The organism is Halorubrum sp. Atlit-28R, from assembly GCF_003665955.1.
GTDB lineage: Archaea > Halobacteriota > Halobacteria > Halobacteriales > Haloferacaceae > Halorubrum > Halorubrum tropicale.
Map to the genome: position 1 here is coordinate 110,643 of NZ_QPLS01000002.1, position 222,624 is coordinate 333,266.

Here is a 222,624-nt window from a genome sequence, read left to right on the forward strand (position 1 = left end):
GTCCGCCGTCGACGAGTCGATGGTGACCGGCGAGTCCGTCCCCGTCGAGAAGTCGGAGGGCGACGAGGTCGTCGGCTCCACCATCAACGAGAACGGGCTCCTCGTGGTCGAGGCGACGAAGGTCGGCGCCGACACCGCGCTCCAGCAGATCGTCCAGACCGTCAAGGAGGCGCAGTCCCGTCAGCCCGACATCCAGAACCTCGCGGACCGGATCTCCGCGTACTTCGTGCCCGCGGTCATCGCGAACGCGCTGCTGTGGGGCGTCGTCTGGTTCCTCTTCCCCGAGGCGCTCGCCGGGTTCGTCGACCGGCTCCCGCTGTGGGGCCAGGTCGCCGGCGGCCCCGTCGGCGGGACCGTCTCGACGTTCGAGTTCGCGGTCGTCGTCTTCGCCTCGTCGGTCCTGATCGCCTGCCCCTGCGCGCTGGGGCTCGCGACGCCGGCCGCGACGATGGTCGGGACCACCATCGGCGCGCAACACGGCGTCCTGTTCAAGGGCGGCGACGTGCTCGAACGCGCGAAGGACGTCGACACCGTCGTGTTCGACAAGACGGGGACGCTCACGGCTGGCGAGATGGAACTCACCGACGTGGTCGCCGTCGGTGACGACGGCGGGACCATCGCCGACGGCGGGACCGTCGCCGAGCGCGGCGACGCGGCGGACGAGGGCTCGGCGGCCGGTGGCGGCGCCGAGGCCCCCGAGGACGAGGTCCTCCGGCTCGCCGCGAGCGCGGAGCGCGGCAGCGAACACCCGCTCGCCCGCGCCATCGTCGAGGGCGCCGAGTCGCGTGGCCTCGACCTCGCCGACCCCGAGGAGTTCGAGAACGTACCCGGACACGGCGTGCGAGCGACCGTGGACGGGGACGAGGTGCTGGTCGGCAACCGGAAGCTGCTGCGGGACGCCGGCGTCGACGCCGCGCCCGCCGCGGAGACGATGGAGCGGCTCGAACGCGAGGGCAAGACGGCGATGCTCGTCGCCCGCCTGCCCGCCGGCGACGAGGACGGGGAACTCCTCGGCGTCGTCGCCGACGCGGACACGGTGAAGCCGAGCGCGGAGCGCGCGGTCGGCCAGCTCCGCGAGCGCGGCGTCGACGTGATGATGATCACGGGCGACAACGAACGCACCGCGCGCGCCGTGGCCGAGCAGGTGGGGATCGACCCCGACAACGTCCGCGCCGGCGTCCTCCCCGAGGACAAGTCCGACGCGGTCGAGGCGATCCAGGCGGACGGCCGCCGGGCGATGATGGTCGGCGACGGCGTCAACGACGCGCCCGCGCTGGCGGTCGCGTACGTCGGCACCGCCATCGGCTCCGGGACCGACGTGGCCATCGAGGCCGCGGACGTGACGCTGATGCGCGACGACCCGCTCGACGTGGTGAAGGCGATCCGCGTCTCGGACGCGACGCTCCAGAAGATCAAACAGAACCTCGTGTGGGCGCTCGGCTACAACACCACGATGATCCCGCTCGCGTCGCTCGGGCTGCTCCAGCCGGTCCTCGCGGCCGGGGCGATGGCGGTCTCGTCGGTGTCCGTGCTCACGAACAGCCTCCTGTTCCGCCGGTACGACCCCGAGGGCGACTACCGGCTCCTCGGGTTCCTCCGCCGCTGACCGGCGCCGAACGGCGCTTTCCTCCCCCGCGCGGCGTCCCGAAGCCCCAAGGCGGGGCGGCGCATATGCCGCGACATGGCCACCCTCCTCGTCGTCGGCGGCAGCGGCTTCATCGGGCGCGACGTCTGCCGGTTCGCGGTCCGCGACGGCCACGAGGTCCGCAGCGTCTCGCGGAGCGGCCGCCCCGACGTCGACGCCGAGTGGGCGGACGCCGTCTCGTGGACGAGCGCCGACCTCTTTCGCCCGAACGCCTGGCGCGACCGCCTCGACGGCGTCGACGCCGTGGTCCACGCGGTCGGGACGCTCACCGAGTCGCCGAGCGACGGGGTCACCTTCGAACGGGTCAACGGCGACGCGGCCGTCCTGACGGCGCTGGAGGCGGAACGCGCCGGCGTCGACGCCTTCGTCTTCCTCTCCGCGGCGGCGAAGCCCCCCGGCGTGCGGAGCGCCTACCTGACGGCGAAGCGCCGCGCCGAGTCGTCCATCGCGGACCTCGACCTCGACGCCGTGACGCTCCGCCCGGGCCCGGTGTACGGCGAGGGACAGCCGCACCTCCCGGGCGTCGCCGACCGCGTGCTCCGGTTCCTCGCGAGCGCGCGACCGATCGCCTCGCGGCTGGGCGAGGCGCGGCCGCTGGCCGTCGGCACGGTCGCCCGGGCGTCGTACCGCGCCGCGCTGGACCCGGACGAGCGGCTGCTCGACGTGTCGGACATCCGTGAACTCGCCGGGTGACGCGCGGGTGACGCGACCCGAGCGTCGCCGAGCGCCCCCGCTACCGGGCGCTGCGCTCCTTGGCTACCTCCAGCGAGATGAAGAAGCCGAAGTACGCCGGGATCCCCGCGAGCATGAACATGTACAGCACCCACCGCGGGGCCGTCGGAAAGGCGAAGTCGTACAGCAGCGACGCGAGCCCCACCCACGCGAGCGCGAACAGCAGGTCCTGCGCCATGCCGGTGCCGTTCTCGCTGAGCACCGTCCGGGCGCGGTCGGCGACGCTCGGGTCGGTCTCGTCGTTCGGCGTCTCCGCGGCGTCCGAGTCGGGCATGGATAGAGTGTGCGTGAAGGGGTACGTCGGCCTTGCGGAATCGCGCGGGGCCGTCCGCGCGACGAAGCGGTTCTCGGTCCGGGAGAGGCGGTCCCGGCGCGGCGACCTCAGTCTTCTTCGAGGTAGTCGACGACGAGGACGGGGACGTGCGTCGAGCGCAGCGTGCGCTCGGTGACGCTGCCGAGCAGCGCGCGGCGCACGCCGGCCCGGCCGTGACTCCCCATCACGATGAGGTCGATACCGTGCTCCTCTGCGTAGTCGCCGATCACCTTGTGCGGGCGACCGCCGGAGACGTGCTCGACGACGTCGACCGCGCGCTCACCGGCGCGGTCGGCGACGGCGCCGGTCGCCTCGTCGGCCCGCTCCTTCAGCTCGCCCATCTCGTCGAACCGACCCTGCTTGAGCCGGTCGACCTGTTCGGTGCCGAGGCTGAAGTTCACGGAGTCGATGTCGACCACGTACAGCGCGTGGACCTCCGCGTCGTACCGCTCGGCCAGGTCGAGCGCGTGGTCGACCGCGGCCTCCGCGACGTCGCTACCGTCCGTGGGCACGAGGATGCGTTCGTACATCACCGCTCCCCCTCCGTGGTGTCGTCGGGGGCAGCGCCGTCCACTGCGCGGTCACCCTCGGCGGCCGCGTCGTCCACTGCGCGGTCACCCTCGGCGGCCGCGTCGTCCACTGCGCGGCCGCCATCGGTCGCCACGTCCTCGCCGCCGTCCGCGGCGACGACGTCCTCGGCGGTCTCCTGTTGCCCCATCGGCTCGGGGCTGTGACACTGCCGGACGATCCGCTTCGTCTCGAGCGACGGCTCGTCCGTGGCCATCGAGACGACGATGGTAACGACGAACACGATCGGGAGCGTGATGAGCGCAGAGCCGATGGCGGGCATCCACGTCGCGAGCCCCGTCGACAGCGGCGCCTCCAGCGAGCCGATGTACGTCGGGACGATCTGGTTGATCATCGGGATCGCCCAGAGCGTCAGCCCGGTCGTCATCCCGGCGAGCGCGCCCTGCCGGTTGGCGTTCTCCCACCACATGCCGAGGAAGAACATCGGGAACAGCACGGAGCCGGCGAGCGAGAACGCGTAGCCCACGAGCGCCGCGATCGACGAGGCGGGGTTGAGCGCGGCCAGCGTCGTCAGCGCGCCTAGGGCGACGATCGAGAGGCGGCCGACGAGGATCTGCTGGCGCTGCGTCGCGTCTTCGTTGATGATGTTCGTGTAGATGTCGTGGCTGATCGCCGACGAGCCGGCGATGAACAGCCCCGCGACCGTCGCGATGGCCGCGGCGATACCGCCCGCCGCGACGATGCCGACGAACCACTCCGGCAGCCCGGACAGCTGCGCCGCCAGCACGACGATGACCTCGCTGGCCGCGCTCGTCATGCCGGGGTCGCCGTACGTGGCGCCGACGTTCTGCGAGTAGAGGTCGGTGCCGAACGCCGCGAACGCGGGCGCGCTCCAGTAGAGGATACAGATGAAGAACAGCCCCCAGACCGTCGACCAGCGGGCCGTCCGCTCGCTCTCGACCGTGTAGAACCGGACGAGCACGTGCGGGAGCCCGCACGTGCCGACGATGAGCGAGAACGTCGTCGCGACCCAGAGGTAGTAGCTCGACCCGGCGAACGGCTCGGAGAACTCGCTGCCGAGCTGGCTGATCAGCGCGCCGTACTCCAGCTGCGGCAGCACCGTGGAGTAGCCGTTCGTGTAGCCGACGACGAACAGCCCGACGACGAACGCGAGGATGAGGATGACGTACTGGACCGCCTGATTCTTCGTGGCGCCCAGCATGCCGGACAGCGTCAGGTAGCCGACGGTGACGACCATCATCGCGACGACCATCACCTGGTACCCGTCGAGGCCCGGGATGAGCCCGCCGTAGTTACCGAAGATGTACAGGCCGACCAGCGCCATCCCCTTCGCCTGCCCGATGGCGTAGACGAAGCCGATGAGGAACGTCGTCACCGCCGCGATGGCGCGCGCGGTGTCGGAGTTGAACCGGTCGCCGACGAAGTCGGGCGCGGTGTACTTCCCGAACCGGCGCAGCTGCGCCGCGAGGAAGATGAGGAGGATGAAGTAGCCCGTCGTCCAGCCGACGACGAACACCAGCCCGTAGAAGCCCGCCAGCGCGATCGACGCCGCCATCCCGAGGTACGACGCCGCGGACATCCAGTTCGCGCCGATCGCCATCCCGTTCTCGACGTTCCCGATGGACCGGCCGGCGACCCACATGTCGTCGGTGTCGGCCACGCGGAAGACGAACCCGATCGTCAGGAACAGTCCCAGCATCCCGATCACGAGCAGCGCCGGCCCGATCTTGAACGAGATGTCGAGCGCCTCGGGGAGGAGTTCGCTCTGAAGGGGCAGCGAGCCCGCCGTCATTCGTCGACCCCTCCGTCGGTCGCCGCGACGTCATCGTGCTCGATGCCGTACTTCTCGTCGAGCGCGTCCCGCTTTCGCGAGTACCAGAACGCCAGGACGAGGGCGCTGGTCGGCGCGCCGAACGCGACGAGGAAGTAGTGGAGCGGGAACTGTAAGATCGGCATCGTCTGCGTCATCACGCCGGGCGCGAGGTTCGTCAGGGTCACCGGCCCCCACACCGCGAGGACCCAGATCGCGAACCCCGTCCAGACGATGCGGAGGTGATCGCGCATGTACGGCGTGCTCGGGTTCAGGATGTTCACTTCCGCCCCGAGGTAGTCGGTGTTGGTGTGCGCCTGTGCGGCTCCCGACGTCGCGCTGCCGCCGTCGGTGGCTGCTTCGCCGGCCGCGCGGCCACTATCAGTGACCGCGTCGCCTTCTTCGCGTGAGGTATTATCTGTCATGTTTTGGTCCGTTGTGAGCTTGTCTGTGTGGTTTTTTCGTGATGGTTTCCGTCGTGCGGTCCGCCGTGGTCGCGGACGGAACAAACGGAAAACGGCTCGCCGAGCGCTACTCGGCGTCGGCCTTCTTCTGGATCTCCTCGACGATCTCGGGGTTCCGAAGCGTGCTGGTGTTGCCGAGCTCCTCGCCGTCGGCGATGTTCTCGAGCAGGCGCCGCATGATCTTGCCGGACCGAGTCTTCGGCAGGTCCGGCGTGAACACGACCTGTTCGGGGCGGGCGATCGGCCCGATGGCGTCCTCAACGCCGGCGACGATCGCCTCGCGGAGCTCGTCGGTGCCCTCGTAGCCGTCCTCCGTGGTCACGTAGGCGTACACCGCCTCGCCTTTGATTTCGTGGTCGCCGCCGACCACTGCGGCTTCGGCGACGCCCTCGACGCCGACGATCGCGGACTCGATCTCCATCGTCCCCAGCCGGTGGCCGGAGACGTTGAGCACGTCGTCGACGCGGCCGAGGACGGTGATGTAGCCGTCGTCGTCGATCTTCGCCCCGTCCTCCGGGAAGTACACCCAGTCGTCGGGGTCGTCGCTGTCGGTGTCCGAGTACTCGGCCCAGTACTCCTCGATGTAGCGCTCGTCGTTGTTGTACAGCGTCCGGAGCATGCCGGGCCACGGCTTCTGTACCGTGAGGTAGCCGGCCTTCCCGGGCTCCACCTCGTCGCCGAGCGTGTCGAGGATCTGGACGTCGAGCCCCGGCAGCGGCGGCCCCGCGGCGCCGGGCTTCATGTCCTTGACGCCGGGCAGCGTCGTCACCATCATCCCGCCGGTCTCGGTCTGCCACCACGTGTCGACGACGGGGCACTCCTCGTCGCCGATGTGCTGGTAGTACCACTTCCACGCGCGCGGGTTGATCGGCTCGCCGACCGTGCCGAGCAGGCGCAGCGAGGAGAGGTCGTGGCGGTCCGGGTACTCAGCGCCCCACTTCATGAACGCGCGGATCGCGGTGGGCGCGGTGTACAGCTGGGTCGCCTCGTGTTCCTCGACGATCTCCCAGAGCCGGTCGCGCTCCGGGTGGTCGGGCGTGCCCTCGTACATCATCGTCGTCGTCCCGAGCGCCAACGGTCCGTAGACGATGTACGAGTGGCCGGTGATCCAGCCGATGTCGGCCGAGCAGAAGTACGTGTCATCCGGCTCGATGTCGAGGACCGACTGCGAGGTCCACGACACCCACGAGAGGTAGCCGCCGGTCGTGTGTTTCACGCCCTTCGGCTTCCCCGTCGTGCCCGAGGTGTACATCAGGAACAGCATGTCCTCGGCGTCGCGGGTGACCGGCTCGACCTCGGCGCCCTCGTGGTCGGCCACGAGGTCGTCGTAGTCGACCTGGTCGTCGCCGAGGTCGTGGCCGAAGCCGTCGCCGTTCGGCCCCAGCCGGTCGACGACGACCGTGGTCGTGTCGTGCTCGACGCCCGCGAGCCCCTCGTTCGCCTTGTCGAGGTGGTCGAGCGGGTCGCCGCGGCGGTAGTAACCGTCGCAGGTGACGAGGAACTCCGACTCCGCGGCGTTCATCCGCGTCGCGAGCGCGTCGGCCGAGAACCCGGCGAACACGACGCTGTGCGGCGCGCCGATGCGCGCACACGCCAGCATCGCGATCGGCAGCTCCGGGATCATCGGCATGTACATCGTGACCACGTCGTCCTCCTCGACCCCCTGCTCCCGAAGGGCGGCCGCGAACTCGTTGACCTCGCGGTGGAGTTCCGCGTACGTGTACGTGCGGTCGTCCTCGTCGACTGGCTCGCCGACCCACTCGATGGCGGCCTCGTCGCCGCGCTCGTCGAGGTGTCGGTCGAGGCAGTTCGCCGACGCGTTCAGCTCGCCGCCCGTGAACCACTCGTAGAATGGGGGGTTGCTGTCGTCGAGCACCTGATCGTAGTCGGTTTCCCACTCCAGCAGGTCGGCGGCCGTCTCCCAGCACTCGGGCCAGTTCTCCTCGAACTCCTCGTATATCTCCGGGTCGGACACATTCGCCTGCTCGACGAACGACTCCGACGGCTCGAACACCTCTTGCTCCGCTAATCTCGCTTCCAGTTGGCCGTCTCCCTCTGTCATGGTACGGTCGTATCCAACCAATATCGGCATATAAACGCTGACGCTAAATACGAAAAATCGTGAAGGATTCCGCCCCGGAAGCGCGGGGCTCGCACCGTCGGACCCCCTCGCGACCCGGGCGCCGACCGCTCACTCGCCGGGCGGGGTCGCCCGCCCGTCGTCCCTCCGGGTCGGCCGGTCGGCCTCGTCCTCGAAGACGCCGTCGAGGAGCGCCCGCTGGGCCTTCCGGAGGTGGTTGTGGAACGTCGGCGACGAGACGCCCATCGCGTCGGCCACCTCCTCGGCCGTGCTCCCGCGCGGCCAGTCGAAGTAGCCGCCGTGGTACGCCGCCGACAGCGCCGCCCACTGTCGGTCGGTGAAGCGGTCCGCGACCCCGTCCCGCAGCGCCGACTCCGTGCGCGGCGAGCGCGCGACCGACTCCTTGCTCGCGAGCCTGACGTCAGCGAATCGGTCGCGGAGCCCGTCCGCGACCGGGCGGACGTTCGTTCCCTCGGGGAAGTCGGCGACGACGCGGACCCGCCCCTCGGCGGCGGATGCGTCGCGCACGGTCGCGCCGTGGTCGACGAGCGCCCTGACCAGCGACCCGTCCGCGAGCCGGACCGACGCCGAACAGCCCTCTTCCCGGGTCTCGATCACCCGGAAGTCGGAGACGCCCGGCGACGCCTCGACGACCGTCGCGACGTCCTGCGGGCGGGCCCCCTCGACGGAGAGGTACGCGCGGGACACGTCGTCGTCGACGTCGACCGTCGACGCCAACTCGATCCGACAGCCGAGGCGGTCGCTCGCCCGGGCGAGGAACGCACCGTCGTCGCCGGTGTGGAACTCGACCTCGGTGACCGCGTCGGAGTGGAGCAGTTCCCGCCACCGCTCGGCGGTGATCGCGCGGCCGAGGCAGCCGCCGAGGGCGGCGAGCGCGCGGCGCTCCGACTCGTCGACCGCGTCGCCGTCGGCCGCGACGGCGCAGAGCGCGCCGTGAATCGCGCCGTCGGAGGCCGCCGGCACCGCCACCGCGGGCCGTCCGTCGGTCTCCTGGCGACCGTCGGTCGTCGCCGGCGCGCCGTCCGCGACGGCGTCCAGCCACGGACCGGCGGCGGCGACGCCGCGGTCCGCGAGCGCCTCGCGGTCGACGCCGGCCGCGTCGGTCACGTCCGCCCGCCCGCCGCCGACCGCGCGGCGGACGACCCACGCCTCGGCCCAGCGGTCGGCGTCGACCAGCCCCTCGACGACGGCCGCGGCGGGGGCGGCCGCCCCCGGGTCTGCGAGCGCCTCGAACCCCGGTAACGCGGTCGTTCCGCCCCGTTCCGCGCTCCCGTCGTCGGACCGCCCGTCGCCGGCGATGGCGGCCGCGAGGGCCTCCCCGTCGAGCGGGTCGAGGTACGGGTCGAGGGTGCCGAGCGACTCCCAGCCGCCGGCGTCGCGGACGGCCCGCGGGTCGACGCCGCGGTCGACGAGCTGGCGCCGGGCGAACGTCTTCCGGAGGGCGCTCGGGGTGACCCGCTCGTCGACCGCGCCGTCGGTGAGGCCCGCCGCCCGCGCCGCTGTCTCGCTCACGATCATCTGGACGCGCCGCGGCGAGACGTCGACGTACGGCTCGTCGTCGGCGAGCCCCTGGCTCGTCGCGTACCGGTCGAGGTCGGCGGCCAGCGAGGCCGGTACCACGGTCTCGCGGTCGATCTGTTCCCCGCCGAGCGCGGTCGACCCGGCGTCCCCGCCCTCGTCGCCGTCCGCCGCGGGCACCGCGAGGAGGCGCGCGCCCGCGACCGAGTCCGGCTCGCGCAGGTGGCGCGGGGCGACGCGGGTGATCTCCTCGGTCCGGAGCCCGGCCTCGCCCGCCAGCCTGACGACGAGCGCCGCGCGATACGTCTCCGCGGCGGTGACGAGCGCGTCGTAGGCGTCCGCGTCGAGGCCGTCCACCATTCGTTTCGGAATTCAACAAGCAGCCGAAACAAAACTGTTCCGGAAGTCGGTCTTTCTTGTCGGTCTCGACCGTATATCCTCGGAACCCCCGTCGCATGAAGACAAACAGCGGAACGATTAGTTTCGTTTCTCTGCTGTATTCCGAAACTACGTCCGCCGGTCACCCGGAGGGACTCACGCCCCAGGCGACGCGGTCCCACAGGCGCTCGTAGCCGTAGTACGTGAGCGTCTTCACGGCGTTCGTCACGAGGCCGATGCTCGCCGCCTGACCAACGTCGCCGACGACGAGCCACGCGACCGCGACCGTGATCGTCACCATCAGCGCCCGGTAGCACAGCGTCTTGACCACCGCGCGGCGACGGGCGTGGACCGCGTCCGCCGCGAAGACGTTCGTTCCCATACCCTCGATACGGACCCCACCGGCAAGTAACCACGATACGCTTCACAGCTGAAAAAGAGAAACCGCTATCAGTTTCTCGTCTCTCGGACGGTCGACTCGATCTCCCCCACGACCTCCGGGTTGCGCAGCGCGCTCACGTCGCCGAACTCCTCGCCGCGGGCGATGTCCTCCAGCAGCCGCCGCATGATCTTCCCGGAACGCGTCTTGGGGAGCTCCGGCGTGAACACGATCCGGTCGGGGCGGGCCACGTCGCCGACGGCGCTCGCCACCCGGTCCGCGATGGCGTCGCGCAGGCGTTCGCCGGGCTCGACGCCGCTCTTCGTCGTCACGTACGCGACGATCCGGCCGTCGTCGTCGCCGACGACCGCCGCCTCGGTCACGCCCTCGGCGTCGACGATCGCCGCCTCGAGTTCGCCCGTGTTGAACCGCTGCGCACGGACGTTGATCACGTCGTCGACGCGCCCGAGGATCGTGACGTAGCCGTCCTCGTCGACGGCCGCGCCGTCGCCGGTGCGGTAGCGCCAGCCGTCCTCGCCGTTCAGCCAGTACTCGCGCAGGTAGCGCTCGTCGCCCTCGCGGAGCCCGCGCAGCATGCCGGGCCACGGCGAGGCGATGGTGAGGTAGCCCGACTCGCCGGGGTCGACCGGGTCGCCGTCCTCGTCGACGACGCGGGCGTCGATCCCGGGCAGCGGCGGGCCGACCTTCCCCGGCTTCATCGGCGTGACCCCGGGCAGCGTGGCGAGCGCGATGGCGCCGGTCTCGGTCTGCCACCAGGTGTCGACGACCGGCGCGTCGCCGCCGCCGACGTGGTCGCGGTACCAGCGCCACGCCTTCGGCGTGATCGACTCGCCGACCGTGCCGAGCAGGCGGATCGACGAGAGGTCGTGGGACTCGGGGTACTCCGCGCCCCACTTCATGAACGACCGGATCGCGGTCGGCGAGGTGTAGAAGACGCTCACCGCGTTGCGCTCGATCAGGTCCCAGACGCGGTCCCGGTCCGGGTAGTCGGGCGAGCCCTCGTACAGCACGGTGGTCGTCCCGGTCGCGAGGGGGCCGTACACGCCGTATGAGTGGCCCGTGATCCAGCCGATGTCGGCCGCGCACCAGTAGGTGTCGTCGGGCCGCACGTCCAGGACCGTCCGCGTCGTCCACGCGACGTGCGCGAGGTAGCCGCCCGTCGCGTGTTCGACCCCCTTCGGTCGCCCGGTCGTGCCCGAGGTGTACATCACGAACAGCAGGTCGGTCGCGTCGCGGGCCACGGGCTCGACCGTCTCGCCGTCGTGCGCGGCCACGAGCGCGTCGTACTCGTGCTCGTCGTCGCCCAGCGAGACGGCGAGCTCGTCGCCGAGGCGGTCGACCACGACCGCGGCCGACAGCTCGCTCTCGGCGCGGATCCGGGCGTTGTCCGCCTTCGACTTCTGGTTGAAGGCGTCCTCGCGGCGGTAGTAGCCGTCGCAGGTGACCAGGTACTCGGAGTCGGCGGCGTCGATCCGCGTGGCGAGCGCCTCCGCGGACAGCCCCGCGAAGACGACGTTGTGCGGCGCGCCGATCCGCGCGCACGCCAGCATCGCGATCGGGAGCTCCGGGATCATCGGCAGGTACAGCGTGACCACGTCGTCCTCCTCGACGCCGAGGTCGCGGAGGCCGGCCGCGAGGGCGTTCACCTCGCGGTGGAGGTCGAGGTAGGTGTACGACCGCCGCTCGCCCCGCTTCCCGAACCAGCGGATCGCGAGCTGGTTCCGGCGGTCGTCGAGGTGGCGGTCGACGCAGTTCGCCGACGCGTTCAGCTTCCCGCCGGTGAACCACTCGTAGAAGGGCGGCTCGGAGTCGTCGAGGACGGCGTCGTACTCCCGGTCCCACGTCAGGAGGTCGGCCGCCTCGCGCCACGCCTCGGGGCCCTCCCGGTCGAACCGCTCGTACACCGAGGGGTCGCTCGCCGCGGCCCGATCGCGAAATTCCGCCGGCGGCTCGACGGCGTCGTCGTCAGCACCCCCGAACGCCCGCCACCCGTCGACTCCGACGTCGTCCATGCCAGTATTTCGCAATCCAAGGAATGTATACTTTGTCCGAATCCCCGCCGGCTGAGGGGGACCGAACCCCTGTCGGGCGAGGGGTATCGGACCCTTCTCGGATGGGAGCGACCGGACCCCCGCCGGGTGGAACGGTGGGGCACCGAGACGGATCGGCGGGCGGCGGGGTCCCGTTCGGCCCACGGCTCCGAGAGATCGTCAACGATTGCCGTCTCCGTGGAGCAACGCCATGACTCGCCACTACGCGGTCGCTTACCTGTGGACCGGTCGGATGGGGCGTATGGACACCGAGTTTGCCTACTGGGTACCGAACGTCAGCGGCGGACTGGTCGTCTCCGACTGGGAGATGGACACCGACTGGACGTACGAGTACAACCTCGACCTGGCGCGGACGGCGGAGGACGTCGGCTTCGAGTACGCGCTCGCGCAGGCCCGTTTCTTCGGGAGCTACGGGGCCGACCGTCAGTTGGAGGCGCTGTCGACCGCGAACGCGCTGGCGGCCCAGACCGAGACCCTCCACGTCATCGGCGCCGTCCACCCCGGCCTCTGGGAGCCCGGCCCGCTGGCGAACTTCATCGCGACCGCCGACCGCATCAGCGACGGCCGCTTCTCGATCAACGTCGTGTCCGGCTGGTTCAAAGGCGAGTTCACCGGGTTCGGCCAGTCGTGGCTCGCTCACGACGAGCGGTACGCCCGCTCCGAGGAGTTCATTGAGGCGATGAAGGCGCTGTGGACGGAGGAGCGTGCCACCTACGACGGTCGGTTCTACACGATCGGCCGCGACATCGACGGCTTCGAGGGGGCGCCGCTCGAGCCGAAGCCGGTCCAGGAGCCGTATCCACAGGTGTTCCAGGGTGGCAACTCGCAGGCGGCCCGGAAGATGGCCGCGCGCAACGCCGACGTGCTGTTCATCAACGGCGGGAGCCTTCAGGAGATCCGCGCCGTGATCGAGGACGTCGAAGAGTACGCCGCGGAGTTCGACACCGAACCGCCGCGGTTCGCGGCGAACGCCTTCGTCATCCAGCGCGACACCGAGGCCGCGGCGAAGGAGACGCTGGAGGGAATCATCGAGAACGCGACCGACGAGGCGGTCGAGGCGTTCAAAGAACAGGTGAAACAGGCCGGGCAGTCGTCCGCCGAGGGCGAGGGGATGTGGGCCGACTCCGACATGGAGGACCTGGTCCAGTACAACGACGGATTCAAGACCGGGCTCATCGGGACCGACGATCAGATCGTCGAGCGGATCCGGAAGCTCGACGCGATCGGGATCGACATCGTGCTCGCCGGGTTCCTCCACTACGACGAGGAACTGGAGCGGTTCGGCGAGACGATCATCCCGCGGGTCGAGGAGGCCGAGCCGCTCGACGTCGACGATATCGACGGGGGCGACGAGGTCGAAGAGATCGCCGGCGCGCAGGTGGCGCGGTGACCGACGCGACCACCGTCCTCGGGATCGCGGGCAGCGTCTCGTCCGAGTCGAAGACCCGCAGCGCGGTGGAGACCGCGCTCGAAGCGGCCGAAGCGGCGGGCGACGGGATCGAGACCGAGGTGCTCCACCTCGCGGAGTACGACCTCGTCACCGCGGACGGACGCGGGCTCGACGAGTACGGAGGGGACACCGCGGCCGCGCTCGAACGGATCGTCGCGGCCGACGCGTACGTCGTCGGCACGCCGGTCTACCGGGGCTCCTACTCCGGGGCGCTGAAGAACCTGCTCGACATGGTCCCGCGCGGCATGTGGCAGGCCGACGTCGCGCCGTTCGAGGACGCCGCGGTCGCGCTCGTCGCCACCGGCGCGACGGACCACCACTACCTCGCGGTCGATCAGGAGCTCCGACCCGTCTTCGCCTTCTTCGGCGCACACGTCGTCGGCGGTGCGTACGCGAGCGACGACGACTTCGAGTCCAGTGAGGTGGCGGACGAGGCCGTCCGCGCGCGGCTGGAGACCCTCGGGGCCGCGACCGTCGACCTCGCGCGGACGATCGCGGAGAGCGACGCGCTCGGGTCGCTCGGCCCGCAGTTCTGAGCCGGGGACCCCCACTGCTTCGCCGCGGACCGGCCCCGGTCGCGCCTTCGAGGCGACCTATTACGCCGATTCGGGCGGCGCCGAGATCTCGGCCGCCTTCGCCCGGGCGCGGGCGACGATCGAGGGCTTCGCCTCGAAGTCGACGGTCACCTGGTCGCCCGCGTACGTCTCCTCGGCGACGTACCCGTGGTCGTGGACCCACGAGACGAGGCTCATGGCGTCGTCGGAGACGGGGAGCACGAGCCGCTCGCGCTCCCAGTCCGGCAGTTCGTCCTCGACGCGGTCCCGCAGCTCGGCGACGCCGGCGCCCGTCTTCGCCGAGACGGCGATCGGGTCCGGCGCCACGCCCGAGAGCGCGGCGCGCTTCTCCGCCAGCTCGCCGGGCGCCAGCCGGTCGACCTTGTTGAACACGGTGACGACCGGCGCCTCGTTGCGCTCGTAGAGGGTGTCGTGGCTCGTGACGAGCTTCTCGCGCATCTCCGCGACCGGCTCGCTCGCGTCCACGACGAGCAGCACGAGGTCGGCCCGGTAGACGGAGTCGAGCGTCGACTCGAACGACTCGACCAGCCAGTGGGGGAGGTCCGAGATGAACCCGACCGTGTCGGTGAGGAGCACGTCGCGCTTCTCCATCTCGGCCCGGCGGGTCGTGGTGCCGAGCGTCGTGAACAGCATGTCCTGCGACTCGGCGGTGGTGTCGAGGTCGCGGTGTCGGTCGTCGTTCTCGTCGACCGCCAGCTCGTCGGCGAGCCGGCGCATCAGCGTCGACTTGCCCGCGTTGGTGTACCCGGCGAGCGCGACCAGCTCGAAGCCGGAGTCGCGGCGCTGCTCGCGGCGCGCCTCCTCCTTCTCCGCGATCGATTCGAGCTCGTCGCGGATCTCCGATATCTGCCGTTTGATGTCGCGCTCGACGCTCTCGTCGTACTCGCCGAGCCCCATGAACCCGGGCCGCTCGTCGCGCTTCGCGAGGCTCGCCTTCGCCTCCGCGCGCGGCAGCTCGTAGCGGAGCTCCGCGAGCTCGACCTGGAGCTGTGCCTTCCGGGTGTTGGCGCGCTGGCCGAATATCTCCAGGATGAGCGTGAACCGGTCGACGACCTCGACGCCCTCGGGGAGCACCCCGCCGATGTTGAACGTCTGGTACGGCCCCACGTCGTTGTCGACGATGACCGCCTCGGCGTCGGTCCGGCGGACCAGGTCGCGCAGCTCCGCGACCTTCCCCTCGCCGAACATGAACGCGGCGTCCTCGGTGCGCGTCTGGGTGAGCTCGCCTGCCACCTCGTACCCCGCGGCGGCCGCGAGCTGCGATATCTCCGCGAGGTCGGCCTCGCCCGAGTCGACGCGCTTGGCGACGACCGCGCGGCGGCTCCCGGTCGGCGCCTCGGCCTCGCCGTCAGCGTTCCCGGCGCCCCCGCTCATCGGAGGAGGTCGCGGGCGGCGTACGCGGCGTGGTGTGCTGCCTGCACTGTCTCGCGCTCGCCTATGCTCTCGACGTATTTAAACTCGGGCTGGAAGCTCAGCCCGACGCGGGCCGCCGGCTCCTCGTAGAACTCGCCGCCCTCGGCCACGACCGGTCCCTCCGGCGGCGTCGGGAGGTCGCCGACCGCCTCCGCGGCGAGCGCGACGGTCGCCTCCAGCGTCGGGCCCTCGCGCGCCGCGGCGAAGCCCATCCCCTCGACCGACCGGATCCGCGAGGAGTCGATCCGCGCGTGGACCGCGGCCGCGACCATCAGGTACTCGCCGCCCTCCTCGTGGCGGCCGCTGATGTCCACGCCGACGACCTCAGGGGCGGGCGCCGTTCACCACGGTTCGACCGGCTCGGGTTCGCGGGGCGGCTGCTCGTGCGTCCATGGTCCGCCGTAGGTCGCCCGCCGAATTGAACGTTTCCGTGCGGGCTCCGAACGGGGCCGTCCACCCGCGTCGGCGGAGCCAGCGGCCCGTTACGCCCGTAGCTCGTCGACGACGGCCGCGATCCGTTCGATCGCTTCGTCCACGTCCGCCTCGTCGACGTCGAGGTGCGTGGTGAACCGCGTCGCGTAGTCGTCGAACTCGACGCAGCCGACGCCGGCCTCCTTACAGGCCGCGTAGAGCGACTCGGCCGGGATCCCGGCCGCCTCCGTGTTCGCGACGACGATGTTGGTGTCGGGCGCGGGCGCGTCGACGCCGTCGAGCGCGTCCAGCCCGGCCGCGAGCCGCTCCGCGTTGGCGTGGTCCTCGGCGAGGCGGTCGACGTTCTCCAGCGCGCGGAGCGCGGGCGCGGCGATCATGCCCGCCTGGCGCATCCCGCCGCCGAACAGCTTGCGGACGCGGCGGGCGTCCTCGACGAACGCCTCGTCGCCGGCGAGGATCGACCCGACCGGCGCGCCGAGCCCCTTCGAGAGGCAGAAGGTGACGCTGTCGACGGGGGCGACGACCTCGCTCGCGTCGACGCCGAGCGCGACCGCGGCGTTGAACACGCGCGCGCCGTCGAGGTGGACCGGCACGTCGGCCTCGCGGGCGACCTCGGCCGCGTCGGCGATCCGCTCGACCGGGACGGCGACCCCGCCGCGGTAGTTGTGGGTGTTCTCTAAGGAGAGCAGCCCCGTTCCGGGGCGGTGGAGGTCCTCGTCGACGAGCCCCTCGCGGACCGCGTCCGGGGTCGGAACGCAGCGCTCGCCGGCGTCGATCGTCCGCGTCTGGACGCCCGAGAGCTTGGCGGCGCCGGCCAGCTCCCAGCGGTAGATGTGCGACTCGCGCTCCAGGAGGAGCTCCTGGCCCGGCTCCGTGTGCGCGTGGACCGCGATCTGGTTCGCCATCGTCCCGGAAGGGACGTACAGCGCCGCCTCCGTGCCGACCGCCTCGGCCGCGCGCCGTTCGAGCTCGTTGACCGTCGGGTCGTCGCGGTACACGTCGTCGCCGACCTCGGCGGTCGCGGCCGCCTCGCGCATCTCTTCCGAGGGCGCCGTGACGGTGTCGGACCGCAGGTCGATGAAGTCGTCGTCGGACATCCGTTACCCGCCCTACCGCGGCGGCGGGCATATATCCCGCGCTCGGCGACCCGCCGCGGCGACGAGTGAATTCCCGCGGCTCCGCGCGGCGAGCGAGGGGTTCCGAGTTCGGTCCCTTCTTAACGTGCGCGCCCGATCCGTGACGCATGGCAACGGAAGCCGCACCAGACGACGCAGCGAACGCACCGGACGCCTACGACGCCCTCCTCGACCGCGTCGAGCGGTGGAACGCGGTCGGCAGCGCCTCCGGCGTCCTCGGTTGGGACCAGCAGGTGATGATGCCCGAGGGCGGCACGCCAGCGCGCTCGAAGCAGCTCTCGGCGCTCTCCTCCGTCCACCACGACATGGTCACCGACGACGAGACGGGCGAGCTGCTCGACGAGCTCGACGACGCCGACCTCACCGACGAGCAGGCGGCGGTCGTCCGCGAGGTCCGCCGCGAGTACGAGCGCGCCGACGCCGTCCCGGTCGAACTGGTCGAGGAGATATCCGAGACCGGCTCCGAGGCGCTCCAAGCCTGGGAGGAGGCGAAGGCCGAGGACGACTTCGAGACGTTCGCGCCGTACCTGGAGAAGCACGTCGAGCTGAAACGCGAGTACGCCGAGCACATCGACCCCGACCGCGACCCCTACGAGGTCCTCTTCGAGGAGTTCGAGCCGTGCCTCTCGATGGAGCGCGCGGAGTCGATCCTCACGGAGCTCCGCGAGGCGCTCGTCCCGATGATCGAGGACATCCGCGCGTCCGACGTGGAGCTCGCGGTCGACACCTTCGAGGGGACCTTCTCGGAGGACGAGCAGGAGGCGCTCTCGCGCGACGCGCTCGAACTCGTCGGCTACGACTTCGACCGCGGCCGCCTCGACGTCTCCTCGCACCCGTTCACCGCCGGCAATCAGTTCGACTGCCGCGTGACGACCCGGTTCGACGAGGAGGACCCGCTCGGCGCGGTCGGATCGACGATCCACGAGTTCGGCCACGCGCAGTACAACCTCGGACTCCCCCAGGAGCACTTCGGCACGCCGCTTGGCGAGTCGCGCGACCTCTCGGTCCACGAGTCGCAGTCGCGCCTCTGGGAGAACCACGTCGGGCGCAGCGAGGCGTTCTGGCAGGAGTTCCTCCCCGTCTTCCAGGAGCACTTCCCGCAGACCGAGGAGGCCAGCGTTCGGGACGCGTACGAGGCGTTCAACCAGGTGTACGAGGACAACCTCATCCGCGTCGAGGCCGACGAGCTCACCTACCACCTCCACATCGTGATCCGGTTCGAGATCGAGCGCGACCTGATCCGCGGCGACCTCGACGTCGAGGACGTGCCCGAGGTCTGGAACGACAAGTACGAGGAGTACCTCGGCATCCGCCCCGACACCGACAGCGAGGGCTGCCTCCAGGACATCCACTGGAGCCACGGCAACTTCGGCTACTTCCCCACCTACTCGCTCGGCTCCGTGATGGCCGCCCAGCTCTTCGAGGCCGCCGAGGCGGACATCGACGACCTCGACGCCAAGATCGCCGACGGCGAGTTCGGCGACCTCCACGACTGGCTCGGCGAGAACGTCCACCGACACGGCTCCCGCTACGAGACGAACGAGCTCGTGAAGCGCGCGACCGGCGAGGACTTCTCGGCCGACGCCTTCCTCGACTACGTCGACGAGAAGTACGGCGAGCTGTACGGGATCTGAACCGGAAGACAGGTCGTCCGTCCCCGTTTTTACGGGAGCACCTGGACCAGCGACAGCGCCACGAGCGGCACGTGGAACGCCGCGTGCGCGACCATCGCCGCCTCGAGGCTGCGCCGCCAGTAGAGCCACCCGAACGCGACCCCGGCGACCGCGTTCAACAAGACTGTCCGCGCGATCAGCGCCGGCGTCAGCCCCACCGCCTGCGCCAGCGCCGGGAGGTGGCCGACGCCGAACAGCACCGCCGAGACCCCGATCGCGGCCCACGCGACCCCCGGTCCGGGCGCGTCGCCGCGGCGGCCGGCGAGGACCCAGCCGCCGAGCGCGAGCGCGGACATGAGCCCGAACCGGAGCAGCAGCTCCTCCGTGATCCCGCCGTAGAGGAACCGGACCGGCGCGTACGCGAGCACGTCGAAGACCGTCGGCCGCCCCGCGCCGATCGCCGACCCCGGCAGGTCGCGCGCGACGAGCGGCGCCAGCGCGACGTCGAGCGCGATCACGACCAGGCTCCCGGCGACGCCGACCGCGGCGGCGAGTCCGGCCTCGCCGCGGACCCGTCCGAGCGCCTCGGCGTCGCCGCCCGCGCGGTCGAGGAGGTGCGAGCGCAGGCGGGCCCGCGGGGCCGCGTAGGCACCGACCAGACACGCGACGACGAGCAGCAGGAGCGGGTTGACTCCGGTGAGGACGGCGAGGAGCGGGCGGGACAGCCCCGGCGGGACGGCGGCCGGCGGGGTCGTGCGGTAGACGTACCACACGAGCGCGGCGACGCCGGGGAGGCCGGCCAGGAGCGCGACGCCGAACCGAGCGCGGAGGGACGAACTGGGTGTCGAGGCCATGCTCGGAGCGACGCCTCACGACGAGATAACGGTTCGGCCGCGTCTCAGCGCGCCCGACTGCGGGCGCGTCTGCCGCGCGGCGCTCCCGCTATCCGAGTCGGAAGCCGGTCATCAGGACGATCAGCGCGAGCATCATCGCGCCCTCGAACAGCCCGACGACGAGGTTCTTCTTCTCGATCGATTCCAGTCGGTCGGCGTCCGGGTCGGGCGAGACCGTCTCGTAGTACGCGCTGAGGTGGAGCCGGTGGGGAACCGCCAGCCCGAACGCGAACAGCCCCCAGCCCAGGCCGAGCGCGAGCCCCGACCACGTCCCGCCGAAGCCGTACCCGAGCCCGATGTCGGGCGTCAACAGGACCGTCCCCGACAGCACCGTCGTCAGCGAGAAGCCGACGAGGAAGAACACCGCCTTCGGGATCAGCGTCCTGTTCACCGCGGCCGCGGCCGCCTCGTCGAGGCCGCCGAGCGTCGGGCCGATGACCGCGGGGAAGATCAGCGCGAACCCGAACCACACCGCGCCGGCCGCGACGTGCGTGTAGAAGAGCAGTTCGGTGCTTCCCAGCGCGAGGCTCGCGGCGAAGAAGGCCAGCGGCACGAGGAGGCTCCCGGCCGCGAACGCCGGGTTCGCGGCGTCCGCGAGGTGTTGAACCCGATCGATGCACCCCTGTTCGGCGACGCGACGGTTCCCCTCGTTAGCAACTGCCATGAGGTAGGATAACATGCCGACGGAAAATGATTTGTGGTCGATGCGATTCCGGCCCCGGGACTCGACGGCTACTTCTCGATGATGCTCTCCTCGACGGCCTCGCCGAAGTGGCGCGCCACGTCCTCGTAGAAGACGAGCGCCTCGTCGCCGGGCTCGACCTCGGTGACCGCCTTCCGGCCCTCGCTCGTGGCTATCTTCACGGTCTCGGCGTTCTGGATGAGCGTCTCGATACGATCGGTACCGTCGTCGGTCTCGATCTCCGCCTGGATCCGGAACATCGGGCGCTTCTCGATCTTCACCCGACCGACCACCGCCTCGCGGGTGTGCCCGTCGGTGTCGACGACCTGGACCTCGTCGCCGCTCGACAGTTCCGCGAGGTAGTTGGTGCCGCCCTCGGGGTCGCGGACGTACGCGTGGACGGCGCCGGCGTTCACGCGGAACGGGCGCGACTCGACGTACGGCGACTCCGCGGTCTCCGCGTGGACGAAGAACAGCCCCCGCGACATCGAGCCGACCAACATCCCCTCGCTGTCGTCCATCAGCGACCCGGTGTCGATACAGACACGGTCCGCCATCCCGGTCTGTTCGATCTCTGTCACCTCGGCGTGTCGGAGGTCGAGCGTCTCGCGGTCGGCCGCGTCGCGGGCCTCGACCGCGCCGCGGATCTCGTCGGGGGAGTCGGAATCGAGGAGGACGCCGTCGGCGCCGATCTCCAGGGTCTCGAAGGCGGTCCGGGCCTCCGCGGCGGTCGTCGCGCCCGCGACGAGGTGGGTCTCCTCGCCGACGCGGGCGATGAGGTTCTCCAAGGGGATGATCGACCAGTCCTCGCCGACGACCACGGTGTAGTCGGCGTCGTCGGCCGCGGCCTCGGCGAACGCCTCGTACTCCGTGCCGAGGACGCGGACGTACGCCCCCTGCGCGCGATCGTCGCGGCGGCGCAGCGTGGTCAGGTCGGCCGACCCGGAGAGGTCGTCGGGCATGTCGATCGTCCCGTCGCCCTCGCCGCCCTTCCCGACGAAGTACGCGTCCGCTTCCGCGTCGCTCTCGGCGTCGTCGATCACGTCGGCGTCCGACCGGAACGCCGCGACGTTCACGTCGCCCAGCTCCCGGACGCGCCCGACGTCGCCCTCGTCGACGAGGACCCAGTCCGCCCCGGCCTCGATGGCGGCCGTGACCCGTCGCTTGCGCGCCTCCCAGTCGCCGACCGCGCCGTCGGCTTTGACCCAGACCGTGCGTGTCATTACCGACACCTCACGGCGCGCCGGCTTGAAAACTGCGAAATGAGCAGTCGCGTGCGCCCGACCGCGGCCCCGCGACCGCGGGGGCTGACCTCAGGCCTCGACGAACCCGCCCGCCCGCAGCGCCTCCTCGACGCCCGCGTCGTCGTGGACCACCGCGGAGACCGCGCGGGCGATCCCCTCGGGGTCGTCGTGCTGGAATATCGACCGCCCCATCGAGACGCCCGCCGCCTCGCCGTCCATCGCGCCGCGGACCATCTCGACGGTCTCGCGGTCGGTCCCCTTCGAGCCGCCGGCGATGACCACCGGGAGGCGGGTCGACTCCGTGACGCGCTCGAAGGAGTCGCCGTCGCCGGAGTAGCCGGTCTTCACCACGTCGGCGCCCAGTTCCTCGGCGAGCCGGACGGCGTGGCCGAGCGCCTCCGGATCGCTCTCGTCGACGCCGGGACCGCGCGCGTACGCCATCGCGAGGACGGGGAGCCCGAGCCGCTCGGCGTCGGCGGTCAGCTCCGCGAGCTCCTCGATCTGGTCCGGCTCGTGGTCGGAGCCGACGTTGATGTGAAAGGAGACGGCGTCGGCGCCCGCGCGGACCGCGTCCTCCGCGGTGCCGGTGACGCGCTTGTCGCTCTCGTCCGGCCCGATCGTCGTCGACCCGTTAAGGTGGACGATGTAGCCGGCGTCGTTCTTGTTTTCGTGGACGCGGGGCGCGATGCCCCGCTGCGTGAGGACGGCGTCCGCGCCGCCGCTCGTGACGCCGTCGATCGTCGACTCGATGTCGACGAGCCCCTGGACGGCGCCCATCGTGATCCCGTGGTCCATCGGGACGATGAGGTATCGGTCGTTCGTGGAGATGCGGTCGAGTCGTGCCGAGAGTCCTGCTGTCATTGTGAGGCGAATGTTGTGTGAGAGTGTGGCAATCGGAGGTAAGTCGGTTTCGTTCGGGGAGGTATTGGTCCGGTTCTGGTCAGGCGGACTCGGCCGCCGTCGTCCGCGAGCGGTACCCGCGCTCGGCGCCCTCGGTCAGCTCGCGGGAGAGCGCCTCCAGCCGGTCGGCGACCTCGTCGGTCGACAGGTCCTCGGCGACGCCCTCGGCGACCACGTCGACGAGCGCCGAGCCGACGATGATCCCGTCGGCGCCGCCCGCGACGATGCGCTCCGCGTGCTCGCCCGTCGAGATGCCGAACCCGACCGCCTTCGGCACGTCGTACTCGCGGAGCCGGTCGAGGCTCTCGGTCGTCTGGTCGGAGACGTCGTCGCGGGCGCCGGTCGTCCCCAGCCGCGCCTGGACGTAGACGTAGCCGGAGACGTTCTCCATCATGCGGTCCAGCCGGTCGCCGCGCGTCGTCGGCGCGACGATGAAGACGAGGTCGAGCCCGAACTCGTCGCACGCCTCGCGCAGCGGGTCCGCCTCCTCGGCCGGGAGGTCCGGGACGACGAGCCCCTCGATCCCCGCGGCCGCCGCCCGCTCGACGAACGGCCGAGGGCCGGTCTCGTCGCCGTACTGGTAGATGAGGTTGTAGTACGTCATACACACCGGGGCGGCGTCGACGTCGAGATCCTCCGCGAACGCGAAGAAGCGCTCGGGCGTCATCCCCGCGTCGAGCGCGCGGACGAGCGCCTCCTGGATCGTCGACCCCTCGGCGATCGGCTCGGAGAAGGGGAGGCCGAGCTCGATCACGTCGGCGCCGCCCCGGTCGAGCGCCTCGACGTACGCCTTCGACGACTCGTAGTCGGGGTCGCCGACGACGAGGTACGGGACGTAGGCGGGACCGTCCGCGAACGCCGCGGCGATGGCCTCGGAGTTGCCCGTCTCCGCCATTCAGATTCCCCCCGTGAACATCGACATGTCCGGCGCGTTGGGCACGTCGCGCTGGTCGGTCTCCTCGATGGCGGCGTCGAGGTCCTTGTCGCCGCGGCCGGAGACGTTGACGACGACGCGCTCGCCCAGTTCCTCGTGGTGCTCCTCCAGGTAGCCGAACGCGTGGGCGGTCTCCAAGGCGGGGATGATTCCCTCGGTGTTCGAGAGCCGGTGGAACCCCTCCAAGGCGGCGTCGTCGTCAACGGCGACCGGGTCGACGCGGCCCTGGTCGACGAGGTACGCGAGCTCCGGCCCGACGCCGGCGTAGTCGAGCCCGGAGGAGACGGAGTGGCTCTCCATGATCTGCCCGTCGGAGTCCTGAAGCAGTTTCGTCCGCGCACCGTGGAGGACGCCCTCCTCGCCGGCGTACAGCGACGCGGAGTTGGGCGCGACGCCCGCCTCCTCGTCGACTTCGAGCGTGGAGCCGCCGGCCTCCACGGCGTGGAGCGCGACCGACTCGTCGTCGACGAAGTCGGCGAACGTCCCCATCGTGTTCGAGCCGCCGCCCGCGCAGGCGACCACGTCGGTGGGGAGCCCGCCGGTCTTCTCGATCGTCTGCCGGCGGGCCTCCTCGGAGATGACCGCCTGGAAGTCGCGGACCATCACCGGGAAGGGATGCGGGCCGACGATGGAGCCGATCACGTAGTGGGTGTCCTCGACGGTCGCCGCCCAGTCGCGCATCGTCTCGGAGATGGCCTCCTTCAGCGTGCCGCGCCCGGTGGTGACGGGCTTGACCTCCGAGCCGTTGAGCTTCATCCGGAACACGTTGGGACGCTGGCGGTTGATGTCGCGCTCGCCCATGTAGATCGTACAGGGCATGTCGAGGTGCGCCGCCGCCATCGCGGTCGCGGTGCCGTGCTGGCCGGCGCCGGTCTCCGCGATGATGCGCTCTTTGCCCATGTACTTCGCGAGCAGCACCTGCCCGAGCGCGTTGTTCAGCTTGTGGGCGCCGCCGTGGAGCAGGTCCTCGCGCTTGAGGTACACCTCGGTGTCGTAGCGCTCCGAGAGCCGGCCGGCCCGCTGGAGCGGGGTCGGGCGCCCGCCGAAGTCCGCGAGGCGCTCGCGGAACTCGTCCATGAACCCGTCCTCGTTGTTCAGCACGTAGCGCTCGTAGGCGTCGGCCAGCTCCTCTATCGCCGGCATCAACGCCTCCGGGACGTACTGACCGCCGTAGCGGCCGAACTTCCCGTCGTCGCGGCCGCGCTCGCGGCCGGGGCGTCGCGAAAGCTCTCCAACCTCGCTCGTCGATGATTCGGTTTCGCTCATGTGGGTGTCTCCGTGGTGTCGGTCGCGTCGCGGGGTGTCGGGTCCGCGTCCTCGTCCGCCGCCGCCCGCGTCAGTTCGCGCGTGTTCGCTTCCACGTCGCCGTCCATGATCGCGCTGCCGACGAGCAGGGCGTCGGCGCCCGCCGCCCGCATCCGGCGCGCGTCGGTCGGGCCCTCGATCCCGCTCTCGGCGATCAGCGTCACCTCGTCCGGGACGTGGGGCGCCACGGACTCGAAGGTTCCGAGGTCGACGACCAGCTCGGCGAGGTCGCGGTTGTTCACGCCGACCGTCGTCGCGCCCGCGTCGAGCGCGCGCTCCAGCTCGTCGCGGTCGTGGACCTCGACGAGCACCTGGAAGCCGCGGTCGCGGGCGGCGGCGAGCAGGTCGGGGAGGTCGTCGCCGACGAACCGGGCGATCAGGAGGACCACGTCGCTCTCGACGGCGTCAAGCTGCGCCTCCTCGACGACGAAGTCCTTGCGCAGCACCGGCACGTCGACGGCCTCGCGGACCCGCCGGAGCGTGTCGACGCTCCCGCCGAAGTGCTCCGGCTCGGTGAGCACGCTCAGCGCGGCCGCCCCGCCGGCGACCATCCCCTCGGCGAGCGCGACGGGGTCGTCCTCGCGGCTGCCCTCGGTCGTCGGGCTCGTCGGCTTCACCTCGGCGATCACCGGGACGCGCCCGTCGGCCTCGGCCCGCTCGAACGCGGCCGCGAGGTCGCGGGGCGAGACCGAGGCGGTGTCGCCCGCCCTCGCCGCCGCGTCCGCGCGCTCCCGTGCGGCGGACAGGATCGACCTGACCGCCGGCGCCAGCTCGTCTGGATCGTCCATTACTATACACTAATGTACGTATCTGTTCATAAGGCTTGCGGGGGCCCGGCCGACCCGATTAGCCTCCGGGCGAGGGTGCGACTCGGTTAGACGGGGGATGTTTTAAGTAATCGACCCGACCAGTGAAGGGTATGAGCATGGCGGGCACCTCGGGCGTCTTCGCCCGGGAGTTCGACCAGATCGGCCGGACCGTTCAGGTCGGGTTCGCCGGCGGTCGCGTCATCTCGGTGTCGTTCCCCGCCGAACCGCCGGGAGACGCCGACGGCGACCACGACCTCCTCGACCGGATCGGCGCGTACCTCGGCGGCGAGCGCGACGAGTTCACCGAGGTGGCGCTCGGTCTCACGGTCCCGACCGACCAGCGCGAGGCGCTGGAGGCGCTCCGCAACGTCCCGTACGGTGAGGAGGTTTCGGTGAGCCGCCTCGCCCGGCTCGCCGGGTTCGACCCCGACGACGCCGACGACGTGGCGACCGTGAGGGGCGCGCTGAACGACAACCCCGTCCCCGTGTTCCTCCCGGACCACCGGGTGAGCGGCGGGCCGTACGCGACGCCCGGCGATATCCGGCGCGCGCTCCGCCGCGTCGAAGGCCTGTAGGCGGGACGACGCCGCCGGGGACGGCCGATCAGATCTCGAAGTCGGGCGTGTCGAACGCGCCCTCGTCGGCGTCGACGTCGTAGCGTTCGATCCCGGTGAGCGCTAAGTCTAGCGTGGCCTCGGCGTCCCATCGCCCCGTGTTGATGACCAGGTCGTAGATGGACCGGTCGTTCAGGTCGATGTCGTAGTAGGACTTGTAGCGCTGCTCCTCGATGACCTCGCGCACCTGCATCTCGGAGGTCATCTCCTCGCGATCGGCCGTGCGGTCCGCGCGGACCTTGTCGGGCGCGTCGAGCCAGATCCGGATGTCGGCGCGGTTGCCGGCGATCCAGCCCGCGAGCCGCGACTCCAGCACGAACGCCTTGTTCGCGGTCCCCCACTTCTCGGCGATCCGGCGGAGCCGGCGGTCGAGCGCGCGGTCGATCTCCTCGGACTCGCCGGTCTCGGCGATGAGCTGGGAGAGGCTCATCTCCCGTTCGGCGGCGACCTCGCGGAACAGTTCGCCCCCGGAGACGTAGCCGCAGTCGAGCGACTCGGCGATGCCCTCGACGAGGGTCGTGGCCCCGCAGCCCGGCGGGCCGGAGACGGTGACGAACAGGTTCCGGTCGATCCGTCGGTCGGGCTCCGGCGAGGTGCCGCTCATGCGTGTGGCGCCACGGAAGGCGGTCGGATAAACGGGTCGGTTCCGCGAATTTCCGCGACCCCGACGTATGTGGGGTCGGTTCCGCGAATTTCCGCGGCCCCGACGCAACCGATTTCCCTCCCCGAGCCCTCGTGATCGCCGTGAGCGAGACCACGGACCGCGGCGACGAGGCGGCCGCGCGCGCCCTCCTCCGCGACGCGGTCGAGCGCGGTGCGATCGCGGACCCCGACTTCGACCCGGACGCGGTCCCGATCGCCGACGCCGACGTGCTCGCGCGGCTCTCGCCGCCGGTCCGGCGCTGGTGGGTCGAGCGGTTCGGCGCGTACGTCGGCGAGAACGGCGGGTTCTTCACGCCGCCGCAGCGCGAGGCGATCCCTCGCGTCGACGACGGGGAGAACTGCCTCGTCGCGGCGCCGACGGGCAGCGGGAAGACGCTGGCCTCGTTCCTCGCGGTGCTCGACGACCTCTTCGCGCGCGACCGCGCCGACGACCTCGACAACGCCGTCTACTGCCTGTACGTCTCGCCGCTGAAGTCGCTCGCGAACGACATCGAGCGCAACCTGGAGACTCCCTTGGAGGGGATCGGGGAGGCGGTCGCCGCGGCCGAGAGGGACGACGGGGCGGGGGACGCCGAGGCGTACGATCCGGGCGTCAGGCAGGCGATCCGCCACGGCGACACCTCGAAGGCGGACCGGCAGGCGATGCTCTCCGAGACGCCCCACGTCCTCAACACCACGCCGGAGACGCTGGCGATCCTGCTCAACTCGCCGAAGTTCAAGGAGAAGCTCCGCACCGTCGAGTACGTGATCGTCGACGAGATCCACTCGCTGGCCGCGAACAAGCGCGGCACGCACCTCGCGGTGTCCCTAGAGCGGCTGACCGAGTTGACGCGGAACGGAGACCGGGGAGGAGACGCCGGGATCGCGCGGATCGGCTGCTCGGCGACCGTCGAACCGCTCGACGGGATCGCCTCGTTCCTCGTCGGGCGCGAGCGCGTCGCCGGCGAGGTCGGCGACGCCGACGGGTTCGAGACGCGGCCCTGCGAGGTGGTCGACGCCCGGTTCGCCCGCGAGTTCGACCTCGAACTCCGGACGCCGGCCGCCGACCTGATCCACACGGCGCGGTCGGCGGTGACCGACCGCTTCTACGAGTCGCTTCACGACCTGATCGAGTCCCACGAGAACACGCTGGTGTTCACGAACTCCCGCTCGGGCGCCGAGCGCACCCTCCAGGAGCTCCGGGGGCGGTTCGACTACGACGGGTCGGACTCCGGCTGCCACCACGGGAGCCTCGGCGAGGCGCAGCGCACCCGCGTCGAGGAGGGGCTGAAGTCGGGCGAGCTGGACGTGGTCACGACCTCGACGAGCCTGGAGTTGGGGATCGACATGCCGCACCTCGATCTCGTCGTCCAGGTGGGCTCGCCGAAGTCCGTCGCCGCGCTGCTCCAGCGCGTCGGCCGCGCGGGCCACAGCCCGGGCGAGACCGTCGAGGGCCGGGTGTTCGCCCTGGACCGCGACGAGCTGATCGAGTGCGCCGCGCTGCTCGCGCGCGCCGAGGACGGGTTCGTCGACCGCGTGTTCCCGCCCGAGGGCGCGTACGACGTGGCGGCACAGCACGTCTACGGGATGGCCATAAACCGGATCCGCCCCGACCGCGAGGTCCGCGAGGTACTGCGCCGGGCGCACCCGTACCGCGGCTTCGACGACGCCGCGTACGAGCGGCTGTTCCGGTACCTCACGGGCGACTACGACGGACTGGAGGAGAAGAACGTCTACCCGAAGGTGTGGCGCGACGCCAACGACCCGCCCGACGGCGAACACCACCACCCCGCGTACCCGGTCGGCGAGACGCTCGTCGGGAAGCGCGGGCGGCTCGCGCGGGTCATCTACATGACGAACGTGGGAACGATCCCCGACTCGTTCACCTGCGACGTGTTCACGCGCGACGACGAGTGGGTCGGCACCCTCGACGAGTCGTACCTCGACACGCTGGAGTCGGGCGACGTGTTCGCCTTGGGCGGCGAGTGGTTCGCGTTCCGCTACCGCCGCGGCTCGAAGGTGTACGTCGACCGCACGAGCGAGCGCCCGACCGTGCCGTCGTGGTTCGCCGAGCGACTGCCCCTCTCGGCGGACCTCGCCCGCGAGGTCCTCGACTTCCAGGCCGAACTCCTCGACCGCCTGACGGGGGACGGCGCGAACGCCGGCCCGGCGGCGGTCCGGGCGTGGCTCCGACAGTTCCCCCTCGACGGGAACGCGGTCCGCGCGCTCGCCCGCATGTACGACGAGCAGGTACGGTACGCGGGCGCGGACTCGGTCTCGACGCCCGACCGCCTCGTCGTCGAGGAGGAGCTCGACCGGAGCGAGTACAAGCGGCGCTTCTACGTCCACTCGACCTACGGCCGCCGGTTCAACGACGGGCTCTCGCGGCTCGTCGCGGCCGCGGTCGCGAACCGCACCGACGCCAACGTCGCGGTGGCGGTCGCCGACCGCGGCTTCTCGCTCGCGCTCCCGCTGAACCGGAAGGTCGACGTGGCGGGGATACTGGCCGACCTCGACCCGGAGACGGTCCGCGAGGACCTGCGCGAGGCGGTTCAGGGGACGGACCTGCTCCAGCGCTACTTCCGGATCAACGCCGGGCGCGCGCTCCTGATCCTGAAGCGGTACAAGGGGTACGAGAAGTCGGCCGCGGAACAGCAGGTCTCCGCCGAGATGCTGCTGTCGTTCGCGGCCGACTTAGAGGAGTTCGCCGTCTTAGAGGAGACGTACCGGGAGCTGCTGGAGGACCGGCTCGACGTCGACGGCATCCGCGAGGCGGTCGACCGGATCGCCGCCGGCGACCTCGCGGTCGAACACCGCGTCGTCGACTCGCCCAGCCCGCTCGCGTTCGGGCTCGCGACGCTGGTCGACTCCGACACCGTCATCGCCGACGACGAGTCCGCGGTCCTCCGCGAGTTCCACGCCCGCGTGATGGAGGAGATCGGCGAGACCCCGCGGAGCGCCGCGGCCGAGGGAGAAGGCGGAGGCGACCCCGACGCCGGACCGCCCGCGGACGGGAAACCGGACTGAGATGACGGTCCCCGATCCCCCCGCCGTCCCGCCCGCCAGGCTCCGCCGACGGTTCGCCGGGGCCGTGGCGCTCGGCGCGCTCGGGCTGGCCGCGCTGTGGCGCCCGCTCGGCACGGCTTGGGTCCTCGCCGCGGTCGTTCCCGGCGCGTACCTCGCCGCGTACGCGCGCGGCAACCTCGCGGCGAACCGCGCGCCCGACGGTGAGGCACCGGACCCGCGGCTCGGCCCGGCGAACGCGATCACGCTGTTCCGCGGCTGGCTCGCCGTCGTCCTCGCGGGCGCGGCGGTCGCGCCGGCGCCGAGTCCGTGGCTCCCCGCCGCCCTCTTCGTCGGCGCGGTGGGCCTCGACGCGGTCGACGGCGCTGTCGCCCGCCGCACCCGCGAGACGGCCCTCGGCGCGCGCCTCGACGGGGCCACCGACGCGTTGGCCGTGCTCGTCGGCGCCGCGGTCGCCGTCGCGCTCGGCGCGCTCCCCGCGTGGTACCTCCTCGCCGGCGGCGTCTGGTACGCCTACGCCGGGTCGCTGTGGCGGCGCCGGCGACGCGGGGCACCGGTGTACGAGCTGCCGCCCAGCCGGGTTCGGCCGTTCGTGGGCACCGCGCAGTTCGCCGTGCTCGCGCTCGCGCTCCTCCCGAACGTCGGCCGCGGGGGCGGGAGGGCCCTCCTGACCGCGTTCGCGGCGGTCGCGCTGGCGGCGCTCCTGGCGAGCTTCGCCAGAGACTGGGCGGCCGCGACGGGGCGACTCGGCCGCGACGACCCGCCGACCGCGGCCGGGCGAGGCGGCGAGTGAGGCGGTGAGCGAACGGTCCGAACCGGGCGGGGGCGGGACCGGTTCGCGGCGTCGAGGAGTGGACGGCGAGCCGCGGTCGCGCGCTACGACTCTCTCGAGAGCAGGACCGCCAGGACGGCGATCAACGCGACCTGCGCGACCTTGTCGACGGCGCCGTACACCCCGACGTCGGCCGGGAACGAGTACGTCCCGGTGACGAAGTTGATCACGTACCAGAGGACGATCTGACCGCCGGTGAACGGGATCCCGACGGCGTACATCAGCCGGCGCCGGTACCCGGCGACTATCGCCGCCACGCCCGCGCCGAAGCCGAGGGTCGCGACGAAAAAGGAGATCCCCAGCGCGCCCCCGACCAGAACCCCGAGGACGGCGTGGACGATCCCGGACACGGTCGCGGCGATGATCCCGACCCAGTGGAGCGTGGTCAGCGATTCGACGTCGGCGCCCGCGTCGGAGTGTGCCATGAATACGCCACGCACGGCCTCCGCCGGCTTATGTTTACTCCCCGGCGGGCGCGACCGCGACGGGCGACTCCGCTCGGTCGGGCGGTCGTCGCCGGCGGGGCTTTATATTTGATCGGCACATGCGATCGGTAATGTCGACTCCTCTCGGCCGTCGGCCGCGGACGGGTGAGTCCGCGTGAGCGACGGCGCCGTCCACCGCGCGGTGGAGTTCACCGCCCCCGAGCGCGTCGAGGTCGTCACGGTCGACGACCCCGCCCCGGCCCCCGACGAGGTGGTCGTCTCCGCGTCCGTCTCGGCGGTGAGCGCGGGGTCCGAGCTGCTCGCGTACCGCGGGGATCTCGACCCCGAGACCGTCGCGGACGAGGAGCTCTCCTCGCTCGACGGCGACCTCTCGTACCCGCTCCGCTACGGCTACGCGGTCGTCGGGCGGGTGACCGCGGTCGGCGAGGCGGTCGACCCGTCGTGGCGCGACCGCACCGTCTTCGCGTTCAACCCCCACGAGAGCCGGTTCGCCGTCTCCCCGGACGCGCTCATCCCGGTCCCGGACGGGATCGACCCGGAGACCGCGACGCTGTTCGCGAACGCGGAGACGGCGGTGACGCTGACGCTCGACGCGGCCCCCCGGCTCGGCGAGCGCGTCGCGGTGTTCGGGCAGGGCGTCGTGGGGCTGCTCACGACCGCCCTCCTGGCACGGAGCGGCGCGGAGACCGTGGTCGCGGTCGAACCGAAGGACCGGCGGCGCGGGCTCGCGGCCGAGTTCGGCGCCGACGCCGTCGTCGACCCGACCCGATACGACGGGCGCGCCGGCGTCGTCGACGCCGTCCGCGACCGCACCGGGGGCGTCGACCTCGCGGTCGAGGTCTCGGGGCAGCCCGAGACGCTGGAGACGGCCGTCGAGACGACGCGGTTCGACGGCCGCGTCCTCGTGGGGTCGTGGTACGGCACCAAGCGCGCCGACCTCGGCTTCGGCGACCACTTCCACCGCGGGCGGGTCACCGTCCGGAGCAGCCAGGTCACGACCATCGCGCCGGAACTCCGGGGTCGTTGGGACCGGGAGCGCCGCCGCGAGACCGCCTGGCGCCAGCTCCGGCGACTTCACGGCGAGCTGGGCGTCACCGAACGGCTCGTCACGGACCGCGTCCCGGTCGACCGCGCGCCGAGCGCGTACCGGCGCCTCGCCGACGAGGGCGAAGCGACCCTCCAACTCCTCTTCACCTACCCATGTACGAACTGACCGTCTCCGAGACGTTCGTCGCACAGCACTACCTCACCGTCCCGAACCCGCCGGCCGGCGAGGCGGAGCTCCACTCGCACACCTTCACCGCGGAGGCGACGTTCCGCGGCCCGGAGCTCGGCGAGTACGGCTACCTGCTCGACATCGACCTCGCGCTCGACGCCCTGGCCGACGCGGCCGACCGCTACCGGGACGAGACGCTCAACGAGCACTTGGAGGGCAACCCCAGCGCCGAGCGGCTGGCCCGAGCGCTGTTCGACGACCTCGCGACGGTGGACGCCCCGGCCGCGACCCGGCTGACCGTGACCGTCCGCGAGGACGACGCCGCGAGCGTCTCCTACGCCGGCGAACTGCGGTGACGCCCCGATGCGCGTCGCCCTCGTGCTGGCCGGCGACATCGAGTCCGAGTCCGGCGGCTTCTACTACGACCGGCGGCTCCGCGACCGGCTCCGCGAGCGCGGCCACGGCGTCGAGGTCGTCTCGCTGCCTCGGGGGTCCTACCGGGAACGCCTCGCGCCGAACCTCCGTGCGGGCCGGCTCGCAGACCGCCTCGCCGAGTTCGACGTGGTCGTCGAGGACGGGCTGGCGCACCCCTCCGTGCTGTGCGCCAACCGCCGACTCGACGCGCCGACCGTCGCGCTCGTCCACATGATCGCGTGGCGTGCGCGGGCGGCGCAGGGGACGCCGGACGGCGGACGGGGGCCCCTCGACCGCGCGCGCTCGGCGCTCGGTCGCCGCGGAGTGGCGGCCGTCGAGCGCCGGTTCCTCCGCGGCGTCGACGCCGCGGTGTACAACGCCGAGACGACCCGTCGGAACGCGGCCGTGCTCGGCGGCCCGGCCAGGAGCGCGGTCGCCCCGCCGGCCGGCGACCGGTTCGAGCCCGTGACCTCCGCGTCCGAGATCCGCGAGCGCGCCCGGTCCGGTCCGCTGGAGGTGACCTTCCTCGGGAACGTCGTCCCGCGGAAGGGGCTCGACGCGCTCGTCGACGGCCTCGCCAGGCTGGACGGTCGCGACGTGGACTGGCGGCTGACGGTCGTCGGGGACCGGACGGTCGCGCCGGACCACGCCGAGGCCGTCGCGGAGTCGGTCGCCGCGGCCGGGATCGGCGACCGCGTCGGCTTCGCCGGCCGCCTCGACGACGAGGCGGTCGCGGCGCGGCTCCGCGAGAGCCACGTCCTGGCGGTCCCGTCGCGGTACGAGCCGTTCGGCATGGTGTACCTGGAGGCGATGGGATTCGGCTGCGTGCCGCTGGCGACGACCGCGGGCGGCGCGAGCGAGTTCGTCCGGGACGGCGAGTCGGGCGTCCTCGTGCCCCCCGGCGACCCGCGCGCCGTGGCCGCGGCCCTCCGCGACCTCGACGACCGCGACCGGCTGGCGGCCATGGGGACCGCCGCCCGCCGCGACTACGAGGCGCGGCCGGGGTGGCCGGAGACGCTCGACCGCGTCGTCGACTTCCTGGAGGCCGAGGCCGGACGGCGGACGGGGGGCCCGGATCGGGGAGGTGACGCGGCGTGACCGACCACGCGACGTACCTCGACGCGAAGCGCGCCCTCGACGACCGCTCGCTGAACCGGACGGTCCTCGACCGCTTCGCCGCCGAGCTCCCGCCCGAGCCCGAGGTGCTCGAAGTCGGCGCGGGCACGGCGACGATGGTCGAGCGCCTCGTCGACTGGGGCGTGATCGACGCCGGCCGGTGGGTCGCGGTCGACGCCCGCGAGGACGCCCTGTCGGCGGGCGAAGCGCGGATCGGCGGCGCGGTCGGCGACGTCGCCGTCGAGTTCCGCGTCGCGGACGCCTTCGACGTCGCGAGCGAGGCGGCGGCCGCCGGCGAGCGGTTCGACGCGGTCGTCGGCTGCGCGTTCTTCGACGTGGTCGACGCCGCCCCCGCGGTCGACGCCCTCGCCGAGGTCGCCCCCGTCGCGTACGCGCCGATCACATACGACGGCGAGACGCGGTTCGCGCCCCCGGACCCGGACGACGAGGCCGTCCTCGACCGCTATCACCGCCACATGCGGGAGTTCCGCCCCGGCGGCCCCGACGGGGCGGCGGCGCTGGCCCGGCAGGCGACCGCGATCGCCGAGGGGCCCTCCCCGTGGGAGATCGAACCCCCCTACGAGTCGGGCGAGCGGACCGTACTCGCGCACCTGCTCGACACGGTGGAGGCGGCCGTCGGCGAGACCGGCTACGACGCGAGCGACTGGGCGGCCAGACGCCGCCGGGCGCTCGACGACGAGCGCCTGCGCTACGAGGCCGCGAACCGCGACCTGCTGGTGCGGTTGGAGTGAGCGCCCCGGCGGTCCCGGTTCACGGCCCGAACGGCTCCCCCGGAACCGGGTCCGGGAGCCCCTCGAGCACCAGGGTCGTGTAGTGGAGGAACACCGCCAGCGCGGCGAGCGAGAGGAGCAGCAGGAACAGCAGGATCAGCCGCTCGTCGCTGCGGACGACCGCGGCGGTGTCCGCGAGGAACCTCGTCCGCGCGCGACGGCCGGTCATCGTCCATTGTTGCGCTCGCGGGCGGTTAAAAGTAGCCGCCGCAGTCCGGGTGCGACCGGCGCCTGCGGCCCTCTCCCGCTCCGTCAGTCGTCCGACGGCGACGGGCGGGTGCGGCCGAGCGGCTCGCCGTCGACGGGCTCGTCCGGGTTCGCGTCCACGGCGGCCTCCGAGAGGCCGAGCTGCGCGTCGACGTCCACGTCCTCGCGCACGTGGACTGTCCCGCGGTGGACCGCGATGGCGTCCGCGAGGTGGAGCCGGACCGCGTCGAGCAGGACCTCGGCCTCGAGGGGCTGCCCGCGGCGCTTGATCTCGTCGACGTCGGCGCCCGGGGGCACGTCGAAGGCGCGCTGGGCGATGACCGGCCCCTGGTCGAGGTCGGTCGTGACGTAGTGGGCGGTGACGCCCGCGACCCGGACGCCGGCGTCCTTGGCCTGCCGGTACGCCTCCGCGCCGGGGAACGCCGGCAGCAGCGAGGGGTGGACGTTGACGATCCGCCCCTCGTACCGGAAGACGACCTCGGGCGAGAGGATGCGCATGTACCGCGCCAGGGCGATGAGGTCCACGTCGTACTCGGCCAGCAGGTCGAGCAGGCGCTCCTCATCGGTGTTGCCGTTGCCGTCGCCCACGTCGTAGAACGGCTTGTCGTAGCGCTCCGCGAGCGACCGGAGGTCGCCGCGGTTGCCGATGACGACCGGGATCTCGGCCTCGCTGTCCTCGGCCAGCTCGCCGCGCGCCTCCGCCTCCAACAGCGCCTCGGGCGCGTGGGTCTCCTTGGTGACGAGCAGCGCCACCCGCCGCGCGTCGCGGTCGCTCGGGAACCGGACCTGGATGTCGACGTCGAGCTCGCGGCCGAGCTCGGCGAGCGCCCGGCGGAGCTCGCCGCGCGAGGTCTCCATCTCCGAGGTGTCGACGCGGGTCGTCATCCGGAAGACGCCCTCGCGGACCGCCTGATCGAGGTCCTCGATGTTGATTCCGCGCTCGAACAGCAGGGAGGTGACCCGCGCGATGAGTCCGGTCTTGTCTCCTCCGACGACCGTGATTTCGGTCAGTTCGCGGGTCATGCGACGATCACCTCCGCGGGTTCGAGCGGCTGCATACACCTCCTCCAACAGCCGGAGGGGTTTGCCCCTTTCGCTCGGTGCCGTCCCTGCCTCCCGCACGAACGACCGATATATATCCACGAATGTGCGTATAAACGTCGTTCCAAAACGGTTTTTACACACGACTCCGCACCATCGGGTATGACCGCGTACACGGCGACGGTGACGGTCCGGCTGAAGCGGGGCGTCCTCGACCCGGAGGCCGAGACGACCCAGCAGGCCCTCGAACGGCTCGGGTTCGAGCTGTCCGACCTCCGCTCGGCGGACCGCTTCGAGGTCGACCTCGACGCCGCCGACGCCGACGAGGCGGCCGACCGCGCCGGCGAGATGGCCGAGCGGCTGCTCGCGAACCCCACGATCCACGACTACGACGTGGCGGTCGCGGAGCGATGACGGTCGCCGTCTCCGGGACGACGCCGACCGTCACCGGCGCGGCCGCCGGCGATGCGAGCGTCGCGGCCGCCCACACGGGGTGGGCGGCGTGACGGTCGCCGTCGTCCAGTTCGGCGGCTCGAACTGCGACCGCGACGCCGTCCGCGCGCTCGACCACCTCGGCGTCGACGCCGAGCGCGTCTGGTACGACGACGGCCTCCCCGCCGACCCCGACGGGGTCGTCCTCCCCGGCGGGTTCTCCTACGGCGATTACCTCCGCGCCGGCGCGATGGCCGCCCGCGACCCGATCATGAACGAAGTCCGCGACGCCGCCGACGCCGGCGTCCCCGTGATCGGCATCTGTAACGGCGCGCAGATCGGCTCGGAGTCGGGGCTGACGCCCGGCGCGTTCACCACGAACGCCTCCGCGCGGTTCCAGTGCGAGCCGGTCCGCCTGCGCGTCGAGCGCGCCGATACCCCCTGGACCGCCGCCTACGACGAGGGACAGGTCATCGAGGTCCCCATCGCGCACGGCGAGGGGCGCTTCGAGATAAGCGAGGCGGCCCACGCCGACCTCGTCGCCGAGGACCGCGTCCTCTTCCGCTACTGCGACGCCGACGGGAACGTCACGGACGCCGCCAATCCGAACGGCTCGACCGACAACGTCGCCGGCGTCCTCGGCGAGCGCGAGACGGTCGCGGTGCTGATGCCCCACCCCGAGCGCGCCACGCTCCCGGACCTCGGCCGCAGCACCGACGGCGCCGGAATCCTGCGCGCGTTCGCCTGACCGGCCGCGACGACCGACCTTCTTCCCCCGACTTACCGCGCCCGCGCCGCCTCCCCGCTCGATTCGGTCTCGTGCGTCGGGCTCGAACCGGTCCCACCGGTCTCCTCCCGCTCCAGTTCGCGCTCCAGCGCCCGCTCGAATTCCGCTTCCGTGAGATCGCCCTCCGCGTACCGTCGCTGAAGGCGCTCGACCGGATCCTCGTCGGGCTCGCTCTGCGTCGAGCCGTCGTCGGTCTCGTTCGCGAGCGCCCTGATTCCGACGACGCCCACGGCGAGCAGCGCCGCGACGGTGAGCAACGCGAGAAGCGGGAAGAGGAACATCCAGCCGCCCATCCCCGCACCGGCCATCCCGCCCATCAGCGGCGCGACGGCGACGACGTTCAAGCCAATCATGTGTGATACTTACATTTTTGTGAGTAAATACTCCGCGGCGGTTCGCGGGTCGCGGGACCGCGCTTCACCGTCGCATTCGCCGCGCTGCTGGCGTTCGAAGGCGAGCGTCGTGCCGCCCCCGCACGACTTTTGCGCCCGGCCGCCGAACCGGCCGTTGTGAACGCTCGACACATCGACCACGTCAACCTTCGAATTCCCGAAGACGGCGCCGACGAGGCCCGCGAGTTCTACGGCCAGCAGCTCGGATTCGGCATCGAGGACGCGCTGTACGCGGCCGACGAGAAGCCGTTCTTCGACGTGCGGCTCTCGGCGACCGCCGTGATCCACCTCTGGCCGACCGACGAGTTCGAGGCGCCGACGAAGACGAACTACGACCACGTCGCGGTCGTCGTCGAGGAATCGGTCGAGGAGATCGAGGCCGAACTGGCGGACACCGGCGTCGAGGTCGAGAAGAGCCTCGACTCGCCGCTCGGCGCGACCGGGGAGGCGGGCGCGGTGTACGTCAGGGACCCGTTCGGCTACCGGGTGGAACTGAAGTCGCGGGTGTGATAGCCCGGTGACGACGACCGATCGACCCTCGCCCCGAACCCGTTCGCCCCGCCGAGCAACCCTCGCCCCGACGCGGCCGTTTAAGACCCCCGAGCGACAGGGTCGCGTATGAGCGAACAGCAGCCGAGGTCCGACGACGACGAGCGGCGTCGTCGCCGGGCGGACGCGGACCGATTCGCCGGGAAGAAGGACGGAGACCTGCGCAGCCGCGAGGTGACGGAGGGGCCGGACAAGGCGCCGCACCGCGCGATGTTCCGCGCGATGGGCTTCGACGACGAGGACCTCTCGTCGCCCATCGTCGGCGTGCCGAACCCCGCGGCCGACATCACGCCGTGTAACGTCCACCTCGACGACGTGGCCGACGCCGCGCTCGACGGCATCGACGCCGCGGGCGGGATGCCGATCGAGTTCGGAACGATCACCATTAGCGACGCCATCTCGATGGGGACGGAAGGGATGAAGGCGAGCCTCATCTCGCGGGAGGTCATCGCCGACTCCGTCGAGCTGGTCTCCTTCGGCGAGCGCATGGACGCGCTCGTGACCGTCGCGGGCTGCGACAAGAACCTCCCCGGGATGATGATGGCCGCGATCCGGACGGATCTGCCGAGCGTCTTCCTCTACGGCGGCTCGATCATGCCCGGCCAGCACGACGGCCGCGACGTGACGATCGTCCAGGTGTTCGAGGGCGTCGGCACGTACGCGCAGGGCGACATGGACGCCGACGAGCTCGACGACCTGGAGCGGCACGCCTGCCCCGGCGCGGGCTCCTGCGGCGGGATGTTCACCGCGAACACGATGGCGTCGCTCTCGGAGGCCCTCGGGCTGGCGCCGCTCGGGTCGGCCTCGCCGCCCGCCGAGGACGAGGCGCGCTACGCGGTCGCCGAGCGCGCGGGCGAGCTGGCGATGGACTGTATCGAGAACGACCGCCGCCCCTCCGACATCCTCTCGCGGGAGTCGTTCGAGAACGCGATCGCGGCCCAGACCGCGATGGGCGGCTCGACGAACGCCGTCCTCCACCTGCTCGCCTTGGCGGGCGAGGCCGACGTGGACCTCTCGATCGAGGACTTCGACGAGATATCCAAGCGCACCCCGAAGATCGCGGACCTCCAGCCCGGCGGGACGCGCGTGATGAACGACCTCCACGAGATCGGCGGCGTGCCGGTCGTGCTCCGCCGCCTGCTGGAGGCGGACCTGCTCCACGGCGACGCGATGACGGTGACGGGCAACACCCTCGCCGAGGAGATCGCGGCGCTGGAGGAGCGCGGCGAGCTCCCGGACGAGTCGGACGTCGAGGCCGACTTCCTCTACCCCGTCGACGATCCGAAGGAGGAGGAGGGCGCGATCAAGATCCTCGACGGCAACCTCGCGCCGGACGGCTCGGTGCTGAAGGTGACCGGCGACGACGAGTTCTACCACGAAGGGCCGGCCCGCGTGTTCGAGAGCGAGGAGGACGCGATGGAGTACGTCCAGTCCGGCGGGATCGAGTCCGGCGACGTGATCGTCATCCGCAACGAGGGCCCCCGCGGCGGCCCCGGGATGCGCGAGATGCTCGGGGTCACCGCCGCGGTCGTCGGCGCGGGCCACGAGGACGACGTGGCGCTGCTCACCGACGGCCGCTTCTCGGGCGGCACCCGCGGCCCGATGATCGGCCACGTCGCGCCCGAGGCCGCCGTCGGCGGCCCGATCGGCCTGATCGAGGACGGCGACCACGTCACCGTCGACATCCCCGAGCGCGACCTCACCGTCGACCTCTCCGACGAGGAGCTGGAGGCGCGCCGCGAGGAGTGGGAGGCGCCCGAGCCGCCCTACGAGGGGGGCATCCTCGCGAAGTACGGCCGGGACTTCGCCTCCGCCGCCGCCGGCGCGGTGACGAACCCGCGGCTCACGCGGGACTGATCGCGCCGCCGCCCACCGACCGCGCCGGGCCCTCCGTCAGCGGACGAGCACCACGGGCACCGGGGCGCGCTTGGAGACGGTCTCGGCGACGTTACCGACGAGGAACCGGCGCGTCGCACGCCCGCGGTCCGCGCCGTGGGCCCCGATCACGACCGTGTCGTACCCCTCCGCCCGGTCGACGATGTTCCGCGCCGGGTGGCCGACGCCGACGGCCGTGTCGACCTCGCGGCCGCGGTCGGTCGCCAGTGCGCGGGCGCGCTCGAAGACGCCCTCCGCGCGCTCCGCGGCCGCCGCCTCGAAGTCGTCCGCGAGCGCGAGCGACGCGGCCTCGCCCATCATCATCGACGGCGCGCCGACGACGTGGACCACGGTGACGTCGGCGTCCGGGAAGTTCTCCAAGGCGTATTCGAGGGCTCGCTCGGCGTGGTCCGAGTCGTCCATCGGCACGAGGATGCGGTCTATCATACCCGATCTACGCCGCGCACCCTCCTAACTGCTCCCGTCAGCGCGGCGTCGTCAGGCGACTCCCGGCAAGAGGACGAAGAACGCGTACGCCAGCGCGGTCGACACCGACGGGCCGATGATCCACATCGAGACGTACTTCAGGACCGCCCGGGGGTTGAACAGGTCGCCCGCGTTCAACACCGCCGCCGGCTCCGCCTCCCCGATCGGCGACGACTGCCGTCCCTCGGTGTCGCCGACGGTGATCGCGCCGGTGACGATCTCGTTGTCGCCGGTGTCGCGCGTGACCGCCTGCCGGACCGTGACCGGGCGCGTCGCCCGCCCCCAGCCGATGCCGACGATCGTCATCACCGTGCCCATGACGAGGCTGATCGGGATGCCGATCCACGAGAGGACCGTCGTGATCGTCGAGGCCGTGGTCATCACGAACAGCGCGGCGAGGAGCGGGATGTCGCTGAGCTCGCCGCCGACCGACTCCATCGTGCGGCGGGCGATCGTGAACCCGCCGAGCCCGATCGCGAGCGTCGCGAGCAGGATCGCGGTGTCGTCGGGGAGCCCGCCGACCCCGCTGACGAGCGGCGCGGCGGCGTTCGGGACGTTGCTCGCACCGGCGCTGAACGCCATGTAACAGCCGATGACCAGAACCACGACCGTGCTGACGAGTTCCGAGTACGTCGTGTTGGGTCCGAGCGCGACCGTGGGTACGGCCCCGTCGCGGTCGAGTCGGAGCAGCGGGCCGGGGGACTTCTCGATGCGAACGCGCCGGTTCACGGCCGGGTAGACGTACCGACCGATGACGACGCCGATCCAGAAGCCGATGATCGGCGTCACGATCCACCAGGAGACGATCCGGGTGATCGTGGCGTAGTTGAGCGTGTCGGTCGCCAGCCCGAGCCCCGCGATAGCGCCAACGGTCGTCATCGAGGTCGGCACCGGGACGCCGAAGACGTTCGCGATGAGGATCCCGAACCCGATGAAAAACAGGACGGCGACGCCGGCCGACAGCGAGAGTTCGGTCGTGATGATCCCGCCGCTGAGCGTGTCCATCACGTTCCGTCCCACCGTCCACCCGCCGAGGAACACGAACACCGTCATCAGCGCGGCCGCGGTCGTCTTCTTCAGGATGCCGGCGCCCACCGGCGGCCCCCACGCGATGCCGGTCGAGGAGCCGCCGATGTTGAAGCCGACGAACACCGAGGCGACGATACCGACAGCGAGCAGCGTCTCGACCATCTCCTGCGCCTACCGGCATCGGCGGCAAATACCTGTCGCCATCGGGGAGCGGACGGCTGCGAGACGGACGGCGAACGGCGAAAGAGAGAGACGAAACGGACCCGCGGGAACCGGACTGCGGAGTCGACGAGCGCGCTCCCGGCCGGTGACGGAGCGCGGAGTGCGGCGCCGCTTACCGGCTCTCTCCCCCGTCGGTCCGGGCCGTCGTGACCGACTCGGCGCACCAGACGTTGCTCCGGCGACCCGCGCGGGACAGCTCCATCCGCACGACGGACCCGACCGGGAGGTCCGCGACCCGCTCGCGGGCGTCCTCGTCGGCGTAGTCGACGATGTGGAACGTCTCGTTGCGGGGATGGGCACGTACCGTGGTACATTCGTGATCGTTCTGTGCGGAAATGACGGTGTACGCGTTCGATTGTGACATCTTATCCCGTTATTGCTGGACACCGTACTTCAAGCCACCGTATATTCACTACGGACGTGAGGGAAGTCGTAATATCGATATAAGGTCTCGAATTTCGACAGCGATCGGACGGTTAGGGAGCGTTATTCAGCACAAACAGCAGTAGTAGCGTCCCGAGTCCGACGGAGACGAGAACGAGCGCGAGGAAGGACAGTCGTATCGCGAGAATCGCGTACGCCCGCTCTTCGGGGAGGAACTCGGAGACGGCGAGCATAGCGAGCGTCACACCGAGGAGGAGGGGCAGTAGCCCGAAGCCGTCGATCCGCGACACCGGTCCGAGCGTGAACAGGTTCCACCCGACGAGCGTCACCCCGATCGCGAGCAGCGCGGCGCGCTCGATGAAAGCCGTCCGCTGCGCGACGATCGCGTCTCTGAACCGGCGAAGGCGGTCGGAGGGCATGATACACACACCTCGCACGGATGATAGAAAATGTGTTGGTGGCCGCACGGCCTCGCCCGCGGATCACCATACCTATTTCCGACGACGGCGAAGGCCGGTCATGGACCGAGGCGAGGGGCCGGACCCCGAGACGACCGCCGAGGGCGTCGCGAGCGCGGACGCCGAGACGGATCCGGACGCCGGCGGCGTGGCGCTGTTCGTCGACGGCCCGAACGTGCTGCGCGAGGAGTTCGACGTGGACTTAGACGACGTGCGACTGGCCGCCGAGGCGGAGGGGCCGCTGGTGACGACCCGGCTGTACCTCGACGAGCACGCGACGCCGGGGCTGATCCAGGCCGCGGAGGCGCGCGGCTTCGAGGTCATCGTCACGAGCGGCGACGTGGACGTGAAGCTCGCGGTCGACGCCGCGCGGTTCGCCGCGGAGGGTCGGATGGAGACGCTCGCGATCGCCTCCCGCGACACGGACTTCAAGCCGGTCGTCGAGACCGCGAACGGCTACGGGATCCGGACGCTCGCCATCGCGCCCGGCGAGTTCGGCCGGTCGGACGCCCTCCGCAACGCGGCGAACGGCTCCGTGACGCTCGACGGCGACGAGGTCGACGCGACCGAGGCCCCGGACGATACGGGAAGCGAACCGACCTGGCACCGGTAGCGATCGAGCGACGCAGCCGGCGACCGTTCACGGGAGAGAGAGCGACGGGGGTGAACGCGCCTTCGGAGCCCTGACACAAGTCCTTACCGCCGGCTTCCCCGCCGAACCCGACCGAGCAACAGCGCCCCGACGCCCCCGGCCAGTCCCGCGATACCGACGAGGACGACGCCGGTCGCGACCCCGCCGTAGCGCGCGGCCGCCGCCTCGACGCCCACCCGTATCCAGCCGAGGTTCGGCACCGCGAACAGCGCCTTCCCGGCGATCCACTCGTCGGGGACGACGGGCGCGATGCCCGCGCTCTGGTCGTACAGCTCGTTCGCGTCGCCGTAGGTGACGTACCCGTCGTACGGCGCCGGGCACGTCGCCAGATCCGCGCAGTCCGCGGCGAGGAGCGCCGGGTCGGCCCGCTCCGTCCAGTCCTCGCCGGCGTCGACCGCGAACGCCAACCGGTGGAACACCGGTCTCCCGTCCGCCCCCGGGACGGTGTAGACGACGACGTCGCCCGTCCCGCTGAGCCGCGCCGGCGCGTTCGGGTCGGCAGCGGTCGAGAGGTCGCCCCACGGCGCGCGGTCGGCCGCCGTCACGACGACGAGGTCCCCGCGCTCGACCCCGGGCGCCATGCTGCCGCTCTCGACCGCGACGAAGGGCGGCCAGGTCCCGACGAGCGCGAACAGGAGGACCGCGGCGACCACGACGGCGACCGCGGGTGCGATCGGACCGGTCCGGTCGGGGCGACGGCTGCTCACGCCGGAGCGAGGGGCCGGCGACCGCTTGAGGCTGTCGGCCGAGTCGACGACGGGCGCGACCGCGGCGGGGGCCGCCGCCGACGCGGACCGCCGATGTCACAAAGCCTTAGGTTCGTCCCGGAGAGGTGCGAGTATGACCGATCGCCTCCCTCCGCTCCACGACGCCCACGACGAGCGCGGCGCCAAGTTCACCGACTTCGGCGGCTGGCAGATGCCCGTCGAGTTCGACTCGATCCGGACCGAGCACGCCGCGGTCCGCGAGTCGGTCGGCGTCTTCGACGTCTCGCACATGGGCGAGATCGAGGTGTCCGGCCCGGACGCGACCGAGCTGCTGAACCGGCTCACGACGAACGACGTGCGCGCGCTCGACCCCGGCGACTCGCAGTACGCCGCGATCACGAACGAGGACGGCGTGATGCTCGACGACACGGTCGTCTACCGGCTCCCCGACGGGACCGCGGCCGGCGAGGGGGCCGCGTCGCTCGCGGACCTCGACGGGACCCGCGACGGCGACCTCGACGCCCCGAGCGGCGACCCCGCGTACCTCTTCGTGCCGAACGCCGGCCACGACGGGCAGATGTACGACCGCTGGACCGCGCACCGCGACGAGTGGGGCCTCGACGCGACCGTCGCGAACGCCACCGACGACTGGGCGATGCTCGCAGTCCAGGGCCCCGACGCGGCCGACGCGCTCGACGAGGCGACGCCGGGGGACCGGGTCGTCGGCCTCTCGAAGTTCGAGGCGGCGGCCGCGGCGGTGGCCGGCACGGAGAGCTGGGTCGCGCGCACCGGTTACACCGGCGAGGACGGCTTCGAAGTGATGTGTCCGGCCGACGCCGCCGAGTCCGTCTGGGCGGCGTTCGCCGACGCGCCGCTGGAGGCGCAGCCGTGCGGGCTCGGCGCCCGCGACACGCTCCGCACCGAGATGGGCTACCTGCTGTCGGGACAGGACTTCGACCCGGAGAGCGAGCCCCGGACGCCGTACGAGGCCCGGATCGGCTTCGTCGTCGAGCTCGACACGGAGTTCGTCGGCCGCGACGCCTTGGAGGCCCAGAAAGAGGAGGGAGTCGACGAGAAGTTCGTCGGCGTCCGCCTCCGCGAGCGCGGCGTCCCCCGGAACGGGTACGCCGTCACCGACGGCGACCTCACCCGCGTCGGGAAGCTCACCTCCGGGACGATGAGCCCGACGCTCGACGAGCCCATCGGCTTGGGCTACCTCCACGAGTCGTACGCCGACGCCGGCACCGAGGTGAGCGTCGTCGTGCGCGGCGACGAGAAGCGCGCCGAGGTCGTGGTCCCGCCGTTCCTCGACCGCTGAGGGTTGTCACCAAGGCCCGAGCAACGCTCATACGAGCGGGCCGAGAAGCGCCGGTATGGCGCCCACCGATCCCGCGAGCGACGCGACTGGGGTACCGGATTCGGACCTCGCCGTCGCGCGAGCGGCCGATCCCCGGCCGATCGAGGAGGTCGCGGCCGACCTCGGGCTCTCCGCCGACGACGTCGAGCGGCGCGGCGACGGCGTCGCGAAGCTCACGCACGCGGCGGTCCGCGACGCCGTGGGCGACGGGCCGCGCGCGCCCGGGGCCGCGGCGGCGTCGGCCGGGACGACCGTCCTCGTGACCGGCATGTCGCCGACGCCGAAGGGCGAGGGGAAGACCGTCACCACCGTCGGACTCGGGCAGGGGCTCGCCGCGCTGGGCGAGCGGGCCGCGGTCGCGGTCCGGGAGCCGTCGCTCGGCCCGGTCTTCGGGGTCAAGGGCGGCGCGGCCGGCGGGGGCCGGTCGCAGGTGCTCCCGATGGAGGCGATCAACCTCCACTTCACCGGCGACATCCACGCGCTGACCGCGGCGCACAACCTCCTCGCGGCCGCGCTCGACAACCACCTTCATCAGGGCAACGACGCGGAGATAGACGCGCGACGGGTCGACTGGCCGCGCGCGCTCGACGTCAACGACCGCGCGCTCCGCGAGACGGTCGTCGGGCTCGGCGGGACCGCGAGCGGCGTCCCGCGCGAAGACGAGTTCGTGATCACCGCCGCCTCGGAGCTGACGGCCGTCCTCGGGCTCGCGACCGACCTGGATGACCTGAAGGCGCGGATCGGTCGGATCGTGCTCGCGGCCGACGCCGACGGCGAGCCCGTCACGCCGGACGACCTCGGGGTGACCGGCGCCGCGGCCGCGCTGCTCAGGGACGCCTTCCGGCCGAACCTCGTCCAGACGGTCGAGGGGGTCCCGGCGTTCGTCCACGGCGGCCCCTTCGCGAACATCGCGCACGGGACGAACACCCTCGTCGCGGACCGGGTCGGCGCCGCGCTCGCCGACTACCTCGTCACGGAGGCCGGGTTCGGCGCCGACCTCGGGGCGGAGAAGTTCGGGAACATCGTCGCGCGTCAGGGCGTGGTCCCCGACGCTGCCGTCGTGGTCGCCACCGTCCGCGGCGCGAAGCGCCACGGGCTGGAGATGTGGCCGACCGACTTCGACGCCCTCGCGGACCCGGCCCCCGAGGCGGTCCGGGCCGGCGTCGCCAACGTCGCGAAGCACGTCTCGATCGCCGAGTCGTTCGGGGTCCCGACGGTCGCCGCGATCAACGTGTTCGCGGACGACACCGAGGCCGAACTCGCCGCGCTGGAAGCCGGCCTCGAAGAGCGCGGGATCCCGGTCGCGCGCTCGACGGCCCACCGCGACGGCGGCGCGGGCGCGACCGACCTGGCCGAACTCGTGCGCGATCGCGCCGGGACGGGGTCGTTCGAACCCCTGTACGACGCCGACGCGCCGATCCGCGAGAAGATAGCGACGGTCGCGCGCGAGGTGTACGGCGCCGCGGGCGTCGAGTACGTCGACGGCGCGGCCGACGACGTCGAGCGCGTCGAGCGCTGGGGGTACGGCGACCTCCCGGTCTGCCTCTCGAAGACCCCGTACTCGCTGTCCGACGACCCCGCCCGGACCGGCGTGCCCGAGGGGTGGACGCTCACCGTCCGCGAGGTGACGCCCTCGGCGGGGGCCGGCTTCGTCGTCGCGAAGACCGCCGACGTGATGACGATGCCGGGGCTGCCCGCGGAGCCGGCCGCCGAGGACATCGACGTGGACGCCGACGGCGACGTGAGCGGACTGTTCTGACCGACGTCCGGGCTCCGGTCCGACGCCGCCCGCCGCTCACTCGCCGCCCACCCGTCACCCGCCCGCGACTCACTCGCTGACCTGCTCCTTCCGCTTCTCGACGACCTCGACGTCCGAGATCCGCGTGTCGGGATATCCGCCGTCGGCGTCCTTCTCGGCCGCCTTCACCATGTCCCAGACGGTGTTCAGCCCGGTCGTGACGCCCTCTAACGCCTCCATCTCGCAGCCCGTCTTCCCGGTGGTCTCGACCGCGACGGTGAGTTCGATCCGGTCGTCGCCCACCGCGAACTCGGTGTCGACGTTCGTGATCGGGATCTGGTGGCACATCGGGATCGTCTCCCAGGTGTGTTTCACGGCCTGGACGGCGCCGATCCGGGCGGTCGCGAGCACGTCGCCCTTCTCGACCGCGTCGGCCTCGACCGCGTGGATCGTCTCCGGGGTCAGCCGGATCTCGCCGCGCGCGACCGCGCGTCGACTGCTGTCGGGCTTCGCGCCCACGTCGACCATCTGGACGTCGCCCGCGTCGTCGGTGTGGGTCAGCGCGTCCGCGCCGGCGGGGTCCGCGCTCGCGCCGTCGCCCGCCGCGCCGTCGCCGGGTCCGTCGTCACTCATTACGCATCGCCTCCGGCAGCCGGTCGGGTAAGTCCGTCGCCACCAGGCCGGCGCCGTTCGCGTCGGCCGCGGCGTCGCCCGCGCGCCCGACGACGTACGCGCCGACCGCGGCCGCTCGGAACGGGTCCGCGACGGCCGCCAGCGCGCCGACCGTCCCCGCCAGCACGTCGCCGGTCCCGCCGACGGTCATGCCCGGGTTGCCGGTGCGGTTCAGCCGCACGCCGTCGGCGTCGGCGACCACGTCGACCGCGCCCTTCACGAGCAGGACGTGGCCCAGGTCCGCGGCGAACTCCCGGACCAGTTCGGCGCGCTCGTCGGGTTCAGGCGCCGTCTCGCCGCCCATGCCGACCAGTTCGCCCTGGTGCGGGGTACAGATCAGGTCGGCGTCCGTGTCGACCTCGGGGACGACGCGGAGCGCGTCGGCGTCGACGACCGCTCGCCCCTCGTAGGCCGTCAGGAACTCGCGGACGAACTCGCGGGTCCCGTCGCCGTCTCCCAGTCCGGGGCCGAGGACGACGACGTCGTTCTCGGCCGCGAGCGACGCGACCCGGTCCGCGTGCGACGAGCCGACCCGATCGCCGGGGAGCGGCCGGACGATGAGGTTCGGCGAGAAGCCCTGGACCGCGTCCGCGATCGATTCCGGACACGCCACCCGGACGAGGTCCGCGCCCGCCCGGAGCGCGGCGAGCGCAGACAGCGTCGGCGCGCCGGTGTACGGCCCGCCGCCGACCACCAGGACCTCGCCGTTGTCGCCCTTGTGCGAGTCGGGGTCGCGGTCGAGGCCGAGGAGGTCTCCCGGGCCCGTGTACCGCTCCGCGGCGGCCGGGATCCCGATGTCGGCGACCGTGACCGCGGCGTCGAGGGCTGCCAGCCCGGGCGTCTCGTCGTGGAACGTCACCACGCGGTCGGCGTCGACGGCGACCCCGCCCGGGCCCCCCGTCGGGTCGCCCGTGTCGGCGTCGATCCCGGATGGCACGTCGACCGCGATCACCGTCGCGTCGCTCGCGTTGATCGCGGCGGCCGCGGTCCGCTCCGGTTCGCGGAGCCCGCCGGATATCCCCGACCCGAGCATCGCATCGACGACCACGTCGGGGTCGTCGCCGTCGGGCGCGTTGAGGTCGAGGTCGCGCGAGTCGGTGACGGTCTCTCGGGGGACCGCCGCGTTTTCGAGCGCCGCCCAGTTCTCCCGCGCGATGTCGGTCCGGATCGTCTCGGGGCGGCCGAGCAGGTGGACCCGGACGGCGTACTCGGTCAGGAACCGCGCCGCGACGAGGGCGTCGCCGCCGTTGTTCCCGCGGCCGCAGACGAGCGCGACGGTCGCGCCCGGGTCCGCGACGGCCCGCACCTCGCGGGCGACCGCGTTGCCGGACGACTCCATCAGCTGTTTGCGCGGCACGCCGAGCGCCGCCGCGTTGGCGTCGACGGCCGCCATGCGATCGGTCGGTATCATGCCCGGCGGTTCGGGCGCCCGGGGATTAAGCGGGCGGGGTCCGGCGGGGCAGGTCCGGGCGGGGTCGGCCGTCGCCGGTCCGACCGGTCGGCTCGGGAAATGAAAATGTTGAAGCGGTCTGGTAGTGAATCCGGCGAATGACCGTGGTACTCGCAGTAGCCGTCGGCGCGGACGACGAGCCGAGCCCCGCCCCGACCGGCGCGTCCCCCGCCCGCCGACCCCTCCGCGGCGGTTCCGGCCGCCGGCAACCCCCCAACCGTCAGACGCGACCATGAACATCGGCTTCTTCACCGACAGCTACTTCCCCGGTATCGACGGCGTCACCTACACCATCCAGTCGTGGCGCGACCGGCTCGAGTCTCGGGGACACGACGTCTACGTGGTGTATCCGGCGAGCAGTCACGAGCCGGACGACCACGAGATTCCGGTCCCCTCGCTGCCGAACCCCTTCTACCGTCAGTACCGCCTCCCCACGTTCCGCCGCCTGTCGACGCTCCCCGACCTCGACGTGGTCCACTGCCACGGCCCGGCGTCGACCGGGCTGATGGGCCTCCGGTACGCGAGGCGGTACGGCGCGACCTCCGTGTACACGCATCACACCCCCGTCGAGGACTACTTCGTTCAGGGGCTCAAGTCGGAGCGGCTCGCCTCGGTCGTCGGGCGGGCGTACGTCGCCTACGAGAATCGCTTCCTCAACGCGTTCGACTGCGTCACCGCCTCCACCTCGCGTATCCGGCGGGACGTGGAGCCGTACCGGCTCCCCGTCGGGATCGAGATGGACCGGTTCCGGCCGCGCGAGAACGCCCGCGTGACCGCGACGGCGACCGACGGCGGGCCGACGGCCGTCGACGCGCCGGTCGTCGGGTACAGCGGCCGGATGACCCGCAAGAAGAACGTCGACGAGATCCTCCGGCTCGCGGAACGCCTGCCCGAGGTGCGGTTCGAAGTCGTCGGCGAGGGGCCGGTCCGGGCGGATTTGGAGGCCGACGCGCCGGGGAACGTCCGGTTCCACGACTTCCTGCCGCGCGAGGATCTCCCCGACTTCTACGCCGCCCTCGACGTGTTCGTCACGGCGTCGACCTGCGACACGCTCGGGCTCTCGACGCTGGAGGCGAACGCCTGCGGCACGCCGGTCGCCGCCGCGGACGTGGCGCCGTTCGACGAGACGATCGGCCCCGAGAACGGGGCGCGCTTCGCGTTCGGCGACCTCGACGACATGGAGCGCGCGGTCCGCGACTGTCTCGACGGCGACCGGGACACCCGCGGCGCGGTCGAGCGGTTCTCCGTGGAACGGACCGTCGACGAGCTCGAATCGATATACGGGGTGACGGCGTAGATGGGCGCGGACAACGTCGACGCGTTTCAACGGTTCATCTTCTCTGTGCCGCCCCTCAGGATTCAGGCGGCCGCCCTCGTCGCTCTCAGCGTCGTCTACGCCGTCGGGACGGTCGGCGGAATCTGGCTCTTCACGCCGTTCGCTCCCGAACCGTCCCGGATCTTGCCGGTGGCCGTTCTCATCTTTTTGGTCCCCTTCGTCGTCGCGGCCGAACTCTTCCCCCGGGTCCTCGACGGCTACCCGCGGTCGTGGAGCTACTTCCTCGCGCTCACCTCACAGTTCGTCCTGTTCGTCTACGCGCTGGTACTCTCCGGGGCGGACAACGTCGGGAACGCCTGGAGCATCATCTGGCTCAGCTTCATCACGCTGTACCTGATCAACATCTTGGTGCTCGTCGTCTCGACGGGCATCGACCGGTTCGACCGGATCCTGCTCGTCTCGCTGGTCGAGCCGGCGGGGCTCATCGCCGCCTTCTACGCGCTGGGCGGGAGCGAACTCGGCTTCTCGACGTACCGACACGTGTTCGCGTTCGCCTCGCTGCTCATCGCGGCGGGCTTCCTCGTGTTGGTCCTCGTCGTCGTCGACTACCTGATCAAGAGCAACACCGACGTCTCCGCGTTCGCGCTCACCTCCGGTCTCCTCCGGAACGACCGCGAGTCACTCGACCTGGGCGTCGAGGCCCGTCCGGCCGTCGAGACGTTCGCCGTCGACAACGGGAGACGGCTCACGGTGGCGGCCCCGTGGGTCCACCCCGGCCCGCTCGGCGGGTTCGGCGGCGGCCAGCTGAGCGGGAACCTGATCGAGGCGCTGAACGAGGGCCGCGGGGTCTACGGGGCGGAGCGCGCCGAGACGGCGGCCGCGACCGACGGCGGCGCCGCGGCCGCCGCGTCGGCGGACGCGGCCGGCTTCTTCTTCCACGTCCCGTGTACGCACAAGGAGGACCTCTCGAACCCCGCGGACGCGGAGCGGATCCTCGACGCGGTCGCCGACCCGGACCGGACCGAGCGCGTCTCGCGGCTCGTGACCGCGTCGTACGGCGAGCGCGAGGGCTACGCGGACGTGCGGTTCCACGGCCGCCGGATCGGGGACAAGGAGGTGATCGTCCTCCACGGCGAGGGGATCGACGACTACGACACGGGCGTGTTCATGCGCGACGTCGACCACGACGAGGTGCTGCTGATCGACCAGCACCGACACGACATCCAGAACGGCCCCGACGTCGAGATCCAGTACGGCTCCGCGACGGCCGACCGCCTGAAGCGCGCGTTCGACGACTTCCGCGACCGGCTCGCGGACGCCGACCTCGTCGAGGACTACGCCGCCGGGTTCGCCGTGACGCGGACCGGTCAGGACGCGCTGGCGATGGTCGAGCGGGTCGACGGCCAGGAGGTCCTCTGGATCGGCGTCGACACCAACGGGCTCACCCCCGACGTGCGGGCGACCGCCGACGAGTACCGCGCGGAGTTCGACGCGGTAATCCCCTTCTCGACGGACACCCACGCGTCGATCCACGAGCTGGCGAACAAGCGCGAGTCCGACATCGACGCCATCGAGGGCGCGGTCGACCGCGCCGTCGACGACGTCGCGCCCGCGACGGTCGGGTTCGAGAGCAACCGGACCGAGCCGGTGAAGCTCCTGAAGAACGACTACAACGGGCTCGTGTTCAGCGTCAACATCCTCATCCGCCTCACGCTCATCTCGCTGGTGATCCTGTACGCGCTGCTCGTGTTGTGGCTGTTCTTCTGAGTCGGACGCACCACCGAGCGGCTCGCTCCCCTTCGCTTTTGCCCGTCCCGGTCCACGTGTCCCCATGGCCCCGCGAGCCCTCCTTGGCACCGGTCGGTCTCCGAACCGCGCGCTCCGCGCCGTCGGCGTCGCGTTCGTCGCCGCCTCGTTCCTCGTCGCCTTCCCGTGGGAGCCGATCCGAACCGCCTGGCGGTACCCGATCTGGGCCGTCCTCGTCGCCGTCGGCCTCGCGAGCGCCGGGTACGCCGGGCGCCACCGCGGCGGCCTCCTCGCCGGCTGGGGAGCGACGTTCCTCGCGGCGATCTGGGTCTTCGTCGTCCCGCCGCTCGCAGCGGTCGTCCGCGGCGCCACGCTCGACGACGGCGGCTACGCGGTGCCGCGGCCGTCGACCGTCGCGCTAGGTCCGCGCGCCGAGCTGCTGACCGGCCTGCGAATCGGCCCGGTCGTCGCCCTCGCGGTCGCGCTCACGCTCGGGAGCGCGGCGTACGCCCTCGGCGCGGCGGTGCGGAGGCGATCGGACCGGTTCTGACGCGGCGCGCTACTCGAACGCCCTCACGCCCAGCGCGGACGCGGAGGCGCCCCCGATCACCATCGGGACCCAGTAGACGGCCCCGCGGAAGACGAGGACGGCGGCGGTGATCGCGGAGGCGGCGACGCCGGTCGTCGGCACGAGCAGCCCGACGAGCGCGGCCTCGATGCCCCCCAGCCCGCCGGGGAGCGGGGTCGCGCCGGCGACGTACGACAGGGGAACGACGAAGACCGGGATCACCGGCGAGATCGGGTGGCCGATCGCGGCGAACGCGGCGGTGAGAGCGGCGGCCTGGAAGAGCCAGCCGAACAGCGAGAGCGCGACGATCCCGAGGAGGCGCGGCCGGTCGGTGCCGACGCGCTCGATGTCGGCGAAGAAGTTGCCGAGGCGGTCGGCGAGGCCGGCCTCGATCGTCTCGGCGTCGAAGCGGTCGAAGCGTCCGAGGAACGGGCCGACGGCGCCCGGAACGCGGTCGACGACCGCGACGCGGTAGCGCCAGACGAAGGCGATGGCCGAGACGATGGCCGCGATCAGCGCGACCGCGCTCGCGACCGCGAACCCGACGCGGTCCCCGACCGCCGTGGTGGCCGCGTAGGACCCGACTCCGATGAACACGAGCGAGACGGAGGGGACGACGTTGAGCACGTCGACGCTCGCGATGCCGACGAGCCCGGTCTCGTAGCGCGCCTCGCCCACCTTCGAGATGAGCGCCGCGGCGACCGGCTCGCCGCCGGCCTGTCCGAACGGGGTGACGTTGTTCGCGAAGGCGGCGCCGCTGTACACGAGGAACGCGGTCCGGACGGACATCTCGACGTCGAGGGCGCCCAGCACGGCGCGGAGCATGAGGCTCCACGCCGCGAGCCAGCAGAGCCCGAGGCCGAGCGTCACGGCGACGAGACCCGGGTCGGCGGCCGCGAGCGCGTCGACGATGCGGTCGACGCCGACGACGACGAACAGCACCGCGAGGAGGAGGACGGCGCCGCCCGCACCGAGGATGAGCGCGCGCCGTTGTGGGCCGTCCATGGACTGGGTGGGGCGGTAGCGAACTTGAAACGTCTGCTTCGCGCCCGCCGGCGCGTCGGCGTCTCCGGGCCTCGGCCACGCTCGCGGACCGCCGGTCCGGGGGCGAGAATGAGAATGCATACGTACCGGCGGGCCGACGGCCCACCTAATGGAAGATCAGCGGTTCCTCGAGTCGGAGTGGGATTACTGTCTGGTGCTCGACGCGTGCCGGTACGACGTGTTCGCCGACGTGTACGACGAGTACCTCGACGGCACGCTCGAGAAGCGGCGCAGCGTCGGCTCGTCGACGCCCGAGTGGGCCTACCGCACGTTCACCGACGACCACGACATCGCGTACTTCTCCGGGAACCCCTTCATCAACGACCTGGGGATCCCGCTGAACGAGCTGAAGTGGGGCGCCAGCTGCGACTACGAGTGGACCGCCTCCGAGCACATCAGCGACATCCACGACGTGTGGAAGACCGACTGGGACGACGACCTCGGCACCGTCCCGCCGGAGGGGATCGCGGACGCGTTCCACCGCAACCAGGACGCCGTCGAGCGCGCCGACCGCACCGTCCTCCACTACATGCAGCCGCACGCGCCCTACCTCTCGCGCGGGAAGGGGCAGAAGCTCAAGCAGATCCAGAAGGGGATCAGAGAGCAGGGGGAAGCGGAGGAAAACGGCGGAAGCGAGGACGACGGCGGGCTCCTCTCCTCGCTCAGCGACTCCGTCCGGCCGAAGATCGAGAGCCGGCTCGACGACAGCGAGTTCGCCCAGAAGGCGGGGCTGTGGCTCGAACTCGACCCGAAGGACCTCGTGAAGGACGGCACGCGCGTGACCGCGCTGTCGATGTACGAGGAGAACCTCCGGATCGCCTTAGAGAGCGTCTCGGAGCTCGTCGACGAGCTCGACGGCGACGTGGTCGTCACCGCCGACCACGGCGAGGCGTTCGGCGAGGAGGGCGTCTGGGAGCACCACATCGAGACGTACATCCCCGCGCTGATGGAGGTCCCGTGGCTGGAAGTCGAGTGAGCGACTGCGCCGGGGCCCGAGACGCGACCGCCGCGCGGCCGCGCCCGCCGACCCGCCGATGAAGGTCAGCCACTACTTCGAGTTCGCGGAGCGCGTCACCGGCGGCATGGCGGCGTCCGTCGACCACCAGCGCAAGATGCTCGACCGGGTCGGCATCGACTACACGACGGAGCCGACGCTCGACGCCGACGTGCTCCACCTCAACCTGATGGGGCCGCGCTCGGTCTGGTACGCGCGCCGCGCCCGGAAGGCGGGCGTCCCCGTCGTCGCGCACACCCACGTCACCGCGGAGGACTTCGGCGACAGCTTCCGGTTCACGAACGCGCTCGCGCGGCCGCTCAGGCCGTACCTCCGCCGCGCGTACGGGCTCGCCGACCGGCTGATCTGCCCCTCCGAGTACAACCGGTCGGTGATCGAGGGGTACACCGACGCGCCGACGACGGTCGTCTCGAACGGCGTCGACCGGGGGAAGCTCGACGGGTTCGAGTCGCTGGAGGCCGAGTACCGCGACCGCTACGACCTGGACCCGCCGACGGTGTTCATGGTCGGCCACGTGATCAAGCGGAAGGGGCTGGAGACGTTCGTCGAGACGGCCCACCGGATGCCGGACGTCGACTTCGTCTGGTTCGGCCCCATCGATCGCTCGCTGAAGGGCCGCGAGACGAAGCGGCTCGTCGACGAGGCGCCCAGGAACTGCACGTTCACGGGGTTCGTCGACGACATCCGCGGCGCGTACGCCGCGGGCGACGTGTTCTGCTTCCCGACCCACGAGGAGAACGAGGGGATCGCGCTGCTGGAGGCGATGGCCGCCGGCAAGCCGCTCGTCGTGCGCGACATCGAGACGTTCTCGTGGCTGGACGACGGCGAGGAGTGCCTGAAGGTCGGCGACGCGGGCGACGGGGCGCACGCCGCGGCCGACGCCGACGCTCGCGGGGACAACGTCGAGGGGTTCGTCGAGGCCATCGACGCGCTCCGCGACGCCGACCGTCGGGCGGAACTCGGCGCGCGGGCCGCCGAGCGGAGCGAGGCCTTCTCGCTCGACGCGATCGCCGACCGCTACCGATCGCTGTACGCGGATTTGGTGTAAGCGGCCGCGAGGGGGACGAAATCGACCGATCGCGGAAAATTGCGAAAACCGCAGTTGGTATGTCCGCCCGACGATTCCGTAGGGCCAAATGACTCGAGTGAGCGTTATCGGCTGCGGGAACATGGGGGGTGCCCTGCTCAGGGGGCTCGCCCGCGTTGAGGGGTACCACCTGACGGCGATCGACCTCGATCCCGAGGCGCTCGCCGCGATCGAGGACGCCGTCGACGAGACGACCGAGGACGTGGACGCGGCGCACGGCGCCGACATCGTCGTCCTCGCGGTGAAACCGGACGTGGCGCCCGCGGTCCTCGACGACCTCGACCTCCGGGAGGACCAGCAGTTGGTGACGCTGGCGGCGGGGCTCCCCCGCGAGTTCGTCGCCGCCCGCACCGACGCCTCCGTCGTCCGGATCATGCCCAACCTGGCGGCGGAGACGGGGAACATGGCCGCGGCCGCGACGAACGCGGGCCTCACCGACGAGGTCCGCGCCATGCTCGACGCGGTCGGCGAGTTCGTCGAGGTCGACGAGTCGCTGATGCACGTCTCGACGGCGGTCAACGGCAGCGGTCCCGCGTTCGCGTTCTACCTGATCGACGCGATGAAACAGGGCGGGATCGACAGCGGGCTCGACGCCGAACAGGCGGAGACGCTGGCCGCTCAGACGTTCAAGGGCGCTGCCGAGACGGTGCTCCGCGACGACCGCAGCGTCGACGAGCTCATCGACGCGGTGTGCTCGCCGAACGGGACGACGATAGAGGGGATGGAGGTGCTGTGGGACAGCGAGGCCGACGCGGCGGTCGAGGACGCGGTCGCGGCCGCCGAGCGCCGGTCCCGGGAGCTCGCCGAGGCGTTCGACGATGGCTGAGGACGCGAGCGTGGAGCGGGTCGGCGCGACCGACGGCGAGCGCGTGGCGGCCGCGCGAGAGGAGGCCGCCGCGGCCGACCGCGTGATCGTCAAGGCGGGGACGAACTCCCTCACCGACGACGACTCGCGGCTGGACCGGGTGAAGCTGGACAAACTGGTCGCGGACGTGATGGACCTCCGCGAGCGCGGTACCGAGGTCGTGCTGGTCTCCTCCGGGGCGGTCGGCGCCGGGACGGGTCGGCTCGACACGGGGCCCGAGTCGCGGGACGGCGTCGAGTCCATCGCGGAGAGCCAGGCGCTCTCGACCGTGGGCCAGGGCCTGTTGATGCGTCACTACACGCAGAGCTTCGAGCGGTTCGACCAGGACGTGGCGCAGATCCTCGTGACCGGGACCGACCTCGACGCCCCGGAGCGGTTCGACAACTTCACCAACACCGTCGAGACGCTGCTGTCGTGGGGCGTCGTCCCCGTCGTCAACGAGAACGACGCGGTCGCGACCGACGAGCTCCGGATCGGCGACAACGACATGCTGTCGGCGTCGATCGCGATCGGGCTCGACGCCGACCTCCTCGTGACGCTCACCGACGTGGACGGGGTCTACACCGGGAACCCGAAGCGCGACGGTGACGCGGAGCTGATCGAGGCCGTCGACGACGGCTACGAGCGGCTGCGGGAGATCGTCGGCGACGGCACGGAGACGGACTTCGGCGGCATCCGCACGAAGGTGGAGGGCGCCCACGACGTGAGCCGCCACGGGATCCCCGCGATCATCGCCGGATCGGCGGAGCGCGACGTGTTAGCGCGGATCGCAGCGGGTAAGCCGACGGGCACGCTATTCGTGCCGGAGACGGGTGACGACGATGAGTGAGAGCAACACCACCGACGTGGAAGCGGACACCGACGAACTGGCCCGGCGGGCCGAGCGCGCCGCGCTGCGGCTCGCGAACGCCGACGAGGCGACCCGCGACGAGGCGCTCCGGTCGATAGCCGACGCGATCCGCGAGCGCGAGTCGGAGATACTCGAGGCGAACGCGGTCGACGTGGAGGCCGCCGAGGCGATGCTCGCGGACGGCGAGTACACGCAGGCCCTCGTCGACCGCCTGAAGCTCGACGCGACGAAGGTCGAGGAGATCGCCTCGATGGTCGAGTCGGTCGCCGAACAGGACGACCCCCTCGGCGAGACGCTCGCGGCGCGGGAGCTCGACGAGGACCTCGAACTCTACCGGGTGGCGGTGCCGATCGGCGTGGTCGCGACGGTGTTCGAGTCGCGGCCCGACGCGCTGGTTCAGATCGCCGCGCTCGCGCTGAAGTCCGGGAACGCGGTCGTCCTCAAGGGCGGCAGCGAGGCCAGCGAGTCGAACCGCGTCCTCCACGAGGCGATCGTTGACGCGACCGCGGACCTGCCCGACGGGTGGGCAGCGCTGATCGAGGCCCACGAGGAGGTCGACCGCCTCCTCGAACTCGACGACCGGGTCGATCTCGTGATGCCGCGCGGCTCCTCGGAGTTCGTCTCCTACATCCAGGAGAACACCCAGATCCCGGTGCTCGGCCACACCGAGGGGATCTGCCACGTGTACGTCGACGCGGACGCCGACCTGGAGATGGCCGCCGACGTGGCCTTCGACGCGAAGGTCCAGTACCCCGCTGTCTGTAACGCCGTCGAGACCCTGCTCGTCCACGAGTCCGTCGCCGACTCGTTCCTCCCGGACCTCGTCGAGCGCTACGAGGACGCCGGCGTGGAACTGCGCGGCGACGAGCGGACCCGCGAGGTCGTCGACATCGGGCCCGCGACCGCCGACGACTGGGACACGGAGTACGGCGACCTCGAACTGTCGATCAAGGTGGTCGACGACGCCTACGAAGCGATCGACCACGTCAACGACCACGGCTCGAAACACACCGAGTCGATCCTGACCGAGGACGCCGAGACGGCCGAGACGTTCATGACCGGCGTCGACGCCGCGAGCGTCTTCCACAACGCCTCGACCCGCTTCGCGGACGGCTACCGCTACGGGCTCGGCGCGGAGGTCGGCATCTCGACCGGCAAGATCCACGCCCGCGGCCCGGTCGGCCTGGAGGGGCTCACCACGTACAAGTACTACCTCGAAGGCGACGGGCACCTCGTCGCGAGTTACAGCGGCGAGGACGCGGTCCCGTTCACGCACCGGGAACTCGACGGCGCCGAGTGGACGCCGGGAACGCTGTCGACGCGGTAAGCGGAACGCCGCCGCCGACGCGACGGAACCGCGGCCCGAGGCCGAAGCGCGCGACGACCGGCAGTCGGTCGGCTCGCGGTCGTGGGCCGCGCGCGAAAAAGCCGCGCTCGGCGGGCGGCCGGACCCGAACGGGGCGGCCGCTCAGAACGGCGGGCTGTAGTCTTCGTACTCGTCCATCTCGTCCATCTCGTCCGTCTTCGACGGCATGACCGCGGCGCGCGGCCCGCCGGCCCGGACGACCTCCACGTCCTCGAGCCCGTCGACGCTCTCGGGGAGGCGGCGCTCGATGGCCCGCATCGTCATCGGGGCGATGCCGCATCCGGAGCAGGCGCCGCCGATGGCGACGGTCGCCGTCCCCGCCTCCTCGTCGACGTCCCGGATCTCGAAGTTGCCGCCGTGCTGCTGGATCTGTGGCACTTCGTTGCTCAGGAAGCTTCGCGTCTGCCGTTCGAGTCCCTCTGCGCTCATTGCGAATGGACATTGTCCCCAACGTATCATAAATCTTTACTTTTAGGACACCCTAAAATTTGAATATACAGGCTCCGAAACGGGTTTTCTGGCTGTTTACCGAGTGCTACTTATCGATACATATCAATTTTTAGTACTGCCTAAAACGCGTGCGGAGCGTCGTCGTCGGTCGGTTCGGCGCCCGCGTCGCCGGGTCTTGTCTCAATATGTTCCCAATTAGCGTGATCGGACCGAAACGGCGGCCGGAGACGGTGACCGTCGGCGACGACGGCGGACGCACGCGCCGGGGTGGTCGTCCGCGGACGAGATCGGAGCGACGGGGCTGGACGCGGGTCACCCGGTCGGGCGCCAGCCGCGGAGGGACGCGACGCAGAGCCCGCCCGCGATCCCGCTGAACGGGAGCGCGAGCGTCCGAACGACGAGGACCGCGGCCGTCGCGGCCGCGCCGGGAACGCCCGCGACCACGGTCAACGCCCCGCCGAGGAGCAGGTCGTAGGCGCCGAGGCTGCCCGGGATCGGGACGACGCTCGCGATCTGCGGGAGCGGCACGAGGACGAGGATCGGCAGGAACGCGCTCTCGACGCCGAGCCCGGACAGCGCGACCCACAGCGCGGCCGCGGTGAGCGCCTGCTCTACCAGTCCGCCGAGCGCGATGAGCCCGATCAGCCCCGGAGTCCGTCGGAAGTCGACGATGCGCTCCCAGTAGCGCGCGACGCCGGCCTCGACGAACGCCCTGTCGTGCGGCGGGTCGCGGTACAGCGCCGACACGCGAGTGATCACCGGCGCGAGCAGCGCGACGATCCCGTCGGAGAGTCGGTCGCGGGTCGAGAGTACCGCGGCGCCGAACAGCGCCAGCCCCCCGACGGCGACGCCGAACGTCGTCAGGATCGGCGCCGCGTCCGGGGCGTCGAGCAGGACGGCCAGCCCGACGAGGGCCGAGAACGCCGCCTGCGTCCCCGACTTGACGTACTTCGCCGTCGAGCGGACGCCGAGCGCGTCGGCGTACCCCGTGTCGGTGGCGACGCTGAAGAACCGGGCCATGATCGGCTCCGAGCTGACCGGTCCCGCCGGGCTGAGCGTGTCGAAGAAGTCGCCGGCGAGCGCGAACCGAACGCTCTCGCCGGCGGAGATCCCGTCCCCGAGCGGGGCGATCGACGCCCAGACGCCGATGGCGTCCGCGATTCCCTCCAAGACGACGAGCAGCGCGACGACGGCGAGGATCAGCGGCGTCACCGCGAGCGCCCGGTCGAGGACGGTCTCGATCCCGACGGTGTACAGGTACCCCGCCAGGATCGCGGCACCCGCGGCGACCCCGACGAGGAACCGCAGCGCTCGCCGCATGGGTCAATGACGCACCGCCTGGGGGGATCCGACCATCGGTTCGGTCACCGTCGGGCGCCCGGAACGCGCGAGACGATCGTACCGTGCGAGCCGAGCGACTTGAACGGTTCCATCGGCGCCGACCCGGCGACCGCGCGAGCGTCGACCGCACCCGTCTCGGCGCGTCGGCCGGTCAGTCCGACGCGGAGCGCGACCGCCGTCTGACCCGTTCGACCGACCGTTTTTGGTCGTCCGGGCCCAGGGATCGGTAATGGCAGATAAGCCCGCAGGCGACGCCGTCGGAGCCAGTCGACGAACGTATCTGACGGCGGCCGGCGGCGCGGCGGTGACGGCGCTGGCCGGCTGTATGGGTGGCACCGCGAGCGGGACCGACACCCTCCGCGTCTCGGTCTGGAGCGGCACGAACGAGACGGTGTTCCGCGAGGTAATCAAGCCGATGTACGAGGAGCGGACGGGCAACACCCTCGAACTGAGCGGGAACTGGCAGGGGATCCTCTCGAAGATCCGCCAGTCCCCCGCGGACGACCCGCCGTTCGACGTGACGGTCGGCGTCGGGCGGACGAACTACCGCGGCCAGCAGGACGACCTGTGGGTCCCCGTCGACTACGACGATCTCTCGAACGCCGGCGGCATCAAGTCCAACCTGCGCCAGTACCAGATGGCCGAGTCCGGCGTCCCGGTCGCGTACGGGGCCCACGCGTACGTCTACAATGAGAACAGCGCCGCGTGGACGCCGGAGTCTTGGAGCGATCTTCAGTCCGACGCCGCCGAGAACGTCGCGCTCCCCAGCGACTTCTGGCTGAAGCTGTTCATGATGGCGGCGCTGCTCAGGGACGACGAGCCGATGGCCGACGAGGTGTACGACCCCCAGTACATGGACGCCCTCTTCGACACCGTCGAGGGCCTGCCGGTGTCGACGTTCTACCAGGGCACCCAACAGCTCTGGACGGCGCTTGGCGAGGGGCTCGCCGACGTGGGCCACTACTTCTTCGCGTACGGCCTGCGCAAGGCGCGGGACACGGACGAGTACCCGATCGGGGTCACCGTGCCCGACCCGACGACGGGGTACATCGACTACTACCAGATCGTCCGGGGCGCGTCCGACGAGGCGATGGCGACCGAGTTCATCGACTTCATGCTCGACCCCGAGGTCCAGAGCGCGTACGCCGCCGAGTTCAACCTCGGGTTCTCCCACGAGGAGACGACGCACCCCTCGACGACCGCCGACGCGCTCCCGATCGCGAACGACGACCTCGACCAGATCGCGTTCCAGAACTTCGCCGGCGTCGCCGAGTTCTCCGGCGACATGAGCGACCGCTTCCGCGCGTTCGTCCAGGACAACTGAGATGCTCGAACTGGACGGCCTCACCGTCGAGTACGGGGACTTGACGGCGGTCGACGACGTATCGCTCGCGGTCGCGGAGGGCGAGCTCTGCTGCCTGCTCGGCCCGTCCGGGTCCGGCAAGTCGACGGTCCTCCGCGCGATCTCCGGCTTCGAGACGCCCGCGGCGGGCCGGGTGCGGATCGGCGGCGTCGACGTGACGGAGGCGCCGCCCAACGAGCGCGACTGCTCGCTGGTGTTCCAGGACTGGGCGCTGTTTCCGCGCCAGACGGTCGCGGAGAACGTCGCCTTCGGCCTGAAGATGGACGGCGTCGGGGGCGCCGAGCGCGAGGCGCGGGCCCGGGAGATGCTCGAACTCGTCGAGATGGAGGGGTACGGAGACGCGTACCCCGAGCAGCTCAGCGGGGGACAGAAACAGCGGGTGGCGCTGGCCCGGTCGCTCGTCGTCGACCCCGACCTCCTGTTGCTCGACGAGCCGCTGTCGAACCTCGACCGGCGGCTCCGCGAGACCATGCAGCTCGAGCTCAACGAGATCCACGACCGCGTCGGCACGACCATGCTCTACGTCACCCACGACCAGGACGAGGCGTTCACGCTCGGCGACCGGCTCGGGGTCATGGAGTCGGGGCGGCTCGTCCAGCACGACACCCCGGAAGCGGTGTACGACGACCCGGCGGACCGCTTCGTCGAGTCGTTCCTCGGGACGACGAACTTCGTCGCGTGCACCGCCGCGGAGCCGGGGCCGCGGCCCCGCCTGGAGACGCCGATGGGCGTCGGGTTCGAGGCCGCGGTCGAGGGCCCGTCGCTGGCGGCCGGCGACGCGGTCGTCGCCTCGCTGCGGCCGGAGCGGCTCTCGCTGTCCGTCGCTCCCGCCGAGCGGACGCCGGAGGTGACCGTCAGCGACGGCGGCGAGTCCGCGGTCGCGGTGCCAGCGCGCGTCGAGGAGACGGTCTACCGGGGCGCGGACGTCCGGATCCGGCTGTCGGCCGGCGAGACGACGCTGTTCGTCGAGCCGTCGGTCGCGGAGGCGCCCGCCGTCGACGCGGGCGACGCGGTGGTCGTGCGCTTCCGGCCCGAGGACGCGCTCTACTTCGACGGGACGGGGGATAGATGTCGGTGAGCGACGCGCGGGCGGCGCTGCCGGCCGTCGAGCTGTCCGCGCGGTGGCGGACCCTGGCGCTCCTCGTCCCGCTCCTCCTGCTCGACGGGCTCGTCTTCCTCGTTCCGATGGGCTACCTGCTCCGGCTGAGCTTCGCCGAGCGCACGTCGGGCGGCGCCTTCGCGGAGGGATCGTGGTCGCTCGCGGGGTACGAGTACGTCGCCGAGACGCCGCTGGTCCACGAGATATTCGCCTTCACGCTCGGGTTCGCCGTCCTCGTGACCGCCCTCGCGGTCGCCGTCGGCGTGACCTACGCCTACGCCGTCTGGCGCGCCGCCGGGCCCTGGCGGACGCTCCTCCTCGCCGGCGCGGTCTGCTCCCTTTTCACCACCATCGTGGTGAAGCTGTTCGCGGTCGTGCTCGTCTTCTCGCCCCGGGGGGTCCTCAACGACGTCCTCACCGGCGTCGGCCCGCTCGCGGAGCCGCTCCTGCTCGTCGACAACCTCGCCGGCGCGGTCATCGCGCAGCTGTACATCGTCGTGCCGTACGCGATCCTCACCGTCTACGCCGTGCTGACGACGCTCGACGACAGCCTCGTCGAGGCCGCCCGCGACCTCGGCGCGGACCGGCCGGCCGTGTTCCGGGAGGTCGTGCTGCCGCACGCCCGGCCGGGGATCGCCGTGGCGGGCATCATCAGCTTCACCTGGTCCGTGGGCGCGTACCCCGCGCCGCTACTCGTCGGGTCCGGGAGCGAGCAGACGACGGCGATCCTCGTCTCGCAGCTCCTCCTGACCGAGTTCGACTGGCCGGCCGCCGCCGCGCTCGCGGTGATCACCGTGGCGGTGGTGCTGACGGCGCTGCTCGTCGGGCTGTGGCGCCTCGACGACGGGGGTGAGCTCCTTGGCTAGCGTCCGCGCGGTCCGGGGCTGGCTCGCCCGAGGCGCGGTCGCGGCCCTCTTCGGCCTGCTCGTGTCGCCGCTCGTCATCGTCGTCGCGACGGCGTTCGACGCGTCGAGCGCGGTCGTCTTCCCGCCGACGGAGCCGTCGCTGCGGTGGTTCGGCGAACTGCTCGCCTCGCCGACGTGGCTGCGCTCGCTCGCCAACAGCCTCGTCGTCGCGGCCGGGACGAGCGCCCTCTCGATGGGGGTCGGGACGACGGCCGCGCTCGGGCTCCGCGGGTACGACGGCCGGTTCCGCGGCGCGCTCGTCGGGCTCGCGCTGCTGCCGCTGCTCGTCCCGGGAGTCGTCATCGCCGTGACGCTGTTGACCTTTTTCAGCGCGTTCGGCCTCCAGCAGAGCTACCTCGCGCTCGTGTTGGCCCACTCGCTGTGGGCGACGCCGCTCACCTTCTCGGTGATGCAGTCCGCGTTCGCGCGCTTCGACTGGGCGCTCCACGAGGCGGCGCTGGACCTCGGCGCGTCGCGGCTCACGGCGTTCCGGACCGTCGTCGTCCCCGAGGTCCGCGCCGGGCTGGCCGTCGCCGCCCTCGTCGCCTTCATCGTCAGCCTGCAGGAGTTCGTGATGGCGCTTTTCCTCTCCGGCCCCGACACGCGGACCGTGCCGGTGCAGGCGTGGAACTCGCTCCGCCAGAGCCTCGACCCGCTCGTGAGCGTGGTCTCGACGATCCTGTTGGCCGCGGTGCTGCTGCTCGTCCTCCTCGCCGGCGGGCTCGCCGGGCTCGACCGGCTGGCGACCGACACTTGAGAGGCCGCCCGGTGCGGCTCGTCGACTCATGGGACCACATCAGCGACGACCGGGAAGTGGTCCGACGCGGGCGCGTCGGCGTCGTGCGGAACCACTCGGTAGCGTTCGACGGCGCAGCCGCGGACGAGGACGTGGTCGATCCGTCTCGCAGCCGGGTCGCCGCTGACGCCGTCGTCCGCGTCGAAGCCGACGTACGTGCGGTCGGGCCCGTCGCGCTCGTGCGCCGCGAGCCGGGCGTCCGTCAGGTCCGCCGTGAGGGCTTCGTAAGGCGGGGATCCGGTCTGACAGTTGAGGTCGCCGGCGACGACGACGGGACCGTCGGGAACGCGGTCCCGGACCAGCCGGGCGCCCTCCAGCCGGGCTCGCTCGCCCGCGTGGTCGAGATGGACCGAGAACACCGCGACTGTCCGGCCGTCGGCGTCGGGGGGTGCCGGCGCCCGCCGGTCCCTGAGCGTCGCGTGCGTGACGGTCCGAGGGATGGCGGCGTCCCACGCCGTGACCTCGCGGTCCCCGCCCGGGGCGAGCCCGAACGCGCCGGCCGAGGCGACCGCGACGCGACGCCTCCGGACGGCGATCGGCGTGTGCTCGCCGTTGCGGTCCGGGAACGCGACCCAGTCGTAGCCGGGAAGGCGGTCGCGGAGGTCCGGCAACTGGTCCATCCAGACTTCCTGTACCGCGAGCACGTCCGGATCGATGTCGCGCACCAGCGACGCGACGCCGTCGCGCCGTACGCTCCAGTCCAGCCGCCCCGCGTCGAGGCCCGCGTACCTGACGTTGTAGGACGCGACTCGGAGCGGGGTCCGGGTCACGAACCGCCCTCCGCCGGTCGAGACCCCGCGTCGGGATCGGCGGTCGTCGGTGCGGGACCGTCCCGGACCGCTCGCCGGCCCGCGTCGACGTCCACGCGCGACAGCAACGCGGCCCCGCCCAGGAAGAACACGAGCAGCGAAACGATGCTGTACCGGCTCGACCCGGTGAGTTGTCCGACGAACGCGAACAGTGCCGGTCCGACGACCCCCGCGAGCTTCGACGAGATCGAGAAGAAACTGAAGAACTCGGCCGACTTGTCCGGCGGCGACAGCGCGGCGTAAAGCGACCGCGACAGCGCTTGCGTGCCGCCTTGAACCGTCGCGACCGCGACGGCGAGCGCCCAGAAATGCCACGTCTTTGTCATGAAAAACCCGCCGACAGAGATGCCGACGTACACGGCCAGTCCGAGGTAGATCGCCCGCTTCGTCGTGAGTGCGATCCCGCCCGCCGCGAGGCCGATCCGCCGTCCGGGAAGCGAGCCGAACAGGAACGCGAACGGAACGCCGAGGAACTGAACCAACACCAGCGCGCCCACGATTCCGGTTCGTCCGATCCCGATCTCGGAGCCGTAGATGCTCGCCATCCGGATGATCGTTCCGATGCCGTCGGCGTACAGCAGGAACGCTCCGAGGAACAGGAGGAGGTCGGGGTACTCTCGCATGTCGGCGGCCGTGGTCCGGAGCCGACGGACGGCCGTGACCACTGGCGACGAGCGCTCCGACTCAGGGGCGGTCGCGCCGTCCGTCGTGTCCGCCGGGGGTTCGTCGACGTAGGCGAAGAGCGGCAGGGAGAACACCGCCCACCAGACGGCGACCGAGAGGAGCGCCGCGCGGGTGGCGACGTCCGCGTCCGCGAACCCGAACGTCGCCGGCGAGAGGATCCACGCGAGGTTGCCCACGAGGAGGATGCCCCCGCCGAGGTACCCGACCGCGAAGCCGGCCGTCGACAGCTTGTCCGCGTCCGACGCGACGTGCGAGAGCAGCGAGTCGTAGAAGACGTTCGCGCCGACGAATCCCACGTTCGCGAGGACGAACAGCGCGGAGGCGTACAGCACCGCGCCTTCACCGGCGAGGAACAGTCCCGCGGTCGAGACGACGCCGAGGGCGACAAACCCGGCGAGGAACCGCTTCTTCGCGCGGTACCGGTCAGCGAGCGTTCCGAGTACCGGTGAGGCCAGCGCCACGAGCGCTAGCCCGACCGCGGTCGTGTAGCCGAAGTACACTGACGCGAGGTTCCCGGACAGCCCGGCACCGATCACCGACTCGTAGTAAACCGGAAACACCGCCGCGACGACAGTCGTCGCGAACGCCGAGTTCGCCCAGTCGTACAGCGCCCACGCGCCGCTGGCCCGCGAGTCGACCCCGAGCCGCGCACCCAGCGCCCCGATCCGCGTCACCGCGAGCGACCCCCGTCTGTTGGCATGGTCGGAGGCTCGGCGGCCCCCGGCAAAAACCCGACTACTGAGGGGTATAAACGGCTATTGAGCGACCGCCCGGCCGAGCGCGTCGACGATGCGTCTCTTTCCCGAGGGCCGCGCGCACCGACTCCGCCGCCTCGCGCCGACCGGCGGCCGCCTCCGCGGTCGTCCCCGCGCCCGATGCCCCCGGCGCGTCGCCCGGTACGCGCGACCGTGCGGCACGGAATCCCGATTCCCTCGCGCCCGCGTCACGGTCGCTCGCCGTCGTCCGGTCGCGACCGCTCCGCCTTCAGCTGGTCCACCTCCCGTTCCACGTCGAGCGCCGCCAGCTCGACGGTCACCCCCTCGCCCCGCTCCGAGCCCGACGCGCCCGCCGTCGCGGGCGCGTCCCCCGAGCCCGACCCCAGCAGCCGCTCGACGCGACGGACCGTTACGTACGCGGTACACGCGACGCCGAGGGCGACCGCGCCGTACGCGGCCAGTATCGCCGCGGGGCCGAACTGCGCTTCGAGCACCGCGCCCGCGAGCCACAGGAAGACGCCGACGCCGGCCAGGAAGCCGACCGCGAGCGACAGGGATCTGCTCATAACCGTCCCTCGCGCCGCGAGCTCAAAGCCTTTCGCGTGCCGAGAACCGCTCACTGAGCGCCGTCCACCGAGCGCCCGATCCGAGCGACGTCCGGTCCGAGGCGACTACCGTTCGAGACGCCCCCGACCTCAGGCGACACCGGCCATAGGCGACCGCGACCCCCCAGTATTTCAGTCGCGGAGCGGTACCGGGCGGCATGGCAAGGCTTCGCTCCGCGCTCGCGCCGGACCGCGCCGACGCGGTCGCAGCGTGGGCCGTCACCGCCGGTCTCGTCGCCGCAGTCGGTCGATTCCTGCTCGTCGGCGAGCCCGACTGGGCCGCGTTCACCGCGCTGCTCGCGCTCGTCGCCGTCGTCGTCCCGGTCGCGACGCGTGACCCGGCGGTCACCGTCCCGGCGGAGCTGCTCGCGGCCGCCGCCGTCCCCGTGGCCGTCCGCGCGGCGGGGGCGCTCCCGGGCGCGACGCCGTTCGTCGCGGCCGCGGCGCTCGGGCTCCTCGTCGCCGTCGTCCTCGACGCGTTCACCTCGCTGTCGATGACCCCGCGGTTCGCCGCGGTCTTCGTCGTCGTCGCGACGATGGCCGCCGCCGGCGCGTGGGCGGTCGGGTCGTGGGTCCTGGACGCGGTCGCGGGGACGAGCTTCGTCGGGACCGCGGACGAGCTGATGTGGGACCTGATCGTCGCGACCGCCGTCGGCGTCGGGGCGGGCGTCCTGTTCGACGTGTACTGTCACGTCTCCGGCCGGATCGAGCGGCTCCGACCGGACGCCGACGCCGCCGACGCCGACCGCGCCGTCGGTGGCGACGCCGGGAGCGGCGCGCGTCTCGTCGGGGCACTGCAGGCGGTCCTCCTCGGGATCGCGGCGATCGCGGTCGCCCGCGGCGACGCGACGCTGCTCGTGAACAGCGCCGTCCCGCTGGGTATCACGCTCGTGCCCGCGCTGCTCCGGCGGCAGTACGGCTACGCGATGGACGCGCGCCTCGTCGCGTGGATCGCCGGGGCGTCGACGCTCCACGCCGTCGGCGCGCTGGCGCTGTACGGGGCCTTCGGCTGGTACGACAGCCTCGCGCACACGTTCTCGGCGGGGCTCGTCGCGGGCGCCGGCTACGCCCTCGCTCGGAGCGTCGAGCGGCACTCCGACGCCGTCGCGTTCACGCGCGAGTTCCGAGCCACCTTCGTCGTCCTGTTCGTCCTCGCGGTCGGCGTCGCGTGGGAGGTCCTGGAGTTCGCGAGCGGCGGCCTCGCGGCGGTCACCGGCGGCGAAGCGGTGTTGGCCCAGTACGGGACGACCGACATCGTGAACGACCTCGCGTTCAACACGGTCGGCGCGGTGCTCGTCGCCGCCTTCGCGAGCGCGCACTTCGAGGGGCTCGCGGCCCGGCTCGCCGGGCGCGTCGGCGCCCTCGTCGGCGGCGGCGACTGACGCGGGCACGGACGGGCTGACCGGGGGCGACGTGGCGACCGCGGGAGGAGACGCGACGGTGCGAGGACCCGGGTCCGCGCCTACCCGTCGAACTCCGGCAGCCGCCCGCCGTCGACGGCCACGTTCTCGCCGCTGACGTACGACGCGGCGTCGCTGAGGAAGAACCGGAGCGGCGCCGCCACGTCCGCGAAGTCGGCCGGGCGGCCGCGGGGGAAGTCCTCGACGCCGGCCTCGGTGTTCGAGACGGCGAACGGCGAGACGGCGTTGACCGTGATCCCGTCGTCGCTCGTGTCCGCCGCCAGCATCCGGGTGAACATCAGGACGCCCGTCTTCGCGACGAAGTAGGGGAAGTTGACCGGGTGGGCGTGCATCCGGTCGCTGTCGGCGAACCCGACGTTCACGATCCGTCCCCACCCCTGCTCCCGCATGGCGGGCAGGGCGCGGCGCGAGCAGAGCACGGTGCCGTAGAACGTCGTCTCGACCACGTTCCGCCACGACTCCCAGTCGATCTCGCTCCAGTGACGGGCGTCGAAGTCGCCGACGTTGTTCACGAGCACGTCGACCGCGCCGAGCTCGGCCTCGACCGCGTCGAAGAGCGCGTCGACGGCGTCGGGGTCGGTGATATCGCCCTGCGCGGTGATCGCGGTCCCGCCGCGGTCGCGGATCTCCTCGGCGGTGGCGGTCGCCGCCGCCTCGCTCTCGTTGTAGTGCACGACGACGTCGGCGCCGCAGTCGGCGATCGACAGCAGTAGTTCGCGGCCGACGCGCTTCGCGCTGCCGGTCACGAGGGCGGTCCGTCCGCTCAGATCGGGGTGTGGCTCCATACCGGATCCCTGGGCCGGCCCGCCCCTAAGCGTTCCTCACGGTGGGGGTGCGGACGCTCGCCACCCCGTTGAAAACGCAGTCGGCGCGACGGGCGCTCGCCGGCGCCCGCGCTCACTCGCCGGCGCCCGCGCTCACTCGTCGCCGCCGTCGGTGAGGATCTCCACGTCCGTCGCCTCCTCCGGCTCGGACAGCGACGGTTCCTCCGCCGGCTCGTCGGTCGATTCGTCGGTCTCCTCTCGCGACCACTCTCGCGAACGATGTCCGTGGCACATGTTACGTAATACCGTACCGGCTGCTGACGGGTAAATCCTCGGCCGAATACGGCTCCGATTCGGGCGCGATGGCCCCGGAGAGCGCCGGACGCTCGGTCTCCCCGGCCGGCGGTCGGGCCGCTTCCGTCGGGGTCGGGCGCGCGTCGGACCGTCCCGTCGCGGTCGGTCAGAACACGACGATCAGAACGTACCCCACGACGACCGTGAGGGCGGTCCACAACGGGAACCGCTTCGCCTGTCGTCGCTGCTCCGGGCCGAGGTCGCCGATGGACGCGGGATCGGTATCCGCCCGGAGCCACGTCACTCCCCGCCACGCTCGGTCGCCCTCGCGCCGGCGGGCCGTCGAATCCGCCCGCGGTCGACCGCTCTGGGACGGTCGTGCGCGTTCGTGGATTTATCACGGCTAAGAACTGGCGGGAATGATTGATATCGCCGCTCCACCGAGAGATATCAATGAGTACTGCGAGCGACGAGCGCCCGGAGCCGATTCGCGTCCTGTACGTGAACGGCGACGCCGACTTCGCCGCGCTCACGCGGGCGAAGCTCCGACGGCTCGGGTCGGGTCTCGAGGTCGCGACAGTCGATAGCGCGGAGGCCGCGCTCGAACGCGTCGCGGCGTCGTCGGTCGACTGCCTCGTCACCTCGTACTCGCTTCCGGACGGAACCGGGATCGACCTCTTAGAGCGTATCGCGGACGAAGGGGCGGCCCTGCCGACGATCCTCTTCACCGGCCGCGGGAGCGAGCGGATCGCGAGCGAGGCGACGCGGGCGGGCGTGTCGGACTACATCCCGATCCACGGGACCCACGACGGCTTCGATCTCCTCGCGCGCCGGGTCCGGACGCTGGTCGACGCCGCGCGCACCGAGGCGGCCGCCGAGCGGCTCTCCGACCGCTTTCAGCGGACGCTCGAACGCGCTACGGACGCGATCTACGCGGTCGACGAGGAGTGGCGCGTGGAGTATATGAACGAGAAGATGGCCGACCGGGTCGGTCGGAACGCCGAGGCGGTCGTCGGGAACACCATCTGGGAGGAGTTCCCGTCCATCGTCGGCACGGAGCTCGAAGAGCGGTACCGAACCGCGATGGAGACCGGCGACCCGGCGGTCTTCGAACAGTGGCTCGGCGAGCCGTTCGAGTACTGGGTCGAGGTGCGCGCCTTTCCCGACGCGGACGGGATGACCGTGTTCTCCCGAGAGATCACCGACGAGCGGGAGCGCGAGGTGGAACTGGAGCGCAACGAGGCGGTCTTGGAGAACGTCCACGACGTGGTGACGGTCATCGACGAGGACTGGGAGATCCGCTTCGCCAACGCCGCCGCGAACCGAGTGCTGGGCGACCGGCGATCGGCGGACATCACGGGAGAGCGGTTGAACGCGCTCGTCGGGGACCGCGTCAGCGAGGCCGACGCCCGAGCGTTCTCGCGCGCGGTGGAGTCGACGCTCGACGAGATGACGAGCGACGGCGGCGTTAGCGGCTTCTACGACGCCGACCTCCAACTCGACGCCGCGGTCGGGGGGGCGGAGCGCACGTTCGACGTGCGGCTCACGCCGTTCCGACGACACCGGCGGACGCAGGTGCTCGTCGTCGCACGGGACGTGACGGACCAGAGCGAGACCAAGCGCCAGCTGCGCCGCGAACGGGACGCCTTGCGGCGGATTCAGCGCGTTATGGCCGAGAGCGACCCCTCGTCAGCGGCCCGCATCGAATCGCTGCTCGAGGTGGGGTGTGACGCGCTCGGCCTCGATATCGGTATCGCCTCGCGGATCCGCGACGAGGACTACGCGGTCGAGGCCGTTCACGCTCCGGACGCCGACATCGCCGTCGGCGACCGGTTCGACGTCGACGCGACGTACTGCGAGGAGGTGATCGCGGCGGACGGGGTCCGAGCGTTCGCGGACGCGCACGACCGCGGGAAAGGGTCGCATCCCGCGTACCGAGCGCTCGGGCTGGAGTCGTACATCGGCGCGCCGCTCGACGTCGACGACAGTCGGTTCGGTACGCTCAGCTTCTCCAGCCCCGCGACGCGGGCCGCGCCGTTCGGGGCGCTCGAACGGACGTTCGTCGAGCTGCTGGCGCAGCTCGTCGGCGCCGAGCTCTCCCGGGCGCGCGAGCGCGCCCAGTTACAGCGACACGAGTTCCTGTTCGACCGGGTCCAGGATATCGCGGCGATCGGCGTCTGGGAGTACTACCCGTCGAGCGACGAGCTCACGTGGTCCGACGGGGTCCGGCGGATCCACGGCGTCGACGACGAGTACGAGCCGTCCCTCGACGACGGCATCGAGTTCTACCACCCGGACGACCGGGCGACGATCACCGAGGCGGTCGACGCCGCCGTCGAGGGCGGCGGCTCCTACGACCTCGACCTCCGGATCGTGCGGAGGGACGGCGCCGTCCGCGACGTCCGGGCGTGGGGCGAGTACGTCGCGGACGCTCGCGACGGCGAGGCCGCCCTCCGAGGCGTGTTTCAGGACGTCACGGAGCGGAGAGAGGCGCAGCGCGACCACCGGAGGCTCGCGGAGGAGTACGAGGCGCTGCTCGCGACGTCCGGCGACGCGATATTCCTGCTTGACGTGGACACAGCGGGCGAGGAGCCGTCGTTCGAGTTCGCTCGGCTCAGCCCGGGGTACGAGGACCAGACCGGGCTCTCGACCGCGGACGTGCGAGGGAAGACGCCGCGGGCGGTGTTCGGCGACGAGCGGGGGGCCGAACTCGAGGCCAACTACGCCCGCTGCGTCGAGGCGGGCGGCCCGATATCGTACCGCGAAGAGCTCGACTTAGACGCCGACGCCCGGTTCTGGGAGACGAGCCTCGCACCCGTGACCGTCGACGGCGAGACGCTGCGGATCGTCGGTATCGCGCGGAACGTGACCGACCAGGTCGGGCGGGAACGCGATCTCCAGGCCTCGAACCGCCGGCTGGAGTCGCTGTTCGAAGCGACGCCGCTCTCCGTGGTGGAGGTGGACGCCGACGGAACGATCGTCCGCTGGAACGAAGAGGCCGAGACCATGTTCGGCTGGTCATGCGACGAGGTCGTCGGCGAGCGGCTCTCGGACGTCACGGCTGGCGAGCGGAACGCGCTCGGGGACCACTGCCAGCGCGCCCTGCGCGGCGAGCGGGTTCGAGCGGCGGAGATCCGACACGAGACGAAGGCCGGAGCGGAGTTGGACCTGCTCCTGTCGGTCGCGCCGATTCCGGGCTCGGACGGCGAGGTCGCGAGCACGCTCGCCGTCGTCGAGGACATCACCGAACAGAAGCGGTCGGAGGCGCGACTCAGAGCGCTCCAGGACACGGCCCAGCGGCTCAGCGCCGCCGAGTCGACCGAGGCGATCGCGGCCGTCGCCGTCGACGCCGCGGCCGAGGTCCTCGACCTCGAGATCACCGCGCTCTGGGAGTTCGACGCGGCGACGGACGCGCTCGTCCCGGTCACGGAGACGGACCCGGCGGCCGACCTGCTCGGGGAGCCGCCGCGATTCGCGAGCGGCGAGGGGCTCGCGTGGGAGGCGTTCGAGTCCGGCACCGCCCGGGTGTACGACGACGTCCGGAACGCGGACGGGCGGTACAACCCCGACACCGCGATCGAGAGCGAGATCCTCGTGCCGCTGGGGGAGCACGGACTCATGATCACCGGCTCCACCGCCCCGCGAGAGTTCTCCGAGACCGACGCGGACCTGTTCCGGATCCTCGGCGCGACCGTCGAGGCGGCCCTCGCCCGCGCGAGCCGTGAAGCGGAACTACACCGGCAGAACGAGCGCCTCGACGAGTTCGCGAGCGTCGTCGCGCACGACCTCAGAAACCCGCTCGCGGTCGCACAGGGATTCCTCGATCTCGCCGAGGAGACGGGCGACCCGGACCACTTCGAGCGCGTCGGGTCCGCCCTCGATCGGACCGAGCGCCTCGTGGACGACCTGCTCGCTCTGTCGCGCGGCGAGACCGCGGTCGAGGACGCAGAGGCGGTCGACCTCCAGGCCGTGACGACGGAGGCGTGGGGGTACGTCGACACGGCGGCGGCGTCGCTCGCGGTCGCCGACGAGCTCCCGACGGTCACCGGCGACCCGGGCCGGTTGACCCAACTCTTCGAGAACCTCTTCCGGAACGCCGTCGAGCACGGCGGTCGGGACGTCTCGGTCACCGTGGGCGGCGCGGACGACGACGGGTTCTACGTCGCGGACGACGGGCCGGGGATCCCGCGAGCGCGACGCGACGAGGTGCTTCGCCACGGCGTCACGTCGAGCGCGGAGGGGACGGGGTTCGGCCTCTCGATCGTGGCCGACATCGCGAGGACGCACGGGTACATCGTCTCGGTGGAGGAGAGCGCCGACGGCGGTGCGCGGTTTGAGTTCGCTCGGAGCGACTGACCCGAGCGGCGGTCCGGTCGGGCGCCGCGCGCCCGGTCACCGGACCCGCGCGGTGAGGTCGGTGAGAAGCGCCGCGCGCGCCGAGCGCCGCGCGTCACTCCAGCGTGACCCGGTCGGTGAGCCAGTGGCCGTCGAGGTCGCCGTCGCGAGCGCTCGACAGGCCGAACGCGTACGTGACGGTGCGGCCGTCCGGGCCGGTCAGCGTGACGCGCTGTTCCGCCCGTCTCCCGCGGCGCTCCAGCGCCCCCGTCGTGGCCTCGACGTGGTCGATCATCGGGGCGTACCGCGGGCCGCGGACCATCCGGACGAAGCGGTCGAACGGCCCGGTCGCCCGCCTGTTTGCCGGCGACGCGAAGTTGTACGCGACGGCGATCCCGGCGTCCTCGAACGGGTCGTCATTCGAGGCGAGCGCCCCGAGTTGGATCGAGACTACCTCCTCCGGGGAGTGAGACGGGTCGGGGGTCGGGACACCGTCGATCGGGTGCCGGTCGGACATCGGAATACCGCGTTTTAGCGCGCGAACGGCTTGAATTCTCGGCTTCGTCGCCGACGCGTCAGGCCGACAGCGACGTGAGAACCCCGTTGAGCGTCTCGAGCTCCGAGGGGTCTCTGGCCACCTCGGCCGCGGTCTCGGCGATCGCGGTCCGGTCGACGAACTCCAGTCCGTCGCCGTACACCGCGAGCACGGGCTCGTCTCTGAACTCACCGATCGGTCGCGCGCGGACGCTCTCGACGGGGACGTAGGGGCCCTCGGGGAGCGTCGCCGCGTCGGCGTGCGTCGTCGGGAGGTCGGCGCGGTGGACGCCGACCAACACGTGCCCCGGGAGGAACGCGAGCGCCGTCCGGTACCCGAAGGGCGGCTGCGAGAGCATCCCGACGAGGAGGTACGTCAGGTCCTCGCAGTCCCCGCCGGCGTCGACGAGCGTCTCCGGAACCGCGCGGACGTAGTCCGGGACCCCCTTCGACGCCGTGTCCGTCACGTAGGGGAGGGAACGGACGAACGAGACCGCGCGCTCGAACCGCGCCGTGTCCGGGAACGCCACCCCGTTGCGATTTTCGAGGGCGTTCGCGGCGTCGATCCGCTCCACGAGCCGGCGGGCGTGGGGATCGGTCCGGGCCGACTCGAGCGCCGAGAGGTACCCGCGCGGGCGGCGGGCGGCGGCCGCGTACGCCGGTCGCGGAACGGAGAGATCGACGCTCCACCGTCGTCCCCGGCCGTCGGTCCAGTCGTACGTCAACGCGTACCGCCCGCCGACGCGGTTTCTCGCGACGCCGTCGGCCGCGTCGAGCGACCTGGGGGTCGCGGCGCGGCCCGGCGGCGGCGTGACGGCCGACGAGTACAGGCGGGAGAGCCCCCCGAGGGCGGAGGCGACCAGCCCGAGCGCGCACTGCGCGACGCCACGCCGGAGCAGTTCGCGCCGTTTCACGGGTGCCTCGCGGCAACCGTCGCTCGGTCGGCCGGCGGTGCGAACGGCGTCTCCGCCACGCTTTCTGGTCGCTGTGACCATCCTCCCAGTCGCCCGCGCTCGGGGAGTCGAACGCGTCGTGGGCGGCACACGCGCGCGGGACGACGAGTCACCGGAACCACCTGGCCTCGATCACGCAGTCGGCGTTCACCGTCAGCCAGGTGGCCATCTTCTCGTCTCCGGAGGCGCCGACGGGGTACACAGTGACCCGATCCGGGCCGGCGGGCCGCGTGTCGGCCCGCGAGGTCAACTCGGTCCGGACCGGGCCCGGATCGCGCTCCGCTGCGGTCTCGTGCGGCGTCTGGTCGCTGTCGGAGGACACGGGTGGATCGACCGGGACCACTCGGAGCCGCCGCTTGAACTCTTATAATAGGCGACCCGACGCGGCGGGAGTCGACCGGAGCGGTATATAGCGGTGCGAGGCCTCCGGACCCCGCCGCGCGTCCGGCTCCATGGGGCCGGTCCACTCCGGCGCGTCTTCGGCGCTCCGCCGGGCGAGGCCGGCTGGGGACCCCTCCACCGCGCTCGGTTGCGCTCAGGAGCGCTCTAAACCGCTCGAGCGGGAAACGGTACCATAATATATAATATTTGATAAGAATCAATAGCCGGCGGTCGTCAGCGGGGGTATGGGACGTGATCGCTCCCCGAACGTGTTGCTCGTCGTGTTGGACTCGGTCCGCGCGAAGAACTGTTCGCTGTACGGCGCGGCCCGGACCACGACGCCGTTCCTGGAGTCGCTCGCCGAGGAGGCCGTCACGTACGCGCAGGCGAGAGCGCCGTCGAACTGGTCGCTGCCCAGCCACGTGAGCGTCTTCACCGGGCTGGAGGCACACGAGCACCGGCTCACCGTCCACGACCGACTTCGCCCGGGGAACACGGTCTTCGAGTCGCTCGCCGAGGACGGGTACGAGACCGGTCTGTTCACAGAGAACGGCTTCCTGAACGGTCACGATTCGGGGATCGAGGAGTGCTTCGGGACGGTGGTGGGGGTCCCCGAGGCGTACGACGACGCGTACGACACCGCCTCGCTCAACCCCGGCCCGGACGGGTTCTACTACGCCGATCGACTGCTCGACTGGACGGCCGAGCGCGACGGAGCGTGGGCCGCGTGTCTGAACCTGATGGACGCTCACCGACCGTTCGAGCCGCGCGCGGCGTACGACGAGTGGGGCGACGAGCGCGCCCGCGACCTACAGGCGGACCTCGACGTCCGCTGGGAGTGGGAGTTCTACGGCTCGACGCACCCGTACTGGCGGCTCGGCGGTCTGGAGTCGCTCTACGACGGCGGGATCCGGCAGGCCGACGCCGTCGCAGAGCGGGTGGTCGAGACCCTGCGACGACGGGGCGAACTCGACGACACGCTCGTGGTCGTCTGCGGCGACCACGGGGACGGCTTCGGCGAGCCCGGTCACCTCTCGAACGAGCCCCACGCCGTCTCGCACATCATCCCGATGCACGAGGAGCTGCTCCACGTCCCGCTTCTCGTCCGTCCCCCGGGCGGCGCCGACGGCGAGGTGTGTCACCGCCCCGCCGCGCTGACCCGGTTCCCGTCCGTGGTGGCGGCCCACGTCGCGGGCGAGCCGCCGGAGGCCGGCTTCGCCGCCGAGCGCGTTCTGTCGCTGAAGCAGCCGGTCACCGCGGACCTGCGCGACCGGTTCGAGGACGCCTGCGAGGACGTGACCCCGTTCACGGCCGCGAGTCACGCCGTGTACACGAACGAGACGGGCAGGGGAGTCCGCAAGCGGTACCACTGGGGCGACGAGGGGCTGGAGGCGTCCGTCTCCGGCCCCGGCGACTTCGCGCCGCGTCGGGAGATCGATCCGGCCACGGTCACGGACGCGTTCGAGGACTCGGAGGCCGACGTTCGGGAGCCGATGGGCGGTCGGCAGGCGACGGAACAGGCGAAAGAACAGCTCGCTGCGCTCGGGTACTACTGACGCGGCGCGGTCGCCGTCGCCCGGCGGCCGGTCGCGGGGGGGTCCGTCGCGACGGACGAAGCCGGCGGCCCGAGCGTCCTCGCCGGCGGACGGTCTGCCCCGGGCGAAGAGCGAAAGCACCACGGGCTCGGCCCCGTGGCCGGATTTTCGAGCCCAGAACGGGGCGTCCGGAACGTCGGTCGCTGGCCACCAATTCGATATAGCGACATGAGATATACGAGTCGCGCTGACGACGAAAATACGTCGTCCTTCGAGCGACGGAAGTTGACTGATTCGGCGGAACTCCGGAATTATTACCCCCGCCGCCCGCGCAGCGATGCTCATGTTCGAGTCCGACTGGGGCGACTGGCTGCCGCGCGCGGTGGCCGACGCCGACCCCGACACCGCTGCGCTGTGGTACCTGGGTTGTAACGGCTTCGCGATCAAGGGGAGCGAGGGGACGGTCCTCTGGATCGACCCCTACGTCGGCACGGGCGACCCGCCGCGGACGGTCCGAATGGTTCCGGTCCCGTTCGACCCCGCCGACGTCGAGGTCGCGGACGCGGTGCTGGCGACCCACGAGCACACGGACCACGTCCACGGCCCCTCGCAGGCGCCGATCCTAGAGAACACCGACGCGGATCTCGTCGCGCCCGACGACTCGCTCGCGGTCGCGCGCGAGGAGGAGCGGTGGACCGAGGAATACGACGTGAGCGAGGCGGCCTTCACCGAGGTCACCGAGGGCGACGAGCTACGCGTCGGCGAGTTCACCGTTCACGTCGTCGAGACGCACGACGCAGACGCCACGCACCCGGTCGGCTACGTGATCGAACACGACGCCGGGACGGTGTTCCACGCCGGCGACAGCAAGCCCTCGCCCTCGTTCGCCGGGCTCTCGGAGCGGTTCGACATCGACCTCGGAATCCTCGCGTTCGGTTCCGAGGGCACGATACCCGACAAGGAGACGGGCGAGCCGGTTCAGACGAAGTGGTACAGCGACGAGAACGAGGTCGCGACGGCGGCGAACGACCTCGGCTTGGACCGCCTGGTGCCGACCCACTGGGACATGTGGAAGGGACTGACGGCCGACCCGACCGCGCTCCACGACCACGTGCGGAGCTACGAGTCGCCGAACCGGCTGGAGATAGTCGAGATCGGCGACCGGATCGACCTGTAAACGGGAGTCGAGCGGCCGATTTCTCGACGTTTCGGTTATCAACCACGAAACGCGGCCCGTGGAATTTAAGCCCTTGCTCCGGGACGTGCGGGTATGAGCGAACGGACGGCGGAGGCGGCCACGACCGTCGACGAGGACGGCATCCGCGTCGAGAAATCCTTCACTGACGACGCGTTCCCCGTGCCCGCGGTGATGTACACCCTCTCTTCGCACCGCGAGGACCCCGTACGGGTGCGTATCGTCGACCGGATCCCGGAGTCGTTTCCGATGGACCGAGTGGGGTTCCACCCGGAGTACGAGAGCGAGAACTGGACGGCGTACAAGGACCACCGCGTGGAGTTCGAACGGGTGATAGACCCGGACGAGACCGTCGAGACGGTGTTCGGGATCCGCGACGAGGACCCCGACCTCGACGGCTTCCTCGGCACGCCGGTGATCGAACACGTCCCCGTCGGCGAGGAGATAGAGGACGTCCTCGGCGCCGGCGACACGGACGCGGTCCGCGAGGTGCTCTCCGGCGACCGCGCGACGCTCCCGGGCATGGCGGAGGACGACGAGCTGCTCCCGGACGACCGGGCCCTGGAGCGTGCCGAGGAGCCCGACTCCGAGGCCGTTTCCGATGCCGAGGAGTCCGACGCGGAGTCGACCGAGCCACCGGAGACAGACGCCGAACCGGAGTCCGCTACCCCCGAACCCCGACCCGTCGAGGCGGAGACGGCCGCCGTGACGGCACACGAGGGAGAGCCCGTCGGCGCAGCGGTGGCAGAGAGCGAGTCTTCCCCGGACGAGGAAGCAGAGACGGCGACCGACGATATGCCCGAGGAAGCGCCCGAGGCGGACGACACGGACGCTGAAGAGCCTCACGAGGACGAGAAGGACGAGGAGGGAGCGGTCGAGGACGACGGCCAGGCGGCGAGGCTACCGGGCGAGGGCGGCCTCGCGGCGGCGCTCGCGGCCGAGATCCGTACCGGCGCGGCCGACGAGGAGGACATCGCGACCATCGAGGAGGCGTTCGAGGCCGACGTGCCGCGCAGCGTCGACGTGCGGATCGCCCGCCTCCAGTCGAGCGTGGCCGACATCGAGGCGTACGCCGACGCGCTCGCGGAGTTCATCGACGGCGAGGGCACGGCGCGGGAGATCCTCGACGGGATCGACGACCGCGTCGACGCCGTTGAGGCGGAGGTCGACGCCCTCGACGACCGCCTGGACGAGGCTGACGACGAGCGCGAAACGCTCGCCTCGGACGTCTCGCGCGTCGACTCCGAAGTCGACGCCGCCACGGACGCGGTCGACGAGGTGGAGGACCGCGTGGACGCGGTGGCGGACGATGTCGAGACGGTCGAGAGCGACGTTCGGGCGGTTGAGGACGACGTCGCAGCCGTCGACGACAGCGTCGAATCGGTCCGGGACGCCGTCTCGACCGTCGAGACCGACGTCGACGACCTCGCCGCCGACGTGGACCGGGTCGAGGGAGAGGCCGACGCCGTCGCGGAGTCGGTCGACGACCTGGGAGACGACGTGGAAACCCTCTACGAGGAGGTCGACAGGGCGGCCGAGCGCGCCGAGAACGCCGAGGAGACGGCCGAGAGCGCGGAGGACCTCGCCGCCGACGCGACGGAGCGCGTGGACGAGGTCGAGTCCGGGCTCGACCGCTTCGACGAGGAGTTCGACGACCTGTGGGACGACCTCGCGGAGGTGGACTCGCGGCTCACCGACATCGAGGACCGCATCGGCGAGGACCTCGACGACGTGGCGGCCGAGATCGAGGAGATCAACGACCACCTCGACGAGCTCGACGAGTTCCGGACCAGGCTCAACGAGGCCTTCGGCCCGTAAGTGGGCCGCTCTCGACGCTGCGCAGCCGTTTCGGAGGGGCGCAGTCGCGAGCCGCCGTTCCGGTTCAAAAACGCAACCCGTTTCACCCGCCCGTCCGCAGATCGCTCAATGACAGATCCGGTTCCGGTCGCGGTCCCGCGGAAGGGACGCCCGCTCGAAGCGGTGTTAGAGCGGATCGCGGCCGTCGCGGACGGCGACCGCCTCGACCGGCTGGCGGACGGCGTGAGCAACACGCTCCGGTACGAGAAGGCGGTCACGAAGGGCTCCGTCGACGCCGACGCGGGCCCGTACGAGCGGCTCGCCGAGTACTCGGACCCGGCGACCGCCGCCGAGCCCGAGTTCACGCTGCTTCGCGACGACCGAAACGGGAAGCCGCGTCGGATCGTGTTCGACGCCGCGACGGTCGATCTGGGCGACGTGACGGTCAAACTCGTCGGCCGCGAGGAGCCGTTCCGCGCGCTCCGGACCCACGAGTTCGCGCTCGGATTCGACTCCGCGGACCTCGTCTTGGAGGAGGTGGTCGGCATCCGAGAGGGCGGCCTCGGCGACATCGCGGACATCAACGACCGCATCGACCCGGTCGACACCGACGTGCGCGTCGTGTCCGGCCTCGGTGACACCGTGTATCACACGCTGATGGGACGCGAGGACCGACGCGCGCCGAACACGACCTTCGATCGCGGGTTCCTCGCCGACTACGAGGGGCCGCTGTGTATCTCGCCGCGGTACGAGCGCTTGGTCACCGCGGTGCTGGGCACCGACGCGCTCGACGGCGTGGAGTTCGTCTATCCCGACGCCGACGAGGAGGAGGAGGCGGCCATCGCTCGGGTCGGCCTCGGCGTCTACCTCACCGTCACCGGCTCGACGGCCCGGGAACACGGCCTCGCCGTCGGCGAGCACCTCTTCCCGAGCGAGACGGTCCTGATGCGTAACGCCGCCGAGACGGACGAATCGGTCTCTCGCGTGCTCGGGGCATTCGAACGCGAACCGACCGACTCGGAGATACGCGTCTGAGCCCGGGTATCGTATAGCGGCATGAAATATACTCGTCGCGTCTGAACTGGATCCGACCCCGTCGCGCTGGCCTCGGTCCGTGTTTTCGTACCGGCAGTGACAGGAACTCCAGTCGATACGTCTCGGCGGTAACCTCTGTCGACGAAGGTCGTCCAGTTCGTGCCGTGTTCTCGAACAGTCCGACGGAATCGGTTAGCCGACTCCCTGGGAGGACGTGTCTCGGTGACCCTCGCATGGAAGCGATCGGGCATACTGTATATCTGGAAGTGTAGTACTACAAATCCCAGATAGCAGTACTACAAGGTAAGATATACATCTAATACCGACGAAAACAGAGTGCCACACACCGAGATAAAGTCACTTATCCGCAAATCTGGGATAGATTGAAGTTGGGAGCGCGAGAACGCTCGCTCTAAGGATGGCAGGCGATCGACAGTCGGTGAAGACGTACGTGCCGACGGATCAAAAAGAGATCTGGCGCGATCACGCCGACGAACTGGACATGTCGCTGAGCGAGTTCGTCAGGACGATGGTACAGGCCGGCCGCAAGGGGTTCGCGCCGAGCGAGTCGGCGACCGACGAGGAACCCGCTTCCGAGGGCTCCAACCCCGGGGGTCACGACCTCGAAAGGCGTGTCCGCGCGGCTCTCGAATCCGGCCCTCGATCGTGGGACGAACTGGTCCAAGCCGTGGTCGGTGACGTGGAGGACGAACTGGAGGAGACGCTCGACGAGCTCCAGGATCGCAACCGCGTTCGATACAGCGGGCGAGACGGGGGGTACGTGTTGACCGATGAGTAGCACGCGCGCGGCCCCCGATCCCGACGACCCCGTCGGATACTTCCTCGAGGACCTCACCTACCACGGAAAGACGGACCGGACCAGGGCGGCGTACGAGCGCGTCCTCCGGCGGTTCGAGGCGTTCCTCGACGAGAGCGGCCCGGCGTCGGCGACTCACCGCGACTGTATGGCGTTCGTCCACTCGCTTCGGGGCGACGTCGCCGACAGCACGGTCGCGACGTACGCCGCCTACCTCCACCGGTTCTACGGGTACATGACCGAGGTGGGCGCCTTCGAGGGCAATCCGATGACGCTGGTGATGGAGGAGATGGACGAGACCGTCGACAAGGACCCCGCCCGACGCGACGTCTCGATCCCGGCCATGCGGTCGTTCGTGGCCGAGATCCGTCACCCGCTCCACCGGGCGCTCGTGGTGACGCTTTTGAAGACCGGGATGCGGGTCGGCGAGCTGTGTAACCTCGATTTACGGGACTTATCCGTCACGGACCCGGACCTAGAGGCGGCCTACGCGCTCGGCGACCGACCCGCGCTATCTGAGCGTCCGGACTCGGTCTTCGTGACGGCCGACGCGGCCGTCGGCGAGGAGTTGAACGGGGAGGTGCGCACGGCCGCGAACAAGCGGAAGCGGGGGACAGTGATCCCCGTCGACGACGAGCTCCGCCGGGTGCTGAAGGCGTGGCTCGCGGTTCGACCGGACTCGCCGTCGCCCGCGGAACCGCTGTTCGTCGGCACCGCGGAGGGCTGGGGCGAGCGGCTGCGACCGCAGGCGGTCAGGCACGTCGTCGAGCGCTACGCCCGCGAGGAAGGGTGGTATCGGACCGGCGGCGGCGCGGACGAGAACGTCACGCCCCACTACTTCAGACACTTCTTCACGACGCACCTCCGCGACAGGACCGGCGACCGCGGGGTGGTGAAGTACCTCCGCGGCGACGTGGCCGACGACGTGATCGACACCTACACGCACAACTGGGGCGATCAGGTGCGCAAGGTCTACGAGGCGAACGTCTACCGACTGCTTCCGTAACCGACTCGAATTTGGTCGGGTAGAAAGCGACGAATTCTGTTCGAGGGCGAGTAAATAAATTGTATGTCGCTATATCGAAATCCTGCCTCGATTCGCTCACGTCCGATCGACCGATCGCGGCAGTTAGGCAGGCGACCCCGTCGGAACGTGAACGGTAGCGGCGCCAGCAACAGCTCGCGTTACCCTGCTGTACCGGTGTACTCCGACACCGTGTCACTCATGTGTCGCGAAGACGGTGAGGAAGGGACGATGGCGCTCCTCAGAGTGACCGCCCTCACCGGCCTCTCGGTTATCGTCGGGTCGGCGGTCACAGCCCTCCTCTGTGTCGGGCCTCGACAGCTGTCCCGCGCGACGAACGACCTCGGCCACCGCGCTCGCGACGTCGCGCCGTACCTCGCGGCGGCGCTGTGGTTACTGGCGGTCAAACAGCTCACCCAGGGGTACCGGATCCGGATCTCTCGCGCGCTCGACTGGCACATTACGGACGAGCTGTACGCTATCGAAGGAAAGTTCGTCGCCGCGCTCCAGCGTGCGACGCCGGACGCGACGCTCGAACTCTTCTCGGCGGCGTACATGCTCGGATTCGCGGTCCTCCTCGTCGCCGGGCCGGCGGTCTACTTCCTCGCCCGGGAGGGCAGGCAGCGACACCTGAAGGAACTGCTCGTCGCCTACATGGTGAACTACGCGGTCGGGACGCTCTGTTACACGCTGTTCGTCGGGTACGGACCGCGCAAGTACCTCGACTCGGTCGACGGACTGCTGTATCAGTTCTACCCCGAGACGCAGGAGCTGACGGCCGCGGTCGCGTCGAACACGAACGTCTTTCCCTCCCTCCACGCCTCGCTCTCCGTGGCGGTGGCCGCCGTCGCGTGGCGCTCTCGGCGGCGGTTCCCGCGATGGACGTGGATCGCCGGCGCCCTCGCCGCGACCGTCGTCTACTCGACGATGTACCTCGGGATCCACTGGGCGACCGACGTCGTCGCCGGCGCCGTACTCGGCGCGGGTTCGGCGGCCATCGGGGCGCGGATCGTGACCCGCGCCGAGCGCCGGGCGCCCGGCGAAGGTCCCGATCGACTCGACGGGCCGACGTCCGAGCCGGAGCCGACGCCTGGCGACGACTGATCGAGCCGGGGGCCGGAGCCCGTCGACCGAGCGGGGCGATGGACGCGTCCCGAGAGCCGCGGCTCGTGAGTCGTGAGACGTGACGAGCGGGCTCGGGCCGGCGGGGTCGGGGTCGGCAGTCCGCTACTCCTCGTCGAGGAGGCTCTCGACGAGTTCCTCGGGGTCGAACAGCGTGATGTCGCCGTACCCCTGTCCGGTGCCTAAGAAGAGGATAGGCTTGCCCGTGACGTACGCGACCGAGATGGCGGCGCCGCCCGAGGAGTCGGCGTCGGCCTTCGTCAGGATGGCGCCGTCGATCGCCGCGGCGTCGTCGAACTCCTTCGCGCGGTTCACCGCGTCCTGCCCCGCGACCGCCTCGTCGACGAACAGCGTCATGTCAGGGTCGACGACGCGGTCTATCTTCTCCAGTTGGGCCATCAGGTCGTCGCTCGTGTGGAGCCGGCCCGCCGTGTCGCCGAGCACGACGTCGACGCCGTTCGCCTCGGCGTACTCGACGCCGTCGTAGATGACGGCCGCCGGGTCGCCGCCCTGGTCGTGGCTGATCAGGTCGCGGTCGAGCCGGTCGGCGTGTTCGCGGATCTGCTCGTTCGCGCCCGCGCGGTAGGTGTCACCGTTCGCGAGGACGGACGAGTAGCCGCGGTCGGCGAGCCACTCGGAGAGCTTCGCGATGCTCGTCGTCTTGCCCACGCCGTTGACGCCGGTGAAGACGATGGTGACCGGCTTGTCGGCCTCGGCGATGCGCTGCTCGAAGTCGAACTGGCCGACGGCGATGACGTCGAGCAGGGCGTCGTGGAGCGCCTCCTCGACGAGCTCGCCGGTCGTCTCGACCTGCTTGCGCGACTCGCCGAGCATGCTCTCGCGGACGCTGTCGAGGATCTGTTCGGCGACGCTCATCTCCACGTCACTCTCGAGCAGGGCCATCTCGAGGTTCCACAGCGGCTCCTCTAAGTCCTCCTCCTCGATGATGATCCGGCCCGTCGCGAACGCCTTCGCGCGCTGGAAGGTGCTCGGCTCGTCGTCCGACGCCGAGTCGTCGTCGGTCTCGCTCTCGTCCGCTTCGGACGCGTCACCGACGGCCGCCGGTCGGGCCTCGTCCGCGTCGGCGCCGCTCTCGGCGGTCGCCGCCTCGTCGTCGGGAGGCGCTTCCTCGGTCTCGGTCGACTCCTCGACGTCCTCGCGGAAGCCGGAGAGCTTGTCTTTCAGTCCGTCGAACACGGTCGGATCCCCGTCTTACTCCCCGTCGTCTTCCTGCGCCTGCTGCATCTGCTGCATCTGCTGTTGCTGCATCTGCTGTTGCATCTGCTGGGCCTGCTGTTCGAGCTCGTCGCTCTCGGACTCCAGCTCCGCGACCTCGTCTTCGGTCTCGTCGATGCGGTCGTCGAGCGCCTCCTGCTTGCTCCGGAGGACGTCGATGGCGTCGTCCTGCTCCTGCTCCGCGGAGTAGTTGCCGCCGAGCGAGACGATGACCTCGTCGATGTCCTGGACCTCGGCGCGGAGGTAGGCGCCGCCGCCGAGCGGGACCTGGACCGTCGAGCCCGTGTCGAGCGTCTCGATGGCCTCGATCGCGTCGTCGATGTCCGCCTTCTCCTCGCGGTAGTCGGCGATCTCGGCCTCGAGGGCCTCTATCTCCTCGTCGAGCGCCTGGATCTCCTGCGAGAGCTGCTGAAGCTGCTGTTGTCCGCCGCCCATCATGCCTCGGACACCTCCTCGATCTCGATCTGGGTGCGCTTGCGGTTGTGCTGGCTCCCGACCGTGGTGTAGATGCGCTCGCGGGCGAGGTCCTCGTTCTCCGCTTCGACGTCCTTCGTGAACGGCTGGTCGCCGTCTCGGCTCTGGAACCGTCCACTCACCGTGTAGGTACTCATGTTCCTCAATCCGGCAGGGACAGGGAAGTATCTTCCTAAAAGGGGACAGGCGGCAACGCCGGGGCGGAGGGGGCGCAGCGGCCGCGCAAGCCGGGTCTCACCCCGTGAGATCCGCGAGCCGGAACCGAACGGCGGCGAGCGCGACGAGGGCGGTCGTCGCCGCGAGCAGGACCGCGGCGCCCGTCGGGTCGTACTCGCCTAAGACGAGGACGGCAGAGGGGTCGTAGTGGGCCGTCGGGCTGACGTTTCCGACCTCGGCGTAGTCGGTGCTCGCGACGACGGACTCGAACATGAACAGCGCGAACAGCGCGCCGAGCGCGATCCGCTGGGCGATCCCCGGCCGCGACGCGAGCGTCGACACGGCGATGCCGAGCGCGACGCAGGTCAGGTGGTACGGGACCGCGAGCGCGTGGACCGCGGCGAGCCGTTCGACCGCGATGGTCTCCCCGACGGCGAGGACGCCGACGTACGCGACGACCGGGAGGACGACGTTGAGGAGCGCGACGAGCGGGATCAGACCGAGGAACCGCCCGATCACCACGTCGCGGCGGGCGACCGGCGCGGAGAGCGTGAGGTCCATCCGGCCGGAGGCGACGTCGCCGGCGATGGTCCCCCCGGCGAGGTACGCGAGGTAGAGGCCGACGAGAAGCAGCCACGCGAACTGATAGAACTCCACCGCGAGGAACCCCTCGATGGATGAGAAGGCGATGATCCCGAACGCCTCCCGGAACGCCGGCGGCAGCGCCTCGACGTACGCGTCGAGGTCGATGCCGGCGGTCGACAGCGACGGGTAGAAGGCCAGAAAGAGCAGCAGGAACGCTGAGAGGAGACCCGTCGCGACGAGCGACCCGCGGGCGCGGCCGGCGGCGTCGTACCGCGCGATAGCGAGCCACGGTGCGGGGCGATCGCTCATCGGGCGTCACCTGCCGGCTCCGCGGCAGTGTCGCTCCGCGCGTCGTCGCCCGGCGCCCCGCCCGCTCCCCCGTTCCCGGTCGGGCCCGGCACGTCGCCGTCGTAGAAGGTCATGAACGCCTCTTCGAGCGGCGCGTCGACCACGTCGAGGTCCCGGACGGTGTACCTCGACAGCAGGTCGATCAGCGCGTCGTACTCGCCGGTCCACGTGAACGAGACGGTCTCGCCGACGCGGAGGTTCATAATCCCGCGGACCTCGAAGTCGCTCCTGTCGACGTCTTCGGCGATGCGGACGCGGACCTGCTTGCCTCCCCGAGAGCGGAGGTCCGAGACGGACTCGACCGCCACGAGGTGGCCCTGCCGGAGGACGCCGACGCGGTCGCAGAGCGCGGCCACCTCGCCGAGGACGTGCGAGGAGAGGAGGACGCTCGCCCCGTCGTCGACGCGCTCGCGAACGAGGGCGGCGAACTCCTCCTGGAGGAGCGGGTCGAGCCCGGAGGTCGGCTCGTCGAGCAGCAGCAGGTCCGGGTCGTGCATGAACGCGGCCACCAGCGCCACCTTCTGCCGGTTCCCCCGAGAGAGGTCCCCGATCCGGCGCGACTCGTCGAGGCCGAACCGCTCGACGAGGTCCTCGCGGCTCGACTCGCCGCGGAGCGCCGCCTGATGGTCGAGGAACGCCGCCGCGGTGCGGTCGCGGTCGAGCCCCGGGTCGCCCGGGAGGAACCCGATGCGCTCGCGGGCGCGGCGCGAATCGACCGGGTCGGTCGCGTCGTGACCGAGCAGCGTGGCGCCGCCGCTCGTCGGCGAGAGGAACCCCAGCATGGTGCGGATCGCGGTCGTCTTCCCCGCCCCGTTCGGGCCGAGGAAACCGAACACCTCGCCGTCCTCGACGGCGAAGGACACGTCTTCGATCCCTCGGACGTCGCCGTAGTACTTGGAGAGGTTGCGGCACTCGATAGCGGGCATACCGACCGCAACACGGCTGCGGCTCTTAAATGTAAGAGTGCGATCGGAACGAAGGAGAACGGAGCGCGGGACGGCTCAGTCGATGAAGGCGAGAGTCTCTTCGATGCGGCCCAGCTCGGGGCCGGTGGTGTCCTCGCCGACGACGTACCCCTCGTCGGTGGCGACGAGGCCGGAGCCGACGAGCGGGGCGCCGTAGTTGACGGTGCCGAGGTCGGCGCGGACGTCGAGCGCCTCCTCGACCGCCTGAAGCTCCGACTCGGTCGACTGGGGGTGACAGAGCACGCCCGTGTTGTTGGCGACCGCCGCGGTCCCGACCGTGCGCACGTCGCCGAGGTCGCCCCGCGTCACCGGCACGTCGAGGGCGTCGGCGACCGTCCGGACCGCCTCGCGCGAGAGGTCCGGGTGGACGTACGCGCCCGAGTCGTTCGCGAGGACGACGTTCCCGGCGGCGTTGATTTCTCCCGGAAGCTCTCGCACCGGGACGCCCGCGGCGTCGGCGATCCGGTCCTTCTCGCGCTCGGTCGCCCGCGCGGAGACGAGGACGCCGTTCTCGTTGCCCGTCGCGAGCGCGCCGACCGTGTTCGACCCGCCGACCGTCGTCGGCAGCGGCTCGGCGCCGAGCTCCGCCGCGAGGTCCTCGGCGAGCCCCTCGTCGACGTCCGGCCGGACCAGCAGGAGGTCGTCGACGGCGCGGGCGAATACGCCCACGTACGACGAGCCGGTGAAGGTCGCCCGTAACACGTTACTCCGCGTGTTCGGCCTCGACGACCGGCTCGCCGTCCTCGACGAACCGAGCCGCGCGGACCCGCACCGAGCTGGGCGGGTTCTGTCGTCCGTTCGCCCAGACGGCCTCGTTGACGGAGCCGTCGATGATCACGTCGCCCTCGTCGACGGAGAAGTGCTTCGCGAGGTGCTGCCGCGTGATCTTCATGGCGTAGTCGGCGCGCTGCTGGACGGGCTTGTCTTTGGCGTCGCGGAGCGGCACGGTGACGACGCGCTCCTCGAAGTCGTTCGTCGACATTTACTCGTCCAGGTCGTTCCGGCGCCAGTTGCGCCGCTTGGGGTTTCGCGTCACGTTCATGTCAGTCTTCATCATGACCCACGCGGGGACGCGGGTGTTCTGGCGCTCCGCCTTCGCCAGACGCTTCTTTTGAGCCTTCGACTTGTCTCCCATAGTGGCGCTCACTTTCCGCGGAACGCATAAAACCCCTTCCATACGGGGCCGCGCGGGGTCCGCGGGAGCCGGACCGAGGCCGGCGTCGCGACCGCTACCGTTCCCGCTCGGCGATGCCCATGTAGATCCGGTAACAGCGGTCGAGGGCGTCGAGGCTCGCGCTCTCGGTGTCGGTGTGGGCCTCGCCGGGCTCGGAGGCGCCGCAGACTAAGCACTCGGTGCCGGCCTCCGCGAGCCACCCCGCGTCGGTCGCGTGCGGCTTGGTGACGTGTTCGGGCGCGTCGAGGCCGAGGTCGTCGTGGACCGCGCGGGCGACCTCGAGCGCGGCGTCCGCGAACGCGGCGTCGCCGCAGGCCATCGGCGGGAGGTCTTGGTCGACGACGAGTTCGACGCCCGGCGTCGCGTCCGCCACGCCGGCGAGGTCGGCGCGGTCGCCCGGCACGGTGCGCTCGTCGACCGTCGCCTCACAGCGCTCCGGGATCACGTTCCACGTCTCGCCGCCGTCGACGACGGTGACCGCGAGCGACCCCGACACGTCGTTCCCGAGGACCGTCGCCCGCGGGGCGTCGAGGTCGCGGACCGCGTCGATCGCGTCGCAGGCGCGGTAGATGGCGTTCTCGCCGGCCTCGGGCTCCGAGGCGTGCGCGGCCTCGCCGCGCGCGACGAGCCGCGAGCCCCGACGCCCGCGGTGCGCGACGACCACGTCCGTGACCCCGGGCTTCGAGTAGTTCGTCGACCCCTCCGCGACGACCGCTCGGTCCGGCGCGAACCCGGCGTCGATGGCGTGTCTCGCGCCCTCGCCGCCGACCTCCTCGCCGACGAACGAGGCGAAGATCAGCTCCCGGCCGGCCGGCGGCGTCGCGTCCCGGAAGGCGCACATCGCGGCCGCGACCGACCCTTTCATGTCTGCGGTCCCGCGGCCGTAGATCCGGCCGTCGCGGCGCTCGACGACGTAGTCGCCGTCGAGTCCGTCGCCGGTCGTCTGCTCGGGGGCGGGCGGGACCACGTCGTGGTGGCCGACCAGCGCGAGCGAGTCGGCGTCCTGGCCGTCTGTCGCGCCCCGGTACGCGAGGACGTTGCCCGCGCCGTCGCGCTCGACAGTCGCGTCCGTCTCCGCGCGCAGCCACTCCTCGACGGCGTCGCCCGCGGCCGTTTCGTCCTCGTGAGAGGGGATCGAGACGAGCCGCTCGGTCAGGTCCGCGAGTTCGTCCATGCCACCAGTGGCGGTCGTCGCCGCTTAAGAGCGTCCCTCGCGGGCGCTCCGGGCGACCGGCCGCCGCGTCGCGGCCTCACGTCGTGAACAGCTCGGTGTCGTCGGGCACCGCGAACAGCCCGAGCCGTACCCCGGCGTCGAGCCAGCCGTAACCGTACGAGTACGACGCGAGCGCGTTCACCGGGTCGCCGTCGTCGCGGAAGTGGCGCCCGTCGTCGAGGTACGACTCGGCCATCTCGGTCACGTCGGCCGCGGCCTCGCCCAGGGGCGTGTCGGCCGGGAGGCGGGGTTCCGCGACCGCCAACGCGTCCGCGAGCATCCGCTCGTAGCGGTCCGTCTTCTCCTCCAAGTCGGCGGCCATACGCGGTGGTTCCCGCGAGCGAACAAAAATGGCGGTGGGGTGGCGAGATTTATGTTCGACGCGAACCGGTACCGATACGATGCCCTCCGACGGATCACCGAGGTCCGACCGCGGCCCGTCGCGCCCGCTCGCCCCCACGGGTCGCGGGGCGCTGGCGCTCGTCGTCGCGACGAACCTCCTCCCGCTCGCCGGCGTGGTCGCGTTCGGCTGGCGCGTCGGCGAGCTGCTCGCGGTGTACTGGATCGAGGTGGCCGTTCTCGTCCTTGCTCACGCCGCCGCCGCGATGTTCGCCGAGCGACCGATCGTGTTGGCGGACCGCTCGTTCTACATCACCGGCTACGACGAGGACGCCGAGCGCGACGAGGTGTGGGAGCGCGAGCCGGAGCCGACCCGCCTCGTCCCGTGGCTCCCGCCGATCTACCGGCGGAACTTCCGCGTCGTCCGCCGCTCGCTCGGGGTGTTCGTCTTCCTCCTGTTCCCGCTCGTGCCGGTCGGCTGGGACGCGCTCTCGTATTTCACGCCCACGGTCGCGCTGGCGACGCTCGGCGTCTGCGGCGCGCAGGTCGCGGAGGTACGCCGGGAGTTCTTCGCCCAGCGCGCCTACGAGGATCAGTCGCCGTACATGGTCGTCGAGGCCGCCCAGCGCGTCGTCTTCTTCTACTTCGTCATCGGCATGCTGACCGTCGTCCCCGTCACCGCCGTGATCTTCGCGATCGAGGCGGCGCTCGCTCCCGGACTGCTCGACCGCGTCGGCGACGCGTTCGGCGTCGGGGCCGTCCTCCTCCCGTACCTCCTCCCGATCACGCTCGCCAAGGCGGTCGTCGAGTGGGGACGGCGGCGGGCGTTCCGCGAGGACGACCCCGACGGCGTCGCGACGTGGTTCACCGGCGAGGACCCGCGCCGCGAGTGGAAGAAGGAGGAGGAGTCCGCCGGCGAGGGGTGATTTGCGGATCGGGAGCGCCGAAAGCGCAACGCCGATACCCACGGCCGCGAAAGGAGGGGGCATGTACGAGGCCGTTCACGCCGCCCCCGACGGGGAGGCGACCGCCGCCCGCCAGGCGGCGACCGCCGCGCGACACGGCTACGACGGGATCGTCGTGCGGTCGCGCGACGCGCTGGACCCGGCCGACGACGGCTCCGCCGCGGCCGGCGACGCGAGGGGCTCGGTCGGAACGGGCCGCGCCGAGCGCCCGGTCCGCGACCCGACCGCCATCGGGGATGAGTACGGGATCGACGTGGTCGACGCGGTCGAGGTCGACACAGACGACCCGACGAGCGCCTCCGGGGCGGTCGGGAACTACCGCTCGGACCGCACGGTGGTCTGCGTCGTCGGCGGCGACGACGCCCTGAACCGGTTCGCGGTCGAGCAGGCCCGCGTCGACGTCCTCGTCCGGCCGATGGCGGGCGGCGGCGACTTCAACCACGTCCTCGCGAAGGCGGCGCGCGACAACGGCGTCCGCGTCGAGTTCGACTTCGGGCCGGCACTCCGCGAGACCGGCGGGAAGCGGGTCCGGGCGCTCGCGGACCTCCGGAAGCTCCGCGAGATCGTCGACCACTACGACGCGCCGTACGTCGTGAGCGCGAACGCCCGCTCGCACCTCGAACTGCGGGCGCCCCGAGAGCTGGTCGCGGTCGGCGAGGCGGTCGGGTTCGACGCCGAGGCCGTCCGCGAGGGGCTCCGGGCGTGGGGCGACCTGGTCGACCGCAACCGCGAGCGCCGCTCCGAGGGCTTCATAGAGCCGGGGGTCCGACGTGGCAGGTATGAAGAAGACGGTTGAGGAGCACGCCGAGCGGTTCTCGGAGAAGGCCGCGGAGTACGACGACTCGAAGAGCGAGGAGTACCACGCCTGCGCGAGCCTCGTGATCGACCACGCGGCGCCCGGTCCGGACGACGTGGTCCTCGACCTCGGCGCCGGCACCGGCGCCATCGCGCTCGCGGTCGCCGAGGACGCCGAGCGCGTCCTCGCGCGCGACATCAGCGAGGGGATGATGGACGAGGGGCGCCGGAAGGCCGACGAGCGCGGGCTCGACAACGTCGAGTTCGCGTACGGCGAGTTCCGCGAGCCCGAGGTCGACCCGGACCGGGGGGTCGACGTCGTCACCTCGAACTTCGCGCTCCACCACCTCGCGGACGACGAGAAGCGCGAGGCGATCCGGGTGATGGCCGAGACGGGCGCGCGCCGGATCGTCCTCGGCGACGTGGCGTTCTTCGAGGCGCCCGACCCCGACGAGCCGTTCTACAGCCCCGAGGTCGACGACCCCGCGACCGTCGGCACGCTCGTCGAGGCGTTCACGGCCGAGGGGTTCGCGGTGACCGCGGTCGAGCGCGTCCACGACCAGGTGGCGGTGATCGTCGCCGAGCGGATCCGGGAGCTCCCGGCGTGAGGGCCCCGTCGTGAAGCACCTCCCGAAACACCTGCGGCCGCGGTGGCGGTACGTCGCGGTCGGCATCGAGTCGTGGGCGGACGCCGAGGTCGGTCGGCGGGCGTTCCAGCGCGCGCTGTGGTACAGCGCCGGCAACCTCCTCGGCGACGCCGGCAGCGCCGACGCCGACCTCACGCTGCTGTCGTTCGACCACGCGGACGGCAGCGGCGAGGCCGTCGTCCGCGTCAGGCACGGCCACGTCGACGACGCGCGCGCCGCGATAGCCTGCGTGAGCGAGGTCGACGGCGAGCCGGTCGGGATCCTCGTCAGGGGGATTTCGGGGACGGTGCGTGCCTGTGAAGAAAGATATATGGGTCGCGCGACCGCCAGTTCGACACAGCGAGACGTCGCGTTCGAGGGCGCCGAGCGGACCGCGACCGTACGCGGAGACGCGTGCGACGTGCGGACCGAGTCGGGCCGCGTCGGCGCGACGACGTTCGACACCGAGTGATATCATGCAGGGCCAATCCCAACAGCAGGCGTACGACCGCGGCATCACAATCTTCTCTCCGGACGGCCGACTCTACCAGGTCGAGTACGCCCGGGAGGCGGTGAAGCGAGGGACGGCGAGCGTCGGCGTCCGCGCCGAGGACGGCGTCGTCCTCGCGGCCGACAAGCGCGCCCGCTCCCCCCTCATGGAGCCGGAGAGCATCGAGAAGCTCCACAAGGCCGACGACCACGTCGGCGTCGCGAGCGCCGGTCACGTCGCCGACGCGCGCCAGCTCATCGACTTCGCCCGGCGGCAGGCGCAGATCAACCAGCTCCGCTACGGCGAGCCCGTCGGCATCGAGACGCTGACGAAGAACATCACCGACCACATCCAGCAGTACACGCAGGTCGGCGGCGCGCGCCCGTTCGGCGTCGCGCTCATCGTCGGCGGCATCGAGGACGGCGAGCCGCGCCTGTTCGAGACCGACCCCTCGGGCACCCCCTACGAGTGGCAAGCGCTGTCGATCGGCTCGGACCGCAACGACCTCCGCGACTACCTCGAAGCGGAGTACGAGGAGGGCGTCTCGACGGACGAGGCGGTCGGGCTCGCGCTCGACACCCTCGCGCAGTCGAACGACGGTGAACTGGATCCCGACGGCGTCGGCGTCGCGACGATCACCGTCGACGACCCCGAGTACGGCGAGCTGTCCGCGGACGACATCGAGGAGGTCCTCGACGAGCGGGACCTCCTCGCGACCGACGAGGATGAGGACGCGGCGGACGACGCCGAGAGCGACGAGGAGTAAGTCGTCGGCGCCGCGGGCGCGACGGCCGGCGCGTCTCCGGCTCGACCGCCATCGGTCGGGAGAGTTATGCCGTCGGAGACTGACCGGAGACGCGTGCAGAAGACGGTACTCATCACCGGCTGTTCCTCGGGCATCGGCCGCGCCGCGGCGCACGCGTTCCTCGACGAGGGATGGACCGTGTACGCCACCGCGCGGAACCCGGCGGACGTCGAGGCGCTCGGCGAGGCGGGCTGTGAGCTCGCCACGCTCGACGTCACCGATCGGGACGACATCGACCGCGTCGTCGAGCGGATCCTAGACGAGGAGGGCGCGATCGACGCCCTGATCAACAACGCCGGCTACGGCCAGTTCGGCCCGGTCGAGGACGTCACCACGGACCGCGTCCACGACCAGTTCGACGTGAACGTGTACGGGCCGCACCGGCTGATCCGCGCGGTTCTCCCCTCCATGCGCCGCGAGCGCGACGGGACCATCGTCAACGTCTCGTCGGTCGCCGGCCGGGTGTCGATCCCCGGCGGCGGCGTGTACAGCGGCTCGAAGTTCGCCCTGGAGGCGATGTCGGACGCGCTCCGCAACGAGGTGGCCGACCTCGGCATCGACGTGGTCGTCGTCGAGCCCGGCCCCGTGAAGACGAGCTTCTCCGAGCGCGCGGAGCGGGAGGCCGACCCCGAGGAGCGCGAGGGGATCGAGCGCACCGACGCCTACGCGGACTTCTACGCCATGTTCGAGGACGCGCAGCTGATGGGCGGCGACGGCCCGGGGGCCGTGGAGCCGGAGCTCGTCGCGCACGCCATCTACGACGCCGCGAGCGCGACCCAGCCCCCCGCGCGAGTCCAGCCCGGGACGGTCGCTCGCGTCGGCGTGCTCGCGCGGTTCGTTCCCGACGCGCTGATCGACCGGGTGTACGGCCTCGTCAGGAACGTCACGTCGTAGACGGCCGCGCGTCCGTCACTCGCTACCCCCCGCCTCGACCGCGAACGGGCTCTCTCCCTCCCGCCAGTCCCAGCCCGGCAGCCGCGTCTGGAACCCCGCCGCGAGCGCGGCGTCGAGGTCGTCCGCCCCCGCGGTGCCGGCGCCGTCTCGATCCGTCTCGGCCGTCGCGTCCCGGTCCACGTGAACGTCGGCGACGTGGAACGTCGCCTGCGCGAGCAGCGAGAGCGGGCGCCCGCCGGCGACCGTCGCCGCCAGCTCGCGGCCCAGCGCCTCGTCGACGACGAAGCCCGGGTAGTCGCCCTCGACGTCGAGGTCGCGTAAGAGCGCGACGCAGCCCGCGACGTTGACCGCGACCTCGCCGTCGGCGAAGACGGCGTCGACCTCGCGGCGGTACGCGTCGGGCGCGACCGCGTCCACGTCGGCGTCGAAGAGGCGACCGAGGCGGTCGCGGGTGTCGTTGAGTATCGGGACGACCACGTCGGCGCGGTCGCGGACCCAGGCGTGTTCGTCGCGGACCGTCTGCGGCGTGACGCGCATGGCCGGGGTTGGGTCGGCCGGGGCTTGCCCTTTGCGAAGGCTTTTATAACGGCGGGGCAGTACCGTGATCCAAGCGGGTTTTCGCTGGCTGTTCCCGCGTACGGAACCAGTACGGACAGTACTTCCACTATGCCTACCCCGTCACGGTCGATCGATCGGCGCCGAGTCGCCGCGCGACGCGATTCGACGACGACGGCGGCCCCGACGACCCGCAGTGAGATATGAGTCAAGTCGACAAGCAGCTCGATACGTTGAAATCAGAGATCGAACAGGAGATTCCGAACGACATCACGGTCACCGACGTGAAATACGAGGGGCCGGAGCTGGTCGTGTACACGCGCGACCCGAAGCGGTTCGCCGGCGACGGCGACCTGATCCGGCGGCTCGCCTCGAAGCTCCGCAAGCGGATCACGGTCCGACCGGACCCGAGCGCCCTCTCGCCGCCGGCGCGGGCCGAGGACCAGGTCCGCGAGGTGATCCCCGAGGAGGCCGGCGTCACGGACCTCGACTTCCACGAGGACACCGGCGAGGTCGTCATCGAGGCCGAGAAGCCCGGCATGGTGATCGGCCGCCGCGGCTCGACCCTCCGCGAGATCACCCAGGAGGTCGGCTGGACCCCCGAGGTCGTTCGGACGCCGCCGATCGAGTCCTCCACCGTCTCGAACGTCCGCGGCTTCCTGAAGAACGAGCGCGAGGAGCGCCGCGACATCCTCGAACGCGTCGGCCGGCAGATCCACCGCGAGGAGATGTCCGACGACGAGTGGGTGCGGATCACGACGCTCGGCTGCTGCCGCGAGGTCGGCCGCGCCGCCTTCATCCTCTCGACGCCCGAGACCCGGATCCTCATCGACTGCGGCGACAAGCCCGGCGCCGAGGGCGAGGTGCCGTACCTCCAGGTACCCGAGGCGCTGGGCGCGGGCGCGGCGACCCTCGACGCGGTCGTGTTGACCCACGCCCACCTCGACCACTCGGCGCTGGTCCCGCTCCTGTTCAAGTACGGCTACGACGGCCCCATCTACACGACGGAGCCGACCCGCGACCTGATGGGCCTGCTCACGCTCGACTACCTCGACGTGGCGGCGAAGGACGGTCGGACGCCGCCGTACGAGTCCGCGCAGGTCCGCGACGCGATCAAACACACCATCCCGCTGGAGTACGGCGACGTGACCGACGTGGCGCCCGACGTGAAGCTCACGTTCCACAACGCGGGCCACATCCTCGGCAGCGCCGTCACCCACTTCCACATCGGCGACGGCCTCTACAACGTCGCCTTCTCCGGCGACATCCACTACGAGGACACGCGGCTGTTCAACGGCGCGGTCAACGACTTCCCGCGCGTCGAGACGCTCGTCCTGGAGTCCACCTACGGCGGCCGCAACGACTACCAGACCGATCAGGAGGACTCCGAGGAGGCGCTCAAACGCGTCATCAACGAGACGTACGAGCAGGGCGGGAAGGTCGTCATCCCCGCCTTCGCGGTCGGACGCTCTCAGGAGATCATGCTCGTCTTGGAGGAGGCGATGCGCGAGGGCGAGATCCCGGAGATGCCCGTCCACCTCGACGGGATGATCTGGGAGGCGACAGCGATCCACACCACCTACCCCGAGTACCTCCGCGACGACCTCCGCGACCGCATCTTCCACGAGGACGAGAACCCGTTCCTGGCCGACCAGTTCAACCACATCGACGGCGGCGAAGAGGAGCGACAGGACGTCGCCGACGGCGACGAGTGTATCATCATCTCCACGTCGGGGATGATCGAGGGCGGGCCGATCATGTCGTGGCTCCGCCACATCGGCCCCGACCCGGACTCGAACCTCGTCTTCGTCGGCTACCAGGCGCAGGGGACGCTCGGCCGCCGGATCCAGAACGGCTGGGACGAGATCCCGGTCGACGGCTGGGGCGGCGGGAGCCGCGGCGACACGCTCACCCTGGAGATGGACACCGAGGTCGTCGACGGCTTCTCCGGTCACGCCGACCGGCAGGGCTTAGAGAACTTCGTGAAGACGATGAACCCGCGCCCGGAGAAGGTGCTGTGCGTCCACGGCGACGAGAGCTCGGTCCAGGACCTCTCGTCGTCGCTGTACCACGACTACAACATGCGGACGTTCGCGCCGAAGAACTTGGAGACGTTCCGGTTCAAGTAGGCGGTAGAGAACTGGCGTGCTGGCGAGAGCGCCGCGCCGTCAGTCGTCTCGCTGTTCCGCGGCGACGGCCTCGTCCGGCGGGTCCGTGGCGTCGTCGTCACGGTCGAGGAACGTCGCCAGCGCGCCGGTGCGAGCGGTCCGCGAGCGCGCGTACGCGAGGTACCACGCGAGGCTTCCGAGGGTAATGCCGACCGCGCCGAGGATCGAGAGGCGCCCCATCTGAACGATCAGCACGGCGCCGCCGATCACGCCGAGTATCTGTAACACCGGGTACCCCGGAGACCGGAAGTCCGGGTCGTAGAAGTCCACGTCGGCCTCCCGGAAGACGATCACGGAGAGGTTCTCCAGCGAGAAGACGAGGATGAGGAAGGCGCTCGCCAGCTTCGCCAGGTCGACCACCGGGACGAACGCGATGAGCGCGAGCAGCAGCGCGCCGGTGACGAGGACGGCGTTCACCGGCGTGAGGAACCGGGGGTTGATCCGCCCGACGCGCGCGGGGATGAGCGAGTCGCGGCTCATCGCGAGCAGGAACCGAGAGGTCCCCAAGACGCCCGCGTTCGCCATGCTGGTGAGCGCGAGGACGGCGGTGACCGCGACGACGGTGACGCCGGCGCCGCCGAACACCCGCGCCGCGTTGTCGGCCATCGGCGTGAGGGAAGTCCCGCCGCCCGGACCGCCGGTGACGAGGGTCTCGCCCGGCACGACGCCGACGACGACGGCCACGACCGCCGTGTATATTGCCATCATCACGCCGATGGAGACGAGCATCGCGAGCGGGATGTTCCGGTCCGGGTCGGCGATCTCCTCGGCGACGGACGCGACCTCGCCGATCCCCGCGTACGAGACGAACACGAAGGCGGCGGCGGTCGCGATCCCGCCGACGCCGTGGGTCGTGAACGGGACGTACTGCGCCGACTCCGCCGGCCGGATCCCGCCGACGACGTAGGCGCCGAGCACGAGCACGACGAAGGTGACGAGGACGCTCTGTACCTGCCCGCTCTTCTCCGTGCCGACGACGTTGAGCAGGATGACGACGACCCCGAGGACGAGCGCGACCGTCTTGACGAGGCCGAATGGAATGTTCACGAGCAACAGCAGGTAGGCGCCGAGGCCGACGAGCGCGAACGCGCTCTTGAACACGAGCGAGAACCAGACGCCGACGCCCGCGATCGTTCCGAACAGCGGGCCCATCGCGCGGTCGATGTAGATGTAGGTCCCGCCGTCCTCGGGCATCGCCGTCGCCATCTCGGCCTTCGAGAGCGCGTTCGGGAGGACGATCAGGCCGGCGATCAGGTACGCGAAGATGACCGCTGGGCCGGCCTTCTCGTAGCCGACCGCCGGGAGGACGAAAATGCCGCCGCCGATCATGGCGCCCATGCTCAGCGTCACCGCCGAATAGAGCCCGAGGTCCCGGCTCAGATCCCCTTCACTCATTACCTATCGCTTGGAATACCCACAGTTAATCCTTCGCGATCAGTAATAGAGGACTCGCGTATTTCGGGTCCGATAACGCGGCGGACGGCCGCCGCTCACTTCCGCCGGTCGTCGTCGGGTCCGTCGCCGCTCGCGTCGACCTTCCCGTCGCGCCGGTCTCGCTCCCGCGCCTCGGGGTCGCGCTCGGCGGGGTCGCCGTGCCCGCCGCCGCCCGGCGTGCGGACCGAGACCGTCGTGCCGGCCGGGACGTCGACGGACGCCTTCGCCGGGACCGGCTCCCCGTCGATCAGGTTCTCGCCGAGCGCGCCGTCGCCGCCGCCGTCGAGCCCGCGCGGGGCGGTACGGCGCCGCTCCGTCAGCAGCGAGACGGTCGCGTCCGCCTCGACGGTGAGGCGCCGCTCGACGCCGAGGCCGCCCCGGTGCCGGCCGTCGCCGCCGCTCGACGGGCGGAGAGCGTAGCGCTCGATCCGGAGCGGGTACGCCGCCTCCAGCGCCTCGACGGGGGTGTTGAGCGTGTTCGTCATCCCGACTTGGACGCCGTCCATCCCGTCCTTGCCCGGCCGGGCGCCGAAGCCGCCGGCGATGGTCTCGTAGTAGGTGAACTCGCCGGCGCGGTCGCCGATGATCAGGTTGTTCATCGTCCCCTGGCCGCCGGCCGGGACGACCTCCGGGACCGCCTCGGCGAGCGCCGCCAGCGTCACGTCGGTGACGCGCTGGCTCGTCTCGACGTTGCCGCCGACGACCGCGGCCGGCGGGCGCGGGTCGAGCAGCGACCCCTCGGGCGCCGATATCGACACCGGCTCGTAACAGCCGTGGTTCGGCGGGATCTCCGGGTCGGTGATCGCGCGGACCACGAAGTAGACCGCGCTCTTCGCGACCGAGAACGGGGCGTTCAGGTTTCCAGGCACCTGGTCGGCGGTGCCGGCGAAGTCGACGTCGAGGGACGCGCCGTCGACGGTGACCGCGGCTTCGACCGGGATGTCCCCGTCGGTCACGCCGTCGCCTTCGAGCACGTCTCGCGCGCGGTAGGTCCCGTCCGGGAGCTCCCGGATCTCGGCCTCGATCCGGTCGCGCGAGTAGTCGATGACGGCGTCGAAGGCGTCGAGGAGCGCGTCGCCGTGCTCGTCGAGCAGCTCGCCGACCCGCTCCTCGGCGCGCGCGTTCGCGGCGCGCTGCGCCCGGAGGTCCGCCGCCCGCTCGTCCGGCGTGCGGACGTTGGCGAGGATCAGGTCGCGGACGGCCTCGTTCGGCTGGCCGCCGTCGACGAGCCGGACCGTCGGGAGCCTGAGCCCCTCCTCGTAGATCTCCCGCGCGCCGGGCGGCATGCTCCCCGGCGCGCTCCCGCCCACGTCGGCGTGGTGCGCGCGCGACACCGCGTAGCCGACGACCTCGCCGCGGGGCGCGACCGTCGAGACGAGCGTCACGTCCGGGAGGTGGGTCCCGCCCGCGAACGGGTCGTTGACGACGAACACGTCGCCCGGCTTCGGGTCCTTCCCGAGGACCGCGTCGACGGCGTCCGGCATCGCCCCGAGGTGGACCGGGATGTGCTCGGCCTGCGCGACCATCCGCCCGTCGGCGTCGAACAGCGCCGTCGAGCAGTCTTGGCGCTCCTTGATGTTCGGCGAGTACGCCCCGCGGATCAGCACGTGGCCCATCTCGGCCGCGACGCTCTCCAGTTGGTTCCGGAGGATCTCCAACGTGACCGGGTCGAGGTCGGCGCCCGTCACGCCTCGCTCACCTCCGCGAGCAGCGCGCCGTCGCCGCGGAGCCGCACGCCCCACCCCGGCGGGACGACGACCGTGCTCTCCGGCCCCTCGACGACGACCGGTCCTTCGACGGCCTCGCCGAGCGGGAACCGATCGCGGTCGTAGACCGGCGTCTCCCGGGCGCCGTCGGGGAACACCGCCTCGCGCGTCGTCCGCGGACCGGGGTCCTCGGGGGCGTCGACGCCGACCGCCGGGGCCGTCCGCGGGACCGTCGCCGTCGCGCGGCAGTTCACCAGTTCGACCGGCTCGCCGGCGCGGTAGCCGTACGCCGACTCGTGGGCCGCCGCGAACCGCTCGCCGACCGCCGCGGGGTCGAACGGTCGGTCGACGTCGACGGTCAGTTCGAAGCTCTGTCCGCCGTAGCGGCAATCCGCCGCGTACTCCATCCCCGCGGCCGCCGGGTCGCTGACCTCGTCCGACAGCCCCTCGGTCAGCTCCGCGTAGACGGCCTCGACCGCGTCGGGGTCGACCTCGGCGAGGGGGGCCTGCCGGGTCCGCACCGCGTCGCGCGTCTCGTCGGCCGCGAGCAGGCCGTACGCCGACAGGACGCCGGAGGCGCGCGGCACGACGACGCGCTCGACGTCGAGGCCGTCGGCGATCGCGACCGCGTGCATCGGGCCGGCGCCGCCGAACGCGACGAGGCCGAACCCGCGCGGGTCGTGGCCGCGCTCGACCGTGACGGATCGGATCGCGCGGGTCATGTCGGCGTTCGCGACGCGGTGGACGCCGAGCGCGGCCGCGACCGGCCCCTCCATTCCCGCCTCGTCGGCGAGGTCGGCGAGGGCGTCGCGGGCGGCCGCGGCGTCGAGCGAGAGGTCGCCGCCCAGGTCGGTGTCCGCGCCGACGTACCCCAAGACGAGGTCCGCGTCGGTGACGGTCGGCTCCGTTCCCCCCTTCCCGTAGCAGGCCGGACCGGGGTCGGCGCCCGCGGAGCGCGGGCCGATCCGGAGCGCGCCGCCGGCGTCGACCCGCGCGATCGACCCGCCGCCGGCGCCCACGGTCTCGACGTCGACCATCGGGGTGCCGATCGGCCGGTCGGCGATCGCCGACTCCGTCGTCCGCTCGACCTCGCCGTCCCGGACGAGGCTCACGTCGCTGGAAGTGCCGCCCATGTCGAAGGTGATCAGGCCGTCGCGCTCGGCGTCGGTCGCGGCCGTGGCGCTCGCGCCCACGACCCCGGCGGCGGGCCCGGAGAGGACGGTCGTCACGGCGTTCCGCCTGACCGTCTCGGCGTCGGTGACGCCGCCGTTGGCCTGCATGATCCGCGGCTGGGGCAGCCCGAGGTCCCGCGCCCGCTCCGTGAGGCGGCCGACGTAGCCGTCGATCGCCGGGCGGACGTAGGCGTCGACCACCGTGGTGGAGGTGCGCTCGTACTCGCGGAACTCCGGCAGCACCTCGTTGGAGGCCGAGACGGGCGCGTCGAGCGCGTCGCGGAGCGCGTCCGCGAGGCGGTCCTCGTTCTCAGGGTGGGCGTAGGCGTGGAGCAGGCACACGGCGACGGACTCGACGTCGGCGTCGCGGAGGTCGGCGACGAGCGACTCGATCGCCGCGTCGTCGACCGGTCGATCGATCCCGTCGACGGTCGCGCGCTCGGGGACCTCGAACCGCCGGCGCCGGGGAACGAGGGGGGCCGGCTTCTCGGCGTCGAGGTCGTACAGCGACGGCCGGGTCTGCCGGCCGATCTCCAGCACGTCGCGGAAGCCCTCGGTCGTCACGAGCGCGGTCCGCGCGCCGTCGCCCTCCAGGAGCGCGTTGACGGAGACGGTCATCGCGTGGGAGAACTCGGTCACGCTCTCGGGGGCGATCCCGGCCGCCTCGCAGGCCTTCTCGACGCCGGCCGCGACGCCCTCGCTCTGATCGTCGGTGCTCGGCACCTTCGCGGTGACGAGGCGGTCGTCGAGCGCGAGCGCGACGTCGGTGAACGTCCCGCCGACGTCGACGCCGACGGCTCGCGCGTCCGTCGCCCGGCCGTCGGTCGTTCCGCCGCCCATCTACGACACCCCCGCGGCGTCGCGGAGCGTCCGGACGCCGAGCGGCGACGTGGCTCGGTCGCGTGGCATGGCCCGCCCTCGTCACCGGACGGACTTAAGACCGCCCCGTTCGGCGGCCCGACGGACTCGATCCGTTCGCCGCGCGGCGCTCGTCGGGCTGTCGCTCGCGACGCTCGGCGTCGCGGTGTTCGCGGCCAACGCCCTGCTGGTGATCCGCCGACACAGTCCCGGGACGCTGGCCCGCGTCGCGCTCGGCCCGTTCGGGGCGTCCTTGGCGTCCGGGGGAACAGACGGCAGCGACGGTGACGGCCACGGCACCGGGGAGGGCCCGAACGACGGCGACGGTCCGGGCGACGGCCCCGCGGCGGTGGAGTGAACGCCGCGGCGAGGCGAGCGCTTAAGCGACGCCGGAGCGAGCGCCACGTATGCGCATCGCGCTCATCGCACACGACGAGCTGAAAGACGAGATGGTCGCGTTCGTCGAGCGACACACCGGCGTCCTCGACGAGTGCGAACTGGTCACCACCGGGACGACGGGCAAGCGCATCGCGGACGCGACCGGGCTCGCCGTGAACCGACAGGCCTCGGGGCCGTACGGCGGCGACCTCCAGATCGGTGGGATGATCGCGGACGATAGGATCGACGGGGTCGTGTTCCTCCGCGATCCCCTGACCGCGCAGGCGCACGAGCCCGACATCTCGGCGCTGCTACGGGTCTGCGACGTGAAGGACGTGCCGCTGGCGACGAACGTGGCGTCCGCGGAGCTGCTCGTCGATGGACTCTTAGACGGCGATTCTCTCGACTGATACCGCAGACCGCGGTGCTTTAACCCGGGCGGCCGAAAGGGCGGCCGATGACGCGCCCGCGACGGACCCGCGCCCTCGCCCTCTCGCTGCTGCTGCTCGCCGCGAGCGTCGGCGCCGGCGCGGTCGCGGGCCAACCGGCGGCGTCCGGAGCGGACGCCCGCGTCCAGGGAGCGACCGTCCAGTCGGTCGGCGGCGCGCCCGCGGACCGTCCGGCGACCGTCGGCACCGGCGCCGACGCGAACCGGAGCGCGGCGCCGCCGCTCACGCGCTGTTTCACCGGGCGGGGATACCCCATCACGATCGGCGACGGCGAGGGCGGGACGACGATGGAGACGGTGGTCCACCTCTCCGTGCTGACCGACCCCGCCGCGGGGAACGAGTTCGGCGTCGAGACCGCCGGGCGCCTCGACGGCGAGCCGATCGTGACGCTCGCCGCGGGGGTCAGGCTGACCGGGCGGGAGGCGATCGCGAACGGCTTCGACCCGCTCGCGGCGTTCGACGTGCTGTACACCTACGAGATGCGGCTCCCGATGTTCGCCGGCGCGGTCGGCGACGCGGACTACGAGGACGACGGGTCGCCGATCGAGTCGAGCGCCGGCGCTGTCGCCTGCTGACCGGTCCTCACGAGCTGTCTACCGCGTCCGACGACGCCGGAAGCCGAACGCCGCGGACCAGTCGCAACACGCCCTGACGGGTCGCTTCGAACCCGTCGCCGGTCGGGTAGGCGCCGCCGGCGAGCAGGTACTCGCCGGCCTCCCACACCGCGAGCAGCGCCTCCACAGGGACCCGCTCGCCGTCGACCGCGCAGCGCCCGTGGAACACGGTGAGCGTTGCGGGCGACGCCGCGGGGTCGTCGACGTCGAGGCGCCGCTCGTCGCGGCGCGCGAGGTCGCCGATGCGCCGGTCGGCGAGGCGGTCGCGGAACCCCTCGCGGGCCCGGGACTCGACGAGCCGGGTCAGGGCGGGGTTCGGTCCGGTGTCGGGCGAGATGCAGAGCCGGCTCGCGAAGAAGAACGGCCGCGGGGGCGGGGTCTCGCGCTCGTACCGCGCCGTCCCCGCCGTGACCGAGACGGGACCGGCCTCGAACGGGCGTTCCGTCGCCTCCGCGACGAGCGTCCAGCCCTCGAGGCGGTCGCGGGGGACGACAGGCGGCTCCATGGTCCCGCCTCTCTCCGGACGGGAATAAAACGGACGGGCGGGGAAGGAACGGTCGGGCGGGCGCGTCGGTGCTCAGTGGTCGTCTTCGCGCCACTTGTGCTCGCACTCGGTACAGACGAAAAAGCGGGTCTCGGACTCGTCGGCCGCGCGGATCTGCTGCATGTACCAGTACGCCTGGTCGTTGTCGCACTCGGGACACTGGGCCGTCGTCGTCGGGAGCCCCTTGTCCTCGGCGTCGCTCACGTCGACGATCTCCGACTCGACCTGCGACTCGGTCGTCCACTCGTCGTCGCCCTCGTCGCGCCCGATCTCGTGGCCGCAGGAGTCGCACACCCAGTGGTCCTCGCCCTCGCCGGACTTCATCATGGATCCGCACTCGTCGCAGAACTTCATGCCCGAACCTACCGCGGATCGTATTTAAACGGCGGGATCGCGGGCGAGCGGCGAACGCGCCCGCGGGGCGCCCACGCCGCCGTCAGTCCGCGTCGACGTGGTCGGCGAGCGCGAAGCGGACGCGCTCCTCCTCGGGCCCCTTCGTCTCCCGGCCGGTGACGACGACCTCCCCGATGTCCGCGGTGTTCGCGACGTGGGTCCCCGCGCAGGCGGTGCGGTCGTACGGCTCGTCGTCGGCGTCCGCGCCCGCTATCTCGACGATCCGCAGCTCCTCGATCGAGTCGGGGAGGAGGTCGATCCGCGTCCGGTCGGTGTCTAGCGTCGCCTCCGCGGTCTCGCGGTCCATCGTGTAGCTCGACACCGCCCGCCCGTCGGCGACGAGCTCGTTGAGCCGAGCCTCGATCCGGCCGAGGTCGCCGTCCGTGAACCGGTCGTACTCGGCGTCGAGGCGCGCCCGGTCGCGGTACAGCTGGTTGCCGGTCGTCGGCGCGTCGAACTCGTCGAGCAGCAGCGCCGACAGCAGGTGCTGTGCGGTGTGGTACCGCGAGTGCGCGGCGCGCCGGTCGGCGTCGACCTCGCAGGCGACCTCCGACCCCGGTTCCGGGAGCGAGACTTGCGCGCTCGGGTCGCCCGCGTCGTCGTCCGCGCCGTCCCTCTCGTCGACCGGTTCGACCTCGTGGTACACCGTGTCTCGCATCTCGACGTCCACGACGCGCCAGCGAGTGCCCTGATCGCCGTCGACCGCGCGGATCGTCCCGGTATCGTGCGGCTGGCCGCCCCCGGTCGGGTAGAAGTGCGTCCGGTCGAGGACGATCCGGTGCGGGTCGGAGAGGACGCGCTCGACGGTCGCCTCGAACGTCGTCACCGCGTCGTCCGCGAGGTAGAGTCGCTCGGTCACGGGTCCGGGAAGGGGCGCCGGCGAGATATATCCCCGGTCCGACGCGGCCGCGTCGGAACGCATCGGCCGGAAAGCCGTTCCGCGGCGGCAGAGTTGGGCACCCTCATGTCTCTGAACGGTCGCGTTGAATCGCCAGACAGCAGCGAGGTGAGCCGCTGGATAAAGAGGGTTGAAACGGGAGAGTTCAGTTCGATCTTCACGGGGTACTGGGGCCTGATCGACACCGGTGGTTATCAGACCCAATACTTTGACCGAAAGGTTATCACATTCAAATTGACGACGTGTTCACAACATCCTGCCGGGGCACTTGATGCCGCTTCGTCGAGAGTACTCATGACACCGCCCACCACACCTCGAAGACGGGAACGAGGGCAGTCGACCCTCGTCGGATTCGTCCTGTTGATCGGGATGATCGTCGTGGCAGCGTCGGCGACACTCTACTTCGGAACGGCCATGATGAGCGACCTCAGGGGCGAGATTCAGGGGCAAGACGCGGAACAGACGATGCGGGAGATTGATTCGCGGCTGAACGAGGTCGCGTTCAGCGACAACCTCGAACACACGCTCGCTTTCGATCCCGACGAGGGGCAGTCAGTACGCATCGCCAACAACGCGGAGATGGTGATCAAACTCGACGGCGGCCCGGGTTGTACCCCGTTCGTGATTCCGATGGGATCGCTTCACTACGAGAGCGACGGCCACTCGACCGTCACCTATCAGGGCGGTGGGATCTGGAGAGGGACGCCGAGCGGCAACGAGATGATCTCACCCCCCGATATGGAGTACAAGGACGGAACGCTGACGTTTCCGTCCGTGAATGTCAACGGCAGCGCCGGCGGACAGGTGGAGACGCTCCGGGCAACGAAGAACCTCGAATACTCTCGTGAACGGTCTCGCGAGTACTCCCAACTGATGGCGAACTGCTCGAACGCGTCGCAGATGACCGTTACCGTCGAGAGCCGCTACGCCGACGTTTGGGGCGAATACCTCGAAAGCGAAGTCTCGACGAACTCGACGTACGACCTCGACAACGCCGATCCCGACGACGACTCGGTGACGGTAACGATCTCAGAAGGCGTGGACTTCGGCGTCGGGGGGAATGAAAGCGAGATCAGCGTCTCGGAGAACGCGACTGTCTCGACGACGGTCCTGGGAACGGAAGTGTCCAGTCAGACACCCACCTGGTGGGGCGGTATGCGAAAACACTGGGCCCCGGTTACGATGGGAGTCGTAACCGACGACGGACAGATGCGGCCGTGGCCCGACGGACCGTACGATCCCGGTGATCCCGTCACCGCCGAGCAGAACCTCAACGACCGAGAGACCCAGCTCTCCGAGTGGACTCACGAGTTCGAAGTCGAGGCGGGAGCGACGGTTTCGCTCCGAGCGACGCAGTGGTCGTGTGCCGACTACGACTACGCCGGGGCGGACGAGTACGACGGAACGACGTGGTACCACTACAACTGCGACGACCTCGGCTCGGTGAACCTCCGCACGGACGCGTCGGCGGGTGAGAACCCGGAGAACGTCAGAGTGCTCAAGAACGGCGACGAGATGCCGGTGATAGAGACGAGGTACCGGCAACGCAACGCCGAAGAAGTTCTCGGTCCACTACTCAACGAGACGGGGCACCTACAGCTTGAGGACAACCAAGCGGTGTTCCTCTTCGAGATCACCGACCCGGACGCTACGTGGGAGAGCGCGAAAGACGACATCGGCGACCCCAACTACAACGACGCGATCGTACTGTTGGAGATAGAGGATCAAGAGGGCAAGGAGGTCGCCGGCGGGTTCGAGATCAGACTGACGACGAACGAGGTCATCATCGAGACCACCAACGAGTGAGTGAATCGCTCAGCCTATCGAAATCGAACCGCTCGTCTCGGACTCGACCGAACCGTACCGTCACGGACCTGTCACGGCAGGATCCTCACCGTCACCTTGGTCGTCCGAACGAATACGGTATCGGCCTCGCACCTGTAGCCTGCTGCCGTCTGCTTCCATCCATCGCGTTCGGCGAACCACCTTTCCCAGGCCCTCTCGTGACGTGACTCCTCGACTCGGATCGTCACGTTTTGAGCCATGTCGGCCTCGTTGACCACGGTCCCGTTTTCCCGCCTCGGATAGTATATATCGGAGTCCTGCTTCGCGACCGTGACCAGTACCGATCCGTCCACACTCGTCGATGTGACGTTACCGCGCGGATCGATCTCGACCAACGAGATGATCGACTTCCCGTCTCGACACGTCACGCTCGGTGGGCGTGACACGAATCCGTAGTCGTCGTTCGTCCGTAGGACCGCTCCATTCTCGTAGCTTATCTCGGTCTCGTCTTTCGTGTACGAGAGTGAACCGGTTCGGACGGTCTCCGCGAAGGTCCCGTTATCGAGTCCAACAGACACGGTGAACCTCGCGGAACGGTCCAGCGATAGCGCGCCTCCAGAGAGTCGGAACTCGCCCGCCCGTGTCGGGGCATTTCCTCGCTCGATGTCGTGAAAGTTCTCCGCGAGCACCGACATCGCGCGCTCTGTGTTGTGTATCTGTTCCTCCTGTTGCTCCTCGGCGATAGCGGCGAATCCGCCGGTGTACACGGCGCTGACAGCGAGCAGGATGAGTGAAAACGAGAGGACGAATCCGACCATATCGCTCACGGCGCGCCCGTTCGCAGTCATGGCTGCGAACGCTCCATGCGGACCGCGGTCCCGTTGTGAACGAGTCTGATCTCCCCCCCGAAGGCGGTCGACTCGACGGTGTCGATGTCGTCTCGGACGGGGACCACGACCGGCGCTCCGATCGCCCGCGATTCGAGCACGAGGCAGGTGTCGGTCCGACAGTCTCCGGAATCCGATGTCAGTCGCACTCGGTAGCGCGAGTTCACGACCCGCTCGGGATGTGAGGTCTCAACGGTCATTGTCGAGTTCGTCGGGTCGGCGACGCGGTCCAGTGCCGTGAGTTCGGTCGCGATCCGTTCTCCGATCGTCGTGAGCTCGCCCTCTACCGCCCGCTCGCGTTGCGTCTCGACCGCGCCGCCCGCAGTGATTATGAGCCCGGCGATCAGCACGGAGGTAATCCCCATCGTGAGAACGTGTGTCAACGCGACCGAAACCCCCCGCCGGTCGCCCCGAAGCCGGTCTGTTACGCCGGGACCTCTCATTCCGAATCTCCCCCGATCCGAACCGTGATCTGCGACTCCGCGGACAGTTTGTCGCTCACGTATTCGACGTCGACGACGGCGGTCGACAGTTCGCGGCTCACGTACGGCTGGCCGTTACCCGGGTCGGTGTGGAAGTTCCCGGTCTCGACGTCGCTGGCCTCGTTGACGAGGATATGATACGCGCCGTCGGACCGGTGACCGTTTTCCACGCGAAGGTCGTACGGGGCGTTCAGTCCCGGAGCGAACGCGAAGCGCTGGGTCCCGTTGATCGCTCCACCAGTGACGTTCACCCGAGCCGCATTCCCCGAGACCGACTCACTGACCGTGGTTCCGTTGTCGTACGTGACCTCGACGCTGACGGCATTCGAGGGGGCTTGGCTAACGTTGAGGCGCCAATCACCGCCGTCCTCGCCCCGGGCGATGAACGTCGTCGGCGTCAGGCTCCGCGGTTCGATGACGAGCTCGAACGGGGTGGATTCGTTGAACGTCGCGTTATCCACGAGGGTCCAGTCGCTTCGGTTCGCCCGCGAGCGGACGGCTCGCGAGCGGTTGCGCTGCCGAAGGGCCTCCCTTTCGAGCTCGGACGCGCTCTCGTTCAGCGTCACACGAAGATACGCGGGCCGCCGGTCGACGATCTGCTCCGCCTTCCGTTCGCTGTAAACGGTCAACGTCGCGTTCAGCTCGTGGACGTCGACGTAGCCGTCTCGTTGTCCAATCCGGTCGGTGAGGCGGTCGACGTCCGTTCGAACGGCTTCCAACTGTCGCTCTACCTCGTTCATCTCTCCGAGAGAATTTCCGGGGTTGGTGTTTTGGGTGTAGATCGTAGAGTTCAGCACGACGACGAGTGCCAGTAGGCTCGCTGCCATCACGATCGCCCCCACGAGCATCAGTTGACCGCGGTCGTCGAGCTTCGTGATCACCAGACGACCACCCGCACTTCGACCACGTTTACCAGGGTCGGGTCGTCGAGGTCCTCGGCGTAGAACTTCGAGACGTTCCCTCCGAGGGTACCGCCGGGGCTGTGTGTCAACTCCATCCCGTCGTGAAGCGCTATCGAACGGGTCGCGGTGACCGCGTTTCGACCGGGAGTTCCTTGGACGAACAGCGGCTCCGTCTCCGTCGTCTTCCCCTGCGTCTGATAATCCAGATAGACGTTGTACCGATAGAACCGGGAAGTGAACGTCTCTTCGAGGAGAAGGCACAGCGTGAGCGGCTCGTCCGCTATCGTTTCGGGGCAGGCATCGCCGGGCTGGTACGCGGTCGGCCACCCCGACTGTCCGTCCTGGGAGTCCCAGTACAGTGCGGCTTCAATAAGCGCGTTCCGCTCGTGAGCGGTCGCGAGAACGTCGTCCGTCTGCGTCCCCAACTGTGCCATCGTGTCCCGATCGATCGTTCCGGCCGTGGTGGGCGTAATTACCACCGCAGTCGTCGCTAATAGCAGCGCCGTGAGGACCACGATTGCGGAAATAACGCCTTCGAGAGTGTACGCTTGTCCGCGGTCCGCGTCGGACGGCGGTCGCCGTTTCGGCGGACCGGCTACCATAGTCGCACCTCGATACGACAGGTGGCCGTACAGGTGTGGTTCCCTACGTAGCCCGACTCCGGGACGACGACGCGTGTCGCAGCCGCCGTAGACTCGCCCTGATACGGTGGGCCGACTGTGTGTTGGACCGTCCCGTTTCCGTCGACGAGCGTCACGTTCACTTCGCTCCCTTCGGCCGTCGGTATTCCGTCCAAGTTAGACTCGTTCGCGAAAAACGAGTCAGTGCCAGCGCCGTCGAGCACGTTCTTCGAGTCTGGTTGAGTGATCTCCGCGAGGACTTCGGCGGCGTACCTGTCGGCCTGTGTGGTCTGTGAAGCGTCAACAGGCGCCGTAAACGGTGTGAAGAGAGTCGGAATGAATCCCACGACGAACGCAGTCGTGAGGAGAAATATCGACACCCCGATGACGTAGTCTTGGAGCGTCTGGCCGCGACGATCCGAGGCGAGTCGCTTCGGTTTACGAGGTGGTGTCACTTCGAGTTACCTTGCGATCGTTACGCAGTGTTTGCGTTGCGCGGGATACTCGCTGTTGTTATGCGTCCGATCTCTGTCGGACAGAGGACCGACTTCGGAGAGTAGCTCCGTACGAGATGGGAGAGTAACTGATATTCGGACAGAGTCGATATATAAAAAACGCGGTTGGATTATTAATTCTAATAAATCACAGGCAGCACTCTCGGACCGACCTCGCATCTGCGAGAAGCTCGTTGAGACCCAGGTAGAGGATTCGTTTCCCGTTGTGACCGTCCCATCGGCGAATGTCGGTACTCCGTCGAGGACCGTCTGCGCGCGGTCAGCCGACATAGATCCACACCCCCAGCGCCAGCGTCATCAGGACCACGGCGTACTTGACGCCGGAGATAAGCTCCGCGTCGCGGATGTAGCCGCTGATGAACCCGGAGAGGACCGCCTGGATCGTTACCGCGTGGAAGAACAGCATCGAGAGCACGTCGGGGTCGATGCCGCCGCCGCCGCCGAACCCGGCCCCGCCGGTGCTCCCGGCGCCGTCGCTCTGCGCGACCAGGTCGCCCATCACGTCGATGAACTGCGTCTGGAGGATGGCCATCACGCCGAGCAGCGTGACGTACGTCATCACGATGATCGCCACCTGCATCCGGGTCCGCGACTTCCGCTCGCGCTCGATGTCGTCCTGGTTCTCCGAGGCCTGCGCGGCCGTCGTGAGCACGTCCGTGATCTGCGAGGACGCCTCCTGCGCCTCGGCGATCAGCTTCACCGTCCGCGCGAGCCGCGGCACCGCGTAGGCGTTGTTGAACTCGACGAGCGCGTCACGGAGGCTCATCCCGTAGTTCACCTTCGCGTGGATCACCTCGAACTCCTCGGCGAGCTTGCCGGTCGAGGTCTCCGAGACCGTGCGCACCGATTCGAGCAGCGTCTGGCCGGTGTCGTTCGCCGAGGAGAGCTTCCGGAGCGTCTCCGAGAGCTTCCCGGTCACCGCCCGCCGCGAGCGCTGGTGCCACTCGTAGAACACCCCGAGCGGGACCAGCACGACGTAGAGGGGCACGTAGACCCAGACGAACGCCGACCACACCGGGCGGGCGATCCAGCCGTCGACCGTCGTCGGCGCCGACCCGGCCGCGGCCGCGACGACGACCAGCGCGAGCGCCGCGGGCACGGTCAACGCGAGGGTGTACGGCGGGTTCTCGCGGAGGAAGAGGTGCGGCGCCGAGAGGATCTCCATCGTCTTGTGGGTCCCCTCGCGGTCGCGGATGCGGTCGAAGACGCCGAACGTCCCGACGAACGCCTCCACGAGCCCGAAGTGGAAGAGCCCCTCCCGGCTCGTCTGTCGGAGGCGCTCGCTGCCACCGTCGGGCTGGAGGTAGCCGTCGCCGGGGTCGTCCTGTTTCACCGTCGAGACCAGCACGAGGAAGCCGACGCCGACCAGGGGGATGAGCAGGTACACCGTGACGTACAGCAGGCGGTCGTCGGCCTCGCCCATCATCCCCATGATGACGAGGATGATGATGAGAAGCAGCGGGAACAACGAGAGCGTCATGTACATCTCGCCGAACAGCTCCAAGGTCTCCAAGGTCATCTCGCGCTCCTGTTTCGACGTGCGGAGGTGCTTCTCCTTTTTGTCCTTCAGGAAGCCCTCCATGTCGCCGCCGGAGTTGACGATGGAGAGCATGTCGGCGAGGAACTGCGAGAGGTCGTCGGAGGGGGTCTCCATGGACTGCTGGCGGATCGCGTTCCGGTAGTCGGTGCCGAAGTACTCCGTCTCGTTGACGATGCTCTGGAACTCGCGTGACACCTCGCCGTAGGTGTCTTCCGCCGTCGCCATCGCGCGGAGGATCTCCAGCTGGTTCAGCCCGCCGACGGAGAGCGCGTACATGAACGACACCGAGTCCGCGAGCAGGAGGTTGATCTCCCGCTTCCGCGAGGAGGCGCGCGAGTACGGGACCGCGACGAGGCCGCCGAACCCGATCGCGAACCCGATCGAGCCGAAGACGAGCCCGCTGAGGATCACCGCGGTCGGCACGACGAGCGAGCGGAGCAGCTCCTGGATCGCCGTCGTCGGCGCCGGCACGCCGAGCGAGAGCGTCGACGGGTCGACCAGCCCCAGCGAGAACACGCCGTAGCCGATCAGGGTGCCGAGCGCCCAGAGCAGCCCGCCGACGAGCAGACCGACCGCCAGCGCCAGCGAGACGTACATCTCGACCTGGTCGGGCATCCGCGCCTCCGCGAGCTTGCGCTCCACGTCCGCGACGAAGTCGCCGTCGGGGTCGAACAGCAGCTCGAACACCGGGTAACACAGCTCCGCGAGGACGTTCGCGTCGACGCCGCCGTCGCCCGCGTCCACGTCGAGACTCACGGGACGGCCCTCACGAGGAACACGGCGTCACCCGTCCTCCGCGGGCTCGACGGCGTCGAACCCCCATTCGCCGATGTCGTCGCCCGTTCCGTCGTCAGCCTCGTCGGGGTCGTCCCCCTGCTCGGTCTCGTCGGCATCCTCCGCTTCATCTGCTGTGTCTGCCGTGTCAGGCTCGTCCTCCGCGTCAGGCTCGTCCGCCCCGTCCAACTCGTCCGTGTCGGACTCCTCGCCGTCGCCGACCTCCGCGGAGGGCTCGCCGTCCACGGGCTCCGCGGCGCTGAACCCCTCGCTCACGTCGGGGGACGCGTCGGCGCCGCCGCCCGCGCCGGCGTCGGGCGGGGCGCCGGGCTCGGAGGGGCCCGCGGGCGAGGAGAGCACGTCGACGCCCTCGTCGAACGGCTCGCCGAAGTCGATGCCGTCGAGGTCGCCCGAGCCGTCGCCCACCGCCTCGGCGACCCCCTCGAAGTCGCCGTGCGCGGGGTCCGGCGAGGGCGTCCCCGAGGGGCCCGCGCCCCCCAGGTCGGGGGGCGTCTCGTCGGCGTCGTCGACGCCGTCCGCGTCGGCCGCACCGGGCGCCGGTTCCGGGCCGGCCGGCTCGTCGTACGCCGCGTCCGCCTCGCGGGCCGCCTCAGCGAGGGCCTCGTGGTCGCTCGCCGGGGCGGCCTCCACGTCGCCCGCGTGGTTCATCTCAAGGAGGGCGTCGGCGACGGAGTCGGGGACCTGCCCGCGGTACGTCTCGAAGAGGTCCTCGGCGGCGTCGAGTATCCCGGCGGCCTCCGCCTCGCCGTCCGCGTCCGGCGTCGGGCGGGGGACGAGCGCCTCCTTCTCGCGGTCGACGTTGATCAGGACCGACTCCATCTCGCGGAGGTCCTCCAGCGAGCGCTCGAGCTCCTCGTTGGCCATCAGCGCGAGCACCGTCTCCGGGTCGTTGATGAACGCCTGGAACGTCGCCGCCACCTGCGCGTAGCTGTTGAGTCCGCGGTCGATGAGGTAGGCCAAGACGACCCGGCGCTTCCGCAGCTCCTCGTCGAGGGTCGCCCGGCTCCAGCCGCGGTCGAACATGATGTCTTCGAGCGTGTTCGAGTCGCCCATCTGGAGGAACTCGTCCGTCTCCGCCTGCCACTGGAACACGTCCTGAACGTTGATCTCGTCGTTCTCGGCGTCGTAGTGGTTGATCTCGGTGATCGACTTGTTCCGGCGCACCTTCTTGCCCTGAACGCGGGTCGAGGTCTGGATCGAAACCAAGTCGAGCGCCGTGAACATCGTCTTCGAGACGTTGATCGGGTCGGTGGTGAACCGCTTGAGCACCTCGCCGACGGAGTCGGCGTGGAACGTGGTGTAGGTGGTGTGACCGGTCGACATGACCTGGAACGCCGTCCGCCCCTCCTCGCCGCGGATCTCGCCCATCACGATGTAGTCGGGGCGCTGACGGAGCGCGGCCTCCAGCAGGTCGAACTCGTCGATATCGCCCTTGTCGTCGTCCGAGAAGGAGGGTCGGGTGACGGAGGCGATCCAGTTGCGCTGCGGGAGTTCGACCTCGCGGGTGTCCTCGATGGAGACGATCTTCGCGTTCGAGGGGATGAACAGGGAGACCGCGTTCAGGCTCGTCGTCTTCCCGGAGGCGGTGCCGCCGGCGAAGATCAGGCTCTTGTGGTTCTCGATGGAGAGCCAGAGGAACGCCATCTCGTCGAGCGAGAACGTCTTCCAGTTGATCAGGTCGATCGGCGTGAAGGGGACGTCCTTGAACTGCCGGATCGTGTAGTTGGTCCCGTGGTCCGACACCTCGCGGCCGAGGGTGAGCTGGGCGCGGGAGCCGTCCGGGAGCGTGGCGTCGACCTGCGGCCGGCGCTTCGAGATCCCCTTCCCGGAGCGCTGCGCGAGCTTCACGACGAAGTCGTCGAGCTCGTCGGTGCCGTGGTAGACGTTGGTGATGATCTGCTCGTACTCGGAGTGGTAGACGAAGACGGGGGAGTTGTACCCGTCACAGGAGATGTCCTCGACGTTGATGTCGTACTTGATCGGGTCGATCCGCTCGTAGCCGACGAAGTCGCGCTTCAGGTAGTACAGGAGCTTCTCGACCTGGTGGGCGGACAGCGTGCGGGCGTCCTCCGCGAGCACCGCGGGCTCGGGCCGGGCGCTGATCGCCGGCGGGTCGTCCGGCTCCTCGGTCGGCGGCTCGTAGCCGAGCGACTCCGCGATCCGCCCGGCGATCCCCTCCGTCGGGTCGATGCCGAAGCGGTCGACCAGCGTGTCGGCGATGCCCCGCTCGTCCTCGTCGTCCTCGTAGAGCCCGTAGCGATCGAGGAGCGTGCGCGCCTCCTCGACGATCACCTCCTCGCGGAACGCCTCGTCGCCGCCCGCGATCGACTCGTCGGCGTACTTGATCGAGGTCCGGAGCTTCCCGGTGAGGAACTCCGTGAGCTCCGCCTCGATCTCGGTGCGGTACGGCTGGACGGCGTAGTACTTCGCCTCGTTCTCCTTCCGCGACCGGAAGACGATGACGAACGCGTACGGCTTGTTCACCCAGTAGCGCTCCTCCTCCCGGAAGTGGGTCTTCTTCTGCATCGGCACCGCCTTCTCCAGGTCGTACCGGTTCGTCAGCGTGGTGTGGCCCTCGTCGGTCGAGAAGAACGCGTCCTCGTCGACTTCGGGGTTCACGTCCACGGTCCGCTCGTCCACGAGGTCGGCGAGCTCGGCCGCGGCGCTCCCGCCCGCGCCGAGCAGTTCCTCGGTGCGGTCCGGGTCGAACCCGAGCGCCTCCGTCTTGTCCTCGTGGGTGAACTCCAGCGGGATCGGCTCGCCCTCCTCGTTCTCCTCGGTCGGCGGGTTCCCGTCCTCGTCGAGGAAGAACTCCTCGCGGTAGTTCTCCCACGTGTAGTACCCCTTCAACACCGGGACCGAGTACGGGTCGTAGCGGGCCGCGCACATGTCCCAGAGGACGTCGCCGACCGCGGCGGCCGCGCGGACCCGGTAGTCGGTCTCGCTCGGGTCGAACCCCAGCAGCGTCGCCGGGTCGAACTCGACCCGGTCCCACTCGTCGGGGGTCGGCGCGCGAGAGGGCACCGACTCCACCGCGTCGGGGCGCACCACGACGACGCCCGCGACCCCGCCCCGGCCCACCGGTCCGTCGAACACCGTGTCCGGGCCGGGGTCGGCGTCGGGCACCGGCGTCGCGTCCGCGGTCGCCGCCGGTCCGTCGTCGGGGTCGCCGTCGGCTTCGACGTCGTCCGCGGTGTCCGAATCGCCGTCGGCCGCGTCGCTCCGAACCGGACGCCGCGGCGCGGCGACCCGCTCGCCCGTCGGGACGACGGTAGCACCGTCGAGGACGACCGCGTCGGTCCCGACGACGAGCGTGCCGCGGTCGGGGGTGCCGCGGCCCGGGACGGCCGTTTCCCCGTCCGCCTCGAACGGCTCGTCGACGCCCGGCGCGCGGAGCACGTCTTCGGCCCCGTCCGGGCGGTGGTACGCGACGGCGTCGGCCGGGACGGCGGGCTCGTTCGGCACGTCCGCGTACACGCGTTCCGCCTCGTCCTCGCGGCCGCGCTCGACGAGCAGCGACCGCCAGGTGTACCTGTCGGTGACGGCCGGGACGGTCTCCGCGGCCGTGTCCGGGTCGTCGAGCGGCTCGCCCTCGCCGGTCCCTCCAGTCCCGTCGCCGTCCGCGTCCGGCTCGCGGGTCCAGCCCGGGTCGCCGCCCGCGTCGGAACCGGACGCCGAAGTGCCACCCACCGGACCGGACCGCTGGGCGGACCGCTCGGCGTCCTCGCTGTCCATAGTCTCGGGAACTGCTCATCCGTTGAAAAAGGTGTCTCGCTAAACACCGCGATTGATAATCACGGGGGACGGGCGCTTTTTAGTCGCTCGGGCACCGACCGGTGCGCGTGTCTCGCTTCGACGGCGTCCGCCGCCTGCGACGGCTCCACAGCCCGCGGGTCAGGCGGCGGGTCCGTGCCGCCCTCGCCGAGGAGCTGTTGGGCGCGCCGCGGAGCTTCGCCGCCGTCTGCGCGTTCACCCTCTTCATGCTCGGCGTCGGCGTCGCGTACTACGCGCCGACCGCGGGGACCGTGCCGCCGGCGCTGTGGCCGCTGTACGCCGACTCAGCGGTCGCCGTCGCGCTCGGAGGCGGCGTCCTCGCCGCGATCGCGCCGACCGTCAGGCGGGGCGACCCGCTCGCGGAGGCGCCCGCCTCGCGCGGACTGGCGTACCTCCAGACGATCGCCTTCGTCTGGCTCGTCCAGTTCGGCCTCTGGCCGCTGGTCTCGCTGAACCTCGCGTTCGCCGAGTACGTCGCCGCGCCCGACGCCTGGATCTACTACTGGGGCGTGATCGGCACGCACCTGCTGTTCGTGGGGCTCGCGCTGCTGTTCCCGGCGTTCGGCCGCACGACGCGCGGCGCGCTCGCGACGGCGCTGGCGCTCGGCGTCGCGAACGTCGGCCTCGATTACGGGCTCGGCTACCACCCGCCGCTGCTGTACGAGCCCGGCGCCGGGCTCGCGGCCGCGACGCTGGCCATCGCGGTCGGAGCGGTCGCGCTCGCGGCGCGGTCCTTCCCGCGGCTTGACGAGGACGCGAGCTGAGAAGCGGGCCGGACCGGAACGTCAAATAACCGGGCTCCGATCGGCCGACATGGTCGAGGAATACGACAAACTGGTCCGAGACGAAATTCCTGAGATCATCGAGGCGGACGGCGGGCGAGCGCAGACGCACGTCGCCGGCGAGGACGAGTACGCGGACCGGCTCGCCGCGAAGCTGGCCGAGGAGACCGCGGAGTACCGAGAGACCCGCGACCCGCGGGAACTGGCGGACGTGCTTGAGGTTGTCCACGCGCTCCGCGAACTGAGCGGACTCACCGCCGAGGAGCTGGACGAGATGCGGTCCGAGAAGGCCGAGCGACGGGGGCGGTTCGACGAACGGATCGTCCTCGAACGGGTCGAGGAGTAGTCGCACTCAATGGGTTACCGGCGGGCGCGGCGGGACCAATACGAGACGGACGAAGTGAGTCTCGCGTGGTTCGAGTCCCCGGACCGCTACTGCTCACTTCGTTCGCGGGTAGCAGGCGCGACGGGATCCACGCGAGCGAACGCAGTGAGCGAGCGTGGATCCAGTCGCGCCCGTGACTGAGCGAAGCGAAGTCACGGGCGCGACGGGATTCGAACCCGCGATCGAGAGGTTAGGAACCTCTCGCCCTGTCCGCTAGGCCACGCGCCCAGAACGGGTGGAGAAAACGGTACGGCGGGGATCGGTCGGCGTCGGGGCCGGCTTACGCGCTCGTTTCCTTTTCGGTCTCGGTCTCCAGCTCGTCGAGGTCGTCGTCCTCGTCGTCGAGCGTCGAGTCCGCGCTCTTGCCGTCTTGCATGTCTTTCAGTTCTTCTTCGACCTGTTCGCGGCCCTTCTTGAACTCGCCCATCGCCTGGCCGGTCGACCGAGCGAGCTTCGGGATCTTGTTCGCCCCGAACAGCAGGACCAGCACGAGCAGGATTATGAGGAGTTCCGGCCCCGCCGGAATGCCGCCGATCAGTGGAATCGCACTTGTCATCTCTGTCTCGCTGTAGCCCTGTGTCGATTATAGTCTTTTTGCCTCGTCGAGTCGCCGCACGACGCCTCGCGCGGCGCGACGGGCCGAGCGAACGGCGTCGTCGCTCGGGTGCCGATCGGCCGACGGTCGGCCCTTCGCGCACGGCCCGACCGGGTCAGTCGGGGCGTGCGAGCCGCGCGAAGTACCAGTCGCCGTCGTAGCGGACGAGCGGGGCGACGCCGTCGTCCGTCGAGACGGCGTCGACGACGGCCGCGAAGGGGTCGGAGAGCGGCGGAGCCTCCGCGTACTCGGAGTCGATCGCCGCGTCGAGGACCGCGCGCTGGTCCCCGGTCGGGTCGGCGAGCGAGCGGCCGCGCTCCTCGCCGACGGCCTCGCGGAAGTCACGCTGCGACGAGGCGACGCGGTCGGCGCGGACGGCGACGGTCCGTACCTCGACCGACCGCTCCTCCGCGAACGAGAACCGGAGGAGTTCGCCGTCCCACGCGACCCGCTGGCCGTCGTTCTCGGGGACGAAGCGGGAACGCTCCCGCCGCTCGGCGGACGCGTACGCGAAGGTGACCTCGAACGGCGGGTAGTGTGGCGCGTGGACGAGCGACGCGTCCCCAAGCGCGTCGAGGACGGTGTCCCAATCGTGGGCCGGGAGGTCCGCGAAGGGGACGCTCGACGGGGGACCGAAGAAGAAGGAGTCGACTGCGTCGACCGCCACCGTGTACGCGTAGCCCGGTGCCGCGACGGAATCGACCGTCTCGGTCTCGATCCGGTAGTACTCGGGGCCGTCGGCGACGACGTACGGCGCCGAGACGTCGGGGCCGTAGTACCCGTCGACGGCGGCTTCCCCGCCGTCGATCGCGGTTCGGACGGCCGCCCGTCCAGCGTGTCCGACGAAGTCGACCGGAGTGCTGAACTCGTTCGAGACGCCGACCGGCGAGGCCTCGTCGAGCCGCAGCACCGTCCGCGAGCGAGTGTCGTCCGACGAATCGTCCGTGAGACAGCCGGAGAATCCAGTCAGCGAGGCGGTCGCGGTCATCAGCGCCACTTGTCGGCGGGAGGGGCCGCATGGAGGGCGAGACATCGCCGGCACTTCGTCGGCGGCGCACTTGATTCCGTCCCCGACCGCGGAACGCGTTGCCCGGGCTGCCGACTGAAGGCGGGCGGGGAGTCCGGGATTCCGGTCCGGGATCCGCCGTCGAAACCGTGATACGCCCGGCCGACGACGACCCGGTATGCCAGACGTCGGCGACGACGCCCCAGACTTCACCGGATCGCTCGTGGACGGCGACATCGCACCGTTCGAACTCTCCGACCACCTCGGCGACGAGCCGGTTGTCCTCGCCTTCTTCCCGGCGGCCTTCTCGAACACCTGTACCGACGAGATGGAGGCGCTCCGCGACGGGTTCGACCGCGACGACTGTACGCTGTTCGGCGTGAGCACCGACCTCCCGCACGCGCTCGGCGCGTACCGCGCGCAGTACGACCTCCCGTTCGCCCTGGTCGGCGACCCCGACCACCGCGCGATCGAGGCGTACGACGTGATCGAGGCGTTCGAGCACTACGGCGTCGAGACGGTCGCGCAGCGCGCCGTCTTCGTGATCGACGAGGTCGGGACCGTGACCTACCGCTGGCTCGCGGACAACGCCGGACAGGAGCCGGACTACGAGGAGCTGGCCGCGGCGGTGGCGGAGGCGAGCGCCTGACGGGCGCGACGCCCGGGTCTGCGGTGGCCTCGCTCAGGCCGGATCGCGGAGCGAGTCGAGCGCCTCGGGGTTCTCCATCGAGGAGAGGTCTCCCGGGTCCTCGCCGACGTACACCGACTCGATCGCGCGACGGATGATCTTCCCCGACTGCGTCTTCGGGAAGGCGTCGACGAACAGCAGCTCGCGCGGCCGGAACGGCTTACCGTGCTCGTCGCCCACCAGCGCGCGGAGCTCCTCGCGGAGGTCGTCGCTCGGGTCGACGCCCGGTTCGAGCACGACGTACGCGACGACCGCGGTGCCGGTGGTGTCGTCGGGGACGCCGACCGCCGCCGCCTGATTGACGGCGTCGTGGTCGATGAGGACGCCCTCGATCTCCGCCGGTCCCACCTTCCGGCCCGCGACGTTCAGGGCGTCGTCGGCGCGCCCGTGGAGGAACCAGAAGCCGTCGTCGTCCCTCTGTGCGAAGTCGCCGTGGTCCCACAGGTCGGGCCACGTCGACCAGTACTCGTCGAGGTAGCGCTCGTCGCCCGACCACAGCGACTTCGTCATCGAGGGGCAGGAGTCGCGCGCGACGAGGTAGCCGCGCTCGCCGGACTCCTTCACCGACTCGCCGGTCTCGTCGACGATGTCGATGTCCATCCCGAGCCCCGGCCCGCCGAGCGTACAGGGCTTCAGCGGCTGGTTCGGCATCGGCATGAGGAAGCAGCCGCAGATCTCCGTGCCGCCGGAGATGTTGATTATCGGGCACTCGCCGCCGCCGACCGCGTCGTGGAACCAGCGCCACGACTCGGGGTCCCACGGCTCGCCGGTGGAGCCCAGGATTCGGAGCGAGGAGAGGTCGTGTCCCTCGACCCACTCGTCCCCGTGCTTCCGGAGCGCCCGGATCGCGGTCGGAGAGATGCCGAACTGCGTGATCGAGTGTCGGTCGATCAGCTCCCAAAAGCGGTCCGGCTCGGGGTGGTCCGGCGCGCCCTCGTACATCACCACCGTCCCGCCGAACGCGTGGTTGCCGATCAGCGTCCACGGGCCCATCATCCAGCCGATGTCCGAGACCCAGAAGAACCGGTCCGCGGGCTTCTGATCGAAACCGAAGTGGATCTCCTTGGCGCACTCCGTGAGGACCCCGGCGTGGGTGTGGACGATCCCCTTCGGCTCACCGGTCGTCCCCGAGGAGTACAACAGCATAGACTCCTGGTCGCTCGGGAGGCGCTTCGTCTCGTACGTCGCGGGCTGCGAGCCGACCGCCTCGTCCCACGTCCGGTCGCGGTCGTCGTTCCACGGGACAGGGTCGGCGCCCGTATCGTCGCTCGCGGGCGTCGCGCCCAGCCTGTCGTACACGACCACCTCCTCGACCTGCCCGGCGTCGACGATCGCGTCGTCCGCGGTCGCCTTCAGCCGGACCTCGTCGCCCCGTCGGTAGAACCCGTCGCCGGTGAACAGCACCGCGGGCTCGGCGTCGTCGATCCGCGTCGCGGTCGCCTCGCGTCCGAAGCCGGAGAAGATCGGGACGGCGACCGCGCCGACCTTCAGGCAGCCGTAGAGGATCGAGACGACCTCGGGCACCATGGGCATGTAGAGGCCGACCGTGTCGCCGGTCTCGATCCCGGCCTCGGTTAGGTAGTTCGCGACGCGGTCGCTCTGCCTGCGGAGCTCGTGGAACGTGACCTCGCGGACGTCGCCCGGCTCGCCCTCCCAGATCAGCGCGACGCGGTTGCGGTTCGGAGCGTCGACCGCGGCGTGGCGGTCGACGACGTTGTGCGCGACGTTGATCTCCCCGCCGGGGTACCAGTCGGAGAACTGCGGGCCCTCGGCGTCGTCCCGGACGGCGTCGTAGTCGGCGTAGAAGTCGATGTCGAGGTAGTCGACGATCTCGTCCCAGAACCAGTCGACGCCCGACTCGGGCTCGCCCGCGACCTCGGAGGTAGTGCGTTCGATGAGCGCCTCGTAGTCGTCGATCCCGTACTCCCGCATGAACGCGGCGACGTTCGTCGACTCGGCGAACGCCTCGCTCGGTTCGTGTACGACCTCGTCTATCCCCTCGTACTCGTTCATCTCGCCCGGTGATTTTCGCGGCGACAGTAAGTAACTTTCCTGAAAGACTACGGTGGCTCGGCACACTCGCCCGTACGGACCACGTCCACGTCGACGGGAGCGTCGCCGTCGTTGCGGACCGCAAGGTCGAGTCGGCTCGGCTCGGGGTCACCGAGACAGCCGGCCGCCGCGCCGGCCGGCGCACCGAGGCCCGCCGCGAGGGGGCTCCGTCGTTCCATGGCGACCGGTCGTCGGGGCGGGAGTTCAACACCGCACACCGCGGCGGTGTGAGCCCGCGAAGAGAAAGTCGGCGTCCGGTCCGCTATTCGTCGTCGGTCTCGGCGTCGTCGTCACCCTCGTCGTCCGCGGCCGCGTGGACCGACTCGGGGACGATGTCGACGGAGGCGACCTCGTCGTCGGGGTCGAGGTTCATCACGATGACCCCCTTCGTGTTGCGGCTCACCGTCGATATCTCCTCGACGCGGGTCCGCATGATCTGCCCGGCGGCGCTCATCGCGATCAGGTGGTCGCCGTGGGTGACCGCCTCGATGGCGACGACCTCGCCGTTGCGGTCGCCGGTCTTGATGTCGACGAGCCCCTTCCCGTTCCGCGACTGCGGGCGGTACTCGTCGAGGTCGGAGCGCTTCCCGTAGCCGTTCTCCGTGACGGTGAGCACCCAGTTGTGGTAGCCGTCGTCGATGGCGGCGACGCCCGCGACGGCGTCGCCCTCGCGGAGGTCGATGGCGATCACGCCGCGGGCCGTGCGGCCCATCGCGCGGGCGTCCGACTCGTCGAAGCGGATCGCCATCCCGTCGCGGCTCCCGATGACGATGTCGCGCTCCCCGTCGGTCACCTCGACGTCGACCAGCTCGTCGCCGTCCTCCAGCCGGATCGCCCGGATCCCGGTCGACCGGATGTTACCGAACTCCTCGACGGCGGTCCGCTTGATGTACCCGTCGCGGGTGACCATCGTGAGGAACTCGTCGTCGTCCAAGTCCTCCGTATTGACCACCGACTCGATCTCCTCGCCGTCGTCGAGGTCGAGGAGGTTGACCGCGGACTTCCCGCGGGCAGTGCGGGACATCTCCGGGATCTCGTAGGTCTTCAGCTCGTAGATCTGGCCGTGGTTCGTGAAGACGAGCAGGTAGTCGTGGGAGTTGGCCGCGAACACCGAGGAGACGCGGTCGCCCTCCTTCAGGCCGGTGCCGATGATCCCCTTGCCGCCGCGGTTCTGCGCGCGGAACTCGTCGAGCGGCATCCGCTTGATGTAGTCGTCCTCGCTCATCACGACGACCTGCTCCTCTTCCGGGATCAGGTCCTCGTGAGTCACGTCGCCCGCGTCCTCGATGAAGCTCGTGCGGCGCTCGTCGTCGTACTCGGCCTTGATCGCCTGCAGCTCGTCGACGATCACTTGGTCGAGCTCGTCGGGGTCCGAGAGGATGGTCTCCAGCCGCTCGATCCGGGCCTTGACCTCCTCGTACTCTTCCTCGATCTCCGCCGTCTCCATCGACGTGAGCGATCCGAGCTGCATCCGGACGATGTGGGCCGCCTGCGCCTCGGTGAAGTCGAACGCGGACTCCAACGCGGTCTTCGCGGCGTCGCGGTCGTCGGAGTCCTGGATCGTCTCGACGACGCTGTCGACGTTGTCGAGCGCCTTCAGGCGCCCTTCGAGGATGTGCGCGCGGTCCTCGCGCTCGGCGAGCTCGTGCTCGGAGCGGCGGCGCACGACCTCGCGCCGGTGGTCGACGTAGTGTTCGAGCGTCTGCTTGAGGTCGAGCACCTGCGGCGAGCCGTCGACCAAGGCGAGGTTGATGACGCCGAACGTGCGTTCGAGGTGGCTCTCTAACAGCTGGTTTTTCACCACGTCCGCCATCGCGTCGCGCTTCAGCTCGACGACGATCCGGATCCCGTCGCGGTCGGACTCGTCGCGGAGGTCGCGGATCCCCTCGATGGCGCCCTCGTTTACGTCCTCGGCGATGCGCTCGACCAGCCTGGACTTGTTCTGCTGGAAGGGGAGCTCGCTGATGACGATCCGGCCCTCCTCCTCGTCGACCTCGAACTCCGCGCGGACGCGTATCCGGCCGCGACCGGTCTTGTAGGCCTTATGGACCGCGTTCCGCCCGACGATGTTCGCGCCGGTCGGGAAGTCCGGCCCCTTGACGTGCTCCATCAGGTCCTCGACGCTCGCGTCGGGCGTCTCGATCAGCTCGACGGTGGCGTCGACCACCTCGCCGAGGTTGTGCGGCGGGATGTTCGTCGACATCCCGACGGCGATGCCCGACGAGCCGTTGACGAGCAGGTTCGGGAACGCGGCCGGGAGCACTTCGGGCTCCTCCAGGCGGTCGTCGTAGTTCGCCTGGAAGTCGACGGTGTCGCGCTCGATGTCCGCCATGAGCTCCTCGGCGATGGGGGCCATCCGGGCCTCCGTGTACCGCATCGCGGCCGGCGGGTCGCCGTCGACCGAGCCGAAGTTCCCCTGGCCGTCGACGAGGGGGTAGCGCATCGAGAAGTCCTGGGCCATCCGCGCGAGCGTGTCGTAGATGGCGCTGTCGCCGTGCGGGTGGTAGTCACCCATCGTCTCGCCCACGACGGAGGAGGACTTGCGGTGCGCGGAGTTGCTCGTCACGCCCGCCTCGTTCATCGCGAAGAGGATCCGGCGGTGGACTGGCTTGAGCCCGTCGCGTACGTCGGGGAGCGCCCGCCCCGCGATGACGGACATCGCGTAGTCGATGTACGACTGCTCCATCTCGTCTTCGATGCGCGCGTTCGTCACCTGCGCGGCGCGCACGTCGCCGGGGTCGGCGTCGGGACTTTCCGAGCTCATATGTCCACCCACTCCGCTTCGGTCGCGTGTTCCTTGATGAACTGCTTCCGCGGCTCGACCGCGTCGCCCATCAGCACGTTGAACATGCGGTCCGCGGCGGCCGCGTCGTCGACGTTAATGCGCTTGAGACGCCGGTTTTCCGGGTCCATAGTGGTATCCCACAGCTGGTCGGGGTTCATCTCGCCGAGCCCCTTGAACCGCTGGACCTGCGTCGGGTTGCCGTCGCACTTCTCCTCGATGATCCGGTCGCGCTCCGCCTCGGTCATCGCGTCGTACGTGTTCCCGCGGTAACGGACGCGGTACAGCGGGGGCTGGGCCGCGTACACGTAGCCGGCCTCCAGGAGGGGCTTCATGTGGCGGTACAGCAACGTGAGAAGCAGCGTCCGGATGTGGGCGCCGTCGACGTCGGCGTCCGTCATCAGGATGATCTTGTTGTACCGGACGTCGTCGATGTCGAACTCCTCGCCGATGCCCGCGCCGATCGCGGTGATCAGCGCGCGGATCTCGTCGTTCTCTAAGATCCGGTCGAGGCGGTGTTTCTCGACGTTGAGTATCTTCCCCTTCAGCGGGAGGATCGCCTGGTTCTCGCGGTTGCGGCCCTGCTTCGCGGAGCCGCCCGCGGAGTCGCCCTCGACCACGAACAGCTCCGCCTCCCCCGGGTCGCGGGTCTGACAGTCGGCGAGCTTCCCGGGCAGCGCGGTGGATTCGAGCGCCGACTTCCGGCGGGTGAGCTCCTCGGCCTTCTTCGCGGCCTTCCGGGCGCGCGCGGCCTCGGCGGCCTTGTGGACGACCTTCTCCGCCGTGTCGGGGTTCTCCTCGAAGAAGGTGCCGAGCTTCTCGTGGGTCGCGGACTCGACGACGCCGCGCACCTCGCTGTTGCCGAGCTTCGTCTTCGTCTGCCCCTCGAACTGCGGGTCGGGGTGTTTCACCGAGACGACCGCGGTGAGGCCCTCGCGCACGTCCTCCCCTTTGAGGTTCGCGTCGAGGTCGTCGACGAGCCCGTGCTCGTTGGCGTAGTCGTTGACCGTCCGCGTGAGCGCGGTCTTGAAGCCGGTGAGGTGGGTGCCGCCCTCGCGGGTGTTGATGTTGTTCGCGAACGCGTGGACGGAGCCCTGGAGCTCCTCGGTCGCCTGCATCGCGACCTCGACCTGGACGCCGTCGGTCTCGTCCTCGAAGTAGATGACCTCCTCGTGGATCGGCGAGCGCGTCTCGTTGAGGTACGCGACGAACTCGCGGATCCCGCCGTCGTACTTGAACGTCTCCGCGGTGTCGTCGCGGTCGTCGACGAGACGGATCTCGACGCCGGAGTTGAGGAAGGCGAGCTCGCGGAGCCGGTTCGCGAGCGTCGACGTCTGGAACTCCGTCGTCTCGAATATCTCCGCGTCGGGCCAGAATCGGATCTCCGTCCCGGTCGACTCGTCGCCGTCCATGTCGCGGACGCGCTCGAACCCGTCCTCCGCGGGCTCTCCCCCGGCGAACCGGTGGCGGAAGACGCCGCCGTCGCGCTTGACCTCGACCTCCAAGCGCTCGGAGAGCGCGTTGACGACGCTGACGCCAACGCCGTGGAGCCCCCCCGAGACCTGGTACGACTTGGAGTCGAACTTCCCGCCGGCGTGGAGGACGGTCAGGATGACCTCCAGCGCGGGCCGGTCGTACTCCTCGTGGGTGTCGACCGGGATCCCGCGCCCGTCGTCGCTGACGGAGACGGAGCCGTCCTCGTGGATCCGCACCTCGATCTCCTCGCAGTACCCCGCGAGCGCCTCGTCGATGGAGTTGTCGACTACCTCGTAGACGAGGTGGTGGAGCCCTCGACCGTCCGTCGACCCGATGTACATCGCCGGTCGCTTACGGACGGCCTGTAGGCCCTCGAGGACCTGGATTTGGCCGGCTCCGTATTCACTCTGCTCTGACATAGGAACTTACTACCGCTAATCGCTGTCGGGTTATAAAGCCGGCGCACGCGCGCGGGCGTGAGCGGCGACCGCCGACGGACCCACGAGACGCGATCGGCACCGCCGACGGACCCACGAGACGCGGTCGTCGCGTGTGTAACGTTCCCACAGCTACAAGCCGTGCCCCCGCGTACCGATCGCCGAATGCTACCGATCGCGGACTCCTTCGAACACGTTCACCGCGGCTGCGAGATCCGGTACGGACGGGGGCGAATCGCCGACCTCGGGGGCTGGCTCGCCGAGCGCGGCCTCGACGACGCCCTGGTCGTCTGCGGTTCGAACACGGGCGCGAACGACGCGCTGATGGGCCCGATACGGGGCGGGCTCGGCGACCGGCTCGCCGGCGTCTTCGACGGGACGACCCCCGACAAGCGGGTCGAGACCGCCTACGACCTGCTGGACGCCCGGGCCGAGGTCGGGGCCGACGTCCTCGTCGCGGTCGGCGGCGGCGCGAGCCTCGATATCGCGCGACAGGCGACGCTGCTCGCAGCCGACGGCCGCGACCTCGACGACCTCCGCGCCGACGCGGAGGCGGGGGCGGATGCGCTCGGCGACCTCGCGCCCGAGAGCGGTCCGGCGGTGCCCTTCGTCGTGGTGCCGACGACGTTCGCGGGCGCGGACGTCTCCACGGGCGGGTCCCTGGAGGTCTTCTCCGCCGACGAGTCGCCGACCGGCCAGCCGGTGACCGTCAGCGGGAGCGGCGCGTGGCCGATCGCGGACGTGGCCGACCCGGCGCTGTTCGAGACGACGCCGACCTCGGTGCTGGCCGGGTCGGCGATGAACGGCTTCGACAAGGGGATCGAGACGCCGTACGCCCGCGACGCCGACCCGGTGAGCGACGCGGCCGCGGTCCACGGGCTCCGGCTCCTCTCCGACGCGCTGCCCCGCGTGGCCGGCGACCGACCGGGCGGCGAGGACGCGACGGACCGCGCGGTGGTGGGGTCGCTGCTCGTCCAACTGGACCGCAAGATCAGCGTGATCCACGCGTTCGGGCACGGGTTCGCCCGGCGCTACGACGTCCAGCAGGGCGCGATCCACGCCGTCGTCGCGCCGCACGCGCTGGCGTACCTCTTCGACGAGGTCGACGCGAGCCGCCGGGCGCTCGCGGCCGGGCTGGGGGTCCCGACCGACGGGCGCGACGACGGCGCGATCGCCGAGGACGTGGTCGAGGCGGTCGACGACGTCCGCGGTGCGCTCGACGTGCCGAGCCGGCTCCGAGACCTCCCCGAGACGGACGAGGCGGACCTCCCGGCGATCGCGGAGTTCGTCGCCGAGGACCCGCCGATGGAGCGCGCGCCGGCCGACCTCGACGCGACCGCGACGGGGATCCTCGGCGTGTTGCGCGCGGCCTGGTAAAGAGAGGGCCTCAGTCGTCCGCCGCCGCGTACGTCTCCAGCGCGGTCAGCCGTCCGTCCGCCGCGTCGAACACGTCGACGAACGCGAACAGGGCCTCGCCGTCGGCGTCGAGCAGTCGGCCGCGGACGGCCACGCCGGGGCCGGACGGGTACACGCCGTCGACAGCGTGGGTCGTGTCGGTGTTCGGCCGCTCGTCGCGCATGAACGCGACGAAGCGCTCGCGCCCCTCGAAGGTGCGGTCGGGGCGCCGCTGGACGAAATCCGGGTCGAGCAGCGACGCGAGCCGGTCGTACTCGCCCGCGTCGAGCGCGTCGTAGTAGGCGCGCGCGAGGGCGGCCGGGTCCGAGGGCGTCGCCTCCGCTCGCTCCCCGCCCTCACGCCGCGAGGGCATGGAACTCCTCCGCCGAGGTCCGGGTCCCCTTCGAGATGATCACGTCGCCGCCCCGGAGGGTGGTGTCGATGTCGGGACCGATCAGCCAGCCGTCGTCCGGGCGGCGGATCGCGAGGACGCTCGTCGAGATGTCCGTCGCGGGCACGCCGTCGACGACCGCGGTCCCGTCGAGGTCGCTCCCCGCGCCGACCTCGGTCCGGGTGATGATCTCGTCGGACTCCTGGACGGCCATCTCCACGACCGGGTGGACGTCGAGGTCGCGGCGGACCCCCTCGGTGATCGCCAGCGCGGCGTCGGATATCTCCTCGGTCGCGACGCCGAGGTGGATGAGCCCGCGCAGCGATACCGGGTCGTCGGCCGCGGCCGCGGCGCGGAGCGTCCACGCCTCGAAGCGCGACTGGAGCGCGTCGACCTCCACCTCGAGGTTGCTCACCTCCTCCGCCAACTCCTCGTTGTCGAAGAGGACGGAGCCGTACGCGAGGTCGACCGCGAGCTCCGAGAGGTTCTTCATCAACACGATGGAGTCGACCGCGCGTTCGAGGTCGTCGATCCCGGGCTCGGCCGCGGGCCGCGGCTCGAACGGCTCGCCGCTCAGCTCGGGGACCACGTCCGCCACGCCGGCCTCGGGGCCGCGCAGAAGCGTCACGTCGCCCGCCTCAAGCCGGGTGGTCGGCCCGGGGTTGAGGATCCAGTCCTCGTCGCGCCGGACCGCGATGACGCGGACGCCGGTCTCCGACTCGAGGTCGATGTCGTCGAGCGTCCGGCCGGCGTACGCCGAGTCGGCCGTCGCGGTCGCGCGGACGAGCGTCTCGACGCCCGCCGAGAGCGCGCCACGCATCGCGTCGGGGAGCCCGATCTCCTCGGTGACGATCTTTGCGATGTCGCCCGCGGCGTCGGCCACCTTGTCGGCGGCGGCGATGACGCCGAGGACCGGCGCGAGCGTCTCCGCCTCGGTCGGGTTCCGCGCCGCGAGCATCAGGCTCATCCGGGCGCGCAGCTGGAGCACGTCCATCCGGTGTTCCAGCTCGACGACCTCGTGCGCGACCGTCGGGCTCCCGTGGAGGACCGCCGAGTACGACAGGTCGATCAGCAGCTCCGCCGTGTCCTTCATCTCGACGAGCAGGTCCTTGACGCTCGTCGGCTCGTAGCGGACCGTGCGCCCGTCGAAACGTCCCATGCGACTCCCTCTCCGGCGGCGAGTAAAAGGCTTGTTGCGGGGACGACGGGGCGGTCGGAGGCCCCTCCGACCGGCTCAGAGCGCGTCGCCGGCGACGTACCCGGCGTCTGTCAAAGGCCCCTCCGACCGCTCCGTCGCGTCCGGGTCGCCGCCGACCGGCGCGGCGAGGTCGACGAGCGCGAGCCACCCGAGGAGGCGGGCGGCGCGGTCGCGCCACGCGGCCTCCCAGTCGGGGTTGCGCGCCCTGTCGTGGCGCGGGACCCGGTCGCGGGTGGCCGCGAAGAGGTCGTCGGGCGTCAAGGGGGCCTCCGGCGAGGCCTCGCGCAGCGCGGCGAGCGCCTCCGGGACGAGGAGGACCTCCTCGCGGAGCCCCTCGCGGACGCGCTCGGATGTCGGCTCGGCGTCGGCGCGGACGAAGCCGCGCGCGGTCTCCTCGACCAGGTCGAGCGCGCGCAGGAAGGCGAGCCAGTCGTTCGCGGTCTGCCGGTCGGGGAGGTCGCGGCGCCGACGAAGTCGAGCGCAGCAGTCGTCGGTGTCGCCCGGCACGAGCGGGACCGCGCGCTGGTACTCGCGGAGCGCGTCGAGGTCGGCCGGGGGGTCGGGGACGGGCTTGAGTCGCATCGGCGGCCTCGCGGGCGCTCAGCGGTAGCCGAACGACTCCGCGAGCAGTTCCTCGTCGGTCTCGCCGACGGTGTAGACGGGGCCGTCGACCACGTCGACGGTGACCTGCGCCGGGGCGAAGACGCTCTCGGGCACGTCGTAGAAGTCCCAGTCCGCGTCCTCGAACACCTCCACGAAGGGCGTCCCGTACTCCTCGCCGGCGGTCGAGACGATCTCGTCGAAGCGGTCGTCGTCGCGGGCGACCTGGAGGTGGACTTCGCCGCCGTACGCGAGCGCGTCGTTCGTGCGCCCCATCGCCTCCGTCTCGTCGCGGGTCGCGGGCGCGAGCGGCGCGGACCCCGAGGCGTGGAGCACGTCCGTGGGCTCGTAGCCGATCTCCAGCAGGCGGAAGACGGCGAGCTCGGCGGCGCGGGCCGCCGTGGTGACGGAGCCCGCGGTCGAGCCGGTGGCGAACGCCGGGAGGAACACGCCGTCGGTGTCGACCTCGGCCAACTCGGCGACCTGCTCGGCCACCGCCTCGTCGGGCAGCGCCGTCGACTCGACCGCCAGCGTGGCGAACTCCGAGGAGTCGTAGTAGCCGACGCGCTCGAACTCCGTCTCGCGGCCGACGAGCGCGCGGGCCGGCCCGGAGCCGAGCCCCTCGAAGCCGCCCTCGGTGGTGATCTCCCAGCCCGCCTTCTGCGAGCACAGCAGCGCGACAGCGGGGTGGTCGGTCGACAGCTCGACGTACTGGCGGGGCGCGCCCGCGAGCTCGCCCATCCGGGTCTGGAGGTTCGCCAGCCCGGCGGTCTGTATCTCCGCGAGCAGCAGTCCCGCTTCGACGCCGCCGGCCGCGTCGACACCGAAGTCGACGACCGTGGCGCCGTTGTCAAGCTCGTAGCCGACGACGTCCAGCTCGCCGGCGAAATCGAGCGCCTCGTCGACCAGCTCGATCGCGGTCCGGTTGATGCTCTCCATGTCCCGGCCTACTCGCTCACCGTTTAAGGCGTTTGGCTGTTCGGCTCGGGAGCTCTCAGGGGTCGGCCGACCGAACGATGCGGTGGCGCGTGCCTCCGAGCGCCCGGTAGGGTGCGAGGAGCACGCGCGAGGGAGTCGGTGGTTCGGAGCGAAGCGGAGAACCACCGACGAGGCTGGGGAGGTGTGAGGTGCGGTTGCTGTGCTGTGCGGGGTGGGACTCAAAGGGGCAGCCGGGAGGACGAAGCTCGACGACGCAAGCACCGCAACGAGAGAGCGAAGCGACGAGTGAGGAGCGCAGCGAGCGTACGGGGTCCTCGCGGCTGGGGCTTTGGGGGTGTCTGCCGCGGCGGTAGCAACGTATCGCCGAGCGGCTGGGGCTTTGGAGGTGTTCTCCGGCGATCCGCTCTCAGTCGTTCGCGAGTAGTCGAAGAGAGCTTCAGACGTGTACTCACCAGAAGCCGCCGTCGGAGTCGCTCGGCCCGCCGGCCTCGCCGGGGCCGGAGGGGCCACGCGGCCCGCTCGGGCGCGGATCGGGGTTGATCGCGACGGGCTCCGACTCCGCTTCCGGGTCGATCTCGCGGCCCTCCTCGTAGCGGACGAACGAGAGGTAAAAGGTCTCGCCGCAGCCGACGCCGTCCGCGTCCGGCTCGCGATAGGGCTCGTCGCCGCCGACATCGGTGCCGCGGACACCGTCGTGGGGATCCCAGTCGACGCCGTCGCTCTCGCCGCAGACGAACCGGACGCCGTCGGCTTCGACCGCGTCGTCCGCGTCCTCGCCGTCGTCCACATCGTCGTCTCCCGCCTCGGCGTCGAACGGCTCCGTCGGCGCGACGTACGTCCACCCCTCCATCGGGTACGGAGTCACCGACTTGTCCGCGAGGTACCCCTCGCGTTCGAGCGCGACGAGCGTCCCGCAGTGGGGACAGTAGTACGTGACCGGGTAGCTCATACCCCTCGTAGGGGAGCGACCGATATACAGCCGTCGCCGCGTCAGCTATTTGATCGTTCGGGGCGAGGGATCGGTATCTCCTCCGACACCTCGCGGGACGGCGCCGACGACGCGGGCGGTCTCATCACCCGACGCCGACTCCTCTACGGCGTCGCGGGCGGCGTCGGGCTCCTCGGCGGCGGCGGCCTCTACGTCGCGAACGCGCTCGACGGCGACTTCGGCGGGTACGACGCGCCGGAGACGCAGCCGATGGTGTCGACGCGCGGGCGCCTCGACGCCGCCGACCCGACCGAGCGCTCGGGGTCGTGGGCGTTCGGCGGCGCCGACTCCGTGGTCCTGTACGTCCACGGGCTGGGCGCGGACGCCGAGTCGGCGCGCGACCAGGCGTACACCGCTCGACTCGCGCTCGCCGCGGCGACGGGCGAGGAGACGAGAACCGAGGCGGCGGTAGCGGAGGACGACGCCGCGGTCGGGGGCGCCCGCCCGGTGATCGGCTACTCGTGGGCGTCGAACGTCGACTGGGGGCCGGCGAAGGAGACCGCCGACGCCAACGCCGCGCCGCTCGCGGACTGGCTGACGGCGTGGGCGGACGAGGACGGCCGGCCGGTCCACCTGTTCGCCCACTCGCTCGGGGCCCGCGTGACGGGGGCGACGCTCCGGAAGCTGGCGGCCCGCGGGCGGACGGGCGTCCTCGCCTCGGCGTCGCTGTTCGGCGGCGCGGTCCCGGACGAGAGCGTCGGGGCCGACGGGCGGTACGGGGAGGCGATCGCGGCGCTCGACGCCCCCGTCTACAGCTTCCACAGCCGGAACGACCGCGTGCTCGGCTGGGTGTACCGCGCGTCGGACCGGACCCGGGCGGTCGGCCACGGCGGGCTCCCGGAGTCGGCGACCGCGCCGGACGGCTACGCCGACGTCGACGTCACCGACCTGGTCGCGGACCACTACTCGTACGTCGAGCCCGAGGCGGGGTGCGTGCCGCGCGCGGTCGAGCGTCTGGGGCTCGAATAGTCGGCGCGCCGACGCGTCCCCGGAACCCCTTTTACCAGCGCGGTCGACCGTTGGGGCATGATCGACGAGACCGTCGCCGAGATCCGGGCGATGCGGACCCACAGCACGTCCGCGGTGGCCGTGAAGGCGACGCGGTCGCTCGCGGACCTGCTGGACCGCGAGTACGTGACCGTCGACGAGTTCGAGCGCGACCTCGAACACAACGCGGGCGTGCTGCGCCGCTCGAACCCCTCCCACGCGGCGCTCCACAACGCGATGCGCGAGGTCGAGCGCTCGATCGTCGGCGAGGCGACGAGCGTCGAGGGCGCGAAACAGCTGCTGGAGGACGTGATCGCCCGCGTGGTCGACGACATCGAGACGGCCAAGGGGGAGGCGGCCGCCAACGCGGCCGAACACCTCGACGACGGCGACACGCTGCTCGTCCACGACTACTCGACGACCGTGCTCGAAGCCATCGAGGACGCCGCCCGCGACGGCGCCCACCTCACCGTCTACGTCACCGAGGCGCGCCCGCGGACCCTCGGGCGCAAGACCGCGCGCGTCCTCGCCGGGATGTCGCGCGTCGAGACGCGGATGGTCGTCGACGGCGCGATGGGGTACGCGCTCCGCGACTGCGACCGCGTCCTGCTGGGGATCACCTGCATCACCGGCGGGACCTACTACAACCGCGTCGGCACGTTCCCGCTGGTCGTCACCGCCCGCGAACTCGGCGTGCCCGTCACCGCGGTCGGCTCGGGCGCGAAGACCATCGAGGAGTTCCGGTTCGAAAACGAGTTCCGCGACGCCGTCGAGGTGATGCGCGAGCCCGTCGAGGACGTGGAGATCGAGAACCCGAGCTACGACGCCACGCCGATCGGGATGGTCGACACCGTGATAACCGACGACGGCGTCCGGAACTGACCCCGGAGCCGGGACAGAAGCCGCCGTTGACCGGCCAACGCCGCCGACGAGACCAAAGCGCTTTGTGTGTGTACCGTGTTAACAGACCCAAATGACTGTTCAGCCGGGTTCGGCGGCGGTGTTTCAGATCCCCGATCGGGGACTGACGGAGGGGTGTTCGAGCGGCTGGTGCGAGCTGGGCGCGATCGCGACGGAACCGGGGGTCGTCACGGCGGTCGCGCTCGTCGGGGTGCTCACGCTGCTCGCGTTCGCGTACGTGCGCGACGCCGAGTCCGCCTGCCGCCGCGAGCGCCGCCGCGTCCTCGACGAGCGGGACGCGTTCGAGTCGTTCGCCGACCGCGTGGCGCAGATCGACGCCGTCTCCGTCGCGGCGGACGCGACGCCGACCGGGGTACCGGCCGGCGCCCTCCGTCGGATCGACGGCGACGGCGGCGACCCGCCGGGCGGGGGGCCGAGCGGCCGGAGCGTCACCCTCAGGCGGGTGATGGCCGCGTACCGCGACACGGTCATGTCGCTGCCGCACTACCGGGCCGAGTACGACGAGACGCCCGCGGAGAGCCTGGCGGCCGAGCTCGGGCCCGACGCGGCGACCGCGCTGGCGACCGACGGCGCCCTGTCGAGCGGCGCACAGTCGGCGCTCGTCGACCGGAGCCGGCGCGCCGCGGACGCCCGCGAGCGGCTCGCCGACGCGATCGGGACGGAGATCGACGAGCTGGACGACCGCGAGGCGGCGCTGTCGGTGATCGATCGACGCCGCCGGTGCCTGGTCGGCCACCTGGACGGGATCCGGTCTGACGGCGAGGCCGACGCGGCGATAGACGTCTGGAACCGACTGACGGATTTGGAACGGGAGTGCGACGAACTCGCCGCCGACCGGCAGCGCTCGCTCGACGACCCGCCGCTGTCCCCGGAGTCGCCGCTCGACGGGGAGAGCGGCCACCCGTTCCACGACTACCTCTACGGCGCCGAGGACGGACCTCGCTACCCGGTGTTGGCGCAGGTCGCGGAGATAGCCGACGAAGTCCGCGCGGACAGGGACCGCGTCGGCAGACGGATCGCCGGCAGCGACTGACTGCCGACGCGGGAAGCGGAGGAGGTGGCGGCGAGAAACTACAAACTACCGGTTTGTTTATGAAGGTAGGGCGGGACTGAGGGTGTATGAGTTGGCAAGCGGCGGAACGAGCGTTCACGGACGAGGCCATCGCCCGGGAGACGCTCCCCGAGATGTTCGAACGCACCGCGGAGCGGCACGCGGACCGGATCGCTCAGCGGTACAAGGGCGGCACCGACGACCGGTCGCTCGTCGCCGCCGGGGTGGTTCCGCCGGCGCCGGCCGGCGACTACGCCGACCTGACGTACGCCGAGATGCGCGGGATAGTCCGGAACCTCGCGGCCGGGTTCCGCGAGTTGGGCGTCGACGCCGACACGCGGGTGGCGATGTACTCGCAGACCCGCATGGAGTGGGCCCAGACCGACTTCGCGGCGCTGGCCGCGGGCGCCGTCGTGACGACGGTGTACGCCTCGTCGTCGCCGAGCCAGTTGCGCTACCTGCTGGAGGACCCGGAGGCGACGGTCGTCGTCGCCGAGAACGCCGAGATGCTGGCGGACGTGCTCGCGGTACGCGGCGACCTCGACCACGACCTCGACGCGATAGTGACCGTCGACGAGGTCGACGGCGACGCGGTCGAGGCCGACGACCTCGACGACGTGTACGGCCTCGGCGACGTCCACGAGCTCGGCGCCGAGGCGTTCGACGAGGCGACCTACGAGGGGTGGGTCGACGCGGTCGAGGTCGGCGACCTCGCCAGCCTGATATACACCTCGGGAACCACCGGGAAGCCGAAGGGCGTCCGGCTCACGCACGCGAACTTCCGCGACAACGTCTCGCAGTGCTACCGGCGCTTCGCCGACCGGCCCGACCGCGACCCGTCGGTCCCCGGGATCTCCGCCGAGTCGACCACGCTCTCGTTCCTGCCCCTCGCGCACGTCTTCGAGCGGATGGCCGGCCACTACATGATGTTCGCCGCGGGCGCGACGGTCGCCTACGCCGAGAGTCCGGACACGCTCCGGGAGGACTTCGGGCTCGTGCGCCCGACGACGACGACCAGCGTCCCGCGGGTCTACGAGAAGCTGTACGACGCGATCCGCGAGCAGGCGAGCGAGTCGCCCGTCAAGGAACGCATCTTCGAGTGGGCGGTCGACGTGGGGCGCGCCCACCACGAGGCCGACAGTCCCGGCCCCCTGCTCGACGCCAAGCGGGCGGTCGCCGACCGGCTCGTCTTCTCGTCGGTCCGCGAGGCGATCGGCGGCAACATCGAGTTCTTCATCTCGGGCGGCGGGTCGCTGTCGGCCGAGCTGTGCGCGCTGTACCACGCGATGGACCTGCCGATCCTGGAGGGGTACGGGCTGACCGAGACCTCGCCGGTCATCAGCGTCAACCCGCCCGAGGAGCCGAAGGTCGGCACCATCGGGCCGCCGGTGGTCGACACCGAGATAGCGATCGACGGCTCCGTCGTCGGCGAGGAGGTCGCCGACCTCGCCGGCGACGTCGGCGAGCTGCTCGTCCGCGGCCCGCAGGTGAGCGACGGCTACTGGAACCGCCCGGACGCGACCGCGGAGGCGTTCGTCGACGCGGACGAGCTTCCCCCCGACGTCGTGACCGCCGGGACCCCGGCCGACGAGCGCATCGGCGTCGGCGGGTCGGACGACGGGGGCGACGCGGAGGCCGCCGCCGCGGAGCCGTGGTTCCGCACCGGCGACATCGTCCAGCTCCGCCCGGACGGGTACGTCGCCTTCCGCGAGCGCGCCAAGCAGCTGCTCGTGCTCTCGACCGGCAAGAACGTCGCGCCCGGGCCGATCGAGGACCGATTCGCCGCCAACGAGTTCGTCGAGCAGTGCGTCGTCCTCGGCGACGGCCGGAAGTTCGTCTCGGCGCTCATCGTCCCGAACTTCGAGCGGGTGGCGGCGTGGGCCGACGAGAACGGGGTCGACCTCCCCGAGGACCGCGCGGCGGTCTGCCGCGACGACCGCGTCCGGGAGCGCATCCAGGCGGAGGTCGACCGCGTGAACGAGGAGTTCGAGTCCTACGAGAAGATCAAGCAGTTCCGCCTCGTCGAAGAGGAATTCACCGAGGCGAACGACCTGCTCACGCCGACGATGAAGAAGAAGCGGCGGAACATCCTGGACCGGTTCGCCGACGAGGTCGAGATGATCTACGACGACGGCTGACCTCGGCCGTCGCGGACGTTCCGTCGGGAAACCCATAACCGTCGTGGGGGAGTACGGTGCCCGATGGCTTCCATCGTCACCCCCCGAGTCGGGTTCGCCGCGCTCGGCACCCTGTGTGCCGGGCTCGGCGCCGGCCACTTGGCGTCGCAGGGGGGAGGCGTGGGCCCGCTGCTCGAATCGACGTTGATCGTCGGGCTCTCCGGCTTCGTCTTCTACACGGTGTACGACCTCCCGGGCTGGGGTATCTCCCAATCCGGGCGGTGGCGAGCGGTCCGGATCGCCGCCCTCACCGCCCTCTCGTTCGCCTCGCTCGCCGGCGTCGTCTGGCTCATCTGGCTGCTCGAACACCACGCGTTCAAGCTCCCCTTCCTGATCGCGTTCGCCACGAGCCTCGGCGCGGCGGTCGGGTCCCGGGCGGGGCCGTACGCGGTGAAGGCCGACGAGCAGCTCGCGGAGGCGCAGGAGCTGGCGACCCTGCTCTCGATCAACGACCGCGTGCTGCGCCACAACATCCGGAACGAGCTGTCGGTCGCGCTCGGCTACCTCGACGGGATCGAGGACGTGGAGGACGACGCGGAAGTCGCGGAGCGCGCCACAATCGTTCGCGACCACCTGTCGGAGCTCTCCGAGACGAGCGAGCGGACGCGCCGCATCGCGTCGATCTGGCGGACCGGGTCGCTCCAGTCGTTCGACCTCGTCCCCCTCGTTCGGGAGCGGGTTGACCGGGTGACCGCGGAGGACCCCGAGGCGGCGATCGAGACGGAGCTACCGGACCGGCGTATCGTCCGCGCGCACCCGTCGCTGCCGCTCGCGTTCGAGGAGGCGCTCCGGAACGCGGTCGAGCACAACGGCGACGACGTGACCGTCACGGTGTGCGTGGGACGCGACGGCGACGCGACGACCCTCGTCGTCGCGGACACCGGCGGCGGGCTTCCGGCGACCGAGCGAGAGACGCTTCGGAACGCCGAAGAGACGCCGCTCGAACACACCGAGGGACTCGGGCTGTGGCTGATCTACTGGACGGTGACCCGGGGCGGCGGGGCGGTCGAGTTCGCGGAGAACGACCCGCGCGGGACCGTCGTCCGGATCCGGCTCCCGGACCGCCCGGAATCCGACGGCCCGAGCGGGCCCGTCCCGGAGGCCGCCGAACTCAGGAGACGAGCGAGACGGGCCGCGATGTGGGGGGACCCGGACGTCGCAGGCGCCGGAACGGGGGACCCGGAAGCGGACGAGTCCGCCTGAGCCCCGCATCGCCCGGTTAGAACGAGGTGCCTCGGACCATCACGCGGACGAGGCCGTCGACTCGGGCCGGTCGTCCCGCTCGACGTCGCCGTCGACGGGGTCGCGCCCGGTCACCACGGGGTCGCCGAACGCGTACACGGTGTTGTGCCCGGTGACCTCGACCGTGACGAAGTCGCCGACTTCGACCCCGCGCTCGGCGGCGTTCTGGACGATTATCTGTCGGTAGGCGCCGTCGCGGCACTTCACGGAGTCGCCGGTGCCCTCCTCGACGACGAGGGCCTCGAACGTCTCGCCGACCATCGACTCGTACGCCTCGCCGACGACCTCCATCTTGAGCTCGGACATCGCCTTCGAGCGCTCTTTCTTGACCGTCCCGCCGAGGCCCTTCATGTCGGCGGCGTCGGTGCCGGGGCGCTTCGAGAAGCGGGTGACGTTGATCTTCTCCGGGCGGACCTCGGCGAGGAGGTCCATCGACAGCTCGTGGTCGGCCTCGTCCTCGGTGGGGAAGCCGACGATGAAGTCCGTCGAGAGCGTCCAGTGGTCGAGCCGGTCGTCGAACGTCGCGACGATCTCGCGGAACTTGTCGACGCGGTGCTGCCGGCGCATGTCCGCAAGCACGTCGTCGGAGCCGGACTGGACCGGCGCGTGGATGAAGTCGTACAGCTCCTCGTTCGCGGCGAACACGTCAGCCAGCTCCTCGTGGATCCCGTGGATGCCGCCGGGGTTCGCCATGCCCAGCCGGACCCGGAAGTCGCCGTCGATGTCGCAGATCCGGTCGAGCAGCTCCGGGAGCTTCCGCTCGCCGTCGTCCCAGCCGTAGACGCCCGTGTCCTGGCCGGTGACGCGGATCTCCTTCGCGCCGGCGTGGACGAGAGCGCGGGCCTTCTCGACGTTCTCCTCGACCGACGGCGAGTCGACGCGACCGGTGGCGAACTTAGTGATACAGTACGAGCAGTTGCTCATACAGCCGCGCGCGATGGGGAGGATGCCGACGACGCCGTCGAGGACCGGCTCCGCGTCGGGCGTGACCGTCGGGCACTCCCCGTTGAGCACGTATTCGGGGACCTCGTCCCAGTGGAGGATCTCGGCGTCGACGTCCGCCTCGTCGAACAGGTCGCCCTGCGCGAGCGCCATACAGCCGGTGACGACGAGTTCGGCGGTCGTCTCGGCCAGCTCCTCCGCGCGCCGAAGCATGTTGCGCTCGGTCTTCTCGACGACGGTACAGGTGTTGAGGATGGCGACGTCCGCGTCGTCGGGGCCGTCGGCCGGTCGGTGCCCGCCGTCGCGGAGGGCGCGCTCGATCTCCCGGCTCTCTCCCCGGTTCGAGCTACAGCCGTAGGTTTCGATGTGGTACGTCGCCATCGGAGTGCCCTCACTACCGGTCGCGGGGGCAAAAGCGCGACGGATCCGGGCGTCGGTTCGGCGCGGACCGGGTTCAGTCCTCGGCGACCGCGGCGGCCGGGGCGTCGGCCTCGGTGGCGGAGTCGGCGGTCGCCTCGGGTTCGTCGACGGGGTCGCGCTCCGCGGGCGGCACGGCCTGGTAGACGGAGCGGCGGGCGTCGCGGGGGCACAGGCCCTCCTCGACGAGGCCGACCTCCGTGAGCTTCTCGACCGCGAACCGGACGGTGCGCGTCGAGAGGCGCGTCGCATCGGCGAGGCCCGTCTGGTCGAACCGGCCCTCCGCGTCGAGCACGTAGTAGACCAGCTTGGCGCTCGGCGGGAGCGGTTCGAGCAGCTCGCGGGTTCCTTCGTCCATACATTACCTACAAGGGCGATTCGCGCATAACCGTGGCCCGCCTGTGCGCCGAGTGCGCACGGCAACCAGATCGTTATATAGTAGCTCGGGCGCGAAACTCGAACCGGGCCCCGTCGTCGCCGTCGATCGAGAGCTCCCAGCCGTGTGCGGCCGCTATCTCGCGCACGATCGCGAGGCCGAACCCGGTCCCCCGCTCCGTGCTCGACCGGCCGTACTCCGTCGCCTCCTCCGGGTCGATATCGAACCCGGCCCCGTCGTCCGCGACGTAGAACCCGTCGGGAAGGGAGCCGACGGTCACGGTGAGTCCGTCGTCGGCCCCGGCCTCGCTGTCAGAGCCGTGTTCCACGCTGTCGCCGGACTCCGTCCGGCTGCTCGTGGAACCGTGTTCCACGCTGTTCGTGAACAGGTTCTCGAACAGCGTGCGGAGCCGCTCCGGGTCGGCCTCGACGGTCGACGACGCGTCGGCCGCGTCGAGCGTCGCGTCCCCCGTGTCGACCGTGCGCCACGCGCGCTCGGCGGCCTCGTCCAGCGGGACGGACTCGATCTCGTCGACCGTCCGGCCCTGGCGGGCCAGCGCGAGGAGGTCGTCTATCAGCTGGCTCATCCGCTCGTGCGCGTCCTCGACCCGGTCGAGTTCGCCGAGGACCGCCTCGTCGTCGGTCAGCGAGCGCGCCAGGTCGGTCCGACCGGCGGCGACGTTGAGCGGGTTCCGGAGGTCGTGCGAGACCAGGCCGGCGAACTTCTCTAAGCGATCGATCTCGCGCTGGAGCGCGGCGTCCCGGTCGCGGAGCTGTTCGGTCCGCTCAGCGTGATCGAGCGCGACGGTGACGTTCGCGGCGAGGACGCGCGCCAGTTGGAGGTCGGTCTCGTCGAAGAAGCCCGGTTCGCGCGACCCGAGCGGCATCGCGCCGTGCTCGCCGAGCGGCACGACGAGGAGGCTCCGGAGGTCGCCGTACCCGACCGCGGTGTCGATCCCGGCGAGGTCGTCGACCACGATCGGCTGGCCGGACTCGAACGCCTCCCAGACCCGACCGTCGCCCGGCCCGAACGGGGGTCTGTCGCCGAAGGCCGCCGTCGCCTCCTCGCTAATCGCCGTCGGGTGGAGCACGTTCGCCTCGGGGTCGTACAACCGGACGCCGCTGTTCGGGAACCCCAGGATGTCGATGGCCGCGCGCGCGGCCACCGCGGCGATCTCCTCGCGGTCGTCGCCGCCGAACATCTCGCGGGTCGTCGCGTGGAGCCGACGCAGCGTCCGCTCGACGCGTTTCTGCTCCTCGATGTCGGCGTAGACGCTGTAGATGACGGTCTCGTCCGACTGCTTGACGGGGATCACGTGGAGGATGAAGTCGCGAATCCCGTCGGCGGTCCGGCGGCGCACTTCGAGCCGCGAGGGCTCGTCGCGTTCCAGCACCGTCTCCGGGTCAAGCCGGTCGGCGCCGTCCGGGACGACCGCCTCGCGGACCGCTTCGTACCCGCTGTCGGCGCCGTAGCCGAACGTGTCTTCGAACGCGTCGTTCGCGGCGTCGAGGCGGCGCTCGCCCTCCCCGAGCGCGACGGTGCGCACCGCCGGGAGCGGGAGGTCGTGGAACAGCGCCGTCAGTCGGTCGCGCTCCCGGCGGAGCGCGGTCTCCGTCTCGATCTGCTCGATGGCGTTGGCCGCGTGGGACGCGAGCAGCTCCGCGAACTCGACGTCGCGGTCGTCGAACGCGGCGTAGCCGTTCGAGACGGCCTGTAACACGCCGTGCGACCCGATCGGGACGCTGATCGCCGACCGGATGTCGTCGGCGACCGGGTCGGCGACGTCCGAGCCCTCCCGCCGGTCGGCCCCGCCGACGGTCCGCCCCGGGGAAGCCGGGTCCTCCAGTTCGTCCGGGTCGGCGGGGTCGACGCTGAGGTTGTCGACCACCATCGTCTCCTGCTCGGCGACCGTGGTCCCGACGACGCCCTCGCCGACGTCGAACGTCCGGACCTCGTCCTCGGTGACGCTGTCGGAGAGGACGGCAGGGACGACCCGGTCGCCGCGGCGGCGGGCGGTGACGCAGCGGTCGAACTCCAAGATGTCCTCGGCCGCGTCGACCGTGCGGTCGAACACCGTCGCCACGTCGGTCGCGGACGCCAGCTCGGCCGCGAACTCGTGGATCGCCGTGACCTTCGCGTTCACGTCGCGGAGGTCGCGCTCGGCCCGCCGCCGGCCGAGCGCGTTCGCGACGCTGTTGGCGAGCATCTCGTAGCGGTCGCGTCCGGCGCCCTTCTGGAGGTAGTCGGTGACGCCGGCGGAGATGGCCTCGCTCGCGATCTCCTCGCTCCCTTTCCCAGTGAACAGCACGAACGGGAGGCCGGGGTCGACCTCGCGGACCGCCTCGAGGAACGCCAGTCCGTCCTTGCCCGGCATGTCGAAGTCGCTGACGACGCAGTCGACGCGCTCGCTCCGGACCACGTCGAACGCCGCCTCCGGTGACATCCTGGTGACCGTCTCGACGCCGTCCAACAGGCGCTCCACGTGCGTGGCGGCGAGGTCCGCCGCCCCCGGTTCGTCGTCCACGAACAGGACGCGGCTCCCGGCGTCCGTCGGTCCCGACGCGCCTGCGGCGGCCGCGTCGGCGTCCGTCGCCGAGTCGTCGGGACCGGAGTTCATATGCGTGTGTTTCCCTAGCGGTAATTTTAGCTTTCGCTCCGGCTACCGCTCCTGAAAATCGGACCCCTACGCCGCAAACGGACAAAACGAGATAGAAGGGAGGAGTTGTCCCTACAGGAAGTCCTCGACGTGGTCGGCGACCTCTTCGGGGGTGTCGCCGACGGGGACGCCCGCGTCGTTGAGCGCGTCGATCTTCGACTGCGCCGTGCCCGTCCCGGAGCCCGAGACGATGGCGCCGGCGTGACCCATGCGCTTGCCCGGCGGGGCGGTGCGGCCGGCGATGAAGCCGGCGACCGGCGTGTCCATGTGCTCGCCGATGAACCTCGCCGCCTGTTCCTCGTCCTCGCCGCCGATCTCGCCGCACATCACGACGGCGTCGGTGTCGGGGTCGGCCTCGAACGCCTCTAACGCGTCGACGAACGAGGTGCCGATGATCGGGTCGCCCCCGATGCCGATGGCGGTCGACTGGCCGAGCCCGCGCTCGGTGAGGTTGTCGACGACCTGGTAGGTGAGCGTGCCGGAGCGGGAGACGAGCCCGACGTTGCCCTCGGAGAAGATGTTCCCCGGCAGGATGCCGAGTTTCGCCTCGCCCGGCGTGATAATCCCCGGACAGTTCGGGCCGATGAGGCGGGTGTCGGTCTCGCCGAGGCGCTTGTTCACCTTCGCCATGTCCTGGGTCGGGATGCCCTCGGTGATCGCGACCGCGAGGTCGAGGTCGGTATCGAGCGACTCGAAGACCGCGTCCGCGGCGAACGCGGGCGGCACGAAGATCACGGAGGCGTCCGCGTCCTCGGCCTCGACGGCCTCGTCCACGGTGTCGTAGACGGGGACGCCGTGGACCTCCTGGCCGCCCTTGCCGGGCACCGCACCGGCGACGACGTTGGTGCCGTACTCGATCATCTGTCCGGCGTGGAACTTGCCCTCCCCGCCGGTGATCCCCTGGACCACCACTCTGGTGTCGTCGTCGACGAAAATGCTCATTGGGTCACCTCCTCGGCGTTCGCGACCGCGCGCTGGACCGCGTCCTCCAGCGTCTTCTCGACCTCGACGAGGTCGGTGTTCAGAATCTCCATCCCCTCCTCGGCGTTCGTCCCGGCGAGGCGGACGACCACCTTCTTCGGGATCTCGTCGAACTGTTCGAGGGCCTCGTTGATCCCCTTCGCGACCTCGTCGCCGCGGGTGATCCCGCCGAAGATGTTGAAGACGACCGCGTCGACGTTGTCGTCGGAGAACACCATGTCGAGCGCGTTCGCGACGCGCTCGGCCTTGGCGCCGCCGCCGATGTCGAGGAAGTTAGCGGGCGCGCCGCCGTAGTAGTCGACCAGGTCGAGCGTCGTCATCACGAGCCCGGCGCCGTTGCCGATGATCCCGACGTTCCCGGAGAGGCGGACGTAGTCGAAGCCGTACTCGCCGGCCTTGCGTTCGAGGTCGTCCTCGTAGGACTCCTCGGCCATGTCGGCGAGGTCGGGCTGGCGGAACAGCGCGTCCTCGTCGATGTTCATCACGGCGTCGGCCGCGATCACGTCGCGGTCGCTCGTGATCATGACGGGGTTGACCTCGATCTCCGAGGCGTCGTTCTCCTCGTAGAGCTCGTACAGCGTCGAGAGGATCGACGCTACGTCGAGCGCCACGTCGGCGTCGACGCCGGCCTCGTAGACGACCTTCCGGGCCTGGTAGGGGTGGAGCCCGAACGCGGGGTCGACGTGTTCGCGCGCGATGGCGTCGGGGTTCTCCTCGGCGACCTCCTCGATGTTGACGCCGCCCTCGGTCGACACCATCAGGACCGGCTTGCCCTCGCCGCGGTCCATCGTGACGCCGACGTACAGCTCGTCGACGAAGTCGACGCCCGCCTCGACGAGGACCTGGTCGACCGTGTACCCCTTGAGGTCCATCCCGAGGATCTCGTCGGCGTACTGCTCGGCCTCCTCGCGGTCCGTCGCGATCTTGATCCCGCCGGCCTTGCCGCGGCCGCCCACGTGGACCTGCGCCTTGATCGCGGCCGGGTAGCCGATCTCGTCGACGGCGTCGAGGGCGTCCTCGACGCTCGTCGCGAGCCGGGAGTCCGGAACCGGGATCCCGGCGTCCGCGAAGAGAGACTTCGCTTGATACTCGTGAAGTTTCATCCGTGTGGGATCGGTACCGACACCGGCTTAAATGGTTCCGATTCGGCGCGAACCGCGGCGACCGCGGGACGGAGCGGACCGGTCGCGGCGGGGTCGGCGGACGGCGCGCCTTTTTGCCCCGCGGGCGCCTGCGGCCCGCATGGATCCGGCCGAGTTCCTCGACGGCGGCGCGGTCAGCGTGTCGGACGAGACGTACGCGGTGTGCCGGACCGACCGCGGACACCCGGACGCGTTCGCGACGGTCCGCGCGGACGGCGAGACGACGGTCGTCGTGGAAGAGGGCGATGTCGACGCGGTCGACGCCGCCGCGGTCGAGCCCGGCTGGAGGCGCCTGACCTTCGAGATGGACCTCCCCTTCGAGCTCGTCGGCTTCCTCGCGGCGGTCGCGACGGGGCTCGCCGAGGTCGACGTCTCGGTGTTCGTCGTCTCGTCGTTCGCGACGGACCACGTGTTCGTCGGGGACGACGACCTGCCGGCCGCCGTGCGGCGGCTGGAGGCCCTTGGCTGCGAAATCGTCGACTGACGGCGGGGAAACGGAGGGCGCCTCTCGGGGGACGCTCGACCCCGTCAGTCCTCGTCGCCGAGGATGACGCGATGGGTCATCGCCTCGGGGTCGAGGACCTCGTCGGCCTCCTCCTCGGTGAGGTAGCCGGCCTCGACGGCGGCCTCGCGCACGCTCTTGCCCTCCTTCAGGGCCGTCTTCGCGACCTTACTGGCCTTGTCGTAGCCGATCGCGGGGTTGAGCGCCGTCGCCAGCGCCATCGACTGCTCGACGCGCTCGCGGGCGAACTCCTCGTTGGCCTCCAGCTTCCCGACGAAGCGCTCGCCGAACGTCTCGGCGACGTTCGAGAGCAGCGCCGCCGATTCGAGGAAGTTGTGCGCGATGACGGGCTTGTAGAGGTTCAAGTCGATCTCGCCGCGCGCGGCGCCCGCGGAGACGGCGGCGTCGTTGCCGACGACCTGCTTGTGGACCTGGTTGACCGACTCGGCGACGACCGGGTTGATCTTCCCGGGCATGATCGAGGAGCCGGGCTGGTTCTCGGGCTGCTCTATCTCGCCCAGGCCGTTCCGCGGCCCGGAGGCGAGGAGCCGGAGGTCGTTGGCCATCTTGTTGAGGCTGCCGGCGATGGTCTTGAGCGCGCCGTGGCCCTCCGCCATCGCGTCGTGGGCCGCCTGCGCCTCGAAGTGGTTCGCCGCCTCGCGGAACTCGGTCCCGGTCTCGTCGGAGATGTACTCCGCGGCGAGCTCCGGGAAGTCGGGGTGGGTGTTGAGCCCGGTCCCGACAGCCGTGCCGCCGAGGGCGAGCTCGCGGAGGTTCGACTGGACGCCCTCGGCGCGCTCGATGCCCTTCGCGACCTGCGTGCGGTAGCCGCCGAACTCCTGGCCGAGCCGGATCGGCGTCGCGTCCTGGAGGTGCGTCCGGCCGGTCTTGACGACGCCGTCGAACTCCGCCTCCTTCGCCTCCAGCTCGGCGTGGAGCGTCTCTAAGGCCGGCACGAGGTCCTTCTCGACCGCTTCGAGCGCGGCGACGTGCATCGCCGTGGGGATCACGTCGTTCGACGACTGGCCGTAGTTGACGTGGTCGTTGGGGTGGACGACGCGGTCGCCGATCTCCGCGCCGGCGATCTCGGCGGCGCGGTTGGCGATCACCTCGTTGGCGTTCATGTTCGAGGAGGTGCCGGAGCCGGTCTGGAACACGTCGACCGGGAACTGGTCGTCGTGCTCGCCGGCGATCACCTCGTCGGCGGCGGCGACGATCGCCTCCGCGGTGTCGTCCTCGATGAGCCCGAGGTCGCGGTTCGCCTGCGCGGCCGCCTTCTTCACGACGCCGAGCGCGCGGATGAACCGTCGGCTCATCGGGATCCCCGAGACGGGGAAGTTCTCGACGGCGCGCTGGGTCTGTGCGCCCCAGTAGGCGTCCGCCGGCACCTGCATCTCGCCGAGGCTGTCCTCTTCCGTGCGGTAGTCGTCACCCATGCGCCGACCTTCCCGCGAGACGCTGTAAAAGGTACTGGAAGCCGGCAGCGCGCGGGATCGTGCGGGCTGCTACCGAGACAATTGCTACCGCGAGACGATGTCGGAGCGAGGCGTTAAGCCGAGCGAAAACGGCCGAAAATCGGCGCAAACGCTTCCGGCTTCTATGTCGGTCCGTCCGCAACGGCCGGGCGCACATGAGCTCGAACGACTCAGCGATCGGCGCGGCGCTCGACCGCGACACCGTCCGGTCGACGAGCAGGCTCCTCATCGGCGCGCTGGCGATAGTCGGCGTCCTCGCGGTCGTCACACTGCTGCCGGGCGTCGACCGACTCGTCCCCTTCGCGCCCGCGACGTTCGCCGCCGTCGCGACGGCGGTCGTCGCGCTCGCGGTGGCGGGCACCCTCCTGTACGCGGCGCCGAAGTTCGCGCTGCTGACGCGGCTGGCGCTGGCCGAACCCGACGCCGAGGGCGACGCCCGGTCCGACCGGATCGTCGAGAACGCGGGCGGTATCGTCCACTGGCTCGTCGTCTTCGGGGCCGTCCTCGTCGCGTACCGCGGGCTCGCCGGCGTCGCGGTCCCCGTCCTGGACGGCGCCGCATGGGCGTACGACGCCGGGTTCCTGTTCGTCGCACTCGTCCCCGTGGTGTTCCTCGTCGCCCGCCTGACGGTCACGGTCGACCCGCTGGCCGAGCTGGTCGCCGACCGCGTCGCGGACGAGGGATCCGACGGCGACACCGCCGAAGCCGCCGAAACCGACGGGGCGACCCCGGACGGCGACGGCTGACCGGAAGCTCGTCAATCCTCGGTAAACAGAAACGGGAGCGTCACGAGCGCCCCGTTGAGACCGAACAGCAGCGAGAGCACCAGCCCGAGCGGCGGCTCGTCGCCCGGGTGGACGGCGAGGAGGACGAAGGACCCGACGCCGAGGGCCGCCAGCCCGAGCGTCAGCGCGGCGTCCGAGTACCGGTTCCACGCGTCGTCGAGCGCCGGTTCGAGCCGCGCGAGCGGCCAGTCGGCCTCGGCCTCGGTGTCGGCGCGGTCGGCGCGGTCGGTCCACGGCGTCTCCTCGGCCGACTCGCCGAGCCAGGCGTCCGCTTCGGCGGGAGAGTCCTCGGTCTCGTCGGAGCCGGAGTCGCTCCCGAGGACCAGTCGACGGAGTCCCGAGCGGCCGGCCGCCGCCAGCATCGCGAGCGTCCCGACCGCGGTGAGGGCGGCGAGGACGGTCGGTGACGCGAGGCGCGCTTCGGCGGCGAGGAAGGCCGCGAGGAACGCCAACAGCGAGACGGCGGCGAGGACCCCGCGTGCGGCGCGCACGGCTGCGGATGGGATCGGCATGGAGGGCGAGAGTGGTTCGACGGGACCGGGGTCGGCGATCAGGCCTCGTCGACCGGGAGCAGCCCGGCCTCGCGGAGGTCGTCGTCGAGGGCGCCGTCGCCGTGTTCCGCGTACGCTTCAGGGGTGTACGTCTTGATCTCCAGGGCGTGGACGGACCGGGTCATGTGGTCGCCGACCGCGTCGTACACTAACTGGTGCTGGTCGACGAGCGACTCGCCCTCGAAAGCGGGCGAGACGACGACGGCCGCGAAGTGGGCGTCCTCGTCCTCGTCGTCGTGGATCCTGGGCGCGGTCACGCTGGCGACCGCGTCCGGGAGGTGCTCCTCGATGAGGTCCGCGACGTCGTCGGGTGCGATGGTCATGGTCTCGCTCGGACGCGAACGGCCAAAAGTCGACCGGCCCGGTCGAGCCTGGAGAGCCCGTGTCAGACGGCGTCCACGAGTCGCGGACTCGGGTCGCAGCCGGAGCGACCCCGTCTCCCGACCGTTCGCTAGAAGAGCGCCTCGCTCTCGTCGAGGACGCGCGCCGGGCCGCCGACCTCCCAGACGTCGGTGTCGATCCCGACCTCCGCGACCCGGCTCTCCACCTCGTCGGCGTGGTCTGCGGGCGTGTTCACGTACACCGACGCGCCGGTGTCGGTCGAGAAGTAGACCGGGACGCCCGACTCGCGCAGCTCGCGGACCGCGTTGAACACCGCGATCGTCTCGGGCTGCCAGTACACCCACCCCGCGGGGCCGGTCATCGTCGTGGCCGTCAGCGAGAGCGAGTCGTGTTCGGCGGTCTCGAAGATCCGCTCGAAGGAGCCCGCGCGGAGCGCGTCGGTCATCTCGACCAGCTGGTCCTGGACGTGCGCGGTCCGCGCCTGCATCATGTGGCTCGCGGCGGCCTCGCGGTGCGCCTCCTCCGTCTCCTTGTACGCCGGGACGTGCGCGGCGACGATCCGGAGGTCCTCCTCGGGGTCGAAGCCGTCGTCGCTCACGCCCACGTCGAGCCGATGCGAGCGGCAGTCCTCGTCGTTGAGCCCGGCGTCGAGCCGCGAGTACGCGCCCGTCACCGAGCGCGCCGCCGACGAGGAGCCGCGGCGGGCGACCGTGGAGACCTCGGCGAGCGTCATGTCGAGCCCGGCGGCCTCGGTCAGGGCGAGCGCGGCGGCCGCGAACCCGGACGACGAGGAACCGAAGCCGATGTTCGACGGGAAGGAGTTCTCGCTCTCCAGCCGGACCGCGGCGTCGACCCCGGCCAGGTCGCGGACGTGGTCGACCACCATGTCGATGCGCTCGGCGGCGCGCCCGTCGACCTCCTCGCCGCCGATGACGTAGGTGTCCTCGCTCGCGTCGGGCCGCCACTCGACGGTGGTCGTCGTCGCGGTCGGGGCGGTACAGAGGCTGATGCTGTCGTGGTACGGGAGCCGAAGCTCCGCGTCCCGCATGCCGTGGTACTTGACGAGCCCCTGGATCGGGTGGGCTCGCGCGGTGGCCTTGCCGGTCATACCTCGGGAAGCGTCCGGCGGGGGATTAGTCGTTGCGATAGGTGGGAGGGAACCGACAGCCGTCGACGAGCGCTCAGTACGTCTCGACGTCGAGGCCGTCGATGCGCTCGAAGTGATCGCGGTTGCGGGTCACGACCGGCTCGTCGTTCAAAAGCGCTGTCGCCCCGATGATACAATCCTCTCTGTCGATCTCCTCACCCCGAGCGCGAAGCGAGCCGGAGATCTTCCCGGCCTTTCGCATTACGGTCTCGTCGGCGACGACCGCGTGGCGCGTGTCGAGCACGTCGAGGATCGCTTGTCGGCGCTCTTCAGGAGCGTTCAACTGTGGAACCGCTTCGTACAGTTCGAGTACCGTTATCGAGGAGATCTTCTCGGGACGATTCTCCCGTTCGATGAGATCGAGGTATCGGACTGCGTCCCGATCGTCGTGTAGAACGTCGATGATGAAGGCGGTGTCCTCGATCATTCGACGTCCCGTACATCTGCGTCGATCTGTTCGCGCCGGTCGCGAGAACGAGACCGCCCCTCCTCCACGAGAGATTCGAGCTCGTCGCCCTCCTCTTCGGAGAGAATTCCTGCGACTTCCGTCCACGATCGCTCACCGGCGATCCGTTTGACCACGTCGGAAAACGACTCACCCTCCCGCTTGTGCGATTTGAGCCGCTCGTAGGCCTCTTCGTCGAGCGAGATCGTTTTCGTCGACATTACAGTACACAGTTGCGTGTGTATATTTAAAAATGTCAGCACCGAAATCGAGGTTACGACCCGACGGCAGGTCACTCTACGCCGATTCACGGACTAGCAAATAAATCACGACAACCAGCAGCATCACGTCCAACCCCGCGATCACCGTTAGCGGAGTGCCGAACCCCCATTGCCACGCTCAGTCGCTGCCTCTGTCCTTCGCGTCTTTATACACCCATCTGCCGAGTGTCGCCCACAGGACGAGCAGCGTCGCCAACAAGAGCAGTTCGTCGCGGGCGACAGTAGCGCCCCAGATCCGATACGTCGGTAGCTGCGTCGCTGAGGGTGCGAGGACCATCGATGGGGTGGGATAGTTGCCCCGTTTATAAAAAAAACCGAAATAGAGGAATTAACTTGTCCCAGATAACTCACTATCTCTCTCACTCGCTTCCGTTCCCGAGACGGCGACGAGATTGAGGGGAACCCTTTTTGACGGGGCGGCGGGTACTCGGCGCCATGACCAAGTACACCGTCGAGTTCGTCGGCACCGGCGAGACGATCGAGGTGGCCGACACGGAGACGATCCTCAGCGCCTGCTTCGACGAGGGGATCGCCCAGGAGTACTCCTGCCGCGTCGGGATGTGTCTCGCCTGCTCGGCGGAGATCGTCGAGGGCGAGGTGACCCAGCCCGCGGCCCGCGGCCTCACCGACGAGGAGGCCGAGGAGTACGCGCTCACCTGTATGGCCCGCCCGCAGTCGGACCTGAAGCTCGACCGCGGGAAGTACCCGCCGAGCATCGAGGACGACGCGGCGACCGCCGCGGGAGAGGGCGACGGCGCGGCCGCGGACGACGACTGAGTCGGCTCGGCGGCCGCCGGTCGCCGTCCGGTGATCGGTCCGCTACTTGTCGGTCAGCTACTCGTCGACGCGCTCGAAGCGGTGTCGCACCACGTCGGCGTCGTCGTCCCACTCGAAGCTGCCGCCGTGCGCGCGGACCATCCGCTCTTTGTACGCCTCCAGCGAGGGCGACCCCTCCCGCTTCGCGTCCTCGTCGGTCATGTCGCCGAGCGTGCGCTCGGTGACCTCCGTCAGTTCGAACGCGACGCCGTCGACCTCGAAGGTGTCGCCCTCGTCGCCGTAGCGGTTCCCGCGGTGGAGCTGCGTCACGTCGCCGTCGAGCGCCCTCTGCTTCACGCGGTCGTTCGGCAGCAGGTCGGCCGGATCATTCTCGGACATGCGGATCGGTTCGGTCCGCGGCGCCTTATGATCGGCGGCGGTCGGCGCTCGACCCGGTCGCCGGTCCGTGCGATCGGGGCGGCGTTACGGATATCGAAACGGTCGTCTCGCCGGTGCCCACGTCCGTGAATACCCGCGCTGCGGCCGGAGCCGAGGGATTCAAGATACTGCCGAGTCCCATCTCAGACGATGCGACAGGACCACCTCATCACCGCGACCCAGCTCTCGCGGGATGACATCGAGGCCGTGCTCGACCGGGCCCGAGCGGTCGCCGACGACCCCGCCGCCTACGCGGACCGGCACGCCGGTCGCGTGCTCGCGCTCTGCTTCTTCGAGCCCAGCACGCGGACGCGGATGAGCTTCGACAGCGCGGCGAAGCGCCTCGGGATGAACACCATCGACATGGGCGACGTCGACTCCTCGTCCGTCTCCAAGGGCGAGTCGCTGTCCGACACCGTCCGCGTCATCGAGGGGTACGCGGACGCCCTCGTCCTGCGTCACCCCAGCGAGGGCGCCGCGACGCTGGCCGGCGAGCGCGTGGACGTCCCCGTCGTCAACGCCGGCGACGGCGCGGGCCAGCACCCCTCCCAGACGCTGCTCGACCTCCACACGATCCGCGAGGACCACGGGCTCGACGACCTCACCATCGGGATCATGGGCGACCTGAAGTACGGCCGGACGGTCCACTCGCTGGCGGCCGCGCTCACCGAGTTCGACGCCAACCAGCACTTCATCAGCCCCGAGTCGCTACGGCTCCCGCGGTCGGTCCGCTTCGACCTGCACGAGACGGGCGCGCAGATCCGCGAGCACGAGGACTTAGCGCCCGTCCTCGACGATCTGGACGTGCTCTACGTCACCCGGATCCAGAAGGAGCGGTTCCCCGACGAGAACGAGTACCACCGCGTCGCCGGCGAGTACCGGATCGACGCCGAGACGCTCGACGCCGCCGCCGACGACCTCACCGTCATGCACCCGCTCCCGCGCGTCGACGAGATCGCGCCCGACGTCGACGAGACGGACCACGCGCGCTACTTCGAGCAGGCCCACAACGGCATCCCGGTCCGGATGGCGCTGCTCGACACCCTCTTAGAGAACGCCGACCCCGACGAGGGGCCGGAGGTGGACCGATGAGCGAGCACGAGCTCCGCGTCTCGAAGATCCGCGACGGCACCGTCATCGACCACGTCGAGGCCGGGCAGGCGCTGAACGTCCTCGCCATCCTCGGCATCGACGGCGCCGAGGGGTTCGGCGTCTCCGTCGGGATGAACGTCCCCTCCGACCGGCTCGGCCGCAAGGACATCGTGAAGGTCGAGGACCGGGAGCTGTCGCAGTCCGAGGTCGACGTGCTCTCGCTCATCGCGCCGGAGGCGACGATCAACATCGTCCGCGACTTCGAGGTGGTCGAGAAGAACCGCGTCACTCGTCCCGACGGCGTGACCGGGGTGCTCTCCTGTCCGAACCGCAACTGCATCACGAACGCCGGCGAGCCGGTCGAGACCCGCTTCGACGTGGTCGCCGACGGCGTGCGCTGCGACTACTGCGCGACGATCCTGCGGTCCGACATCGCCGAGCACATCGACGTCTGAGTCGCCGACCGGGGGTCGGCGTGCGGCCGTCTCTCACGCGCGCCCTCCGGTAAGTTTTAGCGCCCGCCGCACGAACCATATAACATGAGCAAGAAAGCCAAGCTCGTCCTCGTGCTGTCGCTCGTCGCGCTCGCGTACTTCCTCTTCGCCGGCGACAAGCAGCCGGTCGAAGTCGAGTAACGCCGCGGCGCCGCGCCCGCGCCCTCCGCGGACCGCATCGCCCCCGAACCGCACCGCTCGGCGATCCGCATCGCGCGGCGGCCGCCTCCCCAGCGGACCGCGGCGAGACCGTCCGTTTTTACCGACCAGCCACGTAGCTGAAGCCATGTACGGGGTCGTCACGCGCAACGCCGACGAGGTCGAGATGGAGCCGTTCGACCTCGGCTTCTACGAGGTCAAAGACGTCACCGGCCGGGCGGCCGAGCCGCTGCCGAACGCCGTGAACATGGTGTCGTGTTTCGGCGACAACGCCGCCGCGAGCGAGAACGAGGACCTCGTCCCGGTGGACGAGCGCGGCGAGCCGGCGACCCGCGACCGCGAGTACTTCGACTGGGCGTACATCTGCCCGACGCACCCCGAGTACCGCGAGGGCCTGTTCGAGATAATCGCGGACTGCGCGGACGCGAACGCCGACGTTCGCCTCGACGACATCGGGTTCCCCCGCGAGGGGTTCTGTCACTGCGACCGCTGCGAGCGCCTGTTCGCCGAGAGCGACCGCGACGACTTCGCCGACTGGCGCGCCGACGTGATCACCGAGTTCGTCGCCGAGGCGGCCGACCTCGTCCCCGGACGGCTCCTGCTCACGCTGTACCCCGACCCCTACCCCGACCACCTCTACGAGCGCGCCGGCCTCGACCTCGACCGGCTCGCCGACCACGTCGACGAGTTCGTCGTCCCGCTGTACGACACCGAGTACGCGACGACCTACTGGCTGGAGACCATCGCCCGGGGGTTCCGCTCGCGGCTCGGCGGCGACTACGACCTCCACGGCGCGCCGCCGGAGACGCCGTTCTCGCTGGAGCTGTACGCGGTCGAGGTCGACGTCGACGACCTGATCCACGCCGCCGAGGTGGCCGAGACGTACGCGAAGGACGTGTTCTTCGGCTACGACGCGAACAACGCTGCCGCCGCGCTCCGCCGGAAGGACGCCGACTCGCGCGACGGCGAGGTCCACCGCCCGGAGTAAACGAGGGGTTATATACCCGGCCGGCCGAGGGCAACTCGACCGGCCGCCGGCGTGCGACACCACCGGTCGTCTTGCGTTCGCGCGAGGCGGTCGCCTTTCAACGTCCGCGCCGTAGCGGCGGTCGCTCTACGCCGTTGAGCCGCCGGCTCGTCGATTTCTCCGCGGGCGCTCGTGCCGATCAGTGAACCGTCCGGTCGTCGCTCGTGTCGATATCCGCGACCGGCTCCGAATTGCCGAACTCGGGCGCGGGGCCGTCGCCCGGCGCCGCCCACTCGACCGCGTTCCGAAGGACCTGTCGAACGTCCTCGTCGTCGTATATCGGGTACGTCTCGTGGCCGGGTCGGAAGTAGAACACCCTCCCGCTCCCGCGGCGGTAGCAGCAGCCGGATCGGAACACCTCACCCCCCTCGAACCAAGAGGTGAACACGAGCGTGTCGGGCGCGGGCACGTCGAACCGCTCGCCGTACATCTCGGTCTCCGCCAGCTCGACGTACTCGCCGATCCCCTCCGCGATGGGATGGCCCGGTTCGATCGTCCACAGGCGCTCGCGCTCGGCGGCCTCGCGCCACTTCAGCGAGCAGCTGGTGCCCATCAGCCGCCTGAATATCTTCGAGTAGTGCGCGGAGTGAAGCGCGATCAGGCCCGTGCCGTTCAGGACGCGCTCGTGGACGCGGTCGACGACCGCGTCGCACACCTCGTCGTGGGCAGCGTGGCCCCACCAGACGAGCACGTCGGTGTCGTCGAGGACCGCCTCGGTGAGCCCGTGCTCCGGCCCCTCGTCGAGCGTCGCCGTGCGGACCTCGTGGCCGCCCTCGCGGAGCGCGTCCGCGACGACGGCGTGGATCCCCTCCGGGTAGACGTCGGCGACGACGTCGCTCTCGCGCTCGTGACGGTACTCGTTCCAGACCGTGACGCGTGCCATGCCCGTGGTCGACGCCGAACCGACTTTAGCGCTCCCCAGCCGCGCGGCGCCCGGACCCGAAGGCACTTCCCTCGGGCTGGAGATGACCGCATATGGCAGGTCCCCGACAGCTGTACCGACGCGCCGACGACTGGGCGCGCGGCCTCTCCCGGTTCCGGTACGCCGTCGTCACCGGCGTGATCGCGACGGCGTCGGTCCTCGTGGTCGGCGTCCTATCCGACACCTCCATGACATTTCAGGCGGTCGCGATGGGCGTCACGATGACCGCGCTCTACTACGCGTTCGACATGAACGCGAGAGCCGACTGAGCGGCGAGAAAAGGGTCAGGCGGTCGCTTCGACATCCGCGAGCCGCTCGGCCAGGAACTCCGCGATGGAGACTTCTGCCTCCTCGACGAACCGCGCGAGCTCCTCGCCCTCGGGCGACTCGACGACGACGGTCGGGATCAGCTCGATCCCGTACTCCTCGACTAACTCGCCCTCCTTCCCGTCCGGCCCCTTCGTCACCGGGAACTCCCGGATGCGGTCGTCCGGGACCCCGGCGGCCGCGAGCGCGGCGCCGAACTCGGGGAGCTGGCGTCCGCAGTCGCCGCACCAGTCGCCGCCCCACACCTTGAAGACGTAGTCGTCGGCTCCGAGCGCTTCGAGCACGGACTCGTCGAACGCGTCCGCGTCAAGGTCGGCGGGCGCGAGCGTTTCGAGCGTCATTTTGCGGAGGTAGGTCGCGGAGGCACCTAAACGGTGCGTCGGTGGCAAGACGAGCCCTCGGCGGTTCGCGGCCGACATCGATTGCCGCAGTCCGCGGGGCCTTTGGGTCGCGGTCGCCTCGGATCGGGTAATGGACGACGACATCCTGTCGACGCTCGGCTCGCCGCTGGTGCGGGTCGACGCGCCCGCGGGAACGACCGTGGCGGCGAAGGTCGAGTCCCGGAACCCGGGCGGCTCGGCGAAGGACCGTCCCGCGCTGTACATGATCGAGGCCGCCGAGTCGGCCGGCGAGATCGAGCCGGGCGACCGCATCGTCGAGCCCACTTCGGGCAACACCGGCATCGGGCTGGCGATGGCGGGCGCGGCGCGCGGCTACGACGTCACGCTCGTGATCCCGGAGGGGAAGTCGATCGAGCGCCGGCGCCTGATGAAGGCGTACGGCGCGACCGTCGAGCTCGTCGACGGCGACATCTCGGCCGCGAAGGAGCGCGCGGACGATCTCGAAGCGGAGCCGAACACCGTTCAGCTGCGGCAGTTCGAGAACCCCGCCAACCCCCGCGCGCACTACGAGACGACGGGGCCGGAGATCCTCGATCAGGTTGGCGACCGCACCGTCGACGCCCTCGTCGCCGGTGTCGGTACCGGCGGCACCCTCTCCGGGATCGGCCGCCGACTGCGGGAGGCGTTCCCGGACGTGCGCATCGACGCCGTCGAGCCCGCGGACAACGCCGTCCTCTCCGGCGACCCGCCGGGCGACGACCGCTTCCAGGGGATGGGACCGGGGTTCGTCGCGCCGAACCTCGACGTCGACCTGATCGACGAGGTACACACGGTCGAGCTCGCGGACGCGGAGGCCGAGTGCCGGCGGCTCGCCCGCGAGGAGGGAATTCTGGTGGGCCAGTCGTCCGGAGCCTCCAACCTCGCGGCCAGGAACGTGGCGGCGGAACTGCGCGAGGCCGGGGCGTACGCGGGCGCCGAACCCCTCGTCGTCACCGTCTTCTGGGACAGCGGCGAGCGGTACCTCACCGCCGGCACCTTCGACGAGTGAGCGCCCCGCACCGCGGCGACGCTCGGGCGCCGACGACCGTCGCGTCCGCGGGCACCCGGACGTTGATTAGCGCGCGGCGCCGAGGGCCCCCGTGAGCACCCGCGACTCGACGACGGCCGCGCCGGACGCGGACCCGACCGACCCGCAGGATCGGCGCTTCGACGGGCCGTGGCTCGCCGCGCTCGCCGCGGCCGTCGTCGGCTGGACGCTGTTGTACGCGCTCGACTGGGCGTTCCTGACGCCGTCGACCCCCGTCGGCGCGGCCGTGGCCTTCGCGCACGGCTACCTCCTCGCGCCGCTGGCGACCGCGACGCTGCTGCTCGACTCGCTCTCGCTGGCCGAGCGGCGCGTCGCCGACCTGGGACTGTTCAAGTGGATCTACGCCCTCGCCGCGCTCCCGGCCCCGCCTGTCGCCGCGGTCTACTACCTCCACCGCGAGTGGCTGAGGCCCGACGACGCGACCCTCCTCGGGGGCCCGTGATGCCGGCCGAGGATGGCCGCGACGGCCGAGCCGGGGGCGACCTCGGGCCCCGCGGACCGGACGAGACCGGTCGCGTCGCGTCGCTCGTCACGGCCCCGGAAGGGGGCGCGCCGCCGGTCGGTCGGGACGCGGTCGACGTCCGTCCCGACGGGGTCGAGGGGGACCGCTACCGCCGCGGGGACGGTCACTTCCAGCTGGACGGCTGCGCGGTGACGCTCGTCTCCGCGGCGGCGCTCGCCGCCGTCCGCGAGGAGACCGGGGTCGACCTCCGCGACGGTCGACACCGGCGGAACGTGGTGGTCGACGGCTTCGGGGGCGGACTGGACCCGCTGCTCGGCGCGACGGTGGCCGTCGGCGACGCGCTCCTGCGGCCGACGCGCCGCCGTCCGCCCTGCGCGCGCCTCGAATCGCTCGCCGGCGCCGACGGGATCGCGGCCGCGCTGCGCGAGCGCGGCGGGCTCTGCTGTACCGTCGTCGAGCCCGGCCGCGTGGCGGTCGGCGACCCCGTGACAGTGCGCGAGGCCGACCCTCGGACGGCGGGCGCGGCGATCGCCGAGCGGCTGCGCGGCGGCTCGCAGAGCGGTCACGAGTAGCCGTCAGCCGGTCCCGGCAGCCGGTTCTCCCCGGCGGCCTCGGCCCGCTCCGGTACCGCGGGGCGCCCGAGAACCGCCCCGCGCCGGGCGGGTGTGCGTGCAATTCACACCTACGCTTCGGGCTTTATACGGTCGAAGACGGAGACAGGGGCATGAATCGAACTCGGCGCGCGGCGCTGTCCGGACTCGCGGCCGTCGGCGCCGCCGTCGCCGGCTGTCTCGGCGGTCGAGCGACGAGCGGGGCCGACCGCGACGGGGAGTCGGCCGGGGCGTCGAGCGACGGGGCGTCCGGCGGCGACGGGAGCCCGCCGCCCACCGTCGAAACCGAGTACCACCTCGCGTACGAGCCGGCGTCGCTCCTGTCGGAGTCGCTCGACGGCGGCGTCGGCAAAGACGGGATCCCGTCGGTCGACGACCCGCAGTTCCGGCCGATCGCGGACGCGGACCTCGCGGCCGACGAGCCGGTGTTCGGCGTCGTCCGCGACGGCGAGGCGAGGGCGTACCCCCGGCGGATCCTCTCGCACCACGAGATCGTCAACGACGAGATCGCCGGCGAACCGATCGCGGTCACCTACTGCCCGCTCACCGGGACGGCACAGGGGTTCCGGCGCGGCGACACGACGTTCGGCGTGTCGGGCCGGCTGGTCAACTCGAACCTGATCATGTACGACCGCGCCACCGACAGCTGGTGGCCGCAGATGCTCGCGACCGCGATCGACGGCCCGCTCGCGGGCGCGACGCTCGACGAGTTCCGGGTCGTGTGGACGACCGCGAGCGAGTGGGCCGCGCGACGGCCGGGCTCGCTCGTCATGACGGAGGCGACCGGCCACGTCCGCCGCTACGACAGCGACCCGTACGGGAGCTACGCCCCGGTGAACGGCTACTACGCCCGGAACGGGACGCTGTTCCCGCCGCTGGCGTCGACGGAGGACGGCCACCCGAAGTCCGTCGTCGTCGGGGCGCGCACCGCCGACGGCGCCGTCGCGTTCGACAAGGCCACCCTCCTCGACGAGCGGGTCCTGACCGGGACCGTCGGCGGGGACGGGGGGGCCGTCGTCGCCGTGGCCGAGCCCGCCCTCTCGACCGGGCACGTCTACCGGAACCCGGACGGGGCCGCGGTCGCGACCGACGGCGACGGGTACAGGGTCGGGGGCGAGGGCGGACTGGCCGCCGCGGACCTTCCGCTCGACCGCGTACTCGCGTTCGACGCGATGTGGTTCGCCTGGGCCGGGTTCTACCCCGACACCGCGTTCGTCGGCGACCACACCTGGGCCGGGTATGGCCGCTGAGACCGCCGCGCCGACCGAGGCCCCGCGTGAGTGGCTCGTCGGGCTCGGCCGGCGGACGGCGTTCGCCGTGCGCGCGTCTCTCGGTCGACGCGACGGCCGCGCGACCGCCGCGGTCGTCGCGGTCGCGTACCTCCTCGCGTACCACGTCGGGCTCGGCCACCTCGGGGTCCGCGCCGGCGCGAGCGGCGGCGCGCCCCCTCGGTTCGACCTCGTCGTCGCGGAGACGCCGGGCGCGCTCGCCCTCCGCCGCGTCGCACCGTTCCAGTACGAGCCCGTGGCGCTGCTCTCCGTCGGGCCGGTCGAGTACCTCTTCGCCCCGGTCAACGCCGCGCTCGGGCTCGGGCTCGCGGCGCTCGTCGGCGTCACCCTCGCCGTCTCCGTCGTCGCGTGGCGCGGGCCGTCGGCGTGCCGGATCGGGGCCGGCGCGGGCGCGGTCGCGGGGGTCCCAGGGGTCCTCTACGGGTTCGCCTGCTGCGGCCCCACGCTCCTCGCGGTGATCGGCGTACAGGCCTCCGCGGGGCTGCTCGCCGCGTTCCAGTGGTTCCTGCCCGCCTCGGTCGGCGGCCTGCTGCTCACGCTGCTGTGGGTCGGGAGCCGCGTGGACCCGGCCGCCCTCGGGTGAGTCCCGCTCGCCAGAAACCCCCGCTACGGCGTTCCGCGCCCCGTCGGGATCGAAAGCGTTGACCGGCGACCGCCCCGACGACACGCCCGTGACTGTCGGATGAACTGGCGGTACCGCCACGCGGTGTTGACCCTGTGTATGCTGGCGTTCTTCGTCACGTACTTCGCCCGGCTGGCGATCAGCCCGGTCGTCCCCCTGATCATCGACGACTTCGGCGTGTCGAACACCGCGGTGGGGGTCGCGCTCTCCGGCATGTGGTTCGCCTACGGGCTCTCGCAGTTCCCGAGCGGCATCCTCGCCGACCGGTACGGCGAGCGCCGCGTGATCCTCGTCGCCGTCGGCGGGACGACCGCGACGAGCCTCCTGCTCGCCGTCGTACCGGTCTTCCCCGCGTTCGTGCTGGCCGCGGTGCTGCTCGGGCTCGCGGCGGGGCTCCACTACGCGGTAGCGACCACGCTGCTCTCGCGGACGTTCGACGACCTCGGGACCGCGGTCGGGATCCACTCGCTCGGCGGGCCGCTCGCGGGGCTGGTCGCGCCGGTGGCCGCGACGTGGGTGGGGTTCCGCTACGGCTGGCGGCCCGGCGTCGCGCTGGCCGCGCTCGTCGGCGTCCCCATCTTCGCCCTGTTCGCGCGCCGCGTGCGCCCGACCGAGCCGCGGCGCCCGGAGCAGCCGATGGCCGAGCGGCTCCGGCTCGCGCCGCTGCTCGAACTGGTCGGGCGCCGGGAGGTCCTCGTCCCGCTCGCGGTCGCGACGCTCGGCACGTACGTCGCGCAGGGCGTCATCTCCTTCCTTCCGACGTTCCTCGTCGAGCTCCGCGGGTACTCGCCCGGCTTCGCCGGCGGCGTCTTCTCGGCGTTCTTCGTCGTCCGCGCCGGCGCGCAGGTCGGGCTCGGGCGGCTCTCCGACCGGCTGGGCCGCGACGCGAGCATCGCCGCGGCCCTCCTCGGCGGGGCGCTCGGCCTCGGCGCGCTGGTCGCGCTCCCGGGCCTCCTGCGGCTCCCGACAGCGGTCGGGCTCCCGGCGCTCCCCGCGGTCGCGGGGCTCAGCGTCGCCGTCTTCCTCGCCGGCCTCGGGTCGAGCTTCTTCTCGGCCATCGACCCGCGGTTCATGGACGCGCTCGGCGACGCGGAGCGGGGCGCCGGGTTCGGCCTGATCCGGACCGTCTACACCGTGATCGGCTCGGCCGGCTCGGTGGGCGTCGGCCTCGTCGCGGACCTGCTCGGCTGGGCCGCGTCGTTCGCCGTCATCGCCGGCATGTCCGGGCTCGCGTTCCTCGTCATCTCCGCAAACGCGGTCGTCGGCGGGGGGCGGTGACGCGGGTCGGGCCGCGTCCGAGTCGGCGCGTCGGTACCGCGCCCCGTCGGCGCGTCGCGACCGACTCACCCGACGTACCGCCGGCGCGTCGACCGCTCGCCATCGGGGTCGAAGACCGCGACGGTCTCTCCGGCGTCGTTGAGCGCCGGCGCGCCGCGGTCGAGGTAGTGGTCGGCGGCGGTGTCGGTCCCCGGGCCGATGTGGACCGTCAGCGTCTCGTCAGGGTCGAGCGTCGCGTCGGGCAGGTCGTCGCGCTGCCCGCCGAGGTCGATCGCGTACCCCGACAGGTCGATCGGCTCGGCGGCGGCGTTCCGGAGCGTCACCGACTCGTCGAGCGGGTCGCCCCCGGCGCCCGGGCCCGGATCGATCGCGTCGATCACGAGGCCGTCCGGCCGCGCCTCGGCCGCGAACGCCGTGATGTCGGCGAGGGTGTAGCCCGCCGTCGCCGTCGGCTGCGGGAGGCTCGGCTCCCAGTCGTCCGGCGCGGCGTTCGGGTAGGCGGTCTCGTCGGCCTCGATCAGCCCGATGAGCGTCTCGGCGACGATGCGGCTGCCGACCGCGCCGAGGCGCTCGCCGTCCTGCTGGAACTCCGCCTCCGCGAGCACGTAGTACCACAGCGGCGAGTCGGGGTCGGCGCCGCGTTCGTGGGCCCGCAGCGCCTCCATGATCCCCGAGTCGTGGCCGAACGCCTCGTTGCGGATCGGATCGTTCCCCATCCGTGCGGCCACGTCCTGCCCGGAGGGGAGTCCGAGCGCCTCGCCCCGGCGGAGGTTCCGGACCGCGAGGGACGGCTCGCCCCCGAACGGGAGTTCGAAGAGCGTCGGCGCGAGCAGCGGTTCGATCTTCCGACCCGGCTGGAAGTCCCCGTCGCCGGCGTCGAGCAGCCGCGACCAGTCGACGACGAGGTCGCTCGGCACCGGTCGGCCGCCGCGGAGGTTCCGGCCGTCGCCCGGGCCGGTGGGGAACAGCGGCACCTCGCCGACCTCGTCGTTGACGTCGAACGCGTGGCGGATCATGCTGTGCCCGAAGCGGTAGGCGGCGCCGCCGAACTCGACCGGGATGGCCGGCGTTCGTCCCGGCGGCACGAAGAACTGCCGGCCGCGGTCCTCGATGTCGTCGAGGACGTACCGGTCGCAGATCCGCGGGAGGAAGTCGTGGCGCACGACCCACTGGTAGTGCCATCTGACGAGCCGCTGGGCGGCTTCGAGGACCGACTCGCCGCCTTCGACGAGGTCGGCGCCCGGGCCCCGGAGGTGGTCGACGACGCGGTTGTGGAAGTTCACGAACGCGAGCTGGAGCTGCGAGACGACGACGTTCTCGTCGTTTCGCGGGTCGCCGATCAGCGCGACGCCCTGATCGTTACGCTGGAGGTCGGTCCCGGGAAGCCCCGAGAGCCCGCCGCCCTCCGCCGCGTCCGGCGCGCCCGCCTCGCCGGTGAGCAGCTTGCGCTCGTCCCGCTCGTGGTCGTACAGGAACGGCGCGGCCTCGGCGTTCGTCCGGTACAGCGAGTCGAGGTCGAGCGCCGGCGTGCGGAAGTTCCGCAGCGCGGCCGGGTCGTTCCGCCGGTCGATGTCGGAGGTCGGGTCGAACGTGATGTCGTGGTCGACGAACTGGCCGAAGATCCCGTACCCGGCCGGGGTCTCCGCCTCGCCGACCGGAGCGTCCGCGGGTTCCATCATCGGCGCGCCCGCCTCGCCCCCCGTGCCTCCGAGCGTCCGCAGGAACGCCTCGCTGCGCTCGTAGGGCTCCAACTCGGGGAACTGCGTGTGGAACCGGTGGCTCCGGACCGGCCCCGCCGCGGTCTGGGCCGCCTCGTTCATCCCCCGGTGTTCGATACCGCCGTGGACCGTCATCCGGCGCGCCTTCACCGTGAGGTGGAGCGCGTGCTCGGCGTCGTCCGGGGTCCGCCGCCGTCGCACGGGCTCCTCCGCGCCGCCGCGTGCGGGGTTGCGAACCGTAAACGAGACGTCGTCGACGCCGCCGTCCGTCTCGACGACGAATCCGCCGTCGTCGTCGGTGGTCCAGTGGCCGACCGGTTCGCCCCCCTCGCCCGGCCGTTCTCCTACGACCACGCGCCCCGCCAGCGGGCGGGACTCGTCGTCGACCACGCGGCACCGGGTCTTGTTACTTGTCCCCATGCCTCATACAATTAAACATCAGCAGCAAAAAATTTTCTAAATGAACTTTCAACAGGTTTCGCGGATTATGCTGTGGGTAGACTGCGACCGTCCGGGGAACGAGACGTGAGAGCGGACGAGGCGGGTTACGTGGAGAAGCGCCGTGGAGAGGCGCGACACCGCGTCACGTGTGACCCGAACCTTCGAGTCGCCTCGCCACGAAGGCCCTCCGTGTACGACTTCCACGCCCACACGAACTACTCGGACGGGGCGTTCCTGCGATGGATGGTCGAGGCGGCAGCGGACGCCGGGCTCGACGGGATCGGCCTCGCCGACCACTGTAACGTCTCGCCGGCCCCGACCGCGCGGCGGTACAAGCGCGCGTTCGGGTTCAATCTCGACCTGACCTACGAGCGGCGCCGGGAGGCGATCGAGGCGGTCCGCGACGAGGTCGACGTCGACGTGTTCGACGCCGCCGAGATGGACTACGACCCCGCCCACGAGGGGGCTATCGCCGAGTTCCTCGACGACGCCGGCTTCGACTACGCGGTGGGGAGCGTCCACGAGCTCGACGGCGCGAACGTCCACACGCGGTCCCGCTTCGCGGACAAGCCGGAGTCGGAGCGGCGCGAGTTGGTCGACCGCTACTTCGAGAAGCTGGTCGCCCTGATCGACTCGGAGCTGTTCGCGATCGCGGCGCACCCGGACCTGGTCGAGCGCAACCCGCACCTCCGCGGGTTCGCGACCGAGGACCACTACGCCGCCGTCGCGGACGCCTTCCGGGACTCGCGGACCGTCCCCGAGATCAACGCCGGCCGCCTGTTGGACGACTACGGCGAGTTCCACCCGGCGCCCCCGTTCCTCGACCGGCTCGTCGACGCCGGCGTCGACGTGACCGTCGGGACCGACAGCCACGAGCCGGACGCGATCGCGCCCCGGGTGCGGGAGGTCGAGGCCGAACTCGCCCGGCGCGGGCTACGGCCCGTCGGACTCGATCGGGTGGTGAAACGGAGCTGACGCGCTCGACTAACGGCCGTGACGGGGGCGCTGATCGTCGGACGACGCGGCGGCGTCGAGGTCCGAAGCGACCGGCGGGCGCCGGTCGTCGAACGCTCGCTCCCTCGCGGTACAACAGACCCTCCCGGGCCATCAGAGTCGCCGCGCCTACTCCCGGTCGTCGTCGTCGTAGTCGGTCGTGACCACCGCGCTGCGAATGTCTTGGTACCGCTGTGAGTTCTGTAGCTCTTCGAGGCCGATGTTGAGAGTCCCCGAGGCGCCTTGGTCGGTCGCGACACCGCTCGTGAGGACGCTCTGAATCCCCTCTTCGATGGTCAGGTCTATGTCGTAAACGTCCGACTGCGGGATGTACGTCAACAGGCCACCGGTCACGGGATTTGGCGCCAACGGCAGAAACATCGAGACCATCTCCTCGTGACCGGTCGACTCTTCTATCGTCACCGGGGCCTCGCCGGTCTTGAACCCGAGCACGTAGACGTTCTCGTCGAAACACTGGACGAGCTTCACCTCCTGAAACTTGTCGTCCTGCTCGTCGAGAACCACGTCTCCCATCCGCCGGAAGCTCTTGTACACCGTTCCGACGCCCGGGATCGAAGACACCACCAGATCGAAGACGTCCACGACCCGCTGCCCGTAGCGGTTGCGTCCCACGACCCCGACGACGGCGATGACGAGCACGAGGACCGCGATCGCGATGAGCTCGGAGACGAACGCCACGACGTCGGCGTAGATCCCGATCTCGATGAGCAGCTGGACGAATCCGCCCGACTCGATGCGCTGGATGAGACCGGCCCACCGCAGGACCCGAATGAGCGGGTCCAGCGCGTTCCGAACGAACCCGATCGCGATGCTGACGATGTACAGCGTCACGACGACGGGGATCATGATCGCGACGCCCGTGATCAGCGAATCGTACGCGCGCGAGTACAGGGATTGGCCGGTCTGTTTCGCCCGGGTCGCTACTTGGGAGGGGTCGCTATCGTCGGGGGACGACATAATGCGTTCCTCGCGGGGAACGGTAAAATAAATGCTCATTCACGCACCCGTCGACGGGGGCGCACCCGCTCAGCTATCGAGTACGATCTGGCTTCCGCCTCGTCGAACTGCGAAAATTGGAGATTTTTGGGCTCGACTTCGGCTTCCGCCTCGTCGAACACCGATAGGCTCGCTCCGCTCGCCTATCGAGTTCGACGAATCGTTTCACTCCTCGTCGAACAACGTCTCGCCCTCGACCATGTGTTCCTCGACGGTGTCCATGTCGAGCGTGAGCCCGAGACCCGGCTGCTCCGGCACCTCGATGTAGCCGTCCTCGATCACGTCCTCCTCGACGAGGTCCTCCCACCAGCCCAGCTCGTAGGAGTGGTACTCGATCGCGAGCGAGTTCGGGATGGAGGTGCCGACGTGGGCCGCCGCCATCGTCGCGATCGGCGAGGCGACGTTGTGCATCGCGACCGGGACGTAGTACTGGTTCGCCACGTCCGCGATCTTGCGCGTCTCGCGCATGCCGCCGACCTTCGGCAGGTCGGGCGCGACGATGTCGACCGCCTGGTTCTCGATGAGGCGGCGCAGCTCGGTGACGCGGTAGCGGTTCTCGCCGACCGTGATCGGCGTGGTCGTGCTCTTCGTGACCTCCTCCTGGACCTCGAGGTTCTCCGGCGGCACGGGGTCTTCGAGCCACCACACGTCGTACTCCTCGATGGCGTCCGCGAGGCGCTTCGCGGAGCCGCCCGAGAACGTCCAGTGGCAGTCGAAGGAGACGTCGGCCTTGTCCTTGACGCGCTCGGTGACCTTCTCGACGATCTCCGCCTTGTGGCGGATCTCGCCGGGGCGGAGGTGGCGGTTCGCGCGGTCCTTCTCGAAGCCGCTCGGCACGTCGAGGTCGAACTTCAGCGCGTCGTAGCCGAGCTCGTCGACGACGCGCTCGGCCTCGTCCGCGCACGCCTCGGGGTCCGCCTCGTCCTCGGTGTGGCAGTCGCAGTAGACGCGCATCTCGTCGCGGTACTTCCCGCCGAGCAGCTGGTAGGCGGGCACGTCGAGGATCTTGCCGGCGAGGTCGTGGAGCGCGACCTCGATGCCGGAGATGGCCGTGACAGTGACGCCCTCGATCGAGCCCTCGCCGGACATCTTCTGGATGAGGTGCTCGTAGAGGCGGTCGATGTCGAGCGGGTTCTCGCCGACGACGAACGGCTTCATGCGCTCGATGAGCTCCGGGACGCCCGCGCCCCAGTACGCCTCGCCGGTGCCGACGACGCCAGCGTCGGTGTACACGCGGACGAGCGTCCACGGGAAGTTCCCGTCGACCATCGTCGTCTGAACGTCAGTGATCTCGACGTCGCGGCCGCCCCCGCGCGTCCCCGTGGTCCCCATCGTCTCGGCGGAGAGCTCCCGCATCGTGTACTCCGCGTTCGGGTCGTGGAGCGACTCGTAGTTTCGGCTCATACCGCGTTGGTTAATTCGGGACAGGGTAAACGTTTACCTTCGCCCGTCGTCCGCACGAACAGGTGGCTTTTCATCCCCGTGCGCGCAATAGCGCTCATGGTCGAAATTACTGATTCTCTCGCGTGTCTGTACACCGGACGGGTGGAGTCCCGCGGCGACGACTACGTCGTCACCGTCCCGACCTCGGAGATCGAACACGGAAGCGTCAGCGTGGGCGATACGTATCGGATCGCCGTCCTGGACCGCGCCGAATCGGCGGCGGAGTCGACGGGCGACGCCGACGGCGCGTCCGTCCCCGAGACGAACGGCGCGTCCGACGGGACCGCGTCCGACGACGGCCAGCGGCCCACCTCCCGCGGGGCCGCCGGCGCGGTCCAGCCGGACCCGCCCGTCTCGGAGGGGGAGGTACGGGACGTGACGATCGAGACGCTCGGGGACAAGGGCGACGGGATCGCGAAGATCGAACGCGGCTACGTCGTCATCGTTCCCGACGCGGAGCCCGGCGAGCAGCCGACCGTCGAGATCACGAGCGTCCGCGAGAACGTCTCGTTCGCGAGCGTCGTCGACGAGTAGCGACCGCCCGGGGTCACTTCGCCCCCCGGTCGTCGGGATGTATCCGTTCCGGGGGGGTCGCCCGCGAGAACAGCGACCGCAGGTGCGACGCCGAGAAGAACGAGGACGGCTCGTCCATGTGGACGCCGATCTCGCCGGACAGCGCCCGTAGCCCGACCCGCTGAACCGGTTCCGGGAGCGAGTAACACCGCCTGATCGCCTTCCCGAGTCGGATCTCCGTGGCCAGCTCCGCGCGCCACCCGGACTCGTAGTCCGCGAGCGTCTCCGGGTCCGCCGGGTCGATCGCCGCCGCGGCCACGTCGGCCGCGCGCATCCCGTAGAGGATGCCGCCGCCGGTGAACGGCTTCGTCTGCGCGGCGGCGTCGCCGATCAGGAAGCCGCGGTCGCTCGTCGTCCGCGCCGGCGGGCCGACCGGGATGGCGCCAGAGCAGCGCCGGTCGGTCGTCGCGCCGTAGGCGTCCGTGAGCCGCTCGAACATCTCCGACACGTCCTCGCTCGGCGGCGCCGCCAGCCCGTACTCGACGCCCGCGTCGCCGCGGGGGATCCGCCACGCGAAGAACGTCGGCGCGGTGAGGTGGACGTCGACGTAGTCGCCCGCGTCCGCCGCGGGGTCGAACCCGAGGACGCCGTGGAGCAGTTCGTCCGGCTCCGGGAGGTCGAGCGCGCGCCGCACCCGCGACGTGGGCCCGTCGCAGCCGGCGACCATCCGGGCCTCGACGCGCTCCACGTCACCCGCGGGCGTCCGAACGTCCACGGCGACCCGGTCGGCCCGCTCCTCCACGCCGACGACCGTGTGGTTCACTCGGACGTCGGCGCCCGCCTCGCGCGCGGCCTCGGCGAGGGCTCGGTCGAGCCCGACGCGGTCGATCACGTTGGAGACCGGCTCCCGCTTGTAGAACGGGTAGGACCGCGAATCCGGACCGCCGACGTGGAAGCGGGCCCCGTACACCCGGTTCTGGAGGAGGTCGTCGCGGGCGCCGTCGGGGGCGTACTCCCACACGTCGTCGGAGACGTGCCCGGAGCAGGCGAGCGGCTCGCCGACCGACCCCTTCTCGAAGGCGACGACGTCGCGGCCGTCCTCGGCCGCGCGTCGGGCGAACCGCGACCCCGGCGGTCCCGCGCCGACGACGACGAAGTCGTACATGGTCGGGTCGTGGTGACGGGGGTAGTTAAGCGCGACGCGCCGACCCGGCCGGTCCCGACGGAGCGAGGGCCGAGGGGTCGGAACGGCCGCCTACTCGGACGACTCCCGCGTTTCCAGCCACGAGAGCGCCGCGTCGAGGTCCGTCCGCGGCGGCGAGCAGGTGAAGCCCTCGCAGACGTACGCGGTCGGTTCGCCGTCGACCGCGTCGCGGCCCGCCCAGATCGGCGGGGCCTCCGCCATGCCGAGGCGGTCGAGCCACTCGTCGAGGTCCGCATCTGTAGCGGGCCGCGGCGCGACCAGCGCGCCCGGCAGGTATCGCTCGCCGAGCGTCTCGCGCCAGTCGTCGGGGACCGCGTCGGCGGCGACGGTCACCTCGATCCCGCCGGTCTCGACCAGGTCGACCGCCCGCACGAGTGAGGCGTGTTCGAGCGGGCTCCCGCGGATCCGGTCGGCGTGGGTCCGCACGACGCGCTCGGCGATCTCGCGGAACTCGCCGTCCGTCCGGAAGCCGTCGAGGAGCGCGAGCGTCTCGGCGGCGACCCCGAGGCTCGACGGCGTCGACCGGTCGGTGAACTCCTGCGGCCGCGCGATGAGGGGGCCGGCGTCGGCGGTCTCGCCGCCGGCGTCGCCGGAGCCGTCTCGCGCCTCGCCGTCGAGGTCGCGGGTGAAGTAGATCGTCCCGTCGTCGGCGTCGTGGAACTCGTCGACGAGCGCGTCGGCGAGATCGAGGGCGAACCCGAGCGGCTCCGGGTCGCCGGTCGCCGCGTACGTGTCGAGCGCGCCGCGCGCGAGGAACGCGTAGTCGTCGAGGTACCCCGGCCCGCGCACGTCGCCGTCGAGCCAGCGCCGGGCGAGCGCGCCGGTCTCGCGGTCGGCGTCGTAGAGGCGCTCGCGACAGAAGTCGAGTGCCTCGCGGGCGATCTCGGCGTACGTCTCGCCGAGCGCGCTCCCGGCCCGCGCGAACGCGGAGATCGCTCGCCCGTTCCACGAGGCCAGCACCTTCTCGTCGCGGGCGGGACGCGGGCGCTCCTCGCGGGCGTCGAACAGCTCCGTGCGCGCCTCGGTCAGGATCTCTCGGACCGCCTCGGGCGACAGGTCGCGGTCGGCGGCCAGCTCCTCGACGGACGCGGCGATCGTCGGGACGGTCGTGCCGCGCTCGAAGTTGCCCCCTGCCCGGATCCCGTACCGCTCCTTGGCGAGCGACGCGGCCGGCTCGTCGAGGACAGCGTCGACCTCCTCGGGGGTCCACACGTAGAACGCGCCCTCGACGTCTCCCTCCCCGTCGTCGCCCCCGCGGCCCGCGGGCGGTCGGCTCCGCGCGTCGAGGGTGCTGAAGAAGCCGCTGCCCTCGTGGCGGAGCTCGCGGTCGAGGAACGCGAGCGACTCGCTCGCGACGCGGGCGTACGCGGGGTCGCCCGCGAGGCGGTAGCCGTCGAGGTAGGCCATCGGCAGCTCGGCGTTGTCGTACAGCATCTTCTCGAAGTGCGGGACCGTCCACTCGCGGTCGACCGCGTAGCGGTGGAACCCCCCGCCGATCTGGTCGTACATGCCCCCGCGGGCCATCCCGTCGAGCGTGCCGGTCGCGGCCGACAGCAGGGCGTCGCGGCCGCGCCCGGCGTAGGCGCGCATCAGGAGGTCGATCCGCCCGGGCATCGGGAACTTCGCGCCGCCGCTCCCGAAGCCGCCGTGCTCCTCGTCGTAGCCGCGCAGCGCCGCCGCGGCCGCGGTGTCGAGCAGGTCGTCGCCGGCGGGACCGGCCGCGTCCTCGCCGTCCGGACCGGTCGCGTCCGGCGTCGGCACCGACTCCAGCTCGTCGCGCGCGCTCTCGGCCCACTGGTCGGCGCGCCGCCGCATCTCCTCGCGCTGCTCGGGGTCGCTCCAGGAGTCGGCGATGCGTTCACAGAGGTCGCGGAAGCCGGGCTGGTTCCGCCGCGGCTCGGGCGGGAAGTAGGTCCCGACGTAGAACGGCCTCCCCTCCGGGGTACACCACGCCGAGAGCGGCCACCCGCCGCCGCCCGTGACCAGCTGGCAGACGGTCATGAACGTGCTGTCGACGTCGGGGCGCTCCTCCCGGTCGACCTTGATCGAGACGAACTCCTCGTTGAGCAGCGCGGCGACCGACTCGTCCTCGAAGCTCTCCTCGGCCATGACGTGACACCAGTGACACGAGGAGTAGCCGATGGAGACGAACACCGGAACGTCGTGCTCCTGAGCGCGCTCGAACGCCTCGTCGCCCCACGGCTGCCAGTTGACGGGGTTGTCGGCGTGCTGTTGGAGGTACGGGCTCGCCTCGCCGTCGAGGCGGTTCCGCTCGGTCGGCTGTGACATGGGCTCGATTCGGCCCGGCGGGCCAAAAGCCGTCCGCACCGGGGCGATTCCCGCTTCGGGCGTAGTTCTATCCACGTCCGCGCATATATCGAGCCCGATAGAGAGTAAGGTTTACACTACCGTGCGGACACCCGTCGGGCATGACGGAGACCGTACTCGTGGTGGGGGGCGGCGGGCGCGAACACGCGATCGCCCGCGCCGTGGCCGACGACTGCGCGCTGTACGCCTGCGCCGGCGTTCGGAACCCGGGGATCCGACGGTTGGCGGACGGGTTCGCGGCGATCGACGAGACCGATCCGGCCGCGGTCGCCGACTACGCGACCGAGGTCGGCGCGGACCTCGCGGTCATCGGCCCGGAGTCGGCGCTTGAGGCGGGGGTCGCGGACGCGCTCGACGACGCCGGCGTGTACGCCTTCGGCCCGCGGGCCGCCGAGGCCCGGCTGGAGACCGACAAGGCGTACCAGCGGGAGTTCATGGAGGAGCACGCGATCCCGGGCTGTCCGGACTACGCGGTGTTCGACGACACGGAGGCGGCCTGCGAGTACATCGACGAGTACGACGGCGACCTCGCGGTCAAGCCCGCCGGGCTCACCGGCGGGAAGGGCGTGAAGGTGATCGGCGACCAGGTGACGAGCGAGGAGGCAAAGGCGTACCTCCGCGACTCCGGCTACGACCGCGTGGTGCTGGAGGAGCGACTCGTCGGCGAGGAGTTCACGATCCAGGCGTTCGTCGCCGACGGCGATCTGCGGACGACGCCGGCGGTCCAAGACCACAAGCGCGCCTACGAGGGCGACGAGGGACCCAACACCGGCGGGATGGGCTCGTACTCCGATACGGGGCGCTCGCTGCCGTTCATGCGCGACGGCGACTACGAGGCCGCGGTCGACGTGTTAGCGGCGGTCGTCGACGCGCTCCCCGAGTACAAGGGCGTCCTCTACGGCCAGTTCATGCTCACGGACGCGGGCCCGAAGGTCGTCGAGTTCAACGCGCGCTTCGGCGACCCGGAGGCGATGAACACGCTGCCCGTACTCGACACGCCGTTCGTCGACGTGCTCGCCGCCGCGCGCGACGGCGAGCCGCTCCCGGAGCTCTCCTTCTCCGGCGAGGCGACCGTCTGTAAGTACGCCGTGCCGGACGGCTACCCGACCGACCCCGACGCGGGCGCCGAGATCGCGGTCGACGAGGAGCACGCGGGCGACGCGCTCCTCTACTACGCCAGCGTCGACGAGCGCGACGGGCGCCTGTACACGACCACGTCGCGGGCGTTCGCCGTCGTCGGCCGCGGCGACTCCGTCGCGGCCGCCGAGGCGCAGGCGGAGGACGCCCTGGCGGCCGCGGGCGATCGCGTCCGCATCCGTCACGACATCGGTACAGCCGATCTCGTTCAGCGCCGGATCGACCACATGGACGACCTCCGGAGCTGACCGGACGCGTTCCGACCGACGCCCCGGAGCGACCCTTTTATTCTCCCCGTCCGAACGAGCCGTCGTGACCGACGACGACGCGGCCGCGACGCGCGAGGACACCGAGCCGCCACGCGACGACCTGGACGCGAGGTCCGACGACACCGACCCGAGTCGGAGCGACCGCCTCGACCGGTTTCCGACGCCGGGAGCGCGCAACTCCCTGTGGTCGTGGCCGGACGCGAAGTCGCCGCTCGCGGTCGTGCGCAACTACGTCGTCATCGTCCTCGCGCGGATCTGTCCGAGCCTCCGGCTGAAGAACTGGCTGCTGCGGCGGATCGGCGTCACGGTCGGCGCCGGCGTCGCCTGGGGGTTGGAGTCGACGCCCGACGTGTTCTGGCCCGAGAGAATCCGCGTCGGCGACGACGCAGTCATCGGGTACGACGCCACGCTGCTGTGCCACGAGTTCCTCCACGAGGAGTACCGCCTCGGCGACGTGGTCGTCGAGGACGAGGCGATGGTCGGCGCCGGGGCGATAGTGCTGCCCGGCGTCACCGTCGGCGAGGGGGCGCGCGTCGCCGCGAACTCGCTCGTCGCCGAGGACGTGCCGCCGGGCGCGACCGTCGCGGGCGTGCCGGCGGAGGTCGTCTCGCGGGCGGAGACGGCCGCGAGCGACGACTGAGCCGACCGTCGGTTACGCCGCGTCGTCGCCCGCGTCCGCGTCGTCGCCCGCGTCCGCGTCGTCGCCCGCGTCCGCGTCGTCGCCCGCGGCGGCCGCCGTCTCCTCGGCGTCGGTGATGTGCGCCTCGGTGCTCACGCGCGCCAAGTCGACGCCGACCTCCTCGGCGACCGCGTCGAGGACGGCCCGCTGTTCGGCCATCTCGTTTTCGAGCGTCTTGACGCGCTCCGCGGTGTCTTTCACCGTCTCCTGCGTCTCGTCGACCTCGTCGCGGAGCTCGCTGATCTTCTTGTAGGTGCGCTCCGCGCGGTCCGCGAGGGTCTGGATCTTCTTTGCGGTGTCCCCGAATCCCATACCGACGGGTCGGCCCGGCGATACGTGTGCTTTTCCGTTCGACGCGACGCCCGCACCGACGGTGGACTTTTGCCCGACTCGCCCGTGGTACGGGTATGAGCGTCGACCGGATCCTGTTGACCAACGACGACGGCGTCGACGCCGCGGGACTGCGCGCGCTCCACGACGCGCTCGCGACCGAGTACGCGGTGACGGTCGTCGCGCCGGCCGACGACCAGTCGTCCGTCGGTCGCCGCCTCTCCGACGACGCCGCGGTCGACGACCACGAGCTGGGGTACGTCGTCGACGGGACCCCCGTCGACTGCGTCGTCGCCGGCCTCGACGAACTCGTCCCGGAGGCGGACGCGGTCGTCGCGGGCTGTAACGAGGGGGCGAACCTCGGCGCCTACACGCTCGGCCGGTCGGGGACCGTCTCGGCGGCCGTCGAGGCCGCGTTCTTCGACGTGCCCGCGGTCGCGACCTCGATGTACGTGCCCGGCGGCGACGACTGGTGGAAGCGGGAGTTCGCGGCCGCGGACTTCGCGCACGCGGCCCGGGCGACGCGGTACCTCGTCGACGAGGCGGTCGACGCCGGCGTGTTCGAGCGGGCTGACTACCTCAACGTGAACGCGCCCATCGCGGACGAGGACCGCGCGCCGCTCCGCGTCACGACGCCCTCGACGTGGTACGGGATGCGCGCGGAGCGGAACGGCGACGGCCGCGTCGGGTTCTCCGACCCGATCTGGGGCCGGATGAACGACGGCGACGTGCCGGACCCCGTGGGGACCGACCGGCGCGCCGTCGTCGACGGCGAGGTGTCGGTCTCGCCGCTCTCCGTGCCGCACGCCGCGGCGACGAACGCGGGCCTCGACGACCTCGCCGACGCCTACGAATCGGCGGTCCGGTCCTGACGCGCCGCCGGAACAGAGGCGCGCGAGCTATTCGCCGTCGCCGGTGCTGACGGTCACCTTCGCCTCGCTCAGCACGCGGTCGCCCATCTCGTAGCCGGGCTCGTACACCTCGTGGATCGTCCCCTCTGGGCGGTCGCTGTCGACGCGGAGCATCACCTGGTGGCGAGCCGGGTCGACCTCCTCGCCCGGCTCCGGTTCGATGGGTTCGACCCCCTCGTCGGCGAGCACGTCGTCGAACTTCTCCAGCGTCGACTCGACGCCGGGGCGGAGGTCGCTCCCCTCCTCCTGGTCGAGCGCGCGGAGGAGGTCGTTCCGGACGGGCGCGATCCGCTCGACGAGCGCCTCGGAGGCGCGCTCGCGGATCTCCTCCTGCTTCCGCTTCGCGCGCTGCTTGTAGTTGCTGAAGTCCGCCTTCACGCGGGCGAGCTTGCTCGTCAGTTCCTCGACCTCCTCGTCGCGCTCGCGCAGCGCCTCGCGGGTGTCGGCGAGGTCGGCCTCCAGCGCCGCGACCTCGCGCGCGAGCGCCTCGTCGTGCTCGGCGACGGCCGCGGCGAGCGCCTCGTCGTCGTGACGGGCGTCGCCGTCGGTCGACCCGACGGTCGCGTCCTCGGCGGTCGCCTCCGCCGTGCCGTTCGTCCGCGCCGCGTCGCCCTCGTCGTCCTCGGGTGACTCGACGTCGACGGCGTCGTCGTCGCTCATACCCGATCGAAGTCGGTCGGCGGGGATAAGCGTTCAGAAGCGCGGCGCCGCGTGCCCGAGCGTCCGGCGGCGACCTGCCGTCGGGCCGGCAGCGCCGTGGCGACGCCGTTCGTCCGGCTGAACCGGTACGGGCTCGTCGCCGCCGGGTCGGTGCCGGCGACGGTCGTTCCCGTCGTCCCGTTCGTCGCGCTCCAGCGGTACTACGGGGCGGGGGATGGTGGTCGCAGTCGCCCACTGAGCCGGCGTCGTCGTCCCGTTTTCGTCGTCAGAACGAACGCAGATCCTGTTCTCCGAGGCGCTCAGTCCTCCGGGTCCTCGCCGCGCGCCCGCTTGTACATCGCGAGGGCCTCCTCGCGGCGCTCGGAGTGGTCGACGATCGGCGGCGGGTACTCCGGCGCGGCGTTCGCGCGCTGGGTGGGCGACAGCTCGTGCCACTCGTGGATCAGGTCGGCGTCGAGCCCGCGGAGCTCCGGGACGTACTCCGTGATGTACTCCGCGTCGGGGTCGTAGCGCTCGCCCTGCGTCATCGGGTTGAAGATGCGGAAGTACGGCTGCGCGTCGGTCCCGGTCGAGGCCGCCCACTGCCACCCGCCGTTGTCGTTGGCGGTGTCGTGATCGGCCAAGCGTTCGCGGAAGTGGTCGTAGCCGTGGCGCCAGTCCGCGAGGAGGTCCTTCGTGAGGAAGGAGGAGACGATCATCCGCACCCGGTTGTGCATGAACGCCTCCTCGCGGAGCTGGCGCATCCCGGCGTCGACGATGGGGTACCCCGTCTCGCCGCGCTTCCACGCGGCGATCTCCTCGGGGTCGTCGCGCCAGTCGATCCCCTCCTCGTACTCCTTGTAGTTCTCGGAGACCACCTCCGGGTTGTGGAAGAGGACCTGCGTGTAGAACTCCCGCCACGCCAGTTGCTGTTGGAACTCCTCGACCTGCTCCGGGGCGTCCTCGGGCCGCGAGTCGGACTCCGCCTCGGCCATCGCCACCTCGGTGGCGGCGTACGCCTCGCGGACGCCGATCTCGCCGTACTTGAAGAACGCGGAGAGCCGCGAGGTCGCCTCCCGGGCCGGGTAGTCGCGCTCGGCCTCGTAGGCGAACACGGCCTCGTCGAGGAAGTCGTCGAGGCGCTCCCGGGCCGCTTCCGTCCCCGCGGGGCTGACGTCGGCGTCCGGTTCCGCGAAGCCGAGGTCCGCCGGCGTCGGGAGGTCGCCGACCGACGCGCCGAGCGTCGCCGCCTCGCCGCCGTCCGCGACCGCGCCCGACGGGTCCGTCCCGTCGACGGCGTCGGCCGCGTCGGCGAGCCGATCGGTATCGGCCAGGCCCGCCTCGGTCGGCGCCGGCGCCGGGTCCTCTTTCGCGCGGTCGGTCCACTTCTTCCAGTAGTAGCTGTACACGGAGTAGGGGTCGCCGGCGTTCGTCCGGATCGCGTCGGGGTCGTGGAGGACCGCGTCGTGGTGGGCCTCGCGCGCCACGTCGACCGCGTCGAGCGCGCGTCGCACCCCGGCGTCGCGCTCGCGGGCGAGCCCGGAGTAGTCGCGGTTCCAGACGACGCGCTCGGCGTCGAGCGCCGCCGCGAGCCGCGGGAGGACGGTCTCCGGGTCGCCGCGCGCGACGAGCAGGTCGCTCCCGCGTGCGCGGTAGTCGTCGCGCAGCGCGGCCAACCCGTCGAGCAGGCGGCGCAGGCGCACGTCGCTCGCGTGGTCGAGGACGGACGGATCGAAGACGAACACGGGCGCGGCGGGACCGCGGTCGGGGTCGTCGCCGGCCCCGCTCGCGGCCGCCAGCCCGACGTTGTCGGCGGCTCTGAGGTCCCGTCGGTGCCAGAACAGCTCCATGGGATCCACACGGGCGCGTCCACCGTGAAACCACCGGGACCGCGGCTCGGCCGGGCGGCGGGGATCGGTCAGAGTTCGAGCCGCCCCGGAACGCTTACGCGGTCGAGCAGGAAGTAGCCGACGGTGAGCGTGAGCACGAGCACGCCGAGCGCCGCGGCCGCGAGCAGCGCCTCGTTGCCGCCGCCGTAGTCCTCTAAGCGGAAGCTGATCACGCGCCGGGAGACGGCGATGATCGCGGCGCTCACGACGATGCGGAGGACCGGCTGGCCGCGCGCGTACGCCACGAGCGTCCGGTGGACCTCGACGATGATCAGGAGGAGGAGGACGCTGTCGAGGAGCGCGACCACCTCGGCCGGGTCGGTGAAGTTCCCCGCGACGAGGAGGCGGTACAGCGAGACGAACAGGTCGAACACGCCGATGAGGAACAGGAGCAGGAGGAAGTACGCCGCGCCGAGGACGAGCCACTCCATCGCCCGGGCGGCGGGGTCCGCGGCGTCGTCGAGGTCGAGCGCCATCGACGGAACGCTCGACGGCCGGAGGCAAGTCAGTTTGGGTCAGGCGTCCGCGTCGGTGCCCGTCAGCGATTCGAGCAGGCGGACGGCGGGCGCCTTCGCCAGCGGGTCGTTCCCGTTGCCGCAGTGGGGCGACTGGACGCAGGCCGGGCAGCCGCCCTCGCAGTCGCAGCTGTCGATGAGCCGCGCCGTCCGGGTCATCAGCTCCTCGATCCGGCGGTGGCCGCGGCGCGTGAGCCCGACGCCGCCCGGATAGCCGTCGTAGACGAACACGGCCGGCCCCTCGGTGTGCGGGTGGTGCGGCGTCGAGATGCCGCCGACGTCGGCGCGGTCACAGAGGAGGTGGAACGGGAACAGCGAGATGATCCCGTGTTCGGCCGCGTGGATCCCGCCGTTGAACGCGTACTCGCCGCCCGGGATCGGTTCGTCGCCGTCGCCGGGCGCCTCGCCGCCGTCGGCGCTGACCTCGGGGTCGCCCGCGTCCTCGCCGTCGAGCGCGTCGCCGAGCCGCCGCATCTCGCGCTCGAGATCCCTCGGCACCGGGAAGTACAGCGCCTTCGTCCGCAGCGTCGTCTCCGGGAGGTCGAGCGTCGACTCGCCGAGCGACTCGCCCGTGGCGGCGTCCTTCCGCACGAAGCCCGTAATCTGCTCGGTCACGGTCACGTCCGCGAAGCGGACCGGCACGTCCTCGCGCGCCGAGAGCGCGCGCTCGTCGAGGTCCTCGTTCACGACGATGTCCTTGTCCGACCGCACCTGCGTGTAGTAGTCCGCCCACGACTGCTGGAGCTCCGCCACGTCGCGGTCGAGGTCGAGGTCGACCACCTCGTAGGTGCGGCCCTGCTGGTGGTAGATGGCGCCGGGGTGGGCGTCGCGGAGCGCGTCGGCGAACCCGAGCGCGGCGACCGTCTCGCCGCTCGACCGCTCGATCAGCGATATCTCGCGCTCCTCGGCGGTGCGGAGGTTCACGGACTGCTGCGGGCTCGACTCCCCGGCGTGGACCCAGCGCGTCCCCTTGGCGGCCTCGCGCCGGTTCAGGACGCCCTCGTCGGTGAGGTCGGCCACCACGCCCGGGAACGAGTCGCCGAAGAACCGCTCGTCCCCGGGCGAGAGCCAGTTCTCGTCGGCCGCGCAGGCGACGTGGTCGGGCATGAGCTGGCCGTTCTCCGGGTCACAGATCGCGTCCTCGGGCGGCGCGTCGAAGAAGTCGCTCGGGTTCCGCATCAGGTACTGGTCGAGCTGGTCCTCGCCGCCGACCAGCACCACCAGCGCGGGGTCGTCGCCGCGGCCGGCCCGGCCCGCGCGCTGGTGGGCCGACATCCGCGTGCCGGGGTAGCCGTCGAGGACGACCGCGTCGAGCCCGCCCACGTCGACGCCGAGTTCGAGGGCGCTCGTCGACCAGACGCCCCGCAGGTCGCCGGCGTGGAGGTCGGCCTCGATCTCCCGGCGGCGGTCGTCGGTGAGCGCCGCCTGGTACGCGCCGACCTTCCCGGCGAGGTCGCGCTCGCCCCGCTCCCGGAGGTCGCTCGCGCTGTCGGTCGCGTACTGCTCGGCGGTCTGTCGCGCCCGCGTGAACGCCAGGGTCTGTGCGCCAGCCGTCACGAGGTCGACGAACAGCCGCTTCGACTCCGTGTGGCTCGACTTCCGCCGACCGCTCCCGCGCTCCTGCCAGTCGTCGTCGTACTCCGGCGGGTTCCACAGCACCCAGTCGCGCGGCCCGCGCCCGGAGGTGTCCTCGTCGACGAGGGCGATCCCCTCGGGGTCGCGGCCGGTGACCGTCGCGACGTGGTCGACGGGGTTGTTGATCGTCGCCGAGCAGCAGACGAACTGCGGCGACGAGCCGAACCGCTCGCAGGTTCGCGCGAGCCGCCGGAGGGTAAGCGCGACCTGCGAGCCGAACACGCCGCGGTAGCTGTGGACCTCGTCTATCACGACGTACTCCAGCGACGAGAAGAACCAGTCCCAGAGGCGCCCGGCGTACGGCAACAGCGCGTAGTGGAGCATGTCCGGGTTCGAGAGGAGGACGGTCGGACGGCGGTCGCGCACGTCCCGCTTCTCCGACCGCGAGAGCCGCCCGGTGTAGGAGTCGACCGAGACCCGGCTGCCGAAGCCGAGGTCGGCCGCGAGGTCCGACAGCGACTCCTCCTGGTCGGCGATCAGCGCGTTCTGCGGGCCGAGGTAGAGCGTCCGCCCGCCGTGGTCCATCGCGGCCTCGAAGGCGGGGACGGTGTACGCGAGCGACTTGCCGCTGGCCGTCTCGGTCGCGAGGACGACGTCGTCGCCGTCGCGGACCGCGCCGATCGCGTCGGCCTGGTGGCGGTAGAGCCGGTCGATCCCGCGGTCCGCGAGCGCGTCGGCGAGCCGGGGTTCGAGGTCCGCGTCGCCGAACTCGGGCTCGCGCGCCGGGAGCCGCCGGTGGTCGGCGATCTGTCCCTCGTAGAAGGGGCGGTTCCGCAGCCACTCGATGGCGTCGTCCACGGTTACGGTACTCTGGGGTCGGCGGGGCCTAACGGTTGCGGTGACGGCGGTCCGGAGGGCGGGTCGCACTGCCGCCTCGCCTCAGTCGTCGGCCGGAGAGCGTCCGGGGCCGCCGTCACGGGGAGAGAGGTCGACCGCCGGCTCGGCGGGGCCCTGACGGGCGAGCGGCGGCCAGCGGACCTCGGTCGCGATCGGTTCGTCGAGGTCGAGCTCCATCCGGAGGTCGCCGCGTCGCTCGGCGACCTCGAAGCCGACCGTGCGGTAGACGCTCCGCGCGACGCGGTTCCCGGTCTCGACGTGGAGTTCGAGCCCCTCTCGGTCGGCCGCGGCGGCGTTGGCGATCACGTGCCGACACAGCTCCGTCCCGACGCCGCGGTCCTGCGCGGCGGGGTGAACGAAGACCGCGAGCTCGGGCACCGCGGCGTCGGTCGGCGTGTACATCGCGTGGCCGAGCAGCTCGCCGTTCCGCTCCGCGACGACGTTGTTCGCCTCGCGGAGCATCGTCTCGACCCAGTCGGCGCAGCGCCGCCGGCTCACCGGCGGGAGGCCCTGCGCGCGGTGAGTGCGGTCGAACGCGTCGTACATCTCGGCGAGGAACGGCTCGTCGGCGTCCCTCGCCGGGCGGATCGTCCAGCGCGTGCCCTCCTTGTCGACGAACCGCGGACAGCGCGGGGGGCAGTGGGGCGTCCCCTCGCACTCGCTGCCGTCCCAGCCGTCGCAGACCGCGGTGGCGTCGTCGTTCATACGCGGGTATCGATCGTCTGGTAAGTTATATCGTGAGATAGGATCTCACGAGGTGGGAACGTCCGCGCGGCGCGCTCACCGCCGGAGGACGACGGTGATCGCGGTCCCGCCGGCCTCGCTCTCCCCGACGCGCAACTCGCCCCCGGAACTACGGACGATCCAGCGGACCAACCAGATCCCCATGCCGGTGCTGTGTGTGAGCTGCGTCTCGTCCGAGCGGGTCAGCACCTCCCGCTCGTGCGCCGGGAGCCCCGGGCCGTCGTCCGCCACCGTGAGGAGCGCTCTGTCCCCTTCCTCCCGAACCGCCACGCGTACCCGGGGGGACGGTCCGCAGTGCTCGACCGCGTTCTCCAGGAGGTTGTCGAGCGCGAACGGCAGCAGCTCGTGGGCGACGGCCTCGACGGCGTCCGGTCCCCCGACGCTGAACGCGGCGTCCCCGGCGGCGGTATCGAATTCCCGGACACGATCGCGGGCGAGCGCCGACAGGTCGAACGTCGTCCGGCTCGCTTCGCCGTCGGACTCCTGAAGCCGCTCGGCGCGTCTGGCCGCGTCGCTCAGGTCGACGATCTCCGCGAGCCGCCGCTCCATCGCCGCCACGTGCGGGTCGTCGTCGGGTCGCTCGGCCGCGAGCGCTTCGAGGTGACCCAACACGACGTTCACGTCGTTGCGAATGTTGTGCCGCAACACACGGTTGAGTACGGTCAGCCGCTGTTCGCGGCGCTTCCGCTCTCCGACGTCGGCCGCGACGTACGTGGCGCCGGCGAAGTCGTCGTGTCGATCGCGGAGGGGGGCCGCCCAGAACCGGATCTCCACCAGCGAGCCGTCTCGGTGTGGGTGGCGCGTTTCGACCCCCGTCAGACGCTCGCCCCGTTCGAGCCGCGAGAGGGAGTCGCCGAACGGCCCGCTCGCGTCCGCCTCCTTCGAGACGAGGCGACCGCCGAGCGCGTCCGACTCCGTCCAGCCGAACAGCCGTTCGGCGCCGTCGTTCCAGAGCTGGACCGCACCCTCTGCGTCGACGACGACGATGGCGACCGGCGCGACCTCGACGACGGAGACGAGGCGGTCGAAGAGGAACTGGATCGCGTCGGTGAGGACGACGGCACCTTCTCGGCGGCCGAGCTGCTCGTTGAGCACGGCGACGAGCTCCGTTATCAGCCGTTCAATCAGTTCGTCGCGACCCTCGGACGCGCTGGACTCGTACGCGCGTAACAGGCGCTTCCGGGCCTCGTCGTGCCCCTCGGTCTCCAACACGTCGAACAGGGCACCGACGAGCTGTTCCTCCTGTCGCCTCATTTTAGGCGAGCCTAAAACACGGCCGGGTAAGTGCGTTCCGAACTCGGCGCCGCCGCGCGAGTCACTCCCGGATCAGTACGATCCCTTCGCGGAACACCGCGTGGTTCGGGAGGACGTGCTCTTCCCCGTCCGTCTCGATGTGGGTGACGAAGAGGTCAACCTCTTGGACGACGCCGCGCTCGCCGGCGACCCGCACCTCGTCGCCGATGCCGTACGGCTGGCGGAGGAGGAGGAAGACGCCGGCCGCCGCCGAGGCGACGAGGTCCTTCGTCGCGAGCGCGGCGAACAGCACGAGCGCGAACGCGTACGCCGCGAGCAGCACGATGAGCGCGAGCGTCTGGACGCCGACCTGACCGAGCGCGATGAGCGTCGCGACGTACACGACGCTGTACTTCACGAGCGTCGGGAGCACGCCGAGCTCCGGGAGCTTGATTCCGCGGAGGCGCTCGGCGACGAGCAGCTCCGCCTTGTCGCCGACGACGATGCCGACGATGAACACGACCACCGCGACGAACAGCCGCGGGAGGAACGCGGCGACCCCCGACCAGAACTGTTCGAGGTAGTTCACGTCCGCCACCGTGAGGGCGACGATGACGGCGACGGCGACGATGAAGTAGCTGGACAGCCGCGCGAGGATCCCCACCGTCGAGGTGTCGAACTCGCGGGCGGTCCGCTCGAAGGCGGTCCCCTCGATCACCTCCGGGACGCCGGCGCGGCGGAGCAGTCGGCGGTTGACCACGCCGGTGAGGTACGCTAACACGAGCCCGAGCGCGAACACCCCGAGCGCCAGCCAGATCCGGTACGGGACTGTCGCGACGAACTCGGGGACGGAGACCTGGCCCGCTGACATCGCTTAGTACTCCTCCGGATCGATCTCCAAGACGAGTTCGCCGGCCTTGAACGCCCGGACGAGCCCGTCCGACTCGGAGAGGACGATAGCGGTCGCGTTGGTGTCGCGGGTGATCGCGCCGCCCGCCATGTGGCGCGCGCCGAGCCCCTTCGGGATGTCGACGCCCTCGGCCGCGGGTTCGAGGTATCGGTACGCCGAGACGATCTTCCCGGAGTCGGAGACGACGAACGCGCCGTCCAGCCGCGAGAACTCCTTGAGCATGACGTTCACGATGGGGTCGCCGACGTGGACGTGGCTCTTCTCGAAGGGGTTGTACGACAGCGGACGGGACTTGTTCATCACCTTCCCCGCGTCGCCGACCACGAACAGCGCGCCCACGGGCTTCCCCTTCTGCCCCTTCTGTCCGAGTTCGATCGCGACCTCGAACACGTCGCGGATGACGCTCGGCTCGGCCCGGGAGTTGGCGAACAGGTCGTAGATGCCGGTGTGGATCCCCTCGTCGACGGTGACGCGGACGACCGCGTCCGAGCCGCCGTCGAACACCGACGCGACGCAGGCCACCTCGTCGCCCTCCGCGAGGAGGTCTGCGTCCATGGCGCCCTCGATGCCGAACCCGATCCGGTCTTTGACGTTGTCGAAGGGGAGCGGCAGCTCGACGAACGTCTCGGCGTCGACATCGTTGTCGGGCGCGACGACGACGACCTCGACCTCGGCGTCAGCGAATCGCTCGTAGAAGGAACTCGTCGGCGAGAACAGCAACGCGGCGTCGACGTCCGCGACGAGGTCCGCCAGGTGGTCGGTGAGCGAGGCCATTACCGCACGTGACTCCCGGAGTCCGTATAGTCGTTGCGTCGTGCGCGCGTCTGACGCCGAGGCGCGGCCGACGTGTTGCTCGCCGCGGAAGGTCGGACGACCGTCGGTCGGGCTAATCGCCGGCGGCCGACGTCCGCCTCTCGCCGGTCGCCGTCCGATCGTCGCGGATCAGGTCCGCCGCCCGCTCGGCGAGGGCGATCGTCGGGGCGTTCGTGTTGCCGCCGACGATCGCGGGCATCACGCTCGCGTCAACGACGGGGCGCCCGTCGACCCCGTGGACCCGGAACTCGTCGTCCACGACCGCCGCCTCGTCGTCACCCATCTTACACGTCCGGACGGGGTGATACACGGTGTGACACGTCCCCCGGACGTGGCGGGCGATTTCCTCGTCGGTCTCAACGTCCTCGCCGGGCCACCGCTCGCGGCCGACGTACCCCGAGAGGGCGTCCTGCCGAGCGATGTCGCGGGCCCGCCTGACCCCCTCGACGAGCGCGTCGAGGTCCGCGCGCTCGTCCAGGTAGTTCGGGTCGATCGCGGGGTCGGCGAACGGGTCGTCCAGGTCACGGCGAATACGACGTGACAGGACGAAGTCGACGCCGACGGGGGCGCGCGCTAGTGCGTCGTCCACCCGCCGTCGATCGAGAGGTTGACTCCGGTGATGTACGAGGCCTTGTCTGAAACGAGGAACGCCGCCGGTTCGGCGATCTCTTCCGGTTCGGCGATTCGGCCGATCGGCGTCTGGCTGAGGACGAACTCGTAGAAGGAGTCGTCGTTAAGCTCGGACTCGGTCATCTCGGTCTCGACAAAGCCGGGACAGATGCTGTTCACCCGGACGCCGGCGTCGGCGTAATCGACGGCCGTCGTTCGTGTGAAGTTGACGACGGCGCCCTTCGCGGTTGCGTACGCGGCCGTCTGGGGCCCCCCGACCAGCCCGAACACGGACGCGACGTTGAGGACCGCCCCCGAGGACTCGCGCAGGGACGGCATGGCCGCTCGCGTCCCGTAGACGACGCCGTTGAGGTTGATCTCTAACAGCCTGTGCCAGTCGTCGAGCGTCGTCTCCTCGACCGTTCCGGTGAGCCCGATCCCGGCGTTGTTCACGAGGATGTCCAGTCCGCCGTGTTCGTCGACCGTCCGTTCGACCAGCGATTCGACGGACTCGTACGACGAGACGTCGCACTGAACGAACGAACAGCCGAGCTCTTCGGCGGTCTCTCGGCCCGTCTCCTCGGTCCGGTTCGCGATCACGACCGACGCCCCTCGGTCGACGAACTCCGCAGCGATGGCCTTTCCGATGCCGGCCGAGCCGCCGGTGACGATCGCCGTCTTTCCGTCGAGCATATTTACTCGTTTGTGTGTATATTTTGTATTTCTTTCGGAATATTTATACTAATATGCGCTTCCCTCGTTTCGTTCCGCCGGGAATCCGCGGTGGATTGAGGACCGAGACGACCGAACTCGTCGCTTCAGACGCACGCTAACTACCGCGGACGAAGCGCGAGCGACCGGAGAAGGGCGGCGCCTGACGCGTCCGAGCGGGCCGCGGTGGCACCGGCGCGCGCCGGGCGCCGTCCGACGCCGTTATGCCACCCCGCCAGAGTCGTTACCCGTGAACATCGACACCGTCCGAGACGCGTGGACGGACCGGGCGGGAGAGTACTCGCCGACGTACTACGCCCACCGCGGGCCGAACGAGACGAGCGAGCGGATCCGCGAGGCGCTGACCGCGCACCTCGACCGCGAGGCGGCCGTCCTCGAACTGGGCTGCGGGTCGGGCCGCCACCTCGGTCACCTCGCGGCCCACGGCTTCGACGACCTCTCGGGCGTCGACATCAACGCCGACGCGTTCGACGTGATGCGGGAGGCCTACCCCGACCTGGCCGCCGACGGGACGTTCTACTGCGGCGCGATAGAGAACCTCGTCGGCGAGTTCGGGGACGGGGCGTTCGACGCCGTGTACTCGGTCGAGACGCTCCAACACCTTCACCCCGACGTCGACAGGGTCTTCGAGGAGATCGCGCGGATCACCGATGAGGTCCTCGTCACGGCCGAGATCGAGGAGCCGGCGGGGGAGACGGAGGCGACCGATCCGGACGTGAACTACGTCGACGACGAGACGCCGCTGTACTACCGGGACTGGGGCGAGGTGTTCACCTCGCTGGGACTCGTCGAGGTCGACGCGGTCCGCGGCGACAGGGACACCGCGCGGACCTTCCGCGTGACCGACTGACGGGCGCCCTCGCGGGGTCGGGAACCCCGGCGGCGACCCCGCATCCCGCGCGACTTTTACCAGCGAGCCGACTACCACGACCACATGGCGACTCGCGAGGCCCTCTGGGGGTACCGGAACCGGTTCGGCGACGCCTTCGGGCGCACCTACTTCCGCCGCTTCGGCCCCGGCGTCGTCTCCAGCCTCGGGATCGGGACGTACCTCGGCGAGCCGACGCCCGCGGTCGACGACGCCGCCCGCGAGTCGATCGGACTGGCGCTCCGCTCGGGGGTGAACCACGTCGACACCGCGGCCAACTACCGCTGCGGCCGCGCCGAGCGCGTCGTCGGCGAGGCCCTCACCGAGGCGCCCGTCGACCGCGAGTCGGTCGTCGTCGCGACGAAGGGCGGCTTCCTCCCGTTCGACGGCGAGCGCCCCGCGGACCCGAGCGCCTACGTCCGCGAGCGCTTCGTCGAGCCGGGGATCGTCGACCCGGGCGACCTCGCGAACGGCGCCCACGCGATGACGCCGGCGTACCTGGAGTGGTCGCTGGACCGCTCGCTCGACCGGCTCGGCCTCGACTCCGTCGACTGCTTCTACGTCCACAACCCCGAGACCCAGCTCGCCGTGCGCTCGCGGTCCGAGGTGTACGACGCGCTCGAAGCCGCCTTCGAGGCCCTCGAACGCCGGCGCGCCGCGGGCGACGTCGGCGCCTACGGCGTCGCGTCGTGGAGCGCCTTCCGCGTGCCGCAGGGGGCCGACGGCTACCTCTCGCTCGCCGAGGTGCTCGCCCGCGCCGAGGCCGCCGGCGAGGCGGTCGGCCCAGACGACGACCACGGGTTCGCGGCGGTCCAGCTGCCGTTCAACGTCGCGATGGCCGACGCGTTCACCCGGCGGAACCAGCCCGCGCCGCCCGGCGCCGACGCCGACGGGCCCGTCTCGACGCTCACGTTCGCTCACGAGGCCGGGCTCTCGGTGGTGACGAGCGCGAGTCTCGGGCAGGGCGACCTGGCTGTCGAGGGCGCGATCCCCGCGGACGTGGACGCGACGCTCGCGGGGGAGACCCCGGCCCAGCGCGCGCTCAACTTCGCGCGGAGCGCCCCCGGCGTCACCGCGTCGCTCGTCGGCACGACCGACCCCGAGCACGTCCGCGAGAACGTCGCGGCCGGCACGTTCGACCCGCTCGGCGCGTCGGCGTTCGACGCGGTCTTCGAGTGAGTCGGCCGCGGCGCGAGAGGGGAGAGCACCGTCGGGCGAACGCCACAAAACGTTTGTCCGGACCGGTTCAACCGGGGCGTATGTCCCCCACGCGACGTGCCCTCCTGGATAGCGCCGCCCTCGGCGCGGTCGGCGCGCTCGCCGGCTGCTTCGGTGACGACCCGGCCGACGGCTCCGGCCCCGTCGCCAGGTCGTCGGCAGTCTCCGGAACCGACACGGACCCGACGGTGGTGAAACCGCGGAACCCCGACGGCGATCGCGTCCTCGTCGACGGGAGCGAGGCGACCGACGACGGGGAGCCGGTCTCCGTCGGGCGCGAGCTCGTCACGACCGCCGACCGCGCGGCCGAGCTGCTGCCCGCCGAGGGCGTCGCCGAGGAGGACCGGCGCCGAGTCCGCGAGTTCTTCGACGAGACGGACTACGACGCGGAGACGGTGTACGTCTCGCCGGCCGGAATCCTGTCCTGCCAGCGGCTCGAGATCGACTCGGTGTCGTGGCGGCCCGGGCGCGTCGAGTACGAGTACTGCCGCGAGCTCAGGCCGCCCGACGCGGCGTGCGAGGCCGACACCAGGGTCGCGATGGCGCTGCTCTTCCGGCTACCGGTCGCGCTGGACGAGCGGATCGGCGGCTCCGGCTCCAGCGGGCGGTCGCCGTGCCGGACGACGAACACCGAGTACTCGGTGATCGACGGGAACGCGACCGTGCCCGGCAACGCCACGGCGACCAACGAGTGGGGTGACTTCTGATGTCTCGGAGGCTCACGCGACGCGACGCGCTCGCCGCGGCGGGCGCCGTCGCGCTCGGTTCGCTCGCCGGCTGTTCCGGTCGGGGAGGCGACCCGCGTTTCTGGGACGACCCGCCGTCGCTCGACATCGAGCGCGTCCCGACCTCGTTCGACGAGCCCGTCCCGGAGCGCCCCCGGCTCGTTCCCGTCGACGTCGAGCCCGAGGTCGCGGCCGCCTTCGCGGACCGGGTCGACCGGCTGCTCAGTCCGATCCCGGAGCCGCTGACGGCGGAGACGCTCCCGAACGGCGAGTTCCGCGAGCAGATCGAGACCGAGCGGACGGCGGCCCGCGAGGCGCTGCCGGGCGGACCGGCGTCGCTGACGCCGCTGGGGGCGGCCGAGCGGTACGCAACGGCGCGCGAGCACGCCGCGACAGCCGTCGGCACGTGGGCGGCCGTGACCGTCGAGGGCGACCCGACCGCGGTGGCCCCGGATCTCGGAACGGTGCGCCGCCGAGCGTCCGAGACGTTGCGGGAACTCCCCGGTCCGGCGGCGGACCCGCTCGCGGCCGTCGCGGTGTACGGGCCGATGGAGCGGTGGTGCGATGTGGCGCGCCGACGGACGCTCGTCGGCGGCGGCGTGGGGCCCGCGGACCGGGCGAACCCGCTTCGGACGGGAGACGCGATCGGCGAGATCGAGCGCGTCCAGTCGCACGTCGAGGCGGGCCGGTACCTGCGCGACCGGTACGCGGCGTCGCTCGGCGATCCGGCGTCCGTGGCCGAGCCGCTCCGCCGCGAGATGAACCGGATCGGCCGCGCGGTCGGCGACCGTCTCCGCGAGCTCCACGGCGAGGGCGTCGAGGACCTCCGACACAGCCCGGGCACCGAGGCGTTCGTCGACGAGCGTGCGGTCGAACGCGGCGCGCCGAGCGACGCCCTGCTGTCGAGCGCCGTCTACCGGAGCTTCGACGGCATGTGGTTCGACCCGGTCGCGTTCGGCGACTACGAGCCCGACAACCCGGCGACGGGGCTGACCCGAACGGCGCTCGCGTGGACGCGGCTCCGTGCGCTCGACGCCGTGGCGTCGCGGGTCGAGGAGGGGGACGCGATGTTCCCCGACGACCCGGCGGCGATCGGCGACGCGCGCGAGGGGGCCGTCGAGTCGGCGTCGTCGCTCGCCGGGAGCGAGAACCCGCTCGCTCGGTGGCTGGCGGCCGAGTTCCTCGCGCTGTTCGACGAGCCCGACGGCGCCCTCGCGGCGGCCGACCGGACCGCCAGGTCGACGGTCGAGGCGTACACGCGATACCGGTGGATCGAGATCGTGACCGACGAGGCGCTGGCGGTGACGGCGTCGGTCGCGGACTCGTTCGGCTCCTGAACGACGGCGGGCGAGGAGAGGGCGATGGTGAAGGCGCTGACTCGGGCGGCGGGTCGACGTCTCGGGCGCGCGGCGACCTCAGCGGAGTTCCTTGTACCGCGTGCCGCACTCCGGGCAGATCCGGACCGAGAACACCTCGTCGGGATCGTTCTCCTTCTTCAGGACCTGGTCGCAGTCGGCGCAGTTGAGCCGCTCGTAGGTGTCCTTGACGAGGTCCCCGTCGCGGAGCCCCTTACGCGTGGATTTCATACCCGGGGTTTGTCGCCGGGGCGCATAAAAACCCTGTACGACGTCGGTCTGACGACCTCGGCGAAACCGCGGGCGGGCGGAACGGTGCGGGCTCCCCCGTCGAGATCGAACGCTCGCGGTGCCCGACCGGGCGCTTTCGCAACCCTTGTGTCCGGGCGCGCGGAATCGCCGCCGTGTCACGGACCAGGCTGTTCGGCTCGCTCTGCGCGCTGGTCTTCCTCGTCAACTTCGCCCGGGTCGTGTTCGCACCGCTCGTGGGCGAGTTCATCGACGCGTTCGGGATCCGCGAGGGGACCGCCGGGCTCATCGTCACGCTCGCGTGGCTCGGCTCGGCCGCCCCGCGGCTCCCCGCGGGCTGGGCGCTCACCCGGTTCGCGCGGCGCAGCGTCATCGTCGTCTCCGGCGCGATGCTGACCGCCGGGGCGCTCGGCGTCGCGCTCGCGCCGGGCGTCCTCGCGCTCATGGTCGCCGCCTTCGCGGTGGGCCTGGCCTCCGGGGTCTACTTCGTCGCCGCCAACCCGTTCATCTCTGAGCTGTTCCCGCAGCGCGTGGGCCGCGTGATGGGCGTCCACGGCATGGCCAGCCAGCTCTCCGCGGTCATCGCCGCGCCCGCCGTCACCGTCGCGCTGTGGTACGACTGGCGCTACGCCTTCTACGCGCTCGCGCTCGCCGCGGCCGTCAGCACGCTGCTGTTCGTCGCGCTCGCGAAGCGGACCGACCTCCCGGACGCGGGCGCCGGGGACACCGACTTCCTCGCGGCGGCCCGCGGCGAGTGGAAGCTGATCGTCGCGGGCGTCGTGCTGATGGGCCTCACGAGCTTCGTGTGGCAGGGCCTGTTCAACTTCTACGAGCTGTACATGATAGACAAGGGGCTCCCCCGGGCGACGGCCCGGAACCTCCTGACCGTCATCTTCGCCGCCGGCGTCCCCGCCTTCCTCGTCTCGGGCGACCTCGCGGACCGGCTCCCGCACGTCCCCTACCTGCTCGGCATCGTCGCCTCGTTCGTGGGGGGCGTCGTCCTCGTCGTCGTCGCCGAGGGGCTGGCGGCGGTGATCGCCGCGAGCGTCGTAGTCGGGTTCGCCATCCACATGCTGTTCCCGGCCGGGGACACGTACCTGCTGGCGTCGCTGCCGGACGAGTCGCGCGCGTCGGCGTACGCGATGTTCTCGGCCGGGATGATGTCCACGCAGGCGGCGGGCTCGTGGGTCGTCGGCGAGGCCGTCGAGGCGGGCGCGGGCTACGACGCCGTCTTCCTCGCGCTCGCCGGCGGGCTGGCGCTCCTCGTCGCCGGGTACGCGGTCCTCTACCGCCTCGGGCGCGTCCCGGGCGGAGCGGCGGGTTCGACGCGGGCGGCCTGACGCGACGGCGCGGCGCCGCCGGCGACGGGACCGGAGCGCGGAGCCCGTTCGGACGCTTCGAACGGGTCGGGGGTACCGCACCTGTTTTGAGCGTCGCTCCCGTGTGATCGGTAAATGGAGTACGTTCAGGAGCGCGTGACGACCCTCCACGCGTTGACCGACCACCGGCCCGACGCCCCGACGGACCGCGCGGCGGTCGTCGTGCCGATGACCGAGCGCGAGTACGGGACGCTCGCGGCCGAGCGCGTGCTGTCCACGCTGGAGACGGTCGACCCCGCCCGGGTCATCGTCCCGCTGCGGGCGTCGGCCGACCGCGCCGGCCCGTTCGCCGACTGGCTCGACGGGTTCGACATCGACGTGGAGACGCTGTGGTGCGACGGCCCAAAACTCGCCTCGCTGCTGGAGGCGCGCGGGCTCGACGGCGACCGCGGCAAGGGCCGCGACGTGTGGCTCGCCCTCGGCCGCGCGCTCGACGAGGAGTTCGTCGTCGTCCACGACGCCGACACCAAGACCTACTCGCCCGCGTTCGTCAACCGACTGCTGTTCCCGCTCGGGCGCGGCTACGCCTTCTCGAAGGGGTACTACGCCCGCGTCGAGGACGGCTCGCTGTACGGGCGGCTGTTCAGGCTGTTCTTCCGGCCGCTGGTCCGGGCGCTCGGTGACGCCGCGCCCGGGCGAGAGCCGGCGGTCCTGGAGTACCTCTCGGCGTTCCGCTACGCGCTCGCCGGGGAGTTCGCGGCGACGAGCGACCTCGTCTCGCGGCTCCGCGTCCAGCGCGGCTGGGGGCTCGAGGTCGGGACGCTCGGGGAGGCGTTCGACCACGCCGGCTTCGCGGACAGCGCGCAGGTCGACCTCGGCCGCTACGAGCACGACCACCGCTCCGTCGAGGGCCCGACCGGGCTCGCGGACATGAGCCGCGCGGTCGGCGCGGCGACGCTGCGCGCGGTCGAGGACGCGGGCGTGGACGTCGACTACGAGGGCCTCGCCGACCGGTACCGCGACGCGGCGGCGACGCTGGTCGACGGCTACGCCGCCGACGCCGCGTTCAACGGCCTCTCGTACGACGCCGACGACGAGCGCTCGCAGGTGGCGACCTACGCCGAGGCCCTCGGCGAGCCCGGCCCCGACACGCGGCTCCCCGCGTGGCAGGACGCGCCGGTCGACCCCGACGAGGTCCGAGAGGCCGCCGAGGCGGACCTGGTGGCCGTCCGCGGCGACGGCTCGGAGGGCAGCGGGAGCGACGCCGTCGGCGGCTCGGCGACCGACGACGGACACGCGGAGCCCGCGCCGGGGGAGGACTGACGATGGCGGGCGCGAGCGGGCCGAGCGTCGCCGCGCGCGACGACCTCGCGGGCGTCGTCGACCTGTTTGGCTGGCTCACCCGGGCGGAGCTGTCGCGGGCGCTCTCCGAGCTGGCGTTCAAACAGCGGGCCGAGGTCGACGAGGCCGCCATCGACGCCGCAATCGACCTCGCGGTGGCCGAGTACGCGCTCGTGCCGGCGCCGTCGGCCGCCCTTTCGAGCGCAGGCTCCGAGTCGGCGTCCGAACGGGAGACCGCGCTCGCGGTCGGTCCCGCCGCGTTCCCGACGCTTCCGGCGGGCGCCGAGGACCTCCCGCACATCCTCGAAATCCCGGATCGGGAGGTCGACCGCGAGGCACTCTCAGACGCCGTCCTCGAACGGCTCCGCGAGGAGGCGGTGGCGGCGATAGGCGACAGCGACGACGAGCGGCTGGAGACGCTCGCGGACGTGACCTACGACGTCGAGGCGTGGGCGCCGGTCGACGTCGACCCCGTTCGGACGCGGATCCTCGCCGAGGTCGACGAGGCGTAAGTCGGCGGGCGCCGCGGTCGCCGCGCACGCCTCAGCCGGAGAACTCTGACTCGCTCACGCGGACGACGACGGTCTCCTCGACGTCGCGCAGGTCGTACTCCGGCGTCTCGCCCTGTCGCCGGCGGACGAACAGCGGCTCGACCGGGCGCCCGTCGACGAGCCCGAACACCTTCAGTCGCTGGTCGGTCTCCTCGGGCGGCACCTCGCCGTCGCGGACCTCGCGGGCGAGGTCGCGGGAGAGCCACTCGTCGGTCGCGACGGACGGCTCCAGGACGAGCGCCTCCGCGACGAAGCGGGCGAGGTACCAGTCGAGGTCGTTGAGGAGGGAGACGGCGGCGCCGAGGCTCACGGTGTCGACGGCGACGCTGTTCTCGAAGGGCTCCTCGATGTCGTAGGTGGCGAGCGCGTCGCGAGCCGTCTCGCGGGAGAGCAGCTCGTAGGAGAGCTCCACGTCGGGGTCGCCGAGGAGACACACCCGCGTCATGCCCGGGGTTCGGACCGGGCGGCGCAAATCCGTTGCGGTCGCCGACGCTACCAGGGGACCCGCTCGCGGTCCTTCCAGAGGTGCCCCGCGGGGCTCCCCGGCGCGAACCGCGCGAGCCAGACCGGCGTTTCGGCGCCCTTCGACGGGGTTCTCGGGGCCTCGTCGCCGCCCATGTCCGTCCGGACCCACCCCGGCGAGACGGCGTTCGCGATGAGGCCCCGATCGCCGTACTCCCCGTCGAGGTACGCGGTCAGCCCGCCGACGCCGACCTTCGAGAGCCGGTAGGCCGGGTAGCCGCCGCCCATCTGCCCCTCGGTGAACTGCCCCAGCTCCGACGAGAGACTCACGACGCGACCGCCGGTTCCCTCCAACAGCAGCGGCAGCGCGTGCTTTGTCAGGACGACCGGGCCGCGGAGGTTGACGGCCGTCGTGCGGTCGAAGTCCGAGACGTCCATCTCGTGGAGCGGTCCGGAGCGGGCGAACACGCCCGCGTTGTTCACGAGGACGTCGAGCGATCCCGCCTCGCGCTCGATCCGGTCGACCGCGGCGCTGACCTCGTCGTCGTCGGTCACGTCCAGCCGGACCGCGCGCTGGTCCGCCGCGGTCACGTCGTCGGGGTCGCGTGCGCCGGCGTAGACGGTCGCGCCCAGGTCCGCCAGTTCCGCGGCGATCTCGGCGCCGATCCCGCGCGTCGCGCCCGTGACGAGGGCCACGTCGTCGGTCAGGTCGGCCTTGAGGTCGACGTCGGTAGGGGTGTCGGCCATAGCGATCGCTACGGCGCCGCGCCTGTAGAAACCCCGGGCCGACCGCCCTCAGAACGTCGAGACGTCGCCCTCGATGACGCTGCGGGTCACGTCGGTCACGTCGGCCAGTTCGCGGTCGACGATGGCGATCACGTCGTCCTCGATGTCGCCCAGCGCGACCTCGTCCTCGGTGACGATCTGCGCGTCGGCGACGTGCGGCTCGTCGATCGGGCGACCGATCTGCGAGAGCAGCCGGACCTGGAGGTCGCGGATGCCGTCGACCTCGCTCGTGACGGACTCGGCGACGCGGGTGGAGAGCAGGTTGTATATCTTCCCGATGTGGTTGACGGGGTTCTTCCCGGAGGTCGCCTCCATCGACATCGGGCGGTTCGGGGTGATGAGCCCGTTGGCGCGGTTCCCGCGGCCGACCGAGCCGTCGTCGCCCTGCTCGGCGGAGGTGCCGGTGACGGTGAGGTAGACGGACCCCTCGTCGTAGTCGTCGGCGGTGTTGACGTCGACGTGGACCTCGCGGTCGGTGTACTCGCGCGCGAGGTCGTCGACGTACTCGCGGACGGACGCGACCGCGTCGTCGTACTCGTCGAGCCCCTCGACGTAGGCGTCGACCATCGCGGCGGCGACGGTGATGTCGATCCGGTCGCCCTCGCGCTTGCCCATGATCTTCACGTCGGGGCCCAGCTCGGGGTGGTCGTCGTGGTAGGTCGTGTTGAGCGCGCGCTCGGCCTCGCGGACGATGGTCTCCGTCTCGGTGAGCGGCGCGTGGCCGACGCCGAAGGAGGTGTCGTTGGCCATCGGGACCTCCTGAGTCTCCTCGCCGAAGACGTCCTGGAGGTCGCCCGACCCCTCGCCGAGCCGCACGTCGACGACCACGTCGGTGCCGTACTCCAACTCTGGGATCGCCTCGGCGAGGTAGTCGCGGGCGGCCGCGAGCGCGGTCGAGTCGACGGGCAGCTGCTCGCCGTCGTACTCCTTCGTGGCGCGGCCGACGATGAGGATATAGATGGGCTCGACGACCTCGCCGCCGCCGAACGCGGGGGCCGCGCGGCCGGCGACGAGCTGCGTCTCGTCGGTGTTGTAGTGGAGGACTTTGCCGACGCGGTCGAGGTAGAGCTGCGAGAGCGCCCGCGAGACCGACTCCGCGACGCCGTCGCAGATCGAGTCGGGGTGACCGATCCCCTTTCGCTCGACGATTTCGACCTCCTGGTCCTCGACCGCCTGCCGGTCGAGGCGGCTGACCTGTATGTTCCGGTCCATTGCCCCTCGCTACTCCGTCGGCGGCAGTATAACTTGCGGAAACCACCTGCACCGGGGTAATGCTCCCTGGTTATGGTTCGGCAGATATTGCGGCCACGCCCCGGCCGACGCCGTCAGCGGACCGCCGCGTACGCCTCGGCCATCACGTCGAGGGCCTCGCGCAGCTCCGCCTCGTCGGTCGCGTACGAGATCCGCGCGTGGCCGGCGCCGCCCTCGCCGAACGCTTCGCCGGGGACGACGACCACGCCGCGGTCGAGGCACTCGTCGACGAACCCCTCCGGAACACGGGGCATCGCGTAGAACGCGCCCTGCGGCGTCGGGCAGTCGAGGCCGATCTCGTCGAAGCCGTCGAGGAGGAGGTCCCGGCGGCGCCGGAACGACGCCGTCATCTCGTCGACGACGCCGCGGTCGCCGCGGAGCGCGGCCTCCGCGGCGTACTGGGCCGGCGCCGAGGCGCACGCCTGCGCGTACTGGTGGACGCGCAGCATGCGCTCGACGCGCTCGTCGGACCCGTACACCCAGCCGAGCCGCCAGCCCGTCATCGAGAACAGCTTCGAGGCGGAGTTGACGACGACGACGTTGTCCGTCTCCGCGAACTCGATCGGCGAGTAGTGCTCGCCGTCGAAGACGGTGTACTCGTACACCTCGTCGGAGATGCAGAGCACGTCGTGCTCGTCCGCGATGCGGGCGAACTCGCGCACGTCTTCCTCGGAGGAGACGGCCCCGGTGGGGTTGCCGGGGGAGTTGACGACGAACGCCGCCGTGTCGTCAGTGATCGCGTCCTCGACGGCCGCCGGGTCGATCGTGAGGTCGTCGCGGAGCGGCACGGGGACCGGCTCGCCGCCCGCCAGCTTCGTCAGGGCGTCGTATGAGACGAACCCGGGGTCCGGGATCAGCACCTCGTCGCCGGCGTCGACGTGCGCTTCGAGGGCGACGTGGAGCGCCTCGCTGCCGCCCGCGGTCGCGATGACGTTGCCCGGGTCGAGGTCGATCCCCTGGTCGGCGCGGTGCTTCTCGGCGATGGCCTCCCGCAGCGACCGCGTGCCCTTGTTCTCGGTGTAGGCGTCCGCCTTCCCGGACTCGATGGCGTCGACCGCGGCCCGTCTGGCGTGGTCCGGCGTCGGGAAGTCGGGCTGGCCCAGCCCGAGGTTGATCGCGTCGTCGCCGGCCGCCTCGAACACCTCGCGGATCCCGCTGATCGAGATCCGCTCGACCCTGTCGGAGAACGTCGTCATGTCAGTGTGGGCGCGCCGCCGAGAGTTAGTTCTTGCCACGTCGCCCGAGCGCCGGGCCCCGACTCGACGCCGTCGAGTCACCAGCGCCGACGCTCCCAGACGGGGCGGCGCTCGCCCCGGCGGGCGTCGTCGCGGACCCGGCCGTCCGCGTCGGTCGGCAGCGCGAACCGACCCTCCAGGACGGCCGGTACCTCCGTCGGCCGCGCTCGCAACAGCGCGTCGTCGACGGCGCGGAGCCGGAGCATCGGCCGGCCCGGCCCCATCGGCACCTTGATCGACTCGATCAGCCCCCGGTCGACGAGCGCCTCCCGGTCGCGGGTGAACTCCTGCGCCGGAGCGATCCCGACGCCGTCGGTGCCGACCCAGCGCCGCAGATCGCGGAAGAGGTAGTCGTGTCGCGCCGCGAGCGCGGCGAGGAGCGTCCGGTCCGACGGCTCGGTCGTGCGGCCGAACTCGCCGGGGTCGAGCGTCGCGAGCACCGCCGCTAAGTCGTCGGCGAAGCGGTCGTCGAGGATCTCGCGCGCGGCGGCGAGCAGCCGCGTTCGGGAGGGCATCCCGACGGGGTCGGTCGTCGCCGCGTCGAACCGCGACTCGGCCGTCGCGCGGGCGCCGTCGACCGCCTCGGAGTCGGTCTCGGCCGCGCTCGTCGCGAGGGTCCGGTCCCCGCGGGGGCCGACGACGGCGTCGGCGCGGTCCGGGCTCGCGAACAGCGTCCCGCCGGCCCCGTGGCCGAGCGGGTCGCCGGTTCGGACCCGTATCTGGTCGGTCTCGACCGCCTCGGCGACGGCGCTCCCGAGGACGAGGGCGCGCGAGAGCGCGTCGACGACGCCCGGCCGGCACGCGACCCGCCACGGCGGGCCCGAGGAGCGCTCGCGAGCGGCCAGCACGGACGGGAGCAGCCGGATCGGCACGCCGACCGCGACGACCGCGGACCGGTCGGCCAGCGCGGTCTCGACCGCATCGGCGAGCGGGTCGTCGGGGCGCGGGAGCGCGTCGGAGACCTCGCCCCTGTCACCGAAGCCGTCGCTCGCCGCCGCGGCGGAGTCGCCGGCGGCGTCGGAGTCGGCTCCGGGCGCGGCGTCGTCACCGGTCACACACGTCGTCACTGCCGCGATCCGAAAGAGCGTTGCGCCGGTTCGCGCGGACGCCGCGGGAAGCAGAGAGGGTCGGGAGCGCAGTCAGGGCGCCCGCCCGAACACGAGGTAGCCCGTGTGCCCAACGCCCGCGGTGGAGGGGCGCGAGCCCCGGTCGGAGAAGTCCATCTCGCGCTGGATCGTCTCCAGCGTCTCGACCTCGTCGAAGCCGGCCTCGCGCGCGGCGAGGGCCGCCTCGCGGGTACCCTCGACGAACGGCGAGTAGACGGCGAGGCGGCCGCCGGGCGCCAGCAGGTCGTCCGCGCGCTCGACGACCGCCGGGGCGTCGCCCGTGTCGAGCGTGAGGGCGTCGAACGGCTCCTCGTCGGCGAGCGCGCCCAGCTCGTCGGTGAGGTCGCCGGTCCGGACCTCGACGCGGTCGGCGACGCCCGCGGTCGTCATGTTCTCGCGGGCGACCTCGGCGAACTCGGCGTCGACCTCGTAGGTGGTCACGTCGGCGCCCGCGCGGCCGAGGTACGCGGCGAGGATGCCGGTCCCGGTGCCGGCGTCGAGGACGCGGTCGCCGCCGGACGCGCCGGTGTGGCCCATCACGAGGCCCACGTCGCGCGGCATCATCGGCGCGCCGGTGCGTTCGAGGTGGTTGAACAGGTCGGGGCCGCGGAGCGCGCGGACCTCGAAGACGGTGCCGAGGTGGGTCTCGACCTCGTCGCCGGCCGCGACGTCCTCGGGGACCTCGATCACGCCGAGGTCCGTGCCGAACTCCTCGCCGGGCTCCAGCAGGTACTCGCGGTCCTCGTGGACGAGCAGGTACGCGGCGTCCGTCACTGCAGGTCCGAGATCGCTCGCGCCGGCTCGCCGTTGGCCGCCTCCAGCGCCTCGCGGGCGGCCTCCTTCGAGACGCCCGCCTGCTGGGCGACCAGCTTCACGTCCTCCTCCGGGATGCCGTCGTCGCCGTCGTCCGCGTCGTCGAGCGCCGGGTCGTCGCCGCCCTCGACGGCCGTCGCGCCGCCCGCGCCGGCGTCGGCGACCGACTCGGGCGAGCCGACGATCTGGTAGGTCTCCTGCCCCTGGGCGTCCATCTTGGTCACCTGGGCGCCGTCGAAGACGAGGTCGTCGCCGTCGGCCGTCTCGATGACGACCCGCTCGGCGTCGAGCTCCTCGACGTCGATCCCCATCTGTTTCATCATCTGTTTCATCTTGCGCGGGTTCATGCCGCCGCCTCCGAACATGCCACTTAATTCGGCCGGACGACACAAAAAGGGTGTCGACACGGGCCGAAGCGGCGACGCGCTGCGGGAGCGCGGTCGCGGCGAGGCCGGCTGAACGCAGTCCGACCGAACCCGGCGAACCGGACCGAGACGGCTGGGTTGATACGTGTCGCGCGCGAGGCGGCGGTATGTACCTCGCGGACCACACCTGGCCGGAGCTGGGCGACGCGCTCGCTCCCGGCTCCGTCGCGCTCGTCCCGCTCGGCTCGACCGAACAGCACGGCCCCCACCTCCCGCTCGCGACAGACCACCTGATCGCCGAGGCGCTCGCGATGGCGGCCGCCGAGCGGTCTGACGCGTTCCGAACGCCGACGGTCAACGTCGGCGTCAGCCCGCACCACCGGCAGTTCCCGGGGACGATGTGGGTCGACCCGCCGGAGTTCCGGGACTACGTCGAGTCGTTCTCGCGGAACCTCGCGTACCACGGGATCGACCGCGTGGTGTTCGTGAACGCCCACGGCGGCAACGTCCAGCACCTCCGCGAGGTGGGGCGCCGGCTCCACGAGGACGAGGTCGCCTACGCCGTCGAGTGGATGTGGGACGAGTCGATCCCGGAGCTGGTCGACGACCTGTTCGAGCACAACGGCCCCCACGCCGGACCGAAGGAGACGGCGATGATCTCCCACATTGCGCCCGACCTCGTCCGCGAGGACCGGCTCGAAGACGCCCGCGACGGCGGCCTCGTCGACCTCGCGAGCGCGGAGGCGACGGTCCACGGCGCCCGCACCTTCTACGACGCGGTCGACAACTCGCCGAACGGCGCGTTCGGCGACCCGACCGACGTGACGCCCGAGAAGGCGGAGCGCCTGTTCGAGGCGGCCGCGGACCAGCTCGTCCAGCTGGCGGAGTGGATCGGCGAGCGCGACGCGGAGGAACTGTTCCCGGAGCCGCGCGTCGAAGGAGAGACGGCCTAAGCGCCGTCGGGCTCCCGGTCGCCCCCGTCGCCGAGGATCTCGTCCAGCGCGGCGTCGGTCGCCTCGCGCCGGCCGTCGAGGACCGCGAACGCCTCGCCGCGGCGGCGTTCGAGCCAGCGGAGCAGCCGCGCCGCCCAGTCGAGCTTCCGCGCCTTCATCGGGTCGACCGCCGGGTCGTCGAAGTCCCAGCCGGGGAAGACAAGCTCGCCGGCACCCACGTGGTCGGCGAGGAACGCGGCTCGGTCGCCGTCGGTGAATCCGCCGGGGTTTCGGACCGGGCCGACGGGGGCCGCCTGCGTCGTCGCCAGCGTCCACTCGTCGGCGAAGCGCGGGAGCCACTCGCGGACGGCGGGGACGTTGTCGCCGTGGGCGTGAGCGGCGACGGGGACGCCCTCGCGGGTCAGCGACGCCGCGGTCTCGGGGTTCTTGTCGAGGTCGGTCACCATACAGTCGACGTCGACGCCGCGGTCGGCGAGCACGTCGGCCGCCGTGGAGGCGGCGACGACGACGTCGGCGTCGCGGGCGAGCGCCACCTCGTCGGCGAGGCACGGCGCCGCGCCCGCGACCGCGACAGTCTGCCCCTCCCAATCACCGAGGCGGTCGGGCGGGAACGGCGTCGCGAGGTCGGCGGCGAGGTCTCGGGCCCGCTCGTCGGCGGCTCTGTCGAACCCGAAGTCGGCGAGGATCGCCTCGTAGACGGGCTCGAAGGTCGCGAAGTTCACGGACTGGTCACTCCGCGTGCGGGATCCTGTCTCCGTCCAGACCGGCGCCGCCGCTCGCCGGTCGAATTATGGTATGGACCGGAGTGGCACAGAGTACCCCTACCCGCGTGCCCCTCCGGCGTCCGGTCGATCGGTTGTCTACACGAGGGCATAAACTTTCTCTTAACTGACGTTGGCTGCGATTCCGTCGAGCGCGGCGTCGAGCGCGTCGGAGACGCCTGAAACCGACTCCCTGACCGATTCGATCGCGTCCGGGGTCCCGATCAGGAGGCCGCGACGGCGGTCCGGGAGGGCGCCGCCGGCAGATCCGCCGTTCGCGCGGTCACCGGTCCCGCCGTCGGTCGTCGTCGGAGTCGTCGGGACGCCGGCCCGGTTCGGATCGCCGAGCGCGAACGTCGCGGCGCTCGCGTCGCCGCCGACGGTCGCGGCGCGCAGGGCGCCGACCGCGGCGTCGCCGAGCCCGTCGAGCTCGTAGGTGCGGACGACCGCGGCCTCGGCGGGGTCGCGGTCGCCGTCGGCCGCCCGCGGCGCGCCGATCCGATCGAGGTGGCGCCCCGCTTCCCGGACCGTCGTCACGTCGAGCTCCGCGACCGCGACGGCGTCGTCGGCCCCGCCGGCGTAGCGGTCGCGGGCGAACTCGGCGCCGATCAGGGCGGCGTCGCGCGTCTCGGCCACGTCGTGCGTCCGGATCACGTGGGCGCCGCGCTCGACGGCCATCGACGTGGCCGCGAGCGAGACCGGGAGCGCCTCCTCGGTGCTGCGGCCGGCGACCGTCTTGAGGAAGCTCTTGCGGTTGATCGAGACGAGGAGGGGGCGGCCGTAGCCGCGGAACTCGCGCAGGCGGTGGAACGTCTCGCGGTCGTCCTCGTGGGTCTTCGCCTCGGACCAGCCGCCGAACGCGGGGTCGAGGATCGTCTTGTCGGTGAGGCCGTTCATCGAGAGGGCCTCGTAGATGTCGTCCACGTCCTCGATGGCGCCCGGGCGTTCGAGGTCCGGCGGCGAGGCCATCTTCGAGACCGCCACGTCGTGTTCGCGGCAGACGCGGGGCATCTCCGGGTCGGCGAACCCGCAGATGTCGTTGACCATGTCGAAGCCGCGCGAGAGCGCCTCGTCGGCGACCTCGTGGTAGCGCGTCTCGATCGACCAGACGGCGTCGCCCGAGGTCGATTCGAGGGTCTCGACGGCGGTGTCGAGCCGATCCAACTCCTGTTCGGCGGAGAGCACGTCGAGGTCCTTGTTGGCCGATTCGAGGCCCACGTCGACGATGTCGGCGCCCTCGCCGATCAGTTCCTCGTCGACGTACGCCGCGGCCTCACCGGGGTCGTCGTACACGCTGGGGTCGTACGGCGACTCCTCCGAGACGTTGAGCACGCCCATGATCCGGGGCGGGTGGTCGTCGCCGATCCCGAGCCCCGCGGCGTCCACGTTTCGCATACGATCACCACGGGCGCGAGCGACATAAACGGGGCGAGTACCCGACGGGTTCGCCGGGGGATCGACCGGACAACTATTTATAAATGATCGGTGGTGCGGTGGCGCGTGCCCGCGAGGCCGCTTTGCGGCCGAGCCGCGAGGGGCCTTTGGTCCCTCTGGAAGCCGGCGCGCAGCGCCGGTGACGGCACGCGCGAGGGACGCCGCGGGCGACGCGGGCGACCGAAGGGAGCCCCGAGCGAGCGGCGAGGTCGTGGTGGTGTGAGGTGCTGCACCAGGCGGGGTTCGAAGGGGCCGGGGCTTTGGCGGTGTTCGCCGCCGATCCACGCACTGAAGACTCCAATTACAAATCGAACCGGAGGGAGTCGCCGACTCCGACGCCGTGGCGGTCGGTCCACTCGTACGGGACCTCCAGCACGTACTGCCCGGAGCCGGGGTACCGCTGCTCCTCGCCGTCCTCGTTCGGCCCCGGTTCGGGCGCGTTGTGGATCCGTGTGATCTCCCGGTCGCCGTCGGCGTAAACGATGTCGATGCCGAAGCTCATCCGACGCATCACGTAGGTGAGCGAGTCGCGCGGCGAACCGTAGACGAACAACATCCCGCTGTCCCCGGGCAGCGACTCGGCGTCGCTGAGACCCAGACGGCGTTCAGGACCGGTGGAAGCTATCGCGGCGGTCACCGACCCCTTCAGTTCTCCGTCGGGGCCCGCTACTGTCACGGTTGTCGTCTCGTAGTCCGCGTACGCCCCGGTAGGCCACGCCGACTCGCCGTCGCCGCCGTCCGAACCGCCACCGCCGTCGGTCGAGTCGTTCTCCCCGCCCGCGCCGTCGTCGCCCGCGCGGTCGCCCAGACAGCCCGCCGCGGCGCCGAGGGTCCCGGCCGCGGTCAGTCCGAGGAGTCGCCGCCGTCTCATGGCCGGAACGAGGGCGGCCGGCGATATAAGCGACTGCATCGGCGGCGAACGCGTGCGGACGCCGCGGCCTCGGCGCGGCGCAGCGACCGTCCGCGTGCCGGGAAGGACGCGCTTTTATCGCCGCCGGAGCGTAGCGTGAACATGGCGAAAGTGAGCATCGGCCTCCGCGGGTGGCGCTTCGAGGAGGACGAGATATTCAGCGACGACGAGGAGCTGAAGCCCCTCGACGAGATTCCGGAGGACCCGCGGGAACGGCTCCTGCGGCTCGTCAGCCTCGTCGAGGAGCCGTGCGACGTCTGCTACCTCGACTACGGTGAGGCGGAGGTCCACCGCTGTAACGAGGCCGAGATCGTGTACGGCGAGCCGGAAGGGGAGGTCCTGCTCTGCCCCGAACACGAGCCCGACCTGCTCTACTGGTTCCGCGAGGAGGGCGGCAGCGAGCACAAGGGGTCGGTCGAGTTCGCCGACCGCTTCCACGAGTGGGTCGCCGCCGGCAACGAGGCCCCAGAGGGGTACGGCTCCGTCGAGCACGTCGAGGAGGACCCCGACGGGCTCCCGGACCTGCCCGACCAGCAGGAGGTCCAAGAGCGGATCGAAGAGGGGTTCGAGGGCGAGCGGATCGACATCCTCGAACTCGCCCGCGGCGAGGAGACCGACCGCGAGGAACTGACCGAGGAGGAGCTGGCGGAGTCCGACCTCGACCTCTCCACCGACTACCCGTCGGACCGATGAGCGGCGACGAGCGAGCGCCGGCGACGGGCGAGGGAGCGGCGGAGCCGACCGACGCCGAGGCGTCCGCCGAGTCGGACGACGCTGCGGATCGGCAGACGCCCGTGGTCGTCGTCGTCGAGCCCGAGACCCCGGGCAACGTCGGGACCATCGCGCGGGCGATGAAGAACTTCGGCCTCACCGACCTCAAGCTGGTCGACCCGCCGGAGCTGCGGGAGGACGGCGAGGCGTACGGCTTCGCCGGCCACGCCCGCGAGGACGTGCTGCCGAACGCGGACGAGGTCACCTTCGAGGAGGTCGTCGCGAACTACCACACGGTCGGCACGACCGCGATCACCGGCGAGGACGACCGCAGCCACGAGCGCTTCCCGTTCAAGACGCCCGTCGAGCTCCGCGAGTCGCTGAAGACCGTCGACGCGCCCACCGCCATCGTCTTCGGCCGCGAGGGTCGCGGGCTCAACAACGAGGAGCTCTCGCGGCTCGACGAGGTGTGTTCGATCCCGGCCGACGACGACTACCCCGTCCTCAACCTCGGGCAGGCCGCGACCGTCCTGCTGTACGAGCTGCGTGACCTCACGGTCGGCGAGACCCAGCTGCCCGACACCGAGGTCACCCGCGCGCCCGAGGCCGACGTGGAGCGCTTCCACGGGTTCTTCGAGGACTTCCTCGCGGCGACGGGGCAGCGCGACCACGTCCGCGAGAAGAACGCGCTGCTGATGCGCCGGCTGCTCGGCCGCGCGCACCCGACGGAACGCGAGATCCACACCCTGCTCGGCACCTTCCGCAAGGCGAACACGAAGCTGGAGCACGCCGACCACCTCGCGGCGAAGTACGACGAGCCGCCGTACCCGCGGGAGAAGTAGCCGTGTCCGACTCCGTCCTCGACGAGGACCTGCTGGCCGGCGTCCGCGACGTCGCGCCGCTCATCCTCGGGGTCGCGCCGTTCGCGCTCGTGGCCGGCATCGCCGCCGTCGACGCCGGGCTCGGCCTCGCCGAGGCGGTCGGGATGTCCGTGATCGTGTTCGCGGGCGCCTCGCAGCTGGCGGCGCTGGAACTGCTCGGCGAGAACGCGCCGCTCGCGGTCGTCGTCGGGACGGCCGTCGTGATCAACCTCCGGATGCTGATGTACTCGGCGTCCATCGCGCCGCACTTCGCCGACTACGGGCGCCGCCTCCGCGCGGGGCTCGCGTACCTCCTCACCGACCAGGCGTACGCGCTCTCGGTGGCCGAGTTCGGCGAGAACCCCGACCGGAGCCGGTGGCGCTACTACCTCGGCGCCGCCGCCTCGCTGTGGGTCGTCTGGCAGATCGGCACCGTCGCGGGCGTCGTCCTCGGCGCCGGCGTCCCCGACGCGTGGGGGCTCACCTTCGCGGTGCCGCTCGTGTTCCTGGCGCTCCTCGTCCCAGCGATGAAGGACCGGCCGACCACCGTCGCGGGCGGCGCGGGCGGCGCGGTCGCGGTCGTCGCGGCCGGGCTGCCGCTCAACCTGGGGCTGCTCGTCGGCGCGCTGTGCGGGATCGGCGCGGGGCTCGCAACGGAGGTCGCGGGCCGGTGACCGGCGCGCTCGTCGCCTCCCCGCGGGCGTGGGCCGCCATCGTCGTCATCGGCGTGATCACCTACGGGATCCGGCTCTCTTTCATCCACCTGTTCGGCCGGATCGACGGGGTCCCGACGCGCGTCCAGCGGCCACTCCGGTACGTCCCGCCCGCCGTCCTCGCGGCGCTCGTCCTCCCGGACCTGGTGACGCTGCGCCCGTCGGTCGCCGCGACCCTCTTGGACGAGCGGCTGATCGCCGGCGCCGTCGCCGGCGCCGTTGCGTGGCGAACCGAGAACGTCTTCGCGACCATCGCGACCGGGATGGGGACGCTGTGGCTGTTCCGGTTCATCGTGTTCGGCTGAGGCTCGCGAGGCGCGCTCTGTGCGGCCGCGTCGGCGTCGCGACGGCGTGACCCGCTGCCGCGGCCGACTGGAGCGACGATTCCGTCAGCGCTCGCGCTCCGTCGGCCGCTCCGCGGAGGGCTTCCGGGAGGCCGAGTCGCCGCGGTCGACGGGGCGGTCGAACCGCGAGCCGCCGTCGTCGGCCTCGCGCTCGCGGGCGGCGGCGATCCGCTGGGCGGCGTCGGCGAGCGAGTCGAGCGCCGCGAACACCCGGTACGAGAGGTACGGGCCGACCGAGAGCACCGCGACGGCGATGACCCCGAGCAGGATCTGTCCGACGATCAACAGAGAGTAGACGAACACGAACAGGCTCACGGCGCCCAGAACCGTGCCGGCACGGGTGCGGAGGGCCTCGGACGGCGAGAGCGGGTCATGCGACATAGCCGGGGCTACCGGCGTGAGACACTTAAAAATGAACGCGGGTCGGCGGACGCGGTGTCGATCAGTCGTCGGCCGGGGCGGCGGAGTCGCCGGCCGAGACGCCGGTGCCGGGGCCGATGTCGATGCCGAGCTCCTCGAGCTTCTCGTCGGGGACGACCCCGTCGACCCAGTCGCGGGTCTCGTAGTACTCGGCCTTCAGCTGGTCGAGTTCGACGAGTTCGCCCTCGCTGGCGCCCGTGCCGGGGACGGCGTCCGGGTGGCCCTCGATGAACCGGTTCGGCAGCGTGTCGTCCGCGCCGTCGAAGCCGGCGAGGTTGTTGTAGTAGCGTTCGAGATTGTAGACGCGCTCGCCGGCCTCGAACAGCTCGTCCTCCGAGAGGTCGCGACCGGTCACGCCGTTGTACTGGAGGACGTACTCCTCGATCCCCTCCGCGAACGCGCTGAACTTACAGATGTCGAACGAGTCCGACACCGCGTGAAGGTCCTGGAAGGTGGCGGTGAGCTCGCCTTTCCCCTCCCACTCGTACGGGTCGACCTTCTCCGGGATCCCGAGGATCTCGGCGGCCGGCGTGTAGCCGCGCAGGTGGCAGGCGCCGCGGTTGGAGGTCGCGTACGCGATCCCCATGCCCTTCATACAGCGCGGGTCGTAGGCGGCCATCGTCTGCCCCTTGACGGAGAGCTTGTTGCCGTGCGCGTCCTTCGCGTCGGCGACGCGCTCGGGGCCCTCCGCGAGCAGGTCGCCGAGGTCCGACGAGCGGTGGCCGATCTCGTCGATGAGGTCGATCATCGTCTCGGAGTCGCCCCAGTCGAGGCCGCCGACGCCGTCCAGCTTGCCCTCCTCGCTCATCTCCATCGCCATCGCCATCATGTTGCCGGCCTCGATGGTGTCGATGCCGAGGTCGTTACAGCGCTGGAGCATGACCGCGATCTCGTCGCGGTCGGAGTGCCCCGAGTTCGGGCCGAGCGCCCACGCGGATTCGTACTCGTACGACTCCGTGCGGACGTTCATGTCCTGACCCTTGTGCGTGACGCTGACCTCGACCTCCTTCTTACAGGCGACCGGGCAGGAGTGACAGGTCGGCTCGTCGACGAGGATGTTCTCGCGGACGTTCTCGCCGGAGACGCGCTCCGCCTCGATGTCGACGCCCTCGCCGTCGTGGTACGCCTCGGTCGAGGTGTACTTCGCGTTCTTGGTCGGGAGCCCGTCCATCTCCTCGGTCGCGTTCATCAGGACGTTCGTCCCGTACATCGAGAGCCCGCCCTCGTTGGGCGCGGTCACGTCGGACTCGCGGATGACCTCCATCGCCTGCTGGTACCCCTCCTGGAACGTCTCGGGGTCGGCGGGCTTGGGCATGTCCGTGCCCGACTTCACGACGACCGCCTTCACCTTCTTCGCGCCCATCACGGCGCCGGTGCCGCCGCGGCCCGAGGCGCGGTCGTCCTCGTTGATGACGCAGCCGTAGCGAACCTGGTTCTCGCCGCCCTGACCGATGGCCATCACGGAGACGTCGCGACCGACCTTCCCCTCGACCTCCTCGCCGATCTGGTCGATCGTGTCGTGGACGCCCTGGCCCCAGAGGTGCGAGGCGTCGCGTACCTCCACGTCGCCGTCCTCGACGAACAGGTAGACGGGCTCGTCGCTCTCGCCGTCGAGCAGGATGCCGTCGAGCCCGGCCCACTTGAGCCGCGCCCCGGACCAGCCGCCGTGGTGCGAGTCGGTGACGGTCCCCGTCAGCGGGGACTTGGTCACCAACGCGATCCGGCCGCTCATCACGGTCTGGGTGCCCGTCAGCGGGCCGGTCATGAACGCCAGTCGGTTCTCCGGTCCCAGCGGGTCCACGTCGGGCCCCTTGTCGAAGACGTACTTGACGCCGAGCCCGCGCGCGCCGATGTACTTCTTCGCGTCGTCGTCGTCGATCCCGCGGTAGCTGACCTCGCCACCGCCGAGTTCGACCTGTGCCACACGGTCTCTGTAGCCGCCCATTTCAGTCATGTAATGCTCGTTCATTATAGACGGACCACAACGTGTTAGGTGTTCACCTCCGGACGCAACCGGAACCAGTTACCAAACTGGAGGCGTCGGCGCCACGGCGCTTATGAATGGACCGCGCGTTCCGTGCGTGAATACTCGCGGACGGCAGCGGGGTGCGAACGGTTCTCACATTACCGCGACGACGTGGTGCGAGCGACCGGTTTCGGTCGGCGTCCCGCGTCGGACGCCGAACATCGCGAAGCCGCAGGCCATAATTGCCGGCGAGGCGAAGCGCGAGCGTGACCGACCGAGACGGGCGAGAAGAGACGACCGGACGCCGTCCGGGAGGGGTCGCGCGCCGTCTGAGGGCGACCGGGCGCGACCGAGCGAGGGCGTTCGGGGTCGCGCTCGCCGTGCTCGTCGCGTCCGTGGTTCCGGTCCCGGCGTCGTCGGGCGGCGAGGAGAGCGCGCTCGGCGGCGCTCTCGACGCCCTGCCAGCCGAAGTCGGGCTTACCGACCCGTTCCACCTCGTCGGCTACGCGGTCCTCGCAGCGCTGCTCGTCCCGGTGGCGCGGGGACATCGGTTCGGACCGCTCCTCGCGGCCGGCGCCGCGGTCGCGTTCGGCTTCGGGATCGAACTCGTCCAGGCGCCGATCCCGTGGCGGTCCTTCGCGTGGCGCGACGCCGCGGTCAACGCGGTCGGCGCGGTCATCGGAGCGGGGATCGCGGTCGCCTGGGGGAGCGGACCGGAAGCGGCGAGCGACCGCGACGACGGGCGCTAGTGACGCCCGCGTTCAGCGTCCTGGCGGGCCGGCGCGGCCGCGGCCGCGGCGCCGGACGGTCGCCGCCACGTCGGCGTTCAGCCGCGAGCGCTCGAAGTATATGTGGTCGAACTCGCTCGACTCGTACTCCGCGTACAGGTCGAGCGGGACCTCCTCGCCGTCGTCCGCGTCCTCGACCGTCTCGGCGAGGTCGCCGTCGTCGACGCGCACCATCAGGGTCGCCTCCTCGTCGTCGAAGACGACCTTCTCCGCGTCGAGGTGCTCGCCGTCGGACGCCCAGACGGCGACGGTGTCCTCGGCGACGGAGTCGACGTCGTCGGGCGCGTCGAACTGCGTGACCACCTTGCCGTTCCCGTCGACGGTGACCGAGGCGTCGGGGAGGTCGCGGTCGACGCGCTGCATCCGGCCCTCGACGGTCGGTGCGATCGTCTCCCGGGGTTCGAGGTAGTCGACGACCGTCGTCGCCTGTAGCTCGCCCGTCTCCTCGACCACGGGCTTGTCTTCGAGCGGATAGCCGCTGCCGCCGTTCGCGATGTAGCTGTTGACGGCCACCTCGTATGTCTCGTCGGGGTCGAGCGGCTCGCCGCCGACGTACACCTCGCGGACCAGTTCGTCGGCGTCGTCGTGGGGCACCCACTCGAAGCGCAGGCCGCTGGTCTGCTGGGAGATCTCCTCGCCGAACTGCTGTCCGGTGTCGCTCTCCAGCGTGACGACCTGGCTCTCCAGCGTCTCGACGAGCTCCTCGCCGGTGAGCTCAAGCGAGATGACCGTGTTCGGGAACGGCAACGTGTTGAAGATGTCACCGCCGGTGATATCGCCGGGCCCGTACACCGAGTCCGAGCGGATACCGCCCGCGTTCGTGATCGCGGCGTCGGCGTCGACGCGCTCGCGCATCGCGTCGGTGATCAGGTTCCCGTAGCCCGTCTCGCGGTGGTAGTTCGCGCCGAACGTGGCGTTGAGCGGCGTCTCGGTCTCCACGACCGGCGAGTCGAGGCTCACCTCCGCGCGGTAGTCGTTAATGATGCTCGACGCGGTCGGGTCCTTCTCGACGTCCTCGGTGACCTCGATCAGCTCCCCGTCCCACGCGGTGACCTCGCCGCCCTCGATCGTCAGTTCGATCTCGCTGAGGTAGGCCGCGCGGGCCCGCGCCTCGGAGACGATCGATCCGTCGACCTCCTGGGGCGGATAGAGCTGCTCGTCGTCGCCGACGACGATCACGTCGATGTCGTCGTCCGCGTCGGCCTCCGCGAGCTCCTCGGCGTCGCCGATGCCGGTGTGCGCGAGCGCGACGACGGCGTCGACGCCCTCCTCTTCCTTGAGCCGCTTCGCCTCGGCGGGGCCGGTCTCGGTGTAGTCCTCGATGGTGATGCCCTCCGCCGCGAAGTCGATGTTCGTCTTCCCCGTCGTCGCGCCCTGGTCGGCGAGGCCGATGATCCCGACGCTGACGCCGCCGCGTTCGACGATCCGGTACGACTCCGTGCCGTCGAACGCCTCGCCCGTCTCGCTGTCGACGAGGTTCGTCGCGAGCCACGGGAACTCGGAGTCGGCCGTCACGTCCGAGATGGGGTCGAGCCCGTAGTCGAACTCGTGGTTGCCGATCACGTCGGCGTCCGGCTCGACCTCGTTGAGCACGTCCACCGGCGCGCGCCACTGCGATATCGGGCTCAGCGCGTGCGGTCCCACCTCGTCGCCGCCGCCGACCACGACGACGGGGCCGTCGGCCGCCGCTCGCCGCTGCTCGATGAGCGTCACCAGCCGCGGGAAGTTCTCGTCCTGCGCCGCCGCCGTCTGGATGTCGTTGTACGACAGGACGGTGAGCGTCGTCGCTCCCTCGCCGTCCGCGGCCGCCGCCGATCCGGAGACGAGCGACCCGCCGAGTACGATTCCACCCGCTCGCAGTACGTCACGCCGTCCGTAGTCACGGTCCCGTGACATCGAATTCTTCCACACAGAGAAGTTTATAAAATCTTTCTATGAAATGATATATATTTACCAGTTCGGCGTGTTTGAGTATTCTTCGCAAACGATTCGTCTCCGGCCGGCGGGCGCGTGGTCGACCCGCGTCGTCGGACTCGCGGCCGACCGCGACCGCGACCGCGACGACGCGACTGATCCCGACGCGGACGCGACATGGGGCTCGACGGCGCAGACGCGATATGGGGCTCGACGACGAGGACGCGACGCGGCCCGCGATGACGACACCGCTTTACGCGCGCGACCGCTTTTCCCGGTAATGAGCCAGCCGAGCCCCGACGCGTACGAGCAGGGGCGCGGAATGGACGCGCACAACGCCGTGATGCGCGACATCCGCGCCGAGCGCTCGGAGACGTACGACCCGACGGAGCCGACCCGCGTGTGGATCGACGAGGACAATACGCCCGACGGCGTAGTGAACTCCCTCACGATCATCCTGAACACCGGCGGCTGCCGGTGGGCCCGCGCCGGCGGTTGTACGATGTGCGGCTACGTCGCCGAGTCGGTCGAGGGCGGCAGCGTCGCCCACGAGGACCTGATGACGCAGATCGACGCGTGCCTCGACCACGAGGCCGAGGAGGCCGAGGAGCCGGCGGAGCTGATCAAGATCTACACCTCCGGCTCCTTCCTCGACGAGCGCGAGGTGCCGGCCGAGACCCGGCGGGCCATCGCCGAGACGTTCGCGGACCGGGACCGGATCGTCGTCGAGTCGCTGCCGGACTTCGTCGAGCGAGAGAAGATCGCCGACTTCGCGGACTACGGCATCGCGACCGACGTGGCCGTCGGGTTAGAGACCGCGACCGACCGCGTCCGCCACGACTGCGTGAACAAGTACTTCGACTTCGCCGACTTCGAGGCCGCCTGCGCCGAGGCGGCCGCGGCCGACGACGAGTTCGACGCCGAAGTGGGGGTCAAGGCGTACCTCCTCATGAAGCCGCCCTTCCTCGCGGAGCCCGAGGCGGCCGCCGACATGATCGACTCGATCCGGCGGTGCGCCGACGTGGACGGCTGTCACACCGTCTCGATGAACCCGACGAACGTCCAGCGCTACACGATGGTCGACGAGCTGTTCCTCGAGGGCGGCTACCGGCCGCCGTGGCTCTGGTCGGTCGCGCACGTGCTCGAAGCGACGGCCGACGTCGACGCCATCGTCGTCTCCGACCCGGTCGGTCACGGCTCCGACCGCGGCGCGCACAACTGCGGCGAGTGCGACGACCGCGTCCAGACCGCGATCAAGGACTTCGACAAGCGGCAGGACCCGAGCGTCTTCGAGCAGGTATCCTGCGAGTGCGAGGCCACGTGGGAGTACGTGATGGCCGAGGAGACGAGCTACAACATGCCCTTGGCGCGATAGCCTGCGACGGAAGCGCGGTCCGGGGCGAGGCGGACCTCCGAGGCGGGCGACGGAACGCCCCGGAACGATGATGACAGTCGCCGATCAGTTACTTTCCAATCGGTGAAATGAACGATCTATTATCTCTGAAAGTGCGTGACAGTCACGTTTGTTACTCCCGACCATACTGAACGATCAGGTCGAACAAGACCCTTATAGCTCCGGGCCTTACAAGACATCATGAACGCAGACGCCAGCGGTTCCCCGCCCTCCCGCGGGAAGTCGGTCCTCTTCTGTCCGGAGTGTCGCTTCGAGAGCCCCCTGTCGGACGGGTGGCTCGTCGTCAGCGACGGTGACGAGCGCACGATCGTCTGTCCGGAGTGCGGCCACGTCGCCGACCACCGGGCGGAGCGGGCCACGCCGACGCCGCAGCACGCGGACTGAGGGTATCGTACCGCCGACTGAACACCGTAATCGCATCCTTTCAACCGCGATTTTCTCTCGTCAGGGCGCCCGCTCGGCGAGGACGGGGATTTCGGACAGCTTCTCCGCGTCGAGCGCGTCCCAGTCGACGCCGTCCGGCCGCGCGTACGGCGTGTCCGTCCGAACCGTCCGTTCCGGCGTCACGACGAGGTCGAGGGGAACGTCGTGGGCGTCGGGCGCCGGGAGGTCGGCGTCGGCGCCGACGGCGGACTCGGGGCCGTCGAGCACGGAGCACTCGTGAACGGTCGTCGCGACCGTCGTGTCCGCATCGGCCGCGCCGAGTTCGCGGAGGACCGCCCACTCCAGGTCGCTGTACCCCTCGCCCTTCCCGATCCGGGCGCCGTCGGTGGTGACGCCGACGGAGCCGGCGACGATCAGGTCGACGTGCGCGACGTCCTCGGGCGCGGTCGGCGTCCCGTACTCGCCGATTCCGGAGACGGTCGTCGCGTCGTCGATCTCCTCCGGCGGGATCTCGCCGGGGTCGAGCCGGAGGAACGGGTCCGGATCGCGGAGCCGTGGCTGCGCGACGTAGACGGTCTTGCCGGCGCGGAGCGCGGCTCTGCGCACCGGGAGCTGCGGCGCGTCGGGGTTGGCCTTCAGGGTCGCGGCCGCCTCCCACGCCTCGGTATCCGCGAGCCGCTCAGCCGCGGCGTCGGCGCCGGCGAAGTTCGGGATCCTGTCGTGCGGCGGGAACGGAAAGCGCGCGTGGTCGCCTGCGTCGAAGGCGTCCCACACCGCCTCGCGGACGGTCTGTTTGTTCATGCCGCAGGCAGGGGCGGGACTGACAAGTAGCCGGCGACGCGGCGGCACGGAGGGTCTCTCTCACGACGCCCACGCGGTGCGCACACGGTGTCCGCGCGACGGCGCTCACGCGACGCCGACGACGCTCGCGGCCTCGAACCGGACGCGGACGTGCGAGCGGTCCGGCGCGCGAACAGTGGCATCGATTTATATACCGAATCGCCGTGGTCGGAGGTATGATAGAGGACGGGCTGTCGTACCCGGCGCGGGGCGACTGGGTCGGTCGTATCGTCATCGGCGGCGTGTTGGGGTTCCTCTCGGTGCTCGTGATTCCCACCTTCGCCGTCCTCGGATACCTCGTGCGAGTGCTCGAACGGACCGTCGCGGGCGAGGAGGAGCCGCCCGAGTTCACGGACTGGGCGGACCTCTTCGTGAAGGGCGTCGTCGCCACGCTGATCGCGATCGTGTACTCGATTGTCCCTCTGCTGGCGTACGGGGTCCTCGTCGCGGCCGTCGCGGGCGTGGGCGCCGGGATCGGCGGCGACCTCGGCGCGCTGATCGGCCTGACGGGCGCGCTCCTCGCGCTCGCGTTCATCCCCGTGCTCCTGTTCGTGTACTACGCGGTCCCCGCGGCGCTGACGGCGTACGCGGCCCGCGGCGAGGCGAGCGCGGCATTCGACGTCGGGCTCCTCACGCCGACCCTGTTCAGCGTGGAGTACCTGCTCGCGGTGCTCGTGCCGATCCTCGTCGCCGTCGGCGTGTTCGTCGTGTCCGTCGTCCTGATCGTCACCGTGGTCGGCGCGGTGCTCGTTCCGTTCGTCCAGTTCTACGGTCAGGTCGCCGTGTTCCGCATGTTCGGGACGGCGTTCGCCGACCAGAGCGACGGCATCGACGTCGGGACCGCCTCCGACGACGCCGCGATCTGATTGCGGCGAGAGCGCGGCAGGCCGGCGACGACGCGTCGGAGAGACTGTCGGCCGCGCCCCGGGCCGGACGGGGTCGTCGGCGAACCGGTCGGCGCGGCGCGCTTTCGGTGTGGCCGGGGGTCAGTCGTCGTCGGCCGGCGACCGGTCGGCGGATTCGACGGTGCGGGTCGCCGCCACGCCCTTCCGGTTCGCGTCGAACTCAGAGAGCGCGTACACGAGGCCGGCGAGCGTCACCACGCCGATCGGGAGCAGCACGAGCGGCGTGATCCGCGTGGCGCCCCACACCGTCAAAAGCGTCGCGGCCACGACGAGCACCGTCGTGGCGTAGTAGATCTGGGTGCGGACGTGGTCGATGTGGTCCGCGCCGGTGAACGTCGACGAGAGGATCGTCGTGTCGGAGATGGGGGAGCAGTGGTCGCCGAAGATGGCGCCGCTGAACACGGTCCCGATCGCGACGGGAAGCAGCGCCGGCGTGGCGCCGCCGACGCTCCACGCCAGCGGGACCGCGATCGGCGTCACGATCGCCATCGTTCCCCACGAAGTGCCCGTCGAGAACGCGATGAACGCGGACGCCATCAAGACGACGACCGGGAGCAGCGTCGGCGACACGAACTCCTGAGCGATGTCGGTGACGAAGACGCCCGTGCCGAGGGCGGTGGTAACGGTGCCGATCGTCCACGCCATCACGAGGATCGTGAGCGCGGTCAGCATCATTCCGAAGCCGTCGATGACGGTCTCCATCGCCTCGTCGAGGTTCGCGATCCCGCTCGCGATGCCCATGGTGAGCGCGACGGCGACCATCATGAACGTCCCCCACAGGAGCGCGTCGACGAACGCGGCGTTGCCGGCGATCTCGAACGGCCCAGCGCCGGCCTCCGACGCGCCGAGTCCGGTGTAGAACCCGCCGCCGACCACGGTCGCCATCAGGGCGAGCGTCGGCACGAGGAAGTACCGGAGCTGCGGCGAGTCGGTCAGCACGTCGCCGAGGCTGTCCTCGGCGCTCTGCATCGGGATGGCCCCGTCGCGCAGGACCTTCCCCTCCGTCGCGGAGCGGTGCTCGGCGTCGAGCATCTCGCCGAAGTCGCGCCTCGAGAAGACGATTATCCCGACCATCACGACCGCCAGCAGGCAGTACATGTTGAACGGGACGCTCTGGAGGAACAGCGCGAAGGCGCTGGGGACCTGACCGGCGTCGACGGAGACGCCCGCCGCCTCGTAGCCGTCGCGGATCATGCTCAGCTGGTACGCGACCCAACTCGAGACGCCGAACGTCGCGACCGGCGCGGCGGTCGAGTCGATCATGTACGCGAGCTTCTCCCGGGAGATGCTCACCTCGTCGGATATCTCCCGCATCGTGGTGCCGACGATCGCCGTGTTCGAGTAGTCGTCGAAGAACCAGATCATGCCGAAGATCCACGTCGCCGCGCCGACCTTCCGTTGGGAGTCGAGCCTAGAGGTCACCGCGTTCGCGAGGGCGTTCGCCCCGCCGAGCCGCCAGATGAGCGCGACGCCGGCCCCGAGGAACAGGACGATCAACATGATCTTCGCGTTGAACGTGCTCTCGCCGATCGAGGAGACGAGCCAGTCCAGCGTCTGGACCACGCCGTGGTTCGTCGTGTAGATCGCGGCCCCGGACCAGATCCCTAAGAACAGCGAGAGGACCGGTTTCCGCGTCACCATCGCGAGGACGATCGCTAACAGCGGCGGCACGAGGGAGACGGCGCCGAACGTCTCGGCTCCCGTCATACGCCTCCCCCCGAGCGATTCCGGACGGACGAGGGGGACGCGCGCCCCTTCCCGGACGGGGGGAGGCCTCGTCGCACGCGGCCGGGGTCGCCGATGCGGTCGGTCGTCCGGGTCGCCGGACCGATGCGACGGATACGGACCCTCGTCGAGAGAACCATGTTACAGACACCCACACCAACCCAGGGTATATAAATCCAATAGAAGACTTATATATTGTCCCCTCGGCCGTCGGCGTACGGCCGGTACCTCCGCGTCTCGGCCCCTCTGCTCCTCGTGTGACGAGGCAAGTGCGGGGTGTCCCCCGAAGCGTCTCGTTTCGGGGCCGACGACGCCCGCCCGCTCGGCGTCGCGAGGCGGCCGCGACCGACGACGCGCCTTTTAACCCGCTCAGGCGCGCACCGTCGGGTATGTTCGAAGACCGGCCGGACCGCGACGCCGAGGTCGTCCTCGTTGGGCGCTCGAACGTCGGCAAGTCCACGCTGATGCGCGAGCTGACGGGCCACGACTTCTCGACCGGCGGTAAGCCGGGCGTCACCCGCCAGCCGAACCACTTCGACTGGGCCAGCGAGAGCTTCATGTTCACGGACCTCCCCGGCTTCGGGTTCATGTCCGGCGTGGAAGAGGAGCTCCGCGAGCAGATCAAGACGGACATCGTCCGCTACCTGGAGGACAACGCAGACTCGATCCTCGCGGGGGTCGTCGTGATGGACGGCAAGGCGGCGGTCGACATCATCGATCGGCACGCCGAGCGTGGGAACGTCCCCCACGACGTGGAGATGTACGGCTTCCTGGAGGACGTGGGCGTCGAGCCCATCGTCGCCGTCAACAAGACCGACAAGATCGACGACCTCGACGAGCGGCTCGACGAGATCTGCGACCGGCTCGGGCTGTTCCCGCCGTGGCAGCAGTGGTCAGACCGCGTGGCGCCCATCTGCGCGAAGCGCGGCGACGTCGAGGCCTTAGAGAAGTGTCTCCGAACGCGCTTCCACGACCACAACCGCGACGACCTGCTGAAGTTCGTTTCGTAAATTGTCGTTTGCAAAGGTGGATTCGGCCGCTCCGTGCGTTCGAGTGGGTATTTATTTTTGGCTCTGTTGACTCGATGGAAACGCTGCTATCCCTAGAGAACGTGAACCAAGATATGTGGCGCAAGAGACCGATAAGGATTCCGTGCCATAGAGCACGTTCTGTTGACTGGTCCATGCGCGAAAGAAGTCGAGTCATGGGCGCTACAGCCCGGATGCCGCGGCGCGCGGCATCCGGGAAAGCCCGAATACGTGAATCTCTGCTTCACGTGCTGGCGTCCCGAGTCACACGATCGCCTCTCCGAATGATGATGACCACTGGCCGGGCAGACAGACGAGGGAGCTGAGGGCCGCCGATTTGGCGGCCCTCAGCGGTCGGTCGGGGCCCTTCTTTAGCATCTGCTATCGCTAGACAGCGACCGCACCGCACACACGTTTCGACCGCCTACCGGCTGTGGAAGAAGCAGATCCCCAGACGGCGTAATCATTTTGTTGTTAGCCGTGGTTTGGCTAGCTAGCAGCGTTTCCATACGTGAAATCCTCAGCAGGTGATATCTTCCTAGTAACGTGCTGAATACAGAGCGCGTATCGGTCAGTCTGAACTTCGGCATTGTTCACTCCCGCTGGCGGAAAAGATGCCGACCCCAGCAGCCGAGTACTCGACGAGCACGCTGAAGCACGTATCACTCTCGAACGTAATCACGGACAGTACGTTTGCCGATCGCCGTTCACACAGCATCGCTCACCCCAGCAAGCGGCGCGGAGACGTTCAGCTTAGCCGGCACCGGAGGATGACAAGCCGCGTTCACCGGCCGAGTCCCAGTTTGCGTACTGTAGCGTTGGGGCTCACCCATCGACACCTGCCAGCGGTCGTATGTGAGACGGACCCAGTCGGTCGCGGTCACCGTGGCTGACTCGTTTGCTGCCACCGCGAGCCGGTTCGCCAGTTCGAAATGCTCTGGACAGGTTCCGTGGTGAAGCACGATGGCGGCATCAAGCCACTCCTCGGGGGAGTCTGCTTTCCCTGCCGTGAGAAGCGAGAGGACGCGCTCGGCCCGCCGGTAGTCGCGGCGCCGGTCGATCACGGCGCCGGTCTCCCGGTCGCGCTGGTCGGTCTGTTCGAGGTAGTTCAATTGCCGGTCGGCCGGCCAGTCCTCGGCCGGGACCGCGGGTGCCGCGGCTCCCACGGCGAGCACCGACCCACCGACTATCGCGACGACAAAGACGCCGGCGACGAACACTCCTGCGCGCGTGAGGTGGTGCGTGGGCAGGTCGCCGAGTCGGTCACCCCCGAACCGGCTCACAAGCAGTCGAGCGAGGATGCTTGCGGCGACGACGTACGGTAGGAAGACGATGGCGAACAACGCCATAATGGTGAGGATGCCCCCAGCAGTCCCGAACACGTATCTCATAGCGACGAGCGCCACCACGGTCGTGAACCCCCCAATCCACCACCCCCGAGAGAGCGAGAGTGTGGTGACCGCGAGCAAAACCATTCCGAAGGCGGTGATCAGCAGATAGTACACGATGGAGAGGCCCCCGGCTGCTACCAGAGAACCGGTATCACCGTCGGCGACTGCTACGGATCCGAAGACGAGCACAACGTGTAGACAGATGTACCCCACCGCCGCGGTCAACGCCGGGCGCTGAGCGAGTGTCGTTGAGTTCACAGCTTGAATCGGCCAGGGATTATCAAAGACCCCGATAACGGACTGCTCGGGCGCCGAGTCGTCGAAACAATTATATCACCCGCCACGTCCCCCGGCGGCGAGTAGAGAAACATTCCGAGTGCTGCCGCCAAGGCGACGTGTACGAGAGCTGTTATGAGCGTGACCAGACTTCACTCCACTCATCGTCTCCTTCCTTCCGTCGGACTGTCACTCCTCTTCATCGATCCGTTGCCGGGAAGTTCCACCGTTATCCAAGTTGTTGGCCTCGTCGCGGTACTTCGATCGCTGGGGGGTCTACGACGGTGGTAGCCATTCATGCGCGTGTGAACGCGTAGAGCAACGATAGCAGTCCGAAGAGCTGGGACACGACGGCCACGTCAACGTACGCGGGGATGCCGAGCGCTACTGATATCGGATAGAGTAGGAGCGACGGGAGCGTCACCAGCGCGACCCCAGCCCCAAGGAACAGGAGGGGCCGACTCTCGTTGCGGATGTACCCCCGGTAGCACTGCGCGACGACGATGACGCTCAGGGCGGCAACGAACAGGCTCGCCGGAACGAGGAGCGGGTCGACGGTAGCCGTCACGTGTCTTCACCTCCCTCGCTCCCACGGGGGGCATAGATGGCGTACAGGATCAGTAGCAACCCCAGACACTGGACGACGACGCGTAGCAATGGACCGCCGCCGGCGAGAAGCGTCGTCTCGCCGACACTAACGGTGGCGCCCAGTAGCGCATCGCCTGCGGTCAACACGATGAGACCAAGCGCGAGCGCTTGGGCCACCCGCCGCCGACCCCTCCTGAGGCCACGAAACGCGAGGTATCCCACCGCCAGCCCCAGCGGCACCGTAAGCAGGAACAATACGACAGTCACGAACGGGGAGAGAAACAACGTCTCGGCAGTGGTCTGGGCTATCATCGTATCTCCTCGAACAGGTCGGTCAGCCGGTCGGCCGGATCGGTCGGCGTTTCGCGCTCGATGTCGACCCGGTACTCTCCGTCTTCAATATCGACCGTCACGCGGCGGAGTCGTGTCCGGTAGACGTTGTAATGGTGGCCGTCGCGCCGAGGTCTAACACGGCTACGGACGAGGTCGTGTTCTTCCAGCGCCTCCAGCCGCCGGTAGACCGTAGAGAGGTCGGCATCCAATCGCTCGGCGAGCATGGCTGCGTCCACGGCCTCCTCGCTCGCTGCGGCGAGGATGTCCCTCGCGTACGGGTCGGCCAGCAGTTCTACGACCGACGCGAGCCTGTCTGCTTCGTCCATCAGACGGCGTATCGGCCGGGAGTCGGTCGGAGGGGGCGGCGCACGCCTGTACGTGGAGAGGCGGGGTATATGAATCCTGACGCCGGTTTGTTCGTTTGACGAATCGACCCGTCACTCACGCGTCCAGAGACCGAGCGTGCCGGAGTACTAACGCGGTTAGAAGTCCGACCCCCCGCAGGAGGCCTCAGGAATGTAGCGAGACGACGAGCCCAAGCAGGCCGAGCGCGGCGACGACGGGTGGCTCTCCGGGCATGTCAACGTTCTTTCTCTCAGCGCTCCATTAGCCCGTCATCGCGCGGAAGACGTACCAGGGCTACGGGCGCAATACATACCCACTGATGCTCTACCCCGCGGCCGGTATGGCCCTCTTGACGTCCGTGACAGCGGCCCTCTTGTTGTTTCTCTCGCTATTCACCGGTCTGCCGAGCTACTGCTGAATACACAGCGAAAGTTAGCCACACGTGATAGAGCAGCGGCCAGCGCGTCGATACTGAGCATCGATTAGAGTGCTGTTGACCAGACCGACGGTCCATAGATACGGTTATCCTGTTATCTGTCCTACATAGAGTATGGACAGAACACGCGTTTACGTCGTAGCGAGTGTGTTACTCGCCTGCTTTGGCTTAGTCGTCGCTCTCGGCGCGTTGCTCACGAGTGTGGGTATTCAGACAGGGATAGACGGGGACAGCATACTGACCGGGGCTGGCATCGCAGTCGCTGGAGCAGGGGCTGCGTTCCACTTCCTTACACGGTCTTCCGAGCCAGTCACCGATAGAGGCCCTGCCCAGCGATAAACCCGGGAGACACGTATGCGTTCGGCAGTGGAAGTGTCCCACCGATTACCGCCGCAGACCATCGTGCTGTGTCTATCCTCTGTATCTCGCACGCCGGTCCTATCAGTTCCTAAGGTATGGATAACAGTCGCCATCGTCCTGTCGAAATGCGCATCCTTGTGCTCAGTTCGCGGGGTCCGCGCTCGGTGGATCACGGGTTCGACGATCCCGGCTCTGTTGAAATCCTCAGAGAGTTATAGGTTCGTCCGGTGGTTTGACCGGATGTAAACCCTCCCAAAGTCGCGGTTACTCCGGTTTGTTGAGCAGGCGTTTCACTTGGCTCGTCGAGCTGTCGCTCACTACTCTTCAAAATTCTCAAAACGACGGTACACACTTCATCAACACATTGTTCTCTTGTGCCTCAAAGTGCGGGAGGCA

222 protein-coding genes, 1 tRNA gene and 2 pseudogenes (2 of these 225 running past the window's edge) are annotated in these 222,624 nt (G+C 70.9%); 96 read left to right on the top strand and 129 right to left on the bottom strand.

The window, feature by feature from the left end:
• Together DVK06_RS04090 and DVK06_RS04095 are read left to right on the top strand one after the other, a co-directional pair.
• Positions 1–1,606: the 3' portion of a heavy metal translocating P-type ATPase gene (locus tag DVK06_RS04090; RefSeq protein ID WP_121599393.1), read on the top strand. 1,052 nt of this gene lie to the left of the window's left edge; only the last 1,606 of its 2,658 coding nucleotides appear in the window; its start codon lies beyond the left edge, outside the window; it ends in the stop codon at positions 1,604–1,606.
• A gap of 75 nt (positions 1,607–1,681) precedes the next feature.
• Positions 1,682–2,338, top strand: coding sequence for an NAD-dependent epimerase/dehydratase family protein (locus DVK06_RS04095; protein WP_121599394.1), 657 nt, complete (start codon positions 1,682–1,684; stop codon positions 2,336–2,338).
• Positions 2,339–2,378: 40 nt separating this feature from the next.
• Here DVK06_RS04095 and DVK06_RS04100 read toward each other — a convergent pair whose 3' ends face one another.
• From DVK06_RS04100 to acs (DVK06_RS04135), 8 genes are all read right to left on the bottom strand, one after another.
• Positions 2,379–2,651 (bottom strand): hypothetical protein, encoded by a 273-nt coding sequence (locus DVK06_RS04100; protein WP_053771227.1) that lies wholly within the window; start codon positions 2,649–2,651, stop codon positions 2,379–2,381.
• 107 nt (positions 2,652–2,758) lie between these two features.
• Positions 2,759–3,220, bottom strand: a complete 462-nt coding sequence (locus tag DVK06_RS04105; RefSeq protein ID WP_053771228.1) for a universal stress protein — start codon at positions 3,218–3,220, stop codon at positions 2,759–2,761.
• Positions 3,220–5,031, bottom strand: a complete 1,812-nt coding sequence (locus DVK06_RS04110) for a VC_2705 family sodium/solute symporter (protein ID WP_121599395.1) — start codon at positions 5,029–5,031, stop codon at positions 3,220–3,222. The genes DVK06_RS04105 and DVK06_RS04110 overlap by 1 nt, the downstream gene beginning before the upstream one ends.
• Positions 5,028–5,474: a DUF4212 domain-containing protein gene (locus DVK06_RS04115; RefSeq protein WP_121599396.1), complete on the bottom strand. Its 447-nt coding sequence runs from the start codon at positions 5,472–5,474 to the stop codon at positions 5,028–5,030. Before DVK06_RS04115 ends, DVK06_RS04110 begins: the two co-directional genes overlap by 4 nt.
• A gap of 106 nt (positions 5,475–5,580) precedes the next feature.
• On the bottom strand, positions 5,581–7,575 hold the full coding sequence (acs, locus tag DVK06_RS04120; protein ID WP_121599397.1) for an acetate--CoA ligase: 1,995 nt from the start codon (positions 7,573–7,575) through the stop codon (positions 5,581–5,583).
• A 129-nt stretch (positions 7,576–7,704) separates the two neighbouring features.
• A complete protein-coding gene (locus tag DVK06_RS04125) occupies positions 7,705–9,492 on the bottom strand; it encodes a bacterio-opsin activator domain-containing protein (RefSeq protein ID WP_121599398.1) in 1,788 nt (595 codons plus the stop codon).
• Between the two features lie 160 nt (positions 9,493–9,652).
• Complete coding sequence (locus DVK06_RS04130) at positions 9,653–9,892, bottom strand: DUF2061 domain-containing protein (RefSeq protein WP_053771233.1); 240 nt, start codon at positions 9,890–9,892, stop codon at positions 9,653–9,655.
• Between the two features lie 68 nt (positions 9,893–9,960).
• Entirely contained in the window at positions 9,961–11,922 is a 1,962-nt protein-coding gene (gene acs, locus DVK06_RS04135) for an acetate--CoA ligase (protein WP_121599399.1), read from the bottom strand.
• Positions 11,923–12,202: 280 nt separating this feature from the next.
• Here acs (DVK06_RS04135) and sfnG point away from each other — a divergent pair, with 280 nt between their 5' ends.
• The gene (sfnG, locus tag DVK06_RS04140; protein ID WP_121599400.1) at positions 12,203–13,351 is read left to right on the top strand and encodes a dimethylsulfone monooxygenase SfnG; all 1,149 of its coding nucleotides are present in this window, start codon (positions 12,203–12,205) and stop codon (positions 13,349–13,351) included.
• Complete coding sequence (locus DVK06_RS04145) at positions 13,348–13,947, top strand: NADPH-dependent FMN reductase (protein WP_121599401.1); 600 nt, start codon at positions 13,348–13,350, stop codon at positions 13,945–13,947. Before sfnG ends, DVK06_RS04145 begins: the two co-directional genes overlap by 4 nt.
• A gap of 60 nt (positions 13,948–14,007) precedes the next feature.
• Here the strand turns inward: DVK06_RS04145 and hflX are convergent, their stop codons facing one another.
• The 3 genes from hflX to DVK06_RS04160 form a co-directional block, all read right to left on the bottom strand.
• Entirely contained in the window at positions 14,008–15,360 is a 1,353-nt protein-coding gene (hflX, locus tag DVK06_RS04150; RefSeq protein WP_121599402.1) for a GTPase HflX, read from the bottom strand.
• Positions 15,357–15,713: a DUF2209 family protein gene (locus tag DVK06_RS04155; protein WP_121599403.1), complete on the bottom strand. Its 357-nt coding sequence runs from the start codon at positions 15,711–15,713 to the stop codon at positions 15,357–15,359. Before DVK06_RS04155 ends, hflX begins: the two co-directional genes overlap by 4 nt.
• Before the next feature lie 168 nt (positions 15,714–15,881).
• On the bottom strand, positions 15,882–16,928 hold the full coding sequence (locus DVK06_RS04160) for a low specificity L-threonine aldolase (RefSeq protein ID WP_121599404.1): 1,047 nt from the start codon (positions 16,926–16,928) through the stop codon (positions 15,882–15,884).
• Positions 16,929–17,074: 146 nt separating this feature from the next.
• On the opposite strand from DVK06_RS04160, the gene DVK06_RS04165 reads away from it, so the two are divergent.
• Positions 17,075–18,601: a carboxypeptidase M32 gene (locus DVK06_RS04165; protein WP_121599405.1), complete on the top strand. Its 1,527-nt coding sequence runs from the start codon at positions 17,075–17,077 to the stop codon at positions 18,599–18,601.
• A 29-nt stretch (positions 18,602–18,630) separates the two neighbouring features.
• Here DVK06_RS04165 and DVK06_RS04170 read toward each other — a convergent pair whose 3' ends face one another.
• The 7 genes from DVK06_RS04170 to trpC all read right to left on the bottom strand — a co-directional run bounded on the left by DVK06_RS04170 (position 18,631) and on the right by trpC (position 25,326).
• Positions 18,631–19,434, bottom strand: coding sequence for a CPBP family intramembrane glutamic endopeptidase (locus tag DVK06_RS04170; protein ID WP_121599406.1), 804 nt, complete (start codon positions 19,432–19,434; stop codon positions 18,631–18,633).
• A gap of 88 nt (positions 19,435–19,522) precedes the next feature.
• A complete protein-coding gene (locus DVK06_RS04175; protein WP_053771239.1) occupies positions 19,523–20,137 on the bottom strand; it encodes a hypothetical protein in 615 nt (204 codons plus the stop codon).
• Positions 20,138–20,205: 68 nt separating this feature from the next.
• A complete protein-coding gene (locus DVK06_RS04180) occupies positions 20,206–21,378 on the bottom strand; it encodes a 3-dehydroquinate synthase II (protein ID WP_053771240.1) in 1,173 nt (390 codons plus the stop codon).
• Between the two features lie 90 nt (positions 21,379–21,468).
• Positions 21,469–22,260 carry a 2-amino-3,7-dideoxy-D-threo-hept-6-ulosonate synthase gene (locus DVK06_RS04185; protein ID WP_053771241.1) on the bottom strand — a complete coding sequence of 264 codons (792 nt, stop codon included), beginning with the start codon at positions 22,258–22,260 and terminating at the stop codon, positions 21,469–21,471.
• Between the two features lie 79 nt (positions 22,261–22,339).
• Complete coding sequence (gene trpA / locus DVK06_RS04190; protein ID WP_121599407.1) at positions 22,340–23,194, bottom strand: tryptophan synthase subunit alpha; 855 nt, start codon at positions 23,192–23,194, stop codon at positions 22,340–22,342.
• Positions 23,195–24,499: a tryptophan synthase subunit beta gene (gene trpB / locus DVK06_RS04195; protein ID WP_053771243.1), complete on the bottom strand. Its 1,305-nt coding sequence runs from the start codon at positions 24,497–24,499 to the stop codon at positions 23,195–23,197.
• Positions 24,496–25,326 (bottom strand): indole-3-glycerol phosphate synthase, encoded by an 831-nt coding sequence (gene trpC / locus DVK06_RS04200; protein WP_121599408.1) that lies wholly within the window; start codon positions 25,324–25,326, stop codon positions 24,496–24,498. Before trpC ends, trpB begins: the two co-directional genes overlap by 4 nt.
• A 131-nt stretch (positions 25,327–25,457) precedes the next feature.
• Between trpC and DVK06_RS04205 the strand changes: the two genes are divergently transcribed.
• Positions 25,458–25,922, top strand: coding sequence for an MGMT family protein (locus tag DVK06_RS04205; protein WP_121599409.1), 465 nt, complete (start codon positions 25,458–25,460; stop codon positions 25,920–25,922).
• Between the two features lie 28 nt (positions 25,923–25,950).
• Here DVK06_RS04205 and cmk read toward each other — a convergent pair whose 3' ends face one another.
• On the bottom strand, positions 25,951–26,565 hold the full coding sequence (gene cmk, locus DVK06_RS04210) for a (d)CMP kinase (RefSeq protein WP_121599410.1): 615 nt from the start codon (positions 26,563–26,565) through the stop codon (positions 25,951–25,953).
• A 131-nt stretch (positions 26,566–26,696) separates the two neighbouring features.
• On the opposite strand from cmk, the gene DVK06_RS04215 reads away from it, so the two are divergent.
• Positions 26,697–29,630 carry an ATP-dependent helicase gene (locus DVK06_RS04215; protein WP_121599411.1) on the top strand — a complete coding sequence of 978 codons (2,934 nt, stop codon included), beginning with the start codon at positions 26,697–26,699 and terminating at the stop codon, positions 29,628–29,630.
• A 1-nt stretch (position 29,631) separates the two neighbouring features.
• Positions 29,632–30,420, top strand: coding sequence for a CDP-alcohol phosphatidyltransferase family protein (locus DVK06_RS04220; RefSeq protein ID WP_121599412.1), 789 nt, complete (start codon positions 29,632–29,634; stop codon positions 30,418–30,420).
• A gap of 83 nt (positions 30,421–30,503) precedes the next feature.
• Here the strand turns inward: DVK06_RS04220 and DVK06_RS04225 are convergent, their stop codons facing one another.
• Positions 30,504–30,884, bottom strand: a complete 381-nt coding sequence (locus tag DVK06_RS04225; protein WP_053771249.1) for a hypothetical protein — start codon at positions 30,882–30,884, stop codon at positions 30,504–30,506.
• Between the two features lie 175 nt (positions 30,885–31,059).
• On the opposite strand from DVK06_RS04225, the gene DVK06_RS04230 reads away from it, so the two are divergent.
• From DVK06_RS04230 to DVK06_RS04245, 4 genes are read left to right on the top strand one after another with little or no spacing between them, the layout of a single operon-like run.
• Positions 31,060–32,118, top strand: a complete 1,059-nt coding sequence (locus DVK06_RS04230) for a zinc-binding alcohol dehydrogenase (protein ID WP_121599413.1) — start codon at positions 31,060–31,062, stop codon at positions 32,116–32,118.
• Positions 32,106–32,477, top strand: a complete 372-nt coding sequence (locus DVK06_RS04235; RefSeq protein ID WP_121599414.1) for a 6-carboxytetrahydropterin synthase — start codon at positions 32,106–32,108, stop codon at positions 32,475–32,477. The genes DVK06_RS04230 and DVK06_RS04235 overlap by 13 nt, the downstream gene beginning before the upstream one ends.
• Positions 32,478–32,484: 7 nt before the next feature.
• A complete protein-coding gene (locus DVK06_RS04240) occupies positions 32,485–33,633 on the top strand; it encodes a glycosyltransferase family 4 protein (RefSeq protein WP_121599415.1) in 1,149 nt (382 codons plus the stop codon).
• The gene (locus DVK06_RS04245; protein ID WP_121599416.1) at positions 33,630–34,403 is read left to right on the top strand and encodes a class I SAM-dependent methyltransferase; all 774 of its coding nucleotides are present in this window, start codon (positions 33,630–33,632) and stop codon (positions 34,401–34,403) included. Before DVK06_RS04240 ends, DVK06_RS04245 begins: the two co-directional genes overlap by 4 nt.
• A 19-nt stretch (positions 34,404–34,422) precedes the next feature.
• Here DVK06_RS04245 and DVK06_RS04250 read toward each other — a convergent pair whose 3' ends face one another.
• Both DVK06_RS04250 and DVK06_RS04255 read right to left on the bottom strand, forming a co-directional pair.
• On the bottom strand, positions 34,423–34,611 hold the full coding sequence (locus tag DVK06_RS04250; protein ID WP_121599417.1) for a hypothetical protein: 189 nt from the start codon (positions 34,609–34,611) through the stop codon (positions 34,423–34,425).
• 83 nt (positions 34,612–34,694) lie between these two features.
• Entirely contained in the window at positions 34,695–35,672 is a 978-nt protein-coding gene (locus tag DVK06_RS04255) for a formyltransferase family protein (RefSeq protein ID WP_121562395.1), read from the bottom strand.
• Positions 35,673–35,852: 180 nt separating this feature from the next.
• On the opposite strand from DVK06_RS04255, the gene purS reads away from it, so the two are divergent.
• Complete coding sequence (gene purS, locus DVK06_RS04260; RefSeq protein ID WP_121562396.1) at positions 35,853–36,104, top strand: phosphoribosylformylglycinamidine synthase subunit PurS; 252 nt, start codon at positions 35,853–35,855, stop codon at positions 36,102–36,104.
• A gap of 88 nt (positions 36,105–36,192) precedes the next feature.
• Complete coding sequence (purQ, locus tag DVK06_RS04265; protein WP_053771257.1) at positions 36,193–36,870, top strand: phosphoribosylformylglycinamidine synthase I; 678 nt, start codon at positions 36,193–36,195, stop codon at positions 36,868–36,870.
• Between the two features lie 32 nt (positions 36,871–36,902).
• Here the strand turns inward: purQ and DVK06_RS04270 are convergent, their stop codons facing one another.
• Complete coding sequence (locus DVK06_RS04270; RefSeq protein WP_121599418.1) at positions 36,903–37,262, bottom strand: SHOCT domain-containing protein; 360 nt, start codon at positions 37,260–37,262, stop codon at positions 36,903–36,905.
• Between the two features lie 156 nt (positions 37,263–37,418).
• On the opposite strand from DVK06_RS04270, the gene DVK06_RS04275 reads away from it, so the two are divergent.
• Both DVK06_RS04275 and ilvD read left to right on the top strand, forming a co-directional pair.
• Entirely contained in the window at positions 37,419–37,811 is a 393-nt protein-coding gene (locus DVK06_RS04275) for a VOC family protein (protein ID WP_121599419.1), read from the top strand.
• A gap of 108 nt (positions 37,812–37,919) precedes the next feature.
• Positions 37,920–39,707, top strand: a complete 1,788-nt coding sequence (gene ilvD / locus DVK06_RS04280) for a dihydroxy-acid dehydratase (protein ID WP_121599420.1) — start codon at positions 37,920–37,922, stop codon at positions 39,705–39,707.
• 36 nt (positions 39,708–39,743) lie between these two features.
• Here ilvD and DVK06_RS04285 read toward each other — a convergent pair whose 3' ends face one another.
• From DVK06_RS04285 to DVK06_RS04300, 4 genes are all read right to left on the bottom strand, one after another.
• Positions 39,744–40,172: a universal stress protein gene (locus DVK06_RS04285; protein WP_121599421.1), complete on the bottom strand. Its 429-nt coding sequence runs from the start codon at positions 40,170–40,172 to the stop codon at positions 39,744–39,746.
• A 51-nt stretch (positions 40,173–40,223) separates the two neighbouring features.
• Entirely contained in the window at positions 40,224–41,402 is a 1,179-nt protein-coding gene (locus DVK06_RS04290) for an inorganic phosphate transporter (RefSeq protein ID WP_121599422.1), read from the bottom strand.
• A gap of 172 nt (positions 41,403–41,574) precedes the next feature.
• A complete protein-coding gene (locus tag DVK06_RS04295; RefSeq protein WP_121599423.1) occupies positions 41,575–41,826 on the bottom strand; it encodes a hypothetical protein in 252 nt (83 codons plus the stop codon).
• A gap of 112 nt (positions 41,827–41,938) precedes the next feature.
• Positions 41,939–42,265, bottom strand: a complete 327-nt coding sequence (locus tag DVK06_RS04300; RefSeq protein ID WP_121599424.1) for a hypothetical protein — start codon at positions 42,263–42,265, stop codon at positions 41,939–41,941.
• Between the two features lie 100 nt (positions 42,266–42,365).
• On the opposite strand from DVK06_RS04300, the gene DVK06_RS04305 reads away from it, so the two are divergent.
• Positions 42,366–42,917, top strand: coding sequence for an NYN domain-containing protein (locus tag DVK06_RS04305; protein WP_121599425.1), 552 nt, complete (start codon positions 42,366–42,368; stop codon positions 42,915–42,917).
• A gap of 83 nt (positions 42,918–43,000) precedes the next feature.
• On the opposite strand, the gene DVK06_RS04310 is transcribed toward DVK06_RS04305, so the two are convergent.
• The gene (locus DVK06_RS04310; protein WP_121599426.1) at positions 43,001–43,663 is read right to left on the bottom strand and encodes a S26 family signal peptidase; all 663 of its coding nucleotides are present in this window, start codon (positions 43,661–43,663) and stop codon (positions 43,001–43,003) included.
• Between the two features lie 133 nt (positions 43,664–43,796).
• Here DVK06_RS04310 and DVK06_RS04315 point away from each other — a divergent pair, with 133 nt between their 5' ends.
• The gene (locus DVK06_RS04315) at positions 43,797–44,981 is read left to right on the top strand and encodes a glycine cleavage system aminomethyltransferase GcvT (protein ID WP_121599427.1); all 1,185 of its coding nucleotides are present in this window, start codon (positions 43,797–43,799) and stop codon (positions 44,979–44,981) included.
• Between the two features lie 55 nt (positions 44,982–45,036).
• The gene (locus tag DVK06_RS04320; protein WP_121599428.1) at positions 45,037–46,779 is read left to right on the top strand and encodes a formate--tetrahydrofolate ligase; all 1,743 of its coding nucleotides are present in this window, start codon (positions 45,037–45,039) and stop codon (positions 46,777–46,779) included.
• A 69-nt stretch (positions 46,780–46,848) separates the two neighbouring features.
• On the opposite strand, the gene moaC is transcribed toward DVK06_RS04320, so the two are convergent.
• Both moaC and DVK06_RS04330 read right to left on the bottom strand, forming a co-directional pair.
• On the bottom strand, positions 46,849–47,391 hold the full coding sequence (gene moaC / locus DVK06_RS04325; protein WP_053771267.1) for a cyclic pyranopterin monophosphate synthase MoaC: 543 nt from the start codon (positions 47,389–47,391) through the stop codon (positions 46,849–46,851).
• Entirely contained in the window at positions 47,384–48,841 is a 1,458-nt protein-coding gene (locus DVK06_RS04330; RefSeq protein WP_121599429.1) for an NAD(P)H-hydrate dehydratase, read from the bottom strand. The genes moaC and DVK06_RS04330 overlap by 8 nt, the downstream gene beginning before the upstream one ends.
• Positions 48,842–49,112: 271 nt before the next feature.
• On the opposite strand from DVK06_RS04330, the gene DVK06_RS04335 reads away from it, so the two are divergent.
• The 3 genes from DVK06_RS04335 to DVK06_RS04345 all read left to right on the top strand — a co-directional run bounded on the left by DVK06_RS04335 (position 49,113) and on the right by DVK06_RS04345 (position 52,452).
• On the top strand, positions 49,113–50,177 hold the full coding sequence (locus tag DVK06_RS04335) for a glycosyltransferase (protein WP_053771269.1): 1,065 nt from the start codon (positions 49,113–49,115) through the stop codon (positions 50,175–50,177).
• A complete protein-coding gene (locus DVK06_RS04340; protein ID WP_121599430.1) occupies positions 50,178–51,923 on the top strand; it encodes a DUF2070 family protein in 1,746 nt (581 codons plus the stop codon). It begins immediately after the preceding gene.
• A gap of 64 nt (positions 51,924–51,987) precedes the next feature.
• Entirely contained in the window at positions 51,988–52,452 is a 465-nt protein-coding gene (locus DVK06_RS04345; protein ID WP_121599431.1) for a hypothetical protein, read from the top strand.
• Positions 52,453–52,461: 9 nt separating this feature from the next.
• On the opposite strand, the gene DVK06_RS04350 is transcribed toward DVK06_RS04345, so the two are convergent.
• A complete protein-coding gene (locus DVK06_RS04350; RefSeq protein WP_053771272.1) occupies positions 52,462–53,475 on the bottom strand; it encodes a lysylphosphatidylglycerol synthase transmembrane domain-containing protein in 1,014 nt (337 codons plus the stop codon).
• Between the two features lie 148 nt (positions 53,476–53,623).
• Between DVK06_RS04350 and DVK06_RS04355 the strand changes: the two genes are divergently transcribed.
• The 5 genes from DVK06_RS04355 to DVK06_RS04375 all read left to right on the top strand — a co-directional run bounded on the left by DVK06_RS04355 (position 53,624) and on the right by DVK06_RS04375 (position 58,658).
• The gene (locus DVK06_RS04355) at positions 53,624–54,490 is read left to right on the top strand and encodes a hypothetical protein (RefSeq protein WP_053771273.1); all 867 of its coding nucleotides are present in this window, start codon (positions 53,624–53,626) and stop codon (positions 54,488–54,490) included.
• A gap of 58 nt (positions 54,491–54,548) precedes the next feature.
• The gene (locus DVK06_RS04360) at positions 54,549–55,577 is read left to right on the top strand and encodes a glycosyltransferase family 4 protein (protein ID WP_121599432.1); all 1,029 of its coding nucleotides are present in this window, start codon (positions 54,549–54,551) and stop codon (positions 55,575–55,577) included.
• An 88-nt stretch (positions 55,578–55,665) separates the two neighbouring features.
• Positions 55,666–56,442: a pyrroline-5-carboxylate reductase gene (proC, locus tag DVK06_RS04365; protein ID WP_121599433.1), complete on the top strand. Its 777-nt coding sequence runs from the start codon at positions 55,666–55,668 to the stop codon at positions 56,440–56,442.
• Positions 56,435–57,310, top strand: coding sequence for a glutamate 5-kinase (gene proB, locus DVK06_RS04370; RefSeq protein ID WP_053771276.1), 876 nt, complete (start codon positions 56,435–56,437; stop codon positions 57,308–57,310). The genes proC and proB overlap by 8 nt, the downstream gene beginning before the upstream one ends.
• Positions 57,303–58,658, top strand: coding sequence for a glutamate-5-semialdehyde dehydrogenase (locus DVK06_RS04375; protein WP_121599434.1), 1,356 nt, complete (start codon positions 57,303–57,305; stop codon positions 58,656–58,658). Before proB ends, DVK06_RS04375 begins: the two co-directional genes overlap by 8 nt.
• Before the next feature lie 141 nt (positions 58,659–58,799).
• On the opposite strand, the gene DVK06_RS04380 is transcribed toward DVK06_RS04375, so the two are convergent.
• Positions 58,800–59,126: a NifU family protein gene (locus DVK06_RS04380; RefSeq protein WP_121599435.1), complete on the bottom strand. Its 327-nt coding sequence runs from the start codon at positions 59,124–59,126 to the stop codon at positions 58,800–58,802.
• 333 nt (positions 59,127–59,459) lie between these two features.
• A complete protein-coding gene (locus DVK06_RS04385; RefSeq protein WP_121599436.1) occupies positions 59,460–60,467 on the bottom strand; it encodes a lysylphosphatidylglycerol synthase domain-containing protein in 1,008 nt (335 codons plus the stop codon).
• Positions 60,468–60,717: 250 nt separating this feature from the next.
• Between DVK06_RS04385 and DVK06_RS04390 the strand changes: the two genes are divergently transcribed.
• From DVK06_RS04390 to DVK06_RS04405, 4 genes are read left to right on the top strand one after another with little or no spacing between them, the layout of a single operon-like run.
• Complete coding sequence (locus DVK06_RS04390; protein WP_121599437.1) at positions 60,718–61,812, top strand: extracellular solute-binding protein; 1,095 nt, start codon at positions 60,718–60,720, stop codon at positions 61,810–61,812.
• Between the two features lies 1 nt (position 61,813).
• Complete coding sequence (locus tag DVK06_RS04395) at positions 61,814–62,929, top strand: ABC transporter ATP-binding protein (RefSeq protein ID WP_121599438.1); 1,116 nt, start codon at positions 61,814–61,816, stop codon at positions 62,927–62,929.
• Complete coding sequence (locus tag DVK06_RS04400; protein ID WP_121599439.1) at positions 62,926–63,816, top strand: ABC transporter permease; 891 nt, start codon at positions 62,926–62,928, stop codon at positions 63,814–63,816. The genes DVK06_RS04395 and DVK06_RS04400 overlap by 4 nt, the downstream gene beginning before the upstream one ends.
• Positions 63,809–64,612: an ABC transporter permease gene (locus DVK06_RS04405; RefSeq protein ID WP_053771498.1), complete on the top strand. Its 804-nt coding sequence runs from the start codon at positions 63,809–63,811 to the stop codon at positions 64,610–64,612. The genes DVK06_RS04400 and DVK06_RS04405 overlap by 8 nt, the downstream gene beginning before the upstream one ends.
• 26 nt (positions 64,613–64,638) lie before the next feature.
• Here DVK06_RS04405 and DVK06_RS04410 read toward each other — a convergent pair whose 3' ends face one another.
• From DVK06_RS04410 to DVK06_RS04420, 3 genes are all read right to left on the bottom strand, one after another.
• Positions 64,639–65,421 carry an endonuclease/exonuclease/phosphatase family protein gene (locus DVK06_RS04410; RefSeq protein ID WP_121599440.1) on the bottom strand — a complete coding sequence of 261 codons (783 nt, stop codon included), beginning with the start codon at positions 65,419–65,421 and terminating at the stop codon, positions 64,639–64,641.
• Positions 65,418–66,818, bottom strand: coding sequence for an MFS transporter (locus tag DVK06_RS04415; protein WP_121599441.1), 1,401 nt, complete (start codon positions 66,816–66,818; stop codon positions 65,418–65,420). The genes DVK06_RS04410 and DVK06_RS04415 overlap by 4 nt, the downstream gene beginning before the upstream one ends.
• 269 nt (positions 66,819–67,087) lie before the next feature.
• Entirely contained in the window at positions 67,088–67,426 is a 339-nt protein-coding gene (locus tag DVK06_RS04420; protein WP_121599442.1) for a hypothetical protein, read from the bottom strand.
• Positions 67,427–67,623: 197 nt separating this feature from the next.
• On the opposite strand from DVK06_RS04420, the gene DVK06_RS04425 reads away from it, so the two are divergent.
• A complete protein-coding gene (locus DVK06_RS04425; protein ID WP_121599443.1) occupies positions 67,624–68,847 on the top strand; it encodes a hypothetical protein in 1,224 nt (407 codons plus the stop codon).
• An 80-nt stretch (positions 68,848–68,927) separates the two neighbouring features.
• Here the strand turns inward: DVK06_RS04425 and DVK06_RS04430 are convergent, their stop codons facing one another.
• The 3 genes from DVK06_RS04430 to DVK06_RS18620 form a co-directional block, all read right to left on the bottom strand.
• Complete coding sequence (locus tag DVK06_RS04430) at positions 68,928–69,671, bottom strand: SDR family NAD(P)-dependent oxidoreductase (RefSeq protein WP_121599444.1); 744 nt, start codon at positions 69,669–69,671, stop codon at positions 68,928–68,930.
• A 132-nt stretch (positions 69,672–69,803) separates the two neighbouring features.
• Positions 69,804–69,944: a hypothetical protein gene (locus tag DVK06_RS18890; RefSeq protein WP_199718573.1), complete on the bottom strand. Its 141-nt coding sequence runs from the start codon at positions 69,942–69,944 to the stop codon at positions 69,804–69,806.
• Positions 69,945–70,110: 166 nt separating this feature from the next.
• On the bottom strand, positions 70,111–70,248 hold the full coding sequence (locus DVK06_RS18620) for a hypothetical protein (RefSeq protein WP_158293559.1): 138 nt from the start codon (positions 70,246–70,248) through the stop codon (positions 70,111–70,113).
• Positions 70,249–70,397: 149 nt separating this feature from the next.
• Here DVK06_RS18620 and DVK06_RS04435 point away from each other — a divergent pair, with 149 nt between their 5' ends.
• Positions 70,398–74,300 carry a PAS domain-containing protein gene (locus DVK06_RS04435; RefSeq protein WP_121599445.1) on the top strand — a complete coding sequence of 1,301 codons (3,903 nt, stop codon included), beginning with the start codon at positions 70,398–70,400 and terminating at the stop codon, positions 74,298–74,300.
• A gap of 94 nt (positions 74,301–74,394) precedes the next feature.
• Here DVK06_RS04435 and DVK06_RS04440 read toward each other — a convergent pair whose 3' ends face one another.
• From DVK06_RS04440 to DVK06_RS04450, 3 genes are all read right to left on the bottom strand, one after another.
• Positions 74,395–74,796 carry a DUF4864 domain-containing protein gene (locus tag DVK06_RS04440; protein WP_121599446.1) on the bottom strand — a complete coding sequence of 134 codons (402 nt, stop codon included), beginning with the start codon at positions 74,794–74,796 and terminating at the stop codon, positions 74,395–74,397.
• Positions 74,797–74,854: 58 nt separating this feature from the next.
• On the bottom strand, positions 74,855–75,727 hold the full coding sequence (locus tag DVK06_RS04445; RefSeq protein WP_121599447.1) for a hypothetical protein: 873 nt from the start codon (positions 75,725–75,727) through the stop codon (positions 74,855–74,857).
• 148 nt (positions 75,728–75,875) lie between these two features.
• A complete protein-coding gene (locus tag DVK06_RS04450) occupies positions 75,876–76,088 on the bottom strand; it encodes a hypothetical protein (protein ID WP_147438047.1) in 213 nt (70 codons plus the stop codon).
• 304 nt (positions 76,089–76,392) lie between these two features.
• Here DVK06_RS04450 and DVK06_RS04455 point away from each other — a divergent pair, with 304 nt between their 5' ends.
• The 7 genes from DVK06_RS04455 (at position 76,393) to DVK06_RS04485 (ending at position 84,654) form a co-directional block, all read left to right on the top strand.
• Entirely contained in the window at positions 76,393–77,703 is a 1,311-nt protein-coding gene (locus DVK06_RS04455) for a sulfatase (protein ID WP_121599449.1), read from the top strand.
• Between the two features lie 322 nt (positions 77,704–78,025).
• The gene (locus DVK06_RS04460) at positions 78,026–78,859 is read left to right on the top strand and encodes an MBL fold metallo-hydrolase (protein ID WP_121599450.1); all 834 of its coding nucleotides are present in this window, start codon (positions 78,026–78,028) and stop codon (positions 78,857–78,859) included.
• 93 nt (positions 78,860–78,952) lie between these two features.
• Positions 78,953–80,695, top strand: a complete 1,743-nt coding sequence (locus tag DVK06_RS04465; protein ID WP_121599451.1) for an alanine-zipper protein — start codon at positions 78,953–78,955, stop codon at positions 80,693–80,695.
• Positions 80,696–80,803: 108 nt separating this feature from the next.
• Positions 80,804–81,709 (top strand): hypothetical protein, encoded by a 906-nt coding sequence (locus DVK06_RS04470; protein ID WP_121599452.1) that lies wholly within the window; start codon positions 80,804–80,806, stop codon positions 81,707–81,709.
• 418 nt (positions 81,710–82,127) lie between these two features.
• A complete protein-coding gene (locus DVK06_RS04475; RefSeq protein WP_121599453.1) occupies positions 82,128–82,508 on the top strand; it encodes a DUF5805 domain-containing protein in 381 nt (126 codons plus the stop codon).
• A complete protein-coding gene (locus DVK06_RS04480) occupies positions 82,501–83,532 on the top strand; it encodes a tyrosine-type recombinase/integrase (RefSeq protein WP_121599454.1) in 1,032 nt (343 codons plus the stop codon). The genes DVK06_RS04475 and DVK06_RS04480 overlap by 8 nt, the downstream gene beginning before the upstream one ends.
• 249 nt (positions 83,533–83,781) lie before the next feature.
• Complete coding sequence (locus DVK06_RS04485) at positions 83,782–84,654, top strand: phosphatase PAP2 family protein (protein WP_199718576.1); 873 nt, start codon at positions 83,782–83,784, stop codon at positions 84,652–84,654.
• A 123-nt stretch (positions 84,655–84,777) separates the two neighbouring features.
• On the opposite strand, the gene ftsY is transcribed toward DVK06_RS04485, so the two are convergent.
• From ftsY to DVK06_RS04535, 10 genes are all read right to left on the bottom strand, one after another.
• Positions 84,778–85,869, bottom strand: a complete 1,092-nt coding sequence (gene ftsY / locus DVK06_RS04490) for a signal recognition particle-docking protein FtsY (protein ID WP_121599455.1) — start codon at positions 85,867–85,869, stop codon at positions 84,778–84,780.
• A gap of 15 nt (positions 85,870–85,884) precedes the next feature.
• Complete coding sequence (pfdA, locus tag DVK06_RS04495) at positions 85,885–86,343, bottom strand: prefoldin subunit alpha (protein WP_053771298.1); 459 nt, start codon at positions 86,341–86,343, stop codon at positions 85,885–85,887.
• On the bottom strand, positions 86,343–86,519 hold the full coding sequence (gene rpl18a, locus DVK06_RS04500) for a 50S ribosomal protein L18Ae (protein WP_053771299.1): 177 nt from the start codon (positions 86,517–86,519) through the stop codon (positions 86,343–86,345). The genes pfdA and rpl18a overlap by 1 nt, the downstream gene beginning before the upstream one ends.
• Before the next feature lie 97 nt (positions 86,520–86,616).
• A complete protein-coding gene (locus DVK06_RS04505) occupies positions 86,617–87,432 on the bottom strand; it encodes an ABC transporter permease (protein WP_121599456.1) in 816 nt (271 codons plus the stop codon).
• Complete coding sequence (locus DVK06_RS04510) at positions 87,429–88,397, bottom strand: ABC transporter ATP-binding protein (RefSeq protein WP_053771301.1); 969 nt, start codon at positions 88,395–88,397, stop codon at positions 87,429–87,431. Before DVK06_RS04510 ends, DVK06_RS04505 begins: the two co-directional genes overlap by 4 nt.
• Positions 88,398–88,472: 75 nt before the next feature.
• Complete coding sequence (locus DVK06_RS04515) at positions 88,473–89,138, bottom strand: translation initiation factor IF-6 (RefSeq protein ID WP_053771302.1); 666 nt, start codon at positions 89,136–89,138, stop codon at positions 88,473–88,475.
• A 1-nt stretch (position 89,139) separates the two neighbouring features.
• Positions 89,140–89,418, bottom strand: coding sequence for a 50S ribosomal protein L31e (locus DVK06_RS04520; RefSeq protein ID WP_053771303.1), 279 nt, complete (start codon positions 89,416–89,418; stop codon positions 89,140–89,142).
• Complete coding sequence (locus tag DVK06_RS04525; protein WP_004050128.1) at positions 89,419–89,571, bottom strand: 50S ribosomal protein L39e; 153 nt, start codon at positions 89,569–89,571, stop codon at positions 89,419–89,421.
• Positions 89,572–89,665: 94 nt separating this feature from the next.
• Entirely contained in the window at positions 89,666–90,784 is a 1,119-nt protein-coding gene (locus tag DVK06_RS04530; protein ID WP_121599457.1) for a M20 family metallopeptidase, read from the bottom strand.
• A 76-nt stretch (positions 90,785–90,860) separates the two neighbouring features.
• Positions 90,861–91,145, bottom strand: a complete 285-nt coding sequence (locus DVK06_RS04535) for a DUF357 domain-containing protein (protein ID WP_121599458.1) — start codon at positions 91,143–91,145, stop codon at positions 90,861–90,863.
• Between the two features lie 79 nt (positions 91,146–91,224).
• Between DVK06_RS04535 and DVK06_RS04540 the strand changes: the two genes are divergently transcribed.
• The 6 genes from DVK06_RS04540 (at position 91,225) to DVK06_RS04565 (ending at position 95,737) form a co-directional block, all read left to right on the top strand.
• The gene (locus DVK06_RS04540) at positions 91,225–92,088 is read left to right on the top strand and encodes a DUF6498-containing protein (RefSeq protein ID WP_121599459.1); all 864 of its coding nucleotides are present in this window, start codon (positions 91,225–91,227) and stop codon (positions 92,086–92,088) included.
• A 61-nt stretch (positions 92,089–92,149) separates the two neighbouring features.
• On the top strand, positions 92,150–92,923 hold the full coding sequence (locus DVK06_RS04545) for an RNase P subunit p30 family protein (RefSeq protein WP_121599460.1): 774 nt from the start codon (positions 92,150–92,152) through the stop codon (positions 92,921–92,923).
• Positions 92,907–93,530 carry a class I SAM-dependent methyltransferase gene (locus DVK06_RS04550; protein ID WP_121599461.1) on the top strand — a complete coding sequence of 208 codons (624 nt, stop codon included), beginning with the start codon at positions 92,907–92,909 and terminating at the stop codon, positions 93,528–93,530. Before DVK06_RS04545 ends, DVK06_RS04550 begins: the two co-directional genes overlap by 17 nt.
• A gap of 10 nt (positions 93,531–93,540) precedes the next feature.
• Positions 93,541–94,020, top strand: a complete 480-nt coding sequence (locus DVK06_RS04555) for an Rpp14/Pop5 family protein (RefSeq protein ID WP_053771309.1) — start codon at positions 93,541–93,543, stop codon at positions 94,018–94,020.
• A gap of 4 nt (positions 94,021–94,024) precedes the next feature.
• Positions 94,025–94,804 carry an archaeal proteasome endopeptidase complex subunit alpha gene (psmA, locus tag DVK06_RS04560; protein ID WP_121599462.1) on the top strand — a complete coding sequence of 260 codons (780 nt, stop codon included), beginning with the start codon at positions 94,025–94,027 and terminating at the stop codon, positions 94,802–94,804.
• 66 nt (positions 94,805–94,870) lie between these two features.
• Positions 94,871–95,737 (top strand): SDR family oxidoreductase, encoded by an 867-nt coding sequence (locus DVK06_RS04565; protein WP_121599463.1) that lies wholly within the window; start codon positions 94,871–94,873, stop codon positions 95,735–95,737.
• 15 nt (positions 95,738–95,752) lie between these two features.
• Here the strand turns inward: DVK06_RS04565 and DVK06_RS04570 are convergent, their stop codons facing one another.
• The gene (locus DVK06_RS04570; RefSeq protein ID WP_121599464.1) at positions 95,753–96,274 is read right to left on the bottom strand and encodes a hypothetical protein; all 522 of its coding nucleotides are present in this window, start codon (positions 96,272–96,274) and stop codon (positions 95,753–95,755) included.
• A 221-nt stretch (positions 96,275–96,495) separates the two neighbouring features.
• On the opposite strand from DVK06_RS04570, the gene DVK06_RS04575 reads away from it, so the two are divergent.
• Positions 96,496–98,421 carry a beta-CASP ribonuclease aCPSF1 gene (locus DVK06_RS04575; RefSeq protein WP_053771313.1) on the top strand — a complete coding sequence of 642 codons (1,926 nt, stop codon included), beginning with the start codon at positions 96,496–96,498 and terminating at the stop codon, positions 98,419–98,421.
• 39 nt (positions 98,422–98,460) lie between these two features.
• Here DVK06_RS04575 and DVK06_RS04580 read toward each other — a convergent pair whose 3' ends face one another.
• The 3 genes from DVK06_RS04580 to DVK06_RS04590 form a co-directional block, all read right to left on the bottom strand.
• Complete coding sequence (locus tag DVK06_RS04580) at positions 98,461–99,855, bottom strand: APC family permease (protein ID WP_121599465.1); 1,395 nt, start codon at positions 99,853–99,855, stop codon at positions 98,461–98,463.
• 95 nt (positions 99,856–99,950) lie between these two features.
• Positions 99,951–101,582: a hydantoinase B/oxoprolinase family protein gene (locus tag DVK06_RS04585; RefSeq protein WP_121599466.1), complete on the bottom strand. Its 1,632-nt coding sequence runs from the start codon at positions 101,580–101,582 to the stop codon at positions 99,951–99,953.
• Positions 101,579–103,612 carry a hydantoinase/oxoprolinase family protein gene (locus tag DVK06_RS04590; protein WP_121599467.1) on the bottom strand — a complete coding sequence of 678 codons (2,034 nt, stop codon included), beginning with the start codon at positions 103,610–103,612 and terminating at the stop codon, positions 101,579–101,581. The genes DVK06_RS04585 and DVK06_RS04590 overlap by 4 nt, the downstream gene beginning before the upstream one ends.
• 67 nt (positions 103,613–103,679) lie before the next feature.
• Between DVK06_RS04590 and DVK06_RS04595 the strand changes: the two genes are divergently transcribed.
• From DVK06_RS04595 to DVK06_RS04605, 3 genes are read left to right on the top strand one after another with little or no spacing between them, the layout of a single operon-like run.
• Positions 103,680–103,988 carry a hypothetical protein gene (locus DVK06_RS04595; RefSeq protein ID WP_121599468.1) on the top strand — a complete coding sequence of 103 codons (309 nt, stop codon included), beginning with the start codon at positions 103,680–103,682 and terminating at the stop codon, positions 103,986–103,988.
• A 49-nt stretch (positions 103,989–104,037) separates the two neighbouring features.
• Positions 104,038–104,418: a methylglyoxal synthase gene (locus DVK06_RS04600; RefSeq protein WP_121599469.1), complete on the top strand. Its 381-nt coding sequence runs from the start codon at positions 104,038–104,040 to the stop codon at positions 104,416–104,418.
• A gap of 47 nt (positions 104,419–104,465) precedes the next feature.
• A complete protein-coding gene (locus DVK06_RS04605) occupies positions 104,466–105,032 on the top strand; it encodes a hypothetical protein (RefSeq protein WP_121599470.1) in 567 nt (188 codons plus the stop codon).
• A gap of 7 nt (positions 105,033–105,039) precedes the next feature.
• On the opposite strand, the gene DVK06_RS04610 is transcribed toward DVK06_RS04605, so the two are convergent.
• The 3 genes from DVK06_RS04610 to DVK06_RS04620 form a co-directional block, all read right to left on the bottom strand.
• Positions 105,040–105,576, bottom strand: coding sequence for a hypothetical protein (locus DVK06_RS04610; protein ID WP_121599471.1), 537 nt, complete (start codon positions 105,574–105,576; stop codon positions 105,040–105,042).
• 72 nt (positions 105,577–105,648) lie between these two features.
• A complete protein-coding gene (locus DVK06_RS04615; RefSeq protein WP_053771321.1) occupies positions 105,649–105,969 on the bottom strand; it encodes a transcription factor S in 321 nt (106 codons plus the stop codon).
• Positions 105,970–106,051: 82 nt separating this feature from the next.
• A complete protein-coding gene (locus DVK06_RS04620) occupies positions 106,052–106,867 on the bottom strand; it encodes an alanyl-tRNA editing protein (RefSeq protein WP_121599472.1) in 816 nt (271 codons plus the stop codon).
• Between the two features lie 105 nt (positions 106,868–106,972).
• Here DVK06_RS04620 and DVK06_RS04625 point away from each other — a divergent pair, with 105 nt between their 5' ends.
• Positions 106,973–108,712 (top strand): hypothetical protein, encoded by a 1,740-nt coding sequence (locus DVK06_RS04625; protein WP_147438048.1) that lies wholly within the window; start codon positions 106,973–106,975, stop codon positions 108,710–108,712.
• 71 nt (positions 108,713–108,783) lie between these two features.
• Here the strand turns inward: DVK06_RS04625 and DVK06_RS04630 are convergent, their stop codons facing one another.
• The 7 genes from DVK06_RS04630 to DVK06_RS04660 form a co-directional block, all read right to left on the bottom strand.
• A complete protein-coding gene (locus DVK06_RS04630; RefSeq protein WP_147438049.1) occupies positions 108,784–109,539 on the bottom strand; it encodes a hypothetical protein in 756 nt (251 codons plus the stop codon).
• Complete coding sequence (locus DVK06_RS04635) at positions 109,536–109,943, bottom strand: hypothetical protein (protein ID WP_053771325.1); 408 nt, start codon at positions 109,941–109,943, stop codon at positions 109,536–109,538. The genes DVK06_RS04630 and DVK06_RS04635 overlap by 4 nt, the downstream gene beginning before the upstream one ends.
• 74 nt (positions 109,944–110,017) lie before the next feature.
• A complete protein-coding gene (locus tag DVK06_RS04640) occupies positions 110,018–110,941 on the bottom strand; it encodes a hypothetical protein (RefSeq protein WP_121599474.1) in 924 nt (307 codons plus the stop codon).
• Positions 110,938–111,477, bottom strand: a complete 540-nt coding sequence (locus DVK06_RS04645; RefSeq protein ID WP_053771327.1) for a hypothetical protein — start codon at positions 111,475–111,477, stop codon at positions 110,938–110,940. Before DVK06_RS04645 ends, DVK06_RS04640 begins: the two co-directional genes overlap by 4 nt.
• Before the next feature lie 80 nt (positions 111,478–111,557).
• Entirely contained in the window at positions 111,558–112,037 is a 480-nt protein-coding gene (locus tag DVK06_RS04650) for a hypothetical protein (RefSeq protein WP_147438050.1), read from the bottom strand.
• A gap of 319 nt (positions 112,038–112,356) precedes the next feature.
• On the bottom strand, positions 112,357–114,393 hold the full coding sequence (locus DVK06_RS04655; RefSeq protein ID WP_121599476.1) for a type II secretion system F family protein: 2,037 nt from the start codon (positions 114,391–114,393) through the stop codon (positions 112,357–112,359).
• Between the two features lie 27 nt (positions 114,394–114,420).
• Positions 114,421–118,167 carry an ATPase, T2SS/T4P/T4SS family gene (locus DVK06_RS04660; RefSeq protein ID WP_121599477.1) on the bottom strand — a complete coding sequence of 1,249 codons (3,747 nt, stop codon included), beginning with the start codon at positions 118,165–118,167 and terminating at the stop codon, positions 114,421–114,423.
• Positions 118,168–118,268: 101 nt separating this feature from the next.
• On the opposite strand from DVK06_RS04660, the gene DVK06_RS04665 reads away from it, so the two are divergent.
• The gene (locus tag DVK06_RS04665; protein ID WP_394345489.1) at positions 118,269–118,970 is read left to right on the top strand and encodes a DUF1405 domain-containing protein; all 702 of its coding nucleotides are present in this window, start codon (positions 118,269–118,271) and stop codon (positions 118,968–118,970) included.
• Between the two features lie 49 nt (positions 118,971–119,019).
• Positions 119,020–119,334 carry a nucleoside triphosphate pyrophosphohydrolase gene (locus tag DVK06_RS04670; protein WP_121599479.1) on the top strand — a complete coding sequence of 105 codons (315 nt, stop codon included), beginning with the start codon at positions 119,020–119,022 and terminating at the stop codon, positions 119,332–119,334.
• 194 nt (positions 119,335–119,528) lie between these two features.
• Here DVK06_RS04670 and DVK06_RS04675 read toward each other — a convergent pair.
• The 3 genes from DVK06_RS04675 to DVK06_RS04685 form a co-directional block, all read right to left on the bottom strand.
• Positions 119,529–119,601, bottom strand: a tRNA-Arg gene (locus tag DVK06_RS04675).
• Positions 119,602–119,653: 52 nt separating this feature from the next.
• On the bottom strand, positions 119,654–119,929 hold the full coding sequence (locus tag DVK06_RS04680; protein ID WP_053771333.1) for a twin-arginine translocase TatA/TatE family subunit: 276 nt from the start codon (positions 119,927–119,929) through the stop codon (positions 119,654–119,656).
• Positions 119,930–120,083: 154 nt separating this feature from the next.
• Positions 120,084–120,956 carry a hypothetical protein gene (locus tag DVK06_RS04685; RefSeq protein WP_233561608.1) on the bottom strand — a complete coding sequence of 291 codons (873 nt, stop codon included), beginning with the start codon at positions 120,954–120,956 and terminating at the stop codon, positions 120,084–120,086.
• A 196-nt stretch (positions 120,957–121,152) separates the two neighbouring features.
• Here DVK06_RS04685 and DVK06_RS04690 point away from each other — a divergent pair, with 196 nt between their 5' ends.
• Positions 121,153–121,623, top strand: a complete 471-nt coding sequence (locus tag DVK06_RS04690; RefSeq protein ID WP_053771335.1) for a redoxin domain-containing protein — start codon at positions 121,153–121,155, stop codon at positions 121,621–121,623.
• Positions 121,624–121,656: 33 nt separating this feature from the next.
• Here DVK06_RS04690 and DVK06_RS04695 read toward each other — a convergent pair whose 3' ends face one another.
• From DVK06_RS04695 to gyrB, 4 genes are all read right to left on the bottom strand, one after another.
• Positions 121,657–123,675, bottom strand: coding sequence for an AMP-binding protein (locus tag DVK06_RS04695; protein ID WP_121599481.1), 2,019 nt, complete (start codon positions 123,673–123,675; stop codon positions 121,657–121,659).
• 47 nt (positions 123,676–123,722) lie between these two features.
• Positions 123,723–123,893 (bottom strand): hypothetical protein, encoded by a 171-nt coding sequence (locus DVK06_RS18625; RefSeq protein WP_158293561.1) that lies wholly within the window; start codon positions 123,891–123,893, stop codon positions 123,723–123,725.
• An 83-nt stretch (positions 123,894–123,976) separates the two neighbouring features.
• Positions 123,977–126,478, bottom strand: coding sequence for a DNA gyrase subunit A (gene gyrA / locus DVK06_RS04700; RefSeq protein ID WP_053771337.1), 2,502 nt, complete (start codon positions 126,476–126,478; stop codon positions 123,977–123,979).
• Positions 126,475–128,391 carry a DNA topoisomerase (ATP-hydrolyzing) subunit B gene (gene gyrB, locus DVK06_RS04705; RefSeq protein WP_053771338.1) on the bottom strand — a complete coding sequence of 639 codons (1,917 nt, stop codon included), beginning with the start codon at positions 128,389–128,391 and terminating at the stop codon, positions 126,475–126,477. Before gyrB ends, gyrA begins: the two co-directional genes overlap by 4 nt.
• A gap of 183 nt (positions 128,392–128,574) precedes the next feature.
• On the opposite strand from gyrB, the gene DVK06_RS04710 reads away from it, so the two are divergent.
• Positions 128,575–129,786 (top strand): iron-containing alcohol dehydrogenase family protein, encoded by a 1,212-nt coding sequence (locus tag DVK06_RS04710; RefSeq protein WP_121599482.1) that lies wholly within the window; start codon positions 128,575–128,577, stop codon positions 129,784–129,786.
• 10 nt (positions 129,787–129,796) lie between these two features.
• Here DVK06_RS04710 and DVK06_RS04715 read toward each other — a convergent pair whose 3' ends face one another.
• The 5 genes from DVK06_RS04715 to DVK06_RS04735 all read right to left on the bottom strand — a co-directional run bounded on the left by DVK06_RS04715 (position 129,797) and on the right by DVK06_RS04735 (position 133,881).
• A complete protein-coding gene (locus DVK06_RS04715) occupies positions 129,797–130,177 on the bottom strand; it encodes a nuclear transport factor 2 family protein (protein ID WP_053771340.1) in 381 nt (126 codons plus the stop codon).
• On the bottom strand, positions 130,161–131,354 hold the full coding sequence (locus tag DVK06_RS04720) for a potassium channel family protein (protein ID WP_121599483.1): 1,194 nt from the start codon (positions 131,352–131,354) through the stop codon (positions 130,161–130,163). Before DVK06_RS04720 ends, DVK06_RS04715 begins: the two co-directional genes overlap by 17 nt.
• Positions 131,355–131,429: 75 nt before the next feature.
• On the bottom strand, positions 131,430–131,975 hold the full coding sequence (locus tag DVK06_RS04725) for a hypothetical protein (RefSeq protein ID WP_121599484.1): 546 nt from the start codon (positions 131,973–131,975) through the stop codon (positions 131,430–131,432).
• 18 nt (positions 131,976–131,993) lie between these two features.
• Positions 131,994–132,932 (bottom strand): methenyltetrahydromethanopterin cyclohydrolase, encoded by a 939-nt coding sequence (gene mch / locus DVK06_RS04730; protein ID WP_053771343.1) that lies wholly within the window; start codon positions 132,930–132,932, stop codon positions 131,994–131,996.
• A gap of 448 nt (positions 132,933–133,380) precedes the next feature.
• On the bottom strand, positions 133,381–133,881 hold the full coding sequence (locus DVK06_RS04735) for a hypothetical protein (RefSeq protein ID WP_121599485.1): 501 nt from the start codon (positions 133,879–133,881) through the stop codon (positions 133,381–133,383).
• Between the two features lie 249 nt (positions 133,882–134,130).
• Here DVK06_RS04735 and DVK06_RS04740 point away from each other — a divergent pair, with 249 nt between their 5' ends.
• From DVK06_RS04740 to DVK06_RS04760, 5 genes are all read left to right on the top strand, one after another.
• Entirely contained in the window at positions 134,131–134,889 is a 759-nt protein-coding gene (locus DVK06_RS04740; protein ID WP_121599486.1) for a DUF726 domain-containing protein, read from the top strand.
• A 57-nt stretch (positions 134,890–134,946) separates the two neighbouring features.
• Complete coding sequence (locus DVK06_RS04745) at positions 134,947–135,789, top strand: translation initiation factor eIF-2B (protein ID WP_053771346.1); 843 nt, start codon at positions 134,947–134,949, stop codon at positions 135,787–135,789.
• A gap of 91 nt (positions 135,790–135,880) precedes the next feature.
• Positions 135,881–136,861, top strand: a complete 981-nt coding sequence (locus DVK06_RS04750; RefSeq protein ID WP_121599487.1) for a hypothetical protein — start codon at positions 135,881–135,883, stop codon at positions 136,859–136,861.
• Between the two features lie 86 nt (positions 136,862–136,947).
• A complete protein-coding gene (locus tag DVK06_RS04755) occupies positions 136,948–139,017 on the top strand; it encodes a long-chain fatty acid--CoA ligase (RefSeq protein ID WP_121599488.1) in 2,070 nt (689 codons plus the stop codon).
• Between the two features lie 63 nt (positions 139,018–139,080).
• Positions 139,081–140,259 carry a sensor histidine kinase KdpD gene (locus tag DVK06_RS04760; protein WP_121599489.1) on the top strand — a complete coding sequence of 393 codons (1,179 nt, stop codon included), beginning with the start codon at positions 139,081–139,083 and terminating at the stop codon, positions 140,257–140,259.
• Positions 140,260–140,298: 39 nt separating this feature from the next.
• Here DVK06_RS04760 and DVK06_RS04765 read toward each other — a convergent pair whose 3' ends face one another.
• The 5 genes from DVK06_RS04765 to sucC all read right to left on the bottom strand — a co-directional run bounded on the left by DVK06_RS04765 (position 140,299) and on the right by sucC (position 146,773).
• The gene (locus DVK06_RS04765; RefSeq protein WP_121599490.1) at positions 140,299–141,621 is read right to left on the bottom strand and encodes a tRNA (N(6)-L-threonylcarbamoyladenosine(37)-C(2))-methylthiotransferase; all 1,323 of its coding nucleotides are present in this window, start codon (positions 141,619–141,621) and stop codon (positions 140,299–140,301) included.
• A 73-nt stretch (positions 141,622–141,694) separates the two neighbouring features.
• A complete protein-coding gene (locus DVK06_RS04770; RefSeq protein WP_053771351.1) occupies positions 141,695–142,015 on the bottom strand; it encodes a hypothetical protein in 321 nt (106 codons plus the stop codon).
• A gap of 73 nt (positions 142,016–142,088) precedes the next feature.
• Complete coding sequence (locus DVK06_RS04775) at positions 142,089–144,650, bottom strand: GAF domain-containing protein (RefSeq protein WP_121599491.1); 2,562 nt, start codon at positions 144,648–144,650, stop codon at positions 142,089–142,091.
• A gap of 111 nt (positions 144,651–144,761) precedes the next feature.
• The gene (gene sucD, locus DVK06_RS04780) at positions 144,762–145,631 is read right to left on the bottom strand and encodes a succinate--CoA ligase subunit alpha (protein ID WP_053771353.1); all 870 of its coding nucleotides are present in this window, start codon (positions 145,629–145,631) and stop codon (positions 144,762–144,764) included.
• Positions 145,628–146,773 carry an ADP-forming succinate--CoA ligase subunit beta gene (sucC, locus tag DVK06_RS04785; protein ID WP_053771354.1) on the bottom strand — a complete coding sequence of 382 codons (1,146 nt, stop codon included), beginning with the start codon at positions 146,771–146,773 and terminating at the stop codon, positions 145,628–145,630. The genes sucD and sucC overlap by 4 nt, the downstream gene beginning before the upstream one ends.
• Before the next feature lie 139 nt (positions 146,774–146,912).
• On the opposite strand from sucC, the gene DVK06_RS04790 reads away from it, so the two are divergent.
• Positions 146,913–147,296 carry an ACT domain-containing protein gene (locus DVK06_RS04790; RefSeq protein WP_121599492.1) on the top strand — a complete coding sequence of 128 codons (384 nt, stop codon included), beginning with the start codon at positions 146,913–146,915 and terminating at the stop codon, positions 147,294–147,296.
• A 44-nt stretch (positions 147,297–147,340) separates the two neighbouring features.
• Here the strand turns inward: DVK06_RS04790 and DVK06_RS04795 are convergent, their stop codons facing one another.
• A complete protein-coding gene (locus tag DVK06_RS04795) occupies positions 147,341–148,750 on the bottom strand; it encodes an aspartate ammonia-lyase (RefSeq protein WP_121599493.1) in 1,410 nt (469 codons plus the stop codon).
• 194 nt (positions 148,751–148,944) lie between these two features.
• Between DVK06_RS04795 and DVK06_RS04800 the strand changes: the two genes are divergently transcribed.
• Positions 148,945–149,535 (top strand): hypothetical protein, encoded by a 591-nt coding sequence (locus tag DVK06_RS04800; protein WP_121599494.1) that lies wholly within the window; start codon positions 148,945–148,947, stop codon positions 149,533–149,535.
• An 11-nt stretch (positions 149,536–149,546) separates the two neighbouring features.
• Here DVK06_RS04800 and DVK06_RS04805 read toward each other — a convergent pair whose 3' ends face one another.
• The 6 genes from DVK06_RS04805 to DVK06_RS19225 form a co-directional block, all read right to left on the bottom strand.
• A complete protein-coding gene (locus tag DVK06_RS04805; protein ID WP_394345492.1) occupies positions 149,547–150,080 on the bottom strand; it encodes a hypothetical protein in 534 nt (177 codons plus the stop codon).
• Positions 150,081–150,124: 44 nt separating this feature from the next.
• Positions 150,125–150,448: a BolA family protein gene (locus DVK06_RS04810; protein WP_053771358.1), complete on the bottom strand. Its 324-nt coding sequence runs from the start codon at positions 150,446–150,448 to the stop codon at positions 150,125–150,127.
• A gap of 128 nt (positions 150,449–150,576) precedes the next feature.
• Complete coding sequence (gene mvaD, locus DVK06_RS04815) at positions 150,577–151,575, bottom strand: phosphomevalonate decarboxylase MvaD (RefSeq protein WP_121599496.1); 999 nt, start codon at positions 151,573–151,575, stop codon at positions 150,577–150,579.
• A 73-nt stretch (positions 151,576–151,648) separates the two neighbouring features.
• Entirely contained in the window at positions 151,649–152,041 is a 393-nt protein-coding gene (locus DVK06_RS04820; RefSeq protein WP_121599497.1) for a PIN domain-containing protein, read from the bottom strand.
• Positions 152,038–152,280, bottom strand: a complete 243-nt coding sequence (locus DVK06_RS04825) for an antitoxin VapB family protein (protein WP_053771361.1) — start codon at positions 152,278–152,280, stop codon at positions 152,038–152,040. The genes DVK06_RS04820 and DVK06_RS04825 overlap by 4 nt, the downstream gene beginning before the upstream one ends.
• A gap of 178 nt (positions 152,281–152,458) precedes the next feature.
• Complete coding sequence (locus DVK06_RS19225; protein ID WP_233561609.1) at positions 152,459–152,617, bottom strand: hypothetical protein; 159 nt, start codon at positions 152,615–152,617, stop codon at positions 152,459–152,461.
• Positions 152,618–152,775: 158 nt separating this feature from the next.
• Between DVK06_RS19225 and DVK06_RS04835 the strand changes: the two genes are divergently transcribed.
• Complete coding sequence (locus DVK06_RS04835) at positions 152,776–153,117, top strand: 2Fe-2S iron-sulfur cluster-binding protein (RefSeq protein WP_121599498.1); 342 nt, start codon at positions 152,776–152,778, stop codon at positions 153,115–153,117.
• A gap of 57 nt (positions 153,118–153,174) precedes the next feature.
• Here the strand turns inward: DVK06_RS04835 and DVK06_RS04840 are convergent, their stop codons facing one another.
• Positions 153,175–153,495 carry an ASCH domain-containing protein gene (locus tag DVK06_RS04840; protein ID WP_121599499.1) on the bottom strand — a complete coding sequence of 107 codons (321 nt, stop codon included), beginning with the start codon at positions 153,493–153,495 and terminating at the stop codon, positions 153,175–153,177.
• Positions 153,496–153,684: 189 nt separating this feature from the next.
• Here DVK06_RS04840 and pyrB point away from each other — a divergent pair, with 189 nt between their 5' ends.
• The 3 genes from pyrB (at position 153,685) to DVK06_RS04855 (ending at position 156,267) form a co-directional block, all read left to right on the top strand.
• Positions 153,685–154,626: an aspartate carbamoyltransferase gene (gene pyrB, locus DVK06_RS04845; RefSeq protein WP_121599500.1), complete on the top strand. Its 942-nt coding sequence runs from the start codon at positions 153,685–153,687 to the stop codon at positions 154,624–154,626.
• Complete coding sequence (pyrI, locus tag DVK06_RS04850; protein ID WP_053771366.1) at positions 154,623–155,081, top strand: aspartate carbamoyltransferase regulatory subunit; 459 nt, start codon at positions 154,623–154,625, stop codon at positions 155,079–155,081. The genes pyrB and pyrI overlap by 4 nt, the downstream gene beginning before the upstream one ends.
• A gap of 325 nt (positions 155,082–155,406) precedes the next feature.
• Positions 155,407–156,267, top strand: a complete 861-nt coding sequence (locus DVK06_RS04855) for a hypothetical protein (protein ID WP_121599501.1) — start codon at positions 155,407–155,409, stop codon at positions 156,265–156,267.
• A 178-nt stretch (positions 156,268–156,445) separates the two neighbouring features.
• Here DVK06_RS04855 and DVK06_RS04860 read toward each other — a convergent pair whose 3' ends face one another.
• Complete coding sequence (locus DVK06_RS04860) at positions 156,446–157,189, bottom strand: ThuA domain-containing protein (RefSeq protein WP_121599502.1); 744 nt, start codon at positions 157,187–157,189, stop codon at positions 156,446–156,448.
• A 92-nt stretch (positions 157,190–157,281) separates the two neighbouring features.
• Between DVK06_RS04860 and DVK06_RS04865 the strand changes: the two genes are divergently transcribed.
• Positions 157,282–157,497, top strand: a complete 216-nt coding sequence (locus DVK06_RS04865) for a hypothetical protein (RefSeq protein WP_121599503.1) — start codon at positions 157,282–157,284, stop codon at positions 157,495–157,497.
• Between the two features lie 15 nt (positions 157,498–157,512).
• Here DVK06_RS04865 and DVK06_RS04870 read toward each other — a convergent pair whose 3' ends face one another.
• The gene (locus DVK06_RS04870; protein WP_121599504.1) at positions 157,513–157,896 is read right to left on the bottom strand and encodes a thioredoxin; all 384 of its coding nucleotides are present in this window, start codon (positions 157,894–157,896) and stop codon (positions 157,513–157,515) included.
• A gap of 130 nt (positions 157,897–158,026) precedes the next feature.
• Between DVK06_RS04870 and DVK06_RS04875 the strand changes: the two genes are divergently transcribed.
• The 6 genes from DVK06_RS04875 to DVK06_RS04900 all read left to right on the top strand — a co-directional run bounded on the left by DVK06_RS04875 (position 158,027) and on the right by DVK06_RS04900 (position 163,246).
• A complete protein-coding gene (locus tag DVK06_RS04875) occupies positions 158,027–158,944 on the top strand; it encodes a PLP-dependent cysteine synthase family protein (protein WP_053771371.1) in 918 nt (305 codons plus the stop codon).
• Positions 158,945–159,035: 91 nt separating this feature from the next.
• Positions 159,036–159,425 carry a hypothetical protein gene (locus DVK06_RS04880; protein ID WP_053771372.1) on the top strand — a complete coding sequence of 130 codons (390 nt, stop codon included), beginning with the start codon at positions 159,036–159,038 and terminating at the stop codon, positions 159,423–159,425.
• Positions 159,425–160,018 carry an MOSC domain-containing protein gene (locus DVK06_RS04885; RefSeq protein WP_053771373.1) on the top strand — a complete coding sequence of 198 codons (594 nt, stop codon included), beginning with the start codon at positions 159,425–159,427 and terminating at the stop codon, positions 160,016–160,018. Before DVK06_RS04880 ends, DVK06_RS04885 begins: the two co-directional genes overlap by 1 nt.
• Before the next feature lie 152 nt (positions 160,019–160,170).
• Positions 160,171–161,307, top strand: coding sequence for a DUF3179 domain-containing protein (locus DVK06_RS04890; protein WP_121599505.1), 1,137 nt, complete (start codon positions 160,171–160,173; stop codon positions 161,305–161,307).
• Entirely contained in the window at positions 161,297–161,929 is a 633-nt protein-coding gene (locus DVK06_RS04895) for a hypothetical protein (RefSeq protein WP_121599506.1), read from the top strand. The genes DVK06_RS04890 and DVK06_RS04895 overlap by 11 nt, the downstream gene beginning before the upstream one ends.
• A gap of 99 nt (positions 161,930–162,028) precedes the next feature.
• Positions 162,029–163,246, top strand: a complete 1,218-nt coding sequence (locus tag DVK06_RS04900; RefSeq protein WP_121599507.1) for an MFS transporter — start codon at positions 162,029–162,031, stop codon at positions 163,244–163,246.
• 65 nt (positions 163,247–163,311) lie between these two features.
• Here the strand turns inward: DVK06_RS04900 and DVK06_RS04905 are convergent, their stop codons facing one another.
• Positions 163,312–165,384 carry a peroxidase family protein gene (locus DVK06_RS04905; RefSeq protein WP_121599508.1) on the bottom strand — a complete coding sequence of 691 codons (2,073 nt, stop codon included), beginning with the start codon at positions 165,382–165,384 and terminating at the stop codon, positions 163,312–163,314.
• A gap of 210 nt (positions 165,385–165,594) precedes the next feature.
• Between DVK06_RS04905 and DVK06_RS04910 the strand changes: the two genes are divergently transcribed.
• A complete protein-coding gene (locus DVK06_RS04910; RefSeq protein ID WP_121599509.1) occupies positions 165,595–166,380 on the top strand; it encodes a PHP domain-containing protein in 786 nt (261 codons plus the stop codon).
• Between the two features lie 147 nt (positions 166,381–166,527).
• On the opposite strand, the gene DVK06_RS04915 is transcribed toward DVK06_RS04910, so the two are convergent.
• Positions 166,528–167,376 (bottom strand): DUF502 domain-containing protein, encoded by an 849-nt coding sequence (locus tag DVK06_RS04915; RefSeq protein WP_199718580.1) that lies wholly within the window; start codon positions 167,374–167,376, stop codon positions 166,528–166,530.
• Positions 167,377–167,580: 204 nt separating this feature from the next.
• The gene (locus DVK06_RS04920; protein WP_121599510.1) at positions 167,581–168,819 is read right to left on the bottom strand and encodes a mandelate racemase/muconate lactonizing enzyme family protein; all 1,239 of its coding nucleotides are present in this window, start codon (positions 168,817–168,819) and stop codon (positions 167,581–167,583) included.
• Between the two features lie 96 nt (positions 168,820–168,915).
• Between DVK06_RS04920 and DVK06_RS04925 the strand changes: the two genes are divergently transcribed.
• Positions 168,916–169,392: a TRAM domain-containing protein gene (locus tag DVK06_RS04925; RefSeq protein ID WP_121599511.1), complete on the top strand. Its 477-nt coding sequence runs from the start codon at positions 168,916–168,918 to the stop codon at positions 169,390–169,392.
• Positions 169,393–169,405: 13 nt separating this feature from the next.
• Here the strand turns inward: DVK06_RS04925 and DVK06_RS04930 are convergent, their stop codons facing one another.
• On the bottom strand, positions 169,406–170,536 hold the full coding sequence (locus tag DVK06_RS04930; RefSeq protein WP_121599512.1) for a geranylgeranyl reductase family protein: 1,131 nt from the start codon (positions 170,534–170,536) through the stop codon (positions 169,406–169,408).
• A 90-nt stretch (positions 170,537–170,626) separates the two neighbouring features.
• Complete coding sequence (locus DVK06_RS04935; protein ID WP_121599513.1) at positions 170,627–172,864, bottom strand: thioredoxin domain-containing protein; 2,238 nt, start codon at positions 172,862–172,864, stop codon at positions 170,627–170,629.
• A 140-nt stretch (positions 172,865–173,004) separates the two neighbouring features.
• On the opposite strand from DVK06_RS04935, the gene purD reads away from it, so the two are divergent.
• Positions 173,005–174,288 (top strand): phosphoribosylamine--glycine ligase, encoded by a 1,284-nt coding sequence (gene purD / locus DVK06_RS04940; protein ID WP_121599514.1) that lies wholly within the window; start codon positions 173,005–173,007, stop codon positions 174,286–174,288.
• A gap of 64 nt (positions 174,289–174,352) precedes the next feature.
• On the top strand, positions 174,353–174,949 hold the full coding sequence (locus DVK06_RS04945) for an acyltransferase (RefSeq protein ID WP_394324735.1): 597 nt from the start codon (positions 174,353–174,355) through the stop codon (positions 174,947–174,949).
• Between the two features lie 12 nt (positions 174,950–174,961).
• On the opposite strand, the gene DVK06_RS04950 is transcribed toward DVK06_RS04945, so the two are convergent.
• Complete coding sequence (locus tag DVK06_RS04950) at positions 174,962–175,300, bottom strand: DUF5798 family protein (RefSeq protein ID WP_121599515.1); 339 nt, start codon at positions 175,298–175,300, stop codon at positions 174,962–174,964.
• A gap of 95 nt (positions 175,301–175,395) precedes the next feature.
• On the opposite strand from DVK06_RS04950, the gene surE reads away from it, so the two are divergent.
• Positions 175,396–176,190, top strand: coding sequence for a 5'/3'-nucleotidase SurE (gene surE / locus DVK06_RS04955; protein ID WP_053771385.1), 795 nt, complete (start codon positions 175,396–175,398; stop codon positions 176,188–176,190).
• A gap of 27 nt (positions 176,191–176,217) precedes the next feature.
• On the opposite strand, the gene DVK06_RS04960 is transcribed toward surE, so the two are convergent.
• From DVK06_RS04960 to DVK06_RS05005, 10 genes and pseudogenes are all read right to left on the bottom strand, one after another.
• Entirely contained in the window at positions 176,218–176,889 is a 672-nt protein-coding gene (locus tag DVK06_RS04960) for a nucleotide exchange factor GrpE (RefSeq protein WP_121599516.1), read from the bottom strand.
• Between the two features lie 299 nt (positions 176,890–177,188).
• Complete coding sequence (locus DVK06_RS04965; protein WP_121599517.1) at positions 177,189–178,718, bottom strand: deoxyribodipyrimidine photo-lyase; 1,530 nt, start codon at positions 178,716–178,718, stop codon at positions 177,189–177,191.
• Positions 178,719–178,786: 68 nt separating this feature from the next.
• The gene (locus DVK06_RS04970) at positions 178,787–179,233 is read right to left on the bottom strand and encodes a phosphate-starvation-inducible PsiE family protein (RefSeq protein WP_121599518.1); all 447 of its coding nucleotides are present in this window, start codon (positions 179,231–179,233) and stop codon (positions 178,787–178,789) included.
• A gap of 39 nt (positions 179,234–179,272) precedes the next feature.
• Positions 179,273–181,705, bottom strand: a complete 2,433-nt coding sequence (locus DVK06_RS04975; RefSeq protein WP_121599519.1) for a DEAD/DEAH box helicase — start codon at positions 181,703–181,705, stop codon at positions 179,273–179,275.
• An 81-nt stretch (positions 181,706–181,786) separates the two neighbouring features.
• Positions 181,787–182,449: a GNAT family N-acetyltransferase gene (locus DVK06_RS04980; protein ID WP_121599520.1), complete on the bottom strand. Its 663-nt coding sequence runs from the start codon at positions 182,447–182,449 to the stop codon at positions 181,787–181,789.
• Positions 182,450–182,524: 75 nt separating this feature from the next.
• Positions 182,525–183,742, bottom strand: a complete 1,218-nt coding sequence (locus tag DVK06_RS04985) for a sensor histidine kinase (protein WP_121599521.1) — start codon at positions 183,740–183,742, stop codon at positions 182,525–182,527.
• Between the two features lie 61 nt (positions 183,743–183,803).
• Positions 183,804–184,592 (bottom strand): mechanosensitive ion channel domain-containing protein, encoded by a 789-nt coding sequence (locus DVK06_RS04990; protein ID WP_121599522.1) that lies wholly within the window; start codon positions 184,590–184,592, stop codon positions 183,804–183,806.
• A 3-nt stretch (positions 184,593–184,595) separates the two neighbouring features.
• Positions 184,596–185,405 carry a diadenylate cyclase DacZ gene (gene dacZ, locus DVK06_RS04995; protein ID WP_053771393.1) on the bottom strand — a complete coding sequence of 270 codons (810 nt, stop codon included), beginning with the start codon at positions 185,403–185,405 and terminating at the stop codon, positions 184,596–184,598.
• A 112-nt stretch (positions 185,406–185,517) separates the two neighbouring features.
• A pseudogene (locus DVK06_RS05000) lies at positions 185,518–185,979 on the bottom strand (GMC oxidoreductase); the annotation flags it as partial.
• Between the two features lie 38 nt (positions 185,980–186,017).
• Positions 186,018–186,746, bottom strand: a complete 729-nt coding sequence (locus tag DVK06_RS05005) for an SDR family NAD(P)-dependent oxidoreductase (protein ID WP_053771395.1) — start codon at positions 186,744–186,746, stop codon at positions 186,018–186,020.
• A gap of 268 nt (positions 186,747–187,014) precedes the next feature.
• Here DVK06_RS05005 and DVK06_RS05010 point away from each other — a divergent pair, with 268 nt between their 5' ends.
• The 4 genes from DVK06_RS05010 to DVK06_RS05025 all read left to right on the top strand — a co-directional run bounded on the left by DVK06_RS05010 (position 187,015) and on the right by DVK06_RS05025 (position 190,933).
• Entirely contained in the window at positions 187,015–187,635 is a 621-nt protein-coding gene (locus DVK06_RS05010) for a bifunctional 2-polyprenyl-6-hydroxyphenol methylase/3-demethylubiquinol 3-O-methyltransferase UbiG (RefSeq protein WP_121599523.1), read from the top strand.
• 84 nt (positions 187,636–187,719) lie between these two features.
• Positions 187,720–188,832: an aldo/keto reductase gene (locus tag DVK06_RS05015; RefSeq protein ID WP_053771397.1), complete on the top strand. Its 1,113-nt coding sequence runs from the start codon at positions 187,720–187,722 to the stop codon at positions 188,830–188,832.
• An 80-nt stretch (positions 188,833–188,912) separates the two neighbouring features.
• Positions 188,913–189,578: a hypothetical protein gene (locus DVK06_RS05020; protein WP_121599524.1), complete on the top strand. Its 666-nt coding sequence runs from the start codon at positions 188,913–188,915 to the stop codon at positions 189,576–189,578.
• Positions 189,578–190,933 (top strand): hypothetical protein, encoded by a 1,356-nt coding sequence (locus tag DVK06_RS05025; protein WP_121599525.1) that lies wholly within the window; start codon positions 189,578–189,580, stop codon positions 190,931–190,933. The genes DVK06_RS05020 and DVK06_RS05025 overlap by 1 nt, the downstream gene beginning before the upstream one ends.
• A gap of 78 nt (positions 190,934–191,011) precedes the next feature.
• Here DVK06_RS05025 and DVK06_RS18895 read toward each other — a convergent pair whose 3' ends face one another.
• Positions 191,012–191,182 carry an HVO_0758 family zinc finger protein gene (locus DVK06_RS18895; RefSeq protein ID WP_167551897.1) on the bottom strand — a complete coding sequence of 57 codons (171 nt, stop codon included), beginning with the start codon at positions 191,180–191,182 and terminating at the stop codon, positions 191,012–191,014.
• A 173-nt stretch (positions 191,183–191,355) separates the two neighbouring features.
• Here DVK06_RS18895 and DVK06_RS05030 point away from each other — a divergent pair, with 173 nt between their 5' ends.
• From DVK06_RS05030 to DVK06_RS05040, 3 genes are all read left to right on the top strand, one after another.
• Positions 191,356–192,540, top strand: coding sequence for an MFS transporter (locus tag DVK06_RS05030; protein ID WP_121599526.1), 1,185 nt, complete (start codon positions 191,356–191,358; stop codon positions 192,538–192,540).
• A gap of 114 nt (positions 192,541–192,654) precedes the next feature.
• On the top strand, positions 192,655–193,842 hold the full coding sequence (locus DVK06_RS05035) for a glycosyl transferase family 2 (protein WP_121599527.1): 1,188 nt from the start codon (positions 192,655–192,657) through the stop codon (positions 193,840–193,842).
• Between the two features lie 2 nt (positions 193,843–193,844).
• On the top strand, positions 193,845–194,372 hold the full coding sequence (locus tag DVK06_RS05040; RefSeq protein WP_121599528.1) for a hypothetical protein: 528 nt from the start codon (positions 193,845–193,847) through the stop codon (positions 194,370–194,372).
• Positions 194,373–194,403: 31 nt separating this feature from the next.
• Here the strand turns inward: DVK06_RS05040 and DVK06_RS05045 are convergent, their stop codons facing one another.
• From DVK06_RS05045 to DVK06_RS05075, 7 genes are all read right to left on the bottom strand, one after another.
• Positions 194,404–194,856: a DUF5804 family protein gene (locus tag DVK06_RS05045; protein WP_053771403.1), complete on the bottom strand. Its 453-nt coding sequence runs from the start codon at positions 194,854–194,856 to the stop codon at positions 194,404–194,406.
• A gap of 47 nt (positions 194,857–194,903) precedes the next feature.
• The gene (locus DVK06_RS05050) at positions 194,904–195,620 is read right to left on the bottom strand and encodes an SDR family NAD(P)-dependent oxidoreductase (protein ID WP_121599529.1); all 717 of its coding nucleotides are present in this window, start codon (positions 195,618–195,620) and stop codon (positions 194,904–194,906) included.
• A gap of 48 nt (positions 195,621–195,668) precedes the next feature.
• A complete protein-coding gene (locus DVK06_RS05055; RefSeq protein ID WP_121599530.1) occupies positions 195,669–196,871 on the bottom strand; it encodes a methionine adenosyltransferase in 1,203 nt (400 codons plus the stop codon).
• A 113-nt stretch (positions 196,872–196,984) separates the two neighbouring features.
• Complete coding sequence (locus DVK06_RS05060; RefSeq protein WP_121599531.1) at positions 196,985–198,106, bottom strand: pyridoxal phosphate-dependent aminotransferase; 1,122 nt, start codon at positions 198,104–198,106, stop codon at positions 196,985–196,987.
• Positions 198,107–198,183: 77 nt separating this feature from the next.
• Positions 198,184–199,200, bottom strand: a complete 1,017-nt coding sequence (locus tag DVK06_RS05065; protein WP_121599532.1) for a DUF5821 family protein — start codon at positions 199,198–199,200, stop codon at positions 198,184–198,186.
• 84 nt (positions 199,201–199,284) lie between these two features.
• Positions 199,285–200,025 carry a tRNA (adenine-N1)-methyltransferase gene (locus DVK06_RS05070; protein ID WP_121599533.1) on the bottom strand — a complete coding sequence of 247 codons (741 nt, stop codon included), beginning with the start codon at positions 200,023–200,025 and terminating at the stop codon, positions 199,285–199,287.
• The gene (locus tag DVK06_RS05075) at positions 200,022–200,429 is read right to left on the bottom strand and encodes a nascent polypeptide-associated complex protein (RefSeq protein WP_053771409.1); all 408 of its coding nucleotides are present in this window, start codon (positions 200,427–200,429) and stop codon (positions 200,022–200,024) included. Before DVK06_RS05075 ends, DVK06_RS05070 begins: the two co-directional genes overlap by 4 nt.
• 167 nt (positions 200,430–200,596) lie before the next feature.
• Between DVK06_RS05075 and DVK06_RS05080 the strand changes: the two genes are divergently transcribed.
• On the top strand, positions 200,597–201,382 hold the full coding sequence (locus DVK06_RS05080) for a creatininase family protein (RefSeq protein ID WP_121599534.1): 786 nt from the start codon (positions 200,597–200,599) through the stop codon (positions 201,380–201,382).
• Here DVK06_RS05080 and DVK06_RS05085 read toward each other — a convergent pair.
• The 3 genes from DVK06_RS05085 to DVK06_RS05095 form a co-directional block, all read right to left on the bottom strand.
• The gene (locus DVK06_RS05085) at positions 201,379–202,104 is read right to left on the bottom strand and encodes a 6-hydroxymethylpterin diphosphokinase MptE-like protein (RefSeq protein WP_053771503.1); all 726 of its coding nucleotides are present in this window, start codon (positions 202,102–202,104) and stop codon (positions 201,379–201,381) included. The genes DVK06_RS05080 and DVK06_RS05085 overlap by 4 nt on opposite strands.
• A gap of 162 nt (positions 202,105–202,266) precedes the next feature.
• Entirely contained in the window at positions 202,267–203,538 is a 1,272-nt protein-coding gene (gene folP / locus DVK06_RS05090; RefSeq protein ID WP_199236381.1) for a dihydropteroate synthase, read from the bottom strand.
• Between the two features lie 340 nt (positions 203,539–203,878).
• Positions 203,879–204,448: a DUF192 domain-containing protein gene (locus DVK06_RS05095; RefSeq protein WP_121599535.1), complete on the bottom strand. Its 570-nt coding sequence runs from the start codon at positions 204,446–204,448 to the stop codon at positions 203,879–203,881.
• A gap of 141 nt (positions 204,449–204,589) precedes the next feature.
• On the opposite strand from DVK06_RS05095, the gene DVK06_RS05100 reads away from it, so the two are divergent.
• The 4 genes from DVK06_RS05100 to DVK06_RS05115 are packed head-to-tail and all read left to right on the top strand — an operon-like array spanning position 204,590 to position 207,076.
• Positions 204,590–205,180: a hypothetical protein gene (locus DVK06_RS05100; RefSeq protein ID WP_053771412.1), complete on the top strand. Its 591-nt coding sequence runs from the start codon at positions 204,590–204,592 to the stop codon at positions 205,178–205,180.
• The gene (locus DVK06_RS05105) at positions 205,177–206,040 is read left to right on the top strand and encodes an RNA methyltransferase (RefSeq protein ID WP_121599536.1); all 864 of its coding nucleotides are present in this window, start codon (positions 205,177–205,179) and stop codon (positions 206,038–206,040) included. The genes DVK06_RS05100 and DVK06_RS05105 overlap by 4 nt, the downstream gene beginning before the upstream one ends.
• Positions 206,041–206,042: 2 nt before the next feature.
• Positions 206,043–206,732, top strand: a complete 690-nt coding sequence (locus DVK06_RS05110) for an AzlC family ABC transporter permease (protein WP_121599537.1) — start codon at positions 206,043–206,045, stop codon at positions 206,730–206,732.
• Positions 206,729–207,076, top strand: coding sequence for an AzlD domain-containing protein (locus tag DVK06_RS05115; RefSeq protein ID WP_121599603.1), 348 nt, complete (start codon positions 206,729–206,731; stop codon positions 207,074–207,076). The genes DVK06_RS05110 and DVK06_RS05115 overlap by 4 nt, the downstream gene beginning before the upstream one ends.
• 84 nt (positions 207,077–207,160) lie before the next feature.
• Here DVK06_RS05115 and DVK06_RS05120 read toward each other — a convergent pair whose 3' ends face one another.
• A complete protein-coding gene (locus tag DVK06_RS05120; protein ID WP_121599538.1) occupies positions 207,161–207,496 on the bottom strand; it encodes a hypothetical protein in 336 nt (111 codons plus the stop codon).
• A gap of 61 nt (positions 207,497–207,557) precedes the next feature.
• Positions 207,558–209,489, bottom strand: coding sequence for an aldehyde ferredoxin oxidoreductase family protein (locus tag DVK06_RS05125; RefSeq protein ID WP_121599539.1), 1,932 nt, complete (start codon positions 209,487–209,489; stop codon positions 207,558–207,560).
• Positions 209,490–209,767: 278 nt separating this feature from the next.
• Between DVK06_RS05125 and DVK06_RS05130 the strand changes: the two genes are divergently transcribed.
• The gene (locus DVK06_RS05130) at positions 209,768–210,250 is read left to right on the top strand and encodes a VanZ family protein (RefSeq protein WP_121599540.1); all 483 of its coding nucleotides are present in this window, start codon (positions 209,768–209,770) and stop codon (positions 210,248–210,250) included.
• A 12-nt stretch (positions 210,251–210,262) separates the two neighbouring features.
• On the opposite strand, the gene DVK06_RS05135 is transcribed toward DVK06_RS05130, so the two are convergent.
• Positions 210,263–212,185 carry a bifunctional UDP-sugar hydrolase/5'-nucleotidase gene (locus tag DVK06_RS05135; protein ID WP_121599541.1) on the bottom strand — a complete coding sequence of 641 codons (1,923 nt, stop codon included), beginning with the start codon at positions 212,183–212,185 and terminating at the stop codon, positions 210,263–210,265.
• A gap of 298 nt (positions 212,186–212,483) precedes the next feature.
• Between DVK06_RS05135 and DVK06_RS05140 the strand changes: the two genes are divergently transcribed.
• Positions 212,484–213,578: an archaeosine biosynthesis radical SAM protein RaSEA gene (locus tag DVK06_RS05140; RefSeq protein WP_121599542.1), complete on the top strand. Its 1,095-nt coding sequence runs from the start codon at positions 212,484–212,486 to the stop codon at positions 213,576–213,578.
• A 219-nt stretch (positions 213,579–213,797) separates the two neighbouring features.
• Entirely contained in the window at positions 213,798–214,001 is a 204-nt protein-coding gene (locus tag DVK06_RS05145; protein ID WP_121599543.1) for a hypothetical protein, read from the top strand.
• A 60-nt stretch (positions 214,002–214,061) separates the two neighbouring features.
• Here the strand turns inward: DVK06_RS05145 and DVK06_RS05150 are convergent, their stop codons facing one another.
• A complete protein-coding gene (locus tag DVK06_RS05150) occupies positions 214,062–214,802 on the bottom strand; it encodes a 5-formyltetrahydrofolate cyclo-ligase (protein WP_121599544.1) in 741 nt (246 codons plus the stop codon).
• Positions 214,803–215,017: 215 nt separating this feature from the next.
• Between DVK06_RS05150 and DVK06_RS05155 the strand changes: the two genes are divergently transcribed.
• On the top strand, positions 215,018–215,707 hold the full coding sequence (locus DVK06_RS05155) for a DUF4013 domain-containing protein (RefSeq protein WP_121599545.1): 690 nt from the start codon (positions 215,018–215,020) through the stop codon (positions 215,705–215,707).
• A gap of 120 nt (positions 215,708–215,827) precedes the next feature.
• Here the strand turns inward: DVK06_RS05155 and DVK06_RS05160 are convergent, their stop codons facing one another.
• On the bottom strand, positions 215,828–217,453 hold the full coding sequence (locus DVK06_RS05160; protein WP_121599546.1) for a Na+/H+ antiporter NhaC family protein: 1,626 nt from the start codon (positions 217,451–217,453) through the stop codon (positions 215,828–215,830).
• Between the two features lie 407 nt (positions 217,454–217,860).
• Here DVK06_RS05160 and engB point away from each other — a divergent pair, with 407 nt between their 5' ends.
• On the top strand, positions 217,861–218,481 hold the full coding sequence (engB, locus tag DVK06_RS05165; protein WP_121599547.1) for a GTP-binding protein EngB: 621 nt from the start codon (positions 217,861–217,863) through the stop codon (positions 218,479–218,481).
• Positions 218,482–219,206: 725 nt separating this feature from the next.
• Here the strand turns inward: engB and DVK06_RS05170 are convergent.
• The 4 genes from DVK06_RS05170 to DVK06_RS05185 all read right to left on the bottom strand — a co-directional run bounded on the left by DVK06_RS05170 (position 219,207) and on the right by DVK06_RS05185 (position 221,413).
• The gene (locus DVK06_RS05170) at positions 219,207–220,148 is read right to left on the bottom strand and encodes a hypothetical protein (protein ID WP_121599548.1); all 942 of its coding nucleotides are present in this window, start codon (positions 220,146–220,148) and stop codon (positions 219,207–219,209) included.
• A gap of 313 nt (positions 220,149–220,461) precedes the next feature.
• Entirely contained in the window at positions 220,462–220,734 is a 273-nt protein-coding gene (locus tag DVK06_RS05175; RefSeq protein WP_121599549.1) for a hypothetical protein, read from the bottom strand.
• The gene (locus DVK06_RS05180; protein ID WP_121599550.1) at positions 220,731–221,066 is read right to left on the bottom strand and encodes a hypothetical protein; all 336 of its coding nucleotides are present in this window, start codon (positions 221,064–221,066) and stop codon (positions 220,731–220,733) included. The genes DVK06_RS05175 and DVK06_RS05180 overlap by 4 nt, the downstream gene beginning before the upstream one ends.
• Positions 221,063–221,413: a helix-turn-helix domain-containing protein gene (locus DVK06_RS05185; protein WP_121599551.1), complete on the bottom strand. Its 351-nt coding sequence runs from the start codon at positions 221,411–221,413 to the stop codon at positions 221,063–221,065. The genes DVK06_RS05180 and DVK06_RS05185 overlap by 4 nt, the downstream gene beginning before the upstream one ends.
• Positions 221,414–222,522: 1,109 nt before the next feature.
• Between DVK06_RS05185 and DVK06_RS05195 the strand changes: the two are divergent.
• Positions 222,523–222,624, top strand: a pseudogene (locus DVK06_RS05195) (IS5/IS1182 family transposase) (its annotated part continues 59 nt past the right edge of the window); the annotation flags it as partial.

Coding starts and splice junctions, on each gene's coding strand:
- DVK06_RS04680 (WP_053771333.1), bottom strand. CDS start 119,929: ATGACAAGTGCGATTCCACTGATCGGCGGCATTCCGGCGGGGCCGGAA.
- acs (WP_121599397.1), bottom strand. CDS start 7,575: ATGACAGAGGGAGACGGCCAACTGGAAGCGAGATTAGCGGAGCAAGAG.
- DVK06_RS04835 (WP_121599498.1), top strand. CDS start 152,776: ATGACCAAGTACACCGTCGAGTTCGTCGGCACCGGCGAGACGATCGAG.
- DVK06_RS04330 (WP_121599429.1), bottom strand. CDS start 48,841: ATGATACCGACCGATCGCATGGCGGCCGTCGACGCCAACGCGGCGGCG.
- DVK06_RS05135 (WP_121599541.1), bottom strand. CDS start 212,185: ATGTCACGGGACCGTGACTACGGACGGCGTGACGTACTGCGAGCGGGT.
- hflX (WP_121599402.1), bottom strand. CDS start 15,360: ATGAGCGGGGGCGCCGGGAACGCTGACGGCGAGGCCGAGGCGCCGACC.
- DVK06_RS04855 (WP_121599501.1), top strand. CDS start 155,407: ATGTACGGGGTCGTCACGCGCAACGCCGACGAGGTCGAGATGGAGCCG.
- DVK06_RS04525 (WP_004050128.1), bottom strand. CDS start 89,571: ATGGGAGACAAGTCGAAGGCTCAAAAGAAGCGTCTGGCGAAGGCGGAG.
- DVK06_RS04295 (WP_121599423.1), bottom strand. CDS start 41,826: ATGTCACAATCGAACGCGTACACCGTCATTTCCGCACAGAACGATCAC.
- engB (WP_121599547.1), top strand. CDS start 217,861: ATGTTCGAAGACCGGCCGGACCGCGACGCCGAGGTCGTCCTCGTTGGG.
- DVK06_RS04695 (WP_121599481.1), bottom strand. CDS start 123,675: ATGAACGAGTACGAGGGGATAGACGAGGTCGTACACGAACCGAGCGAG.
- DVK06_RS04435 (WP_121599445.1), top strand. CDS start 70,398: ATGAGTACTGCGAGCGACGAGCGCCCGGAGCCGATTCGCGTCCTGTAC.
- DVK06_RS04250 (WP_121599417.1), bottom strand. CDS start 34,611: ATGACCGGCCGTCGCGCGCGGACGAGGTTCCTCGCGGACACCGCCGCG.
- DVK06_RS05025 (WP_121599525.1), top strand. CDS start 189,578: ATGTCTCGGAGGCTCACGCGACGCGACGCGCTCGCCGCGGCGGGCGCC.
- DVK06_RS05080 (WP_121599534.1), top strand. CDS start 200,597: ATGTACCTCGCGGACCACACCTGGCCGGAGCTGGGCGACGCGCTCGCT.
- DVK06_RS04335 (WP_053771269.1), top strand. CDS start 49,113: ATGAACATCGGCTTCTTCACCGACAGCTACTTCCCCGGTATCGACGGC.
- DVK06_RS04550 (WP_121599461.1), top strand. CDS start 92,907: ATGAAGAAGACGGTTGAGGAGCACGCCGAGCGGTTCTCGGAGAAGGCC.
- DVK06_RS04580 (WP_121599465.1), bottom strand. CDS start 99,855: ATGAGTGAAGGGGATCTGAGCCGGGACCTCGGGCTCTATTCGGCGGTG.
- DVK06_RS04635 (WP_053771325.1), bottom strand. CDS start 109,943: ATGGGGATTACCTCCGTGCTGATCGCCGGGCTCATAATCACTGCGGGC.
- proB (WP_053771276.1), top strand. CDS start 56,435: ATGGCTGAGGACGCGAGCGTGGAGCGGGTCGGCGCGACCGACGGCGAG.
- DVK06_RS04775 (WP_121599491.1), bottom strand. CDS start 144,650: ATGAACTCCGGTCCCGACGACTCGGCGACGGACGCCGACGCGGCCGCC.
- dacZ (WP_053771393.1), bottom strand. CDS start 185,405: ATGGCCTCGCTCACCGACCACCTGGCGGACCTCGTCGCGGACGTCGAC.
- DVK06_RS04790 (WP_121599492.1), top strand. CDS start 146,913: ATGGATCCGGCCGAGTTCCTCGACGGCGGCGCGGTCAGCGTGTCGGAC.
- DVK06_RS04255 (WP_121562395.1), bottom strand. CDS start 35,672: ATGACCCGCGAACTGACCGAAATCACGGTCGTCGGAGGAGACAAGACC.
- DVK06_RS04350 (WP_053771272.1), bottom strand. CDS start 53,475: ATGGACGGCCCACAACGGCGCGCGCTCATCCTCGGTGCGGGCGGCGCC.
- pfdA (WP_053771298.1), bottom strand. CDS start 86,343: ATGGGCGGCGGACAACAGCAGCTTCAGCAGCTCTCGCAGGAGATCCAG.
- DVK06_RS04810 (WP_053771358.1), bottom strand. CDS start 150,448: ATGACCATCGCACCCGACGACGTCGCGGACCTCATCGAGGAGCACCTC.
- DVK06_RS04390 (WP_121599437.1), top strand. CDS start 60,718: ATGGCAGATAAGCCCGCAGGCGACGCCGTCGGAGCCAGTCGACGAACG.
- DVK06_RS04485 (WP_199718576.1), top strand. CDS start 83,782: ATGGCGCTCCTCAGAGTGACCGCCCTCACCGGCCTCTCGGTTATCGTC.
- DVK06_RS04960 (WP_121599516.1), bottom strand. CDS start 176,889: ATGAGCGACGACGACGCCGTCGACGTCGAGTCACCCGAGGACGACGAG.
- surE (WP_053771385.1), top strand. CDS start 175,396: ATGAGCGTCGACCGGATCCTGTTGACCAACGACGACGGCGTCGACGCC.
- DVK06_RS04420 (WP_121599442.1), bottom strand. CDS start 67,426: ATGAGCAGATCCCTGTCGCTCGCGGTCGGCTTCCTGGCCGGCGTCGGC.
- DVK06_RS04920 (WP_121599510.1), bottom strand. CDS start 168,819: ATGAGCCGAAACTACGAGTCGCTCCACGACCCGAACGCGGAGTACACG.
- DVK06_RS04110 (WP_121599395.1), bottom strand. CDS start 5,031: ATGACGGCGGGCTCGCTGCCCCTTCAGAGCGAACTCCTCCCCGAGGCG.
- DVK06_RS04905 (WP_121599508.1), bottom strand. CDS start 165,384: ATGGGGACAAGTAACAAGACCCGGTGCCGCGTGGTCGACGACGAGTCC.
- DVK06_RS04990 (WP_121599522.1), bottom strand. CDS start 184,592: ATGTCAGCGGGCCAGGTCTCCGTCCCCGAGTTCGTCGCGACAGTCCCG.
- DVK06_RS05050 (WP_121599529.1), bottom strand. CDS start 195,620: ATGGCCGACACCCCTACCGACGTCGACCTCAAGGCCGACCTGACCGAC.
- DVK06_RS04965 (WP_121599517.1), bottom strand. CDS start 178,718: ATGGAGCTGTTCTGGCACCGACGGGACCTCAGAGCCGCCGACAACGTC.
- DVK06_RS04235 (WP_121599414.1), top strand. CDS start 32,106: ATGTACGAACTGACCGTCTCCGAGACGTTCGTCGCACAGCACTACCTC.
- DVK06_RS04950 (WP_121599515.1), bottom strand. CDS start 175,300: ATGGGATTCGGGGACACCGCAAAGAAGATCCAGACCCTCGCGGACCGC.
- DVK06_RS04465 (WP_121599451.1), top strand. CDS start 78,953: ATGAGCGAACGGACGGCGGAGGCGGCCACGACCGTCGACGAGGACGGC.
- pyrI (WP_053771366.1), top strand. CDS start 154,623: ATGAGCGAGCACGAGCTCCGCGTCTCGAAGATCCGCGACGGCACCGTC.
- DVK06_RS04130 (WP_053771233.1), bottom strand. CDS start 9,892: ATGGGAACGAACGTCTTCGCGGCGGACGCGGTCCACGCCCGTCGCCGC.
- DVK06_RS04590 (WP_121599467.1), bottom strand. CDS start 103,612: ATGGGCGGCGGAACGACCGACGGCCGGGCGACGGACGCGCGAGCCGTC.
- DVK06_RS04820 (WP_121599497.1), bottom strand. CDS start 152,041: ATGATCGAGGACACCGCCTTCATCATCGACGTTCTACACGACGATCGG.
- DVK06_RS04165 (WP_121599405.1), top strand. CDS start 17,075: ATGGCAACGGAAGCCGCACCAGACGACGCAGCGAACGCACCGGACGCC.
- DVK06_RS04770 (WP_053771351.1), bottom strand. CDS start 142,015: ATGGACGAAGGAACCCGCGAGCTGCTCGAACCGCTCCCGCCGAGCGCC.
- DVK06_RS04570 (WP_121599464.1), bottom strand. CDS start 96,274: ATGCGCGTCACGCCGCAGACGGTCCGCGACGAACACGCCTGGGTCCGC.
- DVK06_RS04715 (WP_053771340.1), bottom strand. CDS start 130,177: ATGCCCTCGCGGCGTGAGGGCGGGGAGCGAGCGGAGGCGACGCCCTCG.
- DVK06_RS04710 (WP_121599482.1), top strand. CDS start 128,575: ATGCTACCGATCGCGGACTCCTTCGAACACGTTCACCGCGGCTGCGAG.
- DVK06_RS04360 (WP_121599432.1), top strand. CDS start 54,549: ATGAAGGTCAGCCACTACTTCGAGTTCGCGGAGCGCGTCACCGGCGGC.
- gyrB (WP_053771338.1), bottom strand. CDS start 128,391: ATGTCAGAGCAGAGTGAATACGGAGCCGGCCAAATCCAGGTCCTCGAG.
- DVK06_RS04240 (WP_121599415.1), top strand. CDS start 32,485: ATGCGCGTCGCCCTCGTGCTGGCCGGCGACATCGAGTCCGAGTCCGGC.
- DVK06_RS04440 (WP_121599446.1), bottom strand. CDS start 74,796: ATGTCCGACCGGCACCCGATCGACGGTGTCCCGACCCCCGACCCGTCT.
- DVK06_RS04545 (WP_121599460.1), top strand. CDS start 92,150: ATGTACGAGGCCGTTCACGCCGCCCCCGACGGGGAGGCGACCGCCGCC.
- DVK06_RS04430 (WP_121599444.1), bottom strand. CDS start 69,671: ATGGAGCCACACCCCGATCTGAGCGGACGGACCGCCCTCGTGACCGGC.
- DVK06_RS04185 (WP_053771241.1), bottom strand. CDS start 22,260: ATGACAGCAGGACTCTCGGCACGACTCGACCGCATCTCCACGAACGAC.
- DVK06_RS18625 (WP_158293561.1), bottom strand. CDS start 123,893: ATGGAACGACGGAGCCCCCTCGCGGCGGGCCTCGGTGCGCCGGCCGGC.
- psmA (WP_121599462.1), top strand. CDS start 94,025: ATGCAGGGCCAATCCCAACAGCAGGCGTACGACCGCGGCATCACAATC.
- DVK06_RS05150 (WP_121599544.1), bottom strand. CDS start 214,802: ATGAACAAACAGACCGTCCGCGAGGCGGTGTGGGACGCCTTCGACGCA.
- acs (WP_121599399.1), bottom strand. CDS start 11,922: ATGGACGACGTCGGAGTCGACGGGTGGCGGGCGTTCGGGGGTGCTGAC.
- DVK06_RS05185 (WP_121599551.1), bottom strand. CDS start 221,413: ATGGACGAAGCAGACAGGCTCGCGTCGGTCGTAGAACTGCTGGCCGAC.
- DVK06_RS04745 (WP_053771346.1), top strand. CDS start 134,947: ATGATCGACGAGACCGTCGCCGAGATCCGGGCGATGCGGACCCACAGC.
- trpA (WP_121599407.1), bottom strand. CDS start 23,194: ATGGCGGAGACGGGCAACTCCGAGGCCATCGCCGCGGCGTTCGCGGAC.
- DVK06_RS04860 (WP_121599502.1), bottom strand. CDS start 157,189: ATGGCACGCGTCACGGTCTGGAACGAGTACCGTCACGAGCGCGAGAGC.
- DVK06_RS04300 (WP_121599424.1), bottom strand. CDS start 42,265: ATGCCCTCCGACCGCCTTCGCCGGTTCAGAGACGCGATCGTCGCGCAG.
- DVK06_RS04595 (WP_121599468.1), top strand. CDS start 103,680: ATGGCCCGCCCTCGTCACCGGACGGACTTAAGACCGCCCCGTTCGGCG.
- DVK06_RS04380 (WP_121599435.1), bottom strand. CDS start 59,126: ATGAGCGCAGAGGGACTCGAACGGCAGACGCGAAGCTTCCTGAGCAAC.
- DVK06_RS04795 (WP_121599493.1), bottom strand. CDS start 148,750: ATGGGTGACGACTACCGCACGGAAGAGGACAGCCTCGGCGAGATGCAG.
- DVK06_RS04105 (WP_053771228.1), bottom strand. CDS start 3,220: ATGTACGAACGCATCCTCGTGCCCACGGACGGTAGCGACGTCGCGGAG.
- ilvD (WP_121599420.1), top strand. CDS start 37,920: ATGAGCGAACAGCAGCCGAGGTCCGACGACGACGAGCGGCGTCGTCGC.
- DVK06_RS04925 (WP_121599511.1), top strand. CDS start 168,916: ATGGTCGAAATTACTGATTCTCTCGCGTGTCTGTACACCGGACGGGTG.
- DVK06_RS04125 (WP_121599398.1), bottom strand. CDS start 9,492: ATGGTGGACGGCCTCGACGCGGACGCCTACGACGCGCTCGTCACCGCC.
- DVK06_RS04985 (WP_121599521.1), bottom strand. CDS start 183,742: ATGAGGCGACAGGAGGAACAGCTCGTCGGTGCCCTGTTCGACGTGTTG.
- DVK06_RS05100 (WP_053771412.1), top strand. CDS start 204,590: ATGGCGAAAGTGAGCATCGGCCTCCGCGGGTGGCGCTTCGAGGAGGAC.
- DVK06_RS04220 (WP_121599412.1), top strand. CDS start 29,632: ATGACGGTCCCCGATCCCCCCGCCGTCCCGCCCGCCAGGCTCCGCCGA.
- DVK06_RS05055 (WP_121599530.1), bottom strand. CDS start 196,871: ATGGACCGGAACATACAGGTCAGCCGCCTCGACCGGCAGGCGGTCGAG.
- mvaD (WP_121599496.1), bottom strand. CDS start 151,575: ATGACCGGCAAGGCCACCGCGCGAGCCCACCCGATCCAGGGGCTCGTC.
- DVK06_RS04970 (WP_121599518.1), bottom strand. CDS start 179,233: ATGGCGCTCGACCTCGACGACGCCGCGGACCCCGCCGCCCGGGCGATG.
- purD (WP_121599514.1), top strand. CDS start 173,005: ATGACGGAGACCGTACTCGTGGTGGGGGGCGGCGGGCGCGAACACGCG.
- trpB (WP_053771243.1), bottom strand. CDS start 24,499: ATGAGCGAAACCGAATCATCGACGAGCGAGGTTGGAGAGCTTTCGCGA.
- purS (WP_121562396.1), top strand. CDS start 35,853: ATGACCGCGTACACGGCGACGGTGACGGTCCGGCTGAAGCGGGGCGTC.
- DVK06_RS04740 (WP_121599486.1), top strand. CDS start 134,131: ATGGTGTCGACGCGCGGGCGCCTCGACGCCGCCGACCCGACCGAGCGC.
- DVK06_RS04285 (WP_121599421.1), bottom strand. CDS start 40,172: ATGATAGACCGCATCCTCGTGCCGATGGACGACTCGGACCACGCCGAG.
- DVK06_RS05180 (WP_121599550.1), bottom strand. CDS start 221,066: ATGATAGCCCAGACCACTGCCGAGACGTTGTTTCTCTCCCCGTTCGTG.
- DVK06_RS04915 (WP_199718580.1), bottom strand. CDS start 167,376: ATGTCGTCCCCCGACGATAGCGACCCCTCCCAAGTAGCGACCCGGGCG.
- DVK06_RS04100 (WP_053771227.1), bottom strand. CDS start 2,651: ATGCCCGACTCGGACGCCGCGGAGACGCCGAACGACGAGACCGACCCG.
- DVK06_RS05155 (WP_121599545.1), top strand. CDS start 215,018: ATGATAGAGGACGGGCTGTCGTACCCGGCGCGGGGCGACTGGGTCGGT.
- DVK06_RS04930 (WP_121599512.1), bottom strand. CDS start 170,536: ATGTACGACTTCGTCGTCGTCGGCGCGGGACCGCCGGGGTCGCGGTTC.
- proC (WP_121599433.1), top strand. CDS start 55,666: ATGACTCGAGTGAGCGTTATCGGCTGCGGGAACATGGGGGGTGCCCTG.
- DVK06_RS04760 (WP_121599489.1), top strand. CDS start 139,081: ATGGCTTCCATCGTCACCCCCCGAGTCGGGTTCGCCGCGCTCGGCACC.
- DVK06_RS05160 (WP_121599546.1), bottom strand. CDS start 217,453: ATGACGGGAGCCGAGACGTTCGGCGCCGTCTCCCTCGTGCCGCCGCTG.
- DVK06_RS04505 (WP_121599456.1), bottom strand. CDS start 87,432: ATGAGCGATCGCCCCGCACCGTGGCTCGCTATCGCGCGGTACGACGCC.
- DVK06_RS04865 (WP_121599503.1), top strand. CDS start 157,282: ATGGCAGGTCCCCGACAGCTGTACCGACGCGCCGACGACTGGGCGCGC.
- DVK06_RS18890 (WP_199718573.1), bottom strand. CDS start 69,944: ATGTGCCACGGACATCGTTCGCGAGAGTGGTCGCGAGAGGAGACCGAC.
- DVK06_RS04460 (WP_121599450.1), top strand. CDS start 78,026: ATGTTCGAGTCCGACTGGGGCGACTGGCTGCCGCGCGCGGTGGCCGAC.
- DVK06_RS04305 (WP_121599425.1), top strand. CDS start 42,366: ATGGACCGAGGCGAGGGGCCGGACCCCGAGACGACCGCCGAGGGCGTC.
- mch (WP_053771343.1), bottom strand. CDS start 132,932: ATGGAGAGCATCAACCGGACCGCGATCGAGCTGGTCGACGAGGCGCTC.
- DVK06_RS04470 (WP_121599452.1), top strand. CDS start 80,804: ATGACAGATCCGGTTCCGGTCGCGGTCCCGCGGAAGGGACGCCCGCTC.
- DVK06_RS05040 (WP_121599528.1), top strand. CDS start 193,845: ATGGCGGGCGCGAGCGGGCCGAGCGTCGCCGCGCGCGACGACCTCGCG.
- DVK06_RS04575 (WP_053771313.1), top strand. CDS start 96,496: ATGAGTCAAGTCGACAAGCAGCTCGATACGTTGAAATCAGAGATCGAA.
- DVK06_RS04755 (WP_121599488.1), top strand. CDS start 136,948: ATGAGTTGGCAAGCGGCGGAACGAGCGTTCACGGACGAGGCCATCGCC.
- DVK06_RS04600 (WP_121599469.1), top strand. CDS start 104,038: ATGCGCATCGCGCTCATCGCACACGACGAGCTGAAAGACGAGATGGTC.
- gyrA (WP_053771337.1), bottom strand. CDS start 126,478: ATGAGCTCGGAAAGTCCCGACGCCGACCCCGGCGACGTGCGCGCCGCG.
- DVK06_RS04520 (WP_053771303.1), bottom strand. CDS start 89,418: ATGTCGACGAACGACTTCGAGGAGCGCGTCGTCACCGTGCCGCTCCGC.
- DVK06_RS04170 (WP_121599406.1), bottom strand. CDS start 19,434: ATGGCCTCGACACCCAGTTCGTCCCTCCGCGCTCGGTTCGGCGTCGCG.
- sucC (WP_053771354.1), bottom strand. CDS start 146,773: ATGAAACTTCACGAGTATCAAGCGAAGTCTCTCTTCGCGGACGCCGGG.
- DVK06_RS05140 (WP_121599542.1), top strand. CDS start 212,484: ATGAGCCAGCCGAGCCCCGACGCGTACGAGCAGGGGCGCGGAATGGAC.
- sucD (WP_053771353.1), bottom strand. CDS start 145,631: ATGAGCATTTTCGTCGACGACGACACCAGAGTGGTGGTCCAGGGGATC.
- DVK06_RS05075 (WP_053771409.1), bottom strand. CDS start 200,429: ATGTTCGGAGGCGGCGGCATGAACCCGCGCAAGATGAAACAGATGATG.
- DVK06_RS04565 (WP_121599463.1), top strand. CDS start 94,871: ATGCCGTCGGAGACTGACCGGAGACGCGTGCAGAAGACGGTACTCATC.
- DVK06_RS04610 (WP_121599471.1), bottom strand. CDS start 105,576: ATGGAGCCGCCTGTCGTCCCCCGCGACCGCCTCGAGGGCTGGACGCTC.
- DVK06_RS04320 (WP_121599428.1), top strand. CDS start 45,037: ATGGCGCCCACCGATCCCGCGAGCGACGCGACTGGGGTACCGGATTCG.
- DVK06_RS04800 (WP_121599494.1), top strand. CDS start 148,945: ATGAGCTCGAACGACTCAGCGATCGGCGCGGCGCTCGACCGCGACACC.
- DVK06_RS04720 (WP_121599483.1), bottom strand. CDS start 131,354: ATGGGACGTTTCGACGGGCGCACGGTCCGCTACGAGCCGACGAGCGTC.
- DVK06_RS04480 (WP_121599454.1), top strand. CDS start 82,501: ATGAGTAGCACGCGCGCGGCCCCCGATCCCGACGACCCCGTCGGATAC.
- DVK06_RS04890 (WP_121599505.1), top strand. CDS start 160,171: ATGAATCGAACTCGGCGCGCGGCGCTGTCCGGACTCGCGGCCGTCGGC.
- DVK06_RS04315 (WP_121599427.1), top strand. CDS start 43,797: ATGACCGATCGCCTCCCTCCGCTCCACGACGCCCACGACGAGCGCGGC.
- rpl18a (WP_053771299.1), bottom strand. CDS start 86,519: ATGAGTACCTACACGGTGAGTGGACGGTTCCAGAGCCGAGACGGCGAC.
- DVK06_RS05015 (WP_053771397.1), top strand. CDS start 187,720: ATGGCGACTCGCGAGGCCCTCTGGGGGTACCGGAACCGGTTCGGCGAC.
- DVK06_RS04660 (WP_121599477.1), bottom strand. CDS start 118,167: ATGGACAGCGAGGACGCCGAGCGGTCCGCCCAGCGGTCCGGTCCGGTG.
- DVK06_RS04690 (WP_053771335.1), top strand. CDS start 121,153: ATGCCAGACGTCGGCGACGACGCCCCAGACTTCACCGGATCGCTCGTG.
- DVK06_RS04205 (WP_121599409.1), top strand. CDS start 25,458: ATGAGCATGGCGGGCACCTCGGGCGTCTTCGCCCGGGAGTTCGACCAG.
- DVK06_RS05125 (WP_121599539.1), bottom strand. CDS start 209,489: ATGACTGAAATGGGCGGCTACAGAGACCGTGTGGCACAGGTCGAACTC.
- DVK06_RS04355 (WP_053771273.1), top strand. CDS start 53,624: ATGGAAGATCAGCGGTTCCTCGAGTCGGAGTGGGATTACTGTCTGGTG.
- DVK06_RS04615 (WP_053771321.1), bottom strand. CDS start 105,969: ATGAAGTTCTGCGACGAGTGCGGATCCATGATGAAGTCCGGCGAGGGC.
- DVK06_RS04900 (WP_121599507.1), top strand. CDS start 162,029: ATGAACTGGCGGTACCGCCACGCGGTGTTGACCCTGTGTATGCTGGCG.
- DVK06_RS05020 (WP_121599524.1), top strand. CDS start 188,913: ATGTCCCCCACGCGACGTGCCCTCCTGGATAGCGCCGCCCTCGGCGCG.
- DVK06_RS04425 (WP_121599443.1), top strand. CDS start 67,624: ATGGCAAGGCTTCGCTCCGCGCTCGCGCCGGACCGCGCCGACGCGGTC.
- DVK06_RS04980 (WP_121599520.1), bottom strand. CDS start 182,449: ATGAACGACGACGCCACCGCGGTCTGCGACGGCTGGGACGGCAGCGAG.
- DVK06_RS04935 (WP_121599513.1), bottom strand. CDS start 172,864: ATGTCACAGCCGACCGAGCGGAACCGCCTCGACGGCGAGGCGAGCCCG.
- DVK06_RS04540 (WP_121599459.1), top strand. CDS start 91,225: ATGCCCTCCGACGGATCACCGAGGTCCGACCGCGGCCCGTCGCGCCCG.
- DVK06_RS04290 (WP_121599422.1), bottom strand. CDS start 41,402: ATGGTCGAGACGCTGCTCGCTGTCGGTATCGTCGCCTCGGTGTTCGTC.
- DVK06_RS04885 (WP_053771373.1), top strand. CDS start 159,425: ATGCCGGCCGAGGATGGCCGCGACGGCCGAGCCGGGGGCGACCTCGGG.
- DVK06_RS04735 (WP_121599485.1), bottom strand. CDS start 133,881: ATGAGCTACCCGGTCACGTACTACTGTCCCCACTGCGGGACGCTCGTC.
- sfnG (WP_121599400.1), top strand. CDS start 12,203: ATGGACACCGAGTTTGCCTACTGGGTACCGAACGTCAGCGGCGGACTG.
- pyrB (WP_121599500.1), top strand. CDS start 153,685: ATGCGACAGGACCACCTCATCACCGCGACCCAGCTCTCGCGGGATGAC.
- DVK06_RS18895 (WP_167551897.1), bottom strand. CDS start 191,182: ATGAAATCCACGCGTAAGGGGCTCCGCGACGGGGACCTCGTCAAGGAC.
- DVK06_RS04160 (WP_121599404.1), bottom strand. CDS start 16,928: ATGTCCGACGACGACTTCATCGACCTGCGGTCCGACACCGTCACGGCG.
- DVK06_RS05095 (WP_121599535.1), bottom strand. CDS start 204,448: ATGAGACGGCGGCGACTCCTCGGACTGACCGCGGCCGGGACCCTCGGC.
- DVK06_RS04530 (WP_121599457.1), bottom strand. CDS start 90,784: ATGGACGAACTCGCGGACCTGACCGAGCGGCTCGTCTCGATCCCCTCT.
- DVK06_RS04670 (WP_121599479.1), top strand. CDS start 119,020: ATGGTCGAGGAATACGACAAACTGGTCCGAGACGAAATTCCTGAGATC.
- DVK06_RS04895 (WP_121599506.1), top strand. CDS start 161,297: ATGGCCGCTGAGACCGCCGCGCCGACCGAGGCCCCGCGTGAGTGGCTC.
- DVK06_RS05005 (WP_053771395.1), bottom strand. CDS start 186,746: ATGCTCGACGGAAAGACGGCGATCGTCACCGGCGGCTCGGCCGGCATC.
- DVK06_RS04115 (WP_121599396.1), bottom strand. CDS start 5,474: ATGACAGATAATACCTCACGCGAAGAAGGCGACGCGGTCACTGATAGT.
- DVK06_RS04175 (WP_053771239.1), bottom strand. CDS start 20,137: ATGGCAGTTGCTAACGAGGGGAACCGTCGCGTCGCCGAACAGGGGTGC.
- DVK06_RS04270 (WP_121599418.1), bottom strand. CDS start 37,262: ATGATTGGCTTGAACGTCGTCGCCGTCGCGCCGCTGATGGGCGGGATG.
- DVK06_RS04375 (WP_121599434.1), top strand. CDS start 57,303: ATGAGTGAGAGCAACACCACCGACGTGGAAGCGGACACCGACGAACTG.
- DVK06_RS04340 (WP_121599430.1), top strand. CDS start 50,178: ATGGGCGCGGACAACGTCGACGCGTTTCAACGGTTCATCTTCTCTGTG.
- DVK06_RS04685 (WP_233561608.1), bottom strand. CDS start 120,956: ATGACCGCGACCGCCTCGCTGACTGGATTCTCCGGCTGTCTCACGGAC.
- trpC (WP_121599408.1), bottom strand. CDS start 25,326: ATGGACGATCCAGACGAGCTGGCGCCGGCGGTCAGGTCGATCCTGTCC.
- DVK06_RS05045 (WP_053771403.1), bottom strand. CDS start 194,856: ATGACGCGGGTGTGTCTCCTCGGCGACCCCGACGTGGAGCTCTCCTAC.
- DVK06_RS04095 (WP_121599394.1), top strand. CDS start 1,682: ATGGCCACCCTCCTCGTCGTCGGCGGCAGCGGCTTCATCGGGCGCGAC.
- DVK06_RS05035 (WP_121599527.1), top strand. CDS start 192,655: ATGGAGTACGTTCAGGAGCGCGTGACGACCCTCCACGCGTTGACCGAC.
- DVK06_RS05120 (WP_121599538.1), bottom strand. CDS start 207,496: ATGTCGCATGACCCGCTCTCGCCGTCCGAGGCCCTCCGCACCCGTGCC.
- DVK06_RS04725 (WP_121599484.1), bottom strand. CDS start 131,975: ATGCGACTCAAGCCCGTCCCCGACCCCCCGGCCGACCTCGACGCGCTC.
- DVK06_RS04225 (WP_053771249.1), bottom strand. CDS start 30,884: ATGGCACACTCCGACGCGGGCGCCGACGTCGAATCGCTGACCACGCTC.
- DVK06_RS04875 (WP_053771371.1), top strand. CDS start 158,027: ATGGACGACGACATCCTGTCGACGCTCGGCTCGCCGCTGGTGCGGGTC.
- DVK06_RS04870 (WP_121599504.1), bottom strand. CDS start 157,896: ATGACGCTCGAAACGCTCGCGCCCGCCGACCTTGACGCGGACGCGTTC.
- DVK06_RS04765 (WP_121599490.1), bottom strand. CDS start 141,621: ATGGCGACGTACCACATCGAAACCTACGGCTGTAGCTCGAACCGGGGA.
- DVK06_RS04475 (WP_121599453.1), top strand. CDS start 82,128: ATGGCAGGCGATCGACAGTCGGTGAAGACGTACGTGCCGACGGATCAA.
- DVK06_RS04750 (WP_121599487.1), top strand. CDS start 135,881: ATGACTGTTCAGCCGGGTTCGGCGGCGGTGTTTCAGATCCCCGATCGG.
- DVK06_RS04825 (WP_053771361.1), bottom strand. CDS start 152,280: ATGTCGACGAAAACGATCTCGCTCGACGAAGAGGCCTACGAGCGGCTC.
- DVK06_RS04345 (WP_121599431.1), top strand. CDS start 51,988: ATGGCCCCGCGAGCCCTCCTTGGCACCGGTCGGTCTCCGAACCGCGCG.
- DVK06_RS04510 (WP_053771301.1), bottom strand. CDS start 88,397: ATGCCCGCTATCGAGTGCCGCAACCTCTCCAAGTACTACGGCGACGTC.
- DVK06_RS05060 (WP_121599531.1), bottom strand. CDS start 198,106: ATGACGACGTTCTCCGACAGGGTCGAGCGGATCTCGATCAGCGGGATC.
- cmk (WP_121599410.1), bottom strand. CDS start 26,565: ATGAGCGGCACCTCGCCGGAGCCCGACCGACGGATCGACCGGAACCTG.
- DVK06_RS05105 (WP_121599536.1), top strand. CDS start 205,177: ATGAGCGGCGACGAGCGAGCGCCGGCGACGGGCGAGGGAGCGGCGGAG.
- folP (WP_199236381.1), bottom strand. CDS start 203,538: ATGCGAAACGTGGACGCCGCGGGGCTCGGGATCGGCGACGACCACCCG.
- DVK06_RS04630 (WP_147438049.1), bottom strand. CDS start 109,539: ATGACTGCGAACGGGCGCGCCGTGAGCGATATGGTCGGATTCGTCCTC.
- DVK06_RS04395 (WP_121599438.1), top strand. CDS start 61,814: ATGCTCGAACTGGACGGCCTCACCGTCGAGTACGGGGACTTGACGGCG.
- moaC (WP_053771267.1), bottom strand. CDS start 47,391: ATGAGTGACGACGGACCCGGCGACGGCGCGGCGGGCGACGGCGCGAGC.
- DVK06_RS04605 (WP_121599470.1), top strand. CDS start 104,466: ATGACGCGCCCGCGACGGACCCGCGCCCTCGCCCTCTCGCTGCTGCTG.
- DVK06_RS04625 (WP_147438048.1), top strand. CDS start 106,973: ATGTCTCTGAACGGTCGCGTTGAATCGCCAGACAGCAGCGAGGTGAGC.
- DVK06_RS04455 (WP_121599449.1), top strand. CDS start 76,393: ATGGGACGTGATCGCTCCCCGAACGTGTTGCTCGTCGTGTTGGACTCG.
- DVK06_RS04385 (WP_121599436.1), bottom strand. CDS start 60,467: ATGCGGCGAGCGCTGCGGTTCCTCGTCGGGGTCGCCGCGGGTGCCGCG.
- DVK06_RS05145 (WP_121599543.1), top strand. CDS start 213,798: ATGAACGCAGACGCCAGCGGTTCCCCGCCCTCCCGCGGGAAGTCGGTC.
- DVK06_RS04535 (WP_121599458.1), bottom strand. CDS start 91,145: ATGGCCGCCGACTTGGAGGAGAAGACGGACCGCTACGAGCGGATGCTC.
- DVK06_RS04840 (WP_121599499.1), bottom strand. CDS start 153,495: ATGTCCGAGAATGATCCGGCCGACCTGCTGCCGAACGACCGCGTGAAG.
- DVK06_RS19225 (WP_233561609.1), bottom strand. CDS start 152,617: ATGGTCCTCGCACCCTCAGCGACGCAGCTACCGACGTATCGGATCTGG.
- DVK06_RS04180 (WP_053771240.1), bottom strand. CDS start 21,378: ATGACACGCACGGTCTGGGTCAAAGCCGACGGCGCGGTCGGCGACTGG.